Origin of the sequence: Magnetospirillum gryphiswaldense MSR-1 v2 (genome assembly GCF_000513295.1) — a bacterium.
Lineage (GTDB): Bacteria > Pseudomonadota > Alphaproteobacteria > Rhodospirillales > Magnetospirillaceae > Magnetospirillum > Magnetospirillum gryphiswaldense.
This window is the reverse complement of record NC_023065.1, coordinates 1,528,646-1,759,331: the sequence shown is the minus strand read 5'-3', so window position 1 is coordinate 1,759,331 and position 230,686 is coordinate 1,528,646. Positions and strand designations below refer to the sequence as shown.

Sequence of the window (230,686 nt, the reverse complement as noted above, 5' to 3'; positions counted from 1 at the left end):
GCGCATCGCTGAACAAAGGGAAATCCCATGAACAAGACTTTAGGCTTTGCCGCCGCCACCTTGTTGACGCTGACCGTCTTGGCCGTCGGCCAGCCGGCTTTGGCCCAGGGCGCTAAGCAGATGGTCACCTCCATCGACGTTCAGTCCGTCGCCACCGGCTATCGCTCCAGCAAGATCATCGGCGCCGCCGTCACCAACGAGAAGGGCGAAGCGGTCGGCAAGATCGACGATCTCATCATCTCCAAGGATCAGCGCGCTCTGTTCGCCATCGTCTCGGTGGGCGGTTATCTGGGTATCGGCGACAAGCTGATCGCCGTGCGCTACGAAGATTTGCGGCCGACCGCCGATGACAAGGGGCTGGTGCTGACCGGGGCGACCAAGGAAGGGCTGAAGGCCCTGCCGGAATTCGTCTACGCCCGCTAAATCGACTGCCTTCAGGCCAACCGGCGGCTCTGGATCAAAGCTGCCTCTGTCCCCCTCCAGAGTAGTTTCCGACCCTGTCGTCAGGGATCGGGCCGGAGCTACGGTTGGTCTGGACTTATCCATGTCTCGATGAGTCGAGCTCATCGAGACTTCGCATTATGCGGTCCACAGGAGAAATGCCATGGCTTATCAAAACAGGGGCATGGGCAAAATCCTTGCCGTGTTCGCTGTCGTCGTCGCCCTTTCGGGCTGCACGGTGTTTTCCGGGCGCGAGACGGCGGGGGAATACGTGGACGACGCCACCATCACCACTCGGGTCAAGACCGCCATCTTCAACGATCCCGGGCTTAAAACCCTGGAGATCAGCGTCGAGACCATGCAAGACGTGGTGCAACTGAGCGGCTTTGTCGATTCGGCGCAATCCAAGGCCAAGGCCGGCGAAATCGCCCGCAATGTCGATGGTGTGCGCCAACTCAGGAACAATCTGGTCATCCGCTGAAGCCGATCCGCCCGGCAGCCGCCGCGCGGTTATCCTGTCTTTGAGGAGACGCAGATGGCGAAAAGCCAGAAACGCACCGGACGCGAGCCGAAAAAGCCCAAGGCTCCGGCTAAGAAGATCGTGATCGTGCCGCCGGTCCAGGACGAGTCCCGGCAGAGCCCCAAAAAGAAGCCCTCGGCAGCGCCGAGGGCTTGAAACGCCGTGCTACGGGCCGCTTGGGAAATCCCAAACGGCACGTGGATGGCGACTTTTAGCGGGGGCCGCACTGGAACGAGACGGTCCGACTGCCATTGACGTTGGTGGTCACATTGGACATCACCTGCTGCGACCCGTTGTTCATGCAGTAAATCTGGGCGTTGCGCGACGCTTCCACCAGTTCCTGGTCGGTCATGTAGGTGTAGCCGGCGTTGGGGTTGTATTGCGGCGGCAAAACCGGTGGCTGCGCGGCGTGCAGGCATTCAAAAACCACCAGCTTTCCGCCATTGGGTTCGGTCGAGAACGTCTTGGTCCGCGGGATGGATTGGTACTGGTTGCAGAACCCAGCCGCGTTTTGATTGGCCTGAACCAAGTCTTGGTCGCCCAAATACTTGTAGGTCACCGTCGGATTGCTGGGAACGGTCGACTGTACCTGTTGTGGTGACGAGGACTGGGGGGCGCAAGAGGCCACCATCAGTCCGACGGCGATGGTGATCCCGATCGGGACCGCCAATTTGATGATCTTCATTTCTGATCTCCTGCTGAACACGCTAAATGTATTTAGCTATGTATTTATTCTCGTATTTGAAGGTTACTCTTAAGTAATTATCCGGTGTAGGGTCGGAAATTACTCATTTCTAATTTTTTATTAATGACAATGTCGTCATTTGTTTGTGTGAAAGGGGATTTAATATGAATTATCATTCCATGCCCATCGAGGCAATCGTAGCTCTGCTTTGCGGTATTCTCATTCTCATCCAGCCGAGACTGTTGAATTACGTCGTCGCCATTTATCTGATCGTCATCGGGGTGGTCGGTATCGCGCCTTATTTCGTTTCCGGTCTTCGCTGATCCGACCTTGATTGAAAGTAGCTTCATGCAGTCCATTCTCCGGCTGGTTCGCGGGCCTCGTCCGCTGTCGTCGCCCTGGAGCGACATTGCCCCGGTCCGGGAAGAACTGTTCGGGATCGAACGGTTGGAACAGCACGCGGAAAGCCTGGCCGCCGCCCAATCGGTGACGGCCAGGCCGCCGCATGTTTTGTCCCTGCATGCCCGTTTGCGTGACAATGCGGCGGTTCTGCTGGCCGCTTACCGGGCCAGCGCCGCCGAGTTGGAGAGCGGGCGGGGCGAGGTTCCGGCGGCGGAATGGCTGTTGGACAATTACCATCTGGTGGAAGAACACATCCGCGAGATCAAGGACGATCTGCCGACGGGCTATTACCGGCAATTGCCGAAACTGGCCGATGGGCCGTTCGCCGGCTATCCCCGGGTGTTCGGTCTGGCCTGGGGCTTTGTCGCCCATACCGACAGCCATTTCGACCCCGACAGCTTTCGCCGTTTCGTCGCCGCCTATCAGCGGGTACAGCCGCTGACCATTGGCGAATTGTGGGCGGCGGCCATCACCTTGCGCATCGTCTTGGTGGAAAATCTGCGCCGGTTGGCCGACCAGATGAGCGCGGGGCGTCAGGCGCGGGCGGCGGCGGAAGCCCTGGCCGATCGGTTGTTGGCAACCGGCTGCGCCCGCTCGGCTTTGGATGACGACATCGCCCAGCGTTCGGCCGGTCCGCTGTCGGCGCTTTTCGCCGCCCAATTGGCGAAACGGTTGCGCGACCAGGATCCGCGCACCATGCCGGCCCTGGGCTGGCTCGAGGATCGACTGCGGCTGCAAGGCGCCTCGGTCGATGACGTGGTGCGCGAGGCGCAGCAACGCCAGGGCGCCTCCAACGTCACCGTGCGCAACGTCATCACCAGCATGCGGCTGATTTCCGATATCGACTGGAGCGAGTTGTTCGAGAGCGTCAGTCTGGTGGACGAGCGGTTGCGCGCCGCCAGCCCTTTCGGCGGCATGGATTTCCACACCCGCAATCTGTACCGCAGCGCCATCGAAACCCTGTCGCGCGGCGCCGCCTTGTCCGAACTGGCCATCGTCGATCATGCCCTGGCGGCGGCGGTCACGGCCAGGGCCACCACCACCGACGCCTTGGAGATCGAACGGCTGGGCGATCCCGGCTATCATCTGATCGCCGGGGGGCGGCTGGCTTTCGAGCGCGCCATCGGCTTTCGCCTGCCGCCGCGGCTGCGTCTGGCCCGCTTCAACAGCCGGTTGGGCATCGGCGGCTATGTGGGCATGATCGCCTTGGTCACCTTGGCTTTGGTGCTGGGCGCCGTCGGGGTGGTGTCCGGCGCCGGTTTGTCCCCATGGTGGCTGGCGCTGGCCGCATGCCTCGCCGTGCTGCCGGCCAGCGAGGTGGCCACCGCCCTGGTCAACCGCGCCGTCGCCTGGAGCTTCGGCGCCGTCACCTTGCCGGGACTGGACTTGAAAGCCGGGGTGCCATCCTCGCTGCGCACCTTGGTGGCGGTGCCGACGTTGTTGACCGGCGAGGCCGATCTGCGTGAGCAGATCGAACGCCTCGAGGTTCACCACCTTTCCGGCACCGGTGGTGATTTCACCTTCGCCCTGCTCACCGATGGACTTGATGCCGATAGCGAGACCGTCGACAGCGATACGCCCCTGTTGGCCGTCGCCGTCGAGGCCATCGCCCAGTTGAACCGGACTTATGGACCGGGTCCGTGTGGTGATCGCTTCTTGCTGCTGCATCGGCGGCGCCTGTTCAATGCCAGCGAAAACAAGTGGATGGGCTGGGAGCGCAAGCGCGGCAAGCTGCACGAGCTGAACCGGCTGTTGCGTGGCGCCACCGACACCGGCTTCATGGCGGTGGCCGGCATGGCGCCCTGTGTGCCGCCCGATGTGCGCTATGTCATCACCCTGGACGCCGACACCCGCTTGCCCCGGGATGCGGCGGCGCGGCTGATCGGCAAGATGGCCCATCCGCTGAACCGTCCGCATTTCAGCCCTGAACAAGGCCGCGTCACCGACGGCTACGGCATTTTGCAGCCGCGGGTGACCCCGGCTTTACCCATGACCTGCGATGGATCGCTGTATCAGCGGGTGTTCTCGGCCCCCGGCGGCATGGACCCTTACGCGGCGGCGACCTCCGACGTTTATCAGGATCTGTTCGGCGAGGGCTCTTATACCGGCAAGGGCATCTATGACGTGGACGTCTTTGAAGCCGCCCTGGCCGGGCGCGTCGCCGACAATACCCTGCTCAGCCATGATCTGTTCGAAGGTGTGTTCGCCCGCGCCGGCCTGACCTCGGATATCGAGGTGGTCGAGGATTTTCCGTCGCGTTACGAGGTGGCGGCCAAGCGCCAGCACCGCTGGATTCGGGGCGACTGGCAATTACTGCCGTGGATTTTCGGCGCCAAGGCGCTGCCTGCGGTCGGTCGCTGGAAGATGTTGGACAATCTGCGCCGTTCGTTGCTGGCGCCGATCACCTTGGTGGCGTTCGGCTTTGCCTGGATGCTGCCCGGGGGGGCCGCCGTGGATGCCAGTCTGTTGCTGCTGGCCAGTCTGGCCATTCCGGCCATGCTGCCGGTGCTGTTGTCGGTGCTGCCCCATCGCGCCGGCATCGGTTGGCGCAGCCATGCCCGCACCCTTGTCGGCGATGCACGGGCGGCGATCCTGCAAACCCTGTTGTCGCTGCTGTTCCTGCCCGATCAGGGCTGGCGCGCCGGTGACGCCATCATCAGAACGCTGGTGCGGCTGGGGGGAAGCCGGCGCCATCTGCTGGAATGGACCAGTGCCGCCCAGTCGTCGCGCTGCGCCCGCCTGGATGCCATCGGCTTTCAGCGTCAGATGGCCGGCGGCACCGTGCTGGCGGCGGGCATGGCGGTGGCGGCGATCACGCTTAGTCCGGTGTCGTGGCCGGTGGTCCTGCCCTTGGCGCTTGTGTGGCTGATGGCACCGTTCGTCGCCCTGTGGGCCAGCCGGTCGCCGCCGGCCATCAATCGATTGAACATGGGCGTTGCCGATGCGCGCGGCCTGCGTTTGATCGCGCGGCGCACCTGGCGGTTCTTCGAGACCTTCGTCACCGCTGCCGACAACATGTTGCCGCCGGATAATTTCCAGGAAAGCCCGCGACCGGCGCTGGCGCATCGGACATCACCGACCAATATGGGGCTTTATCTGCTGTCCGCCGTCGCCGCCCGCGATTTCGGCTGGGCCGCCACCACCGAGACGGTCGAGCGGCTGGAAGCCACCTTGGCCACCATGCACAAGTTGGCCCGCTTCAAGGGGCACTTCTTCAACTGGTATGCGACGCAAGACCTGCGCCCGCTCGACCCGGCCTATGTGTCCTCGGTCGACAGCGGCAATCTGGCCGGCCATCTGATCGTGCTGGCCAATGCCTGTGATGAATGGTGTGTTCAGCCGCTGGCCCCGACCATCCGCCACGGCATGGCCGACGCCCTGGGTTTGGCCCATGAGGCGCTGGCCGCCCTGCCGACCGCCGGCGGCGAGAATGGGCGGTGTTTCGCCGTCCTTCTGAGCGAGATCGACACCCTGCTGACCGGGGTTCAGGCCCTGGAAACCCTGCTGCCGGCGCTGAAACGGTTGGCTGACAAGGCGGCCAAGGCGGCCCATGCCCTGATCTCGACCATCGAGGACGATGGCTCGTCCGATCTGGTGTTCTGGATCGAAGCCTTGCGCAAGGCGGTGGCCGAGCATGGACGCGACCTCCTTGATCCGGTCGATCGGCAACGGTTACAGGCGATCGCCGATACGGCGCGGCAGATGGCCTTGGCCATGGACTTCGCCTTTCTGCTCGATCCCGAGCGCAAATTGCTGTCCATCGGCTATAGCCTTGCCGACAACCGTCTTGACCTCAATTGCTATGATCTGCTGGCCTCGGAAGCTCGGTTGGCCAGCCTGTTCGCCATCGCCAAGGGCGATGTGAGCACGCGCCACTGGTTCCGGCTGGGCCGCGCCGCCACGCCCTTGGGCAATGGTTCGGCCCTGATCTCGTGGTCGGGGTCCATGTTCGAATATCTGATGCCGTCGCTGGTCATGCGCGCCCCCACCGGCAGTCTGCTGGAACAGACCAATCGCCTGGTGGTCCGGCGTCAGCAGGATTACGGCCATTCGCTGGACATTCCGTGGGGTATCTCGGAATCCGCCTACAACGCCCGCGACATGGAATTCACCTATCAATATTCCAATTTCGGCGTGCCTGGGCTGGGATTGAAACGGGGGTTGTCGGAAAACGTGGTGATCGCCCCTTACGCTACCGGTCTGGCGGCGATGATCGACCCCGGCGGCGCTCGGCGAAATTTCGCCCACCTCGCCAAGATGGGGGGGCGGGGGCGCTATGGCTTTTACGAGGCCCTGGATTTCACCCGTGCGCGTCTGCCCGACGACGCCACCGTCGCCATCGTGCGCGGCTTCATGGCCCATCACCAGGGCATGACCATCGTCGCCATCGCCAATACCCTGGACGATGGCCGTATGCGGGACCGCTTTCACCGCGAGCCGATGATCCAGGCCTGCGAATTGCTGTTGCAGGAACGCATGCCCCGCAACGTGGCCATTGCCCATCCGCGGGCCGAGGAGGTCAAGGCCTCGGCCATCGACGCCATCACCGTGACGCCCAATGTGCGACTGTTGACGGCGCAAACCGGCGGCGGCCCGGTCACCCATCTGCTGTCCAACGGTCGCTACGCGGTGATGCTGACCGCCACCGGCGGCGGCTATAGCCGCTGGCGCGACATCGCCATCACCCGTTGGCGCGAGGATGCCACCCGCGATGACTGGGGCTCATTCATCTTCCTCCGCGATATCCAGGACGGGGCAATCTGGTCGGCGGGCGTGCAGCCGATCGGAGGCGATTGCGATCATCAGCAGATCGTCTTCGGCGAGGATCATGCCGAATTCAGCCGCCGCGACGGCAGCCTGACCACCACCATGGATGTCCTGGTGTCGGGCGAGGATGACGGCGAAGTGCGTCGTCTGTCGCTGGTCAACAGCGGCAGGCGCCCGCGCGAGATCGAGCTGACGTCTTATGCGGAACTGGTGCTGACCACCCCTGCCGCCGACAACGCCCATCCGGCCTTTGCCAAGATGTTCGTGCAAACCAGCTATCTGGCCGAATTCGGCGCCATCATCGCCACCCGCCGCCTGCGTTCACCCGACGAAGGCCAGGTCTGGGCCGCCCATTTCGCCGTGGTCGAAGGCGTGACCACCGCCGATCCGCAATACGAATCCGACCGTTCCCGCTTTCTTGGTCGCGGACGCGGCATCGCCAACGCCGCCGCCATATTCGACGGGCGCAAACTCACCAATACGGTGGGGACCGTGCTTGATCCCATCTTGTCGCTGCGTCATCGCGTCAGCGTGCCGCCCGGCGAAACCGCGCGCATCGCTTTTTGGACGATTGTTGCCTCGACCCAGGCTCAATTGCTGGACCTGATCGACAAGCACCATGACCGCAACGCCTTCGACCGGGCTCGGACGCTGGCCTGGACCCAGGCCCAGGTGCAATTGCGCCATCTGGGCGTCGATGCCGACGAGGCGGCTGATTTCCAGCGATTGGCGGCACCGATTCTCTATGCCGATCCCCGTTTCCGTGCCCCGTCCGAGGTGATCGTCCGCGGCGCCGGGCCGCAATCGGGCCTGTGGCAGTACGCCATTTCCGGCGACTTGCCCATCGTCTTGCTGCTGATCGACGACATCGAGGATATGGCTCAGGTGCGCCAATTGCTGCGCGCCCACGAATATTGGCGGATGAAACGCCTGAGCGTCGATATCGTCATCATCAACGAACGGGCGTCGTCCTATGTGCAGGATCTTCAGGTCGCCATCGAGACGGCTCTGCGCAGCAGCCAGGCACAAGCGGGCTTCGGCGGCGAGGGCAGCCAAGGCTCGGTCCATGCCCTGCGCGCCGATCTGGTCAGCCTTGAGGTCCGAACCTTGCTGCGATCGATTGCCCGGGTATCGCTGATCGCGCGGCGTGGCTCCATCGCCAACCAGCTCACCCGCGTCCCCGATTTGCCATATCTGCCGCCGCCGGTTTATCGCCGTCGTGCCCAAGGCGCCAAAATTGAACCGCCGGACCTGGAAATGTTCAACGGTCTTGGCGGCTTCGCCCAGGATGGACGGGAATACGTGATCCACCTGCATTCCGGCAAAACCACACCGGCGCCTTGGATCAACGTCATCGCCAATCCGGCTTTCGGCTTCCAGGTGGCGGCGGAAGGCTGCGGCTATAGCTGGGCGGAAAACAGCCGCGAAAACCAGTTGACGCCGTGGTCCAACGATCCGGTCAGCGACCCGCCGGGCGAGGTTCTTTATATCCGCGACGAGGAAAGCGGCAGCCTGTGGAATCCGACGGCGCGCCCGATCATGGATGGCGGCGACTACTTGGCCCGCCATGGCTTCGGTTATAGCCGCTTTGAGCATCAGGCGGATGGCATCGCCCTGGGCCTGCTGCAATACGTCCCCATGGCCGATCCCATCAAGATTTCACGGCTGACCGTAACCAACCGAAGCGGGCGGGCACGCCGGCTGACGGTGACCGCTTACGCGGAATGGGTATTGGGCAATTCGCGCGGCGCCTCGGCACCGTTCGTCATCACCGGGATCGACGATGGCACCGGCGCCATGCTGGCCCGCAATCCATGGAATATCGGCTTTTCCAGCCGCATCGCCTTTGCCGATCTGGGCGGGCGGCAAAGTGCATGGACGGCGGACCGCACCGAGTTTCTCGGCCATCATGGCGATCTGTCGGCGCCGGCGGCGCTGATCGGCGGCGCCAGTTTGTCCAAGGCCGTCGGTGCCGGCCTTGATCCCTGCAGCGCCTTGCAAGGCATGGTCGAGCTTGCCGCCGGCCAAACCGTGGAAATCGTCTGGTTTTTGGGGCAATGCCCGTCGGTGGCCGAGGCGCAAGCCCTGGTCAGCCGCTATCGCAGCGCCGATCTTGACGCTGTTCTGGCCGAAGTGAGTGATCATTGGCGCACATTGTTGGGGGCGGTCCAGGTCAAGACGCCCGACCGGACCATGGATATCATGGTTAACGGCTGGCTGCTGTACCAGACCCTGGCGTGCCGAATCTGGGCGCGGGCCGGGTTTTATCAGGCCAGCGGCGCCTATGGTTTCCGCGACCAGTTGCAGGACGGCATGGCCCTGACCTTCGCCCGGCCCGAGGAAACCCGCCGCCACCTGTTGCGCGCCGCCGCCCGCCAATTCGGTGAAGGCGACGTTCAGCATTGGTGGCTGCCGCACAGTGGGGCCGGGGTGCGGACGCGGATTTCCGACGACCGGGTGTGGCTGGCCTATGCCGTCGCCACCTATATCGGCTGTTCCGGCGACGGGGCGATCCTGGACGAGATGCTGCCGTTTCTGCAAGGTCCGCGCCTGCGCCCCGGTGAAAACGATGCGGTGTTCCAGCCCATGGCCGATGGTAAGGCGGCAACATTGTTCGAGCATTGCGCCCGTGGCCTCGACCAGTGCCTGGAGCTGACCGGAGAACACGGTCTGCCGCTGATTGGCACCGGCGACTGGAATGACGGCATGAACCGGGTGGGCGTCGACGGCAAGGGCGAAAGCGTTTGGCTCGGCTGGCTGTTGGCCCGCACCATCGACCTGTTCGCGCCGCTGGCCCCGCCGGCCGAGGCCGAGCGCGTCCGCCGCTGGCGCGACCATGTCGCCCATTTGCGCGACGGCATCGAGCGCCATGCCTGGGATGGTGCCTGGTATCGCCGGGCGACCTTTGACGACGGAACCTGGTTGGGGTCTGAAACCAGCGATGAATGCCGCATCGATTCCATCGCCCAATCCTGGGCAGTGCTGTCGGGCGCCGCCGATCCGGTCCGTGCCGCCACGGCGATGGCATCGCTGGAACGCCATCTGATCCGCGCCGACGATGGTCTGGCCTTGCTGTTCACCCCGCCTTTCGACCGGACCGAACGCGATCCCGGCTATATCAAAGGCTATCCCCCCGGCCTGCGCGAGAATGGCGGTCAATACAGCCATGCCGGCATGTGGGCGATCCAGGCTTTCGCCCGGATGGGTCAGGCCGACAAGGCGGCCCGGCTGTTCGCCTTACTCAATCCCATCAATCACGCCCGCGATGCGGTCGAGGTGGCGCGTTACAAGGTCGAGCCCTATGTGGTCGCCGCCGATGTCTATTCCGTCCCGCCCCATGTGGGGCGCGGCGGCTGGACCTGGTACACCGGCGCCGCCGGCTGGATGTATCGCGGTGCGGTCGAGGATATTCTGGGCATCAGCCGGCAAGGCGCCGTTCTGGTGATCGCCCCGCGTCTGCCCGCCGGCTGGCCGGGATATGAGGCGACCATCGACCTGAAGGCAGGCTTTTGCCGTATCGTCGTGACCGCCCGGGCGGATGGCGAAGCCGGTGCCGTGCTCGACGGCGAGGTGGTTCCCTGTCCCGATGGCCGGGTGCGGGTTGCCTTGGACGGTGGGCGGCACGATCTGCGCATCCACCTGTGACGTCGGTTCCGTCTTATCCGGCGCGGAACTGGCGGACGATCAGCTTACGGGCTTCTTCCGCCAGCAGCAGCAACAGGGCGAAAAGACCGGCGCGCAGCCAGTCGTTGACATCCAGCAAGGTGGTGGCGAACAGGGCGTTGCCCACCGGGGTGTAGACCAGGGCGGCGATCAGCGCCGCCTCGAAGGCCAGGCCGATGGGGATCAGCCGGTTGGTGTGCGGGCTGAAGCGGAAGGCCGAGCGGTCATGGCTGCGGCAGGCGAACAGATTGGCCATTTGCATCACCACCACGGTGGCCAGACAGGCGGTGGTGGCGTGCAGGTAAAGGGGGGCATCCGTCGCCAGTTCCTGCCCCCACGACCAGCCGCCGCCCGCAAGGACGATGAAGAACGCCGCCATGGCCCCTGCCGCTTGCAATGGGCCGAGAAAGCCATAGGCGCGGATCAGCAACCCGGTATCGATCAGGCGTTCGCTGCGTCGCCGTGGCGGGCGGTTCATCACCTCGGGGTGTGGGCGTTCCACCGCCAGGGCCAGGGCCGGCACCATGTCGGTACCCAAATCGATGGCCAGGATCTGCGCCACGGTCAGACCCAAGGGCACGTTGAACACGGCGAACAGCAGATAGGGGACGATCTCGGGGATGTTGGAGGTCAGGATATAGGTCAGGAACTTGCGGATGTTGTCGAAGACGGCGCGGCCTTCCTCGATGGCGGCGACGATACTGGCGAAATTGTCGTCCAGCAGCACCATGTCGGCGGCCTGACGGGCGACGTCGGTGCCCGAGGCGCCCATGGCGATACCGATATCCGCCTGCTTCAAGGCGGGGGCATCGTTGACGCCGTCGCCGGTCACCGCCACCACCTCGCCCTTGGCCTGCAAGGCCTCGACGATCCGCCATTTCTGGTCGGCGCGGGTACGGGCGAAGATGATCTCGGGCGCATCGAGGGCCAGTTGCAACTGGGTCTTGTTCATGCGTTCCAGATGATCGCCGACGATGATGCGCGGATGCGGGCGGGTGACCAGCCCGACCTGACGGGCCACCGCTTCGGCGGTGCGCGGATGATCGCCGGTGACCATCACTACCTTGATGCCGGCCTTGCGGCAGCGGGCCACCGCGTCGGGTACGGCCGGGCGTGGTGGGTCTTGCAATCCGATCAGGCCCAGCAGCACCAGATTGCTTTCCCACTCTTCCTTGGCGGTGCCCGGGACCATCTCGCGCCGGGCCAGGGCCAGCACCCGCATGCCGGCTTCGGCCATGTGGATTTCCGCCTGCGACAGGGCCTCGCGGTCGGCCTCGGTGATGGTCTGCACGCCATCCGTGGCGGCGATGCGGTCGCACAGCGGCAGCAGGGATTCCAAGGCCCCCTTCACATGCAGCACGACCGTGTCGGCCTGGGCATAAAGCAGGGACATGCGGCGGCGGGTCGAGTCGAAGGAAATGCCATCCACCGGCTCGCCGCCGGGCTTACCGCCGGCCAGTTGCACCAGGGCGATTTCGGTGGGATCGCCGACCAATTGGTGATCGACCACGTCCAGGGTCTGGCACAGGCCAGCGGTTTCCAGCGCCAGCTTGCCAGCCAGACCGGCTTCGGCGACGGCACTGGCCTCGACCAGTTGACCGGCGATGAAGGCTTGTTTGGCCTGCATGCGGTTTTCGGTCAAGGTGCCGGTCTTGTCGGTGCAGATGACGGTGGTCGAGCCCAGCGTCTCGACCCCGGTCAGCTTGCGCACCAAGACGTTCTTGGCGGCCAGACGGCGGCTGGCCATGGCCAGGGCCAGGGTGACGGTAGGTAGCAAGCCTTCCGGGACATTGGCGACCATCAGCCCGATGGCGAAGATGGAGGCGTGCCAGATTTCCATGCCGCCGCTCATGCCGATGGCGAAGAAGGCTAGGCCGCTGCCCACCGCCATCACCGAGATGATGCGCGACAGCCGGATGACTTCCTTCTGCAGCGGCGATGTCTGCTGGCCGGCGGTCTGGGTCAGGTGGGCGATGGCGCCCAGCATGGTGCGCATGCCGGTGGCGAAGATCACCGCCTCGGCTTCGCCGGCGGCGATGTCGGCCCCGGCGGGCAGGATATTGCGGGCGGCGCTCGGTTCCGCCTTGGGATCGGCCTCGGCATCGCGGACCACCGGCACCGATTCGCCGGTGATCGAGGCCAAGTTGACCTGTACCCCCATGGAGCGGATCACCCGGCAATCAGCGGGGACGGCATTGCCTTCCTCCAGCACCACGATGTCGCCGGGGACCAGTTCGGTGGCGGCAACCTCGACCAATGCGCCGCCGCGGCGCGCCTTGACATTGAGCGGCAGCAGCAGGACCAGGGATTCCAGCGCCCGCTCGCTGCGGTATTCCTGAAAGAACGAGAAGCTGCCGTTGATGACGATCACCAGGATGATGGCGATTCCCAGGGTTCCCATGCCCTGCCCGGGTTGAAAGGTCTCGGCGACGAAGGCCATGGCCGCCGCCAGCCACAACACCACCGCGAACAGGTGGATGAACTGGCGGGCGAAGCGTCGCAGCAGAGAGACGGGGGCGATGCGTTCGACCTGATTGCGACCATATTCGGCCAGACGCCGGGCCGCCTCGGCGGCGGAAAGTCCTTCGGGCGTGGTGGCGAGGGCGTCATAGACGGCGTCGACCGACAGGTCTTGAATGCGCATGACGGACCCCTTTCATGGGGATTATGGGACGGTGTCATCCTCGAAGGTCAAAAGGATCAAGGGGCGGGCGCTGCTCTTGCAGACGATGCGGCGACCGCTCAGGCGCATCTTGTGCTGGCTCATGACAAAGTCGTCGAAGCTTTGCTGTTTCGGCAGGACGTTTTCCAGCACTTCGCGCAGCGCCGGATCATCCCATGTGCCATTCTCCAGGGAGTAGATCAGCCGTCCCCGCGTCTCGCCCGGCGAGAGCTTGAAGCTGCGATAAAACAAGTTGCTGGCAAAGATGACGGCGAAGGCATCGTCCAGCACCAGCATGGGCTTGTCGACGCCGTCGACGATGCTTTCGGCGATGTCGTGGCCTTCTTGCTCGGCCATTTCGGCGGCGACGCGGGCGCTGACATTGGCGAAGGTGATGACCACGCCGTCGATGACGTTGTCCAAGGTGCGATAAGGCTGGATGCGGGTCAGATACCAGTCGCCGCCAATGGTGCGCAATTCGCGCTCATAGGGGATCAGGGTCTCGATCACCGTATGGGCCTTGGCCAGCAAGTCTTCGTCGTCGAGATCGGATTTGATGTCGCTCAAGGGGCGTCCGACATCGGATGCCAGCAGGCGATAGACCTTGGCCGCCTCGCGGGTGAAACGGCGGATGGCCAGGCGGTCATCCAGGAAGATGGTGCCGACATTGATGTTGTCGAGCAGGTTCTTCATGTCGTTCTGCATGCCGGCCAGTTGCTCGATCTTGGCCTGCAATTCGGCGTTGACGGTGATCAGTTCCTCGTTGACCGATTGCAGTTCCTCCTTCGAGGTTTCCAGTTCCTCGTTGGTGGATTGCAGTTCCTCGTTGGTGGATTGCAGTTCTTCGTTGGTGGATTTCAGTTCTTCGTTCGAGGATTGCTGTTCCTCGATGGTGGCTTGCAGGTTTTCCCGGGTATAGGTCAGGTCGCGTTCGAGTTCCTCGATACGGGTGCGGTCGACCGAGCCGCCGGCGCGCCGGCGCCGCACCGGCTTATCCGAGGCGACGACGGCGGGCATTTCCTGAAAGCTGATGAGGATCAACCCCAGGCCGGGCTCGGCGGTGGGCAATGGCCTGACCCCCAGGCTGACCCGGCGGACTTCCTGGCCGACCATGAACGAAACCTCGCGCTCCAGCGTCGGCGTTGCTTGGGTGACGGCTTGGTTCAGGGCGCTGCGCAATTCCAGTTGCAGGCCTTCATGGGCCATTTCCACCGCGTTCAAGGTGGCCTGCCCCGGCGGCGGCCGCAAATAGAGGCTGGTGTCGCCGTGGACATAGAGGATGTCGCCCTTGTGATCGGTCATCACCGCCACCGGGGCGAAGGACTGAACCAGTGCCCGTCGGGTCAGTTCGGCAATATTGGTTTCCTTGGTTTTACTCATCACATCCACGGGTGGTTTGTTGGCGGTGCCGGTGGTCCAGGACAGGCCGCTGGCCAGCATGGCGCGGGCCGAGGCGATGGACGGGCTGGTTCGGTAGAACTTCCATTTACGATTGAGAGGGGAAAATAGCTCGGTGTGGCCGCCGATACTCTCGGACGGGGACAGGAACAGGATGCCGCCGGGCTTCAGGGCGTAATGGAAGGCCGGGATCAGGCGGTTTTGCACCTCGGTTTCCAGATAAATCATCAGGTTGCGGCAACTGACCAGATCCATCTTGGTGAAGGGGGGATCCTTGATGACATTCTGGGTGGCGAACACCACCATCTCGCGGACTTCCTTTTTCACCCGATAACCGTTGTCCTCCTTGACGAAGAAATGGCCCAGCCGTTCGGGCGAGACGTCTTGGGCGATGGTGAGCGGATAGAAACCGGCGCGGGCGATGGCGATGGCGTCATCATCGAGATCGGTGGCGTAGAATTGGGTCTTCAGCTGTCGACCGCTTTCCTCCATGACCTCGCGCAGGATTATGGCGATGGAATAAGCCTCTTCCCCGGTGGCGCAGCCGGTGACCCACAGGCGGACCACGTAATCCGGGGGCTTGCCATCCAGAATCTGCGGCAGGACTTCTTTTTTCAGCGTCACGAAGGCCTCCGGGTCGCGGAAAAAGCTGGTGACGTTGATCAGCAATTCCCGGAACAGCGCCTGGATTTCGACCGGATGTTCCTTCAGGTAGCGGGCGTAATGGGTGATGTCCTCGATACCATGCAGGGTCTGTCGGCGTTCGATGCGCCGACCGATGGTGCTTTTCTTGTAGCCGGAAAAGTCGTGGCCGGTACCGGTGCGCAACAACAGCAATATCTGGTTCATGCCGCTGATGGTCGCCGGGGCGGGGGGTGGTTCGCTGGCGATGTTCGGGTACCGTATGTGGGCCTGCAAGGCGTCCGGCATCAATTCCGGCGTCACCACATGGGTGGCGGCACCTGCGTTGATGGCGCTGGTCGGCATGCCGTCATACTGGGCGGAGGCCGGATCCTGTACCAGGCCGATGCCGCCGGCGCCGGTAATGGCGCGCAAACCCAAGGTGCCGTCCGAGCCGGTGCCCGACAGAACGATGCCGATGGCGCTTGCGCCACATTCCAGGGCCAGCGACAGAAAAAAAGTGTCGATGGGCAGGCGCTGGCCGTGCGGCTGTTCCGGCAGGCTCAGATGCAATGCGCCTTGACGCAGGGTCATGTCGCGATTGGGGGGGATGACATGGACCCGGTTGGCCGCGACGGTCATCCGGTCAGTGACCTCGACCACCGGCATGGTTGTGGTGCGTTGCAGGATTTCGCTTAGGATACTGGCGTGAGTGGGGTCGAGATGGGACACCAGGACGAAAGCCATGCCGGTATCAACGGGCAGATGACGAAAGAAAGTCGCCAAGGCGTCCAACCCGCCGGCCGAGGCACCCAGGCCGACAATGGTCAGTTTGGCGGTGGGGTTTGTCCCGGATTTGCTCGTCAAGAAATCTCTCCTGGGCCGCTGGCGGGCTGCTGGCAGGACGGGGGCTTGCCGAGCAGCGTCAGGGGTCCGGTACGGTAAATAAAAACGTGCTGCCGATTCCGGGATGGGATTCCACCCAAATGCGACCGCCGTGATGTTCGACGATCTTCTTGCATACGGCAAGGCCGATGCCGGTGCCGCTATACTTGTCGCGGGTATGCAGACGTTGGAAAATGGTGAAGATTCGCTCGGAATAGGTGGATTCGATGCCGATGCCGTTGTCGGTGACGGAAAATACCCATGCTGCTCCGTCGCGGCGGGCGGAGACGACGACTTTGGGGGGGCGGGCGCTGTGGCGATACTTCACCGCATTGCCGATCAGATTTTGCATCAGGCGGATAAACTGGTGGCGGACATAGAGGATGTCCGGCAATTCGGTATGGCTTGCCTCGGCCCCGGCCTCGGTGATGGCCTGGGTCAAGCTGAGCAGGGCCTCGTCCACCGCGTTACCGCTGTTCACCAATTCCCGCTCGCCCCCTATGCGGTCAACGCGTGAGAATTCCAGCAAGTCCAGGATCATGGCCTGCATCCTCATGCCGCCATCGACCATGAAATGGATGAAGGTGTGGGCATCGTCGTCGAGCAGATGCTGATACTTCTTTTCCAGCAACTGACTGTAGCTGACCACCATGCGCAACGGTTCCTGCAGATCGTGCGAGGCGACATAGGCGAATTGCTCGAGGTCGCGGTTCGAGGCCAGCAACCTTTCATTGGTGTGCTGCAATATCTCGCGGGTTCTGACCAATTCGGCTTCCGCCTGTTTGCGGATGCTGATGTCGGCCAGGGCGACGCGCAATACCGGGACGCTGTCGCGTTCCTGTCGCAGGCAATCGAGGTGGGCGCTGAATTGGGTACCGTCAGCGTGTGACAGCGTCAGTTCACATTCCTGCCGTCCAGGGTGGTGGAGGGCATGCACCAGATGGCGATGCCAGCGATCCTGTTCGGCAGCGGCAACGAAGGTGGTGAAGCGCCGCGAGATCAGATTGCCGCGCTCGACCCCCAGCATGGCGGCGCCGGTCAGGTTGATCTCGGCGATGGTGCCGGTGCTCGATAAGGTCAGATAACCGACCGGGGCGAATTCATAAAGATCGACGTAACGATCCCGCGATTCCTCCAACGCCTGCTGGGTGCGCCGCAGCTCTTCATTTTGCATCTCCAACTCGGCCTGATGGACACGCAGTTCATGCAGAAGGTGTTCGGGCGACAACGGCCCTTTGCTTGCCGTCAAAGGCGCGGCCAGTTCCAAACCGCACGCAACCGGGCCTGAGGTGGCAGACCCGGTCAACATGAGGCGGGCATCGTCGTCGGGGTTTTGGATCGTCAAAGCCTCCCCCCTTTCAAAAAAACACGAGACCAACAGTCTATGCCCAAAGACAGTGCCGCATTAAGGTAAAAACGCATGCCAGGGTGATCAATTAAAAGGAATGCGTGTTGTTTTTCTGCATCCTCCTGCCGGAGGCTGTTTTATCTGGTCATCTTCACCACGGTTACGTCGACGACCCGATTGCGTTGTTCCTCGGCGTCGTTGGCGGTGGATACCGCCTGCCGGGCCTCGCCGGTCCAACTGGTGTCGATGCGGTCCGCCGGGACACCGGCGGCGATCAGGGCGTCGCGGACCTGATCGGCACGACGCTGCGACAGGGCGACATTGCCGGCGGTGCTGCCGACGCGATCGGTCTTGCCGATCACCGTCACCCGGGTCAGGCCGTTATTGGTGGCGACGTGGGCGACGCTGTTGACCACCATCCGTCCGCGGGAATCGATGTCGGTCTTGTTGGTGTCGAAATAAATCTGATACCAGGCGCCGGCCAGTTCCGGCGAGTCAGCCATGGGCGGGGCGGCGGCCTGGCTGGATTTCGGCTGATCGGCGCAGCCCGCCACCAGGGAAAGGGCGATGGCGGCGGCGAGGGTCGGCAGGATTTTCGTCGAAGTGAACATGGGAAACTCCGTTCATGTGGTGGTTCGGGGGCGCGTTCAGCGCCAGACCGGCCGACCGAGATTGACGTCCTTTTCCTTGGTCAGGGCGCCAGCGCCGGCGCCGACGGCACCGCCGATCAAGGCACCTTCCAAGGGGGAGCCGAGCATAAGTCCGCCAAGGGCGCCGACGCCGGCACCGATGCCGGCGCCGCTGATGGCGCGGTCGCCGGTGGAGGAACCGCAGGCCGTCAGGCTGGCGGCGCAGACAAAGGCGGTAAGGGCGAGAATGATGGGTTTCATGATGTGTGTTCCTGTGTCGAAGCGGGACGGGGAGAGGGCTATTTCCCCATCAGCTCGATGGTGGCCCGACGATTTTGCGGTTCGCGCACGCCGTCCGGAGTCTGGACGAACAGGTCGCTTTCCCCCCGGCTGTCGACGCTGATGCGATCAGCGGCGATGCCGCCGTGGAGCAAGGCCTGTTCGACCGCGTTGCCGCGTCGGGCGGACAGCTTGTCGTTGTAGGACGGGGTGCCCGAGGTGTCGGTATAGCCGGTGACCTTGATCATCCCCTGGGGTTCGGCAGTGATGGCTTTCAGGGCGCTGGCGATGATGCCCCGGGCCTCGGGCAACAGGTCGGCCTTATCGAAATCGAAAAAGACCAGATAATTGGTCGGCTTGGTGCCGGCCACCGTGCCCTTGGCAGGGGCGGGCTGGACCACGCTCATCTTGGGGCCGGCGCTGATCTGCTGCATGTGGGTCATGAAGGCGCCGCGACAGGCGGCGATCTCGTCCATCTGCCAGCCTTCGTTCTGCTCCTGGATCCAGCAATCGAAATTGGTCAGGGCGTTGGCGCTCCATTGCGGCGCCCAGGTCTGGGCGTCGCTGTCGAGCATGGTCATCAACCGGCCCCGAGCAATGCGCAGATCGTGTTCAGCCGCCTTGTCGGCGATATACCAATCGTCCAGCCTTTCCGGCAACGGAACCCGGCCCTGGGCGGCGACCAGGCCTTTCTTGGCGAACATCTGCGACGAGTTCCAGTCGTATTCGTCCCGTTCGGCTTGGGCGAGGACGCGGTAATTGGCGGTCAACGCCTGGGTGAAGGGGGTGCCGACCGGTCGGGCCTTGTTCAGCTCCTCCAACTGGTAGGTGCTGCCCGGAATCAGGCCGTTGGTCGGGGTGCCGTTACAGGCCGCCAGACCGCAAAGCAAAAGCGGAGCCGCGAGCATCGTGTAACTTTTCATGGGATTCTCCTGGGATACTGTTGGCTGGGACGCTGGTTCAGGACGACTTGATCTTGTCTTCGATGGTGCCGACCAGATTTTGCGCCTTGCCCTCTATCTTTTCGGCCTTGCCGTCCACTTGCAGCTTGGCGTCGCCGACAGCCTTGCCGACCGCTTCCTTGATGCTGCCTTTGATCTGCTTGCCAGATCCGATGATGCGATTCTTGTTCATGGCGATAAGCCTTTGTTCAGGTTTGGAAAGGGCCGGGTCTAAATCCGACCCATGAGCAACATGACGATGACGACGATGAGGACCAAACCCAGCAGGCCGCTGGGGAAGTAGCCCCAGTTGGCGCTGTGCGACCATCGCGGCAGGGCGCCGATCAGGAACAGGATGAGGATGACCAGAAGAACGGTGCCGAGCATGGTGGCTGCTCCTAAAATTCCAATCAGGCTCGCCCGGATCGGGTGCTGCCTGTGGTGCCCCAGGTTGCGATCTCCGGGCAGTCGATGCCCAGTCGCTTGATGTGACGTAAAACGGCAAAGATTGAATCGGTAGGGCAGGCGACCGAAATGGTCTGGCCGTCATCGGTAAGGATGTGCATTTCAACGCAATGCTCATCCAGGTAGGCGGCTAGTTCCATTGATATGGCGCGATACCTGATCGGCAGTCGTGAAGATTTCATGGCCGCCTCATTGGTTCACGTCTTTGCCAATAGTATGAGGTGTCACAATACTAATTATGGCGTATTTAGTGCAGGTTCGGAAAATACGCATCGTGATGTATATGTGTTTTAACAAATAAATTTATATGTGTTATAAGTATTTTCCGATGCTGACGCGCAACCGATCTCGCTGGTTATGCTTGATGGTCCGGACGCTAGCCATCCGGACGCAAGGAGATCGGCGAAAATGTTGTTTGGGCGCAAGGCACCTGCTCCCCTTCAGGTGGGGGATCGTTTCGTCAAGGCCGGTATCCGCTTCGGGACGGTGTGGGAAATCGTGCGGGTGTGGACGACGGGGGATCAATTGCTGCATGCTCGGCTGAACGGTGTGGAAAATCACGGTGAAACCATGGCGGTTTCGGCCAAGACATTAGTTGATCGACAGTTTTTCACTCCGGTGCCCAGGCCTGTGTCGTCGGCTTCCGGCACGATCGAGTAGCTTTCATCCCGATGATCACAATCAGCCAAAGGTGAAACATGCCAAAAGCGCGAGGGCAAAATTGGGCCCGTCTGTCATTTGTCGCTGCCATGCTGGCCCTGGGTGCTGCCGGACTACCCCCATCCGCCGCGTGGGCGTCTCCGTGCGAACCCACCGACAAGATCGATGGATCGACGGTCGAGATGGCCCGGCAGAAGATTGAAAAAGCGGGATACCGTCAGGTCCGCAACCTGAAGAAGGGCTGCGACAATTTCTGGCATGGCACCGCGGTCAAGGACGGCAAGACCGTCAACATCGTCCTGTCGCCGCAAGGAAACGTGATGGTGGAAGGGGATTGAGGGCGATCTCTCCCCCCTGGGCCGGGCTGGTCTCGGGCTGTGCCCTGCTGTGCATGGCGTGCACGGCACAGGCCGACGACGCCTACCGCTTCACGTTGCTGGAGGAGAACGATTCCCTTTATGCCGATTCCGACCGCCACTATACCCAGGGCTTGCGCCTGTCGGTTCTTACCCCGGTTATTGCGGCGCAAGACGGTTGGAATGACGCCTTTGATCTGGTTTACGCCGCAGGCGGGTCCGCATCGGTCCGACGGGTCGGTCTGTTTCTGGGGCAAAGCATCTTCACCCCCGAAGACAAGGTCTTGCCGCAACCTGATCCGCGTGACCGCCCTTATGGCGCTTGGCTTTATGCCGGGGCCAGCCTGCTTCAGGAAACCGACCGCCGCATGTTGGAAAACCTGGAACTCAGCGTCGGCCTGGTGGGGCCGGGGGCGTTGGGGCGGCAGACCCAGAACGATTATCACCAGTTTATCGGCGTAGCTGAGGCACATGGGTGGAAAAACGGCCTTCAGACCGAACCCGGCGTGATGCTGACCTATGAACGGCTGTGGCGGCTTTCCGTCCTTGGTGATGCCGATAACGGCATGGATATCGTGCCGCAACTGGGGGCGACCATCGGCAATATCTTCACCTATGCCGGTGGCGGCGCCTTGCTGCGGGTGGGCAAAAATCTGCGCGGCGATTACGGCCCCGCCCGCATCCGTCCCGGTCTGTCGGGGACCGATTATTTCGACAGTGATCGTCTCGACGGCGCCTTGGGCTTTTATTTCTTCGCCGGCGCCCAGGGCCGGGCGGTCGGCCACAACATCTTCCTCGACGGCAATTCGTTCCGGCAAAGTCCCAGCGTCGACAAGAACATCTTCGTCGGCGACATTCAGGCCGGGTTCTCGCTGTTCTGGTCCAACGATTTCCACATGACGGTCAGTGCCGTGCGGCGCAGCCGCGAATTCGAGGGCCAGAACTCGCCCGACCTGATCGGTACGGCGGCGCTTGGCTTTTCATGGTGAGCGGGTATTTCCTTCACGTCGGGCCGTTCGGCGGGTTGGGCAGGATCTGGCGCAGGTAGGACGCCATGCCCTGGGCGTGGTTCCATTGGCGCGGATGGCCCAACGACACTTCCTCGAACCGGCAGCCGTCGCGCCAGTCGGTACGTCGCACATGCAGATGACCGCTGACCACCACCCGCGCGCGGAAACGCCGATGCCAATCGTCGGTGGCCTTGGTGCCGCACCACGGCGTGAAGCGCGGTGCCCGCGGGATGTGGATCAGATCATCCCGCAGCGGGAAGTGGTTGATCAGCACGGTGGGCAGGCTGGGGTCCAGCGCCAGCAGGCGTTGTTCGGTCCAGTCCAGACGGCTGGCGCACCAATCCTCGCGGCTGGCGAAGGGGGCGGGGTCCAGCAGCATTTCATCAGCGCAGACGCTGCGTTGTTCCGTCGCCCAGGCGACCACGTCCTCGCGGGCGATGGCGGATGGGCGAAAGCTGTAATCGTAAAGCAGGAACAAGGGGGCGATGACGCAAGGTCCGCCCGGACCCGGCCAGAGGGGAAAGGAATCTTCGGGGGTAAGGACGCCGAAAGAACGCGCCAGCGCCACCTGTGCCTGATAGCGCGCCGCGCCGCGCAGGGGCGGCTGACCATCCTGTTCCGGCACACTCCATAATTCATGATTGCCGGGCACCCAGATCACCTGGGCGAAGCGGCGGGTGAAGGTCTCGAACGCCAGGGCCAGATGGTCGAAACGTTCCGCCACGTCGCCGGCCACGATCAGCCAGTCGTCGGCAAAGCCAGGTAGTGCCGCCAGGGCATCGCGATTGGCGGCGCTGGACAGATGCAGGTCGCTGATCGCCATGAGCCTCATGCAACATGCTTAACAGAGCCGGCCCATTGCTGCCAAGCGGTTGCCTTGACGGCATCAACGCTTTGCGCGAAACTCTGGCCGAAAAATTCGCCCTGTCTTCGTGGGCGGCGTCAGGCCGTGGGGAAATGCCGATCATGCAATCCGCAACCTTGCCCGATGGCCGTAGCGTGTTTTGCCTTAACACCTACGAGGTGGATTTCGGCGCTCACGAAATCTTTTCCGATGATCTGGCCGCCCATGGTTTAAGCCTGCCCGCCGACGGCACCTATCTGGATGTGGGCGCCAATATCGGCCTGTTCTCGCTTTACTTACGCGACCATTGCCCCCAGGCCCGCATCGTCGCTTTCGAGCCCATGCCGGCAGTGTTCGCGGTGCTGGAACGCAACGCGGCGGCGCTGGTGCCGCCGGCTCAGGCCATACAACTGGCCTTGGGAGCCGAGCCCGGTTGGGCGGAATTCGACTATTTCCCCGGTGTCGCCGCGCTATCGACGCAGAACCGGGCGGTGGGCCAGACCATGGCCGCCGGTTTACGCCAATTGTTGGGCGGCGGGGCGATTGCGGGCGACGACGTGCAAGAGGTGCTGGAGCGCAGCGGCGCCACCCAGGTGGCCGCCGACACGGCGTTCCTTGACCAACTGCTGCGGCCCGAGACCGTGCGGGCGCAAATCGACACCCTGTCGGCGCAGATGCAAGCCCTGGGCATCGACCGGGTGGATTTGCTGAAGATCGATACCGAGGGGGCCGAACGCGAGGTTCTGGCCGGTCTGGACGAGGCCGATTGGCCGAAAATACAGCAATTGCTGGTCGAGGTTCATCTGGGCGAAGAGGTAACCGAGATCATGGCGGAAGACTTGCGCCGGCGCGGTTTTCGCACCTCTGTCGGCACCCATCCGCTGGCGCAAGGGGGCGCGGCGGTGTTCCATATCTACGCGGCGCGGTGAGCGCGAAAAGGGAGGGAAAGATGGCGGAAACCACGACCGGGCCGGTAACCGGCCATGACTGGTGGGCGATGCTGACCGACCGGGCCTTTCTGGAAAATCCCTATGCCGATCTGCGGCGCCTGCAACAGCAGGGGCCCATCCACCTGGATGAGCAATCGGGCATCTATTTCGTGTTGGGGCATGAAGCCTTTGGCGCCATCGCCAAATCGCCCAAGATCGGGCGCGATACCCATTACTGGAACCCCGGCTGGAACAACGACGAGTACCGTCAGCGTGACCCGGTGGGGCATGAGCTTTACCAGGGCGTGCAGCCGCAGATGATCAACGTGGACGGCGCCGACCACAAGCGCATGCGCGCGGTGTGGGAAGACGCCTTCAAGCTGCCGGCGGTCAAGGACATGGCGCCGATGATCGAGGCCGAGGCGGCCAGATTGGTGGCCGAATTGCCGGACGAGGGCGAGATCGACCTGATCCGCGATTTCGCTGCCCCCATGCCCATGCGGGTGCTGTGCAACCTGCTCAATCTGCCGTCCAGCATGGACGACACCATCCATGGCTGGAGCGAGGCGCTGATCCGCGTCGCCGACGTGATGATCTCGCCCGAGGACAAGCAGCGCGCACTCGACGCCATGAAGGCGAGCAAGGACTTCCTGCGCGGTTTCCTGGCCGAACGCCGGGCTGCCGGTGATGCCAGCCTGACCGGCATCATCATCCGCGCCCAGGACGACGGCGTGGTCAGCGAGGAAGAAACCCTGACCAACATGATGTCCATGTTGATCGCCGGCCACGAAACCACGGTGACGCTGATCGGCAACGGTATGCGGCTGTTGCTGGATAACCCCGAGCAGATGGCGCGGTTGCGCGCCGACCGGTCGCTGGTGCGCAGCGCCGTCGAGGAATTCATGCGCTGCGAGCCGGGCGGCAACATGATCTTGCGGGTGGCGCGCGAAGAGGTGGAAATCTGCGGCACGGTTATTCCCGCCGGCGCCCCCATCCTCGGGATGATCGGCGCCGTCAACCGCGACCCGGCCCGCTTCGACAACCCTGATCTGTTCGACATCGGACGGGTGGGCAATGCGCACTTCACCTTCGGCGGCGGCCCCCATGTCTGCCTGGGCGCGCCCTTGGCCCGACTGGAAGGGCTGGTCGCCATCAACGCCTTGCTCGACCGCTGGCCGTCCATCACCCTGGCCGGCACGCCGGTGTGGCGCACCGACCGGCTGAACGCCCGTGGTCTGGCCACGCTTCCGGTCAAGGTGGGGCGCTGATGGCCTTGGCGGCTGGGATCGAGGCGCTCAACGTCTATGGCGGCGCCGCCTGTCTGGACGTGCGTGAGTTATGCGTGCATCGCGGTCTCGACATGCCACGTTTCGACAATCTGCTGATGCGGGAAAAGACGGTGGCCTTGCCGTTCGAAGATCCCATCACCTTTGCCGTCAACGCCGCCAAACCGCTGGTCGATGCCTTGAGCGTGGAAGAGCGGGCGCGTATCGAGATGGTGGTGACCTGTACCGAATCGGGCATCGATTTCGGCAAGTCCATCAGCACTTATGTCCACCACCATTTGGGGCTGGCCGGCAATTGCCGCCTGTTCGAGATCAAGCAGGCCTGTTATTCCGGCACCGCCGGCTTGCAGATGGCCGTCAACTTCATCCTGTCGGGCACCTCGCCCGGGGCCAAGGCCTTGGTGGTGTGCACCGATCTGTCGCGTTTCGCCCTGGCCGATGCGGCGGCGATCCAGGAATGGGCCTATTCCGAGCCCAGTTCGGGCGCCGGTGCGGTGGCCCTGCTGGTCAGCGACACCCCCCATATTCTGCGTATGGATGCGGGCGCCTATGGCAATCACGGCTTCGAGGTGATGGATACCTGCCGCCCCGGTCCCGATACCGAGGCCGGTGACGCCGATCTGTCGCTGATGGCTTACCTGGATTGTTGCGAACGCTGCTGGAAGGATTATGCCCGCCGCGTCGAAGGCGCCGATTTCCGCCAGTCCTTCAGCTATCTCAGCTTTCACACCCCGTTCGGCGGCATGGTCAAGGGCGCCCATCGCGCCTTGATGCGCAAGCTGTTCAAGGCCAAGCCCGACGAGATCGAGGCCGATTTCACCCGTCGTCTCGGCCCCAGCCTGACCTTTGGTCAGCGCGTCGGCAACACCGCTGGCGGCTCGGTGTTCCTGGGGCTCGCCGGCCTGCTGGAAAATGCCGCGATCACCGAGCCGTGCCGGGTCGGGCTGTTTTCCTATGGCTCGGGCTGCTGTTCCGAGTTTTACAGCGGCGTGGTCAGCCCCGATAGCCAGCGCCGCTTGCGGGCCATGGGCATCGGCGCCGACCTCGATCGCCGTTACCGCCTGAGCATAAGCGAGTACGAGCATTTGTTGCGTGGCGACCACGTCATTCGTTTCGGTCAAAAAGATGTTACCGTCGCTCCCGATACCATTGCCGGGGCGTGGAACGCGTTCCAGGGCTCGGGCCGGCTTGTGCTGGAGGCCATGGTGGGCTACCACCGTCAATATCGTTTCGTTTAAAGGGGACTGGTTTGGAAAGCGACGACATCCTGTCCATCCTGATCGGACAAATCCGCGAGGTGGTGCCCGAGATGATCGACCACGACATCGGCGCCGCCGATTCCATGGCCGCCCTTGGCGTCGATTCGGTGGAACGCAGTGAAATCCTGATGAACACGCTGGAAATCCTGGGTCTCGACCTGCCCATGGTGCAATTGCACGGGCCGCGCAATCTGGGCGAACTGGCCCTGTTGCTGAAGGCCAAGTGTGCCAGCGCCTGACATCGTTTTTGCCGGCATCGGCACCGCCTGCGGTCTGGGCTATGGCAAGGCCAGCCTGATCGACGGCCTGCTGGCCGGGCGCGACGTGTTTTCCGCGCTGGCGCGACCGGGGCGGCAGGCGCCCGATGGCTCGACCTCCTTCATCGGCGTGGAAATGCCCGACCCGCCCGAACTGCCGCCCGAGCTGGTGCCCAAGCGGGTGGCGCGCACCATCGGCTTGGGCGGTCGTGTCGCCTTGGCCGTGCTCAATGAAGCCTGGGGCGAGGCGGGCCTGGACAAGGTGGCGCCGGACCGCATCGGGCTGGTGGTCGGCGGCTCCAACCTGTTCGCGCGGGAACAGGTGTTGATGGCCCAGGATTATGCCGGTCGGCTGGCTTTCGTGCCACCGCGCGCCGGTCATGTCTATCTGGACAGCGAAGTCTGCGGTCTGGCCGCCAGTATTTTTCCCATTCGCGGCTTCGCCCATACTGTCGGCGCCGCCTCGGCCAGTGGTGCGGTGGCGGTGATCCAGGCGGCGGCGGCCATCCGTGCCGGCACGGTCGATGTCTGCATCGCGCTCGGGGCCATGCAGGATGTGTCTTATCTGGACCTGTTGGGGATGCGGGCACTGGGGGCCATGGGCTCGGCCCGTTTCGCCGATCAGCCGGGCCGCGCCTGCCGTCCGTTCGACCGCGATCACGACGGTTTCCTCTATGGTGAATGCTGTGCCGCTCTGGTGTTGTGCCGTGCCGACCAGACCGGGCCGGGCTATGGCACGCTGATCGGTGCCGCTCAGGTGGTCGATGGTCAACGCGGTCCCGAACCCGATGGTGACGGCCAGCGCCGCGCCATCACCCTGGCCTTGCGTCAGGCGGGCTTAGGGGCGGGCGACATCGACGTGATCAGCGCCCACGCCACCAGCACGCCCAAGGGTGACGAGGTCGAAGCTGCCACCCTGCACGGCCTGGGCTTGGACCAAGCCTGGGTGGTGGCGACCAAATCGGTCATCGGTCACGGCCTCAGCGCCGCCGGGGCCATCGAACTGGCGGCGCTGTTGTTGCAGATGCGGGCAGGACGGCTGCACGCCACCCGCAATCTGGAGCATCCGCATGAGCCGGTGTTGCGGCATGTGCAGGGATTGCCCCAGACCCAGGCCGTCCGTCACGGATTGAAACTGTCGTTCGGCTTCGGCGGCACCGATACGGCGCTGGTGATCAGGGGGGCGACATGACCTATACGACGCTGAGGGTGGAACAGGCCGACGGTATCTGTACGGTCAGCCCGACCCGGCCCGAACTGGGCCATGTCATCAACGCCCAATTCCTGGCCGAATTGACCGAGGTGGTGCGCGGCTGCGAGGCGGCGGACGGGCCGTCGGTGCTGGTGCTGACCGGCGGTGCCCAGGTGTTTTGTGGTGGCGGCGACTTTCAGGCGGTGGCGGAAAGCGATGCGGTGCTTGATCCGGCGCCGCTTTATGATCTGTGGCGGCGGCTGGCCATGGGGCCGTTCGTATCGGTGGCGGTCACCCGTGGCCGCGTCAATGCTGGCGGCGTCGGGCTGGCGGCGGCCTGCGACATGGTGCTGGCCGACCATAGCGCCAGTTTCGCCCTGTCGGAATTGCTGTTCGGCCTGTTTCCGGCCTGTGTGCTGCCGTTTTTGATCCGGCGGGTGGGGGAGCAACGCGCCCATTACCTGACCTTGTCGACCCAGCCGGTCAATGCGGCCCAGGCCTTGGCCTGGGGTTTGGTGGATGGTGTGGAGGATCCGGTGGACGGCCTGTTGCGCAAGCATCTGTTGCGCCTGCGCCGGTTGGATAAGTCAGCCGTCGGACGCTACAAGCTTTATCGTCATGATTTGTCGGCGCTGGTCGATGCCGCCCGTCCGCCAGCGTTAGAGGCCAACCGGGCCATGTTCAGCGACCCGGCCACCCGCACTGGCATCCGCCGCTATGTCACTGAACAGAAGTTCCCCTGGGAAAATTAAGACTGGGGGAAAGTTAGGGCTGGCCGCGCAAATCCACTGCCCGCATCACCGGTGGGCGCGGGCGGTCGACGTCATGGCCCGGCACACCCTCGCGGCTGACGAAAAAGCGGTGCAGCAGGGTAATGGACAGCAGAAACAGGAAGGTCTGGTTTTCCTTGGTGCTGATCTCGCCCGCCGGAGATTTCAGCACCTTGGCGCTGAGGCGGCGGGCGAAGGCCGCATCGATGAAGGGCAGCTTGGCCAGTTCCGTTTCCGACTGCACCAACTCCAGATAATCCGGACGGGCGGCGGCGAAGGCATCGGCATCGGGGGCGCGATAGGGGAATTTGCGCTTGTTCACCACCGATGCCGGCAGATCGTCGGCAAAGGCCCGGCGCAGCAGACGCTTTTCATCATAGCCATCGTCGAAGCGTAGATTGATACAGGAAGCCGCGTCGATCACGCTTTGGTCCAGGAACGGACAGCGGTTTTCCACCCCATGGGCCAGGGCCGGGCGGTCGCCCTGGGTCGACAGCAGATAGCCGGGCAGCAGCGTCTTGTATTCCAGCCATTGTGCCCGTTGCACTGGGCTTAGGCCCTTCAATCCGTCATTCTCGCCCACCAGGGCGGTGATGGCGGCGAAGGGATCGGCTTTGTCCTTCAACAGGCGGGCGGAGAACCGACCGTTCTGGAAGCGGAGTTCGTGCGAGAACAGGCCGGGCATCCGCTCGGTGGAGAATTGCTGATAAAGCCCAGTCAGCGCCGCCACCTCTTGTGGGCCGTAATGGCCGAGATGCGGGTAAAGCCGGGCGATGCGCTGGCGGCGGCTATCCTCGTCCATGCCGTCCCAGGCGCCACGCAGCAGGGTTTCCTTGAACAGGTCATAACCCAGAAAGGCCTCGTCGGCGCCTTCGCCGCTCAGGATCACCTTGATGCCGTTGTCGCGGGTCAGCCGCGACAGCAGGAACATGGGGATGAAGGCACTGCGAAACGCCGGCATTTCGGCGTGATAGACCGCCTGCGGGCAGGCTTCGGCGATATGGGCGCCGGTGATGCGCAAGGCGTGGTGGCGGGTGCCCAAGGCCGCCGCCACCGCCTGTTGCTCGGGCGATTCGTCCAGGCTGGCATCGTCGAAGGTGACGGAAAAGGTGGCCGGCGGACGGCCGGAAATATCGGTGGTCAGACGGGCGACGATGGCCGAATCGATGCCGCCGCTGAGATAGACCCCGACCTCGACGTCGCTGCGCAGGCGCAGGCGGACGGATTGTTCCAGCCTTTGCCGGATCAGCGCCATGGCCTCGGCCTCGCTGGCCGGTGCCGGGCCGTCAGCGAAGCGTAACGGCGCATAGGCGTGGCGCTCCATCCGCCCGCCGGCGTCGACGCTCATCCATTCGCCCATGGGCAGGGCGGAAATGCCGGTGAAGCCGCTTTGGTCGGGCAACGGCGTCCACACCCCCAGGATCGAGGCCAGTTGCCCCGAATCTTGGGCAAAGACGAAGCCGGGCACCGCCAAAAACGCCTTCATCTCCGAGGCGAACAGCAAGGCATTACCGTGGCGGGCATAGAACAGGGGCCGCTTGCCGAAGCGGTCGCGGGCCAGCACCAGCCGGCGGTCGCGGCGATCGTAAAGGGCGAAGGCGAAGCCGCCGTTCAAGCGTGGCAGGCACTCGGCGCCCCAGTGCAGCCAGGCGGCCAGCAAGACCTCGGTGTCGCATTGGGTGTGGAAGACGGCGCCGTGCGCCTCCAACTCGCTGCGCAATTCGCGGTAATTGTAGATTTCGCCGTTATAGGCCAGCCAGAACCGCCCGCCGGCATCGGCCATGGGCTGAATGCCGTCCTTGGGGTCGATGATGGCCAGCCGCGCCGTCCCCAGCGCCCAATCGTCGCCGATGACCGTGCCCATGCCGTCGGGGCCGCGATGGCTGATGCGGTCGAGCATGCCGGTGATGATGTCGGGCAAATCCTGCGACGCCACCTCCGTGTGGATCAGGCCGGCGATCCCGCACATGGCCTAGCCGTTCTGCTTGAGCTTGGCCGCCACCGTGTCGCGGATCTGGCTCAGGCTGACCAGAACGTTGCCGGTCATCTCGGCCTCGGTGAAGGTGATGGCGAATTCGCGTTCGAGAAAGCGGCACAATTGCACGTAGCCGAAGGAATCCATCACCCCTTCCTTGAACAGGTTGGTGTCCTCGGGGAAGTCGTCATCGTCGAATTCCACCAGGAACTGTTCCTCGATGAAGGCGCGGATTTTATCCATGATGCGCTTCCTTTTGCTGGGGTTCCATCAGCGCGGCGGCCCCCATGTTGCCATAGACGTTGACCACGGTCAGCACCGGGTCGAGCACCGGGTCCAGCGCCACCAGAAGGACGATGGCCACTTCCACCGGCACGCCGAACGGCGCCAGCAGCATGCCCAGCAACGCCATCGAGGCGATGCCCGGCGCCCCCGACATGGCGCAGGCCACCAGGATGCCGCCGATGGTCACCACCAGCCCGGCTTGCAGGCCGATGGGCAGGCCGTAGAGTTGCAGCACGAACAGACTGCTGATGACCACATGGACGACGTTGCCCAAGGGATACAGGCTGACGCCCAGGGGCAGCACCATCTGGGTGGTCTGGCGGCTGAGGCCCAGGCCGGTTTCCGCCACCCTGAGCGCCGCCGGCAAGGTGGCGATGCTGGAGCCGGTGCCGAAGGCGGTGAACAGCGGCTGGCGCACCAGCGACAGGACGGCCAGCGGTCCAAGCCCGGTGCGCCGGGCGATCAACAGGGTCAGCACCGCGATCACCAGCAGGGCGACGCCATACAAGGTGGCGACCAGCTTGCCCAGCATCAGGAACATGTGGAGGCCGCCCTGGGCGGTGTGGGCGGCCATCAGCGCGAACAGGCCGAAGGGCAGGCCCAGCAAAATCCAGCCCATCACCTTGACCAAGGCGTTGTAAAAGGCATCCAGCACACCGACGGCGAACAGGCTTTGTTCGCCGCCCAGTTTGCCCAGACCCATGCCCAGCAGCAGCGAGAACAGCAACAGCGCCAGCATATGGCCCTCGGCGGCGGCGCGGATGACATTGGCCGGGATCACCATCTGCGCCAGCAGCCACAGGCTGGGCGCCGGCTGACCGGTAGCAGCGGCGTCTTGCTGCAAGATCTCATTGGCGAGAAAGACGCGCTGGTCCTGGCCCAGCCCGATCCCCGGCTGAAACAAAAGTCCGGCGGCCAGGGCGATGGCGGCGGTGGCGGCCAGTCCGGCCAGAAAGACCAGGGCCAGACGCGGCAGCGCCGCGCCGCTGTCGCCCAGGATCAGTCGGGCGATGCTGGCGGTGACGGCGCTGATGATGATGGGCAGCACGCACATCTGCATGAGTTGCAGATAAAGTTGGCCGACCGGTTCCAGCGCCATGCCGGCCTCGGGCAACCATACCCCCAGCACGCCGCCGGCCAGCAGGCCGGCGACCACCGCCCACGGGCTGGACAGGTGCGTGGTCAGCGGGTTCACTTGCGCGGTCCCCCCAGATGACGGTCGAGCAGACGGTCCAGGGAGCCGTCTTCCTGGCGGTCGGCGATATAAGTATCCAGCCAGGCCAGCCAGTTGGGATCGTCGCGGTGCACCGCCATGGCGATGGGGTCGCGGGCGCCGGTCAAAGGCACGATCTTGACGTAAAGCGCCCAATCGTCGCGGACACGATAGCGCGGCACCCCGGCCTGGACCCGGGTGAGCGAATAGGAAAAGCCCTCATCCACCATGACCGCATGTAATTGACCGGCCAGCAGGGCGGCGATGGCGTCTTCGTTGCTGGGAAAGGGTTTGACTTGGGCGCGGGGCAGGCGCTCGGTGGCGAAATCCACGTAGGAGCTGCCGTCCTCGACGCCAACCTGGACACTGGCATCGTTCAGCATTTCCACCCGCTCGCCGCCACGGAACAAGGGTGCGGTCTTGGTGCGGTTGACCATCAGGGTCTGGCGCAGGCGGGCATAGGGCTGGGTGAAACGGACCAGCGCGGCCCGGCGCAGGGTGCGGCTGAGATAGCTGATGGCGACGTCGGCCTTGCGGCTGGCCACCAGATGCGGCAGGTCGTCGAAATTGTCGGCCATGCGGGCATAGTTGAGTTTGACGCCCAGGCGCTGGGCGATGTCGGTGGCCAATTCGACATCGATGCCGCCCGGCTTGCCCGCCGCATCCACATAGAAGAACGGCGGCATGTCGGATTTATAGGCTGCCACCACCAAGGTACCGCGGGCGAGGATACGGGCGATGTCGGGGGCGGTGGCGGGGTCGGCGGCATAGCCAGCGGTGGGCGGCAGCACCAACAGGCCGAGGACGGCAATGGTGTGGCGGATCCCGGTCCAGGTCCAAAGCAAAATCGTTCCCCCACTCCGATATGCCATCAGATTAGCGCAAAGTGCCGGTCTCGGCCAGACGGCGCAATGTCTCCACCGTCTTGGTCAACCGCTGGTCATCGCCGCCGAACGGCGACAACACGCTGAGCAGTTTCGACGGCGAGCCCGGTTGCAGGCATTGGCGCAAAACGGTGGCCAAGGTGCCCGAGGGGCTGAGGTCCACATAGACGGCGCCTTGTTGCTCGAGGATCGCCACGCTGTGCGCCACCCGCATGGGCTGACGGACGATGCGCCAGATCAGATCAGGCATGGCCGTCCCGGTCAGCCCGGCGGTGCAGCACGACCACACCGGCCAGAACGGGGTTTCGCGCCGCACCAGGGCGGTGGCGGCCAGACATTCGGCCTGGGCGGCATCGATGAAGCGGGAATGAAAGGCGAAAGGCACCGGCAGGCGTTGGAACACCACCTCGCGCCGGCGCAGTTCCGCCTCGATTTCGTCCAAATCCTCGGCCAGGGCCGACAGGATGAAATGATTGGGCGAGGTGATGCCGGCCATTTCGCTGCGCGCCGCCAGCACGGGGTTGTCGGCGTGCAAGGTCGCCGGGGCCAGTACCGCCACCATGCCGCCGGGCGGGCAGGTGCGGCGGAACAAATTCGGCTGATCGGCAACCAGGGTCAGCGCCGCCTCGAAGCTGATCATGCCGGCGATGGCCTGGGCGACGATCTCGCCCAAGGACACCCCCAACAGCATATGCGGGCGCAGGCCGTGATCCTGCAACACCTTGGCCAAGGCGTATTGCACCAGGAAGATGGCGGGATGGCTGGCTTCCATCCGGTCGAAGGGCTGCGACACGCGCTTGCCGCCGCCTTGGATTTCAGCCAGGACGGAAAAGCCGTGACGGGCGGCGACGATGGCATCGCCCGCCAGCATCCAGTGGCGGAAGACGGCATTTTCGGCCAGCAACTGGCCGGCCATGCCGAAATATTGCGAGCCCTGGCCAGCAAAACAGAAAATCACGGGAAGCGGCGGCACGGGCCAATCCAAGTCAGCGAAAACGTCGGGAACGCTACCTTGCTCCATACGCTTCTGGCAATGCCCGCGCGAGCAATGGGTCGATGAAATATCCCTGTGGTATAAAACGGTACTTTTCTTCCATGGCCTCAAATAGTAGGGTACCTGCGGGCTGGTGCCCGATTCATTCACACCGACATCTCTTCCCTCGCGCTTCATGCCGGACGCGGGGCGCAACCGGAGGAATATCATGGCCGCGCAAACCGCTGCTTCCGAAGCTCCCGCCCCCGCCGCCGCTCCGGCGGACAGCCCGACCACCGCCGGCCCGACCCCGGATTCCGTCGGGCGCGATCTGGTGGCGGAAAACATGATCAAGGATTATGTCCTGGCCGCCGTGGCCGCCAGCATCGTCCCGGTCCCCCTGTTCGACATCGCCGCCGTGGTGGCCATCGAACTGCGCATGATCCAGAAGCTGTCGGAACTGTACGGCAAGCCGTTCTCGGAAAGCCTGGGCCGCAGCGTCATCGCTTCGCTGGCCGGCGGCGTCGTCGGCTATGGCGCCGGCATGGCCGTGGCGGTCAGCCTGACCAAGCTGATCCCCGGCGTCGGCTGGATGCTGGGCATGGTGTCGCTGCCGGTGATCGCCGGCGCCACCACCTACGCCATCGGTCGCGTCTTCGTGAAGCATTACGAAAATGGCGGCGACATCTTCAATCTCAGCGCCGATGCCATGCGCGCTTACTACAAGCAGCAATTCGAGAAGGGCAAGGCCCTGGCTGCCAAGGTCAAGGCGCGCAAGGAAGCCGCCGCCGTCGACGACGTGGCCGCCGCGCACTGATCGGCTGGTTCAGCAAAAGACCGCCGCTTCCGGTTCCGGGGGCGGCGGTTTTTTGCATTTTCCCGGCGAGCGTCAGCTTGCATTTCCCCCGCAAGCGTCAGCGCCGCCGCAAGGGCGGCGGCAGGCGGTCGTCGGAGGCCAGCAGCACGATGATGCCGACCACCGGGCTGAACAGGAACGAAATCAGGAAATTGCCGAAAAAGCCGAAGCGCTTGTTCTTGCCCAGCAGACCGATCAGCCAACTGAAGGCGATCCACAGGAACACCACGGCCGGATGCACGAAGTAGATCATTTCATCAAGGTCCTTTCATAGGCATTGGGGGCCGCCGTTTCGTCCTGGTGGACCGGGGGCGTCGGCAAGGGCTTTTTGTAGGCGGCGACCGTATGGAAGCGCTGGCCGTCGTGGCGCACCACATAGGCGGCGGCATCGGTGGTCAAACCGTTGGAATCGAACACCACCGGGCCGCTGGCACCGATGAACGGGCCGTCATAGCGGATGATGCGCAAGGTGTCGGCGATGGCGGCGGGGTCAAGCTTGCCGGTGCGCCCGACCGCATAGGCCAAGACCTTGACGGCGTCGAAGCCCATGGCCGCCATCAGGCCGGGCTGTTGCCCGGTGGCCTTGGTGAAGGCCTGGGACAGCCGCTCGCCCTCCTTGGTCTGCTGATCGCCATCATAGATGGATACCGCCACCACGTCGCGCATGGCCGCCTTGCCGACGGTTTCCTCCATCTGCCGGGTATACAGGTGTTCCGGCCCGATGATCGGCATCCTCAGGCCCAACTGGCGGGCGCGGATGATGAATTGCGCGGTTTGCGCCGCGTCGGACGAGGTGACGAAAACCGCGTCGATATCCGCCGGGCGGAACAGCGGATTGTCCATCAGATAAAGTAGCAGGTCATCGATGGAGCGGTTCATGCTGGTCAGCCGTCCGCGATACAGCACGGTGCCGCCGTCCTGGGTCAACTGGCTGCGGAACTGGTCGGTGGTCTCGATGCCATAGCCGGAATTATCGGACAGCACCACCACCCGGCGGATGCCGTTCTGGCCGGCATAGCGGGCCAGGAAGGCAGCGTTGTCGGCATTGTTGGGCTGCAACGCGAAGGTCAGGTCCAGCCGGTGATTGCTGAGTGAACTGGCGGTGGCGTGGGTGGCCAGGAACAGCTTGCCGAAGCGTTCATAGACGGCGCTGGCCGGTACGGCGGTGGCGGACGAACCATGGCCGATCACCGCCAGCACCTGTTTTTGCTTGCCGATCCGAGCGGCCAGCTTGAGCGCGTGCGACACCACCTTTTCCAGCAGCAGCTTGTCGGTATAACTCTCTTCCTGGTATTCGTGCGCCACCAGTTTGCGGCCCAGCAAGCCGCCAGCGGCATTGACCTGCTCGACGGCGATACGGGTGCCAGCCAGGAAATCGTCGGCATCCTCGTCGGGCGAGAACACCACGGCGAGGTGGATGTCGTCGTTATCGGGTTGGCGATGATAAAACCCCAGCGCCACTAGGCTGACGATCAGGGACAGAGCCAGTATTCCGGCCACGACTTGCCGCCGCCAGGAGCGGCGGGGCGGGCTATCGCTCTGGTCCGGGGTGTCGGTGGTCATGGCGGTCAGCGATCGCCGCCCAGGATCAGCGGCAGGCCGTCCTTGCCGGCACCGATCACCACGGTCTTGGCGTTGGGCGAGGTGGCCAGGTCGCGGGTGGCCTGCACCCCTTGCCAGCGCAGCAGGTCGGGGTTCAGGCTTTTGGCGATGATCTGCTGATAGGTCTGGATGCCTTGGGCCTCGATACGCTTGCGCTCGGCCTCCTTCTGCTCGATGGATAGGCGGTACTGGAAGGCCTTTTCCTCTTCGTGCAGGGCCAGTTTGCGCTCGATGGCGTCGCGCACGGTGTTGGGCAGGTCTACCGACTTGACCAGCACGTCGTCGACGATGATGTAGCGGTTTTCCATCTTGGACAGGCTGCCGACCACCACGGTTTCCAGGAAACCGCGATGGCTGGTATAGACCTCTTCCGGGCCGTACTGGCCGACGGCGCGGCGCAACGCCGCCTCGGTCTCGGGGAACACCACCTTTTCCAGATAATCGGGGCCGACCGCCACATGCAGCAAGGGCAGCATGCGGATGTCGGGCTGATAGCGGATGGCCACCTTGAGGTTGACCGCCAGACCGCCATTGGTCAGCAGCGAATAGGTCTGTTCACGCGTCTGGAAGCGCACATCATAGACGTGCATGGTGTTCCACGGCCAGATCAGGTGGACGCCTTCGCCGTAGATGTTGCCCTGGTCGGTACCGGTGAAGAAGCTGTAAAGCACCCCGGCTTCGCCCGACTTGATCGAGATGACCATGCGGTTCCACAGCAAGATGGCGGCCATCAACAGCAGCACGGACAGCAAGGCCGCCGAGGTGTAATGCAGCAAACGCCGATCGGGCGCGTACTGCATGGCATCGTCTTCATAATCGTCGATGTCAGCCATGAGGCTGGATTTCCCCCCGAAATCAGAGCGTTCCCATTGGGCGCGCATATTATGCTGGATCGGTTAGCCCGACACCAGTGCTGTTGTGGGCCGCCGCGCCAAGGCGGCGTCCAGGTATTGGGCGCAAACGTCCAGGTTGGGCGGTTGCAAAAGCGTGGCATGGTCGCCCGGCACCGTCTCGATTGTCAGCCCGGCGGGGGTCAGCCAGCCCCAGCCGCAATCCCCGGCCCCAATGCTGGCCTCGGCCCGCAATAAGGTGACGGGGATGTCGATGGGAGTGGGCTCATAGGCCATCAGCGCGTCGTTGTGGGCGCAATACAGGGCGTAAAGATGACGCAGGCGCGGGGCATCTTCGGGCTGGACCTGCCCGGCCAACCCAGGCTGGGCCAGGATGATGCCGGCGATGTCGTCGTCGGTCGCCACGGGCAAATCCAGACCGAACAGATCGCGCAGGAAGGCCTGGGGCAAGCTGGTGCCCAAATGTTGGTCCAGGCGGGACAGTTGCGCTGGACTATGGCTGTCGATCAGGCACAACAGCGCCACCTCTTCCCCCGCTTGCCGCAATTGCCGCGCCATCTCGAAGGCCAGCACGCCGCCCAGCGACCAGCCGGCCAGGGCATAGGGGCCGCGCTGTTGCACCCGGCGCAATGCAGTCACGTGCAACGCCGCCAGTTCGGGCAGGGTGCGGGTGATGATGGTGGCCGTGGGCTCGTCCGCTTCGGGGGCTTGCAGGCCATGGACCGGCACCGATGGATCAAGGCGGCGGGCCAGTTCCCCATAGGCCGACACCGTCCCCGCCGCGCCGTGGACCAAGAACAGCGGCGCGGCCTTGGCCTGGGCGACGGGGCGCAGCGGCACGACGATTTCCGGGGCCGTTGGTTTGGCGTCCGAGCGCAGGATTGCCGCCTGTTGGGCGATAGTCTGCGCCGTCAGGAAAGTGGCGGCGGCGGGACGGCAGCCGAAGCTGCGACCGATTCCGGCCAACAGCCGGACCCAGGCCAGCGAATGGCCGCCGCAGAGGGCGAAATCGTCGTGAATGCCGATGGAGGCGGCCTCGCGCCCCAGCACCTGCGCCCACAATTCCAGTACCTGCCGTTCCACCACGTCGCGCGGGGTGTCGCCGCTCAAGCCCTGGCCCTGGGGCTGGGGCAGGGCGGCACGGTCCAGCTTGCCGCCGGCGGTGATCGGTAGTGCGGCCAACGCCACATAGGCCATGGGCAGCATGGCGGCGGGCAGCCGCGCGGCCATGTGGGCCCGCAGTTTCTCCTCATCGTATTCCGTCGCCGGCACCACATAGGCCACCAACACCTGAGTGCCGCCGGCATCCTGGCGCGGCACCACTGCCGCCTCGCGCAGGCCGAATTCCGACAACGCCGCCTCGACCTCGGACAGTTCGACGCGGAAACCGCGGATTTTGACCTGATGGTCCAGGCGGCCATGAAAGGCGATCGAGCCCTTGCCGCCGGGGATGAACGAGGCCAGATCGCCGGTGCGGTACATGCGCTTGCCTGAACCGGCGCGGATGAAGCGTTCCGCCGTCAGGTCGGGGCGGTGGTGATAGCCCTGGGCCAGCCGGTTGCCGCCCACCAGCAACTCGCCGATCACCCCTTCGGGCACCGGGTTGCCGTCGCCGTCGACGATGGCGACGCGGGTACCGGGCAGCGGCGTGCCGATGGGGATGGCGGCACCGGGCGGGGTGGTGGCCTCCACCTCGTGCAGCAGACAGGTGATGGTGGCTTCGGTCGGGCCATAGGCGTTGAGCAGGCGGGTACTGGCCAGCGGACCGCTCTGCCATAGCCGCACGGTGTCGGCGGCCAGGGCCTCGCCGCCGACGATCAGCAGGCGCAAGGACAGTGGGGCGGGGCCGTCCCAGGCCAGCAACGCCTCACGCAGATAGGCCGGCGGCAGGTCGGCGACGCTGACCCGCTGTTCGGTCAGCACCCGGCGCAGATCGTCGGGCGACCAGGTCGGGCCGGTACGCACCAGCAGGCGGGCGCCACTGACCAGCGTCGGCAGGATCTGCTCCAGCGCCGTATCCACCACCTGGGGGGCGAAATGCAGCACAACGTCGTCAGTATTCAGGCCGAAAGCGGCGCCGATGGCCTGGACGTGATCGGCCAGGGCTCGCTGCGTCACCACCACTCCCTTGGGGGTGCCGGTGGTGCCCGAGGTATAGATCATATAGGCGGCATCGGCGGGTTTCGGCCCGCCCTTCAGGGGGCGACCGGGCCGGGCCGCGATGGCCGACGCCTGAGTACCCAGGTCGATCACCACCGCCTCCGAATTCGGCGGGACGAAGCCATCGACCACCACCGCGCGCGGGGCGCAATCGGCCATCATGGCTGCCAGTCGCCGGGGTGGCGCCTCGGTGTCCAGCGGCACCCAGATGGCGCCCAAAGTCAGGCAGGCCAGCAAGGCGATGATGCTGTCGCCACCGCGGTCCAGCAGCACCGCCACCTTGTCGCCGCGGCGCACGCCGTGCTGGCGCAGATGACGGGCCAGACGGTTGGCGCGGCGGCTCAGGCGGCGATAGGTCAGCGTCTCGGCGCCGGCGGTCACCGCCACGGCATCGGGCCGGGCCTTGGCCTGGGCATTGATCCAGTCGGCCACCAATCCCGGTCGGCGGGGCAGGGAAGCCGGGTTGGCACGGAATCCGCTCAGGTGCTTGCGTTCATCCGCCGCCAACATCTCCAACTCATGGACCGGGGCGTCGGGGTTTTGGCACAGGGCATCGGTCAGGCGGATGAAGCGGTCGAGCAGGCGGCTGATGGTGGCGGCGTCGAAGCGGGCGCCGTCATAGCCGGCCACCAGCCGCAGGCCGTCGCCGTCTTCGTGCACTTCCAGGCCGAACGGGCCGTCGCCGGGCTGGCGGATATGCGGCAGGAAGCTGGCCTGACCGATGGGCGGTTCCACCGTCCCGATCAACGGGAAGTTCTGATAGGCGAAGCTGATCTGATAGGGCGGCTGCCCCAGCGACGACCCGGCCAACTCGCGGGCGATGGTGGCGAAGGGGATATCGCCATGGTCCAGCGCCTCGGTCAGGCGGCGATGGACGTCGCGCACCAAGGCGGTGCAGGTGAGGTCGCCGCCGACGGCCGCGCGCACGGCCAGCATGTTGACGAAATAACCGACGGAACGTTCAAACCGCCGCTCCGGGCGGCGCAGGCTGGGGATGCCGATGACCATGTCGCGTTGGCCGGTGTGGCGATAGACCAGCATGGTCAGCACCGCCAGCAGCAGGGCCGGAACGCTGACCCCCAGGTGGGCGGCGGTGCGCTTGGCGGCTTGGGCCAGACTGGGCGCCATCGCCTGTTCCAGCGTGCGACCGTCGATGGCCGCCCCCGGCTGGGCCGGGCGGTCGGCGGGCAGAGTGAACACCGGCAAGTCACCGGCCAAGTGCCGCTCCCACCAGCGCCGCTGGTGTTCACCGCGCTCGGACGCCAGCAGCGCCTGTTCCCACTGGCCGAAAGCGATGAAATCGGCGGCTTCGGGGGTGGGCGGGGTGGTGCCGCTAACGAAGCGGCCATAGGCATCCCACAGGGCATGCAGAACCACCGCCGCCGAGGCGCCGTCGAACACCAGATGATGGGCGACCAGCAGCAGGATTTCATGGTCGCCGCCCAAGGCGCCGCCATGCAGCAACTCGATGCGGCATGGGGCCTCGACCGCCAGGGTGAACGGACGCGCCGCCCGACGGCGGGCGAAATCCACCGGGTCCATGCCCTTGGGCACCTTGACCCGCTGCAACGGCTGGGGCACCGGGCCGGCGGCCAACATGGGGTGGTCGCCGTCATCGATGACGCGGGCGCTGAGTATGGGATAGGCGTCGAACAGCCAGCGGCAGGCGCGGGTCAGGGCATCGTGGTCCAGGCCGCTGACGCGAAAGGCCGCCGGCACGTTGTAGATGCCGGAATCCGGGTACAAGGCATGCAGCACCCACAAGCCCTTTTGCCCCTCGGTCAGGGGCATGCGCCAGGGGCCGGCGGGGGTGGTGGCGACGGGCGGTGGTGGGCTTGCCTGTTGTGCCGCCAGATGGGCGGCCAGTCGGGCCGGGCTGGGATGGGCGGCCAAGGTGCTGCGCTCCAGGCGCAGACCGGTGGCTTCCTCGACGGCATAGCCCAGCCGCAACAGGTTCATGGAATCCAGGCCCAGGCTGTCGAACGGGGCTTCGGCCTCCAGGCTGGCCGGGGCGATCCCCAGTTCGGTGGCCAGCACGGCGATGATCAGGGCGCACAAATCGCCGCTATCGTTGTGGGGTGCCGCTTCGTTCAGCCAATGGCGGTCGCGGGCGAAGGGATAGGGCGGCAGCACCAGCATCGGCCCTGCCGTTTCGTCCTCGCTGGGGTCCAGCCCTGGCGGCGGGGCGCCGGGGCGGGCGTTTTCCAGCTTGGCCGCCAGTTCGTCGGCATCGCTGGCGACCACCACCACGCCGTGGTCGAATTCCTCGCGGCCCAGACGCAGGGTATGGGACAGCCGGGCCAGCGACAGGCCCGGATCGGCGCGGATGAAGTCAGCCAGAGCGCGCAGTTTTTCCGTCAATTGTTCCGGCGTGCGGGCGAAAACCGGGAAACGGCGCGGGCGGCGCATATCCGCCGCCATGGGGGCGGGCGGCGCTTCCTCGATCACCATATGGACGTTGGAGCCGCCGGCCCCGAACGAGCTGATGACGGCGCGGCGCGGCCCGCCCGCCACCGGAGCCGGCCAATCCGCCGCCTGCCATTGCGGGCGGAACGGCGTGGCGGCGAAATCCAAGGCCCGGTTGGCGGCATCGGGGCGCAAGGTCGGCGCCAGCCGGCGGTGCTGCAATTGCAGCAGCACCTTGGTCAATTGCGCCATGCCCGACGCCGCTTCGGCGTGGCCCATGTTGGATTTGACCGCGCCGATGGCGATGCTGCCATCGGCCACGCCCAGGGCGCGGAAGGCGCGGGTGAGGGCGCGCAATTCGATGGCATCGCCCAAGGCGGCGCCGTTGGCGGCGGCTTCCACATAGCCGATGCTGCGGGCATCGATGCCGCTTTGGCGGATATTGTCCTCGATCAGCCGGGCCTGGGCCTCGGCGCTGGGGACGCCGAAACCGGCGGAATGGCCGCCATGGTTGGCGCTGCTGGCCTTGATGATGGCGATGACGGCATCGCCGGCGGTGATGGCCTGGGACAGCGGTTTCAACAGCACGGCGCCCACACCTTCCGCCGGCAGATAGCCGTCGCCATCGGCGAAACTGCGGCTGGCGGCACTGCTGCCGACCAGACCGGCGCGGCTGAGGCCCACATATTTGTCGGCGATCAGCGACAGGTTGACGCCGCCGGCGATGGCCAGCCGGCATTCCCCCGCCCGCAGGCTTTGGCAGGCCTGATGCACCGCCTGCAAAGCCGACGAGCACATGCTGTCCACCGCCACCGACGGCCCTTGCAGGTCGAAGAAGAACGACACCCGGTTGGCGATGCCCGCATAGGAATTGAGCCGCAACAGCGCCTTGCTGTCGGCGTCGTCGGCCAGGGCGCTGTAATGCTGGTACATGGCGCCGACGAACACGCCGACGCGGGAATCGTACTGGCGGCGCAGGCGGGTGCGGGTGTGGCCGGCGCGTTCCAGCAGGTGCCAGGCGGTTTGCAGGAACAAGCGTTCCTGTGGGTCGGCCAGGGCCGCGGCGCGGGGCGAATAGCCGAAGAATTCGGCGTCGAAGCGATCGACATCGGCCAGAAAGCCGCCCCATTTGCAATAACTGGCCCCCGGCTTGCCCTTGGTCGGCGCATAGGCCGGCTCGAAGCGGTCGGGTGGCACCTCGGTGACCAGATCGCGGCCCTGTTCCAGCGCCGCCCATAAGGCCTCGGGGCTGTCGGCACCGGGATAGCGCCCGGCGACGGCGATGATGGCGATGTCGCCACCTTTCTCGTCGTCACCCCCGCGCAGGCGGGGGTCCAGGAGTTGCGGAAAAGGCGGTGGTGCACCCTCTGGATTCCCGCCTTCGCGGGAATGACGGGGTGATGAGGACGGAGCATTTCCCCCCAGCGCCACGCTCAACTGGGCGATGGTCGGGTGCTCGAACAAAATGGTGGGCGGCAGCGGCCCGAGGTGACGTTCGAGCGCGGCGACGATTTCCAGCGCCGACACCGAATCCATGCCGAAATGGTCCAAGGGGGCGTCGGCGGTCAGCTTGTCGGCGGGGATTTTCAACACTTCGGCGAAGCTGGCGGTGACCAGGGCGGCCATGGACCGTGACGGCGCCGGCTTGGGTGCTTCCATCCGGGTCGGACGCAGCAGGGCGCGCAGGCGGTCGTGGTCGCCGTCCAGCACCAGAATCTGGTCCTCGGCGGTGCTCAGGGCGGCGCCAAGGACGGCCAGGGCCGGCCCGGTCTCCAGCGGGCGGGCGCCGGCCACCCGTTCCATGCCGGCGATGACGTCCGCGCCCAATTGCATGCCGCCGTCGCGCCAATAGGGCCAGTCCAGCGCCAGGGTGCGGCCATGGCGCTGGCCCACTGCCACCAAGCGGTTGCGGTGGGCGGCGAAGGCATCCAAGAAGCCGTTGCCAGCGGCGTAATCGCTTTGCCCGGCATTGCCCAAGGCGCCCGAGGCCGAAGCGAACAGCAGCATGAAATCCAGGTCACAGCCGCTACTGGCGGCATCCAGAGCGATGGTGCCGGCCACCTTGGGGGCGAGGACGGCACGCAAATCGGCCTCGGTCTTGCGCACCAGCAGCATGTCGCGGGTCAGGCCGGCGGCGTGGATGATGCCGTTCAGGCGACCATGATCGGCGATGATCGCGCCGACCAAAGCGGTCATGGCGGTGGCATCGGTGACGTCAGCCTGACGGTAATGGACGCGGGTCGGCAGATCGCTGGGCGGGGCCGAGCGTCCGACCAGCCACACCTGGGCCTGGGGCGCGGTGTTCAGGATATGGGTGCAGACATGGCGGCCCACACCGCCGGCACCGCCGGTGATCAGATAGATGCCGTCGGCCCGCCATGGCGGCGGGGCGGCGGGGATGGTCAGTTCCTGCCAATGCCGCACCAGCCGGCGGGTGCCCGCGTGGCGGATAAGGGTATCGTCGCTGGCCTGATCGGCGAGCAGGCGAGCAGCGGCGTCGGCCTCTTCCAGGTCCAGCGCCACCAACTGGCAGCGCAGGCCAGGGCGTTCATGCATGGCGCTCAACAGCAGGCCGGCCAGCCCCTCCAACGGGGAGGCGGGGAGGACCACCAACTGGACCAGGGCGCGCTCGGGCCGTTGCCGCAACAGATTCTGCAACAGGGCCAGCAGGCGGGCGGCATGGTCGGCGTAAGCGGCGGCGGGCAGCACCTCCACCGCCATGACAGCGGACAACGCCGCCACTGCCCGGGGCGGCGGCTCGCACAGCACCACCAGCCGATTTTCCGGCAGCGGACCAGCCGTGGCGGCGCGCTCGTGCCAGCGCGGCGCGAACAAAAGCGGCAAGGCGGGGGGCGCGGCGACAGGCGGGGCGCTGCCCGGCACCCAATAGCGGTCGCGGGCGAAGGGATAGGACGGTAACGCCATGCGCGACGGCGTGACCGGGTGCAAGGCCCGCCAATCGACACGGAAGCCGGCGACCCAGGCCGCCGCCACGGCATCGGCGTCGCCTGGGGGGGCATTGCCCTTGCCGCGTCCGGCCCGTCCGCGCTGGCCCTGGCCTTGTTCCAACGCCGTGATCAGTTCGGCCCGGCTGCTGGCGACGATGGCGCGGCGTTCCTCGAAGGCTTCGCGTCCGCTTTGCAAGGTCCAGGCGATGGCGGCCAAATCTGCATCGGCCAGGGTTTCCAGCGCCGCACGCAGGCGGCGTTCGGCCTCGGCCAGCCGCTCGGGGTCGCGCGCTGACAGCGGGAAGACGTGGCGGCGCGGCGGTTGGGCCGGGACGGGGGGCGCCTGGTATTCCTGCAAGATCAGATGGGCGTTGGCGCCGCCGGCACCGAACGACGACAGCCCGGCCAGACGCGGCATTTCCTGGCCGTCGATGACCGGGCGCGGCCACGGCGCTGCCTGCTGCTGGACGACAAAGGGGGTGCGGGCGAAATCGATCCGGGGATTGAGCACGGTTGAATGCAGCGACGGCACCAGCTTTTGCTGGCGGAACTGCAACAGCACCTTGGCCAGCCCGGCCATGCCGGCGGCGCTTTCACAATGGCCGATATTGGATTTGACCGAGCCGATGGCGCAAAAGCCGGTGTCGCTGGTATGGGCGCCATAGGCCTTGGTCAGGGCGGCGATCTCGATGGGGTCGCCCAGGCTGGTGCCGGTGCCGTGCGCTTCCACATAGCTGATGTGGCGCGGGCTGATGCCGGCCCGATCCAAGGCGGTGCCGATCACCGCCGCCTGGGCGGCGGGATTGGGCACGGTATAGCCATTGGTGTGGCCGCCATGGTTCAGGGCCGAGGCGCGGATAACGCCCCAGATGCGGTCGCCATCGGCCTCGGCCTGGGCCAGCGGCTTCAGCAGCACGGCGCCGACACCCTCGCCCGGCACATAGCCGTCGCCGCCCTGGCCGAAGCTCTCGCAGCGCCCCGACGACGCCATGAAGCGGCCCTGGGCCAGCCCCAGATATTTGTTGGGATGCAGCGTCAGATTGACGCCGCCGGCCAAGGCCACCTTGCACGAGCCGGCGCGCAGGGCGTCGCAGGCCAGATGGATGGCCGACAGCGACGACGAGCACATGCTGTCCACCGCCAGACTGGGGCCGTGGAAACCGCAGAACGACGACACCCGGTTGGCGATGGAGGCGGCGGAGGACGACAGCGCCAGCGGCTGCCCGGCCAGGGTGCGCTCGACGCCGTAAAGCTGATATTCCTCGTACATGACACCGACGAACACGCCCACATCGGCGCCGTCCAGGGGCGGGGCGGCGGCGGGCAGGCTGGCGCGGGTATAGCCGGCATCTTCCAGCGTTTCCCAGGCGCATTGCAGGAACAGGCGTTCCTGCGGGTCCAGAAACTCGGCCTCGCGCGGGGCGATGTTGAAGAACAGGGGGTCGAAGCGGTCGAAGCCGTCGATGAAGCCGCCCCATTTGCTGTTGGTCTTGCCGGGGGTGCCGGGCTTGGGGTCATAAAAGCGGGCATGGTCCCAGCGTTCAGGCGGCACTTCGCTGATGCCGTCGCGGCCCTGTTCCAGATTGCGCCAGAACTGATCCAGGGTGTCGGCACCTGGATAACGCCCGGCCATGCCGATGATGGCGATGGCATCATCGGCGGCGACAGCGACGGGGATCGCGGCCGCTTTTGGCTCCGGCGGGACGGCGGCGCCGTGATGGGCAACGAAATACTCGGCCAGCGCCGCCAGAGAGCGATACTCGAAGAACAAGGTCTTGGGCAGCGGGCCGAAATCGCGCTCCAGCGCCTCGGTCAATTGGACGATCATCACCGAATCGATGCCATAGACCTCAAGCGGTGCTTCGGCCTCGATTTCTTCCGGCGCTATCGCCGCCTCGCGCGCCACCAATGCGGTCAGGTGGCGCAAGGTGGCGGCTTTCCGGTCGGGGGCGGGCTGGGTCTTCAGCACCCGCAGGGTGAAGCCGCGCAGACGCAGGCGGATGATGCCGTCATCGTCGGCCACGTCCAGATCCAGCCGGTGGATGCCGTTGACAGAGCTGACCCGGCGCACATGCGCCCACATGCCGGCGGTGGTCGGCGCCAGCACTTCGGCCACATCGAGGCCGAAGGGCAGCGCCGTGCCGCCCTCGCCCTCAGCGGGGAACAAGCCCAAGGCGGCCTGGAACGCCGCATCGACCATGGACGGATGCAGACCGAAATCGTGGCCGGCAGCCCTTGCCGGCAGGATCAGCCGGGCCAGCACCTCGTCGGTGCCGATCTGGATGTGGTCGACCGCCTGGAAGGTCGGGCCGTATTCCAAGCCAAGCCGAGCATAGCGGTCATACAAGTCGCGGGCGCTCAGTTTGTCAGGGCAGCGGCTTTGGATATGCTCCACCTCCAGCCGCACCGGCGCGGTTGCGGCCAAGGGCGCGATCAGCCCTTGCATGTGGATAACGTCACCGGTCAGCAGGCGGAAGGCGAAACCGCCGTCTTCGGCCCGGCTGAGGGGGAGGCGGGCGGTGACGGTGCCGGCGTCCAACCGCAACGGCTGCTGCCACACCACCCGCCGCAGGGCGACGGGGGCGAAAGGCTGGCCGGCGGCAAAGGCAGAGCGCGCCAGTTCCAGCCCCATGGCCCCGGGCAGGATGCGGCTGCCCTTGACCCGATGGTCACGCAGGAAGAAATCCTCGGCATCGAGGGTGCGGCGGTAATCCGTCGATGCCAGGGTCGCGGACCCGCCGAAGCTGGCATTGATGTGATAGAGGTCGCGGGCAAAGGGATAGCTGGGCAGGCGCAGGCGCCGCCGTTTTTCCGGATAAAGCCCGGCCCAGTCCATGCTGCCGCCGGCCACCCATTGGGCGGCGATGGTGTGGAGGGGGGCGCGGGCATCGATGGCGGGACCGGTCTTGGCCCCGGCCTCCAGTTTGCCCAACATGATCCCGCTGGTGTCGCCGGCCAGGAAGGCGGTCAGAGTCTGGCGCAATTGCGGCAACGAATCGACCACCAGCGCCAGCCGGTGCTTCATGGCGTCGCGGCCCACTTGCAGGGTATGGGCGAGATCGGCCAGATCGGCTTCGCCCACCCGGCCCTCGGCGATGGCCGCCAGCAAGTTGCCGGCCTGCTCCTTCAGCCGTTCGCCGTCGCGTGCCGACAGCACCACCAGCACCGGCCCGGCATGCGGGGCGGCGGAGGTGGCCGGGGCGTGGTATTCCTCGAGGATCACATGGGCGTTGACGCCGCCGAAGCCGAAGCTGCTGATGCCGGCGCGCAAGGGCAGGGCGCGGCCCTGGGCATCGTGCACCGGCTTCCATTCCTCTGGCGTGCGCACGATGTGGAAGGGCGAGGCCGACAAGTCGATATAGGGGTTGATCTCGGCGCAATGCAGGCTGGGGGCCAACTGCCGATGGCGCATCTGTTGCAGCACCTTGATGATGCTGGCCATGCCGGCGGCCAGTTCCAGATGGCCGATATTGGTCTTGACCGAGCCGATGCCGATATGGGCGCCCTGCACCCCGGCGAAGGCCGATTTCAGCGCGTTGATCTCCACCGGATCGCCCAGGGCGGTGCCGGTGCCGTGCGCCTCGATATAGCCGATGCTGGCGGGGTCGATGCCGGCACGGGTGTGGGCGTCGCGCAGCAGATCGGCCTGGGCGGCGGTATTGGGCGCGGTCAGTGAATTGGCGCGACCGCCATGGTTGACGGCGCTGGCGCGTACCACCGCCAGGATGGGATCGCCGTCTTTCTCCGCCTCGGACAGGTATTTCAGCACGACGGCGCCCACCCCCTCGCCTCGGACATAGCCGTTGGCCTGGGCGGAAAAGGTCTTGCAGCGACCATCGGGCGACAGCATGCCGGCCTTGGCGAAATTGATATGGGCCTCGGGGGTGACGATGGTGTTGACGCCGCCGACCACCGCCATGTCGCAATCGCCGGCGCGCATGGCCTGCACCGCCCGGTGCAATGCCACCAGCGAACTGGAGCAGGCGGTTTCCACCGGTTCGCTGGGGCCGTGCCAGTCGAGGAAATAGCTGATGCGGTTGGGACCGACCGAGGGCACGGCACCGGTGGCCACATAGCCTTCCGCCCCGGTGTCGTCGCCGATGATCTCGCGGTAGCCGCTGGACGAGGTGCCGACGAACAGCCCGACCCGGCGTCCGGCCAGGGATTTGGGCGCGTCGCCGCCATCCTCGATGGCTTTCCACACATGCATCATCAACAGCCGCTGCTGCGGGTCCATCAGCTTGGCTTCGCGCGGGCTGATGCCGAAGAACAGCGGGTCGAACTCGAAGACGCCGTCGATGAAGCCACCCCAATGGATATTGGTCTTGCCCTGCTCGATCTTGGGGTCGCCGTCATAGGCCTGCCAGTCCCAGCGATCAGCGGGGATGCGGCTGATGCAGTCGCGGCCCGCCAGCAGATTCTGCCAGAATTGGTCGCCGTCCAGCGCCTGGGGGAAGCGGCAGGAAAAACCGATGATGGCGATGGCATCGGTGGCGGCGGGTACGGGGGCCGTCACCGTGTGGACCGGGACACTGACCGCCGCCGGTTGCGCCTTGGGCCGGCTGGGCAAAACCACGCTGCCGGCAATGTGGCGGGCCAGCCGGTTCAAGGTGGCGAATTCGAAGAAATCGGCGGGGGTCAGCGATAGCGCGAGTTCAGCATTCACCTTGGCGGCGAAGCCGGTCATGGTGATGGAATCGAAGCCGAATTCGCCTAATTCGGCGTCGGCGTCCAACACCGACGGATCGACTTCCAGCACCCGCGCGGCGATAGCCGAGAGCGCGGCCAAGGCGCCAACGGCGGGGTCTTCGACAGCGGTTTCGGGTTCCGGCTCGGGCATGGGTGCGGCAACCGGTATCGGCATCGGGATCGGCATTTCGCCACGCTGGACCCAATGGCGGGTGGTGGCCAAAGGATAGCCGGGCAGCGCCACCCGTTGGCGGCCTTGGCCGCCATGGAGCTGCCGCCAATGGACGGCGAAGCCCTTGACCCACACTTCCAGCAGGCCATCGGCGCGACCGCGCGCCGCCAGACCAGCGATGGCGCGGGCCACCTCGGGGTCGCTTTCCAGCACCGAGACGGCGCCCCGGCTGGCCTTGACCCGGCCCTGATGCAAGGCGGGGTCATCGCTGCCGCTGAGGAAGGATTCCAGCCGCAACGCTGCCTCGGCGGGCGAGGCGGCGGCGAAGGCCAGGCGGTGTTCCATGGCCTCGCGCGTGGTCTGCAAGGTGAAGGCGATATCGGCCAGATCGAAGCGGTCCAGGCAATCGCGCAGATCGCGGGCGCAGTGCATCAGGGCGTCGGCGGAATGGGCCGACAGCACCAGCAAGGCCGGGCCGGTGGCAGGGACTGCCGGGACTTGCGGTGCCGCCACCATTTCCTCGACCACCACATGGGCGTTGGCACCGCCGAAGCCGAAACTGCTGATGCCGGCGCGCAAGGGCAGCGGGTTGCCGTCATGGTCGAGCGCGCGGGGCCACGACTGGTTTTCCCGCACCACGTGGAAGGGGCCGTCCTCCAGCTTCAGATAGGGATTGAGGCGCTGGCAATGCAGGCTCGGCACCAAGGTGCGGTGGCGCATCTGCAACAGCACCTTGATCAGGCCGGCGATGCCGGCGGCCAGTTCCAGATGGCCGATATTGGATTTGACCGAGCCCAGGCCGCATTTCATGACCGGGGCGGGACCGAACCGGCCTTCGGCCTCTTGGGTCAGATCGGCGAAGGCGGCGCGCAAGGCCTCGACCTCGATGGGGTCGCCCAGTTTGGTGCCGGTGCCGTGGGCCTCGATATAGCCGAGGCTACGCGGATCGAAGCCGGTTCGGGCATAGACCTTGCGCAGCAGATCGGCCTGGGCCTTGGGATTGGGCGCGGTCAACGAGCCGGCGCGGCCACCATGGTTTTCGCCGCTGGCGCGGATCAGCGCGATGATGTTGTCACCATCGCGTTGGGCGGCGCTCAGGCGTTTCAGCAGCACCAGGCCAACGCCTTCGCCGCGCACATAGCCGTCGGCGGCAGCGGAGAAGGTCTTGCAATGGCCATCCTCGGCCAGCATGCCGGCCTTGGCGAAACCGATGAACGAATCGGGCAGCAGCAAGGTGTTGATGCCGCCGGCGATGGCCGCCTCGCACGCCCCGGCGCGAATGGCTTCGACGGCGCGATGGACGGCGACCAGGGCGCTGGAACAGGCGGTTTCCACCGCCACCGACGGGCCGTGCAGGTTGAAATGATAGCTGATGCGGTTGGGGCCCAATGACGGCGCCAGCCCGGTCATGGCATAGCCTTCGATGCCGGTGCCGGCCTGGGCCAGCAGCCGGCCATAGCCGGTATCGGCGATGCCGATGAACACGCCGGTATCCGATCCCGACAGCCGGCGCGGGGCATAGCCGGCATCCTCGAACAAACGCCACGCCTGGGTCAGCAACAGGCGTTGCTGCGGGTCGATCACCCGTGCTTCCGGCGCCGACAGGCCGAAGAAGCCGGCGTCGAAGGCATCGATGCCGGTGATGAAGCCACCGCGCCCGATGGTGCCGGCGGCGCGCCAGTCCCAGCGCTCGGGCGGGACTTCGCCGATGCAGTCGCGGCCCTCGACCAGATTGGCCCAAAAGGCATCCACATCGGGGGATTGGGGGAAGATGCCGGTCATGCCGATGATGGCCACCGGGTCGTCGGTCAGGGGTTGCGGCTTGATAATCGGGGCGGGGGTGATCACCGGCAGCGGTGCGGCCATGACCTGTTCCTTCACCCCCAATTGTGCCGCCAGGGTGCTGCCATGGGTCTTGGCCAGATGGCTGGCGAGGGCGGCTAGGGTCGGGTGCTCGAAGAAAACGACGGGGGTCAGTTCCAGCGCGAAGCGATCGTTGAGCGCATTGGTGAATTGGGTGAAACCGATGGAATCGAAGCCGTATTCGGTCAAATCCTCGTCGTCGGCCAGATCGCTGGCGGATACCTTCAACTGGGCCGCGGCGGCGGCGATCAGTGCCGGCAGCAATTTATCTTCCAGTCCGACCAGCACTTGGGCGGGTTTGGCGGTCGGTGCTTCCCCCGCCAGCCGGCGGCGCAGTTTGTCGCCATCCCCCGACACCACCAGCAGGCGCGGGGACGCGCCGGCCAGGGCGGTGGCCAGGGCGGTCAAGCCGTCGGCGCTGGCCAGTGGCACCAGACCGGTGGTCCGGGTCATCAGGGTGCGGCTGGCCTCGTCCATGTTCATGCTGCCGTCGGCCCACAGCGGCCAAGCGATGGCGATGGTGCGCCCTTGCACCAGACCGGCGCGGCGGCGCACTTCGCGGGCGGCGGCGAAGCCGTCCATGAAGCCGTTGGCAGCGGCATAATCGGTCTGGCCGGCACTGCCCAGGACCGCTGAGATGGAGGAAAACAGCACGAAGAACTCAAGCGCCCCGTCACCGATGGCGCGATCAAGATTGATGGTGCCGGCCACCTTGGGCGCCAGCACCTGGGCCAAGCGCTCGGGCGTCTTGGCCGCCAGCGGGGCGTCGTCCAGGATGCCGGCGGCGTGGATCACCCCGTCCAGACGGCCATGTCGGCGGCGGATGCCGTCCACCAAGGCTATGACCGCGTCGCCATCGGTGAGGTCGGTGGCGACGAATTCCACCCCCGGCCCCTGTGCCGCCAGCCAGTCGCCGGCCTCGGTATTTTGACCGCGTCCGGCCAGGATGATGAATGCTGTCGGGGCGGCGGCGCGGATGGCCCGGGTCAGGATGCGGCCCAAGCCGCCCAGGCCGCCGGTGATCAGGATGATCTGGCCGTCGCGCCAGGGCAGCGGCGCGGCTTGGGCGGTGGTGGGTTCCCAAACCTCTTGCCACCAGATGCCGTCTTCCAGCCGCAGCTTGGTTCCCACGGGCGGCGGCAGGAATTGTGCGTCGCTGCCCGGCGGCACCATCAGCACCTGACCACCTAGGCTGCCCGGTTCCTGCGCAAGGCTGCGCAGCATTCCGGCCAGACCGGCCAGCGGCTCGGCCTCGGGGCCATCGGTCACGACCAGTTGGAGGAAGGCGGGTTCGGCCTGGGCCTGACGCAGCAGGGCGGTGGCCAGGGCGGTGAAGCGCTGGTCCAGCGGCAAGGCCGGATCGGTAATTTCGTCGGCATGCAGCACCACCGAGCGGGGCGCGGCGGTGCCGGTGGGGGCCTGTCGCCAGCGCGGGGCGAACAGATGCACGGGGCTGGCTTGGGCGGCGGCGGGCAGGCGGGTGGCGAAGCCGCGCAGGCGCACCCGCACGGCTCCGGTTTCATCGGCGAGATCAAGGTCGAGCGTGCGCACGCGCGGTGCCGTCTCGGCTTGTGCCGCCGGGCGGATCAGCACCCACATGACCGGGGCGCACGGCCCCAGGATATCGACCTGATCGATGGCGAAGGGCAGGGCGGCACCGTTGGTGCTTTCATCCTCGGCCAAAGCCATGCCCAGGGCGGCCTGGAAGGCGCCATCCAACAGGCTGGGATGCAGGCCGAAGGCGTCAACGGCACCGCCGGCGGCGGGCAAGGTCAACTTTGCCAGCACCCGAGGACCGGGGCCGGTGGACAAATGGCTGATAGCGCGATGGCCGGGGCCGTAATTGAGACCCAGACGGTCGAAGGCGGCATAGATTTCGCCGGCGCTGAATTTCCGTCCGGGCAGGTCGGTCAAATCCACCGGCGGCGCCGGTTCTGTCGCACCCTCGCCCAGGCGAATCTGCGCATGCAGGACGCGCCCGCCCGTGGGCAGGCTGGCGATTTCCACCCGCATGCCGGCGCGGTCCAAGGTGATCTCCACCTCGGTCGGGACGGCGACCATCAATGGCTGCACCCAGACCACGTTGCGCAGTACCGTGGATGGCAAGCCGGCCTGGGTGGTGGCCAGACGGGCCAGTTCCAGATAGGCGACACCGGGCAGGACCGGAATGCCGTTCAGGCGATGATCGGCCAGGAAGAACTCGGTCCCCTTCAGCGTCAGCCGCCAGCAATCGGTGCCGCTGGAGCGCAGATCGAAACCGCTCTGCGGCTGGGGCAGCCAATAGCGTTTGCGCTCGAACGGGGTGGGCGGCAGGCTCAGGCGGCGGCGGTTTCCGTCGTTGCGCCAGTCCATATGGTCGCCGGCGACCCAGCGGGCGGCGATGCGGGCCGGATCGCTGTCGTCGATTACGCCAGCGCCGCGCTTACGCGGGGCGGTGCCGTGGGCGATGCTGGATGTGTCATCAGCCAGAAAGCGATCCATCTGCCGGGCCAGATCGTCGGCATCGGCGACGACGAAGGCTGCCCGGCAGCGCAGGGCGTCGCGGCCCACCTGCAAGGTATGGGCAAGATCGTCCAGGTCGACACTGGCGACCAGCGGGCGCAAGGCCGCGACGGCGCCGCGCAAACTACCTTCGGTCGCCGCCGAAACCGGCACCACCAGTGGGCGCGGGCCGGGCGGAGCGGCTTGTGCCGGGGCCTTTCGATATTCCTCGATCACCACATGCACATTGGTGCCGCCGGCACCGAACGACGACAGACCGGCGCGGCGCGGCGCCTCGATGCCGTCGATGACCGGGCGCGTCCATGTCTGCGCCTGCTGCAACAGCCGGAACGGCGTGCCGGCCAGGTCGATCTGCGGGTTAACCTCGGCGCAATGCAGGGATTGGTACTGGATGCCGCTTTGCAGGGCCAGGACCAGTTTGATCAGCCCGGCGACGCCGGCTGTGGTCTCGGTGTGGCCGATATTGGATTTGATCGAGCCCAGGCCGCAATGGGGCGTGGTCGGCGGCTTCAGTCCACGTTCGCGGTAAAGCTCGGCGAAGGCGGTCTTCAGCCCTTCCACCTCGATGGGATCGCCCAGGGCGGTGCCGGTGCCGTGGCATTCCACCATGGTTATGCTGCGTGGGTCGATGCCGGCTTGTCGGTGCGCTTCGACGATCAGGCGGGCCTGAGCCTTGGGATTGGGTGCGGTCAGCGAGGTGGCGCCGCCGCCATGATGTTCGACGCTGGAGCGGATGACCGCCAGGATAGGGTCGCCGTCGCGCTCGGCCAGATCCAGCCGCTTCAGCAGCACGGCGCCGACACCATCGGCGCGGGCGTAGCCATCGGCATGGCGGGAAAACGTCTGACAACGCCCGGACGTCGACAGCATGCCCACCTGGGCGAACAGGATGTGCTGGTCGGGCGACAGCATCAGGTTGGAGCCGCCGGCGATGGCCATGGCGCAGCCTTCGTGACGGATGCTCATGACAGCGCGGTGCAGTGCCACCGCCGAACTGGAGCAGGCCGTGTCCACCACCTGACTGGGGCCGTGGATGTCGAGCAGGAAGGACAATCGGTTGGGGCAGAAGGCATGGCCCAGCCCGGTCATCTTCTGCGCGTCGGTCACCCCGGCGCTGTTGGCCAGATTGGTGTAATCCAGCAGATTGATGCCGAGGAACAGGCCCACTTGCTGGCCGCTCAGACTGCTTGGGGCAAGACCGGCGCGTTCGATCAGCGACCATACGCATTCCATGAACAGGCGGTGCTGCGGGTCGATCAGCTCGGCTTCACGCCGGGCGATGTTGAAGAAGCCAGCGTCGAACAGGTCGACACCATCGACGAAGCCGCCATATTTGACGTCGCAAAACCGCCCCTTGCGCGGGTCGCCCCAGATGGAACGCCAATCCCAGCGCTCGGGCGGCACTTCGCTGATGCAATCGTCGCCGTTGCGCAAATGCGCTTCCAGCGTTTGCAGGTCGGGGCTTTGGGGAAAGCGCCCGTCCATGGCGATGATGGCGATGGGGGCGGCGGCATGGTTGGTGGTGGCAGGGGTGACGCGGCGTAAAGCGCGGTGGCGGTCGAGCCAGCCGGACACATCGTCCTTTGCCGGGCTCGGGGCGGGTGCCTCCGGCTTTGGTGCGCTTTTGGCGTAATGGGCATCGATGGCCTTGCCGTAACGCTGGCGCAGGATATGGGCCAAATCGTTGAGGTGGCGGGCCTCGAAAAATGTGGTGGGCGCCACCGAAATGGCGAAAGCGCGCGAGATGTTGACCATGATCTCGGTGATGGCGATGGAATCGACGCCGAAATTGGCCAAATTCTCGGTCGGGTCCAATTGTTCGGGGGCCATGCGCAAGGCAGCGGCGGCGATGGCCAGCACGTCCGCTTCCAACCGGTCGCCAGCCGCCCCCGTCGCCGCCTGGGGAACCGGGGCGGCGGCAATGCCGCTGGCGGCCATCAGTTCCTGCTCCAGCAGGTCGTGCATGGCTTGGGCGAGATCGGGGGCGGTCTTGTCGGTCATCGGGTGGTTTTCCTTCAGCCCCCGGCCAGCATGTCGCGGTAATGGCGCATGTGGGCCAACAATTTCCACAAATCCGCCTCCCACAGGTGGCGGTAGGATTTGACGAAATATTCCTGGCCCAGATCGGGTTGGTCGGCCCGCTTGGCCGCCAGGAACTTTTGCAGCCCCGGCGTCCGCCCGGCCAGGGCGCGGGCATAGTTGAGCACGAACAGGCCTTGCGTCTTCAACCCGTCGCCCAGACCGGCGGCGGAATTGATGAAGCCCATGAACAACAGGTCGTCATGGTTCCTGGGGGTCGAATGCAGGAACAGGTCGGGGATGCCCGATTTCCATTCCAGCAGCTCGCGGTCGAGGAAGGGGAAGTCGCGGCGATAGCCGGTGGCGTACAAGATCAGGTCGATCTCGGCGGTGCTTCCGTCCTTGAAGGTGACGGTTTTACCGTTGAAGCCTTCAAGATCGGGCTTGGGCGTGATGTCGCCATGGCCGATGTGATAAAGCAGCAGCGAGTTCATCACCGGATGCGCCCCGTCCAACGGATAATCGGGTTGGGGCAGGCCATAATCGGTGCCGTCGCAGCCGGCCAGTTTGAACACCTGCTGGATATAGGCCATGGTTTCCTGGCGGGTCTTGAACTTGGCCCCCAGCTCCATCATCCATTGCGGCGTCGGCTTACCGGCGATGAATTTCGGCTGGTAATAATAGCCACGCCGGGTGCTGTGGAACACATGCGCCGCCCCGTGCACGGCATCGGCGGCGAAGTCGCAGCCGGAATTGCCGCCGCCCACCACCAGCACCCGCTTGCCGCCCAACTGATCCAGGCTTTTGTAATCGCGGGCGTGCAGAACCTCGCCGCTAAAGTTGCCTGCGGGCATGGGGTCGGGGAACAGCGGCTTGCGGTGCAGGCCGGTGCACACCACCACCAGATCATAATGCTGGTCATGACCGGCACCGCTTTGCAGCCGCCAGCCCTGGTCCTGCCGGGTCAGCCGGGTGATGGGGGCGTTGAAACGGGCATGCTGGCGCAGGCCGAAATGATCGGCATAGGCGCGGATATAGGCCAGCATCTGCTTGTGGTTGGGATAGACCGGATAATCGTCCGGCATGGGGAAGTCGGGCACCTGGGTGTTGAACTTGGGTGAGATCAGATGCAGCGAATCATAGGTCCGCCCGCACGCCGCCCCGCTGTTCCAGACGCCGCCGAAATCCGATTCGGCGTCGTAGAGGTCGAAATCGATGCCGCCGTCGATCAATTCGCGGCCGACGCCGATGCCGGTCGGACCGCCGCCGATGATCGCCACCTTCAAGTTCGTGCTCATGATGCGGTGTTCTCCCCCAGAAGGATGTCGGCCAGGTGATTGTCAGGCGCCGTTCTCAGGCCGTCGAGGCACAGGCGCGTTGTCCCTTGCTGGTCCAGCAAGGCGATGGAGGGATGGGCGGCGCCGGGGCGCAGCCACACCCGGATCAGGAATTGGGCCGGCAGCGGCCCGTAAAGGCTGATGGCTTCCGCCGCTTGCGGGTGTTGCGGCGGGTCGCCCAGGCGGAAGGCGGCCAAGCGCCAGCCCAAATCCAGCAGTACCGGGTCGAAGCCGGTGGGCGGGGTGGCCAATGTCCCTTGCGCCCATACCTCGTCGCCACGGCGCCACACTGCGTTGACCATGCGGCAATCGGGGGCGAAACGGCGGAAATCAGGGGTGACGTCGTCGCCGGTCGGCGGGCCAATGGGCTCGGGCGGTGGCGGCACGCTATCGGCCACTTCGCCCACCATGCACGGCGCCCATTCCGCCCCATCGGCGACGATGCGGAACAGCCGTCCCAACTCATCGCGGTCGATCACCGTTTTTAGCCGGGTGCCATGGGCGGCGGGACGGCCCCACACCACATGGCGCAAGCCGCGGATGGGGGCGCCGCCATCGCCTTCCGCCGCCGCGCGGGCCAGTTCGGGCAAGCTCAGCGCCGTCAGCGGCTGATAGGGTTGTTCCGATGCCTTGGTCTCGACCCAATGGCGGTCACGGGCGAACACCGTGCCGGGCAGGTGCAGGCGCTGACCGCCAGAGGGCCAATCGACCCGCGCCCCCTCGGCCCAGGCCCTGGCCAAGTGATCGGGGGCCAAGGTGGCGGGCAGGGGGGCGTTGTCCTGCGGTTCCGCCTTGGATTGATGGATGAAATCCAACGACTGCCCCGTCGCCAGGGTGTCGAGCGCACGCAACAAGGTGGCGCGGTCGGCGGCGACGAAAGCGGCGCGCCGGCCCAGGGCTTTGCGCCCCACCCGCAAGGTATGGGCGACATCGCCCAAATCCACCCCCGGATGGGCGGTGATGAAGTGCGCAAGCGCCGCCGCATGGGCGGCCAATTGGTCCGGATTGCGCGCCGACAGGGTAAACACCCATGGCCCCGGCACGCCGCCGGGGGCGGGGGCGGGGGCGGATTCCACCACCACATGGGCGTTGGTGCCGGAAAAGCCGAAGGCGCTGATTCCAGCCCGGCGCGGGCCGTCGCCGGTCGGCCAGGGCCGCAACGCCGTGTTCACCATGAACGGGGTATTGCTCAGATTGATATGCTCGTTCATGTGCTGGAAATGGATGGTGGGCGGCAATTGCCCGCGTTCCACCGCCAGCATGGCCTTGATCGCCCCGGCCACCCCCGCCGCCGCCAGCAGATGGCCGACATTGCTTTTGACCGAGCCCAAGGCGCAGGTGCCGGGGCGGTCGCCCAGACCGGTGAAGGCATCGGTCAGTCCCTCGATCTCGATGGGGTCGCCCAAGGGTGTACCGGTGCCGTGGCATTCCATCAGGCCGATACTGGCAGGGGCGATGGCGAAGCGTTGCTGCACCTCACGCATCAGCCGGGTCTGGGCCTGCGGATTGGGGGCGGTGATGCCGTTGGTGCGGCCATCCTGGTTGATGCCCCAGCCGCGGATCACCGCGTGGATGGGGTCGCGGTCGCGTAAGCAATCCTCCAGCCGCTTCAGCAGCAGCACGCCGGCGCCTTCGCCGGGAACGAAGCCGTTGGCACGGGAATCGAAGGTGAAACAGCGGCCATCCGCCGACAGCATGTTGACCTTGGAGGTGTCGATGAACATCTCGGGCCCGATCAGCACCGAGACGCCGCCGGCCAAGGCCATGTCGCAATCGCCCACCAGCAGCGAATTGCAGGCTTCGGCGATGGCCACCAGCGAGCTAGAACACGCGGTATCCAGCGAGATGCATGGCCCGCGCAAATCCAGCAGATGGGCGATGCGCGCCGCCAAAATCGAGCCGGAACATCCCAGCAGGCTATAGGCGTTGTGTTCGTCGATCAGATCGCCATAGCCGCTGGGGCCGGCACCGACGAAAACACCGCAGCGGCTGCCACCCAGGGCCGAAGGATCAAGCCCGGCATCCTCGAACGCCTGCCAAGCATGTTGCAGGAACAGACGCTGCTGCGGGTCCATCAACTGGGCCTCGCGCGGGGTGATGTTGAAGAAGGCGGCGTCGAAACGGTCGATATCGTCGATGGCTCCCATCCATTTGCACGACGAGGTGCCCGGATGCAGCGGATCGGGATGATAGAAACGGGCGATGTCCCAGCGGTCGGGCGGCACCTCGTCGATGCAGTCGCGGCCGTTTCGGATATTGTCCCAGAAGGCTTCCAGGTCGGGCGCCTTAGGGAAACGGCCCGAGGCGCCGATGATGGCGACGGCGTCGGCCTCGGAACGGGCGGTGCGGTCGCGGCGGACGACGACCGGGGCCGCAACCGGCGTGGCAACGGGTGTTGGCGCCGGCACCGGCAGCTTGCCGGTCAGATGATCGACCAGGGCGCCGATTGTGGGCTGGGCATAGACGATGGTCGCCGGCAAATCCACCCCCAACAGGGCGTTCAACCGTCGGACCCAGGTCACCGCCAGGATGGAATCCAGGCCCAGTTCCAGGAAACCGGCGCCGTCGCGGATATCGGCGGGCGGGATCATCAGGTCTTCGGCCAGGGTCGCCACCACCTTGGCCCGCAGGTCATCGCGCCCCGATGGGGCCGGCGTGGCGACAGCCACCGGTGCCGGGGCCGGCATCTTGCCGGCCAGATGATCGATCAGGGCGCCGACAGTGGGTTGGGCATAGACGATGGTGGCCGGCAGCTCGACCCCCAACAGGGCATTCAAGCGCCGGACCCAGGTCACCGCCAGGATGGAATCCAGGCCCAGTTCCAGGAACCCGGCGGTGTCGCGGATATCGGCGGGTGGGATCATCAGATCCTCGGCCAGGGTGGCGATCACCTGCGCCCGCACGGCGTCGCGGCTGCCGGTGCCGGTCAGAGCCGAGGGAGCCGGGGCGGCAGTGGGGAACATGCGTTCGATCCTTTCCTGCACCCGGGGATTGCCGATGAAGGTCTTTTCGTGCATGGCCAGTTCGCGGGCGAAGGTGGCCGGCAGGCGTTGGCGCAGGGGCTGACTGGCCTGGGCCTTCAGGTCCAGCAGGGTTTCACGCTTCTGCCGCGCCAGCCCATGGGCCAGGGCCAGGGCGGTGGGCAGCACCTGGGCGGCAGGGGTGACGTGCAGGGATGGATTGCGTTCAGCCAGTTCTCGGCCGCGATATTCGCGAGCGGTGAACAAGACCTCGCGCCCCAGCCGGTCGCCCAGGCGATGGGGGAAAACCAGGGTGGCGCCAGCGCCGGGGGTGAAACCGTACCACAGGTAATTGCTGTGATAGAGGGATTCGGCGGCGAAGATTTGCCGGTCGCAGAACATCCCCAACGACCAGCCGGCGCCGATGGCATGGCCCTGCAAGGCGGCGATCACCGGCAGCGGGCAATCCAGCGGCAGCGTATAGATGGTGCGGTCGGTGAAGCGGGTGGTGCCCTGTTGCAGCGCCTCCAGCCCGTCGCGGGTGCCGCCGCAGGCGAAATAGCCGTCGAAGCCGGTCAGCACCACCACCTTGGCCTCGGCCATGTGGCCGATGGCGGCAAAAGCCTCGGCCAGGCCGTCCATGAACAGGGTGGTGAAGCTGTTCTTGTGCCGGCGCTCGCTCATGCGCAGCAGGATGACGCCGTCGGCGAAGGTTTCCAGCCTCATGCATGGGGTCTGAAGCGGCACCATACGGGCCGGGCCGGGGCCAGGGGCCTCGACCTGCGGCCAGAGGGCGACCGCCTCGGGGATATCGGCCCGGCGCATGGCCTGTTTCAATTCCATCAGAGCCAGACGCGGCGCCTCGGCCACCTGTCGGGCCAGGGCGATGGCGGCGTCGGGGGCGGCGGCGAAATCGGCGGCCTCGGCCAGACGGGGATTGCCGGTGCCCGCGACGATGGGCAGCGGGCAATCCATCAGCACCTGGGCGGGGCCGTTCCAGTCTTCCGCCTCGATCAGCACCACCCGCAGCGATGGGTCGGTGCCGGCCTTGGCCAGTTCAGCGGCCAAGTCAGAATGGTCAGCGGTCAGACGCAGGCGGCGCACGCCATCGGCACCGCCCAAGACTTCGATACGGGCGGTGTTGGCCAGCGGCGCCAGGGTGATGCGGGCGGGAGTGGCGGCGACGAACGGTCCGGCCAAGGTGGCGGGATCGGCCAGACCCGGCGGAACGATTGGAATTACCGGCACTGCGGTCGCCGTCTCGACCCAGCAGCGAATGCGAGAGAAACGGGTCACCGGCAACGGCACCCGGCGACCCTGGGCCGGAGCTACCGGGCGGGCGCCGGCAATAAAGTCGGTTTTATCGGCGGCATCGTCGGCGGCCTCGCCGCTCTTCACCCCACTCTGGGCATCGCCCGCCAGCCAGCGGCGCAGTCTTTGCGCCAGATCGGCACTGGTTTCGGCCATCACCGCCAGCCGGTGGCGCAGAGGACGGCGCCCGCAGGCCAAGGTGAAGGCGATGTCGGCGATGGCCAGATCGGGAGTGTGCTCCAGATGGCGGGCCAGATCCTCGGCCTGGGCGCGCAGCAAGTCTGGGCTGCGGGCGCTGAGGACGCACAGATGCGGCCCGGCGATGACGGGGCTGGCGGCGGGCGGCGGCGGCGCCTCGACCACCACATGGGCATTGGTGCCGGAAAAGCCGAACGAGGAAATGCCGGCGCGCCGCCGTTCATTCCACGGCAGGGGGGTGGTGTTGACGACGAAGGGGCCGTCGGCGAAGCGGATGGCCGGGTTGCCTCCGTTGAAATGCAAGGTGGGCGGAATGGTGCGGTGACGCAGGCTCAGCAGCACCTTGATCAGCCCGGCGATGCCGGCGGCGGTGGTGGCATGGCCGATATTGGATTTGACCGAGCCCAAGGCGACGCTGCCCGCTGTGCCGGGGCCGAAGGCGCGGGCCAGGGCAGTGTGTTCGATGGGATCACCCAAAGGCGTGCCGGTGCCGTGCGCCTCGATCAGGCCGATACTGGCCGGGTCGATGCCGAACTGGTCGTAGACGCTGCGGATCAGCCGTTCTTGGGAGGCTGCACTGGGGGCGGTGATGCCGTTGGTGGTGCCGTCCTGGTTCAGGCCGCTGGCGACGATGATGCCGTGCACGGTATCGCCGTCGGCCAGGGCCTCGGCCAACGGGCGCAACAGCACGGCCCCCACCGCTTCGCCGGGGACGATGCCGTCGGCACCGGCGCCGAAGGCGGCACAACGACCGCTGGGCGACAGCATGTTGGCCTGGTTGGCGGAACGGTAGAAACGGGGCGTGCATTGGACGAAGACGCCGCCGGCCAGGGCCATGTCGGACTCACCGTTCCACAGGCTTTGGCAGGCCATGTGCACGGCGACCAGCGAACTGGAGCAGGCGGTGTCCACCGCCACCGCCGGCCCCTTGAGATCAAGGAAATAGGCGATGCGAGCCGGGATCAGCGAGCAGGTATTGCCCCAAAACGCCTGCCCCGGCGCCTTGGCCCCGAACAATTCGTGGTAATCGCCGGAACTGCACCCGGCGAACACGCCGACCCGCTGGCCGTGGATGGCCTCGCCGGCATGACCGGCATGGTCCAGGGTCTTCCACGCTTCTTCCAGGAACAACCGCTGTTGCGGGTCCATATAGGTGGCTTCCAGCCCGGAAATGCCGAAGAACACCGGGTCGAAATTCTCGATGCCGTCAAGGAAGCTGCCGTGGCGACCATAGGTGCCCGGCGCCGCGTCGCGGTACAGTGGTTCCAGGTCGAAGCGGCTGACCGGCTCGACCAGATCGTCACCGGCCAGCAGATGCGCCCACAACGCCTCGGCATCGGCGGATTTGGCGAAGCGACCGCTATAGCCGACGATAGCGATCGGTTGGGTCGTGCCTGCCGGCTTGGGAATGGCCGCCGGGGCCTTTGCCGGCTGCGGCACCTGCTGGGCCAGGAAGGCTTCCAACTGCGCCACGTTGGTGTGGTCGAACAAGGCGGTATGATCCAACTCCACCCCCAGGGCGCGGCGCAGCTTGTGCACCAATTCCGCCCCCAGGATGGAATCGAGGCCGTAATCGGCGAACGAGCGGTCGGCGCGGATGGTGGATGGCGCCACGTTCAAGGTTTCGCCCAGCACCGCCAGCAGGGTTTGCCGCAGGTCGCCGGAGGGCGTTTTCACCGCCTCGATTGCCGGCTGCAGGCCTGCGCGGGCGGCGATGATCTGCTGGCCCAAGGCGCATTCCGCATCCGTCGATCCGGCCAACCAGTCCAGCCCGGCGCCTTCCAGCACGGTACGCCACGAAGCGGGCGCAAGCGACGGCGTACCGGGGATGCGGCGCTCTGGGTCGGTGAAGCGCCACCAGCCGTCGAGCAGGCCGAAGGTGACGTGGGTGAACAAGGTGGTCCGGCTGGTCTCGTTGAGCAACAGCACGCCGCCCGGCGCCAGCAGGGCGCGCACATGGGCCAGGGTCCGGGCCATGTCCCCGGTGGCGTGCAGCACGTTGGCGGCGATGACCATGTCGTAGCCGCCGGGGGCGACGTCCTGGCCCGCCAGCGGTTTTTCCACGTCAAACAGGGCGGTGGTCAGTTGCGGCCAAGCCGGGCCATAGGCGCGCTCGGCATGGATCAGGAAGGCGCGCGACAGATCGGTATAGCGGTACTCGGCGACGCGGCCCTTGAGCGGGGCCAGAGCCTCGAACACCCGTTCGCTGGTGCCGCCGGTGCCGGCGCCGATTTCCAGGATACGCAAGCCGGGCTGCGGCGCCGCACGGACGAAGGCCGCCGCCGCCTGGGCCAGGGTGCGGCTGAACCGGGCGGCCACCGGATTGTCCTTGTAGGTGGCCTCGACCAGTCGCAAGGCGCCGTCGGGGAACATCACCGATGTCGCCGGGAGCTTGCCGCTCAGGATATCGGGCAATGCCCGCAAGGTGGCTTCGGCCAGATCCATCTGCGCCGCCGGGCCGCCATCGCGGCGCAGGCTTTCCCATGCCTGCCACGGATCGCCGCCGGGGATGTCGGTGGCGTTCAGCAAATCCAGTGCCGCTCTCCGCCAGCGGGCCTGGGCCGGGATGGTGTCGGGGATGGCGCGCAGGCTGGCGGCCAGGATGGCCGCGATGGCGCGGTCCAGCCTTTCCGCCTGGGCTTCCAAGGCCGCGTCGCCGTGGGGGGCGGTGATGGCGGCACTGGGGGTTTCAACCACCGGCAGCCAGAACCGGCGGGTGGCGAAGGGATAGGTGGGCAGCGAGACGATGCCGGGGCGTGGGTTACGCGGCAAGGCGGACCAATCCACCCCCATGCCCTTGACCCACAGCGACACGATCTTGTCGAGCGCACCCTGATCCCACCAGCTTCTGACGATGTCGGCCAGGGCGGCTTCATCGCCCAATGCGCCCAGGATATCGCGGTGCTGGCCGCTTTGACCGCTCAGCACCGCGCCTTGGTCACCGGCCAGCCAGCGGCGCAGGGCTTGGACGGCGTCGTCCAGACTGTCGGCGACCACGGCCAGCCGGTGCTCCATCGCCTCGCGCCCCACTTGCAGGGTGAAGGCGATATCGGCCAGGGACAGGGCAGCGGTGGCGTTGCCGCCCACATGGGCGATGATCTGGTCCAGGCAGGTCAGATGGGTGAAGGCCTCGGCATCCACCGCCCGGCCCAGCCGGGTTTCGATCCAGCCGCGCAGGGCCAGACGTTGGGCGGGGTCGAGTCCCAGGCAATCGAACGGTTCGGCCCCGTCCACATCGCTGGGGGTTACGTCCAGCAGGCGGGCCAGATGAACGCGCAAATCCTCGGCCAAACCGGGGGCTGCGGCGGGCGCGGCAATGACCCGCAACAGGTTTTCAGCCTGACGGCGCAGGCCGTCGCCATCGCGTGCCGACAGCACCAGGGCCTGCGGTCCGTTGATGGTTTGGGCGGCGGCGGGGGGCGCTTCGGCCACGATCACATGGGCGTTGGCGCCGCCGGCCCCGAACGAGGAAATGCCGGCCATGCGCGGCCCGCTCGGGTTCCACGGCGTCAACTGGCAGTTCAGGCTGAACGGGCTGGCGGCCAAATCCAGATTGGGGTTGATGGTCTCGGCGTGCAAGGACGGCGGCAGGGCGCGATGCTTGAGGGCCAGCACCATCTTGGTCAGGCCGGCGATGCCGGCGGCGGCTTCCAGATGGCCGATATTGGATTTGACCGAGCCCAACGCGCAGAAGCCGCGCGGCGGGTCATCGGCGGCGAAGGCCTGGGTCAGGCCCTCGACCTCGATGGGGTCGCCCAACTCGGTACCGGTGCCATGGGCCTCGATGCAGGTGATGTCTTGGGCGGTAAGCCCGGCGCGGTCCAGCGCCGCGCGCACCAGATCGCCCTGGGCGGCGGGATTGGGCACCGTATAGCCGTTGGTGTGGCCGCCATGATTGATGGCGCTGGCCCGGATCACCGCATGGATGCGGTCGCCATCGGCGATGGCGTGCGACAGCGGCTTCAGCACCACGCAGCCGACACCCTCGCCGGGGACGAAGCCGTTGCCGCCGGCGCCGAAGCTGCGGCACCGGCCATCGGGGCTCAGCATACGCGCAGCACTTAGGTCGATGAAGGTGCTGGGGTGCAGGTACAAATTGACGCCGCCGGCCAGGGCCATGCTGGCGGCGCCCGAGCGCAGGTGCTCGCAGGCTTCGTGCAGCGCGGTGGCCGAGCTTGAGCACATGGTGTCCAAGGGCAGGCTGGGGCCGGTCAGGTCAAGCGCGTGCGACACCCGGTTGGCGACGCTGGCGAACGAGGTGTTGGGCCGCACCACCGCGCCGTCCTCGGTGGTGAAGGGACCGTGCAGGGCGAAGCCGGTCTTGGTGACGCCGACGAAGACGCCGACCGGATTGGCCGCCCGCAGCCGGGTCGGGCCATAGCCGGCATCTTCGGCAGCGGCCCAAGCGCACATCAGGAACAGGCGTTCCTGCGGGTCCATGGCTGCCGCGTCACGCGGCGAAATCTTGAAGAACAACGGGTCGAAATCGGCGAAACCGTCGAGGAAGGCGCCCCATTTGGCATAAGATTGGCCGTTAGCCACCGCCTCGTCGCGGTCGGGCTGGAAAAAACCGTCCAGAGTCCAGCGATCGGGTGGTATTTCGCCGACGCAATCGCGCCCGGCGGCCAGATTGTGCCAGAAAGCGTCCAGATCATCGGCGCCGGGATAGCGCCCGGCCATGCCGATGATGGCGATGGGCTCGGCGGCCCCGACCGACTGCGGTGGCTTCATGACCACGACCGGCGCCGATATCGGGGCAGCAGGGGTGTGGCCGGTCCAGGCGCGGCAGGGCTCGGCATGATGGCGAGCCAGATGATCGGCGATTTCGGCCAAGGTGCGGTATTGGAAGAACAAGGTCTTGGGCAGCGCCCCCAACCCGTCACCCAAAGCGCTGTTCAAGCGGGTGATCATCAGCGAATCGATGCCGTATTCCTCCAACGCCGTGTCGGCATGGATGGCGGCGGCGGTGAAACCGCTGGCTTCGGCGAATAAGGCGCGCAGACGGCCAATCACCGCCTGGGCCAGCCCGCTATCGTCGCTGGCGGTCACGCTCACCGGTTCGGCGGCGGCGAAAAAGGCGCGGATGCGGACGGCATCGCCGGCCACCAAAGCCGCGCGCGGCAGCCGTGCCACCAGGATGCGGCGCAAGGCGGCAAGGCCGTCAGGGGTGGACAGTGGGCGCTGGCCCATGCGGGCGAACAGGGCCTCTTGGACGGCTTGATCGGCGCGCATGCCGCCTTCGGCCCACAGCGGCCAATTGATGGATACCAGCGGCAGTCCCAGGCTTTCCGCCAGTGCATCCATGAAGCCGTTGGCCGCGGCATAATCGGCTTGGCCCACATTGCCCACCGCCCCGGCCAGGGACGAGAACAACACCAGTGCATCCAGTTGCAGGCCCGAGCAGGCCTCGATCAAGGCTCGGGTGCCGGCCACCTTGGGCGCGAGCACGGCGGCCAGATCATCGGCGCTTTTGCTGCCGATCAGGCCGTCGCGCAGGGCGCCGGCGCAATGCAGCACCATATGCAGGGCGCCGTGCACCTCGACGATACCCTGGACCAAGGCGGTCACCGCCCGGGCGTCGGTCACGTCCACCTGACGATAGGCGGCGATCGCGCCCAATCCCCGCAACTGGGCGATGAAAGCGGCGCGCTCGGCATCTTCCGCTTTGCTGCCGGTCAGCACCAGCACGGCGCCCGGGCAGGTGCGGGCGATGTCATGGGCGAGCAAGCGGCCCAGGCCGCCGGTACCGCCGGTGATCAGGAACACCCCACGCGGTCGCCACGGGGTTTCTTCGCGGGTGGCAAGCTCGTTCCAGCCGCGTACCCAGCGCTGACCATTCTGATGGCGGACGCGCGGTGCTGGGTCGGCGGCATCGGTTTCCAACAGGCGGGCGGCGGCGTCGGCCGCCATGGGGGGTATTTCGATCAGTTGGACGCTCAGGCCGGGGCGTTCCAGCGCCGCGCTGTCCAGCATGCCGGCCAACCCGGCCAGAGCATCGCCCAGCGGCACCGCCAGTTGCACCAACACTTTGCCGCTGGTGGCGCGCAGAAGGGGCAATAGCCCCTGCGCCGCCTGCTCGTAATCGGACGGCAAGGTTTCCGCCCCGGTCACGGCGACGCCGGCGGCGACCACGACCCGACGCGGGGTGGGGCCGACCTTGGCGGCGGCTTCGACCCAAACCGGGCTGACGATGATGGTGGCATCGTTGTCGCCATCAGGCAGCCAGAAGCGGGTGTCGGCGAAGGGACGCGGCGGCAGGGGCTGGCGGCGGGGGGGCTTGGTGGGGCGATACTCTTCCACCACCACATGGGCATTGCTGCCGCCGAAACCGAAACTGCTGATGCCAGCGCGGCGCGGGCTGTTGCCGGCTGCCCAGTCCTGTGTCTGCGTCAACAGGCGGAATGGGCTGCCGTCCAAACGCAGATGGGGATTGGGCGGGTCGCAATGCAGGCTGGCCGGCAGCACGCCCCAGGCCATGGCGCCCAGCACCTTGACCAGTCCGGCCAGTCCGGCGGCGGCCTCCAGATGGCCGATGTTGGATTTGATCGTACCCAGGGAAATGAAGGGTTGATCGACCGTGCCGGCGCCCATCAGCGCCTCATAGGCGCGGCGCAGGCCGTTGAGTTCCACCGGGTCGCCCAAGGCGGTGCCGGTGCCATGGGTCTCGATGTACGAGAGGCTCAGCGGGTCGATGCCGGCCATGGCCGCCTGTATCAGCTCGGCCTGGGCGGTGACGCTGGGGGCGGTCAGCGACCCGGCGCGGCCACCGTGATTTTCGGCGCCGCCGATGAGCACGCCCAAGATGCGGTCGCCGTCGCGTTCGGCCTCGGCCAGACGCTTCAGCAGCACCATCACCACGCCTTCGCCGCGGCCATAGCCGTCGGCGGCGGCGCCGAAGCTCTTGCAGCGGCCATCGGGGCTGAGCATGCCGGCGCTTGCCGGACCGTCGAAGCCCTCGGGCGCCAGGGTCAGATTGACGCCACCGACCAGGGCCACCGTGCAGGTACCGCGCCGCAATGCCTCGGCGGCGCGCAGCAGCGCCACCAGCGACGACGAGCAGGCGGTGTCCACACTTTGGCTGGGGCCGTGCAGGTTGAAGAAATGCGACACCCGATTGGCGATCATCGCCAGCGAATTGCCGGTGGCGCCATAGCCATCGGCGGCGATGCCGGCATGGCGCAGCAGACTGGCGTAATCCAGGGCGCTGGCGCCGACGAAGACAGCGGTATCGGGCGGCAAGTCGTCGGTGGTGTAGCCAGCGTTTTCCAGCGTCCGCCACGCGGTTTCCAGCATCAGCCGCTGTTGCGGGTCCATGCGCTGGGCTTCCACCGGCGAGACGCGGAACAGGGCAGCGTCGAAGCGATCGACGTCGGCCAGGAAACCGCCGCGCCATTTGCCGTCGCGGCTCGGTCCGGTCAGATCGTCGCCGGCCAATAGGCGATCGAGCAGGGTGTCGACGTCATCGGCGCCGGGGAAACGCCCGGCCATGCCGATGATGGCGATGCCGTCGCGGGTTTTGCTTGGCGGGCGCATGACCGGCAGGGTTGCCCGCTGGGGCTGGGCCGGGCGCGGTTTGGCGGCGGCAGTGACGGCGTGGCGGCTGCCCAGATGGGCGGCCAGGGCGTCGATGTGTTCGACCTCGAAGAAGATGGCCGGTGACAGGTCGATGCCATAGGTGGTGGAAATGAGTTCCGCCAACTGGGTCAACGAAATGGAATCGAAGCCGAGATCGTGGAAGGCATCGCGCGGGTTGATGCTGTCGGCCGGGAATTTCAGCAGATCGGCGGCCAGGGCGCGCAGATCGTCGGCCAAATTCTGCGGCGGTGCCGCGATCACCTCGACGCTGTCCATGGCGACGGAGCGAACGCCCTCGACCTGGGCCAGGACCGCGCCGGCCTGGTCCAGGAACCACAGGGCGAAGCGGTCTTGCTGCGGCAGGACCAACACCTGGGTGATGGTGCCGCTGACGGCAAGGCCGACATTGTCGATGGCGGCGATGGTGCCGCCGCCCAGCCACGCCAGCGCCTGGAAGGCGGCGGCCAAGGCCGGGGCGGATATCTGCACCCGGCTTTTGTAATGGTCCTGTTGCGGCGCATCGGCCCGCAAGCGGCACAGCAGGCCGCCATCGGGCAGATGCTCCGCCGTCTCGATCACCTCCTGATAGGGGCGGAAATCCAGGCCGCGCTGGCGTAGGTCACCGTACAGGTCGGCTACCGCCGCGCCACCCTTCACGGTCGGGGGGGCGGACAAGCTGGCGCCGGTGGCCAAGGTGGCACGCAGCCAGGGCATGCCATCGACATCGACGCGCACGTCCAATCGGTCATCGACGCTGGCCTGCAATTGCTTGACCTGGGGCCAGTGGGGTTCGGCCTCCAGGCTGAGGGCGGAAATATTCAGCGGCCCGTCCAGCCCGGCGATGCCGCCCAAAGCCGCCGCCATTTCCATGGCGGCGGTGGGCAGCAAGACGGCGACGCGGTCGCGCTTGAACACATAATCCAGCAGTTCCGACGGATAAAAATCGGTGACGTAGCGCAAGCCGGTGAGGTCCGAGCAATTGCGCCCCACCAACGGATGCAGCTTCAGTTTCGACCCCAGCGGGTTGACCACCGAGGGCGCGTCGGGATGTTGCGGGTACCAGCAGCGCACCCGCTCGAACGGATAGGCCGGCAGCGACAGCCGGCGCGGGGTGTGGCCCTGGTGCAGTTGGTCCCAGTCGATGGCCGCGCCGCTGATCCAGGCCTGGGCCACCGCGCCCGGGTCGCGCGGGTCAGCCACCGCCACCGGGTCGTGATCAAGGATGGAACGGCTGTACCAGCGCTCCGAGCCCGGCCCCGGCGCGGCGATGAAGGCGCGCAAAGCCTCGGCGGCTTGGGCGTGGTCCGCCACCACCAGGGCCAGCCGGCACGATAACTGGTTGCGGCCCACTTGCAGGGTATAGGCCAGATCGGCCAGGGACTGATCCGGACGGGCGGCGAGATGGGCGAGGAAGCGTTCCACCACCTGGACCAGCGTGGCCTCGGTCATGGCCGAGAACACCAGCAATTGCGGTCCGGTTGGCGTGGGGGCGGGCAAGGGCGCCGGGTATTCCTCGATGATGATATGCGAGTTCATGCCGCCGGCCCCGATCGAGGTCACCCCGGCCCGGCGTGGAATTTCGGCCCCGCTTGCATCAGTCAGCCGGCGCCACGGCGCCAAATCACGCTGGACGAAGAACGGCGTCTGCTCGAAGGCGATGTTGGGGTTGAGCGTCTCGGCATGCAGCGACGGCGCCAACTGGCCGTGCTTCATCTGCATCAGCACCTTGGCGATGCCGGCCAGACCCGATGCCGCCAGCAGATGGGCGACGTTGCTTTTGACCGTGCCGATGGGGCAGGTCTGCACCGCGTCGGTATGCCGGCGCCACGCCTGAGTCAGGGCGCGGATCTCGATGGGGTCGCCCAGCGCGGTGCCCGAGCCGTGGCCTTCGACGTAAGAGATGGTGTCGGCGGTGATGCCGGCATCGTCCAGCGCCTGGGTGATGGCGGCGGCCTGCTGGTGCGGATTGGGCACGGTGAAGCCGTTGCGGATGCCGGCATTGCTGATGGCGGTGCCGCGAATGATTCCATAGATGTGGTCGCCGTCGCGCTCGGCCTCGTCCAGCCGCTTCAGCACCAGGGCACCGACGCCTTCGCCCAGGATGGTGCCGTCGGCACCCAGGCCATAGCCGCGAATTACCTCGGCCGTTTTGGTAGTGAAATGTTCCTGACTCGTAGCGATCAGCTTCTGCGGATGCAGTAGCAGGCTGACACCGCCGGCCAGGGCCATGCGGCAGCGCCCGGCGCGCAGCATGTGCACCGCCTCGTGCACACAGGTGGACGAGGCCGAGCACATGGTGTCGAGAAAATAGGACGGCCCGGTGAAGCCGTAGAAATACGACACCATGTTGGGCACGGTGCCGGTATAGCTGCCGCTGGCCAAACTGCCGCGCATCAGCATGTTCTGGAAGCCGTACAGGTCGTATTCGTTGGTCATCGACCCCATGATGACGGCGACGTCGCCGCCGAAGCGGTCCTGCATGGTCTCGCGCGAATAGCCGGCATCCTCGAACGCCTCGACCGAGGCTTGCAGGAACAGGCGCACCTCGGGCGACATCAGCTCTGCTTCATATTGCGAGATGCGGAAGTAACGCGGATCGAAACCAGCGATGTCGTCCAGGAAGGCACCGGTCTTCACCACCGTCTTGCCCAGGACGTCGCGTTCCGGGTGCAGCAGGGCCGCATGGTCCCAGCGGTCGGCGGGATAGGGCTGGAACCCGTCCAGACCCTGCGACAGCAGGTGCCAGAAGGCATCCTGGTCGCTGGCTTTGGCCACATGCAGCGACAGGCCGATGATGGCGATGTCGTGGCCGCTGTCTTCGGTCTGGGGCTTGTCGCGCTTGATGGTTTGGGCGACGCGTTCGGGCTGGGCCGGCGCGGGGGCGGCAACCGTCAGCACCTTGCCCAGGGCCGGGCCGTATTCCGCCGCCAGATGGCCGGCGATGCCGGCAAGGTCGACATATTCGAAGAACAGCGTCTTCGACAGCGGCCCCAGCGCCTCTTCCAGCCGGGTGGTGGCCTCGACGATGGCGATGGAATCGAGGCCGTATTCGTCCAGCTTGCGGTTGGCCCTGATCTGCCCCGGCTCCAGCCGCAGCACGTCGGCCAGGATGTCGCGGACGAAATCCTGAACCTGGGGCAGCAAGGCCACCGTGTCGCCCATAGGCGCCTCGGGCTCGTCGGCCAGGGCTTGGCCGAAATCGGCCAGGGTACGGCGCAGACGGTCGCGGGCGCCGTAAAGGGCGGTGATGCGGCAAGGACCGCCATGGGCGATGACCCGATCCAGTGCCGCCAGACCGGCACGGGTGGGCATAGGTTCGGTGCCGAAACGACGCTTCAAGGTGGCCTTGGTCGCATCGTCCACGCCCATGCCGCCCTCGGCCCATAGCGGCCAAGCGATGGCGATGGTGGCGCCCTGGCGCTGGCCTTCGGCCACCAAGGCATTGCGCTCTTCGGCGAAGCCGTCGAGGAAGGCGTTGCCAGCGCCATAGCCACCCTGGCCGGCATTGCCGAACACCGCCGCCACCGACGAGCACAACACCATGAAATCCAAGGGCGCGGCAGCGGTGGTGGCGTCGAGGGCCAGCGTGCCGGCCACCTTGGGCGCCAGCACCGGGGCTTCGCGCCTCGCGTCACCGGTCAGGATATAGCCGTCATCAAGGATGCCGGCGGCATGGATGATGCCCTTGAGCCGGGGCAGTTCCCCCGCCAGCTTTGCCACTTCTGCCTTGTCGGTGATGTCGCAGGCGACATAGCGCACCCGTGGTCCCAGCGCCAGCAGCCGCGGATCATGGTTGGCGACCGGGCTGCGTCCGCTCAAGATCACCTGACCGGCGCCGCGTTCCACCAGCCAATGGGCGAACAGACGGCCCAATCCGCCCAAACCGCCGGTGATCCAATAGCTGGCATCGGCGTCGAGCGCCGGAATCGCCGCCGGCAACACGGTTTCTTCCAGAGTCCAGGCCAGACGCTGATTGCTTTGATCATAGCGTAGTTCCGGCCAGCCATCGGCGCGGCGGCGTTCGGCGGCGATGATGGCGGCCAAGCGGGTGGAATCGGCAACGCGGATCAGCGCCGCGTCGAGCTTCGGTTGTTCGATACGGGCGGTTTTCAGCAGCGCCGCCAGCGGTAGCAGCAAGGACGGCGGCAGGGCATCGTCGGCGAGGATCAGCACTTGGCGCCGTGTCGTCTCGCGCATGATCCGGCCCAGGCTTTGATGCAGAGCCGCGAACCATGCCGATAAGGTGGCGGCCAGATCCGTGCCCACCGGGGCCAAGCGCAGTACGGCCCCATCCACGTTCGCGTCCAGCCCGGCCAGCACCACCAGAGTGTCAAGGGCGTGCGGGCGCGGATGATCCAGCGGCGCCGGGCGCCATTGGCCCATGGCCAGCACGGGCGGCTCGTCCTGATGGGCCGCCAGTGGCATCACCCGCAGCGACAGGTCGCGGAAGGCCACGCGCACGGCGCCGGTCTTGTCGGCCAGTTCGATATCCAGGCGACGCAAGCCGGGGGTGGAGGCGGCGGCGGCAGGGCGCACCCGCGCCCACATCACCGTTTCGCACGGGCCGAACATCTCGATGCGGCGGCAGGCGAAGGGCACGGCGGCGCCGTCCAGACCCTGCTGATCCAGGCCGATCCAGGCCTGGATGGCGGAATCCAGCAGCACCGGATGCAGGGCCAGATCGGCCAGACCGGGATGCAGCCGGCGCGGCAGCTTTAATTGGGCCAGCACCTCGCCTTGGCCGCCATGGATTTTGGCAAGGGCCTGGAAGGCGGGGCCGTGGGTGACGCCGCTGGCGCGCAGGCGGTCATAGCATTGCTCCACCGCCAGTTCGGCCCCCGGCGGGGTAAGGTCCAGTGTGGGCGGCGCGGCGTCCAGGGGGCGCAATACGCCTTGGCAATGGGTCGGGCCATCGGCCTCGGCGATGGTGAAGGCGATGCTGTCGTCAGGGCGGCGCTCCAGCCGCACATCCACCTGGGTCGGGCCGTCGCCGGCCCGGATCGGGCGGGTCCAGACCACGTCGTCCACGGCCAAGGGCGCAAGACCGTCGCCGCTCAACTGGGCGGCGGCGCGGGCCATTTCCAGGGCGACGACGCCGGGCAGCACCTGCACCCCGCCGACGTGATGGTCGGCCCAGAAGAATTCCGGCCCCTTCAGCGTGGTACGGAAATGCACGCCGCCAAAGCCCGACAGATTGCGGTGCAACAGCGGATGCGGCACCGCCCGGTCATCCTTGGCCGCCACCGATGGGTCCATCCAGTGACGGATACGGGCGAAGCGGGTCAGGGGGGCATGGATGCGGCGTGGCGCCACCGGCCACAGCGCCTGCCAATCCACCGTCTCGCCATTGACCCAGGCGATGGCGGCGGAGGCGCCTTCGGCGCCGGGGCGCAGCCAGCGGCGTTCGGCCAGGGCGGCGGCCAGATCGTCCCAATCCGTCACCTCCAGCACCAGCCGGCATTCCATTTCGGCGCGTCCGGTTTGCAGGGTATAGGCCAGTTGGTCGAGACCGATCCCCACCGGGTGGTCGGCGGCGAAGGCGCGCATATCCGCGACCAGGGCTTGCAGCCGCTCTTCATCGGGAGCCGACAGCGGCAGCACGTAGGGGCCGGGCAAGGATGCGGCGGGGGCGAGGATGGGCGCATCCTCGATCACCACATGGGCGTTACTGCCGCCGAAACCGAAGGAACTAACTGCCGCCCGCCGGGGCTGGCCGGGCTGGGGCAGCCAGGGCGTCGGCTCGGATTGGATATGAAAATCGGTGCCGGTCAGGTCGATCAGATCGTTGAGACGGCCGAAGCCCACATTGGCCGGCAACACGCCGTGACGCAGCGCCGCCAGCACCTTGACCATGCCGGCCACCCCGGCGGCGCCTTCCAGATGGCCGATATTGGTCTTGACCGAGCCGATGCCGCAGGAGCCGGCCTTGGGTGCGGTGCCGGCGTGATCATGCAGATGGGCGAAGGCCAGCTTCAGCCCGGCGATCTCGATGGGGTCGCCCAAGGGGGTGCCGGGGCCGTGCGCCTCGATGTAGGACACCGTGTCGGGGGTGATGCCGGCGGCCTGATGCACTTCGATGATCAGGTCGGCCTGGGCGCGCGGATTGGTGACGGTCAGAGAATTGGTGCGACCGCCGTGATTGATGCCGGCGCCGCGAATCACCCCATGGATGGGGTCACCGTCGGCGATGGCCTTGTCCAGCGGCTTCAGCAGCAACATGGCGCCGCCTTCGCCGCGCACATAGCCGTCGGCATCGGCGTCGAACGCCTTGGCCCGGCCATCCTTGGATAGCATGCCGGCCTTGGCGAAGGCGACGAAATGGTTGGGCGACCAGATCAGATTGACGCCGCCGGCCAGGGCCATGTCGCATTCGCCCGCCTGCATGGCGCGGATGGCGTCATGGATGGCGGTAGCCGAGGCAGCGCAGGCGGTGTCGTTGGTGACGCTGGGGCCGCGCAGGTCGAAGAAATGCGACACCCGGTTGGCGATGATGGAAAAGGCGATGCCGGTGGGGGTATAGGCATCGACCTGGGCCAGATGCTTTTCCAGCAACTCGGCGTAATCCCAGTGGCAGACGCCCATGAACACGCCGGTGCGGCTGCCGGCCAGGGTGTGGGCGGCATAACCGGCATCCTCGATGGCATGCCAGGCCATTTCCAGGGCGAAGCGCTGCTGCGGGTCCATCCACCCGGCTTCACGCGGGGAAATGCCGAAGAACTCGGCGTCGAAGCAATCGGCGTCGTCGACGAAGCCGCCCCAGATGCAATTGGTCTTGTTGTCGCGGGCCGGGTTGCCGCGCCATTCATCCTTGTCCCAACGCTTTGCCGGCACCTCGGTGATCAGCGAGCGGGCTTGGGCCAGATGCCGCCAGAAGCCATCCAAGGTGTCGGCGCCGGGCAGGCGCAGACCCATGCCGATGATGGCGATGGGCTTGCTCATGCGCGCTCTCCGGCCAGTTCAGCGAAGCGGCGGTGGAGCATTTGGGCGGTTTCCGCAAGCAGCTTCAGCCCGATTTCATCCACGTGGCGGGTGCGCCAGGGTTCCAGCGGCGTGCCGGCGACCCATTGGTTGAAGGCACCCATGGCCGGGCCGCAATGGATTTGGAAATCCACCTTGTGATCGGCGTCGCCCGTAAGCGCCCAACGGCTGGAATCCTTGAAATAACGGCGGAACACAAGGGCCATCTTGTGCTTGGGCATGCGTTCGGCCCGCGCGATTTCCTCGGGCGACAGGCGGTTGCGCAGCTCGTCCCAAATGGCGGCGAGCGGGCGATGGAAGGTGCGGTCCTCGATCTGACGGCGGGTGGCCGGGTCGATGGCATCGAGCGAGTCGTATTGCCGGTACAACGCCACCAGCTTGTCCGCCCGCGCCGGGAAGAACAGGCCCTTTTTCAGCACCTGCACCTTCGATCCCAATTCGAACATCTCGCCCGACGGGGCATAGGCGGTGTCGTGCACCGCCGCCCCGGCCAGCATGTCCTTGACCAGATCGCTGGTCCCGGCCTCGACCGTGCATTGATTGATGGAACCGGTGACCAGGTATTCCGCCCCCAGTACCAGCACCGCCGCCGCCGCCTCGGGCGTGCCGATGCCGCCGCCGGCGCCCACATGGATGCGACCGAAGCGGGGGAAGCGGTCGGCCGCCTGATCGCGCACGCGGAGGATGGCCGGGATCAGGGTGAAGGGCATGCCCTGGTCGGTATGACCGCCGGAATCCGATTCCACCGTGATGGCATCGGCCATGGGCACCTGACGCAGCAATTCCGCCTGGGTCAGGGTCAGGCTGCCGGCTTCCAGCAGCTTGGTGATGACCCGCTCGGGCGCTGGTGACAGGAATTGTTCGGCCACGTCGGGGCGCGACACCTTGGCCATCACCCGGTTGGCGGCGCGGATGCGGTTGCCGTCCTCGGACAGGCCAGCGGCGCGATAGCGCACCAGGGCCGGCGTCACCTCCATGAAGGCCGAGGCCTCGACCACCCGCACGCCCTGTTGCAACAGCAGATCGGTCAGTTGGTCTTCCAGATGGGGATGATTGACATGGGCGATGAAATTGACGCCGAAGGGGGCATCCTCGGGTATCTGGGCGCGGATATTGGTGATCGCCGCCGCCACCTCGGCCATGGGCAGCCCGCCGGCACCGAAAAAGCCCAGCATGCCGGCTTGCGCCAGCCGCGCCACCAGGGTGACCGAGGACACGCCTTGGTACATGGCCCCGGCCACATAGGCCTGGGACAGGCCGAAATCGGCGCAAAAGGCCGCCGATCCGATGGGGATGCGCTGGGGCCGGGGGGCGGGCGGCGGCGGTGGTACGGCTTCCTCGGCGGCCAGGATGGCGGCATCCAGCGGCCCGGCCTCGGCCTGGATGCGGCGGATCATCGGCTTGACCACCGGTGGCCCGTCGCCGATCTCGGTGCAATCCTCGAAACGCAGGCCCTTGGCCAGCAGCCAGCGGATGGACTCGCTCCAGCGCACCGGCGCGGTGATCTGCTCGACCATGCGCTGGCGGATGGTGTCGGCGGCGTGTGGGCGGGCGGTGACGTTGGCGATCACCGGGATGCGCGGCGCGGCGAAGGTAATGTCGGCGACGAAGGCGGCGAAGTCGCGCTGGGCCTGGGCCATGAACGGGGTATGGAAGGCGCCGCCCACCTGCAACACCACGTAATGGCTGGCCCCGGCCTGACGGAACAAGGGCTCGGCGGCGACGATGGCATCGCGCCTGCCCGACAGCACGATCTGGCGCGGGGTGTTGTAATTGGCGGCGAAGACGTCGGCCAAGCCATTGGCCTGGATGACCGCCTCGATCTGCTCGGCCTCCAGGCCGATGATGGCGGCCATGCCGCCGCCTTCGGCCTGATCCATCAACTGGCCGCGCTTGTGCACCAAGCGCAGACCGGATTGGAAATCCACCACCCCGGCGGCGAACAAGGCGGCGTATTCGCCGACGCTGTGGCCCAGCACCATGTCGGGCGGGCCGCTTTCCGCCACCTGTTGCAGGGTTTTCAGGGCCGAGACCACATAAAGCGCCGGCTGGGTGAAATTGGTGCGGGTCAACCGCTCGATCGGGCCGTTCAGGCACAATTCGGCGATGGAATAGTCCAAGACGGCATCGGCCTGGGCCACCAGATCGGGAAATTGCTTGAACAATTCGGCGCCCATGCCGAGGCGTTGCGCCCCTTGGCCGGGATAGAGGAAGGCTTTCATGCATGGCCTCCTTCGCTGCCAGGACGATCCCAGACGATGCGGCCCAAATCCAATTTCACCACCCGGTCGGCATGGTGCCAATAGCGTTCGTCATGGCTGACGGCGACCACCAGTTTGCCCTTGGCCCTAAGGTCAGGGATGACGTTTTCATAAAAATAACGGCGGAAGTGGATGTCCTGTTCCGCCGACCATTCATCGAACAGATAGATGGGCCGGTCTTCCAGCAACGCCGCGATCAGCGCCAGCCGCTTGCGCTGGCCGGTGGACAGGTGCAGGCGGCTGAAGCGGCCATCAGCAAAGCGGACCTTGCCGGCCAGCCCCATCTGGTCAATCAGTCGGTTGACCTCGGCCGGGTCGGCCTGTTCCAGCCCATACAGGCGGTCAAACAGGTGGAAATCGACGAAAATGGCGGAAAACAGCTCGCGCAGGCCGGCGATGCCGGAACTGTCGACCACTTGGCCGTCGACCCGGATTACCCCCTTGGCCGCCGGGTAAAGGCCGCACAGCAGGCGCAGGGCGGTGGATTTGCCGCTGCCGTTGCCGCCGACCACGAACACCACCTCGCCCCGTGTCAGGGTCAGGTCCAGCGGCCCGGCGGTGAAGCCGGCCTCGCCGCTCTCATCACGATGGGTGAAGCATAGTCCTTCATAGGTCAGGGTGCGGAAATCGCTGAAGGCCTTGGCCTGTTCCCGCGCCAGGGCGGGCGACACCGAGCCGGCATCGGCCAGCCGCTTTTGTACCTGCAAGATACCGTCCAGGCCGACCTGGGCGCGGATGAACATGGGCGACAGGGCGACGATCTTGGCCAGCGGGCTGACGCAAAACAGCAGCACCGGGATCAGTTGGAAGACGATCAGGCTGTGGCCGTCGATGAAGCCGGGAAAGGCGAAGCCGACCACGCCCAGAAGCAGATAGGTGACCAGGCTGGACAGCAGGATCATCTCGGCCCAATGCTCGCCCGATTTGACCAACAGGGCTTCGCTGGAGCGCGACAATTGGCGATAACTGCGCTCGATACCGTCGCCGCAGGCGCTGTTCAGCCGCACTTCCTTGGCCCCTTGGATGATGGCGTCGATGGTGTCCAGCATGCTGCCTTGCCGCTGGCCGAGGACGGCCAGGGTGACGCGGAAGCGGCGGTTGATGGCCAGATAGCTGGCGATACCCGCACCGACGGCGACGATGAAGGCGGCAAAGGCCATGGGCGACAGCCAGGCCAGATAGATCAGCGAGAAAAACAGCAAGATGGCCTGCTGGAAGGCGTCGACCAGCAACGGAAAGGTGACCGACAGGTGGTTGGTCTCGTGCGAGACCATGGAATAAAGCTTGCCGCGCCCGAGGGAATCGGCCACCAGCAACTCGGTTTGCCGTAGCTTGTCGACCACGTCCAGGCGGACGCGGTTGAGCAGATGCTCGATCAAGGTGTTGGCGCGCAGCAGGGCGGCGGTATTGGACAGGTAATAGGCCAGGAACACACTGCCGAAACCCAGCCACAGCAACCAGCCGGGCCGCTCGCCCAGGGCGATGTCGCCGCCGACTTCATTGATCATCACCACCAAGCCAGCATTGGCCAGCCCGGCGGTGGTGGTGAGGGCGGCCATGACCCACAATTGCCGGCGGCTGGCCCCGCCCAGGAAAGCGGCGATGCTCATGCCGTCCCCCCGGTCTCGGCGGTGAGGACGCCCAGATCCATGGACAGCCGGCGGTCGCAGCAATGCCAGAAGCGGTCGTCATGGGTGACCGCCAGCACGGTCTTGCCGCGCTGTTTCAACTCGGGCAGCAAGACGGTGTAGAACAATTCGCGGAAATGGGCGTCCTGGTCGGCGGCCCATTCATCGAACAGATAGATGTCGCGGTCCTGGAGCAGGGCGACGATCATGGCCAGCCGCTTGCGCTGGCCGGTGGACAGGATAGTGGTGGAAAAGCGACCCTGGACGAAGCTGACCTTGTCGGTCAATTCCATGCGCGTGATCAGCGCCTGGACCCGGTCGGGGTCGATGTCGTCCAGACCGTAAAGGCGGTCGAACAGGTGGAAATCGGCGAAAACGGCAGCGAACAGTTCGCGGTAATCCTGGCGCTCGGAATCGCCGATGACGGTGCCGTCCACCTCGATCGTGCCGGTATCGGGGGTGTAGAGGCCGCATAACAGTTTCATGGCGGTGGATTTGCCGCTGCCGTTGCCGCCGACCACGAACACGGTCTCGCCCCGTGTCAGGGTCAGGTCCAGCGGCCCCGAGGTGAAGGTGGTTTCCCCCGCCTCGTCGCGGTAGCTGAAACCAAGATCGCGGCAGGCGATGGTGGAGAAACCGGCAAAACGCGATTTCGTCACCACGGGCATGGGGCCGCGCTTGAGGTTGAGGCGCTGTTCCAGCCGGGCGACGTGGCCCAGGCCCATGTCGGCCTTGGTGTAAAGCGGGGCGGCGGCGGTGATGGCGGTGACCGGGCCGACGCAGAAGATGGCGGCGGCGGTGATCTTGTAGATGACGTCGGTATAGCCCTGGAAGAACAGCGGCAGGATGAAGATGACGGCACCGACCAGGGCATAAAGGAAGGCGTTGCCGAATTGCAGCAGCACCACCCATTTGCCGCCCACACCGACCACCCGATTTTGCAGATCATCGACCACCTGGGTGAAGCGGCGGAACAAGGCGTCGTTCTTGTCGCCGTTCAGGCGGATTTCCTGAAAACCCTTGGTAAAATGGGCCAGGGTGTCCAGCATCTCGGCTTCCTGGCCATGGACCCGCATCAATTCGTGGTCCAGCTTGCGCCGCCGCAGCCAGAACAGCGCCAGTCCCAAGGCGGTGAAGCCGGTGACGACGAGGAAGGCGATCAGCGACAAGGTGGCGATGTAAAGCAGGCAGAAGGCCAGCAGGAAAAGGCTTTGCGCGGCGCTGACCAACAGCGGCAGACTTTGCGACAGGTGGTTGATCTCTTGCGCCACGGTGGCGAAGATTTCACCCTGACCGAGATTTTCCAAGGTGCGCAGATCGACCCGGCGCAACTTGCCGACCACGCGCAGGCGCAAGGCTTCCAACCGGTGCTGCACCAACTGGTTGGCCTCGCGCAACGAGGCGCGGTCGGCCAGGAAGAAGAAGCCGAACAGGCAGATGTAGATCAGCAGCGCCTCGCCGTCGAACGGGCTGGCCAGCGCCGCCCGCTCCGCCGCCTGATTGATCATGCCGAGCAAGGCAGCATTGGCCAGTCCGGCTAGGCAGGTGACCACCAGCAGATGCCGGAAACCCGAGGTCGTGCCGGTGCTGACGAGACGAAGAACATGCATTCCGTCGAGGTATCCCCTGGCGGCCCCTTAAAACCATCGCATCATAACGGGAATTTACAAGGATCGCACGTGAGGAAAGGGCCGACTTGTTTCTCTCTGGGTTGAGGAATGGACGAGAAACGGCCTTTAGCCCTGGCGGTTCATTTCTTACTTGTCTTGTCCGGCGATGGCGAATTCAGTCAGCAAGATGGCGGCGGTATCGAAATCCAGGCGGTCGACGGCCTGTTTGATCGGGGCGAAATCCTGCGCCTGGGCGCCGTCCAGCATGGAGGCCAACTGCTCGGCCAAGTCCATGGCGCCCATGTCGTTGCCGTCAAGCAAGGCGGCCAGCCGGTTGGTGACCGCCTTGATTTCGGCGGGGTCGGCGGCGGTTTTCGTGGTGGTGGCGGGTTGGGATTGCTCTTCCAGTCGGGCGATGCCGTCGATGACGCGGGCCAATTCGGCGGCAAAGGTGATGCGGGCGGAATCGGCCTCGTCGCGGCGGTCCATTTTCAGCGCCGTTTCCAAGGTCCGGCAGCATTCGTACAAGGCCTGGGCGCCGATATTGCCGGCGACACCCTTGATGGTGTGGGCCAGGGCACTGGCCTGTTCCAGGGCGCCGCCTCTCATGTCGGCTTCCATGCTTGCGGCGCCGTCGGCATAACGGCGGCGGAAATCCAACAGCAATTTGCGGTAAAGCCCTGCATTGCCCATCACCCGCGACAACCCGGCGCCGCAATCGATGCCGGGCAGGCCGTCGAATTGATGGGTGTCGGTCAGGGGGGGCGCGACCACTCCGGGCTCGGGCGGTGCTTGCGGGCGGGCCGGCGGGCGCTGATCCAGGCAGGTGGACAACACCCGCAACAAAATGTGCGGCTCGATGGGTTTGGCCACGTGGTCGTTCATGCCGGCATCAAGGCAGCGGTCACGTTCCTCGGCCAGGGCGTGGGCGGTCATGGCGATGATCGGCAGGCCAATGAAACGGGGATCGGCACGGATGCGTCTGGTCGCCTCGATGCCGTCCATCACCGGCATCTGAATATCCATCAGCACGGCGTCGTAGCCGTCGGCGCCGGCGGCATCCAGGGCCATCAACGCTTCCTCGCCGTTATTGGCCAAGGCGACGCCGACCTGCCAATAGCCCAGGATCTCGGATGCCACCTGCTGGTTGATTTCGTTGTCCTCGACCAGCAGCACATGGCGACCGCGCACGGCTTCCAACTGGCCGGAATCGCCGTCATGGCCATGGCCCAGCGGCTCGACGCTGATGCCGGGCACATGGCCGCCCGAGGCCAGGGTCATCATGGTGTCGAACAGCAAGGACGGATTGACCGGCTTGACCAGCAGGCTGTCGATGGCGGTGACGGCGCCGTTTTGCTCCATCACCTCCTCGCGGTCGCTGGCGGTGACCATGATGATCACCGGGATCACCTGCAAGACGTCGCTTTGTTTGATCCGCTTCGACGCTTCCAGCCCGTCCATCACCGGCATGCGCCAGTCCATCAGCACCACCTTGTAGGGCGGTTCGCCGGCGGCTTCGGCCCGCATGATCTCGGCCAAGGCGGCTTGGCCGTCCTCGGCCTCGGTCACCTGGCACTCCAGGCTGCGCAGCATCTCGCCCAGCACCGCGCGGGTGGTGGCGTTGTCGTCGGCGACCATCACCCGGGCGCCGCGCAAATCCTGCCAGCGCGGCAAGGCGGTGGCGGTGCTGGCCGGAATGGGCAGGCTGGCGGTGAAACTGAAGGTGCTGCCCTTGCCGTGTTCGCTGTCGACCCAGATGCGGCCCTCCATCAACTCGACCATGCGCCGGCAGATGCTGAGGCCCAGGCCGGTGCCGCCGAACTGGCGGGTGGTCGAGGCGTCGGCCTGGCTGAACGGCTCGAACAGGCGGGCGGCCTGCTGTTCGGTCAGGCCGATGCCGGTGTCGCGGACGGAAAACAGCAGGCAGGCCTTACCGTCGCTGATGGATCGCAGTTCGACCCGTACCACCACTTCGCCCACATGGGTGAACTTGATGGCGTTGGTGCACAGATTGGTGATGACCTGGGCCAGCCGCAACGGATCGCCGATCACCTTTTGCGGCAGGTCGCCGGTGGTGGCGAAAACGATTTCCAGGCCTTTTTCCTCGGCCCGGCGGGTAATCAGGTTGGCGACGTCGTCGAGCACGTCGGTGATGGAAAACTCGATCTGCTCGAATTCCAGCCGTCCGGCCTCGATCTTGGAGAAATCCAGGATGTCGTTGATGATCCCCAGCAGGGTCTGCGAGGCGTTTTGAATCTTGATCAGATAATCGCGCTGACGCGGATCGAGTCCGGTGCGCAGGGCCAGCCCCGACAGGCCGATGATGGCGTTCATGGGCGTGCGGATTTCGTGGCTCATGTTGGCGAGAAAGGCGCTTTTGGCCTGATTGGCCTGATCGGCCTCGTCGCGGGCCTGGGACAGGGCGTCCTCGCGCTGGCGGATGGCGTCGACGAAATAGCCCAGGCTGCGGGCCATGTCGGCGATTTCGTCCTTGCCCTCGGTGGGGATGGGCATTGCGATGCCGCGGGCATGACTGCCCATGGTTTCCTGCAGGCGGACCAAGCGTCCGACCACCTGACGGTTGACATAAAGCATGACCAGCAGGCCGACCAGGATAGCGGCGCCGGTGACCCCGTACAACACCGCCTGGTCGCGGGTAATGAAGTGGGAAAAGGCTTCGCGGTCGGCGGCGGTTTCGCGCTCCAACTCGGCGAACAGATTGGTGGCCGACAGCGACAGCCGCGACATCAAATTGTCGTTGTGGCGCAGCAATCCCTTGACCCGGCCATCCACCACCAGCCAGCGGCGGCGCAGGGTGAAGATGCCGTCGCTTTCCTGGGTCATGATCGCCAGTTGGCTGGCGGCGTCGCGCACCGATGCCGGCATCCTGGCCTTGATCGCCGCCGCCAGCACCTGGGCGGCTTCCTGCTCGAGGGCATCCATCTCGTGCTCACGCGTGATGCTGAGGGCGCGGGTCATCAAGGTGATGCCGCGTTCCAGCGCCCACGGCACGCCGCCCTGTTGCTGTTCCGCCTGACGGATGGTTTGCGACAGGACATCGACACGGCGGGTGGCCTGGGCAAGTTTTTCCTCGAGCTCGATGCGTTCGCCCACCGCCGCCACCAGTTGATCCAGGTTGGCGGCCATGGCGTCGCGATGCTGGGCCAGATTGTTGCGGGCGGCTTCGCTGACGCCCTTTTGCCCCAAATCATTGAAGGCGCGGCCCAGCACCGACAATTGGTCGTTGACGACATCGCGCTTGCGCCGCAATTCAAACATTCCGGTGGCGGTGGACAGGCTGAGGCCGCTTTCCGATAAGGCTTCGCTGCGCTGAACCAGACGGGAGACCACGATCAGCCGGCCCATCTGGGTGTCGGCGATGTGGCTGAACCCCTGCTCGAACCGTTGGGTTCCGACCAACGCCACCAGAAATGCGGCCACGGTCATGCCGATGACCGTCAGCATTCCCAGGGTCAAGCGGGTGGCGAAGCCGAAGCGCATGGTGATGGTCCTTCGTCGGAAATCAGCGGAACGGCGGCGACCACAGGATGCCGCCCTGGCTCGACAGGGCGTTCTGGCCACGGTCCAGCCCGAGAACCTTGGTCAGGTTGCGGTTGTAGATTTCGCCGTAATTGCCGACCTGTTCGATCACCCGCATGACCCAGGCCTTGTCCAGGCCCAGGCGGGCGCCCATGTCGCCGTCCAGCCCCAGCAGGCGGCGGATTTCCGGGTCTGTGCTGTTCAGATGCTGTTTGACGTTGGCCGAGGTGATGCCCAATTCCTCGGCGGCGATGGTGGCCAGGATGGTCCAGCGGATGATGTCTTCCCAGCGGCGGTCATTCTTCAGCACCACCGGCGACAAGGGTTCGCGGGTGATGCGTTCGGGCAGCAGCACGTAATCGGCGGGATTGGGGGCCAATTGTTGGCGCAGCGACGCCAGGATGATGCCGTCGGTGCTGACCGCGTCGCATTGGCGATCGAAGAAGGCGGCGAACGAACCCTGGATGGACGAATATTCCTGGATCTTGAAGCCAAGATTGCGGACCTTGTTGACGCGGTTCAGTCCGCCTACCGAGGTGGCATGGCTGATCACGCAGATACGCCGCCCCTTCAACTGGTCCAAGCCGCTGATGCCGCCGTCGCGGCGGACCAGGAAGCCTTGGCCGTCCATCATGGAGGTGGCGGGAAAGGCCAGCCCGCCCAAGTCCCGCTCCGAGGTCCAGGTCGAGGCCTCGGACAGCACGTCAACGGCCTTTTGCCGCAAGGCCTCGAAACGGTCGAGGCTGGACACCGAGACGAAATCCACCGCCCGGGCATTGCCCAAGGTGGCGGCGGCGAAGGCGCGGCAGAAATCGGTGTAGAAACCGGCCCATTGACCGTTTTCGTTCATGGCGGTCAGGGCCGGGCCGTATTCGCTGACACCGCAGCGGATGACGCCGCGGGCGGTGACCTCTTCCAAGGTGCCGGCGCGGGCCTGGGGCGGCGTGGTCAGGCCCGCGATCAATGGCAGTGCGGTCAATGCGGCGATCGCAATCCGTTTCAGCATATTGACTGCTCCTTGTTGGCGCCTTCGATTTCAATGCGGTCACGTCCCGCCTGCTTGGCCCGATACAGCAGGCGGTCGGCGGCTTTCATCAGGGTTTTCAGGTCAAGCGCGCAATCCACCGGCCAGGCCCCGCCGATCGAGGCGGTGACCCGCAGGGTTTGCCGGCCCTCCCAGACGATGGGGAGATCACGGGTCCGTTGCAGCAGCCGGACGGCGATACTGGCCGCTTCGGTTCCGCCGGTTTCGGGCAGGAACACGGCGAATTCCTCGCCGCCGACGCGACCGAGGATGTCGCAGGACCGCAACTCACGCAGCCATGCATCGGCGACCGAGATCAAGACCTGATCGCCGGCGGCATGGCCATGGGTGTCGTTGATGCGTTTGAAATGATCGAGGTCGATGAGCAAAAGCGCCCCGGTCAGGCCGCTGCGTTCCGCCCGTTCCAGTTCGCGGTTGACCAGCATCTCGAAATGGCCGCGATTGAAGGTGCCGGTCAGGTAATCCAGCGCCGCCAATTGTTGCAGCCGTTCATGGGCACGGCGCAAATCCCGCGTCGTCCGGCTGAGGATCAGGTGGTTGCGCACCCGTGCCCGCACGGCAGGGGGGGAGAACGGCTTGGTGATGTAATCCATGGCGCCCAGCAACAGGCCGTGCTCCTCGGATTGCGCATCATGCAAGGCGGTGACGAAAATCACCGACGATTCCCCCGGCTTGAGGTCGGCGGCGATCTTTCGGCAAACGTCGAAGCCGGTCATGTCGGGCAGCATCACATCCAGCAAGATGACATCGAACTGGCTGTCGCGCAGCTTGGCCAAGGCATCACATCCGGTCATGGCAAAGGATATGCTGCCAAGGCCGGAGAGAAGCTCTGCCAGTATCTGGATGTCTGTTGCTGAATCCTCAACTATAAGTATGTCGGCGCCGTGTTTCATCCTGGCCTTTGTTATCTGTCTAAAACAGCTGTTCCACAGGATAGCGGTCAAATATATAAATCCAACCGACTTCTTCACCCGGCAGGGATGTTCCGGCATGAGCGACGCTTTTGATTGGCCTGCCCTGTTGTCGCGCGTCAACGGCAATGTGGCTCTGGCGCGGCGGCTGCTGGAAGGCTTCTTCGCCGAACACGGAGCCGTTGCCGAGGCCGAGGGTACGGATTTGCGCAATTTGGTTCATCGCATCGGCGGCAGCGCCGGCAACCTGGCCCTGATCCAGGTGGCCGAGGCGGCGCGGGAATGTGAAGCCATGCTGCTACGCCAGCCGTCGGCCACGGCGGAACACTGGCGGGCGGCGCTGGCGGCTTTGCAAGAGCGTATCGGCGCCGCCCAAGCCCAGGTGCAGATGGTCCTTGCCGCCTTGCCGACGGTTGAAACGACCACCGGCGGCGATTCCGGCGACGTCTTGGCCACACGTTTGGCCGCGTTGCTGAACCAAAGTGATCTGGCGGCGCTGTCGGTGGCCGAGCAATGGTGGCTGGCAGTCCCCCGCAATGGCCATAACGATGCTATCATCGCCGCCGTTCGGGGACTGGATTTTTCTGGTGCCGCAGCTTTGCTGGTAGGTAAGGGAAATGGTCATGACTGATCCCATCCGCATTTTGATCGTCGATGACGAGCCGGCCAACATCCAGATCCTGCACGCGGCGGTCAGCCCCCTGGGGCCGGTTCAATTCGCCCGCTCGGGGGAACAGGCGCTGAAGCTGGCAAGGGCCAATCCGCCCGACGTGGTCCTGCTCGACGTGGTCATGCCGGACCTCGATGGTTTCGCGGTGACGCGGGCCTTGCGCGCCGATCCCGCCACCGCCGGAATGATGGTGGTGCTGGTGTCGGGTTCCTCCGCCGATGCCGATGTCGAGTGCGGCCTGGAAAGCGGCGCCGACGACTTCATCGCCAAGCCGGTCGCCCCGGCGCTGATCCGGCAAAGGGTGCGGCTGTTGGCCGAACTCGCCCATAGGCGGCGCTGATGCAGGCGCGCGGCATCGTCCTGGTCGTTGACGACGATCCGGCCAACATCATGATTCTGTCGCAGACCCTGCGGCCCGAACATGACGTGCTGTTCGCCACCGATGCCTTGAAGGCGCTGGACATCGCATTCCACCGGTTGCCGCATCTGATCTTGCTGGATGTGATGATGCCGGGCATGGACGGCTATGAACTGTGCCGGCGGCTGAAAGCCGATTCCGTCACCGCCGAGATTCCGGTCATCTTCATCACCAGCCTGGAAGACAAGGAATCCGAGATCAAAGGGTTGCAATGCGGGGCGGTGGATTATATCCCCAAGCCGTTCAATCCGCCGGTGGTCCGCGCCCGGGTTCATAACCACCTGGAAATGGTCCGTGCCCGCATCAATCTGCGTCGATACAACCGGCAGCTTGAAGATGCCAACCGCATGGTTGCCGCCGGCCTTCGCTATGCCAGCCGCATTCAAGGGGCCATGCTGCCGGATTTGGCCGATCTGCAAGGAGCGGTGGCCGAGACGGCGGTGTTGTGGCGGCCCCTCGACGTGGTCGGCGGCGATTATTATTGGGCTGGAATGCATGGCGATGTCAGCGTCTTCGCCTTGATCGACTGCACCGGCCACGGCGTTCCCGGCGCCTTCATGGCGGTGGTCGCCGCCGCCAGTCTGGCCCAGGTGCTGCGCGACAGCCGCAACACCGATCCCGCCCGCATCCTCGCCGATCTGCACCAGGCCTTTCGCAATCTGCTGCGTCAGGACCAAGGCGGGCAAGCCAGCGATGACGGTTTCGACGCCGCCATCTGCGTGGTCGATCCCGTGCGGCGGCAACTGGCCTTTGCCGGTGCCAACATGCATCTGCTGATGGGCGAGGCCGAGGGGGTGGATCTGCTGCGCGGCGACCGCATCGGCTGCGGCGATGGCGGCGCGCCCGATCTGGCCCGGCTGTCGACCCGCCTGGTGGAGCTGCGTCCGGGGGCGAGCTTCTATCTGTTCAGCGACGGCATCACCGACAATATGGGCGGCGGGGAGCGGCGCCAATTGTTCGGCTGGCGCCGTCTGGCCGAGCAACTGGCCCATCATCGGGCCGAGTTGCTGCCCCGGCAGCTTGACGCCCTGGAAAGCCGTCTGGCCCAATGGCGCGGCGCCGAGCCGCAGCGCGACGACATGACGCTTTTGGCTTTTCGTCCGCTATGATGGGGCAACACAAGAAATAACGAGGAGACTTCACCGTGCAGGACTTTCGCTGGGATGACCCCTTTCTGATCGAGGACCAGCTTTCCCAAGAGGAAAGGATGATCCGCGACGCCGCCCGCGACTATTGTCAGGACAAATTGCAGCCGCGCGTCATCGGCGCCTTCCGCCACGAGCGCTTCGACCGCGAGATCATGACCGAGATGGGCGCCCTGGGCCTGCTGGGGCCGACGGTGCCGGAGGAATACGGCGGACCCGGCGTCAACCACGTGGCTTACGGCCTGATCGCGCGCGAGGTCGAGCGGGTGGATTCCGGCTATCGTTCGGCCATGAGCGTGCAATCGTCGCTGGTCATGCACCCCATCCACGCCTATGGCAGCGAGGCGCAGAAACAGAAATGGTTGCCGCGTCTGGCCTCGGGCGAGTTGGTCGGCTGTTTCGGCCTGACCGAGCCGGATTCGGGCTCGGACCCGGCCAGCATGCGCACGCGGGCGAAAAAGGTCGATGGCGGCTATCTGTTGTCTGGGCAGAAGATGTGGATCACCAATTCCCCCATCGCCGACATCGCCGTGGTGTGGGCCAAGTCCGACGGCCATGACGGCAAGATCAAGGGTTTCGTCGTCGAGCGCGGCACCAAGGGCTTCACTACCCCCAAGATCGAGGGCAAGCTGAGCTTGCGCGCCTCGGTCACCGGCGAGATCGTGTTGGACGAGGCCTTCGTTCCCGATGACAATCTGCTGCCCAATGCTTCGGGGCTGGCCGGTCCGTTCGGCTGCCTGAACAAGGCGCGCTACGGCATCGCCTGGGGCGTGGTCGGCGCCGCCGAGTTCTGTTGGCACGCCGCCCGCCAATACACCTTGGACCGCAAGCAGTTCGGCCGTCCTCTGGCCGCCAACCAGCTGATCCAGTTCAAGCTGGCCAACATGCAGACCGACATCGCTTTGGCCCTGCAAGCGGCCATCCGGGTCGGGCGGATGATGGATGACGGCTCTTGGGCGCCGGAAGCGGTGTCGCTGATCAAGCGCAACAATTGCGTCAAGGCGCTGGATATCGCCCGCGTCGCCCGCGACATGCACGGCGGCAACGGCATCGCCGACGAGTTCCAGGTCATGCGCCACATGGTCAATTTGGAAACCGTCAACACCTATGAAGGCACCCAGGACGTGCACGCTTTGATCCTGGGCCGCTCGCAAACCGGCATCCAGGCCTTTTCGTGACCAAGGGGGCGCTTGCGCATCTGCGCGTGCTCGATCTCAGCCGCGTGCTGGCCGGCCCCTGGGCCGGTCAGATGCTGGCCGATCTGGGGGCCGAGGTCATCAAGGTGGAAAAGCCGGGGCAGGGCGACGATACCCGCGCCTGGGGACCGCCTTTCCTCAAGGATGACCAAGGGCGCGATACACGGGAAAGCGCCTATTACCTGTCGGCCAACCGGGGCAAGCAATCCCTGGCCATCGACTTCACCCAGGCAGAGGGGCAGCAACTGGTGCGCCAACTGGCCGCCGATTGCGACGTGGTGCTGGAAAACTTCAAGGCCGGGGGGCTGGCCAAATATGGTTTGGATTACGCCAGTCTGCGTCAGGTCAAGCCCGACATCATCTATTGTTCCATCACCGGCTTTGGCCAGGATGGTCCCTATGCCCAGCGGGCCGGATACGATTTTCTGGTCCAGGGCATGGGCGGACTGATGAGCCTGACCGGCGAACCCGAGGGCGAGCCCATGAAGGTCGGCGTCGCCCTTACCGACATTTTCACCGGCATGTACGCGTCGGTGGCGGTGCTGGCGGCTTTGTCCCACCGTGACCGTACCGGCCAAGGCCAGCACGTGGATTTGGCGCTGTTGGACGTGCAGGTGGCGGTGCTGGCCAATCAGGCCGCCAATTATCTGGTCGGCGGTATGGTGCCCCAGCGTTTGGGCAATGCGCATCCCAATATCGTGCCCTATCAGGCCTTCGCCACCAGCGACGGCCATGTGATCTTGGCGGTGGGCAATGACGGCCAGTTCCAGAAATTCTGCGCCGTCGCCGGCTGCCCGGAGGTGGCGGCGGACGGGCGCTATGCCAGCAATGCCGGGCGGGTGGGCAACCGCGACACTCTGATCCCGCTGTTGCGCGAGGTGCTGCGATCGCGCCCCAGCGCGGTGTGGATCGAGACGTTGGAGGCTGCCGGGGTGCCGTGTGGCCCCATCAACACTTTGGATCAGGTGTTCGACAATCCGCAGATCAAACATCGCGGCATGGTGGCGGCGGTGGATCACCCTTTGGCCGGATCGGTGGATCTGGTCGCCAATCCCATCCGCTTTTCCGAGACGCCGATCAGCTATGAGCGGGCGCCGCCGGTGCTGGGCGCCGATACCGATGCCTTGTTGTCGCGGCTGTTGGGGCTGGACCAAGCGGCCATCATGGACCTGCGGGCCAAGGGCGTGGTGGGCGGCTGAAGGAAGCCATTGAGCAATTCCGCCGCCGGGATTATGATCATTATCGCGCCGACCGCGGACTGCCCCGAACAGGGACATTCTGCATGCGCTTTCCCTTGACCAAAATCCTGCACCGATTGCGGGGCGACAGCCGCGGCTCCACCGCGGTGGAATTCGCCCTTGTCGCCTTGCCGTTCTTCCTGATGATCGCCGGCATGGTGGAAACCGGCTATGTCGCCTTCAAGGCGGCGGTGATGGAGGGCGCCACGCGCGAAGCGGCGCGGCAGGTGCGCACCGGGGTGGTGCAGGGCGCCGGCGATGCCGGCGCGCGCTTCCAACAGGAATTCTGCCCCAATCTGATCGGGCTGTTCCCCTGTGAGGATTTCTATTTCGATGTCCGCAGCTTCGCCGATTTCGCCACCATCGCCTTGCCGGCGCCGGTCTTCGACGCCGCCGGCATTCCCACCAATGTGCAGTTCAGCCCCGGCGGCGCCAACACGGTGGTCACCGTGCGGGTCATCCATGTGCATTCCTTCATCACGCCCTTGATCGGATCGCTGATGGGCGGTGGCGACGGCACCTTGCCGCTGATTTCCACCACGGTGATGCGGACGGAGCCGTTCGAATGAGCCCCGCCGCCCGCATGCTCGCCCGTCTTCGCCGCGACCGCGCCGGCATCGCCGCCACCGAATTCGCCCTGATCCTGCCGGTGATGGTGCTGATGCTGGTGGGCATGGCCGAGGTCTTCGGCCTGGTTCAGGCCTATGGCAAGGCGTTGTCGGCGGCCCAGGTGGTGTCCGATCTGACCTCGCGCGCCGACAGCCAGAGCACCGCCAGCATGAACGGCATCGTCACCGGGGCGCAACGGGTGCTCGACCCGCTGCCCAGCGGCGCCGACCGGTTGGGTATCCGGGTGGCCAGTGTCGGCATTTCCAGTGCCGGCCAGCCAGTGCAGTTGTGGACCTATTCCTGGGGCGGGGCCGCGCCCGCCGTCGCCATCGGTGATGCCGCCGGGCTGGCTCCCAACGGTCAAAGCGTCATCATGGTGACCCTGCGCTATACCCATCCGCCCTTGCTGCAAGCCATCTTGGGCAGCCTGAGCCTGAATCACAGCGTCGTCTCGCGCCCTCGGCTGGTGCGCCTGATCCCCTTCAACGGTTCGACGGGAACATTGCCATGATCTTGCGACGTCTGATGCACGACCGGCGCGGTACTGTGGCGATCATCTTCGCCCTGGCCCTGATTCCCCTGTCGCTGTCGGTGGGGCTGGCGGTGGACACCGCCCGGGCCTATGCGGTCAAAAGCAAGTTATCGCAGGCCTTGGATGCCGCCGCCCTGGCGGTGGGGTCGTCCACCGGCACCGCCGATGAACTGCAACAGATCGGGCAAAAGTTCTTCGACGCCAATTTCAAGGATAGCGGCCTGGATGCCGCCGGCAGTTTCAGCGTTTCCGTCACAGGCGACGTGGTGTCGGCCAATGGCTCGGCCCAGGTGCAGACCACGTTGATGCAACTGGTCGGCATCGACACCATCGCGGTCAGCGAAAGCGCCCAGGTGATCCGCTCGATCAAGGGGCTGGAACTGGCCCTGGTGCTGGACAATACCGGGTCGATGACCACCAGCGACAATATCGGCGCCCTGCGCGACGCGGCGCAGGAACTGGTGGATATCCTGTTCGGCGGTCGCGCCGACCATCCCACCTTGCGGGTGGCGGTGGTGCCGTATTCCGCCTCGGTCAATCCCGGCCCCATCGCCCCTACGCTGATCAGCGGCAACGATGCCTATGCCCTCACCAACCTGCTGGGCTGGAAGGGCTGCGTCATCGAGCGCGTCGGTCGCGCCATGGAAGACAGTCCGGCCTCGACCGCCGCTTGGCAGCGTTATCAATGGCTGCCGGCCATCGACAATTATTACGATGCGACCAAGGCGTCGACGGTGCGTGCCGATCCCAGCCAGGGCAATGGCGGCACCGGCCCCAATCTGGGCTGTCCGACGCCGATCACGCCGCTGACCGGGGTCAAGGCCACGGTGGACAGCGCCATCCAGGCTCTGCGTGCCTGGAGCCGCGGCGGCACCATGGGCGATATCGGCATGGCCTGGGGCCTGAGGGTGCTGTCGCCGGAACCACCCTTCACCGAGGGGCTGGCCTGGAACACGCCCAAATGGGCGAAGGCGGTGATCCTGATGACCGACGGCGACAACCAGTTCTATAAGCTGACCAGCACCACCGGCCCCAACAAGGTCAACAGCGCCGTCAATTCCGATTACAGCGGCTATGGCCGGCTGGATCAGTACGGCGCCTTGGGCACCACCAGCACCACCACCGCCAAGAGCGTCATCAACACTCGCTTGACCCAGGTGTGCCAGGCCATGAAGGACAAGGGCATCACCGTCTATACCATCACCTTCACCTCGGGCATCAATCAGGCGACCAAGGATATCTACAAGGCCTGCGCCAGCAGCACGGCCAAGTGGTTCGATTCGCCGTCCCAGGCGGATCTGCGCGCCTCGTTCCGCGCCATCGCCACCGAATTGTCGCAACTGCGCGTCAGCCAATAATCACGACAACATGCGGGAAAGCGGGTGCCGCGCCAGGAATGGCGCGGGTTTCCGCGTTTTCATAAAATTTTATATAAAAGAAAATAAAGAAAAAGTGAAATGACTTACAAAGTAAAACCAAATGATATTTTAAATACATAAGACTTGCTTGAATAAAAACTATGGGCATATGCATTTTTATCTTGAACGCGATGTAAACACAGTGTTATAAATCTTCTTACGGAAGAACTTACAAAGTAGCGCAAGGCGCTGGGCTAATTAAGTTCTGATAAATTAATCCTGATGGGTATCAGGGGATGAGGAGAAAAGCCATGTTGACCAATATCCGCACCATGCTGACCAAGCTGAACCGTGACGAACGTGGCGCCACCGCCATTGAATACGGTCTGATCGCTGCCCTGGTCGCCATCGTCATCATCGGTGGTCTGCAGGCTTTGTCCGGTGGCCTCAACACCTTGTTCCAAACCGTCGCCACCACGCTTGGCGGCTGATCCGACGGTCGGCGCCGTCAGTCAAACGACAAGTTGCGAAGCGCCGCCCGGTTCATTCGGGCGGCGCTTTGGCGTCAAGGGGCTGGTTCGATGATCACTCTGCACACATTCAGCGCTCTCCTTGCCGGTTGTTTGCTGGTCGCCGCCTTGGTCGATGCTTGCATCAGCGACATGCGTGCCCTGCGCATCGCCGACCGCGACAGCGTGGCGGTGGTGGCGGCCTTCATCCTTTTGGGGGCGAATGGCTGGCCGGTGCAGGAACTGGCTTGGCACGTGGCGGCGGCGGTGGCGGTTTTCGCTGCCGGAGCCGCCTTGTTCGCGCTGGGGGTGTGGGGTGGTGGTGACGTCAAATTGTGCGCCGCTCTGGCTTTGTTGACCGGTTTTGTCGGGCTGCCCCGCTTTTTATTCGTCATGGCCATGGTCGGCGGGATCGTGGCTTTGGCGGTTCTGGCCTTGCGCGGACGCGCCGCCGGTGGTCAAGTGCCCTATGGCTTGGCCATTGCAGCCGCCGGCATGGATTGGCTGTGGCGCACTTTGCCGTTGCAGCTTGATCTGTGAAGAGGATCGAAGGGCGCCCGCCGCCCTTTGATGGGGGATAGGGATAGATCATGCGCCCTTTGGCGATTGTCCTGGTGATCGTGGCGGTGTTGGCCGCCGGGTTGACCGCCTTGCTGGCCAAGCGGTGGACCGACAAGCAAAGTACGGCGCGTCCGACCGTGGCCGCCGACAGCGTCGAGGTGCTGGTCCTGGCCCGCGACGTGGCCACCGGCTCGGCCCTGAGCGATGCCGATCTGCGTTATGAAAACTGGCCGGCGGTCAACGCTGGCCGGTTCATGACCCGCAAGGACGGCGACGACCCCAAGGCCCGCGCCATCGGTTCGGTCGCCCGCCGTCCGCTGAGCGAGGGCGAGCCCTTCACCCCCTCGGCCACCTTCACCCGCGATGGCAGCGGTATCCTGGCTGGCATGCTGGCGCCGGGCATGCGGGCGGTTTCGGTGGCCATCAGCAATGCCAGCGCCGTGTCCGGCTTCGTCGTCCCCGGCGACCGCGTCGATGTGGTGTTGGCCGCCGATTTCCAGCGCGCCGATTCGGAAGCGGCGGGCAAGGGCGGCGGCGCCATCGTCCGCTACGCGGCGGAAACCGTGCTGGCCGACGTCAAGGTGCTGGCGGTGGATCAGCAATTCTCCAAGGGCAAGGACGGCCCGACCATCCAAGGCAAGACGGCGACGCTGGAAGTGTCGCCGGATCAGGCGGAAATCCTGGTGACCGCTGGCCTGATGGGGCAATTATCGCTGATCCTGCGCGGTGTCGGCCCCCAGGATGCGGGCACCCAAGCCAAGCGTCCGTTCACCGCCGACACCCAAGCCTCGGCGGCCATGCGGGCCTTGGCCGGTGGCAGCGCCAAGCCGGCGGCAAAATCCACCGGGTCGTCCATCATCATCAATCGCGGCGGTGCCGTCGGAGGCACGCCATGATTCGCCTGATTGCCATTCTGGCGCTGCTGGCCATGCCCGCCCTGGCGCAGGAACCGCCGTTGCCGCAACCGGCCCCGGTCTTGGGCAAGGTGTCGTCGCAACCGCTGAATCGCCCTGTCACCCGTGGACTGCCGCTATCGGCGGAAACCCAGCGCATGGCCCTGCACAAGACGCGTGAGATCATCTTGACCCAACCCATGCGTGATGTGGTGGTGGGCAACCCGGATGTGGTCGACGTCATGGTTAAGACCCCCACCCAGGCCTTTCTGGTCGGGCGCGGCATCGGCCAAAGCGACGTCACTTTCTTTTCGTCCTCGGGCGCGGTGCTGCATCGCGTCAGCGTCGATGTCCATTTGGACGCCGATGGTTTGCAGACGGTTCTCGAACAATTGATGCCGGAGGAACGCCATGTGCGGGTCGCGGGCATTGGTGATGCGCTTTACCTGTCGGGCAGTGTCGGTTCCGATGCCGCCGCCATGCAAATCCGCACCCTGGCGCGGCGCTATGTCAAGGATGATGCCGGTATCGTCAACCTGCTGAAAGTGTCCTCGGAAAGTCAGGTGCTGTTGCAGGTCAAGGTGGCCGAGATGCAAAAGACGGTGCTGAAGGAACTGGGCGTCGGTCTGTCGGGTAAGGCCTTCGGCATCGACGGCGTCGCCGGCACCTTGGCCACCACCGCCACCACCGGCCTGACCCAATCCACGGCCCTGTTCGGATCGTTGACGGTGTCGGGCCTGGGCTCGCTGGTCTCCACCTTGTCGGGGCTGGAGCGCCAAGGCCTGATCCGCACCCTGGTCGAGCCCAACCTGACCGCGGTGTCGGGGGAAACCGCCAATCTGCTGGCCGGCGGCGAATTCCCCATTCCGGTGTCGGAAAACAATGGTCAGGTGACCATCGAGTTCAAGCAATTCGGGGTGTTGCTCAACTTCACCCCGGTGGTGATGGATCCGGGCCGCATATCGCTGAAGCTGCAAACCGAGGTCAGCGCCATCGACAAGATCACCGCCCCGGTCAAGCTCAACAATTTTGAAATCCCCGGCCTGACCGTGCGTCGTGCCTCGTCCACGGTGGAAATGTCCTCGGGTGGGTCGATCATGATCGCCGGCCTGCTGCAAAACGATATCACCGCCACGCTTTCGGGCATGCCTGGGGCCATGGATATCCCCATTCTGGGGACGTTGTTCCGCTCCAACTCGTTCCAGCGCAAGGAAACCGAGTTGGTGGTCATCGTCTCGGCCTTTGTCGTCCAGCCCCTGGAAAAGCCGCAAATGGCCCTGCCCAGCGACGGCTTTGCGCCGTCCTCGGATATGGACCGCATCTTGTTGGGGCGGTTGCAGGAACGCTATGTCAAGAATGTGCCGCCGCCAGCCGTGCCGCCCAAGCTGCAAGGCCCGCACGGCTTCATGGTGCGCTAGGAACGGGAGAATTCATCATGCGTTTTTTCACTCTTCCCGTCCTGGCCGTCCTGCTGCTTTCCGGCTGCGCCGACCAGGACATGAGCACCTATGATGCGCACCAGCGTTTCCGCAACAAGGTGGAATCGCGCGAACTGGTCGCCAGCTTCAAGCCCGGCCCGTTAAGCCCGTCCGACCATGCCGCCTTGCGCGATCTGGCGCGCGAGCATGGCCGGCGCGGCGCCGCCCCTGTCGCCATCAGCGGTCCGGCGGACAAGGCCGCCGAGATCGCGGATATCCTGAAAAATCACGGCATCGCCGCCGACCGCATGGCCATCAGCGCCAGCGGTGACGGCGCGGTCAGCGTGGCGGTGCCGGTATGGGTGGCGGTGGTGCCGGAATGCGGGCGCTGGGAAGAAAGCATCAATCCCGACGGCGCCAACCAGAACACCTGGAATTTCGGCTGTTCGGTCACCCGCAATATCGGTCTGATGGTCTCTGACCCCGCCGATCTGGTCCGCGCCCGCGAGACTTCCGGCCGCGACGGCAATCGTGCTGTCGATGTCCTCGGCAAATACGGCGAGGGCAAGGCGACCTCGTCGGCGGCGGAAACCGGGGCCACCGGCACGCTCAGCACCGTCGGCAAATAGGGGAGGGGGGAACGATGTCGTTTCGCGTCACCATCGATGCCTTCGCCCTGAGCCCGGGGGTGGAAACCGCCTTGGTCGCCGCTGGCCGCGAACGCGCCTTGCAGCATTCGCGCCTGGGCGTTCATGCCGGCGGCCTGCCCGGGGCCATCGTCCATCTGGCCCATAACCCCACCCCCCAGGTGGTCATCGTCGAGGAAAACGACGACGACCGCACCATGCTGGGACGGCTGGAACAATTGGCCGAGGTCTGCGACCCCGGCACCCGCGTCATCGTCATCGGCAGTCTCAACGATATCGGCCTTTATCGCACCTTGCTGGGCCATGGGGTGTCGGAATATCTGGTGGCGCCGGTGACACCGGGGCAAATCGCGGGGGCGGTGTCGGCCCTGTTCGCCGATCCGGCGGCGGCACCGCGCGGCAAGGTGACGGCGCTGTGGTCGGCCCGGGGCGGGGCGGGGGCGTCGACCATCGCCCGCAATCTGGCATGGCACATGGGCAAAGCCTTGGGTGAACAGGCCATCTACCTGGATTTGGATATGACCTTCGGCGCTTCCGATCTGGCCTTCAACCTCGAGGCCCGGCAAAGCGCCGCCGAGGTGCTGGCGCAGCCGGAACGACTGGATTCGGTGCTGCTGGACCGTTTTTTGGTGGTGCACGACGATTATCTGCGCCTGCTGCCGTCGGGCGGCGCCGCCCCGCGCAGCCTGGACATCCAAACCGAGGCTGCCGAGCAACTGGTCGATCTGGCCGCGCGTATGGCGCCCGCTTTGGTGCTGGACCTGCCGCATGTGTGGGCACCGTGGACCGAAGCCTTGCTGCGCGCCGCCGACGAGGTGGTGGTGGTGGCGCGGCCCGATCTGGCATCGTTGCGCGACTGCAAATTGTTGCTGGAAAGCCTGGCCGCCAACCGCAACGGCAATGCGCCGGCCCGTTTGGTGATCAACGGCCTCGACCTGTGCCGCAAGACCCAGCTGACGGTGAAGGATTTCCACGATACCTTGGCGGTCGCTCCGGCTTTGGTGCTGCCATGGGACAGCGTGTTGTTCGGCGAGGCCGGCAATAACGGCCAATTACTGGCCGAACTGGGCAAGGGACACAAGATCGTCGGCCAGTTGGAAAGCTTGGCCGCCACCCTGGTCGGGCGCGGACAGGCTCGCAAGGACCGCGGCGGCAAGACCCTGTGGTCGTGGTTGAAGGGATAAATCCCATGTTCGGGCGCCGCCAATCCCCCACCCCCACCGTGCAAACCGCCTCCGCCGCCAAGCCGGCGGCGCCGGTGTCGGCCAAGGTGATATCGGTCAAGGCGGCGGAAAACGACCAGCGGCTGTCGGACATCAAGGTGGCCATCTTCAACGACCTGATCGATTCGGTCGATCCGGCGGAATTGTCGCGCCTTGATCCGCAGACCGTGCGCGAGGAAATCTCGGACATCGTCGCCGAGATCATTTCCATGCGCGGTCTGGTGCTGTCGGCGGCGGAACAGCAGGTGGTGGTCACCGACATCTGCAACGACGTGCTGGGCTTAGGGCCGCTGGAACCCTTGATCGCCCGCGACGACATCGCCGACATCATGGTCAACGGCGCCGGCAAGGTCTATATCGAGGTGGCCGGCCACATCCAACTCACCGACATCAAGTTCCGCGACAATGCCCAATTGATGAACATCTGCCAGCGCATCGTCTCGGCGGTGGGGCGGCGGGTGGACGAAAGCAGCCCCATCTGCGACGCCCGTCTAGCCGACGGCTCGCGCGTCAACGTCATCGTCCCGCCTTTGGCCCTGGACGGCCCCACCCTGACCATCCGCAAGTTCAAGCGCGACAAGCTGACGCTGGACAAGCTGATCGGCTTCGGCACCATTTCGGTGGCCGGGGCCAAGGTGCTGGAAATCGCCGCCGCCTGCCGCTGCAACATCCTGGTATCGGGCGGCACCGGCTCGGGCAAGACCACCTTGCTCAACTGTCTGACCCGCTATATCGACGAAGGCGAACGCATCGTCACCTGCGAGGACGCCGCCGAGCTGCAATTGCAGCAGCCGCATGTGGTCCGCCTGGAAACCCGCCCGCCCAACCTGGAAGGCGCCGGGCAGGTGACCATGCGCGATCTGGTCAAGAATTGCCTGCGCATGCGGCCCGAACGCATCATCGTCGGCGAGGTGCGCGGCCCCGAGGCCTTCGACCTGTTGCAGGCCATGAATACCGGCCATGACGGCTCCATGGGCACCATCCACGCCAACACCCCGCGCGACGCCTTGGCCCGTGTCGAGAACATGGTGGCCATGGGCGGCTACAACCTGCCGGCCAAGGCGGTGCGCGAACAGATCGCGGCGGCGGTCAACGTCATCGTCCAGGCGTCGCGCCTGCGCGACGGCAGCCGCCGCATCACCCACATCACCGAAGTCATCGGCATGGAAGGTGACGTCATCACCTTGCAGGATCTGTTCGTCTTCGACATGGACGGCGAGGATGCCCAGGGCCGTATCCTGGGCACCCATCGTCCCACCGGCATCCGTCCGGCGTTTTGGGACAAGGCCCGCTATTTCGGTCGTGACCGCGAATTGGCCGAGGCCTTGCGCGAGGATCGCCATGGCTAATCTTCCCACCGTGATCGCCCTGCTGGTCTTGGCCTTGTTCGTGGCGCTGGGGTTGTTCGCCTGGTTGCTCAATCATCTTCTGCATGGTCAGCGGGCCCGGCTGCGGCGGCGTCTGGCCCAGGTGGTCGGGCGCAAGAGCACAATTGCCGCCGCCGCGCCGCGCCGCCGCAGCCTGCACCGGCTGCAAAGCGGCGAGCAAAGCCGGGGGCGGCGCTGGGCCGGACAAATGCGTGAACAATTGATGCGGGCCGGCATCCGCATGGATGTGCGGCTGTGGCTGGGGCTGAACGTGGCCATCGCCGTGCTGGTGTGGCTGGTCGCCCTGGGGCTGAAGGCGCCGCCGCTGTTGGGGCCGCTGTTGGCGGCATCCCTGGGCTTCGGCCTGCCGCGACTGCTGGTCGGCTGGCTGGGCAAGCGCCGCATCGCCCGTTTCACCACCTTGTTCGCCGACGCCCTGGATATCGTGGTGCGCGGCTTGCGCTCGGGCCTGCCGTTGGGTGAATGCATGGCCATCATCGGCCGCGAGGTGCCCGAGCCGCTGGGGCCGGAATTCCGTCTGGTCATGGAAGGGCAGAAGCTGGGCCTGTCGCTGGAGGAATCCCTGGCCCGCGCGGTGGAACGCACCCCCACCGCCGATTTCAAGTATTTCGCCATTGTCCTGGGCATCCAGCAACAGACCGGCGGCAATCTGGCCGAGACCCTGGCCAAGCTGTCCGAGGTGCTGCGCGCGCGCAAGCGCATGCGCGACAAGATCAAGGCGTTTTCGTCGGAAGCCACCGCCTCGGCCATGATCATCGGCTCGTTGCCGGTGGTGGTGGCGCTGCTGTTGACGGCGGTCGGCCCCGATTATATCGGCATCCTGTTTTCCACCCCCACCGGACATCTGTTGCTGGCCAGCGGCGGCCTGTTGATGGGCATGGGGGCGCTGGTCATGCGCAAGATGATCAATTTCGATCTGTAACGGAGGCTCTCTATGCCGTCCCTGTCCCAATTGGTCATCATCGTCGCCGCCATCGCCGCCTTTGCCTCGGTCATGGCCCTGGGCGTGCAATTGTCGTCGCGCGACCAATTGGCCAACCGGCTGAAGGCGGTGGCGCGGCGGCGCCAGGAATTGTCGGCGCGCCAGCGCGACAGCCTGAAGGGCGTGCGTTTCCAGCCCAACCGCCGGGTCAGTTGGATGAAATCGGTGCTGGGACGGCTTAACCTGCAACAGGCCATCGACGACCCGGCCATCAAGATGCGCCTGGGCCAGGCCGGCTGGCGCCGGCCCTCGGCGGCGGTCACCTATATTTTCGCCCGCGTCGCCGGGCCGGTGGCCGGCTTCGCCCTGGCCCTGCTTTATACCGCCTCGGCCTTCGCCCAGGCGCCGTTTCTGACCAAGGCGATGATCCTGCTGGCCGGCACCGCCGCCGGCCATTACCTGCCGGCCATCCTGGTCGCCAATGCGGTACAAAAACGCCAACAGGCCCTGGCGCGCGGCTTTCCCGACGCCCTCGACCTGATGGTCATCTGCGTCGAGGCCGGACTGTCGGTGGAGGCGGCACTGTTGAAGGTGACCGATGAAATGGCCAACAGCGCCCCCGAACTGGCCGAGGAAATCGGCCTGACCGCGGCTGAGTTGGCTTTTCTCGGCGACCGTCGCCAAGCCTGGGACAATCTGGCCGAACGCACCGGTTTGGCCCAGGTCAAGTCGCTCAGTACCGCCTTGGTGCAGTCGGAAAAGTACGGCACCCCGGTGGCCCAGGCGCTGCGGGTGCTGTCCCAGGAAAACCGCGAAACCCGCATGGCGGCGGCAGAGAAAAAGGCGGCGTCGCTGCCGGCCAAGCTGACCGTGCCGATGATCGTGTTTTTTCTGCCGGTGCTGTTCATCGTCATCGCCGGGCCGGCGGCCATTCAGGTGATGGCGGCGTGGAAATAGGGGGCTGGAGCCAGGAACGTGGAAGCGGACGCACCTTTCGTTTCGGTCGTCATACCCGCGCAGGCGGGTATCCAGGAGTCGCGGAAAAGGCGGAGGTGCACCCTCTGGACTCCCGCCTGCGCGGGAGTGACGGCTTTACGTTTAATGGCTCGGCTCTATCGCCCCGCCAGCTTGCGATAAATGGCGGCGTTGGCGCGCAGCAGGTCGGGCGGCAAATCCTTGGCGGCCAGACGTTCGGCCTGGGCCGCGTCGCCGCTTAGGGCCAGCATCAGGGCCAGGTTGTGGCGGATCTGGGCGCCGGCGCTGGGTTGTTCGCCGGCTTGGCGCAGGCTGGCGATGGCGGCGGCAAGGTCACCGGACAGGGCTTGCGACAGCGCCAGATTGTTGAGGATTTCCGGGTTGTCGGGTGACAGCGCCAAGGCGCGGCCATAGGCGGCCTGGGCCTCACCCTGGCGGTCGTGCATGTCCAGCGCCACACCCTGGGCCGAGAGGATTTCCCAATCGTTGGGGGCCAAGGCGGCGGCGCGGTCCAGCGCCTTGAGCGCCAGTCCCAGCCGTTCCGCCGCCAGATAATCCTTGCCCAATTCCGCCTGGATGCCAGCATCGGTGGGGTGGCGTGCCGCCATCGCCTGCATCAATTCTGCCGATGCCTCGGGCTTGCCGGCGATGCGCATGGCGCGGGCCAGCGACAGGGCGATGGCCCGGTCGTCGGGGTAATGGGACAGCAGCGTGCGCCAATGCTGGGCAGCGCCGTTCCAGTCGTTGGCGGCCTCGGCGGCGACGGCGGCGGCCCGCAGTGACGGTTCCACCGCACGGGTCAGGGTGCGGTCGTCCACGCCGCCGGACGCGCCGCCGCCACAGGCATTCAGCCAGAGAGGCACAAGCAGGAGGGCGACCCTTGCGCAGGTGGACTTTTGCATAAAATTCTTCCCATTTTTTAAGTGAAGCGAAAGTAAAAAACGCTTCCGACCAACAGTAAAATAGCAGTACCATTGCGGATGTGGAAGAAAACTCTTCCGTGGAGGTTGGTATGTTCAAGGCATTCTTCGCCGTGGCGGTCCTCACCGCTTTTGCCGTCTCGTCCGCCCGCGCCGACACGTTGGAGCTGGGGGCGGGACAAAGCCGACGGGTCGATGCCGGGCGCGGCGTCGCCCAGGTGGTGATCGGTGATCCCAAGGTCGCCGATGTCAGCGTTGACAGTGCCGGGCGCATCCAACTGTTCGGTAAGCGGGCGGGCAGCACCTCGCTGACCGTGTTGGGCCGCAACGGTGCGGTTCTGTTGGACCACGCGGTGGTGGTCCGTGCCGGCGGCGAGGGCACGGTGACGGTGACCTATGGTGCCGGCAAGGACGTCAAGCCCGGCGGTTTGACCGTGATCCATGCCTGCGGCCAGGGCTGTTCCCGCGTGGCCGAGGACAGTTCAGGCGGCGCGAGCCAAAAGCCTTAGACGTGGCAGATCGGTGATGGACAGGCCCATGCCGCGGCGTTTGACCACGCCGTCGCGGGCCAGTTCGCCGATGACCTGGGCCACCACCTCGCGCGAGGTACCGATCCAGGCGGCGATATCCTTGTGATTGGGCATGTCGGCCACGTGCCACAGCTCGGGCCGGTCGACCATGGGCTGGGCCAGACGCAACAGCTCGCCGCAGATGCGCTGGGCTTCGCTGGTGGTGGACAATTCCATCACCCGGCGGTCGAGATCGCGGATCACTCCGGTCATGCGGCCCATCACCCGCAACCCCACTTCGGGATAATGCAGCAGCAGCGCCCGGAAACCCGGACCATCGAGCGAGGCCAGCAGGCAATCGGTCAGGGCGATGACCCGGGCCGAGCGGGGCAGGCCGTCGATGGCCGCCAATTCGCCGAAATAACGCCCGGCTTGCAGATCGGCCAGGGCCACTTCGCGTTCCAGCGCCTGACTAAGGATGCGGACCGCGCCACCGACGATGAAATAGACGTCCAGGCTGTCGCTGTCCTTGTCGAAGACCTGGGCGCCCTCGGCCAGATGATACCACCGGCACCGCGTTTCGATCTCGGCAAGCTGTTCCCGCGACAGGTCGGCAAACAGGGCAATGCCCGCCAGGGTTTGTTCCGTACCGGTCATGCCGTCACCTTTGGCCGCTTGCCCGTCCCCACGGAGCCACCGGGTCCATTATTGAACCGATGGCCCATGGGTTCAAGCCCTACGCCGCCTGCACCTGCTGCAAGCGGGCACGGGCGCCGCTTTCGGCGGCCAGCAAGGTGGTCAGCAACGAGGTGTCGGTCAGCCGCAATTGAGCCATGCGCTCCAGGATTCCGGTTTTCAACTCGTCCAGGCGACGGTCCATTTCCGCCAGGGCGGCGGCATCCTGGTCCTGCATCAGGCGGCGCTGGATGGTGGCGACCTCGGCGATGGCCGCCTTGAGTTCAGCGTCGTCGAATTGCTCGGTCACCGGCTTGCCGCGGAACCAGCGCAACGCGATCATCCCGCCTGACAGCAGCGAGAACGCCAGACCCGCCGCCGCCTTCAGGTCTTCCAGCATTTCGGCGGACAGCAAGGGTTCGTTGCGGGTGGTGAAGGCCAAGGTGCCCGCCGACAGCGGGAACCCGGACGGGCGCAGGATATCCGCCTCGTCGAAGGTCTGGCGGGTGCGGCTGGCCACGCTTGGGCTGTAAAGCGCCTCCAGCACCGCCTGGATGGCGCGCGGCGGCACGTCGGCATTGGCCAGCAGGTGCAGGTTGACGCCCACCGTCTTGATATCGGTTTCGGGGACAGGGGGCTCGACACCATAGGTGTAGCCCAGGATGGTGGCGTCGGCGACCCAGCCCATGCGCAGGGCCAGCGAGCCGGGGAAGGGGATTTCCAAGATGGTGTAGCCGTGCTCCTTGACCAGATAATCGGCCAGCAGCGACGGGACGAAAGAGACGTTGACGATGGCGTCGGGCAGTTTGCCGGTGGACATGGCGATCAGCTTGTCGTTGCCGTAATTGGCCTCGGCGTAATCGATGCCCTCGACCAGACCCGAAGTGCGCAGGATGTTTTGCGCGACCACGCGGGTGCCGCCCGATTTGCCGCCCAGATTGATCACCTTGCCGCGCAGATCGGCCAGGGACTTGATCTCGGGCTTGACGATGAAGTGGATGTATTCGGGCGCCAGGGTCGCCACGTGGACGATATTGTCGAAGCTGGGCTCAAGTCCGCCTTGCGACAGCGCCAGGTCCAACTCGCCCGATTCCAGCTTTTCCAGCGCCTCAAGGCTGCCGCGGGTGGGCACGATCTTCAGCGCCACGCCCTGTTCCTTGGCCTCGTCCTGCAGCACCTTGGCGATGAAATGGCGGTTGCCGGTGATTTCGCCGCCGGTGATGGTCAGGTTATGGCGGCGCGGCAGCAGGTCATAGATGAAATAGCCGGCACCGGCGACGAAGGCGGCGATCAGGACCACGCCCACGACCTTGCGCACCAGATCATTGTTCTGGAAACGCGCCAGGACGGTTTGCAGATGCTGGTTGAAATCAATCTCCTCGGACATCGCTTCCCCCTATCGGACCGAGATCAGTCCGGCGCCCTTCAGGATGTTTTGGCCTTGCGGCCCCTGGGCGAAAGACAAGAACGCACGCACGACATCCTTTTCGGCGCCGTGCGTGACACAGAAAAACGACCGGGTGAAGGGATAGGAGCCGCCCAGGATGCTGGCCCGGCTCATGCCCACGCCGTCGATGGCCAGAACCTTGACCGCCGGGGTGACGTCGTGCAGCGACAGAAAGCCGAAGCCCTGGACATCGGCGGCCAAGCGGTCGTGCATGGCGTGGCCGCTTTCCATCACAATGGCCGAACTGGGCATCTCGGCATTGGCCAGCACCATCTTGTCCAGCGCCTTTTGCGTCCCGGCATCGGCCTTGCGGCGGTAAAGCCGGATGGGGCCAGCGCTGCCGCCGGGCAGCTTGCCCCAGTCGCGCACCTCGCCGCGCAGGATAGCCGCCGCCTGTTTGCGGTCCAGGTTGCCGACGGGATTGCCGGGATGCACCACCAAGGCGATGGCGTCGCGGGCGACCAGATAGGCGCGGGTCAGCTTTTCGTCCTCGGTGGCGGTCAGCTCGCGCGAGGTCAGGGCGACGTCGATGGCGCCGCGCTTGAGTGCCAGCAGACCGCCGGCGGTGCCGCCGGCCTCGACCACCACGTCCAGTTTGGGCCGGGTCTGGGCGAAGCCGTCCACCAGCTTGACGGCATAGGGGTGGAATTCCTCGGAGCCGGCGACCAGCAGGGATTCCTGCTCGACCCCGCCCCAATCGATGCTGGAGGTGGCCGCCCCCAGGGCGGTGACCGACAAGGCGCCGGCGCCAAGGACGAAAGCACGCCGCTTGAGTGTCATGGACTTTATCCTTACTGAACCGGAACCAGGCCGCTGGCGGCCATGGCCGCCTGGGCCTCGCTGCTCAGGAACCGGGAAACGAACTGGCGGGCGGCAGCGGAACTGGCTGAACTGGTCACCAGGGACAATTGGCGCCGGATGGGATAGCTGCCCTTGCGGATGGTGTCGGTATTGGCGGCGATGCCATCGACGGAAACCGGCTTGACCGTGCCGTCAACGGCACTCAAGCCCATATAGCCGATGGCATCCGGGGTGGCGGCGACCTTGGCTTTCAGCGCCTTCAGCGCCAGCGGCTCGGCCTTGGCGGTCTGGATGCGATCCCCCAAAACCGCGTGCTTCCAACCCGAGGCGGTGCCCGAGATGGCCGGCAGCACCAGCACCGCCATTTCGTGTTCCTTCCCGCCAACCTCGGCCCAATCGGTGGTGGAACCACCGTAAATGGCCGTCAACTGGTCCATGGACAGTGACGAAATCGGATTGGTCGGGTGGACGACCGGGACGATGGCATCCTGGGCCACTGTCTGCACCTCGAGCTTCAGGCCCATGGCCTTGGCCCGCTTTTCCATCTCGGCGGGGATGTCGCCCGACACCATGGCGATGTCGGTGGTGCCGTCGAGCAGGGATTTCAATCCCGGTTCGCTGTCGGCGGCGCGGATGACGATGGTGGCATCGGCATCCTTGGCCATGTGGGCCTCGGCGATTTTTTGCGCCACCGGGACCAGGGCCGAGGTGCCGCGCAGATGCACGGTGCTTTCAGCGGCCCTGGCGGTGTGGGCCGCTATCAGGCCGATGGCCGCCAGTACCAGCATTGCGCGGAATTTTCCACCGGCGCGGTACCGTGGTTGCAGGCGTGGTACAGGCATATGGCTCTCCGAAGGCACGGTAAAATACCGGCCCGATTTTCTCATCCTCCGGCAAAATGTAAAGCGCGGTTCGGTGAATGGTTATAAGAATGCCGCTAACGGCTTCAATTCAATCCACCCATGGCCGTCCAGGAGTATTCATGACCGACGACACCCGATCCCGTCTGACCGATCTGGAAATCCGCTTGGCCCATCACGAACGGATGGCCGAGGACATGTCCGAGGTGATGGCGCAGCAGCAAGACGAGATCACCCGCCTGAACCTGATGGTCCGCCGTCTGGTCGATCGCCTGCAAAATGTCGAGGCCGGCGGCGAACGCTCGCCCCAGGACGACCGTCCGCCACCGCATTATTGAAAAGACATCCTAGCGGCTACGGATTCGTGCACGCGTCTGCATTCGGTATTTCCAGAGATAGCCGCGCACCGGTATCCGTCGGTTCCGCCCACAGCCGACCACCCATCATGAAGACGGTCAGGCGGGCGGCTGCCAACCCGAGGACCATACGTCCATCACCGTCATGCACCAACAGGCCGAACATTCGCTCGGGATCGCGGTCGCCTAGAGACCGACCGTTGTCGGCGATGGCGATGACCCAACCTTCGGGGCTGGGCTCGGCCGAGATGCTCACCTCCAGCGGTTGGTCCGGCAGACGATACCGCTTGGACCAGCCGAAAATATCGAAGAACAGATCGTACAGGCGATCGGGTTGCGCCGCCACTACCGGCAAGTCTTGCCAGTTCAACCGCACATCCAAGGCGGCCATGGCCGCCGCCGCCTTGGCCACCACCGCCTCAAGTTCGACCGGCTGCGGTGAAAAATCCTTGGTGCGCAGGTCCATGTATGCGGCCAGGGCCGACAATTGACCGCGCATCTGTTCGATGCCGGCGCGGACGAACTCGACATAGCCGTCGGCCCGTTCGATACCCCCGCCGCCTTCGCGATGCCAGCGCAACAATAATTGCGCGTAGGCCAGTACGGTGCGCAGTGGCTCCTGCAGGTGATGCGCGGCCATGCGCGCCACATGCGCAAAATCCTCGCCGGCCTGGCGCAGATGCAGGGCCTGCCGGGCCAGCAGGCGCTGGTCGCGGTCGCGCTGTTCCAATTGTTGGGCCAATCGCAGGGTAGTATCGCCCACCACCGCCATGGCATGGTCGAGCATCCGGCGCCCGACCACGTGCGCCAAGGTGAGCAACACCAGCACCGACACCAGGCCAATCCCGCCGGAGCGAGCGGCTGCGGTGAAAGCCGGGTCGAGCGCGACCGTCATGACCACCTCACCGACCGGTACCACGCCATCGGTCACCGGCTCGCGCAATACCAGCGGCAAGGTCGGAACCGGGCCGGCTTCGATGGCCATGATTGATCGGTTCTGGCCGTTCAGCAGCTCCAGGTGGCTGATGCTGATCTGGCTGCCGCGGGTGACGCTGGTTACCAGCGATGGCAGGCGGACGCCTTCGAACTCCCAGGTTTCCAGATTGTTGGCGATGTGCGACGACACCAGATCGGCCGCCAGCGCCAAGCGAATGCCGGCCTCGGTACGGATGCGCTGATAGGAGCGTTCCAGCTCCAGAGCGGGAACCACCACCAGCCACAAGGCTCCCATCGCCCACAGCACCACCGAGAACAGCCAACGTACCCGTAAGACCGACCGATGAAACTCCGTTTCTCCCGAAAACCTCACGTCCTAGCCTCCGGACGACGGCAGGCAGGCCTGCGCGCGCAGGATCTGGGCGGCCTGGGGAGAGCGGGCGAAAGCGACGAAACGCGAAGCCTCGTCGGACGGATTGGCCCCCAACAGCAGCAAGAGCGGCGTGTCATAGGGATAACGACCGGCGGCCATCTCATCGACCGTGCCGGCCAAACCGTCCAATGGAACCACCGTGATCTTGCGCTGTTCGGCGATGATCGGCGCCAGCGCGCCAAACGCCACCAGGGTGCGTGATCCTTCGACCGCGTCCATGGCGTCCTGGTCGTTTAGCGCCATGATTGCGCCGCGTCTTTCGCGCGCCGCTGGCAGGATCTTGGCCAATTCAGGAAAAAAGCCGACCTGCAACATGGTGCCGGTATCGGTGGGCGGACGCAGTAACGGTCGCACCGCGCCGCCGGCAAAGCCGGAAAGCGAGCTGTTATAAAGTGCAGGCAGGTCGGCGCGGGTCAGCGTGACGTCTTTGCGGTCGGCAGCGGCGAAAAAAACCAACGGAGTCCGGCAGATCTCGATGGCCTGCCCACCGGGCAGTTCATCCGCGGTCGGTGTGCGCAGCACGAAACCGACATCCAGCTTACCGGCCGCCAGACCACGAATCGCGCCGATGGTGCCGACGCTGTCGGGCACCCACAACGACGCCCCGGGATTGGCCGCCTGATAGGTCTGGCCTAATTGGCGCATCAGTGCCACACCAACGCCGGTGCCGGCGACACGCAGCCGCTCGACCGCCTCGGCTGCCGATACGCACAGGCACAGCGCCGTCACACCCAATCCCAGTATTGCCCGCCGCATGAGTTCAAACCTTAGTCAAAATTTCCCGTATGAGCAGTGCATTCACCACTGATTAGCGTCAGAATAGCTAGATTCCGGCTCAACCGAAAGGCGGAATGGTACGTCATCACAGTCTGATCGCCCCGTCAGCGACCAAAGGGTGTAATTTATATTCACGCAACAACTGAATGAGTTTTTTCGCGGTAGCGAAAGGCTCGGCCTCCGGGCGGTCCGGGTTGAAAGCTCAGCCGCGCCCGAACAGTTCGGCGGCGCGATAGGCCAGACCGCTGGCCACCGAGACGAACTCGCCGCCGGCACGGACCCTTTCGGCGCCGAAGCGGCGGTCAAAGATGGCGCGCACCGCCGGCACCAGCGACGAGCCGCCGGTCATGAACACCCGATCGACTTTGCCCGCCGGCGTGCCGGTGCTGGTCAACAGGGTCTCGACGCAGGTTTCGATCTCGGTCAGTTCGGGCGATATCCAGTCCTCGAACTCGGCCCGGGTGATGGGGCGTTCCACCCGCACCGGATCATGATCGAAGACGAAGGTGGTTTCCGTCCCTTGCGACAAGGCGACCTTGGCCTGTTCCACCGACCGATACAGGTGATAGCCCAGATTGTATTCGATCAGGGTCAGCAGGTCCTCGATGCGCTCGGGGTGGCTGGCGTGGCGCTGGATGTCGCGCAGCATGCGCAGGGTCGAGCCGGTGCCGAGAAAGCCGATATGGTGCCAGCGGGCGAACTTGCCGTAGATCCAGTCGGGAACCGGCAAATCCTTCTTGTTGCTGTGATAGGTGGTGTTCTTGCCGAAGAACGGGGCGATGCCGCGTTCGACGATGCGGCGGTCGAAAGTGTCGCCGGCGATGCCGACGCCGCCGGTGCCGATGATGGCGTCGCGCGGATCGGCCATGCCCGCCCGTCCCGGCCCCAGCCGCACCAGACAAAAATCGCTGGTGCCGCCGCCGAAATCGGCGACCAGCACGGTTTCATCGTGGTCGAGCGTGCGTTCATAATAATAAGCGGCGGCGATGGGCTCGAATTCAAAGGCGATTTCGGCGATGCCGGCCTGACGGAAGGCCTCCGTCAGCCGCTCCACCGCGTAATCGTCGACATCCTTGCCGTCCTCGGCGACAAAGCGCACCGGGCGTCCCGCCACCACCTGGGTCAGCGGGGCGCCGCGTTGGCCCTCGGCGCTCAGGCGCAACCGCTCGACGACGATGGCGATCAGCCGTTCCAGGCTGTAAGGGCGGTTGAAGATGGTGGCGCTGGTGAACAGCCGGCTGGTCAGGTGGCTTTTGAACGATTGCAGCAACCGGCACTCGTCGCCGCTGTTGAGATAGGCGGCGATGCCGGCCTGGCCGACCAGGGGCAGCGGCCAGCCGTCGCTATCGCGATGGGCACGGTCGAAGGCGATCATCGAGCGCAGGGTATCATTGGTGGCCCGCTCGGACAGGCCGGCATTGTCGTGGCTGACGATGCGGGCGGCGCCGCTGGCGTCAACGATGCCGACGGCACTGTTGGAGGTGCCGAAATCCATGCCTACGAACATCTGCCGCGCCTCTTGGAAATTGGGAGCGGAGTAGGTACCCGCCTTGGCGACGGTGCGCAACAAAAAAGCCCCCGCCGAGGGCGAGGGCTTTTCGCGGTGGCGACCAGGATCAGGACTTGACCGCCATGGTCAGAAGATAGGCGTCGACCGCCAGCATCAGCAGGAAGGATGCGAACAGAAGCCGCCCCATCAGGGTTGCCGCCTCGGTCCGCTTGGCCTTGGTCAGCGCTTCCGCCGCCAGGGACGATATGACGGCCAAGAGCGTCGCCAGGAAGGCGGTGCCCTGAATGGCGTCGGCGACCGTGAAGGCGGTGGTCGAGGGCAGGCGGGCCTGCAACACGTAGGCCGCACCGACCGAGGCGAACAGAGCGCCGGTGCCCATGGCGACCTTGGTGGCCAGGACGATGGTTTCCGACAGGCGCGGCACCGCGTTGACGTAGAGCACGACGCCGGAAAGGCTGATGCCGAAGACAAAACCCAGGAAGTTGTAGAACAGCAGACGCCAGCCGTTGCGCTTCAATTCCAGCTCGGCGATGACTCGGCTGTAGGCCGAGGGGCCATCGGCGCCCAGATCGGGATCGCCGTACGAGGTGTTGTACTCGTGATCCACGTTCTTGACGCGGAAGTTCGAGATATCCCAGCCATCCAGCGTCAACTCGTCACTGAGCTTGCTGCCCTGGTCGGCGACGAACTGCACGCCAGAGGAATCGGCGTCGGCGCATTCCAGGATATAGGTCAGAACCTGACGGTCGAAGGGATAGTTGCGGATGTCCCAATACTGGTTGAACTGGACATCGTACTTGGCTTGCGCCCAAATCTTGCCGTCGCGCTCTTCCTTGACCGTGTTCAGGATGCGGGAGTTCTTGGCGCTGGGGAATTCGATGCCAGACTGCGCCGTGAAGGACTTGCGGTCATGGTTGAACCAAGCCCAGAATTGGGTGCTGAACTGGTTGTTGGCGAAGTCGATATTATAGATATTGGTGATGAAAAGACCCAGGCGGATCTGGTCGGGCTTGGCCTCTTCCTCCACCTTGGCGGGTTCCGCCTTTGGGGCTTCCTTTTTTGCCGCCGGTTCCGCTGCCAGGGCTGTACCGGCGAAACAGGTGGCCATGACCACCGTCAACATTTTTGCAATAGTCGTCAGGCGCATGGCCTTCTCCCATGAGTAAGGGTTCAGACCTTGCCGGTCTGGTGTGGGGACGTGATGATGTGTGGGGTTTTTTGGCTTTACCGATGGCGGCGGTAAAATGCCCGGAGACCTGGGTCTCCGGGCACTGTAACGGATATGATTACTTGGCTTCGGCGCTGGTGACGCCGGTGCTCTTGTTGTACTTCAAGGTGATCACTTCGACCGTGCACAGGTCGAAGGGCTCTTCCCATTCAACGTCGCTGCCATCTTCGAACTTCACGGCCAGCTGCCACTTGCAGGCGGTGGTGGAGTTGCGGAAAATGATGTTCTTCTTGGCGCCATTGGACAGAACGCCGTCGCCCATGATGTCCTTGCCCCAGCTCTTCGAGCTCGGGGTGGCGACGTAAACTTCGTCGATCTGGTAACCGGTCTTGTTGACCAAGGCGAAATCCTGATCGCCAGCCTGAGCGGCGGCGGAGGTGAACATGGCGGCGGCCAGAACAGCGAAAGCAAATTTCTTCATGGTAATCCCCTTGTTTTCAGTTGCACAGGTAAACAGTTTGATCAAACACAAGCCGGGCCGAAGCGATTATCGCCCTCGGTACCAGCCAGGAAGCCGTTTTCCACCAACGCCCAGATCGGGCCGACCAGCGGGATCAGGGTGATCAGCATCCACCAGCCGGACTTGTCGCGGTCATGCCAGCGCTTGGCGCTCACGGCGATGGACGGCCAGATCATGGCCAACGAAATGATCAGGCTGAACAGCGGAAACGCTTCGATATCGTCGCCGGCGATGAGGCTGTCCAAGGTCAGCGCCACCACGTTCAAGACGATGATCGCCAGAAAGAACATCCAATATGTCTTGCGCGGAATGCGTCCGTTCAGACTGAGTAGCAAGTTTTTCATTCACCCCTCCTTCAAACCCAATCGGGACAAATTTCCTGTCCACGATGAGGCCACCCTCTAAGTTGCAAGGCAAAAGTATCAAAGCAAATCGTTTGCTGTTTTTGTGTGTCGTCTAAAATCGCACAATAATAAGTCATATGCCGAAATGGCTCAACCATAACAATCGCATTAATTTAAAATTTTAACCATTTTGCTCCCTTTATCCTTGTCTCTGCTCAGGTGGCGACTTTCTTGCCGGCCATGCGTTTGATGATGAAGGCGCCGGCCAATCCGCCCAGGATCAGCCCCCCCGCCAGCAAGGGACGATAGGTCAGCCAGGCCAGGGCGATGGTGACCAGGGTCAAAGGGATGGCGACGGCCAGGGCCATGACGAAGGTGGCCGCCGACACCAGGGATTCCAGCAAGGGCAGCAGGCTGGCCAGCCAATGCAGCGGGCTGCTCATCAGCATCAGCCCGAACAGCATCAGCAAAAAGCCGGCGCCGCGCAAAATCCAGGTCAGTGTCGCCTCGTCCCGTTTCGCCTGGGTGAACATGGCGGCGGCGGTGTGGGTGCCGATAGCGGACAGATTGATGCCATAGCCCTGATTGGTGGTGTATTCGGCCAAGGTGCTGCCCGATTGCGCCGCCACCACGCTCAGGCTTGTGGCCGGCACCATGGAAAAGCCGACGCGCAGGTCGCCTACCTGCGGATCCTGGGGTGAGGTGCCGCGATAAAGCTGCTCGCCCACCCACCGGAATCCTTGTGGGGCGGGGGTGTCGCCGGTCACCGGCAGCGGCTCGAAGGCATCCAACTGGGTGATCTGGCTGTGGTCCAGGGTGAAGGCGCCGATCTTGGCCCCCTGGACGTCGATCCGGCGCGAGGTATGGTGCATGGCCGGGTTGTGGTGCCCCTCGGGCCGCTTGAACCGGCTGGACTCCACCGCGCCTTCACGCCATTGGCGGGAATAGCGGTAGGTGGTGGTGGTGGTCTCGCCGCCGCCCACGGATTTCTCGGTCTTTTGTTCCTCGGTCTCGACCCACTGGTACATCTCGACCTGACGGGACAGGCGCAGGGCGTTGGCGGCGCTGACGCGGAATTGCTTGTCTTCCAAGGCGGCGGGCACCGTCACCGGGCCGGACAGGTGGATCAGGCGGCCCTGATTGGCGGGATCGACGCGCTCGGCGCTGACCGACACCACCGTCTTCGCCCCCAGATCAAGGGCGGTGATGGCGTCGACCGCCCGTGATTCGTTCCAGAACAACACGACGAAGCTGACGGCGAACAGCAGCAGGCCGACGATCACCCCGGCGATGGAATCGCCGAAGCGGGAAAACCAGTTGCGGTGTTGGGTGACGGTGAAGCTGTCGTCGTCGGCCATGGCCTTATTTCCTCGTGTCGCCCGATGTGGCGCGGAACAGTGCCGCCGCCGCCCGGTCCAGGATGGATTTTTCCGATTCGGTGTTGCCGTTGACCATGACCACCAGCACGGCCTTGCGACCGGGGTAATAGCGGGTTTCGGCCTCGAAGCCGTCTTCCAGGCCGGAATGGCCGTACCAATCGCCCCAACGGTCGTGGCCCAGTTCGACGCCCAGGCCGTATTCCGCCTCCAGCTTGGACGGCGCGGTCATGCGTGCCAAGGTGGCCGGCTTCAGCAGCTTGCCGTCGCGGAACAGGGCGAACAGAAAGCGTTCTAGATCGTCGGCGGTGGTCACCAGCGGCCCGTCGCCCAGCGGGCTGTTCCAGGCATAACGGCTGACATCCTGGTTTTCGCCGGTTTCTTCCAAATCGGCGTAGCCATGGGCCAGCGTGCGGTCCTTGGGATCGGCCCCCACGGTGGTGTTGTCCATACCGGCCCGCTTGAGCACGCGGCGGCGGATGGATTCCTCGAACGAACCACCATCGGCCTTGGCGATGATGTCGCCCAACAGCACATAATTGCTGTTGCTGTATTCATGGACCTTACCGGTCTGGCCGGGCGGCTTTTCCTTATAGGCATAAGGCAGCACCCTGGCCGCGGTCAGGCGCGTCGGGTTGGCGTGAAAATCCTCGGAAAACTTGTCGGTCAGGTAATCGGCAATGCCCGAGGAATGGTTGAGCAATTGCTCGACATTGGCCTTGCCGACATTGGGCAGTTTGGCGATGTCGGGCACGCTGCCCACCAATCCCAGCACCGGGGCGTCAAGCGACAGGGCGCCTTCTTCCACCAATTGCAGGGCGGTGGTAGCGGTCACCATCTTGCCCACCGAAGCCACGTAAAAGCGGCTGTCGGCGGTGATGCGGGTATTGGTCCGGTCGTCGGCGAAGCCCAAGGCTGCGACCTCGCGGTGGTGGGGTGCCGACACCAGCAGCACCCCGCCATTCAAATCTTCCTGGTCCAGGTAGCGTTGCAAGATGCTGTGAAACACCTGCCCGCGCCCCGGCTCGGCGGCGGAAGTCGCCGCCGCACTGGCCACCATCACTGTCAATACACTTGCCGATGTGGACAGCAGCCCGCGCCAGAAAGCCATTTTGGTTATTCCCCAGCCGGCTTGGCCGACATGTTGGTCAGCAAGGCCCTGATGTGCTTGACGTCGTCTTCGATGATCGCCAGGCGCATTTCGTTGGATTGCTCGGTCACTTCCACGCCCTGTTCGGCCATCTGCTGACGGGCGTCGGCTTCCTTGGCCTGCTCCATGGCGTCGACGATGATGCCGAACAGCAGGTTCAAGGTGGTGAAGGTGGTGAAGACGATGAAGATGACGAAGAAGATCCAGGCCCTGGGATGGTGCTCCAGCACATCGGAGGCGATGTCCGGCCAGCCTTCCAGCGTCATCATCTTGAACAAGGTGAAGAAGGTGGTGCCCAGGTCGCCGAAATGGGCGGGAACCGTCTTGCCGAAGAAGTTGGTGCCCATGATGGCGGCGACGTAATACATGACGAACAGCACGGCGGCGACCGAACCACCGCCGGGGATGGCGGCGAACATGCCGTTGATGACCCGGCGCATGGACGGAATGGCCGAGGCCAAGCGCATCAGTCGCAGCACGCGCAGGGCACGCAGTACCGACAATTCGCCGGTGGCCGGAGCCAGGGCGATGCCGACGACGATGACGTCGAACACGTTCCAGCCGTCCTTGAAGAAGGCGCCACGCATGACGATCAGCTTCATGGCGATTTCAATGCAGAAGATGACCAGGCAAATCTGGTCGAGCACTTCGAGAGCGTGCAAGGTCTCGGGCGTATGCTCCATGGTCAGCAGGCCGAGGATGCCAGCGTTGACCAGGATGACGCCAATGATAAACCATTGGAAAATCTTATTTTCCACAATGCTTTTAATGAAATTCATGTGATCGCCCCTTCCATTCGATGTGACTTGATGCCAAGAGAAAGCCCCCCGTGCGATGCGGGGGGGCTATGGGATCAAGATGACATCGTCCACAAACTTTCGGCACGCTAGAGGATCGTTGTGAACGTGCTGTCGACCTGTTGTGGACGGTCATCCACCGATGTTTACAGGATTTTGCCGATAAATCATCGACTTGATCATCCGGTCGATGCGATATGGACGAGGTGTCGATAAACGTTCACAGGGGCCGTGGCCGCGGTTGTTTCCTGGGGTGCTTGGGGGATAGGCTCCGGGCAGGGCAAAAACCGTGGGAGGCGATGTGCGCAACGTCCTGGCATTGTGGCTGTGCGTCGTTTTATCCGTTGGTCAGGCATTGGCCAGGGATGATCGCGCCAATCAGGATGCCTGGGATGACAATGTGCCCCCGGTGTTCAGCCATCTGACCCCGGCCGAGGGATTGCCCTATCCGGTGGCCTTGGGTCTGGCTCAGGACGGCAAGGGGTTCATCTGGGCGGCGACGCCCGGCGGCGTCGCCCGTTGGGACGGTTATCGCATGACGGTGTTCCGCCATGATGACGACGATCCCAATTCGTTGCCCGACAACATCATCACTAAGGCCTTTGCCGACGAATATGGCCGCCCCTGGTTCAGTACCGTGTCGGGGGTGGTGGTTCGGTTTGACGAAGCCAGCCAGGGTTTCGTCACCTATCGCCATCCGCAGGGTGATTTCGGGCGCTTGAACGGCATTTGCGGGGATGGCAAGGGGGGCGTGTGGACCGCCAGCCGTCAGGGGGCCTTCCGCCTGGACGTGGCGACCCGGACCTGGCAGCGCGAGGAAGGCATTCCCAAGGGCGAGGCCACCAGCATATTGATCGACCGGGGGGGGCGAATCTGGGTGGGGACGGCCGGCGGCGGTATCTGGAAGCGCCAACCCGGCGGTACTTTCGTGCCGGTCACCATGCCGGTCGATCTGGGAATCGACGCGGCCACGGCTTTATACGAGGACGTCAACGGCAAGATCTGGTTCGGCACCCGCCACGGCGCCGTCGGCTACATCTCCGCCGACGGTGGCAAGGCCGTGCTGGAAACAGTGCTGGAGCGGTCGCATTATCGCGTCACCGCCTTTGCCGAGCCCAGGCCGGGGGTGTTGTGGGTGGCCGAATATGGTGGCGGCATCCGTGAGTTCCACCTGGAGTCCAAGCGTGTTCGCGGGCTGAGGCGCGACCCCACCGCCGCCACCAGTCTTGGCGACGACACGGTGACCGATTTGCTGGTGGACCGCTCGGGGCTGGTCTGGGCCGGGACGCTACGCGGCATCGACCGTCATATTCCCACCAATCAGCGCGTCGTCACGGTGGTGACCCACCGTGACGGCGGTCTGACCGGACACGATGTCCGCAGCGTCGCCGCCGCCGATGATGGCGGCGTCTGGCTGGGCTTCCGCGTCTCCGGTCTGGCTCTGGTGGAGCCCGGCGCCAGGTTGTCGGCGGACATGCCCGCCACCGGACCATGGCCCGAAGGGTTGCCCGGCGGCCCGGTTCAGGCGGTGGCCGATACCGCCGATGGCCGGGTTTGGGCCGGTTTGCCTTCGGGATTGTTCGAGATCGATATCAAAACCGGCAGGGTCACGCCTTATGCGCCGTTGAAGGATAGCAACATCCAGACCTTGTACCGCGACCATGATTCGCTGTGGGCCGGGGGCTCCATGGGGTTGGTCAACATTCCCCCTGATGGCGGGATACCGCGGTTCTACCGGTCGGTGCGCGATGACGCGACGACGCTGAGCGACAACAGCGTACAGGCCATCCACCGTGACCGCGCCCAGCGTTTATGGGTCGGAACCCAACGCGGCTTCGATCTGCTGGAAGACGCGCAATCCGGTCGGTTCAGGCGCATTTTCAACGATCCCGGCGATTCCGCCAGCCTGCCCAGCGACATCATCAACCGCATCGCCGAGGATCGGTTCGGCCGCTTGTGGCTGGCCACCGGCAACGGCATCGGCATCTTCGATCCCGAACAGGAAGGCCGGTTGCGGTTTACGCGGGTGGGCCGGGCCCAGGGATTGGGTAGCGGCACCGTCTTGTCGGTCATCGAAGGGGAAGGCGGCCTGATGGTCGCGGGCACCGGCGACGGCCTGTCGGTGCTTGATCCGGAAACCTTGAAAGTGCGCACCCTGGGCCCGCCCGAGGGGCTTGAGATCAAGACCTTCTGGGCCGGATCGGCCACAAGGATGAAGGATGGAACCCTGGTTTTGGGCGGTTTCGGCGGCATGGCCGTGGTCCGCCCCACCGTCTTGCCCAGTTGGGATTTCCGTCCGCCGGTGGTGGTGACGGACATACGGGTTGGCGGCCAGCCGGTGCTGCTGGCTGAAAAAATCGAGATTCCCTCCGGCGAAGACAGTATCCAGGTGGATTATTCCGCCCTCGATTATTCCGCTCCGGAACGCAATCGCTATGCCTATCGCCTGGACAAATCCGATTGGGTTTATACCGATGCCTATCACCGCACCGCCAGCTACACCAATCTGCCGCCGGGCGTGCATAAACTGGAGCTGATGGGATCAAGCAGCATCGGTAAATGGGGCGAACCGCTGGAACTGAGCATCCACGTTCTGCCGGCCTGGTATCAGACGGCGTGGTTCCGCTCCATACTGTGGTTGTCGATCCTGGGCGGGGGTATCGGCCTTATCCTGATGCGCAAGGCCTATCACCAGCGGCGCGAGACGGAACTGAACCAACAGGTGATCGCCAAAACCGCCGAAGCCGAGGCCGCACGGCAATGGGCCTTGGCCGGAGAAGAGCACGCCCGCCGGGCCAAGGAGGTGGCGGAAGCCGCCGATGCCATGAAATCCCGGTTTCTGGCGATCATCGGTCATGAAATCCGGACGCCGCTGAACGGTCTGCTGGGAATGTTGCAGATCCTTGATCTGGGCCGGCTGGACGAGGATCAACGCCAGTCGCTGTCGCGGGCCAAACAGGCTGGCGACAATTTGCGATTGTTGGTGGAAAGCGTGCTTGAATATGGCCGCGAAGGCTCGCAATCCGCTGAAATCACCCTGGATGACATGGATATGCGGGCCCTGGCCCAGGAAATCGCCGCCATGCTGCGCCCCCATGCCGAGGCCAAGGGACTGGCCCTGATTCTTGAGGTTCTGCCGGACGAAGAAATGTGGATTCGGTCCCATCGGGTCAAATTGTCGCGCATTCTGCTCAACCTGATCGGTAACGCGGTCAAATTCACCGATCACGGATCGGTCACCATCACCGTGGCGGTCACTGACGACGATACCCGCCGCCATGTGGTCGTCACCGTCACCGATACCGGTATCGGTGTGCCGCCGGACATGAGCCAAGCCATTTTCAGTGAATTCATCCAGGCCGATGATTCCATCACCCGCCGGTTCGGCGGTGTCGGTTTGGGACTGGCTCTGTCGCGGCGCATGGCCACCCATCTGGGCGGTGAACTGGTCCATGACGGCACGGTGGCGAACGGCAGCCGGTTCCGCCTGGATTTCCGGGCCGAATGGGGGGCGCCGCCGCCGGCACCGACGGTGGAGGCTTTGCCCGATCCCACCGGGTCCGGCGGTTTGCGGGTGCTGGTGGTCGATGACGAGGAAATCAATCTAAGGGTGGCCGAGCGCATGCTGACCCATATGGGCCATCACGTCAGCGTGGCCACCTGCGGTCACGATGCGGTGGCGGCCATGGTTCAATCCGCTTTCGACGTCGTGCTGATGGATGTGCGCATGCCGGATATGGACGGCATGGAAGCCGCCCTGCGGATCAGGAATCAGGAAACGGCGGTGGGCCGGGGCCGGGCCGTCATCATCGCCATGACCGCAGATCTCAATGACGAGGTGCGCCGTCAGTGTCTGGACGCGGGCATGGACGAAACCTTGGCCAAGCCGGTCAGGATTGAGGACCTGCAACGCCTGGCGGCGACCGCCCGACCGGTGCTGCCGAGTTCGAGGGGGCTGGATCTGGGGTTTTTGGCCCAGCAAGTGGACATCTTGGGGCCGCGCGAAATGATCCGGCTCGTCCGTCTGTTCCAAAAGGTATCGCGCGATATGATCGCCAGCATGGAAAAAGCCGCTCAATCAGGTGACGGGGATGGTGTTCAGGCCTTGGCGCACCGGCTGCGCAGCGCCTCGGGCTCGTTGGGAATGATGGAATTGGGGGCGATGACGTCCGAGGTCGAGGCCGCCGCCAAGGTGGCGTCGGCAGAATTGGCCGGCATGCTCGGGCAGTTGCGTGCCGGTCGGTTGGCGGGGCTGAAGGCCTTGGCGGTTTATGCCCGGTCGCTCAGGTAAGTCCGACGACGCGACCGAAACGATAGCCGATGCCCGGCATGGTGATGATGAGTGTCTCGTCGCCTTCAGCCTGCTTCAGCTTGCGGCGCAGCCGCGCCACCAAGGTATCCACCGTGCGCAGGGCGCCTTCGCCGCCGCCGGTGCGGTTGTTCACCACCTCGGCCAGGAAGTCGCGATAAAGCGGGCGTCCGTTGGCTTCGACCAGCGCCGCCAGCAGATCGAACTCGCCGCGCGTCAATGGGATCAGCTTGCCGCCTTTGCTCGACAGTTCCCGTCGCGTCATATCCATGACATAGGCGCCGAAGGTGATGACGGAACGATGGCTGGGCTGCCCCGAACTCTGCTTGCTGCGACGCAGTAAAGACCGCGTCCGCGCCATCAGTTCACGCAGGTTGATGGGTTTGGTGACATAATCGTCGCCTGCCGATTCAAGCCCGACGACACGGTCGATTTCGCTGTCACGCTGGGTGACGAAGATGATGCCGACTTGACTGCTGGCCCGGATTTCCTGGGCAAAGGTGATGCCGTTGGCATCGGGCAGATGGATATCGACAAACAGCAGATCGGGGGGAGAGGCTTTCAACAACGTACGGCATTCCGCCGCCGACGGCGCTTCGCGCACATGAAAGCCTTCATCCGAGAAATACCGGGCGATCATCGACCGGGTAACCGGGTCGTCATCCAGCACGACAAGCTTGGGCCTGATGTCCTGTCGTGACTGGGTCATAGCTAGCGTAAGACTGTCGCCCATTTAGCCCCCCATCCACCATATCCCTTCAATCATAGCGATGGTATGGGGGGTGGTCAAAAGCCAATTGCGCCGCCGCCTTCGACGTCTGCCTCGGTGGGCTCAGCGCACTTCATCCGCCAGCCGGACGAAGCGGCGGTAAAGCCAGCCCGTTCCCACCAGGCCCAGGCCCAAGCCCAGGAACGACAGGGCCCGCCAGATGCCGGTGGTCTGCGACAGATCGATCAGGAAGACCTTGGCCACCACCAGCAAGATGATGGCCAACCCGCCACGGCGGAAAGCGGTTGAACCCGCCCGCACGCCGCCCAGCAGCACCGCCACCCCGCCCAGCAGATACAGCACGGAATAGGCCCACAATTCGGTCTGGACCACAGGACCAACCCACAATCTGGCACCGGCGAAGACGTGGCGGATTTCCAAGGTTGCCCACAAAAAGGCGAAGACCAGCCCGAGCACGGCGCAGGCCGGGCGTTGCCATGACGGTTGGGAGGGGGCCAAGCGGACATGAACGGCATAAAGCAGGGCGGGGGCGGCGAAAACCAAGAGCAGCGGATTGAAGACCAGGGTCTCCCCCACGGTTTCGCGGCTGATCAGCGGATTGCCGAAAACCGCCTGCAACCACACCGCCTGGGCGGTGGCCAGCAGCAGCAAAGCCTGGGCCGCACGCAGCGGCACCAACCGCCCGCTGCGCCGGTGGGCCAGGAACAGCAGGGCCGAGCCGGAGAGCCAGGCGATGGTATGCAAGCCGCGTTCGGTCAGGGAATACGTCCCCGCGGTCAGGCTGTCGGCGGTCAGGTGGCGGATTTCCAGGCTGACCAGCAGCACCGCCAGGGCGATGGCACCGGCTTCCAGCACGGCGACCAGCAGATCGTCGGCGCGCTGGCGGAACAGGCGGGCGGCCCCGGCAAAAGCCAGCATGGGGATTCCATAGCCGTACAGCAGCCAGTTGAAGGCGCTGCCCTCGGCAATGGGATAATCCAGCACATAGGGGTTGAGCCCGAGCCGGATCAGGATGATCGCGGCCAACAGCAGGGCGACATTGCGCAGGCCGTCAAGGCACAGGCGCCGTTCGACCCAGGCGATGGCCGCCGGCAATACCGCCAGGGCGACGGTCAGCCAAGCCTGTTCCAGGGCGAAGGTGGCGGCCAGGGCGACGGCGCCGATGGTCCCCACCGCATAGGCGGCCAGAGCGCCGTCCATTCCGGTTTCGCCGCGCCGTCGGGCCATGCGTTCGCCCGCCAGCAGCAAAACGGCGCCTACGGCCAGGGCCCCGGCCACCCAGGCCCAGACATGGCCCAGCGGCACCAGCCGCCAATAGGACACCGCCAGCAGGGCCAAGGGCGCCGCTGCCGACAGTGCCGCCCAACGCCAGGGCCGCTCCGTCCGCCCGATGGCGATGAAACCGCCCATGCCGAACAGCGCGGCCAGGATCAGCGCCACCCAGGCGAAGCGCCCGGCCTCGCCCGGCAGCGGCGGCGACAGGATGTCGCCGATGGCGTCGATCTCGCGCAGGCCGGCATCCCAGCCGGCCAAAATCAGCACCGCCAGGGTTGCGGCGATCCACGGCACCCGGTCAAAGACCTGATCGCGCCAGCTGAAGGCCAGGAACAGCCCGGACAGAATGACCGGCACGGTCATGGCCTGGGGCGAGAAGTCGTCGCCATGGGCCAAGGCCAGGGTGACGACACAGATGATCGCGGCGGCGATGAACACCACCCGGTGGACCATGGGGTGCTCGGCCGTTCCGGCCAGATGGGGGATGGCCGGCAGGCCCAGGCGGAAGGCGGCGAACAGGCCGGCCAAGGCACACAGGAAAGCCCCCAGCACCACGGCATCGCCGTCGCGCCACGAGAATACCAGCCATATCAGGCTCCAGCCGGCACTTCCGGCCAGAACCGCCCAGGCCAGCCACCACCAGCCGCGCCAGCGCAACAAGGCCAGGGCACCCGCCGACAGCACCAGCAGATAGGTGAACAGGCCGATGGCGCTGGGATGGTCCGATTGCACCAGCATGGGCACGGCGAAACCGCCGATCAGGCCCAGCAGGGCGACAAAGGGGCCGTGACCCAACGACAGCAGCACGGTGGCGGCGGCGGTAGCGGCAAGGCCGGTAAAGGCGGCCATGGGTGACAGCAGGTCGTACAGGCCATAGGCGGCGTAAATGCTGGCGAAGACCATGGCCGCGCCACCGGCGACCAGGGCCGGCGGCACCTGCCAGGGCAGGCCGGGCAGGGGCAGGTCGCGGCGCGACAGCCAATGGCCCAGGCCGATGAAGGCGACGCCGGCGGCGGCGGCCAGCGACACCCGCAGCGCCGGGCCCAGCAATCCCTGGTCGCTGGAATACTTGACCAGGAAGGCGCCGCCCAGGGCCAGGGCGATGCCGCCCAGCCACACCAGCCAGCGTTCGGTCAAGGCCCGCTCCGCCGCCATGGGAATGGGCGAGGGGGTGGGCAGCGGCGGCGGTGTCCGGGCCGGTTCGGCGGGGATTTCGATTGATTCGGGCTCGGGGGGTGGCGGTGTGGGAACCGCCGGTACCGGGACCGGCACCGTATGTGCCTGCGTCTGGCTGATTTCGACAGCAGCCAGACGCTTGCGCAAGGCACGGACTTCCATTTCCAGCCGGTTCGACCGCGACAGGGCGATAAAGGCGGCGGCGGGGACGCCAACGGCGAAGAACAGCCCGACCAAAGCCCCAAGCAGCATGTAACCATCAAACATTTCCGCCTCCCGGCGTTTGAATTAGGCCCGGACCCAGGTGTGGATGTCACCGGTCTGCGGGATCATTCCGACCCATTGGGCCGTCTCGCAATTCCAAAGTGGTCGACGGCCATAGGCCTGTTCCAGCACGCTCATCAGGTCGAATTCCGTTGCGCTGCCATAGGCGGCGGCCAGACTTTCGTCAAGAAGCCGCCACCGTGCCACCGAGGTTTCCAAGATGGCATGGCCGTCCCAGGTCTGATGGTCCCACGGCTTGTCCGCCGCCTGCGGCTTCGTGTGCTCGGCGAACGGGGAGCCGGGAGCGAAGTGGTTGGTCTGGATCAGGTAATCGGCCTCGGCCATGGCGACCACATGGGCTTGTCCCCGCGTGCCGAATTCGAAGATGCAGGCCTCGCCCTTGGCGATTCCGCACAGGCTGATGAAAACGGGGGCACCGGGGCGCCAGTCCTTGATGTGCTGGTAGGCCTGGGCATAGGTGGAAATAGGGGATTCCATCAGCCGGCGGATCAGGAAGGTGGGATCGGCGTTGAGCGAAAACGACGTGCCGCGCCAGGGGGCGAAATTGATGGCGATGGAAAAGCCGGGCTTCACCGCCGTCAGGAAGCCGACCATGCCCAGCAGGCCGGCGGCGGCGAAGACCTCGCGGTTGGCGCGGTGTCCCACATAGATGCGGCTGGCCGCGGCGATGGCCGAGGCCGAGGGCCAGTCCAGGCTGCGGAAATGGACCATATGGCCCTGGCGGCGATCCCAAGCCATCACCGTCGAGCAGCCGGCATGGGACAGCGTATAAAGGCGTTGCATGGCGGCCAGATCGGATCGGGCCAGGATATGGTCGCCGATGCGGTCGGCCAGATGATTGCTTTCGTCCATATAAAGGCCGAAGGGTTGGTAGATGGCGCCATAGGCGGCCCGGGTCGCCACCTTCCAGGCGATTTCCCACGACCGCTTGCGGCGGATGTCCCCCATCACCGCCTGGGCCAGACCGCGCATGGCCGACACATCCTCGGCATGGCCGATATCGGCCCAGCGATCGGCGGCGGTGGCGGCATCAAGGTCGATACGGCGGGCGGTTCTCAAGGTGACGCGATCGGCGGCGGGGCAGGCGAGTGGCGAGGCCAGGGCCCGACCCAGCGGCAGCAAGGGGATGGCGGCGGCGGCCCCCAGCACGGTGCGGCGGTCGATCATGCTCCGCCTCCCGGGCGGACGAAGGATTCGGCCATGGCCTTCGCCGCGCCGTAATCGGTCTTGCCGCTGCCCAGAAGCGGGATGCGCTCCACCGTCAGCAGGGTTTTCGGCACCAGCAATTCCGCCAGTCCCCGGGCGCGGAAATGAGCCAAAACGGCGTCGCGGGTCGGGGCTGGACGATCGGTCAGCAACACCAATTGCTCGCCCTTGCGGTCGTCGCTGATGGCCACCACCACGTGGTGGTTTTCTGCCCACAGCAGCGCCAGTTCACTTTCCACCTTGCCCAGGGACACCATTTCTCCGGCGATCTTGGCGAAGCGTTTGGCCCGGCCGACGATGCGGACGAAGCCCAATTCGTCCACTTCGACGATGTCGCCGGTGTCGTACCAGCCATCTGCCGGCGGTTCCAACTCGCCGGGCTTCTCCACCCGGTAATAGCCCAGCATGATATTGGGGCCGCTGACCCACAGCTTGCCGCCCTCGTCGATGCCGGGCATGGCCTCCAGCCGGAAGGCGATGCCCGGCAGCAGGCGGCCGACGGTGCCGGCCTTGAAATGCATGGGCGTGTTGACGGCCAGGACCGGGGCGGTTTCGGTGGTGCCATAGCCTTCCAGGATGCGCAGGCCGAACTTGTCCATCCATACCCGCCTGGTTTCGTCCTTGACCTTCTCGGCCCCGGCGAAGACATAGCGGACACTATAGAAATCATAGGCATTGGCGACGCGGGCATAGCCGGACAAAAAGGTGTCGGTACCGAACAGGATGGTGGCGTTGGTGTCGTAGACCATCTCGGGGACGATGCGGTAATGCAGCGGCGACGGGTACAAGAAGCATTTGATCCCGGCCAGCACCGGCAGCAGCAGGCCGCCGGTCAGGCCGAAGGAGTGGAATACCGGAAGCGCGTTGAAGACGATATCGGTGGGGCTGAAGGCCACCCGCGCCGCCAGTTGGGCGCAGTTGGACAGGATGTTGGCATGCGACAGCACCACCCCCTTGGGCATGCCTTCCGAGCCCGAGGTGAACAGGATCACCGCCGGCTTGTCGGCCTGCGCCCCCGAGCGGCGGTGGATGCGGCCAGCGAAGGGGCGGGCCAGCAGGCCATAAAGCCTGTCGGTCAGGCCCATAATGTTGCGGATGTCTTCCAGGTAGACGACTTTCACCTGGGCGCTCAGCGCCTCGATGGTCGCCGACAGCCGGGCCTGGTCGATGAACCGGCGCGAGGTGATCACGGTCTGGATGCAGGCCGCCTGACAGGCCGCCACCACATTGCCGGGACCGGTGGAGAAATTGAGCATGGCCGGCACGCGATTGCAGGCCTGAAGGGCGAAAAACGTAACGGCGGTGGCGGCGGCGTTGGGCAACAAAAGGCCCATGGCCTCGCCCGGCTTCGACTGGCGGGCCAGTACCCGACCCAAAGCCAGACCGCCCATGATCAGCCGGTCATAGCTCAGCGGCTTGCGGTTGATGTCGTCCACCGCCAGGGCGGTGCCGCCATGGATGCGGCTGGTGTCCAACAGCGCGCCGAACAAGGTGCGGTGGTGCGGCGCCGTCTCGAACATCATCGCCGACATGACGTCGTAAAGGGCGACGCCGATGCGGCGGCGCCGCGCCCGGCCCTTGATCTCGGACGGGACGTCGAAACGGGTGGGCGGCAGCACGGTGATGGTGATGGTGGGGAACCAGCGCAGCCGCAGCTTGCCTTTCAGGCGCGAGAACGGCGTGAACTCGGCCCCGTCGATGCGCACCGGCACCAGCTTGGCCCCGGCGCGGTCGGCGATCATGCCCGGGCCGTCATAGATCTTCATCAGCGCCCCGGTGACGGTCAGCCGTCCTTCCGGGAAGATCACCAGACTTTTGCCTTCCTGCACCACCCGGATCAGGCTTTTGGTCGACATGGGATTGGTGGGATCGACGGGAAAGGCGTCGACCAGCCGCAGGAACGGCTTTACCCACCATTGTTGGGCGATGAAACTGTTGACGGCGAAGACCGGCTTTTCCGGCATGAAGGCGGCCAGCAGCGCCGGGTCGAGGAACGAGGTGTGGTTGACCACGATCACCGCCGCCTCGCCCGCTTGCGGCAAATGTTCCAGCCCGCGCACTTCCACCCGATACAGGCGGCGGAACAGCCAGGACAGCACACCCTTGACGAAGGTGTCGGGCAGCAGGCCGCAGATGATGACGGCCACCACCAGATTGGCCAGACCCAGCACGCCGAAGATGTCGGTGACGCTCAGGCCCACGGCCAACAGGCCGGCACTGGCCAGGGCGGCGGCGACCATGAAGGCAGCGTTGAACAGGTTGTTGGCAGCGACCACGCGGGCGCGCACCGCCTCGTCGCTGCGCGCCTGCAAGATGGCGTAAAGCGGCACGATGTAGAGGCCGCCGCAGATGGCGAACAGCAGCAGATCGGCCAGCAGCCGCCACGATTGCGGGCGTGCCAGGAACTGCGACAGGCTGGCCAGGGTGCCGTCGCCGGCGACGGGACTGGCGGCGAACCACAGATCGACGGCGAACACGGTCATGGCCAGGGCGGCGAAGGGCACATGGCGGGCCGAGACCTCGCCCTTGAGCAAGCGTCCGCACAGCACCGAGCCCAGACCGATGCCGACCGAGAACATGGTCAGCATCAGCGTCACCACGTGTTCGTCGGCGTGCAGCACGTTCTTGGCGAAAGCGGGGAATTGCGACAGATAGGTGGCGCCGACCAGCCAGAACCAGGAAATACCCAGCACCGACAGGTACAGATCGCGCTGGCGGCGCACCAGGGTGTAAAGCCCGATGGTCTCGCCCAGCAGGTTGAAGCCGACCTTGACGCTGGTGTTGCCGCCATGGGCGCGGGGCAGCGCCAGGCTGGCGCCGAAGCCCAGCACCGCCAGGGCGATCATGGACCAGGCGACGATAACCAATCCGCCGTCGATCAGAACGATGGTGCCGCCGGCGATGGTGCCGATCAGGATGGCCAGGAAGGTGCCGCCCTCGATCAGGGCATTGCCGCCGACCAATTCGCCATCGCGCAGATATTCGGGCAGGACGGCGTATTTGATCGGGCTGGTGAAGGTGGATTGCAGTCCCAGCAAAAACAGCGCCGCCAGCATGCCGGTGATGCTTTGCGCCATCAAGGCCCAGGCGGCCAAGGCGGAAATGGCGATCTCGGCCCCTTTCCAGAACTTCATCAGTCCGGATTTCTCGTAGCGATCGGCCATCTGGCCGGCGGTGGCGGAAAACAGGAAGTAAGGCAGGATGAACAGGCCGGCGGCGGTGGTCGCCAGTACCTGCGGGTCCATGCCGGCTTGTGCCCCCAATTGGTAGACCACCAGGATGACCAACGCGTTCTTGAAGAAATTGTCGTTGGCGGCGCCCAGGAACTGGCTGATGAACAGCGGCAGGAAACGACGGCAGGCCAGCAGGTGGAAGGTTGCGTCAGCCATGATGGACCTCGGTCGGTTGGCCGGTGGAATCGAGTGCGCGCAGGCAGGCGGAATTGATCTGATCGGTAAAGCGGGACAGCGGCGCTTGCAGGCGGCCATAGATGATTGCGGTGGCCGGTTGCAGCATCAGCCCCAGGATCATGGCGGTGGCCAGGGCCGGGTCGGTCAGGCCCAAATCTCCGTCCTTGATGCCCTGTTCGACCAATTCATGCAGCACCGAGACCGGGTTGTCGGCGCCATCGGCGATACGCGGCAATCCCTGGTGCTGCACCAACAGCAGAAAGCGAAACAGCGTCGGGTTGTCGTCGTGGAAGCGGAAGATTTCGCCGATCAGCGCGGCGAGGCGGGGGCGAAAGCCGTGAAGCGGCGCCTGAAGCGCGGTGAGATGGTGGGCGAAGGCGGTGTAATTGCGGGCGAACAGGTCGGCGACCAGATCGTCCTTGGACGCGTAGTGGCGGTACAAGGTGCCCTCGGCGATGCCGGCGGCCTGGGCCAGATCGCGCACGCTGGTTTCGGTCACCCCTTTTTCCACGAACAGCCGCAGGGCTGCGTCATGAATGCGCTGTCGGGTTGGTCGTCCGTCCTTCATAGTCCGTTACCGATAATGTGAACGTTCACTCACAATGCGACCGGCGGAGGGCTTTGTCAAGGTCGCCGGTTTTATCCAGGGGGGCGTCCGTCCCATCGGCATGGGATGGGTAATATATCATTCATCAATATATTGTTGCCTGATAAGCTTGCCGCTGCCACCGTGGTCGCCATGACCAGCGCGACACGCAATCAGGGCAAGGGCGGCGGGGTGGATTACACCGACCGCCAGTATTGGAGCGGGCTCATCAAGATGAGCCTGTCCAAGTTCTTCATCCTGGCCGAGTTGCAGCGCCGTCCCATGCACGGCTATGAAATCGCCCGTCAGGTGGAATTGTCGACCAAGGGCTGCTGCGCCCCCACCGCCGGGGCGCTGTATCCGGTGCTGCGGGAATTCGAGGAGGGCGGCTATGTCACCGCCTTGATCGAACACACCGGCGGGCGCCAGCGCAAGGTCTACACCATCACCGACAAGGGACAGCGGGCCTTCGCCGTGGCGGTCGAGGCGTGGCGCGAGGTCGGGGCTTATCTGGACGGGCAGGGCTGATGATGAGCGGTGGCACCCGGCCTTATTCCTTCGTCTGGCTGCTGGCGGCGGCGCAATTGGTGGCCTGGGGCAGCCTGTATTATGCCTTCGCCGTCGCCGTGGTGCCGATGGAGGCGGAATTGGGCTGGTCCAAGACCAGCTTGAACGGCGCCTTGTCGGTGGGCTTGTTGAGTTGGGGCCTGTGCGCCCCCCTGGTCGGCCAGTGGATCGACCGCCACGGCGCCCGCGCGGTGATGATCGGCGGCGCCGTCGCTGGCGGCCTGCTGATGGTGGCGTGGTCGCAGGTGCGGGAGATTTGGCAGTTTTACCTGATCTGGGCGGCCATGGGGGCGTCCATGGCCTGTCTGTTGTACGAACCGGCCTTCGCCGTGGTCACCGCCCTTTACGGCGCCGATTACCGCCGCGCCATCACCGCCATCACGTTGCTGGGCGGTTTCGCCAGCACGGTGCTGATCCCGGTGACCCAATTGTTGTGCGACGCCGTGGGCTGGCGTCACGCCATCCTGACCATCGGCCTGTTCTGCATCGTCTTCGTCGGCGGCATCCATGCATTGCTGCTGCGCCCCGGCGATGGGAAAGCGCCGCATCAGCCCCAGGCGGTGGAAAAAACGGGCGGACCGCTGGTGCTGAGCCCGGTTTTCCTGGGGCTGGCGGTGTGGTTCACCGCCTATGGCGCCATCTTCACCGGCCTGACCTTCCAGTTGATTCCGCTGATGTCGGCTCATGATCTGGATTCTGGCCGCATCATCGTCGTCATGGCCCTGATCGGTCCCATGCAGGTGTTCGGGCGCATCGTCCTGCTGGCTTTGGGACGGCGGCAGACGGCGCGCGGCACCGGCGCCTTCGTCGTCGTGTCCATGTTGGGATCGGTGACCATCTTGCTGCTGGCGCCGGGTTATTTTCCCGCCCTGGTCGCCTTTGCCCTGCTCTATGGCGCCGGCAACGGCATCATGACCATCGTGCGCGGCACCGCCGTGCCGGAATATCTGGGCAATGCCCGCTATGGCGCCACCAACGGCGCCTTGGCCCTGCCCATCAACATCGCCAAGGCGGCGTCGCCGCTGGCCCTGGCCGGGCTGTGGTCGGCCACCGGTTCACCGCGTGCGGTGATCTTGGCCCTGTTGGCCTGTTGCGGCGTGGCCTTGGCCGGCTATCTCACCGCCACCTTCATGCGCAAAAGCTGAAACCTTGGGGCCGAGCGGATTCCGCCTTATCATTTCCCCATGACTGATTTCGACGCGACACCGCTGCGCCGCTGGGCGATGTTCTTTCTGGGCTGGATGTTCACCGGCTTGGGCGTGATCGGCGTTTTTTTGCCGCTATTGCCGACGACGCCGTTTCTGCTGCTGGCGCTTTGGTGCTTCGCCCGCTCGTCGCGGCGCTTTCATTCCTGGCTGCTGCATCACCGCTGGTTCGGTCCCAGCCTGCGCGACTGGGAACTGCACCGGATCATCCCGATCCGGGCCAAGATCATCGCAATCGGCAGCATGGCAGCGGCCATGGTGTGGATGGTTGGCTGGTCGCAGGCGCCGTGGCCGGCCATGGCCAGTATGGGGGCGGTGTGCGCCTTCGGCGCGTGGTATGTGCTGAAACACCCGTCTACAGCAACAAGTGTTGCACCGGATCGTCCTTCAGGCCCTTGAAGGCGGCCAGGGCGCGGGTGCGCGCCAAGGCGTGGTCGACCATGGGCGGCGGATAGCCCGGGACCCGGCCCATCTTCCACGGCTGATGGACGAAAGCCTTGGGCAGGTGGGCCAGTTCCGGCACCCAGGTGCGTACATAAGTGCCGTCGGGGTCGAATTTCTCGCCCTGGGTCACCGGGTTGAAGATGCGGAAGAACGGGGCGGCATCGGCGCCGCTGCCGGCCACCCATTGCCACGAGGCGGCGTTGTTGGCGCTGTCGGCGTCCACCAGGGTGTCCCAGAACCACGCCTCGCCAGCCTGCCAGGGGATCAGCAGATCCTTGATCAGGAACGAGGCGACGATCATGCGCACGCGGTTGTGCATCCAACCGGTTTGCCACAATTGCCGCAGCCCGGCATCGATGATGGGATAGCCGGTGCGGCCCATCTGCCATTTGCGTAAAGCCTCGGGGTCGTCGCGCCAGGGAAAGGCACGGAATTCGGGCCTGAGCGGGATGGTCGCCAAATCCGGCTGGCGGGCCAGCAGATGGCGGCTGAACTCGCGCCAGCCCAGTTCCTTCAAGAAGGTGTGGATTCCGTCGCCGGGGGGCAGCGCCCGGGCGGCGTGCCAGATTTGCCGGGGCGAGATTTCGCCGAAGGCCAGATGCGGCGACAGCAGCGAGGTGCCCGGCTTGGCCGGCAAATCACGGTCGCGCTGATAGGTTTCCACCGGTCCGTCGAGAAAATCGGCCAGCCGCGCCGCCGCTCCCGCTTCGCCCGGCTGCCAGAGTTCGGCCATGCCGCGCCACCAATCCAGCTTGGGCATCAGCTCCAGCGCCGCCAGGGGCAGGCCGGGGCAGGGGGCCAAGACCAGCGGCGCCGGCCGGGGCAGGGGCTGGGGCGGTGGCGGCAGGGCCAGGGCTGCGCGCCAGAACGGGGTGAACACCTGGAACGGAGTGCCGGCATTGGTGCGTACGGCGCCGATGCTGAACAATTCGTCGCCGGCAAAGGGCTCGGTGGGGATTTTCAGCGCCTGACGCACCCGCGCTTCCGTCGCCGACAAAGCCGGATCGGCCGAGGCGTTCCAGTAGACAGCGCGGGCGCCGCAGGCTTGGGCCAGACGCGGGATTTCGGCTTCGCAGCGCCCCCGCGCCAGGGTGACGGTGTCGCCCAGGGCGGTCAGGGATTGATGCAGCCACCAGCGCGATGCCCCGCCCAGGGCGCGGCCATCCTGGTCGTCGTGGCAAAAGGCCAGCACCACCGGGCCTTGCTGGGCGGCGTGATAGAGCGCCGGGTGGTCGGTCAGGCGCAGGTCGCGGCGCAGCCAGACCAGGATGGGGGCATTGGTCATGACGGGTTTTCCAGTCGGGCGCGCGGGCGGGTGACGATGCGGCCATTGACCAGCATCAGGGCTTGGAACGGACGGCGGAACAGCGACAGGAAGGCTGTGCTCATCACCTCGGTGCCGCCCCCGGTCGGGCCGAAGGCGGGCAGGGCCAGCCGGCGCCCGTCGATGACGAAGGCGGGCCAGACCTGGCCATCGTAGCGGGCCAGCGGGTTGGGGCGGGCGATGATCTCGCCCGCCTTGGTGGCCGCGCCGGCCTGAAGGCGAAAGGTCAAGGGCGACAGTTGGATTTCGTCTTCGCAGGCGATCCATTCATGCTCGGCCTGCAATCGGTCCCACTCCCGTTGTTCGCGGTCGGGCAAGGCGATCGGGGCCTCACCCATCCAGACGATAACGCGTGGCCGGCGTTGTCGGGCCAGCGCCGCCAGCCGGCGCACCGCCTGGGCGGCCATGGCGGCGGGCGGGCTGGCCACCGCCAGCAATTGCCGCGCCGGCCAGATCAGGGCGCCGCTGGCATCGGGCAGCAGGTGGACGCCGTTCAACAACATGGCTCAGCCCGGACCGTCGCCCAGGGCGTCGACCATCTGCGGCATGTGTTCGGCCAGGAATTCCGCATCATAGGGATTGGGCGCCTGAAAGCCGAACACCGGCTTCGGCCAAGCCGGATCGTCCTTGAAGCGGGCGATGATGTGGATATGCAACTGCGGCACCATGTTGCCCAGGGCGGCCACGTTCATCTTGTCGGCACCGCTCAGATTTTGCAGCCGGGTGGAAATTGCGGCGATTTCCTGGATCAGCATTTCGCGGTCGCCGGCATCCAGTTCATGAATTTCGGTGATGCCGTGGCGGCGGGGAACCAGCACCAGCCAAGGCCAAGCGCATTCATTCATCAACAAAATCCGGCACAAAGGCCAGTCGATGACGGGGATGGTGTCCGCCTTCAAACGGGGGTGTAGTTCAAACATTTGAAAGCTCCCAATTGCCTAGTCTTGTGTTTTCGCGGTATGACCGGCGCGGATGACCACGATGAAGAGAATGTGATGCGCCGTCGCCGGTCCCGCAACCGTAGTGAAACCGCTTCCCCCGCCCTGGCTTTCGGCAAGTTGCCCCGCCTGCTGCTGCTGCTTGTCGTCTTGTTGCCCATCGCCGAATGGAGCGCAAGCGCCATCATGGCCCGGCTGGACAGCCGTGCCAAGGCGGTGACGCTGTCCGACGACGATATCGTCAAACTGTATGGCACCGACCAGCCGGCGCAGTACCGCGAGGCGCTGGCGGAAATGCCCCAGGCCCATGACGGCACCTATGCCCCCTTGACCGAATACCGCATGCCCGCCCGCCAGGGCCGGCACCTGACCATCGACGGCCAGGGCATCCGCGGTGGGGTGATGGGGGCCGATGGGCCGCGCGTCGTCGTCTTTGGCGGCTCCACCGCTTTCGGCCACGGCCTGACCGATGGCGAGACCATTGCCGCGATCATGGCGGCCAAGCTGGCCCAGGACGGTCGTCCGGCGCGGGTGGAAAACCGGGCGACCCCCGGTTGGTATTCGACCCAGGATCGCATCGCCTTTGCCGAGATGCTGGCCACCGGCGACAAGCCGGATGTGGCGGTGTTCATCCACGGTGTCGATGATTTCCTCTCTTGCGGCAAACCCGAGCGCACCGCCTGGAGCGACCGTCTGGCCCGGGTCGGCATCCCCGCCGGGTTGGAAACGGTGGTCCGCCAATCGGCCCTGGCCGCCTTGGTCCGCCGACTGACCGGCATGCCCGAACCGTCCGGTCCGGTGCCCCATAATCCGGCCTGCGCCAGCGATTCCCAGGCCGAGGCGTCGCTGGCCCGTCTGGATGCCAACCGCCGTCTGATCGCCGCCATGGCCGAACGTTTCGGCGTCAAGCCGGTCTTCGTTCAGCAGCCGGTGCCGACCTATCATTACGACAACGCCAAGCGGGCGGTGCCGGTGGAACCCCACCTGATGGTACCCTACGTGCCGGTGGCCAAGGGCTATGCCCGGCTGGCCGAAATGCGCGGTACCGGCAAGTTGTGGGAACAGGATTTGCTGTGGCTGGCCGAACTGGAACCGGGCGAGGCCAACGCCTATATCGACCCCGTCCATTACGCCCCGGCCTTTGCCCGTCTGATCGGTGAAACCCTGGCCCGGCGGGTGGGCGACCTGTTGCCGGCCACCGCCTTCGATGGCGCCAGTCCGGCGGCCAATCCGCCGGCGGCGCAGTGAAGAACCGGGCGCTTCTGCTGCTGTTGTTGCCGCCCTTGTTCTGGGCCGGCAACGCCCTGCTGGCGCGGGCCACCGCCGGTGACCTGCCGCCGGTGGCCTTGGCCTTCTGGCGCTGGATTTTGGCCCTGGTGCTGATCCTGCCGTTCACCGGGCGTGATCTATGGGCTCATCGCCGGGTGCTTTGGGCTCATTGGCGGGCGGTGCTGGGGCTGGCCCTGACCAGTGTCGCCGCCTATAACACCTTGCTGTATCTGGCGGTGCAGACCACCACCGCCATCAACGCCACCTTGGTCGGCACCTCGCTGCCGATCATGGTGCTGCTGCTGGCGCGTTTGTGGCTGGGCGATCCGATCCGACCGCGTCAGGCCATGGGCATGGTGGTGTCCATCATCGGCCTGCTGGCGGTGGTCACCCGGGGCGAGCCGGCGCGGCTGGCCACCTTGACGTTGACGCCGGGTGACGGGCTGATGCTGCTGGCCTCGGCCTCGTGGGCGGCCTATTCGGTCATGCTGCGCCGCTTCCCCATTCCGGTGAAGGGTTTCACCTTGCTGACCGCGCTGATCATCGTCGGCTGGGTGATGATCGTGCCGTTTTATCTGTTCGAGCTGTCCTTGGGCTACACGGTGCAGGTGCGCCCGATGACCTTGGGGGTGATAGCCTATACTGCAGTCTGTGCATCGCTTTTGGCTTATTACTTCTGGAATGTGGGGGTGGCCGCCCTGGGGGCGCCCACCGCCGGGTTGTTCGCCAACCTCATCCCCTTGTTCACCGCCGTTTTGGGGGTGGCGTTGCTGGGGGAAACCTTTGCCTGGTTCCATTCCGTGGGCGGTCTGTTGATCTTCGCCGGCATCGGCTTGGCCACCTTGCCCCGGCGCTGACCGGGCGATGCATCGCAGGATTGCATATCAAGGCGTTGCGTCGTGGGCGGAGTGTCGCCAGAATGCACCGCCATCATGCCATGGCCGTCCGGCGGCCATGCACAGAGTCAAAGCGGGAGGATGAATGGTTCCGCCGAATTCCGGCCCAACCATTGCCGAACAGTGTTTCGGTGATGCCACGGTATCGCCCGAGCTTGACTGGACGCATGCGCGTCAAAGTCTGAGCGGCCCTGGCAACGCGGGGATGAACATTGCTTATGCGGCTGTCGACCGTCATGTGGCGGCGGGGCGGGGGGGTCGCCCGGCCATTCTCAGCCTGGGCCGACGCTATGAAAAGCGTCGCCTGAGCTATGCCCAGCTTGCCGACCTGTCCGCCCGTCTGGCCGCCGTTCTGGCCGCGCACGGCGTCGGTGCCGGCGACAAAGTGGCGGTGCTGACCGGGCGGTCGGTGGAATTGTACGTGGCCGCCTTCGGCTGCTGGAAAGTGGGCGCGGTCTATTGCCCGCTGTTTTCCGCCTTTGGCCCCGGCCCGCTGAAATCAAGGCTGGAACTGTCGCGGGCCAAGGTGTTGATCGCCACCGAGGAATTGTATCGCCGCAAGATCGCCGCCCAGCGCCCGGCGCTGCCCGATCTGCAAACGGTGCTGCTGGTCGGTGCCGATGGCGAGATGGTGGAGACGGACGGCGCCTTGGATTTCAATGCGGCCATCAACGCCGCCCAGCCGGCGCCGATCCTGGCGACCACGCCGGAGATGCCGGCCTTCCTGCATTTCACCAGCGGCACCACCGGCACGCCCAAGGGCGTGCTGCATTCCCATTCGGCGGTGGTGGCGGAAGCGCTGACGGCGCGCCAAGTGTTCGGGCTGGTGCCCGATGACGTGTTCTGGTGCACCGCCGATCCGGGCTGGATCACCAATACCGCCTATGCCCTGATCGCGCCCCTGGCCAATGGCTGCCAAGTGGTGGTGGACGAGGACGATTTCGACCCCCGCCGCTGGTACGGCATCTTGAAGGATGAGAAGGTGACGGTGTGGTACACCACGCCCACCAATATCCGCATGATGATGCGCTATGGCGCCGCCCTGGCCCGCGCCTACAAGGAAAATTCGCTGCGCGTCGCCGCCAGCGTCGGCGAGCCCCTGAACCCCGAGGCGGTGGCCTGGGGGGAAAAAGCCCTGGGCGTGCCGTTCCTGGACACGTGGTGGCAGACCGAAACCGGGGCCATCGCCATCGCCAATTGCCCGGGCAAGGCCAAGGCCGGCAGCATGGGCATGCCGTTGCCCGGCGTCGAGGCGGCGGTGATCAGCCGCGACCTGTCCAGCGTCACCCCGGTGGGCCGCGCCGACGAGGTGGGCGAACTGGCCTTGCGCGCCGATCTGCCGTCCATGTTCACCGCCTATATGGGCGAGGGCGCCAATTACGACCTGTCGTTCATCGACGGCTGGTACCTGACCGGCGATCTGGTGCGTCGTGATGCCGATGGCTGCTTCTGGTTCGTCGGTCGTGCCGACGACATGATCAAGTCGGCGTCGCACACCATCGGCCCGTTCGAGGTGGAATGCGGCCTGATGGACCATCCGGCGGTGGCCGAGATCGGCGTCGTCGGCAAGCCCGACCTGCTGCTGCGCGAAGTGCCGGTGGCCTTCATCTCGCTCAATCCCGGCTTCGAGGCGGGCGAGGCGTTACGGGTGGAATTGCTGACCTTCGCCCGTCAATGCCTGGGCGGCACCCTGGCGCCGCGGGAAATCCACTTCGTCGACAGCATGCCCAAGACCACCACCGGCAAGATTTTGCGCCGGGCGTTGAAAGCCAAGGCGGTAGCCGAGCCGGAAGAAGACGGCGAACCGCTGATCGTGCCAGTGATGGCGCCGGGGCGTTTCGACGACGAATAAGGCCCCCTGCGCTAAATTTGATGTACATACGCTCGATCCGTCCCCCCGCGTAGGCGGGGGTGACGGGAGCTACACCCCGGTCCGGACCAATTGGGCGAATTCGTCCGGCGGCACCGCCGGGCTGAACAAAAAGCCCTGCATCAGGGTTACCCCCTTGGTCAGCAGGAAACCGGCCTGGGCCTGGGTTTCCACCCCTTCGGCGATGACCTCGAAGCCCAGATTGGCGGCCAGGGTGGCGATGGACGACACGATGGCGCCGTCCTTGCGGTTGCCCGGCAATTCCTTGATGAAGGCGCGGTCGATTTTCAGCACGTTGACCGGGAACAATTTCAGGTACGCTAGGCTGGAATAGCCGGTGCCGAAATCGTCGATGGACATGCGCACGCCCATCTGCCCCAACTCGCCGACGATGGCGATGGCGCGGTCGACCTCGGTCGCCATCATGGTTTCGGTGATTTCCAGTTCCAGCAGCGACGGGCTTAATCCCCATTGCGACAGCGACCGCTCGACCTTTTGTTTCAAGCTGGCATCGTGGAACTGGGCCGGGCTCAGATTGACCGAGATGCAACCGAATTCAATGCCGTCATCCAGCCACAGCCGCATCTGTCGGCAGGCTTCGGCCAGCGCCCAATCGCCGATGGCACCGATCAGGCCGGCACGTTCGGCCACCGGGATGAACAAGGCCGGGCTGACATTGCCGCGCGTCGGGTGTTTCCAGCGGATCAGCGCCTCGGCTGCCACCACCTTGCGCGAGATACCGTCGATCTTGGGCTGGTAGTTCAGGCGGAACTGGCCCTCGGCCAAGGCGTGGCGCAGGTCGTTTTCCAGATTGACCCGTTCCGCCGCCTGACGGTCCATGTCGCTGTCGTAGAAGCGATAGGCATTGCCGCCGGCCTTGGCGTGGTACATGGCGGCGTCGGCGTGCGACAACAGGGTTTCGGCGCAATCGGCATGGTCGGGATACAGCGCCACGCCGATGCTGGTCGAGGCGTAAAGCTCCTGCTCCGGCAGGCTGAACGGTTCGGAAAAGGCGTAGAGCACCTTTTCCACGCAGGCCAGCGCCCCTTGGGCATCGGTGATGGACGGCAAGGCGACGACGAATTCGTCGCCACCCAGGCGCCCGATGATGTCGCTGGCGCGCACGCAGCCCTTCAGCCGCCGCGCCACCTGTTTCAGCAATTCGTCGCCGGCGGCATGGCCGAAGCTGTCGTTGACGTCCTTGAAGTGGTTGACGTCCAGGAACAACAGCGCCAGCCGGTTGCCTTCGTTCTCGGCCCGGACGATGGCGTCACCCAGGGCTTCCATCACCGTGTGGCGGTTGGCCAGCTTGGTCAGGGCGTCGTGGCGGGCGTGGAAGCGGATGCGCTGTTCGTCCATCTTGCGCCGGGTGACGTCGGACGCCACCATGACGAAGCTGCCCACTTCGCCGTTTTCGCCCTGCACCCCGGTCAGCGCCACCGAAGCCGGGAAGACGTCGCCGTTGGAGCGCCGGCCCCACAATTCGCCATGCCAGGTTTCGCCCCTGCGGGCGAAGTCCCAGGCCTCGGCCACCGTCTTGGGGTCGTTGATCTCGTCGGCGATGAATTTCGATTTCAGCCCCACCACCTGATCGACGGCAAAGCCGGTCATGCGCGAAAAGGCCGGGTTGATGGCGTGGACGACATCGTCGGTGTCGGTGACGATGATCGCCTCGCCGACATTTTCATAGACGGTGGCGGCCAGACGCAGGCGCTCTTCCGTCAGCTTGCGCTCGGTGATGTCCTGGACGGTGCCTTCGTAACAGACGGCGTTGCCGTCGTCGTCACGCACCAAACGGGCGTTTTCGGCGATCCAGATGATCTCGCCGGTCTTGCGATAGACCTGGGCCTCGAAGTTGCGCACCACCGATTCATGGTCCAGCAGCCGCTTGAAACGGTCGCGGTCCTCGGGATGGACATAGAGCCCGTGGGCGATGTCGGTCAGGCCCTCGATCAGGGCCTTGGGGCTGTCATAGCCGTAAATGCGGGCCAAAGCCTGATTGGCGTTGAGATAGCGGCCCGACGGCGTGGTGCGGTAGATGCCCTCGACGGCGTTCTCGAACAAGGAACGGTATTGGTTGGAAATGGCTTTTGCCTTTTCCTTCCGCCCAGTCCCTTCGGTCATGATCTCGCCACCGTCCAAACTCTTGCCCCTACGTTCCTGCACAATTTCTGTGCGTACACATCAGTGCCATTTTTCTAGGCACGTTGGCAAGGCGCAGGTTGCTCGTCCGAAAGCATAGCTGGGGTGTGACGGGGGGGCAAGCGATGGCCTACCCCCCTGACCTAAAGGATAGAGGGGAGATAAGGAAATCAGCGCCAGCCGACGCGATCGAAAATGCGCACGGCCTGCGAGGCGTTTTCGCCCAGCATGGCGACGTTGATCTTTTCCCCCTTGAACGGCCCCCAGGCGGCGACGGTGGGCGACATCTTGGCGCTGGCCAGCACCGGGAATTCGTTGTTGGCTTCGGCGAACAGCTTTTGCGCCGCTTCGCCCGACATGAATTCCAGCAGCTTCAAGGCTTCGGCCTTGTTCTTGGCCGACACGGTCAGGCCGGCGCCGGCCACGTTCATATGGGCGCCGCGATCGGCCTGATTGGGGAAGAACAGGCCGACCTTGGCGGCGGCGTCGCGCTCATCGGCCTTATCCGAGGTCTGCATGCCGCCGAAATAATAGGTGTTGGCGATGGCCACGTCGCATTGGCCGGCGGCGACGGCGGCGATCTGGTCGCGGTCGCCACCCTGGGGCTTGCGCGCCATGTTGTCGGTGATGCCCTTGGCCCAGGCTTCGGCCTTTTCCGGCCCCATCACGGCGATCAGGCCACCCAGCAGCGACTGGTTGTAGGTGGACGACGACGAGCGCACGCAGATGCGGCCCTTCCACTTGGCCGTGGCCAGATCCTCGTAGGTGGACAGATCGGCGGGCTTGACCCGGTCCTTAGCGTAGAAGATCACCCGGGCGCGGGCCGACAGGCCGTACCAATAGCCCTGGGGGTCGTGATACTGGGCCGGGATGTTCTTGGCCAGCACCGCGCTTTGCACCGGGGCCAGGATACCGGCGACACGGGCGGCGTGCAGGTGGGCGACGTCGGTGGTGATGAACAGATCGGCGGGGCTGTCCTTGCCTTCGCTCTTCAGACGTTCCAGCAACTGGGTCTCGTTGGCCGACAGCAGGTTGACCTTGATGCCGCTGGATTGGGTGAAGGCGTCCAGCACCGGCTTGAGCAGATGGTCCTTGCGGGCGGAATAGACGTTGACCTCGGCGGCGGACACCGTGCCGGCGGCCATGCAGGCGGCGACGGTCAGGGCGAGACGGCTGAACAGACGCATGGGAAAGGCTCCGTGATTATGCGAGTGATTTGCATGTGCGAAAACTAGCACGAGGGAGAGCTAAGCGAAAGGCCTATGTCGCCGGAAAGATGAAAACCTGACTGTGATCGATGCTCAGGCGCAGGCGCTCGCCTTCCGCCGGCAGGGCCCGGCTGGCCAGCCGGGCATGCAGATGGGCGGCGGGCAGGTGGGGGTGTTCCACCCGCAGATGGATCAGGCTGACCCGGCCCAGCAGGCGCGCGGCCAGCACCACCGCCTCGGGGCCGGCATCGTCGGTGATGCCGATGCCTTCGGGGCGGACCAGCACCTGGGCCTTGGCGACAGGGCCATCGACGCTAAAGCGGCCCAGCGGCGTATCCGCCATGCCATTGCTCACCAGGGCGTCGAAGATGTTGACCTCGCCGAAGAACGAGGCGACGAACGGGTCGGCGGGGCTGTTGTACAGCGCCTCCGGCTGGTCCATCTGGACGATGCGGCCCTGGCGCATGACGGCGACGCGGTCGGCCATGAACATGGCTTCCTCCGGGTCGTGGGTGACCATCAAGGTCGAGACCCGGTTGCGCTTCAAGACGTGCAGGGTTTCGTCGCGGACCTGATCGCGCAGGCGCTTGTCCAGGCCGGAAAACGGCTCGTCCAGCAGCATCAGGCCGGGATTGGGGGCCAGCGCGCGGGCCAGGGCGACACGCTGTTGCTGGCCGCCCGACAATTGATGCGGCCACGCCTGGGCATAATCCTTCATCCCCACCTGATCCAGCATCTCCAGGGCGCGGGTCTTGCGCTCGGTCCCGGTCAGGCTTTGGATGCCGAATTCGACGTTGCCCAGTACGTCGAGATGGGGGAACAGGGCGTAATCCTGGAACAGAAAGCCCACATGGCGGCGTTCCGGCGGCAGATGCACGCCGTTGCCCGACACCAACTGGCTGTTCAGCACCACGGTGCCGGCGCTGGGCGATTCCAGCCCGGCGGCGATGCGCAAGGTGGTGGTCTTGCCGCAACCCGACGGCCCCAGCAGGCAGAGCAACTCGCCCGGGGCGATGGACAGGCTGACGTCGTCCACCACGCGGGTTTGGCCGAAATGGTGGGTGATGTTGCTCATCACCAATCCGGTGGTGGAATTCATGATGGTTCTCCGGGGCGGGATTTGGCGATGGCGCGGCTGAGCAGCAGCACCGGCACCAGCCCGACCAGGACGATGGCCAGGGCCGGGGCGCCGGCATCGGCCAGACGTTCGTCCGAGGCCAGGGTGAAGGTGCGGGTCGCCAGGGTATCGAAATTGAACGGACGCATGATCAAGGTGGCCGGCAATTCCTTCATCACGTCGACGAAGACCAGCAGCACCGCCGACAGCAGGCTGCCCTTGATGATGGGCAGATGCACCCGGCGCAAGGCCGACACCGTGCCGCAGCCCAGGGTGCGGGCGGCGGCTTCCAGCGATGGCGTCACCTTGGCTAGGCTGGCTTCCACCGTGTTGGCGGAGACCGCCAGGAAGCGCACCAGATAGGCATAGATCAGGGCGAAGATGGTGCCGGTCAGCAGCAGGCCGGGCGAGGCGCCGGTCCAGCCCTCGATGGTGCGGGCGATGGAACGGTCGAGCGCCACCAGCGGCACCATGATGCCGACAGCGATGACCGAGCCGGGCACGGCATAGCCCAACGACGCCACCCGCACGGCCAGACGGATCAATGGGCGCGGATGCAGGCGCTGGGCATAGGCCAGCACCACCGCCACCGCCACCGCCGCCAGCCCGGCGACCAGGGCGAGGATCAGCGAGTTGCCGGCCAGACGGGTGAAGTCGCCGCCGAACGATGCCGCCAGCCCGACCTGAAACGTCCACCACGCCAGCATGGCCGCTGGGATGACGAAGCCCAGCAACACCGGCAACAGCGAAAAGGCCAGGGCCAGCCCACCGCGCCAGCCGGGCAGGGCGATGCGCGGCAGGCGGCGATAGCGGCTGGTGGTGTGGTGGCTTTTGGCGCCGCCGCGCGACCAGCGTTCCAGGGCGATCAGACCGGCGACGAAGATCATCAGCACCGCGCCTAATTGCGCCGCCACCGCCGGTTCGCCCATGCCCAGCCAGGTGCGGTAGATGCCGGTGGTGAAGGTGTCGACGGCGAAATAATGCACGGTGCCGAAATCGTTCAAGGTTTCCATCAGCGCCAGGGCGATGCCGGCCATCACCGCCGGTCGCGCCAGCGGCAGGGCGACCTGGGAAAACGCCCGCCACGGCCCGCGGCCCAAGGTGCGGCTGGCCTCCAGCACGCACACCGATTGCTCGAGGAAGGCGGCGCGGGCCAGGATGTAGACATAGGGGTAGAGCACCATCACCATCACCGTCACCGCCCCGCCGAGCGAGCGGATTTCCGGGAACCAGTAATCGCGCGCGCTGGTCCAGCCCATCAGGGCACGAAGCGCGCCCTGCACCGGACCGGAATAATCCAGCAGGCCGGTATAGGTATAGGCGACCACATAAGCGGGCATGGCCATGGGCAAGAGCAGCGCCCATTCCAGCACGCGGCTGAAGGGAAACCGGCACATAGTCACCAGCCAGGCGGTGCCGACGCCGCCCAAGGCGACGCCGGCGCCGACGCCGATCATCAGGATGATGGAATTGCCGATATACGATCCCAGCACGGTCTCGGCCAGATGGGTCCAGATGCCGCCCGACGGCACCAGCAGATTGCCGGCCACGACCACGACCGGCAGCGCCACCAGCGCCGCCAGCACCACAACCGCCGCCAGCCAGGGCAGCGGCGCCTTAAAGCCATTTTTTTTGTGTGGATATGCGGGCACGCGAAAATCCCGGAAAGGGAGCAGGAAAGATCGATAGGATATTGCAAGTGATTAGCAACGGCAATCCATCTTCCTGCACGATTTCCTGCTTTGAACTGGAAACCGTCACGGTTCCGTATTAAGAAGACGTTCCCCATCCCAACCGATCAGGGATTGCCCGTGAAAGCCGCCGTCATCGTATTTCCCGGCTCCAACTGCGACCGCGACGTCGCCGTGGCGCTGGAAGCAAGCATGGGCGCCAAGCCCCACATGGTTTGGCACCGCGACACCCAACTGCCCGACGTCGATCTGATCGTCGTTCCCGGCGGTTTTTCTTATGGCGATTATCTGCGCTGCGGCGCCATGGCCGCCCATTCGCCGATCATGCGCGAGGTCAAGGCCCGCGCCGATCAGGGCGCGCGGGTCTTGGGCATCTGCAACGGCTTCCAGATCATCACCGAAGCGGGGCTGCTGCCCGGCGTGCTGATGCGCAATGCCGCGCTCAAGTTCATCTGCCGCGACGTGCATCTGCGGGTGGAGAACGACCGCACCGATTTCTGCCGCTATTACCGCAGCGGCGACGTGGTGCGCTTCCCCATCGCCCATGCCGAGGGTAATTACTTCGTCGATCCCAAGACCTATCGGGAAATGGAAGACAACGGTCAGGTGGCCTTCCGCTATTGCGGTGCCGACGGTACTGTCGCGCCCGAGTTCAATCCCAATGGCAGCTTGGGCAACGTCGCCGGTGTTTATAATACCAAGAAGAACGTGCTGGGCCTGATGCCGCACCCGGAACGCTTGGCCGAGGATCTGCTGGGCGGGTCCGACGGCAAGCTGATGTTCGATTCGCTGGTGGAGGCGTTGTCGTGAGCCAGATTACCCCTGAAGTCATCGCCCAACACGGCATCAAGCCCGACGAGTACAAGCTGATCCTCGAGATCATGGGCCGTGCGCCCAATCTGACCGAGCTGGGCATCTTCTCGGTCATGTGGTCCGAGCATTGCTCGTACAAATCGTCGAAGAAGTGGCTGAAGACCCTGCCGACCAAGGCGCCGTGGGTCATCTGCGGCCCGGGCGAGAACGCCGGCATCATCGATATCGGCGACGATCAGGCCATCGTCTTCAAGATGGAAAGCCATAACCACCCGTCGTTCATCGAGCCCTATCAGGGCGCGGCGACTGGTGTGGGCGGTATCCTGCGCGACGTCTTCACCATGGGCGCGCGGCCCATCGCCAACATGAACGCGCTGCGCTTCGGCGACCCGGCCAACCCCAAGACCCGCCATCTGGTGGCGGGCGTGGTCGCCGGCATCGGCGGTTACGGCAATTGCGTCGGCGTCCCCACCGTGGGCGGCGAGACCAATTTCCACAAATCCTACAACGGCAACATCCTGGTCAACGCCATGACCGTGGGTCTGGCCGACAAGAACAACATTTTCTATTCGGCCGCCGCCGGTGTCGGTAATCCCGTCGTCTATTTCGGTTCCAAGACCGGTCGCGACGGCATCCACGGCGCCACCATGGCTTCAGCCGAATTCGACGAAAAGTCGGAAGAAAAGCGCCCGACCGTGCAAGTCGGCGACCCCTTCACCGAAAAGCTGTTGATCGAAGCCTGCCTGGAACTGATGGCCACCGATGTCATCGTCGCCATCCAGGACATGGGCGCCGCCGGCTTGACCAGCTCGTCGTTCGAGATGGCGTCGAAGGGTGGACTGGGCGTCGAGCTTGATCTGGACAGCGTCCCCATGCGCGAAGAGGGCATGAGCGCCTACGAGATCATGCTGTCGGAATCGCAAGAACGCATGCTGATGATCCTGAAGCCGGGCAAGGAAGATGTGGCCCGCGCGATCATGGACAAGTGGGAACTGGATTTCGCCGTCATCGGCACCCTGACCGACACCGGTCGCATGGTGCTGAAGCGTCATGGCGAAATCGTCGCCAATCTGCCCATCGACCCGCTGGCCCAGGCCTCGCCGGAATATGACCGTCCGTGGACGGCCCCGGCCAAGCTGCCGGTGATCGCCGCCGACAAGGTGGAAGCGGTCGACCCGGCCAGCGCCTTGAAGACCCTGCTGGGCTGCCCCGATCTGGCCTCCAAGCGTTGGATCTACGAGCAGTACGACCACATGGTCATGGGCGACACCGTGCAGCGCCCCGGCGGCGATGCCGCGGTGGTGCGCATCCACGGCACGCAAAAGGCGGTGGCCATCACCACCGATTGCACCCCGCGTTATTGTCAGGCCGATCCGCATGAAGGCGGCCGTCAGGCGGTGGCGGAAGCCTATCGCAACATCTCGGCCACCGGCGCGGTGCCGCTGGCGGTGACCGACAATCTGAATTTCGGCAACCCGGAAAAGCACGAGATCATGGGCCAGATCGTGGAAGCGATCAAAGGCATGGGCGAGGCTTGCCGCGAGCTGGACTTCCCCGTCGTCTCCGGCAACGTGTCGCTTTACAACGAAACCCAGGGCACGGCCATCCAGCCGACCCCGGCCATCGGCGCCGTCGGCCTGCTTGACGACGTGTCCAAGCACATGACCGTGGCTTTCAAGGCCGGTGGCAACCACATCGTGCTGTTGGGCGAAACCAAGGGTTGGCTGGGCGCGTCGTTGTACCTGCGCGAAGTCTGTGGCCGCGAGGAAGGGGCGCCGCCGCCGGTGGCGCTGCACCGCGAGCGGCGCAAGGGTGAACTGGTCCGCCAGTTGATCCAGGACGGTCAGATCACCGCCTGTCACGACGTCTCCGATGGCGGCCTGCTGGTGGCGGTGGCGGAAATGGCCATGGCCAGCGGCATCGGCGCCAGCCTGGAGGCGCCGTCGAGCCTGCCGCTGCATGCCTGGTGCTTCGGCGAGGACCAGGGCCGCTATGTGCTGGAAGTGGGCCAGGACGATCTGGTCGCCGTGCTGGAAGCGGCGCAGGAACACGATTGTGTCGCCCGCGTCATCGGCAAGACCGGTGGCGCCGACATCAGCGTCGGCGGTTCCTGTGTCGCCGTGGCCGAACTGAAATCGGTCAACGAGTCCTGGATGCCCACTTTCATGGGCGCGGAAATGTCCGGTCACTGATTATGATCATGACAAAGGCCGGTCTTCACCCTTGGCGGTGAAGGCCGGCCTTTTCTTTTGCCGCCTCAGTGGATTTCGGGGCGGGTGCGGTCGTGGTGACGGCGTTTGACCTCGTACATGCGCTGGTCGGCCAACTCGATCAGATGCTCGATCTCGACGCTTTCATCGGGAAAGTGGGCGGCGCCGATACTGGCGCTCAGTTGGAAGGTGCGATTCTCGAACTGGAACGGCGAGGCGGTTTCGGCTGTGATGCGGTCGATGACGGCCTGGATACCGTTTTCCATTTCCACCGGCGACAAGATCGCGCCGAACTCGTCGCCACCCAAGCGGGCGACCGTGTCCGACTGGCGGGCCACCTGCTTCAGGCGATTGGCCGCTTCCTTGATCATGGCGTCGCCGGCCCGATGGCCGAAGCTGTCGTTGACCTGTTTAAGGCCGTTCAGGTCGATCATCAGGATACCGGCGGCCTTTTGTTCGCGCGCATGTTGTGATGTCAGCGTGCGCAGGCGATCCATGAACAGCGCCCGGTTGGCCAGCCCGGTCAGGCTGTCATGAGTGGCCTGATAAAACAAATCGTCGGCATTGTATTTGGTGGCGAAGAACATGGCGGCGCCGACCACCTCCGACAGCAGGTTCAACAGCTTGACATCCTGGTCTCTGAATGCGGCGGGGTGGGCCGACATTGCCTTCAGCACCCCCACCGTCGCGCCGTTATGATGAAGCGGCATCACGATCATCGAGCGCAGACCGACCTTGCGGCAGGCATTGATGTCGACGCGATGGTCGGTTTCGCAATCCGCCGACAGCAGGGTTTCCCCCTCTCTGACCGCCAGCCCCGACAGGCTGTTGTCGCGTTTGATACGCAGGCCGATTTGCGACTGGGCACTGCCAGCGGTGGCGCGATAGACCATTTCGTCGCCCTCGGCCAGTTCGATGGCGGCCCCATCCGCCCCGATCAGTGATAAGGTGCGATCCGTCACCAGTTGCATGACATTGGGTAAATCCAATCCAAGCTTAGCGATTTCGGTCTGGATCGATATGATTTCCATTAGTTGTTCTGGTGTTGGCATGCCCGACCCCAATAACTATACATATGTATTAATGCTGTGATTAATTTCAGCGCTTCCCAAATATCATATGAGTTGTGATTTGGTTGTTGTCATGAATTTTGTTGTAAAATGTAGAGCTTTTGTAATCGGTATGTTTTATTTTGTTATACTTATATCGGCTTTATCACCCTGGAGTTGATATGGAGCCTGCCCGTGCCGGTGCCTTCGCTGCCCTGACCGCCTTTTTGTGTTGGGGGGTGTTCGGCATCTATTTCCATGCCTTGGGTGCCGTTCCCGCCGCCGAGGTGCTGGCCCATCGCATTATCGGCGGTGCGCTTTTCGCCCTGTTGTTTCAATCGGCCTGGGGGCGTCTGGCGGAAATCCGCGTCGCCCTGACCGATACCAAGGTGCTGCGCGGGTTGTTGGGATCGTCGGTGGCCATCGCCGTGAATTGGGGCGTGTTCATCTGGGCCACCGCCAATGGTCGGGCGTTGGAAGCCAGTTTGGGCTATTTCATCTTTCCGCTGATTTCGGTGGTGCTGGCCCGTGTCGTGCTGGGCGAACGCCTGAGCCGGCGGCAGGGGGCGGCGGTGGCATTGGCCGCCCTGGGCGTCGGCTGGCTGGTGGCGGTCGGAACCGGTCTGCCGTGGGTGGCTCTGGTGCTGGCCGTCAGCTTCGGCGCTTATGGTTTGCTGCGCAAAACCATCGTCGTCGGCGCCATGGCCGGATTGTTCGTGGAAGCCGTGGTGCTGGTGCCGCTGGCCTTGGGCTATCTGCTGTGGAGCGGCGGCGGCGTGGTGGTGCATGACGCTGCGCCCCAGGTGATTGCCCTGATCGCCGTTGCCGGCCCCTTGACCGCCATTCCGCTGGCCCTGTTCGCCTATGGGGCGCGGCGGTTGCGGCTGTCGACCTTGGGTTTGATGATGTACATCAATCCGACGGTGCAGATGCTGGTGGCGGTGTTTTTGTTCGGCGAAGCCTTCACCCAGGCCCACATGGTCGCCTTCGCCGCCATCTGGTGCGGGCTGTGCCTGTATTCCTGGCCCAGCCGCCGGCTTTGATTTTCCCGTCTGTTTGGCGCAAGATGCCCGCGCTTTCGCCTAAAGCCCCAGCAGGAGATTTTGTTCATGCCCATGGAAGCCAGTGTGATCGAACAGATGATCAAAGAGGCCTTTCCCGACGCCAAGGTCATCATCGAGGATCTGCGCGGCGACGGCGATCATTATTCCGCCATGGTGGTGTCGGAAGCCTTCAAGGGCAAGTCCCGCGTCGCCCAGCACCAGATGGTCTATGGCGCGCTGCAAGGCAAGATGGGCGGCGAATTGCACGCCTTGGCCCTGCAGACAGCGACCCCCGAGACGGCACCGGACTGGGCCAAGGGTTGATCGGCGTCAAAGCCGACATGGCGTGCGGCAAGCATGTTGCACCGGCGGCTTTGGCACCCTACATTGAAACAATTCCAATTCCGCCTTACTTCTCGCAGATAGGTCGCATCCATGAGCAATCCGGTTTTCGAACGCATTCAGCAGGACCTCAGTGAAAACGACGTGGTCGTGTACATGAAGGGGACGCCCATGTTCCCGCAATGCGGCTTCTCCGCCGCCGTCGTCCAGGTGTTGACCGCGCTGGGCGTCAAGTTCAAGGGCATCGACATCCTGGTCGATCCGTCCTTGCGCGAAGGCATCAAGCAGTACACCAACTGGCCGACCTTGCCGCAGCTTTACGTCAAGGGCGAGTTCGTCGGCGGTTGCGACATCGTGCGCGAAATGGCCGGCAACGGCGAGCTGGCCGCTTTGCTGAAGGATAAGGGCGTTCCTTCCAACGCCTGATCCCGGATCTGATCGCCGGAAAAGCCCGAAGCTGTGGTTTCGGGCTTTTTTCATGTCCGTCCGGGACTGGCAATCGCTGCCGGGCGGCGCCATCTAGACTTCATGCCTATGCCCGTCTCCATCGCCCGTGTTCTGGCGCGCGGCTTCTGCGGTCTTTGCCCCAGTTGCGGCCACGGCAGGGTATTGCACGCCTATTTGCGGGTGGTGGAAACCTGTGAATGCTGTGGTGAGCCCCTGGGCCATATCCGTGCCGATGACGGCCCGGCCTATTTCACCCTCTTCGCCGTCGCCCATCTGGTGGTGCCGCTGTGCCTGTGGATCGAGCAGGCCTGGGCGCCGCCCATGGGCTGGTTCATGGTGGTGGCGCTGTTGGCCGCCAGTGTCCTGACCGCCTTGCTGCTGCCGGCCTTCAAGGGGGCGACGGTGGCGCTGATGTGGCGTTTGCGCCTGCAAGGCGACGAACGCCATGATGACGGTTTGTGATCAGTGGGCCTTGGCTTGGCGTTCCATTTCGGCGATCAGCCAGCGCTCCAGCGGCACCCCATAGGGGCGGCCACGCTCCTGCCAAGCCAGCTTGGCCCGTTGGCGGATGGGTGGCAGCGCCCGCCCGCTGGTCAGCCGCTTGGACACCTCGCGGTTGATTTCCACCAGGGCTTCCAGCTTGTCATCCGACAGACCGCGCCCGGCGGTGCGCGAGGCGGAAACGACGAAATCAGCCAGATGGCGGTTGGGGTCCAGCCAGGCTTTGGCGCTGGCGATGCGCGACAGGGTCAGCCACAGACGGTGGTTGATGTCGAGCGCGGCGACGAAATGGTCGGTGTCGCAGGCGCTGCACAGGTCGTCGGCGGCCTCGGCCAGGGCAGCGGCGGTGCTTTCGTTCAAGGTCAGGCGTACGGGAATGGGCGCGGATTCCATTTCTGTCCTCCCTAAGTCCTGTTCTTTCCCAGCGGCGACGAGTGTAGGATGGGTTGTGCGCATCCTCAATCCACCGGAGGTTTGGGGTGGGCTTTGTCCAACCCTGCGGCAAGTATGCTATACCGACGATCCTTGATGTTTCCATTTACAGAATTATGAAATCATCCTGATATATCTGTCCCTGTTCTTAAAAGTGTCACGCCATGCTGAAAAAACACTCGATCATCATTGCCGGTCATGCCAGTTCCATAACGATGGAGCCGGCATTCTGGGATGAATTGAAGAAAATATCCGAACGCGATGGGGTGTCCATCAATCAGCTTGTCAGCGTTATCGATACCGACCGTGATGGCAATTTGTCATCAGCCATTCGTTTATTTGTGTTGAATGATTTGAAGAAAAGACTTGCTGCTGATTGATGTGATCTTGTTTTTATTGAAACGAATAAATATCATTTTTCACATTTGGTTACATTTGCGCTGTTGCGGGCAATGCTTGTGAAAAAACGAAGGCTGTGGATAATAAGGCGGTATGATCCGGTCTCGTCTATTTCACCGCCTGTTTTCCACCATGCTGATCGTCGTCGGCCTGTTTTCGGCTGCCGTCTATCTGCTGGTGGTGCCGTTGGTCGAGCAGAAGGCCTATGAGATCGAGCTGAACGCCAGCGGCGCCATCTTGGAAAACGTCTTCAAGATGGCGGCGAAGATCAAGGGCGGCCTGGAAGAGCAGCGGGCCGAGACGGAAAAATCGTACAAGCAGCAATTGCGCAACGTGGTGCAATTGGCCGCCGCCTACATAGACTGGGTGTTCGCCCAGCGCGATCGCGGTGAGATATCCGATGCCGAGGCACGGCGCCAGGTGTTCGAAGGCCTGCGGGCGATGAAGTACGGCAACGACGACTACATCTGGGTCACCGACTACTATTCCAACCTGCTGTCCCATCCCGACCCCTATTTTCAGGGCCGCAACGCCGCCGATTTCCGCGACCAGTCGGGCAACACCATCATTCCGGTGATCATTTCCACCGCGCGCGCCTGGGGCGAGGGCTTCCACACCTATCCGTGGGCGCGGCCCAAGGGCAACAGCCCGGCCCTGACCGATCAGAAGATTTCCTATTTCAAGGATTTGCCCCGTCACCGGCTGGTGGTGGGGACGGGGGCCTATCTGGCCGATATCGATGCCGAGGTGGCCAAGCGCATGAACGAAGCGGTGGAGGATCTGCGCCAGGTGCTGCGCGCCATCCGCATCAACGCCACCGGCTACGTCTATATCTTCGACGCCCGCAACAACATGATCATCCATCCCAATTCCAATATCGAGGGGACGGAGTTTTCCCGTAAAAACAACCCGCTGTCGGGCCATTCCATCGCCGACGAGCTGAAGGCCGCCGCCGATAGCGGCCAGCCGGTCTATTATCTGTGGGACAAGCCGGAAGACCCCGACAATTACGTCTATCAGAAGATTTCGTGGGTGCGGCACTTCCCCGGCTTCGATTGGTACATCGCCTCGTCGGTCTATGTGGAAGACTTGCGCAAATCGGCGGTGGAACTGTCCAACCGCATCATGATGGTGGCTTTGGCCATCCTGGTCATCGGCATCGCCCTGGCCTGGCTGGCGGCGCGGCGTCTGGTGGAACCCTTGCGCCGGTTGGCCGAGACGGCGGCGCAGGTCAGCGCCGGCGATCTCAGCGCCCGCACCGGTATCGTCCGCGATGACGAAATCGGCATCCTGGCCGCCGGTTTCGACGGCATGATCCAGCGGGTGCGCGACAACATCGCCACCTTGGACAGCCGGGTCCGCCACCGCACCATGGAGCTTGAGGACAGCAATCGCCGCCTGTTGCAGGCGGTGGAATTGCAGGACCGGGCGCAAATGGCCCTGGCCGACACCGAGGCGCGTCAGCGCCTGATCCTCGACGCCATTCCGGCGGCCATCGCCTATCTGGACCGCGACCAGCGCATCCGCTTCGCCAATCGCCGTTGGGCCGATCTGGTGCGGCGCGACAAGGATCAGGTGGTCGGGCGCTATCTGGCCGAGGTGGTGGGTCGCCACGCCCATGACAGCATCGCGCCTTATCTGGCCCGTACCTTCGCCGGTGAAGCCGCGTCGTTCGAATACGCCTTTCCCTCGGGTCAGGATGGCCGCAGCCTGATCACCAAGAACAGCCTGATCCCGGAACTGGGGCCGGAAGGGGCGGTGCTGGGCATGTTCGTGCTGTCGCTCGACGTCACCGACGAAAAAGACACCGAACGAAGGCTGATGGAAGCCCAACGCCTGAACGCGGTGGGGCAGTTGTCGGGCGGGCTGGCCCATGATTTCAACAATCTGCTGTCCATCATCATCGGCAATCTGGCCGCCGCGCGCGAACGTTATGGCGGCGTCGAGGGGCTGGACGAGTTTCTGGAACCGGCGCAGCGGGCCGGGCGGCGCGGCGCCGACATCACCAGCCGCCTGCTGGCCTTCTCGCGCCGACAGCCGTTGAAGCCGCAGCCGGTGGACGTGGGGGCGCTGATTCGTGAAATGGCGGTGCTGCTCAGGCGCTCGCTCCCCAGTTCCATCGACATGATCCTGCCGCCCGAAGACGTGCCGTGCTGGGCCATCGCCGACCAGAACCAGTTGGAAAACGCCCTGGTCAATCTGGTGCTCAACGCCCGCGACGCCATGCCCGGCGGCGGTCGCCTGGACATCAACGCTCGCATCCGGACCCTGACCGAACCGGCCATGTTCGACGAAATGGCCCCCGCCGACGATTATCTGGAAATCATCGTCGCCGATCACGGCCAAGGCTTTGGTCCCGAAAGTCTGGCCCGCGCCTTCGAGCCCTTCTACACCACCAAGGAACAGGGCTCGGGTCTGGGCCTGTCCATGGTCTATGGTTTCGTCAAGCAGTCGCACGGCTATATCCGTATCGATTCCGACGCGGGCGAAGGGGCACGGGTCACCATCTTGCTGCCCAGGGCCGAGCCGGTGGCGCAGCCGGAAGCCCTGATTTCGGCCACTTCCGATCAGCGCTGGCCCGGTCGTCTGGCTCTGGTGGCCGAGGACAACGAGGACGTGCGCCAGATCATCCGCCGGCAATTGGTCGAACTGGGCTTTTCCGTGGTCGAGGCGGAAAGCGGCGACGAGGCCGCGGCCCTGGTCGAGCAGATCGAAGACCTGCATCTGGTGATATCCGATATCGTCATGCCTGGACTATCAGGGGTTGATCTGGCGCGGCGGGTGAAGGAAACCAGGCCGGAAATTTCGGTGGTTCTGATCAGCGGCTTCTCCTTTGATGGCAGCGAGGACCGATCCGATCTGGTAGTCTTGGCCAAACCATGGGAAAAACAGGATCTGATCGAGGCCATCGGCCGGTCGGGATCCGCCATAAGAAACTGAGGGACGCGGGTTGGGCGCCAGGAAGCTTCTGTATCTGATCGAGGATGATGCCGATATCCGCAATCTGGTGCGTACCGTGCTGGAAGGCTATGGCTATGAGGTCCAGGCCTTCGGCTCGGGCCGCGACGCCCGTGCCGCCATCCGCCGTCAAGCCCCCGAGTTGTGTCTGGTCGATCTCGGCCTGCCCGACATGGATGGCCTGACCCTGGTGCGCGAGCTTTGGGGCGACGTGCGTTTCGGCGTCATCATCCTGACCGGGCGCGGCGGTGTTTCCGACCGCGTCCTGGGCCTGGAACTGGGCGCCGACGATTATATCGTCAAGCCGTTCGAGCCGCGCGAACTGGTCGCCCGCATCAATTCGGTGATCCGCCGGCGCGAGCAACTGGCCGGAGCGGCCATGGCCGCCGACACCCAGCGGGCGCGCTTCGGCGAATGGGTGTTCGATCCCGGCAATCTGACCCTGGTCGCCGATGACGGCCATCAGGAAAGCCTGACCGCCGCCGAGGCCGGCCTGTTGCTGGCGCTGTTGAAATCGCCCAAGCGGGTGCTGTCGCGCGAGCAATTGCAAGGCGCCGATTGCGAGCGCGACGACTTTCCCTATGACCGTTCCATCGATGTGCGGGTTTCGCGCATCCGCAAGAAGATCGAGCGTGACGCCAAGTCGCCGCGCCTGATCAAGACCGTCTACGGCGCCGGCTATCTGTTCACCGCCGAAGTGCTGTGGCTGTCGGGCGACGCATAGCCGATCCGCCCGCTGCCCGGGGTGGTTCCCAGGCGCTTCCGTCACCGTTTTGCCGGTGTTTGACAAAATCTCTGTGCTAGTCTTGCCGTCCATCGCTGCCAGCGTTGAGATGAGCGGTCTTCCTGCTCAGGTTTTTTGCGCGGATACAATTCGTCATAATCCTGAGAAACTTGGGAAAAGCTGGGCTGTTAGACCCCATCCAACGCTGGAACCAGCAGCCGGCTCGCGATAAAGCCCTAGGGAGAAACAGACCATGGCCGTCACCAACGCGTATGATCGGGATTTGGACAAGAACGCCGCGAATTTCGTCGCGCTGACGCCCCTGACCTTCCTTGAGCGCACCGCCTCCGTCTGGCCGGATCGTGTCGCCGTGATTCATGGCCCGGTGCGTCGCACCTGGGGCGAAACCTTGGTCCGCGTGCGCCGTCTGGCCGCCGGTCTGGCCGCGCGCGGCATCGGCAAGGGCGACACCGTGGCCATGCTGGCCGCCAACACGCCGGAACTGTTCGAGGGCCATTTCGCCATTCCGCTGGCCGGGGCGGTGCTCAACGCCATCAACACCCGTCTGGACGCCGAGGCCATCACCTTCATCCTCGAACACGGCGAAGCCAAGATGCTGATCGTCGATCGCGAGTTCTCCAAGGTGACGAAAAAGGCGCTGGAAGGCCTCAAGGTCAAGATTCCGGTGTTCGACATCGACGATCCCACCTATGTGGGCGGCGAGCTGATCGGCGAAGGCACCTATGAGGATTTGCTGGCCGACGAGTTGCACCCGTGGACCATGCCCGGCGACGAATGGAACGCCATCGCCCTTAACTACACCTCGGGCACCACCGGCAACCCCAAGGGCGTGGTCTATCACCATCGCGGCGCTTATCTGAACGCGGTGTCCAACGCCCTGGGCTGGAACCTGCCCGACGGCCCGGTCTATCTGTGGACCTTGCCCATGTTCCATTGCAACGGCTGGTGCTTCCCCTGGACCATGGCCGCCGCCGCCGGCACCAGCGTCTGCCTGCGCCATGTCCGGGTCGAGCCGATTCTCGACCTGATCCGCAGCGAGAATGTCGGCTATTTCTGCGGCGCCCCCATCGTGCTGAACATGATCAACAACGCCCCCGCCGCCTTGAAGGAGGGCATCAGCCAGCCGGTCAAGGTGATGACCGCCGGCGCCGCCCCGCCGGCCGCCGTCATCGCCGGCATGGAGCGCATGGGCTGGGAAGTCACCCACGTCTATGGCCTGACCGAGGTTTATGGTCCGGTCATCCAATGCGTCTGGCACGACAAGTGGAACGATCTGTCCATCGACGACAAGGCCAAGATCAAGGCCCGCCAGGGCGTGCGCGGCCCCATGCTGGAAGCGGTGATGGTCGCCGACCCCATGACCTTGGAACCCTGCCCCAAGGACGGCATGACCATGGGTGAAATCTTCATGCGCGGTAACAACGTCATGAAGGGCTATCTGAAGAACCCCAAGGCGACGGTGGAAAGCTTCGAGGGCGGCTGGTTCCACACCGGCGATCTGGCCGTGTGGCACGCCGACGGTTATGTGGAGATCAAGGACCGCTCCAAGGACATCATCATCTCGGGCGGCGAGAACATCTCGTCCATCGAGGTGGAAGACGTGCTTTACAAGCATCCCGAGGTGATGGAAGCCGCCGTGGTCGCCCGGCCCGACGAAAAGTGGGGCGAGACGCCGTGCGCCTTCGTCAGCCTGAAGGATGGCGCCACCTGCACCGAGGACGACATCATCGCCTTTTGCAAGGCGCACATGGCCGGGTTCAAGACCCCGCGCACCATTGTTTTCGGCCCGCTGCCCAAGACCAGCACCGGCAAGATTCAAAAGTTCATGCTGCGTCAGCAGGCGAAGGAGCTGTAAGTCATGAAAGTCCTGGTGGCCGCCAAGCGCGTCATTGATTACAACGTGAAAATTCGGGTCAAGGCTGACAATTCGGGCGTCGAGACGGCGAACGTGAAGTTCAGCATGAATCCGTTCGACGAAATCGCGGTTGAAGAGGCGGTTCGCCTGAAGGAAGCCGGCAAGGCGACCGAGATCGTGGTGGTCAGCATCGGCCCGGCGACAGCGCAGGAAACCCTGCGCACCGCCCTGGCCATGGGGGCCGATCGCGGCATCCTGGTGCAGACCGACGACGAGATTCAGCCCCTGGCGGTGGCCAAGCTGTTGAAGGCGGTGGTCGACAAGGAGGCTCCGGGTCTGGTGATCCTGGGCAAGCAGGCCATCGACGACGACAGCAACCAGACCGGCCAGATGCTGGCGGCGCTGCTGGGCTGGTCGCAAGGCACCTTCGCCAGCAAGATCGAGATCGGCGACAAACTGACGGTGACGCGCGAAGTGGATGGCGGCCTGGAAACCGTGTCGCTGGCCCTGCCGGCGGTGGTGACCAGCGATCTGCGCCTGAACGAGCCGCGCTATGCGTCGCTTCCCAACATCATGAAGGCGAAGAAGAAGCCCATCGACGTCACCAATCCGGGCGATCTGGGCGTCGACGTGGCGCCGCGACTGGTGACCTTGAAGGTGGAAGAGCCGCCCAAGCGTGCCGCCGGCATCAAGGTGCCCGACGTCGCCACCTTGGTCGACAAGCTGAAGAACGAAGCCAAAGTCATCTGAGGAAAGAAGTGAGTGACACGGATGGACACGGATGAACACAGATAGGTTTTTCTTTTTCATCCGTGTTTATCCGCGTCCATCCGTGTCACTTGAATTTTATTTCTCATCAGATGAAGACAGGAAGGAAACAGGACGATGACCATTCTGGTTCTCGCCGAACATGAAGGCGGTGCGCTGAAGGCCGCCACCTTGAACACCGTCACCGCCGCCCAAAAGATCGGTGGCGACATCCATGTGCTGGTGGCGGGCGACAATATCGCCGCTGTTGCCGCCGAAGCCGCCAAGATCAGCGGCGTGGCCAAGGTGCTGAGCGCCGATGCGGCCCAGTACGGCCATCATCTGGCCGAGCCGCTGGCGGCGCTGATCGTCGGTATCGCTGGAAGCTACAGCCATATCCTGGCCCCGGCCACCACCTCGGGCAAGAATGTCTGCCCGCGCGTCGCCGCCCTGTTGGATGTGGCCCAGATTTCGGAAATCACTGCGGTGGTTGGTGCCGACACCTTCGTTCGTCCCATCTATGCCGGCAACGCCCTGGCCACCGTGCAAAGCAAGGATGCGGTCAAGGTCATCACCGTGCGCGCCACCGGCTTCGAAGCCGCCGGCACCAGCGGCACGGCGGCCATCGAGGCGGTCAGCCCGGCGACCGATCCCGGCCTATCCAGCTTCGTCAGCCAGGAATTGTCCAAGTCGGAACGCCCGGAGCTGACCAGCGCGCGGGTGATCATCAGTGGTGGTCGCGGCATGCAATCGGGCGAAAATTTCCCGCTGCTGGAAGCGGTCGCCGATAAGCTGGGCGCCGCCGTCGGCGCCAGCCGCGCCGCCGTCGACGCCGGTTTCGTCCCCAACGATTTGCAGGTCGGTCAGACCGGCAAGATCGTGGCGCCGGACCTTTACATCGCCGTCGGCATCTCGGGTGCCATCCAGCATCTGGCCGGCATGAAGGATTCCAAGGTCATCGTCGCCATCAACAAGGACGAAGAGGCCCCCATCTTCCAGGTCGCCGATTATGGATTGGTCGCCGACCTGTTCAAAGCGGTGCCTGAACTCGCGGAGAAACTATAGCTCATGACCACGCTCCCCACCCTTGATGCCCCCATTTCCGCCCATATCCGCCAGATCGGCGTGATCGGCGCCGGCCAAATGGGCAACGGCATCGCCCAGGTGTTCGCCCAACGCGGCTATCAGGTCGCGTTGCTGGATGTTTCCGACGAACGCCTGAACCAGGGGGTGGGGGCTATCACCAAGAACCTGGGCCGGTTGGAAGCCAAGGGCAAGATCAACGCCACCGACAAGGCCGACACCCTGGCCCGCATCAACACCGGCACCGATTACGCCCTGTTGTCGGGGTGCGATCTGGTGATCGAGGCAGCCAGCGAAAACGAGACGATCAAGCGCGCCATCTTCGCCCAGCTGTGCCCGGTGCTGAAGGCCGACGCCATCATCGCGTCCAACACCTCGTCGCTGTCCATCACCCGGCTGGCGGCGTCCACCGACCGTCCGACCCGTTTCGTCGGCATGCACTTCATGAACCCGGTGCCGGTGATGCAACTGGTCGAGCTGATCCGCGGCATCGCCACCGCCGAGGACACCTTCGCCATCATCAAGGAATTGGTGGCGCGGCTGGGCAAGATTTCGGTGTCCGCCGAAGACTTCCCCGCCTTCATCGTCAACCGCATCCTGCTGCCCATGATCAACGAGGCGGTCTACACCCTGTATGAAGGCGTCGGCAGCGTCGAAAGCATCGATACTGCGCTGAAGCTGGGTGCCAACCATCCCATGGGGCCGTTGGAACTGGCCGATTTCATCGGCCTCGACACCTGCCTGGCGGTGATGCATGTGCTGCATGAAGGCCTGGCCGACAGCAAGTACCGCCCGTGCCCGTTGTTGGTGAAATATGTGGAAGCCGGTTGGTTGGGGCGCAAGACCGGTCGCGGTTTCTATGATTACACCGGCGAAACCCCGGTGCCGACCCGCTAGGGCACTTCTGCTTTTACGGAGACGTTACACATGACCTATGCCGCGCCGCTGGCCGATATCAAGTTCGTTCTGGAAAACGTTGCCGGTCTGGGCAAGGTGACGGCACTGCCGGTCTTCGCCGAAGCCAGTCCCGATCTGGTCGAATCCATCCTGGAGGAAGCGGCCAAGATCGCCGCCGATACCCTGGCGCCGTTGAACCGCATCGGCGACACCGATGGCGCCCGTATGGTGGACGGCAAGGTCCAGGTGTCGCCGGGCTGGCAGGAAGCCTGGAACGTGCTGGTGGACGGCGGCTGGAACGGCCTGCCGTTCTCGCCCGAGCATGGCGGCATGGGCCTGCCCAATGTCTTGAACACCGCCGTGCATGAAATGTGGCAGGCGGCCAACATGGCCTTTACCCTGTGCCCGATGCTGACCCAGGGCGCGGTCAACGCCGTCGAATCCTATGGCACCGCCGAACAGAAGGCGCTGTATCTGCCCAAGATGGTGACCGGTGAATGGACCGGCACCATGAACCTGACCGAGCCGGGCGCCGGCTCCGATCTGGCCGCCATCCGCACCAAGGCGGTGCCCGAGGGTGATCATTACCGGATCTCGGGCTCGAAGATTTTCATCACCTATGGCGACCACGAGATGGTGGAAAACATCATCCATCTGGTGCTGGCCCGTCTGCCCGACGCCCCTGCCGGGGTCAAGGGCATCTCGCTGTTCATCGTCCCTAAGTTCCTGGTCAATGCCGATGGGTCGCTGGGCGCGCGCAACGATGCCGTCTGCGCCTCGCTCGAACACAAATTGGGCATCCATGGCAGCCCCACCGCCGTCATGGCCTTCGGTGAAAAAGACGGCGCCATCGGCACCTTGGTGGGCGAGGCCAATCGCGGCCTGGAATACATGTTCACCATGATGAACCATGCCCGTCAGGCCGTCGGCCTGCAAGGTCTGGCCATCGCCGAGCGCGCCTATCAGCAGGCGCTTTACTATGCGCGGGAACGGGTGCAGGGCAAGCCCACCGGCTGGACCGGCAGCGGCCCCACCGGCATCGTCAATCACCCCGACGTCCGCCGCATGCTGATGACCATGAAGTGCCAGATCGAGGCCATGCGCGGCCTGATCTATTCCGCCGCGGCCCATGTCGATATCGCCCATAACCATGACGATGCGGCGGAACGCGCCCGCGCCCAGTTGCTGGCCGATCTGTACACCCCCCTGGTCAAGGGCTGGTCGACCGAATTGGGCAACGTCATCGCCTCGTTGGGGGTGCAGGTCCACGGCGGCATGGGCTATGTGGAGGAAACCGGTGCCGCCCAGCATTTCCGCGATGCCCGCATCACCACCATCTACGAAGGCACCACCGCCATCCAGGCCAACGATCTGGTGCTGCGCAAGACCCTGCGCGACGGCGGTCAGGGCATCCGCGTGCTGCTGGCCGACGTCGCCGCCACCGCCGATGCCGCTGCCGGTCTGGCCATCGGCGCCAAGCTGAAGGCGGCCATCAATACCGCCATCGCCTGCACCGACTGGCTGGTCGGCGCCGCCAAGGAAGACCCGCGTCTGCCCGCCGGCGCCGCCGTGCCGTTCCTGGAACTGATGGGTATCGTGGTCGGTGCTCAGATGATGGCCAAGGCGGCACTGGCCGCTCAAGGCGCCACCGACGGTTTCCTGGCCGCCAAGCTGATCACCGCCGATTTTTATGCCGATCACGTGCTGTCCAAGGTCGATGGCCTGGGCCAGTCGATCCAGGCCGGGTCCAAGGCGATCATGGCCCTGGACGAAGCGCTGCTGTAACCCGTTTTACCGCCGGTCGGCTCCCGGCGGTACTGGTCCCTTGGTCATGCACACGCCCCAGGGGCTGGTTGTCTCCCTCTGCCGAGCCGCAACTTGACGGGCCGGGCAAGCGATTGCCCGGCCCCCTTTTCTGATGGGGATGAACGCGATGGAACGCGAAGCGATGGAATTCGACGTGGTGATCGTTGGCGGCGGGCCTTCGGGTCTGTCGGCGTCGATCCGCCTGAAGCAGCTGAACCCGGAGCTTTCGGTGTGCGTGCTGGAAAAGGGCTCGGAAGTGGGCGCCCATATCCTGTCGGGGGCGGTGTTCGAGACCCGCGCCTTGGACGAGTTGCTGCCCGACTGGCGCGACCGCGACGCGCCGCTCAATTGCCCGGCCCAGGACGATGCCTTCCTGTTTCTGACCGAGAGCAAGGCGATCCGGCTGCCGACACCGCCGCAGATGAACAATCACGGCAATTACATCATCAGCTTGGGCAATGTCTGCCGCTGGCTGGCCGGTCAGGCCGAGGAACTTGGGGTCGAGATCTATCCCGGCTTCGCTGCGTCCGAGGTGCTGTATCACGACGACGGTTCGGTCAAGGGTGTGGCCACCGGCGACATGGGTATCGGCAAGGATGGCGAGCCCACCGCCAATTACACCCCGGGCATGGAACTGCACGCGCGCCAGACCATCTTTGCCGAGGGCTGCCGCGGTTCGCTGACCAAGACGCTGTTCGAGCGTTTCGACCTGCGCAAGGACTGCGACCCGCAGACTTACGGCATCGGCATCAAGGAATTGTGGGAAATCGATCCGGCCAAGCACAGCCTGGGCCGAATCGTCCACACCGTCGGCTGGCCGTTGGACAGCCAGACCTATGGCGGCTCGTTCCTCTATCACCTGGAAGACAATCAGGTGGTGGTCGGCTTCGTCATCGGCCTGGATTACAAGAACCCGCACCTGTCGCCGTTCGACGAGTTCCAGCGCTTCAAGACCCATCCGGCCATCCGCTCCACCTTTGAAGGCGGGCGCCGCATCGCCTATGGGGCGCGGGCCATTTCCGAGGGCGGCTTGCAGTCGATCCCCGAACTGACCTTCCCCGGCGGTCTGCTGATCGGCGATACGGCTGGCTTCCTCAACGTGCCCAAGATCAAGGGCAGCCACACGGCGATGAAATCGGCCATGGTCGCCGCCGAAGCGGTCGCCGCCCTGTTGAGCGAGAATTCCGGCAATCAGGCCCATGCCTATCCGCGCGAGCTGAAGAAGACCTGGCTGTGGAGCGAGCTTCATCAGGTGCGCAACATCCGCCCCAGCTTCCACAAGGGGCTGTGGCTGGGCATCGCCTATTCGGCCCTGGAGACCTATCTGTTCCGCGGCAAGATGCCGTGGACCTTCAAGATTCATGCGGATCACGAAGGCTTGGGCAAGGCCAAGGATTTCGCCAAGATCGCTTATCCCAAGCCTGATGGGGTGATCAGCTTCGACAAGCTGTCCTCGGTGTTCATTTCCAACACCAATCACGAGGAAAACCAGCCGGCGCATCTGAAGCTTAAGGACGAACGCGTCGCCATCGACGTCAATCTGGCCCTGTACGACGCCCCCGAGCAGCGTTATTGCCCCGCCGGCGTCTATGAAATCGTCGATGGTCCAGCCTTGCGCATCAATGCCCAGAACTGCGTCCACTGCAAGACCTGCGACATCAAGGACCCGACCCAGAACATCACTTGGACCGTGCCGGAAGGCGGCGGCGGCCCCAATTATCCGAATATGTGAGGGTGTTGCGGGCGGAGAAATCCAGCCGTGATACGGACGAACACGGATTTTTTGTTTTTATCCGTGTTCATCCGTGTCCATCCGTGTTGCGGCTGGTTCTATCCACCAAAGACACCGCTACCGATGACGGCACGTTTTATCCCCGCCGCCCACGCTTGCCGGCGGCCATGGCCGACATGGCTTCGGCGATGCGGGTCATGGCCCGGGTCCAGGTGCCGTCGGTGGATTGGCGGAACACCCGCATGGTCGGGTACCACACGCTGTCGTCACGGTCATCAACCCAGCGCCAGTCGTTGCCCAGGGGCAGCAGAACCCAGACCGGCTTGCCCAGGGCGCCGGCCAAATGGGCTTCCACCGTGTCGGTGGTGACGATGAGGTCGAGCCCGGCGACCAGTGCGGCCAAGTCCACCACATCGCGGCAATGGCTGCCCATTTCCTCGACGAACAGGCGGTTGCCGGTGCTGATCAAATCCGTGGCCTGATCGCCCCGTTGCAGGCTGACCAGATCGATTTGCGGCAAGGCCGCCAGCCGCATCAGCACCGGCAACGGGATACCGCGATCACGTTCGCGCTGGCCTACCCATGACAATCCCACATGCAGGCGCTGATCGTCGGGGAAACGGAACGGCAGCACCCCGTCGGGCAGATGCAGATAGGGCACGTTGCGCGGCGGCGTGGTCCGCGACGTGGTGCCCAACAGGCGCGGCACGTCCAGCAGGCGCACGGTGCAATCCACCTTGGGCAGGCTTTGGCCGCGCGGAATGACCTGTTCGACCCCGGCCAGTCCGGTCAGCAAGGGGGCCAGTTCGGGGACGCATTCAACGCTGACCAGACCGCCTTGCAGGGCGACCAAGGGGATGTAGCGCGACAGCATGATGGTGTCGACGCTATCGTTTTCGTCGCGCACCAGGATGGTACGGGCATCCAGGCGGCTGCCGTCCCATTCCGGGGCTTTGACCTCGGGCAGGGATATTGCCGGGCGGTTGATCATCTCGGCCATGCCGCGAGCCAGATTGCCCGATTTCAGCAAGGTCGCCGCCATTTCGTGGCCGGGTACCGTGCCGGGGCGCAAATGCTCGGCCCGTTCGAACAAGCCCAGGGCTTCCCGGGGGCGACCGCGCTCGCGTTCCAGCAGGCCGAAGGCATAAAGCACTTCGGCATTGTCGGGTAGATCGGTCAAGGCCTGAAGGAAGGCGGCTTCGGACGAGGCCAGATGGCCGCTTTCGCGCAGGACGTTGGCCAGATTGGCCCGGACCAAGGGCGGCGCCCCGGCGGCCAGGGCACGGCGCCAACAGGCGGCGGCGGCGGTGGCGCGACCGATGCGGCGCAGCAAGCCGCCCAGATTGGCGTTGGCGTCCACATTGCTGGGGTCCATGGCCAGGGCGCGGGCAAAGGAGGCGCCGGCCTGATTGAGCAAACCCTTGGCCAGTTCGGCATTGCCGCGATTGGCCAGATGGGTGGCCATCACCGCCACCTTGCCCATGCTGGCCGGCGAGGTGGGGTCGCCGGCATCGCCGTAAAGCGGGGCCGGCGCCTGTCCCGGCGCCAGGGCCAGGACGACGGTCCCATCATGGCCGGTGAAGGGGATAACGTTGCCAGCGGCGACGTCACCGGGGAATTGGAACAGGCGATAACCGCGCTGGTTCAGCCGTTCCGCCGCTTCGCTGCCCTGAGCATGGCTGAAGACGATGGCCGCCGGGGTATAATCGCCCAGGCCGTCGATGATGGCGGCCTCGTCACCCTTGGCGCCCAGACGCAGGACCAGACGGCACGTCTTGTCATCGGCCCCGTCGTCCAGGAACTCGTCCAGGATTTCGGCCAGGGGCAGAGAGTGCTCTGCCGCCTCCACCCAGGCGGGGAGGGCATAGACGGCGCGTCCATCGCGCTTTTTCGCCGCCACCGCTACCGGCAGACGGGCGGCGCCGACCACCGCCTGTCGGACGGTGACGATGTCGGACAGGCCGGAAATGCCGATGGTGTCGTCCAAGATGGCCGCTTCGCCGGAGCGCGCGTCGATGGCCAGGACACGCAGCGAGTCCATGTCCTGGCTGGCGATATCCAGCACATGGGGGGCGGCGGAACCGCAGCCCACGTCCACATACAGGTCGCCATCCATCAGATGGGTGGACAGCATGGCCCGCTGGGCGGCGCGCGGGCCGGTCTGGGTTTGGGTGTTGTCCTGACGCTGGGCGCGTTCCTGCGCCAGTCTTTCGTCAAGGGCGTTCATCACCTGGGTGATGGTGCCGATCCAGTCGCCGGGGCGGGCCTGGCGGAACAATCGGGCCGAGCCGTACCATGGACTGTCGTCGCGGCCTCGCATCCAGCGCCAGTCGGGGGCGGTCGGCAGCATGACCCAGACCGGCTTGCCCAGGGCGCCGGCCAGATGGGCGACAGCGCCGTCGACGGTGATGACCAGATCCATCTCGGCGATGCGTCCGGCCAGATCGGCATAATCGGAAATGCTGGGCGACAGATCAGTGATCAGGGCGGGATGGGCCATACGGGCGGCATCCTGGGCCCGATTGCCCAATTGCAGGCCGAAGAAGGCGGCGCCCGATAAGCCCAGCAGGTCCATCACCTGGGTGAAGGGGATGCTCCAGGCGGCGCGGGGGCCGGCCCAGGCCAAACCCACCTTCAGCAACGCCGCCGGCGGGGCGGAAACCGGCACCCGGTGGCCGGGCGGCGGCGCCAGATAGGGGGCACGGGGAATGCCCGACAGCGAGGTGCCGAACAGGCGGGGCAAATCATTGAGCGAGGCGTTGTAATCGATGCGCAGGCCGCTGGGCAGTTTCTCGCCCGAGGCGATGACGGCGAACACACCCTCGAGCCCCTTGACCAGTCCGGTCAAGGGCTGCGGCAGGCCCAGCACGACCTTGCCGGCGCGGTGCGCGATTTCCGGCACATAGCGCAGCAGATGGATGATCTCGGCGATGCCCTGTTCCGCCCACAGCAAGATGGTTTGGCCGACCAGTTCGTCGTCGCCGTTCCAGCTTTGGCCGGGCGGTTGCGGGCGGGTGCGGCCCACGGCCTGCCAGCGCCATTCCAGGTCGTCCCACGCCCCTTGCAGATGGCCGTCCAGCAGGTTCAGCCGCGCCCGGCCCAGATGGGCATGGGGGTTGGACGGCATGATCGCCAGGGATCGTTCCAACTGATCCTGGGCTTCGTCCATGCGGCCCAGGCCGATCAGGGTCTGTCCCAGCCCCGATAGGGCCAGGGCGTTGTCGGCATCCATGGCCAGGATGCTGTGATACAGATCGATCGCGGCGGCCAGATCCATGCGCCGGGCCAAAAGATCGGCCAATTGCTGGCGGGCGTCGATCAGGTCGGGCGCCTGGGCGATGGCCCGGCGCAGGGCCGATTCCGCCGCCGCTTCGTGCCCTTCGCTCAACAGCAGCAGGGCCAGACCATGCCAGGCCTGGGCCGGCGGCGCCGGTTCACGCACCAAGGCGGTGAAGATCACCCGCGCTTCGTCCGGGCGGCCCAGCCCTTGCAGGGTGAGGGCCAGTTCAAGACGGGCTTCCAGATGATGGCTGTCGTGGTCCAGCACCTTCATCAGCACCGGCAGCGCCTCACGCGTGCGGCCAAGGGCGCGCAGCATGGCACCTTTACCGGCCAGGGCGCCGGCATGAGCCGGGTCGATGGTCAGCGCCGCGTCATAGGCGGCCAGCGCATTGGCGTAATCGACGGCATCGCGGGCAGCACGGGCGGCATACAATTCGGCTTCCATGGCGGCACTGTCCATAGCCGGCTCGCCCATGTGGTCCATGACGCTCTTCCCCCGATCGTGCGTTACTCACACCCCCAGGCAGTCAAGCGCGGCTGTGCCTAAGGGTCAAGTGTAAACAAAACCAGGATAGGCCCATAGCCGACAAACGTCATCCACCGGCATTGGTTTTTTCGTATTCTTCCAGGGCGGTGGTGATGGCGGCGCGGGCTTTTTGCACCGATGCCGCCTTGATCGGACCGAAGCCCCGGATGTGCAGTGCCAACAGGGCAATGCCCACCGCGGCATCGTGGTTGGACGCATCGAGCCGGGCCAGCAGCCGATCGATGACGCAATCGTATTCCTTGATCAAATCCCGTTCCATCCGCCGTTCGGCGCTGTGGCCGAAGGGATCGGCCCAGGTGAAGCGCAATCCTTTCAGCCGTGCCAGCCCTTTCATCAGAATCAGCATCCACGGGCCGAAACGGTGCTTGGCGGCGCCGAACCAGGGCGGCGCCAGATGTGGCTCGACCTTGTCCCAACGCTCGAACTCCCCGGCCAGGGATTGGACGAAGGCCGGATCGCTGTAAAGCCGGGCCACCTCGTATTCGTCCTTGTAGGTCATCAGTTTGGCCAGGGCGCGGGCCACCGCCTCGGTCAGGGCGGTAGAGCCGGAAATGGCCGCCTCGGCCCGTCGCACCTGATCGATCCGGGCCTGATAGCGTTCGGCCCATTTTCTCCCGCCCCAGCGGCGCAACTCGGCGACGCGGATGGCGATGATGTCGTCGATGGTCCTGGCGGGCAGGGGCGGCGGCGTCACCAGGGCCTGCACCGCTGCCCGGTCATGGGCGGCGCGGCGGCCCCACAAAAAGGCGCGCTTGTTGAAATCGGGGGCGGCGCCGTTCAGGTCGATGGCGGTCAGGATGGCTTCCAGCGACAACGGCAGCAGGCCGCGCTGCCAGGCGAAGCCGACCACGAACAGATTGGCGGCGATGGCATCCCCCATCAGCGCCTTGGCCAGCCGGGTGGCGTCGATGAAATCGGCCTGGGCGCCGGCGGTGATGGCGTGGCGCATGGCGGTATCGGGAAAGTCCAGATCGGGGGCGTGGGTGAAGGTGGCGGGCATGGATTGGTGGCTGTTGACCACCGCTTGTGTTACCCCCGCCTTCAGCTTGCTCAGGGTGTCGAAGCCGGCGGCGGTGACCATGTCGCAGGCCAGCAGCAGATGGGCGCCGCCATCGGCGATGCGGGTGGCGAACAGCTTGGCCGGATCGTCGCACAGGCGCAGATGGCTGACCACGGCGCCGTTCTTTTGCGCCAATCCGGTCTGGTCCAGGCTGGTGACGCCCTTGCCGTCCAGATGGGCGGCCATGCCGAGAACCTGGGCAACGGTAACCACACCGGTGCCGCCGATGCCGGTGACGATAATGGCATAGGGCTGTTCCGCCGATGGCAGGACCGGTTCCGGCAAGGGGGGGAAGACGTCGGCTTCCACTTCCGCCGGTTTCTTGGTCTGTACCCCGGTAACGGTGACGAAGGCCGGGCAGAAGCCCTTGGCGCAACTGAAATCCTTGTTGCAGGCCGATTGGTCGATGGCGCGCTTGCGGCCCCATTCGGTTTCCACCGGTACCACGGCGACGCAATTGGATTTGTCGCCGCAATCGCCGCAGCCTTCGCAGACCCTTTGGTTGATGAACAGGCGTTCCGGCGGGTCTTCCATCAGGCCGCGCTTGCGCCGGCGGCGCTTTTCGGCGGCGCAGGTCTGGTCGTGGATCAGCACCGACACGCCGGGCCAGTCGCGCAATTCCCGTTGCACCGCGTCGAGGTGGTCGCGGTGGTGGAGGGTGGTGCCCGGCGGCAGCCGGTCGGCATAGGTGACGGTGCGGTCCGAGGTGATGGCGATGCGCTCCACCCCCTCCGCCCGCACCTGGGCAGCGATGGCCGGCACGTCCAGCGGGCCGTCCATGGGTTGACCGCCGGTCATGGCGACGGCGTCGTTGAACAATATCTTGTAGGTGATGTTGACGTGGGCGGCGACGCAGGCGCGGATGGCCAGCAGGCCGGAATGGTAATAGGTGCCGTCGCCCAAATTCTGGAACACGTGGCGCCGACGGGTGAAGGGGGCTTGGCCGATCCAGTTGGTGCCTTCGCCGCCCATCTGAGTATAGGTCTCTGTGTGGCGTTCCGGCATCCAGGTGGCCATGATGTGGCAGCCGATACCGCCCATGGCGTGGCTGCCTTCCGGCACCAGGGTCGAGGAATTGTGCGGGCAGCCGGCGCAAAAATAGGGCACGCGGGCAAAGCCCTGGGGCACATCGGCCAGGGCCGCCTGCTTGGCATCCAGCCAGTCCAGCCGCTCGCGCACCCGCAGGCTGGTATAGAACCGACCGATGCGACCAGCGATGACGCGGGCGACCAGGGCCGGGTTCAGTTCGCCATGGCTGGGCAGCAGCGGCGCCCCGGCCTCGTCGGTCTTGCCCACCACCCGTGGCCGCAGCGCGCCATCCCAATTGAACAATTGGGCGCGTAACTGGTCCTCGATCACCGGGCGCTTTTCCTCGATCACCAGGATTTCGTCCAAGCCCTGGCAAAAGGCGCGGATGCCTTCCGGCTCCAGCGGCCAGGTCATGGCTACCTTGTAGATGGCCAGCCCCATGGCGCCGGCATAGTCGGCATCGATGCCCAGATCGTCCAGGGCTTGCAGCACGTCCAGTGTCGCCTTGCCGGTGGTGACGATGCCGAAGCGGCGGTGGCGGGCGCCGATAATGGTGCGGTCCAGATGGTTGGCGCGGGCGAAGGCGAGGGCGGCGGGCAGCTTGTGGCGCAGCAGGCGTTCTTCCTGGGCCAGGAAGCGGTCGGGCCAGCGAATGGACAGCCCGCCTTCGGGCATGGGAAAATCCAACGGCGTCACATTGTGTACGCGCCACGGATTGACGTCGATGGTGGCCGAGCTTTCCACCGTTTCGGTCACCGCCTTGACCCCGACCCACAGGCCGGAAAACCGCGACAGCGCCCAACCGGTCAGGCCGAAATCCAGCAAGTCCTGAACATTGGCTGGGTTGAGCACCGGCATGTTCATGGCCATGAACAATTGTTCCGACTGGTGCGCCATGGTCGACGACCGCGCGCCGTGGTCGTCGCCGGCCAGCACCAGGACGCCGCCATGGCGGGCGGTGCCGGCGGAATTGGCGTGCTTGAAGGCATCGGCGGCGCGGTCCAGCCCCGGCCCCTTGCCGTACCAATAGGAAAAGACGCCATCGGTCTTGGCCTCACCCGACAGCCCCACCTGCTGACTGCCCCAGATGGCGGTGGCCGCCAGATCCTCGTTGAGGCCGGGCTGGAAGTGGATGTCGTGCAGGGCCAGATGCTTTTGCGCCCGCCACAATTCCTTGTCCAAGCCTGACAGCGGCGAGCCGCGATAGCCGGAGATGAAGCCGGCGGTATCCAGCCCCTGAGCACGGTCGCGGTCGCGTTGGATCATGGGCAGGCGGACCAGGGCCTGAACCCCGGACAGGAACACGCGGCCGCTTCTGGCGGTGTATTTGTCTTCCAAGGTGATCTTGCTGGAAATGGACATGGCGCACCTCCTTTCCGGCAGGTGGGAAGGGGTGGGAGCATCGCAAAGGGGGGAGGTGAAAAACGCAACAAAACCCAGGGTCGGGCAGGACGGGCGCAATAAAATTGCCATGGGCTCGACCAAATGGGGGGGTGATTTCCGCCCGCAGGCAGGCTATATGGGGGCAGCCTGAAAAGTTGGGATTGGTCTGATGAGTGTGCTTGTCACCGGAGCCGCCGGCTTCATTGGATATAACACCTCGCTGCGCCTGTTGGCGCGAGGCGAGCAGGTAGTTGGCGTCGATAGTCTGAACGCCTATTACGACCCGGCGCTCAAGGCCAAACGGCTGGATCATCTGCGCCAGCATCCCGGTTTCAGCTTCGTCCAGGCCGACATCGCCGACCGTGCTGGCATGGCGGCGGTGGCCCAGGCCCATCCCGACATCACCGCCTATATCAATCTGGCCGCCCAGGCCGGGGTGCGCCATTCGCTGACGGCGCCGCACGAATACAGCCATTCCAACGTCGAAGGCCATCTGGTCATGTTGGAACTGGCCCGCGCCAACAAGAATTGCCGGCATTTCGTCTATGCCAGCTCGTCATCGGTCTATGGCGCCAACACCAAGCTGCCGTTCTCGGTGGACGACCGGGTGGACCAGCCCATCTCGCTTTATGCCGCCACCAAGCGCGCCGGCGAATTGATGAGCCATTCCTATTCCCATCTTTACCGTATCCCCACCACCGGCCTCAGGTTCTTCACCGTCTACGGCCCGTGGGGGCGCCCGGACATGGCCGCCTATCTGTTCGCCACCGCCATCCTGGCCGGCAAGCCGATCACCGTGTTCAACAACGGCGACATGCGCCGCGACTTCACCTATATCGACGATATCGTCTCGGGCGTTGTCGGCGTGCTCGATAATCCGCCCGCCGACGACGGCGTGGCACCGCCGTGCCGGCTTTACAACATCGGCAACAACAACTCGGAAAAGCTGATGGACTTCATCGGTTTGATCGAGCAGTGCCTGGGTCGCAAGGCGGAATACGATTTCCGTCCCATGCAGCCGGGCGACGTCAAGGAAACCTATGCGGATATTTCCGCCATCCAAAAAGATGTGGGTTTCGCACCGACCACGCCGATCACCGTGGGCGTGCCCAAGTTCATCGACTGGTTCAAGACCTATCACGGGGTGTGAGCGGCACCGGGCAGGGTGAAATGGAAGCGGGTGCCGGCTTCGGCCGGTGACTCGATCCAGATGGTGCCGCCGTGGCGCTCGACGATGCGTTTGCAGATGGCCAGGCCGATGCCGGTGCCCGGGTATTTATGCGCCGGATGCTGGCGGCGGAAGATTTCGAACGGGTCGGGGCCGGACAGATCCATGCCGATGCCGTTATCGGTGATGGTGAAACGCCACATCGCGCCCTCTTGGCATGCACCGACCGTGATCACCGGTTGCTGGCCGGGCGGCTGGAACTTGATGGCATTGGCCAACAGGTTCTGAAACAACTGCATCATCTGGATCGGGTCGCCCACGATGACGGGCAGGGCGGCGACCTGGATATGGGCGTCACTGGATTTGATCGCCTCGTCCAGGTTTTCCATGGCCTGGGCGCAGGACTCGGCGCTGGAAAATGTGGTGAACTCGGCCATCTGACCGTCGACGCGGGTATAGGTCAGCAAATCATTGATCAGGGCGTGCATGCGTTGGCCGCCGCTGACGATGAAGCCGATATATTCATCGGCGCGCTGGTCCAGTTGGCCGGCATATTGGCGCGACAGCAATTGCGCGAACGAGACGATGCTGCGCAGCGGTTCCTGCAAATCGTGCGAGGCGACGAAGGCGAAGCGTTCCAGCTCGCGGTTGGCGGCGGCCAGATTATCCAGCGTCTGTTGCAGCACCCGTTCACGCGCTTGCCGTTCGGCGATGTCGCGTTCCAGTTCGGCGTTGACGCCCGATAATTCCCGGTAGGCCGCTTCCAGATTGGTGGCCATGGTGGCGAAAGAGGCGGTCAGCTGGTCCAGTTCATCCGGAGTGGCCGGCTGGCGGCGGTGCAGTTTCAGCGGTGGGGCCGAGCCGTGGGCATCGTAGCGGCTGAAATACTGGGCGATGGTCACCAGATGGCGGGTGATCAGGCGGTGGACGATGTAAAGGGTGAACAGCGAGACGATGAAGGTCTTGATCCCCTGGCTGGCCAGGATGATCATGACTTTCTCGCGCAGACGGTCGTGGACGCCGTCCAGACTGGCCTCGACCCGCAGCACGCCGATCTGGCGGGTTTGCCCACGATTCTCGCGCAGCAACGGGTAGTCGCGCCCCCGGCTGGGGCCGTCGCCCAGGATTCCGGCCTGGACCCGAAGCGGTTTGGCGACGCCGCTGGTGGTTTCCCGCACTTCGGCGAATTGTATGTCGGGCAGGCGCAGCAAGCCGTCCAAGTGCAGGCGTAGGCCGGCGGCATCCACGTTCCACAGTGCCACCGCCAGACTGTCCGGGGTGCTGTTGCCGATGTCACGCAGCCGGTTGTCGATCGTGCCCATGTCGTGGCGGTAATCCAAGTACAGTTGCAACCCGGTTGACACAAGGGTGACCATGGAACTGAACAGCACGATCAGCACCAGAACCCGCAGGCCGATACCGCGCAAGGACGGACGATGCTTGTTCATGAGAAAAAATTGCTACGGAAGATGGCGTCCAGCGTGCCGTCGTCGCGCATGTCGCGGATGGCCCGGTTGAACTGCTCCATGGCGTTCAGGTGCGGGGATTTCAGCGAGCATTGCAGCACCAGATCCATCTGGCTCAGCAGCAATTGCTGCCCGAGGTGATGGTCCAGGCCCATCTGTGCCGCCAGATAGCGGATGGTGGGCATGGCCCCGGCCACCGCTTCGACCCGGCCATGGGCAAGCTTGCGCAGGCCGGTCTGGTAGTCGGTGTCGAATTCCTTGCGCAGCCGCGCATTCTCGTCGAAACCGCCGCCCATGGCCAAGCCGCGCAGCACGGAAATACCGTTCAGCCGGTGCAGGTCGTCGAAGCCGTCGAGCCTGACCCCCTTGGCGGCGATGATGCCCACCGGGTGATGGGCCAACAACTCGCCTTTTTTGACGATGCCGGCGCGGGTGTCGTTCCAGACGATGATGGTGCAGTCCTGCGCCCCGGTTTCCAGTTCGCGATCGATGCGGGCGAAGGGATGCAAGGTGATGGCGATGCTGTGGCCGGTGCGGCGCTGGAACTCGGCCACCACCGCCGGAAACACCCCCACCGGCTTTTGCGTCGTCGGATCAAGCGAAGCCCAGGGCGCCACGTCGATGGTGATAAAGCGCAGCTCTCCCGCTCTCGCCGGGACGAAAGACAGAAGCAGCATCAGCATTATCAGCGCCGTCCGGGCCATACCTTGCCCCGCCCCCCACATAACGGACCGAGCAAAGCATAGCGCGCATGGCAAGGTTTTGCCATCACAAGTATTGAGGGTGTTCAAAAGGTAGCAAGTCGGTCCCTGTCAACCCTGTTTACGTTTATTTGTGTGTTTTGAATCAAGTCAATGGGCTGCTTTGTTAAAGCAGGCGGTCAGTCTGTCCGGTCGCCATACAGTCTTTCGATCTGCTCGGCGAAATGCTGACGGATGACGTGCCGCCGAATCTTCATGGTCGGTGTCAACATCAGGTTGTCAGTGGTGAAGGATTGGTCGATCACCACATGGCGACGGATTTTCTCGATGGTTGACAACCCATTATTGACGCGCTCGACCGCCTTGGCCACCTGGGCGGCATCGCATTCCTCGGCGGCGACGAGCAGCGCCACCAGATGCGGGCGCTTGTCGCCATGGACCATGGCCTGGGCGATTTCCGGTTGCAGGGTCAGCAAGCCCTCGATGCGTTGGGGCGAGATATTGTCACCGCCCGAGTTGACGATGATGTCCTTTTTGCGATCGGTGATGCGGATATAGCCGTCTTCGTCCATTTCGCCGATATCGCCGGTGTGCAGCCAGCCATCGGCGCCGATGGCCCGCGCGGTCGCCTCGGCGTCGCGCCAATAGCCCTGCATCAGCACCTCGCCCTTGACCAGGATTTCGCCGTCCTCGGCGATGCGCACGCTGATGCCTTCGAGCGGTGGTCCCACCGTGTCCAGCTTGACCAGGGACGGCGGCGAGCAGGAAATGGCCGGCCCCGCCTCGGTCTGGCCATAGCCTTGCAGGATGCGCACGCCCAGCGCGGCGAAGAACGCGCCGACCTCGAAGGCCAGGGGGGCGCCGCCCGAGACCAGCGCCTTCAGCCGTCCACCGAAGCGTTGACGCACCTTGGCGCGGACCAGATGGTCCAGGGCCAGATCGGCCAGTCTTTCGCCCCATGTCAGTCTTTGCCCGGTCAGCCGCTTGGTGCCCAGGCGCAGGGTGGCGAGAAACAGCTTTTCCTTGGCCCCGCCCTGACGGCGCAGGGCGCCGAGGATACGGGCGCGCATGCTTTCATACAGGCGCGGCACCGCGGTCATGATGGTGGGACGCACCTCGGCCATGTTGGCGGCCAGTTGGTCCAGGCTTTCGGCATAGGCGATGGTGGCGCCGATGCTGAGCGGAAAGATCAGCCCCACCGTGTGCTCGTAGGAATGGGATAAGGGCAGGAAGGACAGGAACACCTGATCGCCCAGCCCCAGGTCGCGCAACAGCGCATGGGCGCCCAGGCAATCGGCCAGCAGGGCGCCATGGGACAGCATCACCCCGCGCGGTGCACCGCCGGTACCCGAGGTGTGGATGATGCAGGCGGTGTCATCGCGGCGCAGTCGGGCGGCCCGGTCGCGCATGGCTTGGTGGGTGTCCGCGCCCATCGCCAGCACCTGTTGCCAATCCAGCACGGCGAAGCCGGGGGCTTGGGCCAGACGCGGCGGCTCCAGGCAGATCAGGGTGGGCGGCTGGCTGGCCCTGGCCGCCGCCGGCATCACCCGCTCGGCCAGGGCCAGGGTCGAGACGATGACCAGCCGGGCCTGGACGTTTTCCAGGATGTGACGGTGATCGTCGGTGGTGTTGGTGACATAGGCCGGCACGGTGATGCCGCCGGCGATCATGACGGCCAGATCGGCGATGGCCCATTCGGGCCGGTTTTCCGACACCAGCATGACGCGGTCGCCGGGTTCCAGCCCCAGGCGGACCAGACCGCCGGCCAGGGACAGGGCGGCGTCGATGGTCTGCCGCCACGACAGATAATGCCAGGCGCCGTCACGCTTGGCCCCCAGCAAGGGGCGGTCTCCCAAGTCTTCGGCCTGATCCAGGACCATGGCCGGGATGCTGGGGCAGGATGCGAAATCCACAGGCATGATTCCTCCCATTGGCACTTGATCCGCGCCGTTTCGCGCCATCTTATAGGGGCACGTTGCCTTTACTGATAATCCCAACCGGGACAGGAGTCACTGGATGAGCACCAAGAATACCGCCGCCGATCTGGGCAATTTGCCCGAATGGGATCTGTCCGACCTGTATCCGGCCCCGGATTCCGCCGAGTTGGCCGCCGATCTGGACAAGGCGGAGGCGATGGCCAAGGCGTTCAGCCAGCGTTACGACGGCAAGCTGGCGGCGATTTCCGGCGACGATTTCGGCGACGCCATCGCCGAATACGAGCGCCTGGGCGAAATCATGTATCGGGCCATGTCTTATGCCCAGCTCTACTATGCCGGCGACCAGACCGACCCCGAGCGCGGGCGTTTTCATCAGGGCATCCACGAGCGCATCACCGACATTTCGGCGCACACCTTGTTCTTCACCCTGGAAATCAACCGCCTTGACGACGCGGTGCTGGAAGACAAGCTGAAAGCGGCCAAGACCGCCCATTACGGCCCGTGGCTGCGCGACGTCCGCGTGTTCCGCCCGCATCAATTGTCGGACGAGGTCGAGCGCCTCTTGCACGACAAGTCGGTGGCCGGTCGGTCGGCCTGGAACCGTCTGTTCGACGAAACCATGGCGCGGCTGCGTTTTCCGCTCGACGGTCAGATGCTGACTTCGGCCGAGGCGCTGCACCTGATGAGCGACCGCGACCCGGCCAAGCGCAAGGCCGCCGCCGAGACCCTGGGCAAGGTGCTGACCGAGAATACCGGCCTGTTCGCCCTGATCACCAACACCTTGGTCAAGGACAAGGAGATCGAGGACAAGTGGCGCAAATACGCCCGCCCGCAATCGTACCGCAACCTGTCCAATCAGGTGGAGGACGAAGTGGTCGATGCCCTGGCCGCCGCCGTCAAGGGCTGTTACGGCCAGTTGTCGCACCGCTATTATGCCCTGAAGGCCAAGTGGTTCGGCGTCGATCAGCTGGATTACTGGGACCGCAACGCGCCGTTGCCCGATGTCGCCGACCGTACCTATAGCTGGGAACAGGCGCGCGACAGCGTGCTCGACGCCTATGGCGCCTTCAGCCCCGACATGGCGGCTCTGGGTAAGCGCTTCTTCGACGGCAACTGGATCGATGCCCCGGTCCGTGCGGGCAAGTCGCCCGGCGCCTTCGCCCATCCCACCGTCACCACCGCCCACCCCTATCTGCTGGTCAATTACCAGGGCAAGGTGCGTGACATCATGACCCTGGCGCACGAGTTGGGCCACGGCGTCCATCAGGTGCTGGCGGCGGGCCAGGGCGGATTGATGGCCGACACGCCGCTGACCTTGGCGGAAACCGCCTCGGTGTTCGGCGAGATGCTGACCTTCCAATCCATGCTGGCCAAGGAAACCGAGCCGGCGCGGCGCAAGGCCATGCTGGCCGGCAAGGTCGAGGACATGTTGAATACGGTGGTGCGTCAGGTGGCGTTCTACCAGTTCGAGTGTCTGGTTCACGATGAGCGCCGGCGCGGCGAATTGTCGCCCGACCGTATCGGCGAATTGTGGATGCAGGTGCAGGTGGAAAGCCTGGGCCCGGCCCTGCGCTTCGACGACGGCTACAAGTCGTTCTGGACCTATATTCCGCACTTCGTCCATACGCCGTTCTACGTCTACGCCTATGCCTTCGGCGATTGCCTGGTCAATTCGCTGTATTCGGTCTATCGCAACGGCGCGCCGCAATTCGCCGAGAAGTACCTGGACATGCTGCGCGCCGGCGGCACCAAGCGGCACCAGGACCTGTTGGCCCCGTTCGGTCTCGATGCCGGCGATCCGGCGTTCTGGCGTCAGGGTCTCGACGTGGTGGTCGGCTTCATCGACGAGTTGGAAGCGATGTAAGAAGGGGGGCGCGGCGCCGGGTTTTGCTCGGCGCCCGTTCCTCGCGGCGGAAACAACCAGCCGCAACGCGGATGGGCACGGATAGACACGGATAAAAACAAAATCCGTGTCTATCCGTGTTGCCCGCGCTAGCGGGTATCCGCGTTCATCCGTGTTGCTGCTGGTTCTGTCCGTCTGGATTGGCGCCAGGGGCGGACAGACCCTAAGCCTTTGAGCCCAGCATGGTCTTGAGGCGGGCGATCTCGCCCGATTGATAGCGGATGCGTGCCGCCATCACTTCCAACAGCTTGACGGCGATGATGTCGCTTTTTTCCAGCCGGGCCATGAATTCCGCCCCTTTGATCACCACCACTTCCGACGGCTCGAGGATCTGGGCCGAGGCCATGCGCGGGCGGTCGTCCAGCACCGCCATCTCGCCGATGATGTCGCCGGGCTTGGACAGGTCCAGATACAGCTCGCGCCCGTCCGGGGTGGTCTTGGAAATCTGCACCAGCCCGTCATCCAGCACATAGCATTCGCCGTTGCTGGCATCGCCCTGGTGGAACAGGTATTCGCCCGGACGCAAGGTGCGGCGGTTATGGGTGGCCGGGCCGGAGGTGGTGACCTGGGGCTTGCCGGCGATCACCGCCTGGGCGCCGCGCATCTGTTCCACCGCGTCGGCGATGGCGTTGCCCATGCTCGACGAGTTGCGCAAGGTGCCGGCGATGCGCAGTGCCATGGGCCGCAGGGATTCGTCGGCGGGCAGTTCGGCCAGGGCTTCGATCATCACCGCCGCCCGCTCGGCGTCGTCGGCGCGGCACAAGGCCGGCTCGCGGAAGGCGCCGAACGATCCCAGCAGCTTGCCGGCGCCGTTGCTGGACTGGATCGAGCGGGCCACGTGCAGCAGGCGGGCGGTGGCGAAGTTTTCCACCTTGAGGACGCCCTTGGGCGACAGATAGGCCTCTGACGGCGACAGACACAGGCCGGTCTGGCCGATGCGCTGGCTCAGTTCGAACAGCGACAACAGCCGGACCATGGCCGAGGCGGCAAAGGCCGAGCTGATGTTCTCCACCCGCTTGGGCAGGCGGCTGAGGGGCAGGCCGTCGGGCGGTTCCGACACCACGTAGAGGCGGTGGTCGTCCTGCAACAGGTCTTCCGCCTGCAACACGCTGGGATGGGTGGTGGTGCGGGCCTGGCTGACATCCGCTTTCAGCAGATCGGGGCCATAGCCGGTGCCGGCATGGTTCAGGATATCCTTGGGGATGCCATAGATCACCACCTGCCGGTCCGACTTGGTGTCCTGGCAGCGGGCGTGGATGATGCCGCATTCCACTTCGCTGGATTGCACCCGATAGCGGTCGAACAAGGTTCCCGGCAGCATGACGCTGGATTCGCTCATGGATCGTTCCCCAGATTAAGGCGGCCATGATACTGTCGATGACCAATGATGGCGAGATGGTTGAACCAACCGGAAAGGAATAGGCCCATGGTTTGGAAGATGGGATGTGCTTTTGCCGCGCTGCTGCTGGCGGCTCCGGCCTGGGCCGGTTCGGTGGGGACGATCAAGACGGTGACGGGCGAGGCCCATGTGCAGCGCGGCGGCCAGAACATGGCGGCGGCGCCGGGGCTGGCGCTGGAGCAAAGCGATGCCATCGTCACCGGCAATGACGGCAGCGTCGGCCTGACGTTGCGCGACAACACCACGCTGTCGGTGGGGCCGCGCACCAGCATGGGTCTGGACGAATTCGACTTCGAGCCGGCGGCGGGCAACATGAAGCTGGTCACCTCGGTGGCGCGCGGCACCATGATGATGACGTCGGGGACCATCGCCAAGCTGGCGCCCGAGAAAGTGTCGGTGGTGACCAAGTCGGGCACTATCGGCGTGCGCGGCACCCGTTTCGTCGCCAGTGTGGAAGAATGAGCATGCCCCGCATCCTCGCCGCCCTGGCGGTGCTCACCCTGCTGGCCGGCTGCGCCCGTCCGGCGGCTTATGTGGTTCTGTTGGACCAGCCCGATCATCCCGGCAGCGCCGTCACCTGGACCAATCAGGCCGGCACCCAGGTGGTGGCCACCCCCGGCAGCGGTACCGGCGCCGATCGTGCCGATGCCAAGCCGGCGGACGTCTTCGCCGTGCCGGAAAAGGATATTCAGGACCGCTTCGGCCAAGCCATCAAGGCGCAGCCGCGCACGCCCAAATCCTTTTTGCTGTATTTCCAGTTCCAGTCCACCGACCTGACCCCCGAATCGAAGGCGTTGCTGCCGTCGGTGCTGGACGAGGTCAAGGCGCGCCCGGCCCCCGATCTGTCGATCATCGGCCATACCGACGGCATGGGCGACGCCAAGTACAATTATGAACTGGGCCTGCGCCGGGCCAAGGAAGTGCAATCCATGGTCACCGCCTTGGGCATCGAACCCAGGATGATCGAGGTGACCAGCCATGGCCAAAGCAACCCGCTGGTGCCGGAAGCCAAGGGCAAGGGCGAGGCCAAGAACCGCCGGGTGGAAGTGACGGTACGGTAGGTCTCCCCGTTGTGGCGCCGTGAGTGGAAAGAACCAGCAGCAACACGGATGGACGCGGATGCCGCTTCGCGGCTACACGGATAGACACGGATTTTGTTTTTATCCGTGTTCATCCGTCCATCCGTGTTGCGGCTGGATCTATCCGCCTGCACTGACGGCTGCCGGGCCTATTTCTCCGCCAACACCACCCGCACACCGCTTTCCCCCGCGTGCAACCGGTTCAGGTGGAACGCCGCCAACGGGTCGCTGTCGGCCAAGGGGGCAAAGGCGTCCGCTGCCGCCGCCGTATCCCCCGCCGCCATCAGCGCATAGGCGGCCAGATAGGCTTGGGCATCGCTGCCGGCGGGCAGCGGCTCATAGGCCAGGGTGGCTTCGCTTTTGCCTTTCAGCACCAGTTCGCCCACCGGACGGCCATGGAAATCCGGGCATCGCTCGACCGTACTGCCGGCGACGCAGATATGGGTGCCCAGGTGGCGGTTGACGGTTTCCAGCCGCGCCGCCGCGTTGACCGCGTCGCCCAGGGCGCGGTAATCGGAAATGCTGCCGCCGCCCACATTGCCGATGGTCACCATGCCGGTATTGACGCCGATGCGGGTGATACCCAAGGCGTGGCCCTGTTCGCGCATGCGGATGACATAGGCGCGGCTGAAGGCATCCATCTCCAGGGCGCAGGCCACGGCGCGGGCGGCGTGGTCGGGCTGCATCACCGGGGCCGAGAACATCACCGCCACCGCGTCGCCGACGATGCGGTCCAGCGTGCCCTGATGAGTGAAGGCGATCCTGACCATGCCGTCGATATAACCGTTCAGCACGTGCAGCAAGGTGGCCGGGTCGGATTTTTCCACCAAGGTGGTGAAGCCGGCCAGATCGGTCATGACGAAGGAACATTCGCGGCGTTCGCCGCCCACCGCCAGCGATTGCGGGTTGTCCAGCAGATGGCGCACCAGATTGGGTGAGATATAGCGGGCGAAGGCCCCCCTGATGAAGGCGCGTTCCGCCTGATCCTGGCGATGGCGGACCAGGGCGGTGATGCCATGGGCGATGATGGCGGCGGCCAGGGCCGGCAGCGGGTCGGCCAGCAGCCGCATGTCCAGGAACAACAGGGCGGTCAGCCCCAGCAACAGCGTGGCGACGGCCAGGGTGGTCAAGGCCCCTGCCAGGGGCGCCATCCAGGCGGCGGCGGCGATCAGGATCAGGCCGGCGATCACCGCCAGCAGGGTTTCCGCCCCCTCCATCCAATCAGGCCGCTGGGGCAGGGCGCCCAGTTGCGCCGCTTCCGCCGCCTCGGCGTGCATGACCACGCCAGGGACGATGTCGCCATGCGGGGTCAGGCGCAAATCCAGCAGGCCCTTGGCCGAGGCGCCGACGAAGACCACGTGGCCGTCAAGGGCACGGGGATCGGCGCTGCCGTCCAATACCTTCCAGGCGGGGACGAAGCGTTCGGCTTGTGGTTTGGTGTAGTGCAGGTGCACCGATCCTTGCGCATCCACCGGGATTTGCAAGGGGCCCAGGGCCAATTGGGTCAGTGCCCCGGTTTCCGCCGCCGCTTTGACCAGGATGTTGCGCTTGCCGGTGGCGACGCGCAGGGCTTCCAGGGCCAGGGACGGGTGCAATTGGTCGCCCAGGCGGACGATCAGCGGCACCCGGCGGATGATGCCGTCGCCATCGGCGGTGAAGGCGATTGCGCCGGTGCCGGCGGCGGCCTGTTCCAAGGCGGGCAACGAGCGCACGCCCTGGCCCAGATCGGGCAGGGCGGCCAGCGGATTGGGGCCGGAAAAGATGAAACGGGCCTTGGCTGTGCTTTGCGCCCCCGCCGGCTGATGGCTGGCGGCGAAGCCGGTGACCACACTGCCGCCCGCGATGGCGGCGGCCAGTACCGCGTCGGGATCGGGCAGGGTCTGGATGGTCTGGCGCATGGCCGGCGACAGCGGCCAATCGGCCGAGACGCGGGCCGGCGCCGTGCGGTCGGGCTCGGCCAGGATGATGTCGAGCGCGATGGCAGCCGCTCCGGCGGCGCGCAAGCTTTCCACCAAAGCCGCCAGAGAGTGGCGCGGCCACGGCCATTGTCCCAGCTTGGCCAGGGATTCCTCGTCGATATCGACGATGCGCACCGGTACCTGCACATAGGGGCGCGGCCACAGGTTTTGCAGGGTGTCGAAGGCCAGATGGTCCAGCCGGGTACGCGCCTGCGGCACCAGCAGCAGGGCGAAGACGGCCAGCACCAGGGCGACGGCGCCAAGGGCAGCCGCCCGCATCTTGGCCTTTGCCTTGCCGGTCATGGCTGCTGCCTGATGATTGTCATGCCGCTTTATCCCCCATTGGAGTACCATTTTCATCCTGTGGCCACTGTATCGCAGGGGAATGGCCTTCACACCCCACCCGCATGGGCGGGGTTGATCCGCCCGTGTCAACTACTCAGAGGTCATAAGTGGCCAACAGGGGCTCGCCTAAGCCCGCAATGTCGTGTAGGCAATCACCATGGTGCGCCGCACAAAAGCGCAACAGGGGAATCTTTAGTTCAGATGAACCTGATGCAGCGCAATAAAAAGACAGGGCCAAGGACGTCATGATATATAAAATTTCCTGAACACCCTTGGCAGCGTGGCGTAAGCCGTGCATTCTGCCTTTCTAATATAGAGCGGCCCGTCTCTTTAAGCAGGGGAAAGAACATGAAGATCGCCATACCGAAGGAGCGTCGCGCGGGGGAAACCCGGGTGGCCGCCTCGCCCGATACGGTGAAGAAGTACGTCCAGATGGGCTTCGAGGTGCAGGTCGAAGCCGGTGCCGGTAGCGGCGCCTCCATCGCCGACGCGGTTTATGCCGAGGCCGGCGCCACCATCGCCGCCGATGCCCAGGCCGCTTTCGACGCCGATGTGGTGCTGAAGATCGCGCGCCCCACCGATGATGAAATCGGCATGATGCGCGAAGGCGCGGTGCTGATCGCCGGTCTGTCGGCCCTGACCAACAAGGACATGGTGGAGAAGCTGGCGGCCCGCAAGGTCACCGCCTTCGCCATGGAGCTGGTGCCGCGCATCACCCGCGCCCAAAGCATGGACATCTTGTCGTCGCAGGCCAATCTGGCCGGTTACAAGGCGGTGCTGGATGGCGTGCATGTGTTCAAGCGCGCCGTCCCCATGATGATGACCGCCGCCGGTACCGTGGCTCCGGCCCGTTTCCTGATCCTGGGCGCCGGTGTCGCCGGCCTGCAAGCCATCGCCACCGCCAAGCGTCTGGGCGGCGTGGTCTATGCCTTCGACGTCCGCCCGGCGGTGAAGGAACAGGTGCAATCCCTGGGCGGCAAGTTCGTCGAGGTCGACCCCGAGGCGACCAAGGACGCCGAGACCGCCGGCGGCTATGCCAAGGAAATGAGCGAGGATTACAAGGCCAAGCAGGCGGCCAAGATCGCCGAGGTGCTGGCCAAGACCGACATCGCCATCTGTACCGCCCTGATCCCCGGCAAGCCGGCCCCGGTGCTGATCACCGAGGATATGGTCAAGGGCATGCGCCCGGGCTCGGTCATCGTCGATCTGGCGGTGGAGATGGGCGGCAATTGCCCGCTGTCCGAGTTCGATCAGGTGGTGGAAAAGCACGGTGTCACCCTGGTCGGCCACGGCAACGTGCCGGCGCGGCTGGCGGTGGATGCCTCGGCCCTGTTCGCCAAGAACCTGCTGAACTTCATCACGCCCTTGGTGGACAAGGAAAACAAGACTTTGGCCTTCAACTGGGACGACGAGATCCTGAAGGGGTCTTGCGTCACCCGTGACGGTCAGGTCGTGCACCCGGCCTTGGCCGGTTAAGGAGGGACGGGAAATGGATCCCAAGGATATTGTCGACGGCGCGGCAAAACTTGCCACCGACGCCCAGGAGATGGCCGCGAAAGCGGCTCTGCTGGCCCAGCAGGCCACCCAATTGTCGGTTTCGCCCGTGGATGGCGGCGTCGGCTTCGTCAGCCTGCTGACCATTTTCGTGCTGGCCTGCTTTGTCGGCTATTACGTGGTCTGGCGGGTGACGCCGGCCCTGCATTCGCCCTTGATGGCGGTGACCAACGCGGTGTCGTCGGTCATCATCGTCGGTGCCCTGATCGCCACCTCCACCGACGGCATGGCCGCCAAGGTGCTGGGGTTCTTCGCGGTGATCCTGGCCTCGGTGAATATCTTCGGTGGCTTCATCGTCACCCAGCGCATGCTGTCCATGTTCAAAAAGAAGCAGAAGTAAGGGGGCGACCGTGTCTGCAAGCCTGACGCAATTCGCGTATCTCGTCGCTGCCATCTGCATGATCATGGCGCTCCGTGGCCTGTCCAGCCCGGAAACGTCGCGCGGCGGCAACATGTGGGGCATGGTCGGCATGGCCATCGCCATCGTCACCACCATCCTGACGCCGGACACGTCTTACATCCTGATCCCGCTGGGGCTGCTGATCGGTGGCGCCATCGGCACCATCGTCGCCAAGAAGATCGAGATGACGGCGCTGCCGCAATTGGTGGCGGCGTTCCACTCGCTGGTCGGTCTGGCCGCCGTGTTCGTGGCCGGGGCCGCCTTGTCGGCGCCGGAAGCCTTCGGCATCGTCGGTTCGGGCGGCGGCATCAAGACCGCCTCGCTCATTGAAATGAGCCTGGGCGTGGCCATCGGCGCCATCACCTTCACCGGTTCGCTGGTGGCTTTCGGCAAGCTGCAAGGCCTGGTCAGCGGCAAGCCGCTGGTCTTCCCGCTGCAACACAAGCTGAACGCCGCGCTCGGCATCGCCATGGTGGTGCTGATCGGCCTGTTCTCGGTGTCGGGTGGCTCGGTGCCGTTGTTCGTGCTGATCACCCTGATCGCCCTGGCCTTGGGCTTCCTGCTGATCCTGCCCATCGGCGGCGCCGACATGCCCGTCGTCGTCTCCATGCTCAATTCCTATTCGGGCTGGGCGGCGGCTGGTATCGGCTTCACCCTGGGTAACCCGCTGTTGATCATCGTCGGCGCCTTGGTCGGTTCGTCGGGTGCCATCCTGTCCTACATCATGTGCAAGGGCATGAACCGGTCCATCTTCAACGTCATCCTGGGCGGCTTCGGCGGCGAGGTGGCGGGTCCGGCGGGTGCCGGTGGCGCCGGCGGCGACAAGGCGGTCAAGGCCGGCTCGGCCGACGACGCCGCCTTCATCATGAAGAACTCGTCCAAGGTCATCATCGTGCCCGGTTACGGCATGGCGGTGGCCCAGGCCCAGCACGCGCTGCGGGAAATGGGCGACATGCTGAAGGCCGAGGGTGTGGACGTGCGGTACGCCATCCATCCGGTGGCCGGTCGCATGCCCGGTCACATGAACGTGCTGCTGGCCGAAGCCAACGTGCCCTATGACGAAGTCTTCGAGTTGGAAGAGATCAACCACGAATTCGGCACCGCCGACGTGGCCTTCGTCATCGGCGCCAACGACGTCACCAACCCGGCGGCCAAGACCGACACGGCATCGCCCATCTACGGCATGCCCATCCTGGACGTGGAAAAGGCCAAGACGGTTCTGTTCATCAAGCGCTCCATGGCCTCGGGCTATGCCGGCGTCGACAACGAACTGTTCTTCCGCCCCAACACCATGATGCTTTTCGGCGATGCCAAAAAGGTGACGGAAGAAATCTGCAGCGCCCTGGGCTGATGGGGGCTGCACAAAAAGACGGCGCCGGAGAGGGAACTCTCCGGCGCCTTTTTTGTTGGTGGTTTGCTGTCGCCTATTCTTCCTGGATGATGATTCCGTACCAGCCCAGGCCGGCATAGGTTTCATAGCCCGGGGTCAGGGCATAGGCGACCACGGTGCCGTCCATGTCCTGATAGCAGCCGCGGTCGCCCAGCTTGGTGCGCAGCGGAAACTTTTCCACCAGCAGACCGCGTCGGGCCGAATCGGCGATGATGCGATGGTCGCGGTCGATCAGCAGGCAGCGGCTTTTCTGCCGTTCCTGCGGCGACAGGCGCACGCCATCGACGATGGTCTGGGCCTGGGCTTCCCAGTCGAAAAAGATGCCCAGGGCGCCGATGGGGGCGCCGTCGGCCTCGCCGCCTTCGCGGATGGCGGTGGCATAAGTGGCGACCAGGGCGCCGCCCAAGGCTCCCTCGCGGCTGATGTCGGCGACGGCGAAATCATTGCCGCTTTGGGTGGCCATGGCGTCGCGGAACCAGGGCTGACGCGACACGTCGGTGCCGATGGCATTGGGATAACGGCTGCGCCGGCCATTGGCGATCACCCGGCCCGAGGCATCGGCGACCCACAAATCCAGATAGACGGTGTAGGAATCGAGGATGACGCCCAGGCGCTTGCTGGCGTGGCCGGCCTTGGCCGGGTCCATCAGGCAATCGACCATGGCCGAATCGGTGGCCCACCAGCGCACATCGCACGAGCGTTCGTACAGATTGCGGTCGGCGATTTCCACGGCGTTATGGGCCAAGTCGGCCAGGCGCTCGCCCCTGACCTGACGCACTTCCTCGGCCAGGGCGCGGCCAAAGCCCGACAGGCTGTCCAGCTTGCCGCGCAATTCACCCCGCAGGGAATCGGTCAGTTCGGCGATTTCCGAGGAAATGGCCTTCACCTCGTCGGCGACCACGGCGAAACCGCGACCCATCTGGCCGACGCGCTGGGCCTCGATCGAGGCATTCAATGCCAACATCCGTGATCTGCGGGTGATGCCGTGGATGCGGTCGATCTTTTGATCGGTGACGGCGGCGACGGTCCCGGTTATTTCCAGCAGATGTTCGACAGATGCCATTTTATCCTCGTGCGCATTGTGTGCGTTGCAGCATCCATAGCACGGGATTATTTTGATGTGCATAAAAAAAATGCATAACCCCCCTCTATATACGAATGCCTAAATAATAGGCTTATTTTTATTGGGGGATAAAGTGCTCTTGGCGTGGTGTCCGTCGGCATGCCGGGAGACGGGGGACAGGGGGAGATTTCCGGGCACGCCTGCGGTCAAACGCCAAGAGCGCCGCGACATTGCCATCGCGGCGCCCTGGTGCAATTGACTTTGGTCAGCTCTTGTGTCCCGCGCCGCCATTTTCATGGCAGCGCAGGGGTAGAGGAGGCTCGCCAAGGGCCGCCGTCAATCGCGGCGGCAAACCATTAGAAGCCTTCGCGTTCCAGGCGCTTGCGCTCCAGCTTACGGGCGCGGCGCACGGCCTCGGCCTTCTCGCGAGCGCGCTTTTCCGAGGGCTTCTCGTAGTTGCGGCGCAGCTTCATTTCACGGAAGACGCCTTCGCGCTGCATCTTCTTCTTGAGGGCCTTCAGGGCCTGGTCGACGTTGTTGTCACGGACGAGAACTTGCACGTTTCTTCACAGCTCCTCTACGCTGAATAGAAACCCGACGTACGGCACCCCATGCCGTCCGGGAGGGCGATCTGATAGCACAGTGTATTGCCTTTGGAAAGAGATTTACACATCATCTTGATGTTCTCGACCGAGGCGCCTAACTGAGCTAGGTATTGGGGACTGCATATAGGGGCTAAAGCCATGGACTTTCAAGACATTCGTGACCGGCTGGTCATCGCCGCCCTGCCGCATGCGGTTTTCGACGGCTGGACCGCCAAGACCCTGGCCTTGGCCGCGCTGGATCTCGACCTGGAGGTTTCCCTGGGCGAACGCGCCTTCATGGGCGGTCCGGTCGAGGCGGTGGCCCATTTCGCCGATCTGGGCGACCGGCTGATGTTGGCCGATTGCCTGGATCAGGGTTTGCCGGTGATGAAGATTCCCGACCGCATCAAGACGTTGATCCGCGCCCGCCTGACCCGCTGGGCCCCGCACCGCGAGGCGCTGCGCCGGGCGCTGTCGCTGCTGGCCATGCCCGCCCATGCCTTGGTCGCCGCCAAGGTGACGGCGCGGACCATCGACACCATGTGGCGGGCGGCGGGGGATACGTCCAGTGATTTTTCCTGGTACACCCGCCGGGCCACCCTGACCGCAATCTACACCGCCACCTTATTGTATTGGCTGGACGATGCGTCCGAGGATTGCGCCGACACCTGGGCCTTTCTCGACCGTCGCCTGGCCGATGTGGGGCGGGTGACCAAGGCGCGTCAGAAGCTGACCAAATGGCTGAGCAGCCTGCCCAAGCCGAAAGCACCGGCGGGCAAGCGCGCGAAGCGGGAGTCGCATCCCGCCTGACGCCCGTCTGCGGTTATCCCTTGGGGCGTTTGTCGATGACCCGCTTGGCCTTGCCCATGGAGCGCTCGATACTGCCCGGCGTGACCACGTTGACCCGGGTGGAAATACCGATCAGCGCCTTGATGTGATGGTTGAGATCGTGGCCGGCGGCGGCGCAGGCGGTATCGTCGAACGGCTGGTCGGGGCGCATTTCCACATTGACGGTCAGGCTGTCCAGGTGGCCGTCGCGGGTGATTTCCAACTGGTAATGGGGGGCCAGGCGGAAATCCTTCAAGATCAATTCCTCGATCTGGGTGGGGAAGACGTTGACGCCCCTGATGATCATCATGTCGTCGGAGCGCCCGGTGATCTTGCCCATGCGTCGGAACGACCGTGCCGTACCCGGCAGTAACCGGGTCAGGTCGCGGGTGCGGTAACGGATGATGGGCAGCGCCTCCTTGGTCAGGCTGGTGAACACCAACTCGCCCATTTCGCCGTCGGGCAGCACGCGGCCGGTCTCGGGGTCGATGATCTCGGGATAAAAATGGTCTTCCCACAGATGCAGGCCGTCCTTGGTCTCGATGCATTCATTGGCGACGCCGGGGCCGATCACTTCCGACAGGCCATAGATATCCACCGCGTCGATGCCCACCCGGTTCTCGATCTCGGCCCGCATGGAATCGGTCCACGGCTCGGCCCCGAAAATGCCGATTTCCAGCGAGCAATCGGTCGGGCCCATGCCCTGGCGTTCCATCTCGTCGGCGACGGCCAGCATGTAGCTGGGGGTGACCATGATGATCTGGGGGCGGAAATCGTGGATCAACTGCACCTGCTTTTCCGTCTGGCCGCCGGACATGGGGATGACGGTGCAGCCCAGGCGCTCGGCGCCGTAATGGGCGCCCAAGCCGCCGGTGAACAGGCCATAGCCGTAAGAGATGTGGCAGCGGTCGCCGGGCAGGCCGCCGGCGGCCCGGATGGACCGGGCCATGACGTCGGCCCACATGGAGATGTCGTTCCCGGTATAGCCGACCACGGTAGGTTTGCCGGTGGTGCCTGAGCTGGCGTGGATACGCACCACCCGGTCCATGGGCACGGCGAACATGCCGAACGGGTAGGTCTGGCGCAGATCGTCCTTGGTGGTGAAGGGAAACTTGGCAAGGTCGGCCAAGCTCTGCAAATGGTCGGGATGGATGCCGGCATGATCGCATTTGGCGCGGAAATGCCCGACATTGTCATAGGCATGGCGCAGCGACCAGCGCAGCCGCTGCAGTTGCAGGGCGGCAATTTCGTCGCGGCTGGCGGTTTCGATGGGGTCGAGCAAATGGCGGGGTGCACCGCAACGGCGGGAATGTTTGGGGCTCACGACTTCCTCCGGTCATTCGGTCTTGTACCCGGCAGTCGCGGGTCGGCCGATCATTGTCGGTATATTTTTACACTATTTACAGATATCGCGCGAGACAGGCTGTGCATTCAAATTGTGCATAACATGAGCGTTTTTGTTATGTTTAAACCTCTTGCACCCGCCTTAAACAGGCAGTACGGTCAGCTTTCGTACGTGGTGGGGTAAAGGAAACCGTAAGGTGACCTTAGTTAAGCAGACAATCGCCAAAATCCTGTCGGTGGTTTTCACCGGCATGTCCTTGGCCGAGATCGTAGATATTCTCATTCCAAATCGGCAGTCGGCTTTCGTCCTGCGACGGCGCGCTCTGCTGATCCTGTCGCGTGTCCGCTTGGTGGCCTTTACCTTCGCCATCCTGACGCCGCTTTGGATTCCGGTGGATCTGTTCATCTTCGAGACGGCGCTGGGCATGTATCTGGCGGCGCTTCGGGTGTTGGCTTCCATCGCCTTCGTCTTGCTGGGCCTGTCCTATCGCGGCGCCGATTCCATTGTCGTCGCCCGTTGGGGGCTGGTGTGGCTGCTGTCCATCCCCACCGTGTTCTTCCTGATCAGTCATCCGCTGCTGGCCCAGTTCGCCATCACCGATCCGGCCCAGCAGGTGATCGCCGCCGGCTATGCCTTCCTGCCCTTCGTCATGGTCGCCGGCCTGTCGGTGTTTCCCATCACCGCCCTGGAAGGGGCGCTGCTGTCGGCGCCCTTGCTGCTGGCCTATCTGCTGACCGGCATCCTGGGCTATCAATTGCTGCCGTTCGCCTCGCATCTGGGGGCGCAATGGCTGCTGCTGTTGCTGGCGGTGGTGTCGTCGCTGGCCGGCATGAGCCAACTGCATTTCATGAGCCAGTTGGTCGACCAATCGTCGCACGATGGTCTGACCCGGGCCTATAACCGCCGGGTAGGCGAGGAAATCGTCGCCCAGCAATTCCTGACCTCGCTGCGCACCGAGGGGCCGCTGGCCCTGGCCTTCGTCGATTTGGACAATTTCAAATCCATCAACGACCATTACGGCCACGAAGAGGGCGACAATACCCTGCGCAATGCCTCGACCGCGCTGCGCAAGGTGTTGCGTCGCGGTGACGTGCTGGTGCGCTGGGGCGGCGAGGAATTCCTGGCGCTGATGCCCAATACCGACGAGGAAGGGGCGCGCATCGCCCTGGCCCGTCTGCGCGAAGCCGGTTTGGGCCTGCGCCCCGACGGCAATCCGGTGACCGCCTCCATCGGTGTGGCCGAGCGTCTGGCCGATCAGGCCGGGCAATGGTCGGAACTGGTGGAAAAGGCCGACCAGCGTATGTACATGGCCAAGCAGACCGGCAAGAACAAGGTCATCGGCATCGACAACAAGGTGCTGGCGGAAAGCGCCGCCGCCGGCTGACCGGCTAGAGTGTCAAGCCTTAAACCAGACGCATCCATTCTATCAATCGTCATTCCCGCGTAGGCGGGAATCCAGCGAACCGTGTCGGCATAAGCGCGTGACTCCTGGACCCCCGCCTGCGCGGGGGTGACGATTGTTGCCATGAATGTGCTTCCGATTAAAGGCACGCAGCTCTATTGCGCCGCCACCGGTAAATCCAGCGCACCGACCACTCGGGCGATATCGGCGGCCAAGTGGTGACGGCTGGCCCCGCCGGGGCGGACCACCAGCGAGAACCACACCGGCGATAAGTCCGGCAATCCCATTTCCGCCGCCTCCAACACCCGCAGATCGGGGTGCAAGCCGGTCTGCCCCAGGGGGGCCAGGGCCATGCCGCTGGCCACCGCCGCTTGGATTCCGGCCAGGCTGGGGCTGGCATAGGCCAGACGCCAGGGCCGGCGGCTTTGATCCAGACGATCCACCACCTGACGGCGGAACAGACAGCCCTGGGGGAACAAGGCCAGGGGCAGGGGATGCAGCGGCGGCAGGGATTCATGGGCGGAAGCGGTCCAAAATACCGGCTCCGGCCACACGCCGACGGCGCCTGCCATGGGCTGCTCGCCCTTGAACAGAGCAACGTCCAATTCGCCCAAATCGAAATCGGCGCGCAGCTTCACCGACAGGTCGGCACGGATGTCCAGTCGCACCTGGGGATTGGCGCGGGAAAAGGCCGTCAGCACCCTGGGCAGGTGGCGGCTGGCGAAATCCTCTGAGACTCCCAAGCGGATGATTTCGCCCACTTCGCGCCGCACCAAGGTGGCGCGCGCCTCGTCGTCCAGGGCCAGCAGGCGGCGGGCATAGCCCAGCAGGGTTTCTCCCGCTTCGGTCACCTGCACCTGACGGCCCTGACGTAAGAGCAGGGGCTGGCCGATATGATCTTCCAGCCGCTTGATCTGTTGGCTGATGGTCGATTGGGTGCGGTGCAGGCGCTGGCCGGCGCGGGTGAAGCCGCCGCTGTCGACGATGCCGACAAAGGTGCGCAGCAAGTCCAGATCAAGGCTATGGGGGAGCATGGCGGTATCATTCATAAAATGGATGGTAAATATTCTATCATCTAATTTCCAAATGTCACCGCTGCCGGTTAGGCTGATCCGGTCGTTGAGGGAAAGGAACCGGCCATGGTCGCCCGATTATCACCCACCAATCTGCTGCCGTGGTTGATCGCCCTGTTTTGTCTGATCTGGTCGTCGGTGTTCGCGGTGGCCCGGCTGGGGCTGGCCCATTCTCCGCCCTTGACCTTGCTGTCCATCCGCTTTGCCCTGGCCGCCCTGGTAGCCTTGGCTTTGGCTTTGGCGTTACGCGAAAGATTGCCGCGCGGGCGCGCCGTGCTGATGCTGGCGCTGATCGGTATCGCCAACCATGCCCTTTATCTGGGCCTGTCCTATTTGGGCATGCGTCACGTGCCCGCCGGGCTGACCGCCATCATCGTCAGCGCCAATCCGGTGCTGACGGCGCTGCTTGCCGCGCTGGTGCTGGACGAGCGGTTGAACGGACGCAAATTGGCCGGTCTGGCCCTGGGGGTGGTGGGCGTCGCCTTCATCCTGCGCCACCGCATCGTCGCAGGTACCGATGCGTGGTTGGATATGCTGTGGCCGCTGGCGGCCTTGGTGGCGTTGTCGGGCGGCGCCATCTTGTTCAAGCGCATTGGTCTGGCTGGCGGTGGCTTTGGCGGATTGGCGGTGCAACTGGCCGCCGCCGCCCTGTTCCTGGCCTTTCCCGCCTGGGGGCTGGAAGGCGGCTTGGCGGCGATCGAGCCGGTGGCGGAATTCTGGTTCTCGCTCGCCTATCAGGTGGTGCTGGCCTCGGTCATCGCCTATGCCATCTGGTTCCACCTGCTGCGGGTCAGCACCGCCACCGCCGCCAGCGCCTGGCACTTCCTGATCCCGCCCTTGGGCGTGTTGTTCGGCTGGCTGATCATGGACGAACAGGTGATGTGGGCGGATTTCGCCGGTATCGTCCCGGTGGCGGCGGGGATTTGGCTGGTTACCCGATCTCGAACACCGCTTCGATCTCCACCGCCACGTTAAGCGGCAGGCTGGGGGCGCCGACGGCGACGCGGGCATGGCGGCCGGCATCGCCCAACACTTCGACCATCAGGTCGGAGGCGCCATTGACCACCTTGGGCTGATCGGTGAAATCGGGGGTGCTGGCGACAAAGGCGGTCAGCCGCACCACCCGGCGAATGCGGTCGAGATCGCCGCCGCACGCCGCCTTGGCCTGGGCCAACAAATTCAGGCCGCACAGGCGGGCGGCGCGCACGCCGTCTTCCACCGACACTTCCGCCCCCAAATGGCCAAACACCACCGGCTTGCCGCCTTCCATGGGCAATTGTCCCGAGACGAACACCAGATTGCCGGTGATGACGAAGGGGACATAATTGGCCACCGCCACCGCCGGCACCGGCAAGGTGATGCCCAGTTCGGCCAGACGCGCGTCGATGTTGGAAGCCATGATCGTCCCCGTTGCTGCAATGGATCGGCCCAAGGTAAGGGATGGCGGGGGTGGTTGTCTTCGGCAAAGTATGGGTGTATAGCTGACCTATATAACGGTTTGCAGTGCGGGAGAGGCCGACCCCATGTTCACCCTGACACCGCTTGAAATCGAGGCGCTGTATCTGTCCCTGCTGGTGTCGGGCTGGGCGGTGGCGGGGTCGTTGCCCTTGGGCGTGGCCTGCGCCTGGCTGCTGGCGCGGCGGGATTTTCCCGGCAAGTCGGTGGTGGACGGGCTGATCCATCTGCCGTTGGTGTTGCCGCCGGTGGTGGTCGGTTATTTCCTGCTGGTGGTGCTGGGGCGGCGCGGCGTGGTCGGCGGCGCGCTGTACGACTGGTTCGGCATCACCATCGCCTTCACCTGGAAGGGGGCGGCCATCGCCTCGGCGGTGATCGCCTTTCCGTTGATGGTCCGCGCCATCCGGCTGTCGCTGGAAGGCGTCGACCGTGGGCTGGAGCAGGCGGCGCGCACCTTGGGCTGCGGCCCGGTGGCGACGTTCTTCACCGTCACCTTGCCGCTGGTCATGCCCGGCATCCTGACCGGGGTGATCCTGGCCTTTGCCCGTTCGCTGTCGGAATTCGGCGCCACCATCACCTTCGTCTCCAACATCCCCGGTGAAACCCGCACCCTGCCCATCGCCCTTTATGCCCTGACCCAGGTGCCTGGCGGCGACGAAGCGGCCATGCGGCTGTGCGTCATCTCGGTGGTGGTGGCCTTTACCGCGCTGCTGGCGGCGGAAATCCTGTCGCGCCGGGTGCAAGCCCGGCTGAAAGGCTGAAGGCCATGCTGGACCTGAGCATTCATCGGCGGCAGGGCGCCTTCCAGGTTGAGGTGACGTTGAAGGCGGGGGCGGGGATCACCGCCTTGTTCGGGCCGTCGGGGTCGGGCAAGACCTCGGTCATCAACATGGTGGCCGGATTGGCCCGGCCCGATACGGGCCGCATCGTCGTCGACGGCAAGGTGTTGTTCGACGCGGCCTTGGGCCTCGACGTCGCCCCCGAACATCGTCGGTTGGGCTATGTGTTCCAGGATGGGCGGTTGTTTCCGCATCTGTCGGTGCGGGCCAACCTGACCTTCGGCATGAACCGGCTGCCGGCGGCGGAGCGTCGCATCGATTTCGACGCCGTCATCGAGGTGCTGGGCATCGGCCATCTGCTTGATCGTCGCCCGGCTTTGTTGTCGGGGGGGGAAAAGCAGCGGGTGGCCATTGGCCGCGCCTTGCTGGCCAATCCCCGCATCCTGCTGATGGACGAGCCGCTGGCCGCCTTGGATTCCAACCGCAAGGCCGAGTTGCTGCCGTTCATTGCCGCCCTGTCGCGGCGCTTCGCCATTCCCATCCTTTATGTCAGTCATTCCATGGACGAGGTCTTGGCCCTGGCCGACACCCTGGTGTTGATGGATCAGGGCAAGGTGGCGGCGGCGGGGCCGACCGAGGACATCCTGTCGCGCACCGATTTGCGCCCGCTGACCGGGCGCTGGGAAGCCGGATCGGTGATCCGCGCCACCGTCGAGGATCATGATGAAGCCACCGGCATCACCCGGCTGGCCTTTGCCGGCGGCCATCTGCTGATGGCCCGCAATCATCTGCCGACCGGCACCCAGGTGCGGCTGCGCATTCATGCCAGCGATATCGCCATCGCGCTGGATCGGCCCGGTCGGGTGTCCGTGCGCAACATCCTGCCGGCGACAATCGCCAGCGTTTCCGCCTGCGAAGGCAATATGGTCGACGTGGTGCTCGATTGCGGCGGCACCCGGTTGTGGGCGCAGATTTCCAGTCATGCCCTGGCCGATCTGGCCCTGGCGCCGGGTGATGCGGTGCATGCCATGATCAAGGCGGTGACCGTCGCCCGCGGTGATCTGGCCGAACAACGGGGGAGCGCATGAAGGTCGCCATCGCCACCCAGGATCTGACCCACGTGGATGCCCATCTCGGCTGGGCCCGGCATCTGCTGCTGTTCGATGTCACCGCCGAGGGCTATCGCTATATGGGCACCCGGGCCTTCCGCCAGGGGCTGGCCCAGGACGGCGATCACGACAAGTTGGCGCCGCGTCTGCGGGCCTTGCGGGGCTGCCGCATGGTCTTCGTCGTCGATGTCGGGCCGGAAGGCGAGGCCGGTTTGGCCCGGGCCAAGGTGGTGCCCATGCGCGCCTATGCCGGCCAGCCCATCGTCAACGCCCTGGATGCCCTGCGCGACGGTTTGCGGCGCAATCCACGTGGTTGGCTGCGGCGTGAACAGCAACGCGAGCGTTTGCGGCGTCCCTGATCCGCGACATCCGGGGATGTGCTTAAGTGTCGGCAATGGTACTATCCCCAAGTATGTATGACGGGGACGACCAGTGGCGCCATTGTTTCTGCGTTTGACCGCTTTGGCGGTGTTAGTGCTGTTGGTTGCGGGCAATGTGGCCAAGGCACAGGACGGATTGGCCCTGGCGGTTTTCGCCTTCCGGCCCAAGCCGGTGATGGTGCAGCTTTATCAGCCGTTGGTGGACTATCTGAACCAGGCGGTGCCCGAGGCGCGTCTGCGTCTGGTCGTGCTGAACCAGGAGGAAATGGAACAGGAACTGGGCGCCCAACGTCTGGATTTGCTGTTCACCAATCCCAGTCATTTCATTGTTCTGCGTCAGCGCAACCGCCTGACCGGCGCCCTGGCCACCCTGGTGGCGGTGGAGCAGGGGGTGGCGGTCAGCAGCCTGGGCGGGGTGATCATCACGGGTACCGGGCGGGACGATATCGCCAGGCTGGCTGATTTGCGCGGCAAGACCATCGCCATACCCGGCACCAAGTTTCTCGGTGGATATCAGACCCAGGCCTTTGAATTGTTGCAAGCGGGCATCCGCCTGCCGGACGATGCCTCGCTGCTGAATGTGGATGGCCATGACGGCGTGGTCCAGACGGTGGCCGCGGGCAAGGCGGATGCCGGATTCATCCGCACCGGCATATTGGAAGCCATGATCCGCGAAGGCCGGGTGTCGCCCGATAGTTTGAAGGTGGTCAACCCCCAGAATCCGCCGGGATTTCCGTTTCAGCTCTCGACCCGGCAATACCCGGAATGGGCCTTTTCCGCCTTGCCCCATGTGAATGAACGGGTGGTGCGCCGCATCACCAGCGCGTTGCTGGCACTCGAGCCCGACCATCCGGCGGCCAAGGCCGCCTCTATTCACGGCTTCACCATTCCCGCCGATTACCTGCCGGTGGAAAATCTGGCCCGCGCCCTGCGCCTGTCGCCGTTCGAGCATGCGCCTGATTTCACCTTTTCCGACATTATCAGCCGTTATCGCGACGTTCTGGTCGTGCTGGCCCTGGCCGGCGGTGTCATCGCTTTGCTGGCGCTGAAATTGGTGGTCAATAATCGGCGCCTGCGGCAAGCCCATCAGCGAGCCGAGGAAAGCGACGAGGTTTTTCGCCGGCTTTACGAGGATGCCCCCACTCCGGTTCTGATCATCCGCGATGGCCGGTTCGAGCGCTGTAACCGTGCCGCCCTGGATTTGGCCGGGGCGCGGGCCGATCAACTGATCGGGCGCAGCCCCGAAGAGATTTCGCCGCCGCTTCAGCCCGATGGTCGGTCCAGCCGCGATTTGGCGCGCGAGTTTCTGGACGATGTGTCGCATTATTCCTCGGCCCGTTTCGATTGGGTCCATGTGCGGCCCGACGGTCAGGAATTCGTGGTCGAGGTGTCGCTGACCCCTATCACCATCGGCGGCCATCGCCTTGCGTATGTGGGGTGGACCGACATCACCGACCGCAAGCGGGCCGAGGCGGAATTGCAGGCGGTCAACCAGCGTCTGGCCGAACAGGCCGGTCAGTTGATGCGGGTCAACGCCGATCTCGAGCAATTCGCCTCGGTGGCGTCACATGATTTGCGTCAGCCTTTGCGCATGGTCGCCAGTTATCTGGGGCTGATCCGGCGCGACATCCAGACCCAGGCCAGCCCCGAATTGCGCGAATATCTTGGTTTTGCCCTGGATGGGGCCAAGCGCATGGACCGGCTGATTCAGGATCTGCTGGATTATTCCCGTTCGGGTCGACACAGCGATGCCGAGGCGCCGGTGGATTTCCATCAGGCGGTGCAGGAGGCGTTGCAACATTTGCAACCGGTCATCGACGAGCAAGGCGGGGAAGTCATTGTCGCCGAGACCTTGCCGATCTTGTCCGGGCATCGGGACGACGTGGTGCGTCTGTTCCAGAATCTGATCGGCAACGCCTTGAAATACCGTACTCCCGATCGTCCCCCCCGGGTTCAGGTGGGGTGCCAGCGTGACGGCCAGTGCTGGCGGATTTGGGTGGCCGACAATGGTCGCGGCATCGCCGAGGCTGATCGTGAAAGGGTGTTCAAGATTTTCCAACGTCTGGTGCCGTCAAGTGAATGCGAAGGCACCGGCATCGGCTTGGCCGTGTGCAAGAAGATCGTCGAGAACATGGGCGGACGCATCTGGATCGATTCGGTGCCGGGCCAGGGCAGCACTTTCCAGGTCAGTTTGCCGGTGGATTGAGCAGCGGGTTTGCCGTTGCCCGCGAAAAGTCCTTTGCTTTCGGGGAAAAGTACACCGAGGCAAAGCCGAGGGACTTTTCCCCGGTCGTTTAATGGCTGAGCAGAACCGGAATGGCCGCGTGCGCCAGCACGTGGCGGGTGACGCCGCCCAGGATCAACTGGCGCAGGCGCGAATGGGTATAGGCGCCCATCACCAGCAGGTCGGCACCGGCGGTGGTGCAGGCCTCCAGGACCGCCATGCCGGCATTGCCGCCGGCAGGGATGTCCTGATGGATGGCGTTGATGCCGTGCCAACCGAAAAAGGCGATCAAATCGTCGGCACCGGCCATGTCGTCGTGTTCGTTGACGGTCAGTACGGTGACGGTTTCCGCCCGTTCCAGGATGGGCAGGGCGGCGGCGGCGGCGCGACCGGCTTCGGCGCTGCCGTTCCAGGCCACCACCACCCGGCGGCCCAGGGCGGCGGGCATGGTCGCCGGGGCCAGCAGCAACGGACGACCGCTGTCCAAAAGCGCGGCGTTGAGCGCCAAGCCCGAGCCGTCGCCTTGGACAGCATGACCCATGACCACCAGATCATGGACGCGGCCCTTGCGGGCGATGATTTCCTCTTCCCGTCCCACGGCTTCGACCCAATCGGCGGTGACGCCGTCAGCCGGCGGTGACGATTGGCAGGTGATGCCGTGGCGGTCCTTGATCTCGTCGAAGGCCAGGCGCACGGCGGCGGCGGCTTCGCGCGATTGCTTGTCGGCGGCGTTCAGCATTTCCTCGACCATGGCGCCTGACATGCCTTCACCGATCAGCGGCACGGCGGTGGTGGGGTCGGGGCGCACATGCAAGGCGGCGACATGGGCGCCGAACAGGCGGGCCAGACGGAAAGCCGCTTCAAGCGGCGCGGCGGCGGCGGCGGCGTCGCCAATGGGCGCCAGGATGGTCTTGATGGTGGACATGGCGGATCTCCCCTGAAACGGACCTTCCGATTATGCGCCTAAGTGATCACAAGCACAACGCGGCCCGGCCCGCGTCCAACGCATCCTGCTTTGATCCACCGGTATGGATGCGGGTCCAGGTCATCGGCCCCAGGTCGATGGAAAGCTGGGCCTGCAACACTGCCGTGGTGGCATCAGAGACATTGGCTTGGCGGCTTTCAATGCGCCTTGCGGCCAAATCCGGCTCGGTCCACAGCCACAGGCCGTCGAAGGGCACACCCAATCGCCGTGCCACCGCCTCGATGCCGGCGCGCTGCTCGGGCTTGGCGAAGACCGCGTCGGCGACCACCGCATGACCGGCGCGCAGCAGGGTTTCGCAGGTGTCCAACAAGGCAGCATAGGTGCGCTGGCCGGTTTCGGAATCATAGGCCTGGGGTGGCAGGCGGTCCAGCAGGGCAGCGCCCATGATCTGCTTGCGCAAGGAATCCGAACGCACCACCGCCGCCCCCGGCACCGCCAGCAACGGCGCCAGTTCACGGCCCATGTGCGACTTGCCGCTGCCCGACAGCCCGCCCACCGCCAGCAGGCGCGGCGGTGGCGGCGCCAGATAGGCCAAGGCGGCGTCAAGGTAGAGGTTGGCCTCGTCGCCCCGGCCCATGGCGGCGGCCACATGGGCGCGGATGGCGGCGCGCAGCGACAGCAACAGCGGCAGTAAAACCACGCCCTGATAATCGCCTGACAGGTCGAGATAATGGTTCATGGCATGGCTGGCCAGTGGGCGGGCGCCCCTTTGGTCCAGATCCATCAGCAGAAAGGCCAGATCGTAGAAAACATCGATGCAGGCGATGTCCTCGGAAAATTCGATGGCGTCGAACGGCACCGTCTTACCCTGGTACAGGCAGATATTGCCGCAATGCAGGTCGCCATGGCAGCGCCGCACCTTGCCCTGTGCCCGGCGTTCCTCCAGCAGGGGGGTCAGCTTGTGCAGCCACGCGCGCGAGGCTTCCGCCAGATGCGCGGCCTTGGCCGGCGGCAGGATGGCGGCTTGTGCCGTCATGGCGGTGGCGTTGGTGGTGATGGTCCAGTCCAGCCCCGCCGCGCCGCCCTTGTCGGGACGCAAAGGGGCGGCCCGATGGGCGGCGAAGGCGGCTTCCGCCACCTGTTGGATCATCCGACGATCGACCCGGTCACGGCGCAGCAATTCCGACAACAGGTCGTCCTGGGCGAAGCGGCGCATTTCCACCAGCCAGTCCACCACCTTCCCTGCGCCGCCCAGATGCAGGCCGCCGGTGTCGTCGGTGGTCACCGGCATCAGCCCCAGGTACAGGTCGGGGGCGGCGGTCCGGTTGACCTCCAGTTCCGACAGGCAGGCGGTGTGGCGGGCTTGCAGGGTGCTGAAATCCAGGAATGACAGCCGCACCGCCTTTTTCAGCTTCCAGGCCCGGTCGCCAGCCAGGAACACCACCGAAATATGGGTGCTGATGATTTCGGGCGTTTGGCCGCCATGGGTGGCCGGGTCGGACAGAAAGCGGATGATGTCGTCCTGGTTCATGGCTGCTTTCCCAATAAACGGTCGGCCAGACGGGGCAGGGCGTCGTGCACATGCGCCAGAGTGCCGATTTCGGCCCGGTCGAACCAGCCGAAGGCGGCGGCATCGCTGGCGGCGGCGCCGTCGCCGGCCAGCCAGTGGCATTCCACCACCAGGATGAGGAAGTGGTTGCGCACCCGCCCGTCGCCGTCGCGGTCGATCTTGTCGAAGACGTCGATGACCGACCCGGCGCTGGCGTGGATGCCGGTCTCCTCGGCCAGTTCGCGCAAGGCGGCCTGGGCCGGACTTTCGCCCAGTTCCATCAAACCGCCGGGCAGGCCCCAGCGGCGCGGCGGCACTTCCTTGTCGCGCTGGACCAGGGCCAGGCGGTTCTGGTGGACCAGCGCGGCCAAAACGGCGGGCAGTGGGTGGGTGGGGTAATCGCGGCTCATATCAACACTATAGCAAGCTTGCTGGCGGGCGTGGCTAGTCCTATGGTCGGGATGGAACGCAAACAATTAAACCGGCCATGGTGTTCGACAGATTCAGTCAGCGACTTTCCACCCGGGTGGCGGCGGCGACATCGGCCCTGGCCCTGTTCTTCGTCGTCTGCATGGGCGTGGGCGCCTGGTTGGTGGCGCTCGGCATGATGCGGGCCCAGGCCGAGCGCCAGATGGCCGAGCTGGCCCACGCCCATGCCACCCATGTTTCCGGCATCTTGGACACCATCGCCAGCCACGTGGCCGAACATGCACAGGATGCCAGCGTGCCGCCCAGTCTGGCCATTGCCGGGGTGCAGGTGGACATCCGGGTGGTCGGTATGGCCGAACTGGGGGACTGGAACAAGGCGGCGATGATCCTGGGGGTGAGCGCCGGGCGGATTTCCACCGATGGCGGCGGGATGATCGAGATGATGATTCCCGTGCTCGCCGGGACCAAGGCTGCGGACAAAAGCATAGTGTGGCGATTGCGTCTTGACCGTCTCAGTCAGCGTCTGGTCACGCCGGGCGATGTCTCGGGCGGCGAGGTGGTGTTGCGGGTCGGTGGGCGCAGTGCCCAGGCGGCGTGGGGCGCCCCCATACCGGGCAACGCCATCAGCGCCGAGGCGGAAGTCCTGCTGCCCAACGGCTTTGGCCGCGGTCAGGCGGTCATTCGGGTCGGTGGCAAAAGCAGGGAATTGGACCTGTCGTTGGGGCAATATGCCTTGTGGCTGTCACTGATCGGCGTTGCCGCCACCGCCTTGGCGGCAGCCCTGGCGACGGTGACCAGCCGGCGCCTGACCCGGCGGCTGTCGGCCTTGGCCGATGCGGCGGGGTCATTTGATTTCGCCGCCGGCAGCGGCGCGCATTTCCATGTGGATGGCGACGACGAGATCGCCCGCCTGGGCAAGTCCTTCGCCGGCATGGTCGAACGTCTGGATCAGGCCTATCGCGATCTTGACCGCCGCTCCCAGGCCTTGCTGTCCAATGCCGAACGCGTCGCCCAGGTGGGCAGTGCCATCTGGGAACCGGGGCACAGCCAGCAGGTATGGTCCGATCAGTTCCACACTATTTTGGGGCTCAATCCCGGCGACGTGATGCCCAGCCGCGAGGTGTTCTTCGACCGCGTCCATCCCGATGACCGCCCGCGTCTGGCGGCGGCGGTCAGTGCCGCCGTGCAAGGCGGCGGCAATCGGGTGGTCGAGGATTTCCGCATCATTCGCGGCGACGGTGTCGAGCGGGTGGCGCAGTTCAGGGCCGAGGTCGCCCGCGACGACGACGGCCATGCCATCCGCGTCGATGCCACCATCCAGGACATCACCGAGCGCAAGCGCATGGAGGATCAGTTGGACGGGGTGGTGCGCGACCTCAAGCGGTCCAACGAGGAATTGGAACAATTCGCCTATGTGGCGTCGCACGATTTGCGCCAGCCCCTGCGCACGGTGCGGTCCTATCTGACCCTGATCGAGGATTCCATCGAGGACAAGCTGGATGACGAAACCCGCGAGTTCATGGATTTCATCCGCGACGGCGTCAAGCGCATGGATGCGCTGATCACCGATCTGCTGGCCTATTCGCGCGTCGGGCGGCGGGTGGCCGACGGTCCGGTCGATGTCGGTCGCATGATCGATCTGTCGTTGTTGGATTTGCAGGCGCAAATCGACGAGACCCAGGCGGTGATCACCGTTCCCCACTCGTTGCCGGTGATCGAGGGCGATTCCGGTGAATTGACCCGCCTGTTCCAGAACCTGATCGGCAACGCGCTGAAATACCGCAAGGCCGAGCAGGTGCCGCGCATCGTCGTCGCCTGCCGTGATTGCGGCCCCCATTGGCAGTTCAGCATCAGCGACAACGGCATCGGCATTCCGCCCGAACACCGCGAGCGGGCTTTCGGTATTTTCCAGCGCCTGCATGGCCGGCACGAATACGAAGGCACCGGTATCGGTCTGGCCATCTGCCGCAAGATCGTCGAGCGCCAAGGCGGCCAGATCTGGGTGGAAGGCAAGGATTGCGACGGCGCCATTTTCCAGTTCACGTGGCCGAAAATGCGCCGCGCGGCGGTGTCCCTGCCGGTGTGACGGCAAAGATAAGACTTGCGGGGCGGTGGGAATTGCCAGACCCTGCAACACGGATGGGTGATGGATGATGCGGCAGGTCGAGGGCGGTTATCATATTTTGCTGGTGGAAGACGATCTGGCCGATGCCGGCTTGGTCCGTATCGCCCTGCGCCGGGGCCGGCATACGGTCAACCTGCACCACGCCAAGGATTCCACCGAGGCTTTCGCCTTTCTGCGCCGCATCGGTCCCAACCATGCCCAGGCGCCGCGCCCGCATCTGATCTTGCTGGATTTGAACCTGCCCGGACGGTCGGGCCATGAAATCCTGCAGGAACTGAAGGGCGACAACACGTTGCGCGGTATTCCGGTGATCGTGCTGTCCACCTCGGAAGCCGAGCGCGACATCGTCCGCAGCTATAACCTGGGCGCCAATTCCTTCATCAGCAAACCCATGGATGCGGACGAGTTCGCCCAGCATATCCACATCATGGAAACCTATTGGTTCGATATCGTCAGACTGCCGGCGGCGTGACCATGGATCCCATTCGCGTATTGTTGCTGGAAGACGACCCCGCCGATGCCCGGCTGGTGGACCTGATGCTGCGCAAGGCGCCGCGCACCCTGTTCAGCGTCGAAATCTGCTCGAAGCTGGCCCAGGCGGTGGAGCGCCTGGCCCAAGGCGGCTTCAACGTGGTCCTCGCCGACCTGTCCCTGCCCGATTCGTCCGGTCTGGCGACCTTGAAGGCGCTGACCGACACCGCCCCCGACATGGCGGTGGTGGTGCTGACCGGCAATGACGATGATGCCCAGGCCATCGAGGCGTTGAAGCACGGTGCCCAGGATTATCTGGTCAAGGGCCGCGACGACGGTTTCATCCTGTCGCGGGTGGTGCGTTATGCGGTCGAGCGCAAGAATGCCGAACAGGCGCTGCGCGAGGCCCGCGACAAGGCGGAAGAGGCGGCCCAGGTCAAATCCCTGTTCCTGGCCACGGTCGGGCACGAAATCCGCACGCCCTTGAACGGCATCCTGGGTATGGCCCGGCTGCTGCTGGACACGCCCTTGGACCAGCGCCAGAAGGTGTTCGCCGAGACGGTGGTGTCGTCGGGGGAATTGCTGCTGGGGCTGGTTAACGACATCTTGGACTTTTCCCGCCTGGAAGCCGATGGACTGACCCTGGAGACCACTTCGTTCGACCTGTTGAACATGGTCGAGGACATCCGTCTGCTGATGGCGCCGCGTGCCGCCGACAAGGGACTGACCCTGGGCTGCCGTTTCCCGCCCGAGGTCCAGCGTCAGGTCAGCGGCGATCCGCTGCGGCTCAGGCAGGTGCTGCTCAATCTGGTCGGCAACGCTATCAAGTTCACCGCCAACGGCTCGGTGATGATCGCGGTGGCGAAGGAAGAGACGAGCGGGATGGTGCGCTTCACCGTCTCCGACACCGGCATCGGCATCCCGGAAGAAGCCCGCGACATCCTGTTCAACGAATTCAGCCAAGCCGATTCGTCGGTGGCACGGCGTTATGGCGGTGCCGGCTTGGGCCTGGCCATCTGCAAGCGGCTGGTGACGCTGATGGGCGGCGCCATCGGTTTTGACAGCACGCCCGGCAGCGGCACCCAATTCTGGTTCCGTATCCCCTTCAGCGATGCGGTCTTGGCGACGACGACGGCCAATGCCAAGGAAATCCCCACCCTGATGCCCCAGGTGGTGTTGTTGGTGGATGACAACGAGGTCAATCTGCAAGTCGCCTCGGGCCTGCTGCAACGTCATGGTCATACGGTGATGACCGCTGCCGATGGTCCCGCCGCCTTGGATCTGGCGCGGCGCCACCGTTTCGATCTGGTGCTGCTGGACAAGCATATGCCCGATATGGACGGATTGGAGGTGGCGCGGTGCCTGCGGGGGCTGCCCGATGCCGACCCGGCCCAGCATATCTGGCTGTTGACCGCCAATCCGGTGGAACAGGATGTGCGCGCCTGGCGTGACGCGGGTATCGACGGCTGCTTGGCCAAGCCATTCCGGGTCGAGGAGGTGGCCGGTATCCTGGCCGGCGGCACCGCTGGCGCCGGGCGACAATCGTCGGGCGGGCCGTCCTTGGTCAATCTTCCCGACTTACTGGCGGACATGCGCGACCTGGGGCACGAACGTATGCGCGGGTTGGTGGATTTGTTCGGGCGCTCAGCGGTTCAGGATTTGGAAGCGGCCCTGGTCCGCGCCGCCGCCGGCGATCTGGAGGGGCTGGCCTCGCCGGTGCACCGTCTGGCCTCGGCCTCGTCCAGCCTGCATCTGACCGCCCTGGCGGCGCGCTGCCGCGCCATCGAAAACGCCGCCCGCGCCCGCGACGGCAAGGCCCAGAACCTGGCCAAGGATTTGGGCGAGTTGTGGGACCGGTCGCTGAAGGCGCTCAACGAAGTGGTGGTTTGAGCGCGGTGCCTTATGTCTAAGGCATGGCGCTCCTGCGCCCATTGCGGGCGCGGCCAAGCCCGCGGAGGCGGGCGCCCGGCGAGGGAAAATGATGAAGTTTAGACCGTGATGCACATTTTGGGCATCACGGTCTAAGCGCGAGCTGTCGTCAGCTTCCGGCCAGCCGATAGCCGATGCCGTGCACGGTGACGATGATCGCCGGATGCTTGGGATCGGCCTCGATCTTGCGGCGCAGACGACCGACCAGCACGTCGATGGTGCGGTCGATCACCGCTTCGCCGTCATGCTGGGTCAGGTCCAGCAACTGGTCGCGGGTCAGGGCGCGTCCGGCATTGCGGGCCAGGGCCGCCAGCACGTCGAACTCGCCCCGGGTCAGCCGCACCGCCTCGCTCTCGGGCGAAATCAGTTGGCGGGCGTCGCAATCCAATTTCCAGCCGGAAAAGGTATAGACGCCGCTGGCCTGACGCTCGGCCGCCATGCTGGGGGCGACGCGACGGATCAGGTTGCGCACCCGCACCGCCAGTTCGCGGGCGTTGAACGGTTTGGTGATGTAATCGTCGGCCCCCAGTTCCAGGCCGACGATACGGTCGGTCTCGTCCTGGCGGGCAGTGACCAGGATGATGCCCACCGACGACTTGGCCCTGAGGTCACGGGCCAGGATCAGGCCGCTTTCGTCGGGCAGATTGATATCCAGCAAGACCACATCAGGGATGGTGCGCGAGACGATGGTGCGCATGTCGCGGGCGTCGGCGGCCTCGCTGACCTGAAAACCTTCCGAGATCAGATGCGCCGCCAGTTTGGCACGGGTCACCGGTTCGTCTTCAACGATCAGGACATGCGCTTTGACTGGGGCGTTCACCATGTCTCTCCTAAGTTATCTGCGGATGTTTACATGTTGTTGACATCGTGTTTCACACGAATTCAAGCACACCCGATATTCCATTGAAAGGGGGCAGTTATAAGTAAACCCACGAATTGAGGAGGTCCAGCGTGACGATGTCCACGCGTATCGACCACAGTGCAGTTTCCCGCCTTTACGGGATGGCCGCCGCCGCACAGGGATGGGCGTTGGTTCTTGGCTTCAAAGCCGGGGCCAGGGCGGCGGCCTCGCGTCCTCGGGGGGGGTGGCTATGATTGCCGCCACCCCCGTGGGCGCGGTGAAATTGCGGGCAGCGCGGGCCGTCGCTTGGTTTGGCGCGGCGCTGCTGGTCATGGTGTGGGTGGCCATCTATGCCAGCCTGAGTTCGGAACGCACCCGTGTGCTGGCCGATACCCGTGCCGACACCGCCAATCTGGCCCGTGCCTTTGACGAACACATTCAGCGTACCATAGCCGGCCTGGACCAGACCCTGCTTTATTTGCGGGCCGAGTTTCAGCAGGCGCCCGATCGTTTCGACCTCAATCGGTCGGTGGCCAACAATGTCATCCTGAAGCGGGTTTCGGTGCAGATCGCCCGCATCGATGCCGACGGTATGCTGGCCGACAGCAACGTGCCGGGATTTACGCACATGGATTTGTCGGACCGCGAGCATTTCCGCGTCCACAAAGCCGCTGTCAAGGACGAGTTGTTCATCAGCAAGCCGGTGCTGGGCCGGGCTTCGGGCAAGTGGTCGATCCAGTTGACCCGCCGGCTTGAAGACGGCCATGGCAATTTCGCCGGTGTGTTGGTGGTTTCCCTTGATCCCAATTATCTGGGCGACATTTACGGCTCCATTGATGTGGGTGAAAACGGTGCCATTGCCGTCATCGGTACTGACGGTGTGGTTCGCGTCGCCTCTCATGGCGGTGGCGGCTTTCTGGGGAAAAGCCTGCAAGGCGGCGCCATCTTGGAAGCGGTGCGCCGGCAGGAAGCGACGACGCTGGAAAGCAATGGTCCGCTGGACGGTATCGACCGCATCAGCAGCCTGCGTCCGCTGCCCAATGTGCCGCTTTCGGTCTTGGTCGGTCGTTCGAAGGTCGAGGCCATGGCCGTCTATGACCGTTCGGTCACGTGGCATCTCTTGATCGGCGCGGCTGTGACCTTGGCCTTGGGCGCCGCCCTGATCGCGCTTTACCGCATGGTCCGGGCGCAGGAAGGCATTGCTGCCGATCTGGCGGTGAAAAAAGCGGAATTGCTGGCCAGCCGTGTCCGTTTGCGCCGTTATGTCGCCGATCTGGAACGTATCGCCGAGGTCGCCGCCCACGATCTTCAGGAACCGTTGCGCCGGGTGGTCGCCTATGCCCAGTTGCTGTCCAGTCACGTGGCCTCGGCCCTAGACGATGAGGGGCGCGGCTATGTCGCCCACGTGGTTGACGGCGCCCAGCGCATGCGCAAGCTGGTGAAGGATCTGGAAGCCTTTGTCGCCGTCGACCAAATTCCCGATTGTGATGGCGAGGTGGCGGTGTCCACCGCCGTGTCCACCGCCATGGATCGGCTCGCCGACCAGATTCGCAGCACCGGCGCCACGATCGTGGTCGATCCGCTGCCTTCGGCCCTGGTCGATGAACGGGCGCTGGCCGAGATTTTCACCCAGCTTTTGGACAATTCCATCCGCTATCGCTGCGAAAGTCGCAAGCCGCTGATCCATGTCAGTGCCCGCAGCGAAGGCGATTGCCTGGTGTTTTCGGTGCGCGACAACGGTGCCGGCATCGATCCGCGCGACCGTATCCGGCTGTTTGAAATTTTCCACCGTCTCGAAGGTATCGACGGCGGCGGCACCGGCATCGGTCTGGCCATCGTGCGCCGCATGGTCGAGCACATGGGCGGCAAGGTCTGGGTGGACAGTACTTTGGGCGAAGGCAGCACCTTCAGCTTTTCCTTGCCCCGACGCAAGCCGTTGCGCCTGACCGTGGTGGACGGGGAGGTGAAGGCCGCCGAATAGAATTTCCATCGTTTGTTTCCGTCTGTCCCCGAACCCCAAAGCCGGAAACAAGCGTTCGAGAGAGGTTCCGTCCCCCAACGGGGCCTCTCTCATCCCCGATGCCCATGGGGTTTTCCGCCTGTCACGTCCCCGAACCCCAGTGCAGCGGAAAACTTCAGGAGGAAGAACGGCCCCCAAACGTTCTTCCTCCATTCTTGTCGCCGCCGGTTTCGTCCCCGAACCCCAAGAAACCGGCGGCAGGCAGCAAAGGGGGGGAGCACCCCAAGGCTCCCCCCCTTTATTTTTGCGTCATCGTGGAATTGCGGGGACAGGGGCCTCAGTCACAAAATCTTCGCCGAGGCGCGCCGATAACGGCATATGCATATGGGCGTCGTTTTTATTGTATCCCTCCGGCGTGGACCGCCTTCCCGGCCGGGTGAGCTTCGGCGAAGCTGATCGCCTGATTGGCGTTGAAGTTGGCGGAAGTGTCCACGGATTCATTTATGGACAGAAACTCGACCGGGCGGCGGCGGAACCGTTCTTGGCCTGAGGATCTGAAGCGGGAGATCGTCGCGGCGACCTACGAGCCCGGGGCCTCTGTGGCCGGGGTGGCGCGGCGGTACGGGGTCAACGACAATCAGGTTTTCACTTGGCGCAAGCGTTTCGGGGGACAACAGGGCGAGACGGTGCCGGCCCATATGGTGCCGGTGGTGGTGGCCGAGGACATGGCGGCCTCCGGGCGGAAGGAAGCCTCTTCTTCTGCCGGCGTGGTGGAGATCGATCTGGCTGGTGGCTACCGTGTCCGTGTCGGCGATGGTGTCGGTGCCCAGCTGCTGTGCCGGGTCTTGGACGTGCTGGAGCGGCGATGATCCCGGTTCCGACGGGCGTCCGGGTCTGGCTGGCGGTCGGGCGGACGGACATGCGGCGCGGCATGAACGGCTTGGCGCTGCAGGTGCAGGAGGCGCTCGGCCGCGATCCCCACGCCGGTGACCTGTTCGTTTTCCGGGGTGCTCGGGGGGATCTGATCAAGGTCCTTTGGCACGACGGCCTGGGCATGTCGCTGTACGCCAAGCGCCTGGAGAAGGGGCGGTTCATCTGGCCCTCTCCGGCTGACGGCGTGGTGGCGATCTCGTCGGCCCAACTGGCCTACATGCTCGACGGGATCGACTGGCGCAACCCGCGCCACACCTTCCGCCCGCGAAGTGCCGGATAGGGCGGAAACCCACATTTTTAGCGAGTCAGCGGCCGGGTTTTATGATTCCATTGGGGCATGGAAATCGGCCGCGAGACCCCGACAGACGACATCGACGCCCTGAGGGCGGAGCTGGCGGTCGCGCGCGCCAGGGCCGCCGAGGACCAGGCGCTGATCGCGCACCAGAAGCTGCAGATCGAGAAACTGAAGCGCGAACTCTACGGCCCCCAGGCGGAACGCTCGGCCCGCCTGATCGACCAGATGGAGCTGGCGTTCGAGGAACTGGCGGCGGCGGCCACCGAGGACGAGATCACCGCCGAGAAGGCCGCGGCGCGCACCACCAACGTGGCGGCCTTCACCCGCAACCGGCCTGCCCGCAAGCCGTTTCCCGAGCATTTGCCGCGCGAGCGGGTGGTCGAGCCGGCTCCGTCGGCCTGCTCCTGCTGCGGCGGTGACCGTCTGCGCAAGATCGGCGAGGACGTCACCGAGACCCTGGAGGTGATCCCGCGCCAGTGGAAGGTCATCCAGCGGGTCCGCGAGAAGTTCAGCTGCCGGGACTGCGAGAAGATCAGCCAGGCGCCGGCGCCCTTCCATGTGACCCCGCGCGGCTGGGCCGGCCCCAGCCTGCTGGCCATGATCCTGTTCGAGAAGTTCGGGCAGCACCAGCCGCTGAACCGCCAGGCCGAGCGCTATGCCAAGGAGGGTGTGCCGCTCAGCCTGTCCACGCTGGCCGACCAGGTGGGCGCCGGCTGCGCCGCCCTGGAGCCGTTGATCCGGCGCATCGAGGCCCATGTGTTTGCCGCCGCGCGTCTGCATGGCGACGACACCACGGTGCCCGTCCTGGCGAAGGGCAAGACCGACACCGGCCGATGTTGGGTCTATGTCCGCGACGACCGCCCCTTCGGCGGACCGGCACCACCGGCGGCCATGTTCTACTATTCGCGCGACCGGAGAGGTGAACACCCCCAGGCCCATCTCGCTGGGTATGCCGGGCTGCTCCAGGCGGACGCCTATGGGGGCTATGGCGCACTCTACCTGCCCGACCGAAAACCCGGGCCAATCCTGGAGGCCGCCTGCTGGGCGCATGCGAGGCGTCCGTTCTTCGCCCTAGCCGACCTGGCGGCCAATGCCCGCCGCAAGGCCGAGGGCCGGGCTGCCTCGGTGATCTCGCCCCTGGCGCTGGAGGCGGTCCGGCGCATCGACGCCCTGTTCGAGATCGAGCGCGCCATCAGCGGCCAGGACGCCGACCGGCGGCGGGCGATCCGCCAGGAGCTCAGCGCCCCCCTGGTCGCCGACCTGGAACGATGGCTGACGGAGAAGCGCGCCGGTCTGTCGCGAGGCAACGATCTTGCCAAGGCCATGGACTACATGCTGAAACGCTGGCCCGCCTTCACCCGCTTCCTCGACGACGGCCGCGTCTGCATGACCAACAATTCCGCCGAACGCGCCCTTCGTGGCATCGCGCTCGGCCGGAAGTCCTGGCTCTTCGCCGGGTCCGACCGCGGTGGACAGCGTGCCGCCTCCATGTACAGCCTCATCGTCACAGCCAAGATGAACGACATCGATCCGCAAGCCTGGCTGGCCGATGTCCTTGCACGGATCGCGGGTCACCCCGCCAGCCGCATCGACGAACTCCTGCCCTGGAACTGGCGGAACGCCAACCCGGCCTCCGCCGTCGCCGCCTGACGCCGCCCCCCCCCTGCGTCCTTCACCGGATGGATACCAGATGTGGAGAAGAGCACAACCTTAGCAAATCCAGGCCGGTAAAAACACAGGCAAAGGCCGACTGAAACGGACAAAGCCCCAGGGTTTCCCCTGGGGCTTTGGTGGTGGGCGGTACAAGGATCGAACTTGTGACCCCTACGATGTCAACGTAGTGCTCTACCGCTGAGCTAACCGCCCGTCAGTCACGGTGCTCGTGGCTGAGGGCCGTTCTTCTAACGGCTTTTGATGGGGTTGGCAACCCCCCTGTTTCGGTTTTTTTTCACTTCACTCCCCCTGTGACAGATGGGGTGCAACCTGCTAAACCGTTTGCATGGATCAAAACATCACCTTGCCGGCCCTGGATCAGGTTTTGACCGTCCTTGCTCCGTCCGAGCAGACGGTGCCGGTGGTGTTTTCCTCGCCCCATTCGGGCCGCGACTATACTCCCGATTTCATCGCCGCCGCGCGCCTGGATGCACGGGCCTTGCGCCGGTCCGAGGATTCCTTCGTCGACGAATTGTTCGCCGCCGCGCCGCGCCATGGGGCGCCGTTGCTGGCTGCCCGGTTTCCGCGCGCCTTTTGCGATCCCAACCGTGAACCCTACGAACTTGACCCATCCATGTTCGCCGGTCGGGTGCCCGAGGGAGCCAATACCCGGTCCCCCCGGGTTGCCGCCGGGTTGGGCACCATTCCCAAGGTGGTGGCGTCGGGGGCCGATATTTATGCCGGGCGTTTGCCGGCATCGGAAATCGAACGCCGCATCGGCGGCTATTATCGTCCCTATCACCACATGCTGCGCCGCCTGCTGGAGGCGACGCAGCGCCGTTTCGGCTGGGCATTGTTGGTGGATTGCCATTCCATGCCCAGTTCGGGGGCGCCGGTCGATGTGGGCGACGGGTCCGTCGTCGGCGCCGACGTGGTCTTGGGCGATTGCTTCGGCGCCGCCTGTGCCGGCCCCATCGTCACCGTGATCGAGGATGCATTCCGCCGGCGTGGCTATCGGGTGGTGCGCAATTCGCCTTATGCCGGCGGCTACACCACCCGCCATTACGGGCAGCCCCGCCAGGGGTGCCACGCCGTGCAGATCGAACTGAACCGTGCGCTTTACATGAACGAGGCCGATCACACCCGTACCATCGGCTTTGCCCCGCTGGCCGAAGATCTGGACGGCGTGGTGGCGGCCATCGCCGATTTGACCCGCCGGCAGGCCTTTCCATGAGCAAGGCGGTGCAATCCCCTTTGCCGGTGCTGGTGCGCCCGGCCACACCGGCCGATATGGATCAGGTTCAGGCCATCTATGCCTATTATGTCACCCGCAGCGCCGCTTCGTTCGAGGAAGAGGTGCCGTCGGTCGCCGAGATGCGGCGGCGCCGTGATGACGTGGTCGATCGCAACTTGCCCTATCTGGTGGCCGAAGATGACGGCGAGGTGTTGGGCTATACCTATGCCGGGCCCTGGCGTCCACGCTCGGCTTATCGCTATACGGTCGAGGATTCCATCTATGTCGCCCCCTTCGTCCAAGGCCGTGGCATCGGCAAGGCGCTGCTGGGGGCCTTGATCGACCGCTGCACCGAATTGGGCTATCGCCGCATGATCGCGGTCATCGGCGATTCCGCCAATCAGGGGTCCATCGGTCTGCACCGGTCCTTGGGCTTTCGCCAGGAAGGCGTGCTGCGCGGCGTCGGGCTGAAATTCGGGCGCTGGGTCGATGTGGTCATCATGCACCGCGTGCTGGGTGACGACGACCGCCCGCTGCCCGATGGCGGTTCCGCCCCGCCACTGCCCCGGCATGACGACTTTTAATGTCGGCGCTGTTTTAAACTACTTCTAAAGGCGTAGTTTATATCCTACTGGGCGTAGGGTCTCTGGTCGTAATGGCGGTGGCCCTCTATCCACATGCGCATCTGTGCGGCGTGGTTGATTCCCGGCATATTGGTTCTCAACCGGTCAAGAGTATCGGGCAGTGGAAATGGTCTGGGAAGGAACGAACCATGTCGATCGGTCAGCGCAATGACATCTGCGTCGATGTTGAAGTGGCTGTGGCCCTTGAAGTTGGGCTGACTCGTCTGGAACGGGCCGAGCAATTGGGCGGCATGGCCGATGCCCTGACCTATAACCGCGAATTGTGGCGGGTGATCGGTTTTCTCGCCGATGGTCCGGAACTGGTGCGCCATCGCGAAGAGCTGCGCCATCAATCCCTGGCGGTGGCTCAGGGGCAATCCAGCGACTTCATCGCTCTCAATCGCCGCTTCGCCGGTATCTTCGCCGCCCAGTCGGCGGCCTATGGCGTCATGAGCGTCATGCTGAACGCCTGGCGCCAGCATCGCCGTACCCATGCCAAGGCGGAATTCAGCCAGTGGCTGCTGGAGCGCCTGGATGCCCATATCTGCCGTGCCCAGGCGGCCTGAAAGCACCCGTCCGAATAATCGGACCGCTTCACCCCCGCCATCGGCGGGGGTTTTTGATTCCGACGGGACAGGCAAAAACAAACCCCGCCGGTGAGGGCGGGGTTTGCGGACGATCAAAGGGATCGGCGGCTTTACTCGGCGCGACCGCCGTGTAGCTTCGACCATTGCACCGGATCGTGCAGGAAGCTGCGTACCGCTTCCAGGGTCTTGCGGTCGAACAGGCCATCCTGTTCGGCCACTTCCAGGACGTCCCACCAATTGCACAGATACGACAGCTCGACGCCGGTCTCGTTCAGCGCCTTCAGGGCGCCGGGGAAGACACCATAGAAGAAGACGACGAAGGCATGGCTGACTTCGGCCCCGGCTTCACGCAGGGCGTTGCAGAAATTGACCTTGGAGGCGCCGTCGGACGCCAGGTCTTCCACCAGCACCACGCGGGCGCCATTGGCGAACTCGCCCTCGATCTGGGCGTTGCGGCCAAAGCCCTTGGGCTTCTTGCGCACGTACAGCATGGGCACCATCAGCCGATCGGAAATCCAGGCGGCATAGGGGATGCCGGCGGTTTCGCCGCCGGCGACGGCGTCGAAGCTTTCATAGCCCACTTCGCGCAGGATGGCGTTGCTGGCCAACTCGCAGATCTTTTGGCGGGCGCGGGGGAAGCTGATGACCTTGCGGCAATCCACATAGACCGGGCTGGCCCAGCCCGAGGTCAGGGTATAAGGCTCTTCCGGGCGGAAGTTGACGGCCTTGATCTCCAACAAAATACGGGCGGTGGTCAGGGCCGCCTTCTTGTGTTCGGGCGTGCGGGAAGCGGTTTGCATGTGTCCGGCCTTTCGACTGGGTTGTCGGCTTGGGGCTCTATAGGCCACAATCGCCCCTTCCTGCAAGACGGCAAACAACAAGGGAAGCGAAATGTCCGACGAGATCCTGGTCAGCCGCGACGGCGCCATCGCCACCGTGACCATCAACCGCCCCGATCGTATGAATGCGTTGAACCTGCCGGTATGGCGGAAACTGACCGAAGCCTTCCTGGATTTGTCCACCGAATGCGATGTCCGCGCCATCGTCTTGCGCGGTGCCGGCACCAAGGCTTTCGCCCCCGGTGCCGATATCGAGGAATTCGACACCCTGCGCGCCAATGCCGATCAGGCCAAGGCCTATGACGTCATCATGCGCGGCGCTTTGAGCGCGGTGAAGAACTGTCCGCAGCCGGTGATCGCCATGATTTACGGTCCGTGCGTCGGCGGCGGGCTGGAGCTGGCCTGTTGCTGCGACATGCGGCTGGCGGCGCGTTCGGGCAAGTTCGGCGTGCCCATCAACAAGATTTCGGTGGTGATGGCCTATCCGGAGATCGCCGTCATCCGCGCCGTCGCCGGCCCAGCGGTGGCCGCCGAGATTTTGCTGGAAGCCCGTATCTTCGACGCCGAGGAAGCCTTGCAAAAGGGTCTGGTCAACCGCGTCTACGATGACGAGGCGCTGGAAGGCGAGGTGCTGGCGGCGGCCAAGCGCATGGCCGGCGGCGCGCCCTTGGTCAATCGCTGGCACAAGCGCCTGTTGCAGCGTCTGGCCGATCCGGCCCCGATCACCGCCGCCGAACTGGATGAGTGCTACGATTTCCTCGACACCAATGATTACCGCGAGGGTCAGGCGGCGTTTAAGGAAAAGCGCAAGCCGGTCTTTACCGGCAAATGACCCATCAAGGCGACATCTGGGTGCTGGCCGACGACCGTGCCGGCAATGTGGGCCAGTGCCTGGGTGTGGCCGAGGCCTTGGGCCGTCCGTTCACCATCAAGTCCATCGCCTATGACGGCTGGGCAAGGCTGCCCAACATCCTGCGTGGCGCCAGCCTGCTGGGGGTGGCCGCCGCCAGCCGGGCCGGTCTGACGGCGCCCTGGCCGCGTCTGGTCATCGCCGCCGGTCGCCGTACCGCGCCGGTCGCCCGCTGGATCAAGCGGCAATCGGCGGCCAAGCTGGTGCAGATCATGGACCCCGGTCCGGGCGGGCGCGGGGATTTCGATCTGATCGCCGTGCCGCGCCACGACGATAGCGGCTTGGCCGGGGCGCGGGTGTTGCCCATCACCGGTGCGCCCCACCGGGTCACCGCCGCCAAGCTGGCCGAGGCGGCCGAGCTTTGGCGCGACCGCTTCGCCTCTTTGCCGCGTCCGTGGGTGGCGGTGATCGTCGGTGGCGACACCCGCAAGCGCCCGTTCACCCCCGCCATGGCCACCGATCTGGGCCGTCGGGCCGGTGCCCTGGCGGTGGGCGGGTCGCTGCTGGTCACCACCAGTCGCCGCACCAGCCCACAGGCCGAAGCGGCGCTGTTGGGCACGGTTGTCGAGCCGCGTTTCATCCATTCCTGGGCGGCGGGTGGCGACAATCCCTATTTCGGCTTTCTCGCCCTGGCCGACATCCTGGTGGTAACCGGGGATTCGGTGTCCATGGCCTGCGAGGCCTGCGCCAGCCCCGCCCCGGTCTATCTCTATGCGCCGGCGGGCTGGGTGGTGGACAAGCACGCCCGTCTGCACCGGCAGCTTTACGACCAGGGCTATGCCCGTCCGCTGCCGGAAGCGGGGCAGGAGGTGGCACCATGGCGCCATCCGCCCCTGAATGCCGCCGCCGACATCGCCGCCATGGTGGAAAGGATGTTGCCGTGAAGGCATGGGTCGTCGTTATCGCGTTGGTGCTGCCGACAATCGCCATGGCCGCCAATCTGAACGGTATCAAAGGCGCTGATGACCGCGTCGAGGTGGTTGCCGGTCAATATCCATGGAGCGCGGTTGGGCGCCTGAACAACGGCCAGGGCGGGCATTGCAGCGGCATGCTGATCGGCCCCCGGCTGGTGGTGACCGCCGCCCATTGCCTGTGGAACAAGAAGACGCGCCAGCCCATGCCGGCGTCGTCATTACGCTTCGTTGCCGGCTATGATCGCGGCCAGTATCTGGCCTTCGCCCCGGTCGAGAAAACCCTGATCGCCCCGGGCTGGCGTTTCGATCTGCCCTATTCGGCGGAACTGGCGTCGAAGGATTGGGCCTTGCTGGTTCTGGCCGAGCCGTTGGGGGAAAAGGTCGGTTGGGTCGGGCTGGGCACCTCGCCCAATGCCGCCGATCGATTGGTGACGGTGGGGTATGGTCAGGACAAGGCGCATATCCCCGCCGCCCATGTGGGCTGCCGCGTCACCGGCAAATTGGCGGAAGGGGCGCTTACCCATGATTGCGACGCGGTGAAGGGCGATTCCGGCGCCCCGGTGTTGGTGTGGCGGGCCGGGGTGCCAACCCTGGCGGCCATCCATGTGGCCACCTTCGGCATGGGCGGCGGGCGGTTTCTGGGCGGTGCGGTGGCGGTGGCCGATTTCACCGCCGAGGCGGTGCGTCTGGGGGCGCAAAGCCCCGGTCAATCCGGGCCTTTGGCTCGCCCCATGGATGGGCCGGTTATCGACCTGCTCCGGTGAACCGCTATACTATATCCCGCTGATCGAGGCCGATCAGCGGCGCCCTCAAGCGGCGGGTGCATCCCTCCGGGATGCTTGCCTCACGCGGCATAAGCCGCGCGGCGCTTTGCGCCTAACCAAGTCTTGATGAGTTAAACTCGTCAAGACTTGGTGTTATTTCGGCAGATCGTTGTAAAAGCCGATCAACAGCGGCGCCCGCATCATCCGTTCCTTGTCGGTGCGGCCCAGGATTTGGATCATCTGCTTGATGAACAGGCGGTCGACCTTGGGGCAGTCGAAAAACGCCTTGATGGTCAGGATATCGCCGCCATGGAATTCCAGCTTGTCGATGAATTTCAGCAGGCCGTCACGGAACGATCCGGCGCGGCCCTGTTCGGCCCGAGTTTTCGGCTGGAATTCCTGTTCGTACATCTGCGCCAGTTGCCCCCAGGCATCGGCCAAAACCTCGCCATCCAGGCGGACGATGCGTTGCAACATGGGGATGTCAGACGGATAGGGCGGGATGTAGCCGTGCTTGGCCGCGTCATCTTGGAACAATTGCCAGGGATCGTCTTCGGCCTTGCGCGGCCTGGGCTTGCCGTCCTTGCCCTTGATCACGTGCTCGGGGTGGAACACCTGCCAGCGGCTGTCCCAATGGTGCAAAATGGCATTGTCGCTGCCGCCGGCCTGGATCATGCCGATGATCCGCCCCCCGGCCCCGGCCTCGGTCCAGTTGCGCGACACCGCCAGTTCCTTCATGCGCCGTGACGAACGCATGGCCGGCAACAAGGTGTCGCGCAAAACGTGCAGGTAACACGAGGCGAACGGCGGCGCCAGATAGAAGGGCAGGGGGATATGCGGACGGTTGCCGCCGGCGGCGATCACCGCCAAGGTACGTTTGACGTAGCGCGAGATGCTGTCGTCAAACATGGTGGCGAAATCGCCATAGCTTTGCGGACTGTATTCGTCGTCGTCACCATGATCGTCGCCATCGGCTTCGATCTGGTCCATTACCGCTTCGGTGGTCTCGGTGGTGCTGGCGCTGGCACCGGATAAGATGGGCTTGGCCAAGTCAAACAGCAGCCAACGTTCCTTGTCCACCTGATCCTCGGGGCCGGGCGGCAGCATGGGGTCGAAATGCTGGGTGCTGGCGGCCAGAATCTCGGCCATGTCGGTGCGTTCCAGCGCCTTGGCCAGGATGACGTTGAAGACCAGATCCAGTTGGCGGGCGCTGGCCCATTTCAGGCTTTGCGGGTCGGCCATGGTCAGCCGGCGCACCTGCAAGATGCGCTGCACGTCCAGCTTTTGGGTCACCGCCACCAGATTGGCTACCTTGGCTTCAAAGCCATCGCCTGCCGTGCTCATGCCCCCGGTCATCCCCCTGTCACAATCCGTCGGGTGGAAAGGTATCCGTTGCCCCCGTAGCAGGCAAACGGGTCATTCCCCCATGTTCAGGATAAAATCATTGAGTATCGGTGCCGCCCGCCGCCGCTCATTGTCGGTGCGACCGAAATTGGTCAGCAGGCGACGGACGAAGGTGCCGTCGATCCGCGGGAACAGATAATAGGCCTTGATCGCCAACAATTCGCCGATGCCCTCGGGCAGCTTGCTGATCCACTTCATCAGTCCGTCGCGGAAGGCCCCTTCGCGCGCCTGTTCCTGGCGAGCATTGGGGGTGAATTCCTGTTCGTACAACTGTGCCAGCTCGCGCCAGGCCTTGGCGATGGAATCGGTCTCGAAGCGAACGATATCCTGCATCAGGCGGATGCTGTCCTCGTCCGGCGGCAAATAGCCGCTTTTGGTGGCATCCTCGCGGAACAGCGGCCAGGGGTCGTCCTCGGGCTTGGGCTTCTTGCCCTTGACGGTGCGGAAAGCGCCCCAGCGATTGTCCCAATTATGCAGCACCGGGTTGTTGACTTCGCCGCCTTGGATGATTTCGATCAGCTTGCCGCCACCGACATCGGCCCAATTATAGTTGATACCCAATTGCTGGATATGGCGCGACGAGCGCATGGGCGGCAGCACGAAACGGCGCAGCACTTCCTCGTAGCAGGCGGCGAATTCGGGGGCCATGGCGAAGGGGCGGCGGCCTGGCTTGATGTCGCCCTTGACCTGCAACAGGCTCAGCACCTTGCGGGTATAGGAACAGATGGCGTCGTCGAACAAGGTGGGGAAGTCGGTATAGGTTTTTTCGTCCGAATCCAGCGTCATGCGGTTGTCGCTGCCGGGCATCAGCCGTTCGGAATCCGGCCCCAACTGGGCGGCGAACAACGGCGGCGGTTCTTTGATGGTGGATGACTGGCGGGTGGTGGGCTTCTTGGCCGTCGCCGGCCCCATGGACAACAGCCTGGACAGCAGCAATTCCTGCTCGCTCACCTGCGGCGGTGCCGGCCCCAGCAGCGGTGTGGCCACCGCGGTCAAAACCCGCAAATCCTCATCGCGGTGATTGACGTCCTGCGGCAGCAATGTCTCGAAATTCTTGTCGCGGGCCTGACGCAGGGCGTCGACGCCAAGGCGTTCCACCGCCTTGCCCAGAATCACGGAAAAAACCACGTCCAATTCGCGGATGTTCGCCCATTTCAGGCTTTCCGGGTCGGCCATGGTCAAGCGGCGCAAAAGCAGGATCTGCGGCACTTCCAGGTGCCGGGTGGCGTTGATCAGGTTTGAAACCTTGGTTTCAAACGTTTTGTTGTCACGCGGTTGTTGGCTCATCCCGCCCTCTATCGCCCTTCTGGACGTTACCGCCGGCCGCGACTCTGTCCCCACGTTGCCGCCGCCGTCGGCGATTTTCCCCCACCCATTCGGCTTACCCCACCTGATCGGATGGTGCAAGTGCCGTCGTATGTTTGGCCATGATCTCCCGCAGTGACGCACAGGTCAATCAGGCGTACGACCTATTTATCGACCGAGGCGAATGATTTGTCCGTGGTGTTGGCAGGCCACTTCCGCCAGATCGACGAAAGCACCGGCCACGTCGTCGGGTTGCGCCAAGGTTGCGGCATCCTCGCCGGGGAAAGCGATGGTGCGCATGCGGGTGGCCACCGCACCGGGATCGATCAGATTGGCCTTGATGTTGGAGATATTGGCGATTTCCGCCGCCCAGGTCAGGACGATGGATTCAAGCGCCGCCTTGCCGGCGGCATAGACGCCCCAATAGGGCATGTTGGCCTGCGCCACGTCCGAGGTGACGAAAACGGCGCGGCCATGGTCCGACGCTTTCAAGAGCGGCGCGAAAGCGCGGATCAGGCGGTAATTGGCGGTGACGTTGACGTCGAAGGCTTCCTGGAAGTGCTTTTGGTCAACATGGCCGATGGGGGCCAGTCCGCCGCCGATGTCGCCGGCATTGCCGACCAGGATATCCAGGCGTCCGAAACGCTGATAAAGGGCGGCGGCGACCTGATCGATCTTGTCGAATTCGCGCAGGTTCAGCGGGCACAGCACCGCCTTGCCCCCGGCATTGGCGATTTCGTCATCCAGTTCCTCAAGCGCGCCCTGGGTGCGGGCGACGCAGATGACTTCGGCCCCTTCGGCGGCGAAACGCTTGGCCACGGCACGACCGATGCCGCGCGACGCCCCGGTCACCAGGGCGACGCGGCCTTGCAGACGATTACTCATTTCCCCGCCTCGCCCAGCAGGGAAAGTTGCTTGGGATCGGACAACTGATCGGCATAATCGGTGGGCATGATCGGATAATCGCCGGTGAAGCAGGCATCGCAATATTGCGGCGCCGCCGGGTTGCGGGCTTCCTCGCCCACCGCCTTGTACAGGCCGTCGAGCGAGATGAAGGCCAGCGAATCGACCCCGATCAGCTTGGCCATGCCGTCCACGTCATAGCGCGCCGCCAGCAGCTTTTCCCGTTCCGGCGTGTCGATGCCGAAATAGCAGCAATGGTTGGTCGGCGGCGACGAAATGCGCATGTGCACTTCGCTGGCCCCGGCCTGACGCACCATTTCCACGATCTTGCGGCTGGTGGTGCCGCGCACGATGGAATCGTCGACCAGCACCACCCGCTTGCCTTCGATGGCATGGCGGTTGGGATTGTGCTTCATCTTGACGCCCACATGGCGGGTGCGGTCGGTGGGCTGGATGAAGGTGCGGCCGACATAATGGTTGCGGATGATGCCCAACTCGAACGGAATGCCGGCCTGGGCGGCATAACCGATGGCGGCGGGCACGCCGGAATCGGGCACCGGGATGATGACATCGGCATCCACCGCGCTTTCGCGCGCCAATTGGGCGCCGATGCGCTTGCGGACATCATAGACGCTGGTCCCTTCCATGATGGAATCGGGACGGGCGAAATAGATGTACTCGAAGATGCAGAAGCGGCGCTGCTTGATGGCGAACGGCTTGAGCGAGCGCAGGCCGGTGGCGCTGATGACCACGATTTCGCCCGGTTCGACGTCACGGACGAATTCGGCGCCGATGATGTCGAAGGCGCAGGTTTCCGAGGCCAGACACCACGCCCCGTCCAGCTTGCCCAGCACCAGCGGGCGGATGCCCAGCGGGTCACGCACGCCCATCACCCCGTCCTTGGTCAGGCAGGTCAGCGAATAGGCGCCCTCGATCTGGCGCAGCGCGTCGATCAGGCGGTCCTCGACGCTGGTGTACAGACTGATGGCGATCAGATGGATGATCACCTCGGTGTCGGTGGTGCTTTGGAACAGGCAGCCGCGCTTGACCAGCGAGCGGCGCAGCACGTTGGTGTTGGTCAGGTTGCCGTTATGGGCCAGGGCCAGACCACCGAACTCCATCTCGGCGAACAGCGGCTGAACATTGCGCAGCAAGGTTTCGCCGGTGGTGGAATAACGCACATGGCCGACGGCCGCCGCGCCCTTGAGCTTGCGGATGATGGATTCGGAGCCGAAGCAATCCTCGACATGGCCCAGGTCGCGGTGGTTATGGAAGACGTCGCCGTCATGGGCCACGATGCCCGCCGCTTCCTGACCGCGATGCTGCAGGGCGTGCAGACCCAGGGCGGTCAGAGCCGCCGCCTCGGGGTGGCCATAGATGCCGAACACCCCGCATTCTTCGCGCAGGTGATCGTCGTCGAAAGGATTGGTGGTCAACATGCCGGTTCTCGCCGCTGTAATCATTGATTGGCCTGGATCAGGCGATCCAGTTGGCTTCTGCTTTCCTTGTCGTACCCTTGTGCGGGCTTGGCGCCCGTCTCGACCTCTTTCGCCGCCGGGGCCGCCGGCTGCGGGGCAATGTATTTGCGCAACGTCTGTTCCGCCTGCATCAAATCCTGGGCCTCCTTCGACATCTGCCGGGCTTGGCCCTGGGTGGTGCCGAAATTGTCGGGGGCCAAGGCCCGCAGCATGGTCGCGCCGCGTTCCAGCCAGGGATAGCTTCGGGCCTCGGCCAGCCAGGACGGCGGGGTTTCAGTGATCATGGTGATCAATAGATGGGCAAGGCTGACCAAAAGTGCACCCCTGACCAGACCGAATGCGAAACCCAAGGACGAATCGACGCTGTTCAGCGCGCTGCGGCGCACCCGGTCGGCGGCGGCCTTGGTGATCATGGACAGCACCAGAAGGGTGACCAGGAACAAGGCGGCGCCGGCGGCGATGTCGGCGACCAGGGCGCTGCCGATATATTGCCGGGCCAGCGGCTGGACGTATTGGAAGCCGTAAAGGGCGGCCAGGGCGGCGCCGACCCAGGCGGCGATGGCCAACACCTCGTGGACGAAACCACGCATGAAGGCGAAGCCGGCGGACCCCAGCAAAACGACGGCCACCACGATATCGACGGCAGTGATGGAAAGATTGCCCATTGGGGATTCGGCTCTGTTGTCGTCACGAGGCGGGGCGGAACAGCCCCAACAAATCCTGCAGGTGCCCTAACGGGCGAATGCCCAGTGCCCCCGTGGCCACCGGACCTTTGCCCTTTCTCGGCATCGCGGGCACCAGCCCCTGCGCGAAGCCAAGTTTCGCCGCTTCCTTCAGGCGCAGCTCGGTCTGCGCCACGGCGCGAACCTCGCCCGAAAGTCCGATCTCCCCGAACACCACCATGTCGGCGGGAACCGGGATATCGCTGGCCGACGAGACCAGGGCGGCGGCCACCGCCAGATCGGCGGCGGGTTCGGCGATACGCAAGCCGCCTGCGACGTTCAAATAAACGTCATTGCCCGACAAAGCAAGTCCGCAACGGGCATCGAGCACCGCCAGCACCATGGCGAGGCGGCTGGTATCCCAGCCGACCACGGCGCGCCGGGGCGAAGACAGGGTGCTGGGGGCGACCAGGGCCTGGATTTCCACCAGCATGGGCCGCGTCCCCTCGATGCCGGCGAAGACGCAGGAACCCGAGACATTACCGCGCCGTTCGGCCAAAAACAGCGCCGACGGGTTCAGCACTTCCGCCAGTCCGGCATCGGTCATCTCGAACACGCCGATTTCGTCGGTGGCGCCGAAGCGGTTCTTGACGGCGCGCAGGATGCGGAACTGGTGGCCGCGCTCGCCCTCGAAATAAAGCACGGTGTCGACCATGTGTTCCAGCACGCGGGGGCCGGCGATGGTGCCTTCCTTGGTGACGTGGCCGACCAGGAACAGGACGAAGCCGCGCCGTTTGGCCAGACGGATCAGCTCGTGGGCGCAGGTGCGCACCTGGGTGACGGTACCCGGTGCCGATTCCACCGTGTCGGCGAACATGGTCTGGATGGAATCGATGACCACCACGGCGGGGGCGTCGGCCACATCCAGGGTCGAGACGATATCGCGCAAGGACGTGGCGGCGGCCAGTTGCACCGGGGCATGGGCCAACCCCATGCGCCGGGCGCGCAGGCGCACCTGATCGACCGCCTCTTCGCCCGAGATATAGACCACCGCATGCTTGGCCGAAAGCTGGGCCGCCGCCTGGGTCAGCAGCGTCGATTTGCCGATGCCGGGATCGCCGCCGACCAGCAGGGCCGAGCCGGGCACCAGCCCGCCGCCGGCCACCCGGTCCAACTCGCCGATGCCGGTCATCAGTCGCGGCACCGGGGCGGCCTGACCTTCCAGGCCGACGAATTCGATCTTGCGTCCGGCCTTGCCGCCCAAGCCCTTGGGCGCATTCTCGCGCGGGGCTTCCTCGGCGATGGAATTCCAGGCGCCGCAGGTTTCGCATTTGCCTGCCCATTTGACGGTGACGGCGCCGCATTCCTGGCAGACGAAGCGGGCGGATGATTTGGACATGGGGCGGTCCTATAGCGCGGATTGGGCGCGATCCTAGAGCGCGGGCCCCGGAGTGGCAAGTGGAGTGGCGAGCGGCGCGGTGGGGAAGGTTAGGACCAGACGGGCGCCGGGGTAATAACCGGAATCAAAGGCGATGTGGCCGTCATGACGTTCCATGATCTTGCGGCACAAGGCCAGACCGATGCCGACGCCGGAATACTGACCGGGGCCGTGCAGACGACGGAACAGGTCGAACAGCGATTGGGAAAACGCCGGATCGATGCCGATGCCGTTGTCGCTGACCGTTACCCGCCAGCCCTCGCGCACTTGCAGGGCGGCGATGGAGATGTGCAGTTTGTCCCCGCCGCGAAATTTGACGCTGTTTTCGATAAGCTGAAAAAACAGATCGGCCAATTGGCGGCGATTGCCGATGATCTCGGGCAATTCGCCGATATCCAGTACGATATCGTCTGGCAGCGATACTTTTTGCAAAGCATCGTTTACCGCCAATGACAGGGGCATGAGCTGCATGACCACCTGTTCCTGACAGATCGAGGCATAGCGGTTCATGCCTTCGATCTGCAGCTTCATGCGCAAGGCGGCGGCCTGAAGATAGGACAGGTCGTCGCTCAGTTCGGTCGACGGTGTGCCGCTGGCCCGGACATGGCGTTCGATCAACTGGCTGAAGCTGATCACCGCGCGCATGGGTTCCAGCAAATCGTGGGCGGTGACGAAGGTCACCCTTTCCAGTTCGGCGTTGCTGGCGCGCAGGCGGGCCAGGGCGTCTTCCAATTGATTGGCCCAGGCCTTGCGCTCGGTGATGTCTTCTTGCGACACGATCACCCGGTTCAGGGTCTGCTCGTCCCCGGTGGCCACCTTCCAGCGCAACAGAATTTGGCGAAGCTGGCCGTCCAGGGTGCGGACCACGGTATCGGTGGTCAGGGTCGTCTCCCCCATCCACAAGGCCCGCAATTGGGCCTGGAACGCCGGCAGCGATTCCGGGGTGAAGATCAGCGGCAGGCGGCGCAGCAATTCTTCCCGGCTGCGGGCGTGGTGCATGCTGATGGTGGCGTCGTTGACGTCGATCACCCGCACCATGTCGGCCAAGGCCAGGACTTCCGTCGGATTGGCCTGCATCCACGCGTCGATGTCGTCGATGTTGGGCCGATGCTTTTCCAAGGCGGCGGCGACGGCGGAAAAATCTTCTTCCCACAACGACACCGGCGAGGCGGAAAACAGGATGCGCAAGCGTTGTTCGTTGGCGGCAAGCTCCTGATGACCGCGTGCCAATTCCTGCCGCATCAGGTTCAGCGTACGCACCAGTTCCCACATTTCATCACCGCTGTGGAACTGACCCAAATCCTGTTCAGGGGTTGCCATCGGCCCCTGGCGGCCAAGTTCTTCGGCGTAAAGAGCGATCAGCCGCAGGGGCCGGATCACCGATTGATGGGTCAGCGCATAGATGGCCGCGACCAAGACCACGATCAGCGCCAGATTGGCGGCCAGGATGCCCCACAGGCGTTCCAGTGTACGCCGGTGAAGCGGTGCGGTGGTGGCGCTGACCCGCAATTGCCCCAGATCCATGAGCCGGTCATTGTACGGGCGTGTCAGCGCGAACACCTGGACGATGGCATGGTCGGGCGCCTGCCCCATGCGCAGGACCGTGCCGCCCTGGGCGTCCAACAGTTCCACCTGAGCCATGCCGGGCAATTGCAGCAGGCCCTTGAACACCAGTTCCAACCGCTCGCGGTCTTCCAGCCAGACGTTTTCAGCGATGCTGGGCAGGGTGCTGCTTTCGATCTGGGTCAGCCGGTCCATCAACACGCCGAGGTCGCGGCGGTATTCCAGGTACAAAAGCGCCGATGTCAGGATCAGGGCGGCGATACCGCCGGCCAAGATCACCCGCCGCAGCAAACGCCCGATCACCCCATGGGGGCGGCGCATGATGAAGGCGGATGACATGGTCAGCGATCTGGAAGGATGTGGGAAAAGGCCTTGTCCTGCAGGCTTTTGTGGCTGCCATCGGCCTTCATCGCCACCAATTCGGCGCTGAGGATCGGGACCAGGGCAGCGTGGCGCTTATGCAGGTACAGGTACATGGGAACCTGGGCCAGGGGTGGTTCCTGCACCGTGAGGGAATGGTTCAATTGACGCGCCTGCCACAATGCCTGCCAGCGTTCATGCAAGATGATGTCGGCGCGGGCGTTTTGCAGCAATTGCACCAATTGGCGTGAATCGCGCGAGGTGGTCAGTTCGCGCACACTCGGCAAATTACGTTCGAAGATTTGCCAGCCGATGATATGGGCAACGGAAAACGGCGCCAGGTCGGCCCAAGTCCTGATCAGCGGCGTGGCGGCATTGGTACAGGCAACGAAGTCGTTGACGAAGATGGGTTCCGGCACCTGCACCAGATTGGGATAGTCCTTTTCCAAGCCGCCGATCCGCGCCGCCAATCCGTCGTCGATGCCGTCATTGGTCAAGCTGATGGCGCGGGCGGCGGCGGGATTGACGCTTAAGGTCATGGCTACGCCGGTGCGCTTGGCCAGGGCTTCGATCAGCAGGTCGGTAAAGCCGTCCCGATGCTCGGTCGTCCACGGTTCCCGCATGCCGGTGGTCAGGCTGAGCGGCGTGTCGGCGGCCGACGCAACGGGGGACAGCAGAACCAATGCCAGGATGATGGCGGATAGGCGGATGGTAATAGTCATCATGCCAGTAAGGATATCACGCGCGATTCGGTTTCGGCGATGATGCTTAGGTCGCAAATGCTGCGATCTTTTAGGGCACTTGCGTCCAGGCCGGGACTAGGCGCGCAGTTCCATCTTGATCGGGCCGTCCGCGCGACCGTGGATGAACTGATCGACGAATTCGTTGCCGGAATGGTCGATGTCCTTGGCCGGTCCCACCCAGATCAGGCGGCCCTTATACAGCATGGCGATACGGTCGGCGATCTTGCGGGCCGAGGCCATGTCGTGGGTGATGGACAGCGTCGTCGCCCCCAGTTCCTTGGTGCACTTGACGATCAGGTCGTTGATGACGTCGGCCATGATCGGGTCCAGCCCGGTGGTGGGTTCGTCGAAGAAGATGATTTCCGGGCTGGTGGCGATGGCGCGGGCCAGGGCCACGCGCTTTTGCATGCCGCCCGACAACTCGGCCGGAAACAATTCCCCGGCCGATTCGGCCAGTCCTACCTGGGCCAGTTTTTCGATGGCGATGGCATGGGCCTGTTCGCGCTCCATGCCACGGCCCTGGATCAGGCCGAAGGCGACGTTCTGCCACACCTTCAACGAATCGAACAAGGCGGCGCCCTGGAACAGCATGCCGAATTTCAGCATCATGCGGTCACGGGCCTTGGCGCCCATGCCGATGACTTCCTGGCCATCCACCTTGATCGAGCCCTTTTCCGGCCGCAAGATACCCAGGATGGATTTCAGCAGCACCGACTTGCCGGTGCCCGAGCCGCCGATGATCACCACCGATTCGCCCTGGGCGATGGACAGGTCGGCACCGTCCAGCACCACCTTCTTGCCAAAGGATTTGTGCACGTCGGAAAGGACGATTTTGGCCGGCGCGGTCATGCTCATTTCCCGAAATAAAGGGCGGTGATGACGTAGTTGAAGATCAGAATCATGATGGCCGCCGACACCACCGAATTGGTGGTCGCCGCGCCCACGCCCTGGGCGCCGCCACGGGAATAATAGCCGTGATAGCAGCCCATCAGCGAAATGATGAAGCCGAACACCGCCGCCTTGGTCAGGCCGGAAATGACGTCCAGCGGCTCCAGGAATTCCCAGGTCCGCGCCAGATAGGTGGACGGGTTGAAGCCCAGCTTGTAGACGCCGACGATATAGCCGCCGAAGACGCCGATGATGTCGGCCACCAGCACCAGGCAGGGCACCATCAGCAGGCCGGCCAGCAGCCGCGGCGCCACCAGATACTTGAACGGGTTGGTGGACAAGGTGGTCAGCGCGTCGATCTGCTCGGTCACCCGCATGGTGCCGATCTCCGCCGCCATCGAGGCGCCGATGCGCCCGGCCACCATCAGCCCGGCCAGCACCGGGGCCAGTTCGCGCGTTACCGACAGCACCACCACGGTGGCCACCGCGCTTTCGGCGGCGAAGCGGGAAAAGCCGGAATAGGATTGCAGCGCCAGCACCATGCCGGTGAACACGGCGGTCAGGCCGACCACCGGCAACGAGTAATAGCCGATCTCGACCATGGCCCGCAGGGTCAGGCGCGGATAAAACGGCGGGCGGACCACATGCGACAAGGCGGTGCCGGCAAAGGCCGACAGCCGGCCCACATGGGACAGAAAGGCCAGGAAAATCCGGCCGATGGCCGCCACGAAGTCCATCAGGTATTTCCTCCGCTGTAGTCGCGCAGGTAACGCCTGCCCAGACTTGTCAGGATTTCATAGCCGATGGTGCCGGCCTCGGCGGCCAGGGCGTCGACGTCGTGGTCGGGGCCGATCAGTTCCACCAGGGCGCCGGCATGCACGTGCGCAGGCGCCACGGCGCTGACGTCGAGGGTGATCAAATCCATGGAAATGCGGCCTACGACCGGCACTTTTACCCCCCCGATGACACCAAAGCCGCGATTGCCCAAGGACCGGAACAAGCCATCGGCGTAACCGCAGGCGATGGTGGCGACCCGGCCCTTGGATTTGAACCGATGGCTGGCACCATAGCCAACGGTCTGGGGGGTGTCAACGTCGCGGACTTGCAGGATTTTTCCGTGCAAACGGACGGTCTGACGCAACGGATTGGGGCTGTCCGGCATGGGGTTGATGCCGTAAAGCCCTGCTCCTGGACGGATCAGGTCGAAATGATAATCCGCACCCAGGAAAATGGTGGAACTGGCCGCCAGCGATCGCGGCGCGCTTACCCCCAACCGGTCGGCCAACACGGTGAAGCGGTCCAGTTGCTGACGGTTCATGGCGTGGTCGCGTTCGTCGGCGCAGGCCATGTGGCTCATGACCAGAACGGGCTGGATGCCGTCCAGGCGGCGGTTATCGGCGGCCAGCAGCTCCACCGCCGTTTCGTCCAGGCCCAGGCGGTTCATGCCGCTGTCCATGTGGATGGCGGCGGGCAGGGGGCGACCGCCGGCGGCGGCGAAGCCCGACCACAGGCCGATCTGTTCCGGGCTGTTGAGTACCGGGATCAGTTGATGGCCGATGAAATCGGCGCCGGTGCCCGGTAACACCCCGCCCAGCACCAGGATGCGGGCGTCGTTCACATGCGGGCGCAGGCTGATGCCTTCGTCGATGGTGGCGACGAAGAAGGTGGTGCACCCGGCCTTGCGCAAGGCCCGCGCCACCGGTGCCGCGCCCAGACCATAACCATCGGCCTTGACCACCCCGGCGGCCTCGGCATTGGGGGCGTGCGCCGCCAGGGTGCGCCAGTTGTCGGCGATGGCGTCGAGATCGATGGACAGAATGCCGGTGGCACGGTCGTGGGCGGTCATCAATACCCCGGTTCTTCGTAATGATCGTTGGTCATCAGATTGCCGAACTTGGTGAATTCGCCCTGGAAGGCCAGACGCACGGTGCCGACCGGGCCATGACGCTGCTTGGCGATGATGACTTCGGCGGTGTTCCACACCTCTTCGCAGCGCTCCTGCCATTTGGCGTGGCGCTCGTTGAACTTTTCCGGGGTTTCGTCCGGGCGTTGGCCCGGCTCGGCCCGTTCTAGGTAATATTGTTCGCGGAACACGAACATCACCACGTC

168 protein-coding genes and 1 tRNA gene (1 of these 169 only partly in view) are annotated in these 230,686 nt (G+C 64.9%); 83 read left to right on the top strand and 86 right to left on the bottom strand.

Annotated features, from left to right (window positions below; genetic code table 11):
• The first annotated feature begins 27 nt into the window (after window positions 1-27).
• From MGMSRV2_RS08340 to MGMSRV2_RS21410, 3 genes are all read left to right on the top strand, one after another.
• Entirely contained in the window at window positions 28-423 is a 396-nt protein-coding gene (locus MGMSRV2_RS08340; RefSeq protein ID WP_024079901.1) for a PRC-barrel domain-containing protein, read from the top strand.
• Between the two features lie 181 nt (window positions 424-604).
• Complete coding sequence (locus MGMSRV2_RS08335) at window positions 605-922, top strand: BON domain-containing protein (protein WP_024079900.1); 318 nt, start codon at window positions 605-607, stop codon at window positions 920-922.
• Between the two features lie 54 nt (window positions 923-976).
• Window positions 977-1,117: a hypothetical protein gene (locus MGMSRV2_RS21410; RefSeq protein WP_024079899.1), complete on the top strand. Its 141-nt coding sequence runs from the start codon at window positions 977-979 to the stop codon at window positions 1,115-1,117.
• 55 nt (window positions 1,118-1,172) lie between these two features.
• Here MGMSRV2_RS21410 and MGMSRV2_RS08325 read toward each other — a convergent pair whose 3' ends face one another.
• Entirely contained in the window at window positions 1,173-1,646 is a 474-nt protein-coding gene (locus MGMSRV2_RS08325; protein WP_024079897.1) for a hypothetical protein, read from the bottom strand.
• Window positions 1,647-1,810: 164 nt separating this feature from the next.
• Between MGMSRV2_RS08325 and MGMSRV2_RS08320 the strand changes: the two genes are divergently transcribed.
• Window positions 1,811-1,969, top strand: coding sequence for a DUF3096 domain-containing protein (locus tag MGMSRV2_RS08320; protein WP_024079895.1), 159 nt, complete (start codon window positions 1,811-1,813; stop codon window positions 1,967-1,969).
• A 25-nt stretch (window positions 1,970-1,994) separates the two neighbouring features.
• Window positions 1,995-10,460 (top strand): glycoside hydrolase family 94 protein, encoded by an 8,466-nt coding sequence (locus tag MGMSRV2_RS08315; RefSeq protein ID WP_024079894.1) that lies wholly within the window; start codon window positions 1,995-1,997, stop codon window positions 10,458-10,460.
• Window positions 10,461-10,473: 13 nt separating this feature from the next.
• Here MGMSRV2_RS08315 and MGMSRV2_RS08310 read toward each other — a convergent pair whose 3' ends face one another.
• The 9 genes from MGMSRV2_RS08310 to MGMSRV2_RS08270 all read right to left on the bottom strand — a co-directional run bounded on the left by MGMSRV2_RS08310 (window position 10,474) and on the right by MGMSRV2_RS08270 (window position 19,888).
• A complete protein-coding gene (locus tag MGMSRV2_RS08310; protein ID WP_024079893.1) occupies window positions 10,474-13,122 on the bottom strand; it encodes a cation-translocating P-type ATPase in 2,649 nt (882 codons plus the stop codon).
• Window positions 13,123-13,143: 21 nt separating this feature from the next.
• Window positions 13,144-16,026, bottom strand: a complete 2,883-nt coding sequence (locus tag MGMSRV2_RS08305; RefSeq protein ID WP_024079892.1) for a chemotaxis protein CheB — start codon at window positions 16,024-16,026, stop codon at window positions 13,144-13,146.
• Between the two features lie 58 nt (window positions 16,027-16,084).
• On the bottom strand, window positions 16,085-17,389 hold the full coding sequence (locus MGMSRV2_RS08300) for a sensor histidine kinase (RefSeq protein ID WP_024079891.1): 1,305 nt from the start codon (window positions 17,387-17,389) through the stop codon (window positions 16,085-16,087).
• A 140-nt stretch (window positions 17,390-17,529) separates the two neighbouring features.
• Window positions 17,530-18,003, bottom strand: coding sequence for an OmpA family protein (locus MGMSRV2_RS08295; RefSeq protein WP_024079890.1), 474 nt, complete (start codon window positions 18,001-18,003; stop codon window positions 17,530-17,532).
• A 36-nt stretch (window positions 18,004-18,039) separates the two neighbouring features.
• Window positions 18,040-18,282, bottom strand: a complete 243-nt coding sequence (locus tag MGMSRV2_RS08290; protein WP_024079889.1) for a YMGG-like glycine zipper-containing protein — start codon at window positions 18,280-18,282, stop codon at window positions 18,040-18,042.
• A gap of 38 nt (window positions 18,283-18,320) precedes the next feature.
• Entirely contained in the window at window positions 18,321-19,223 is a 903-nt protein-coding gene (locus MGMSRV2_RS08285; RefSeq protein WP_024079888.1) for an OmpA family protein, read from the bottom strand.
• 37 nt (window positions 19,224-19,260) lie between these two features.
• Complete coding sequence (locus tag MGMSRV2_RS08280; protein WP_024079887.1) at window positions 19,261-19,434, bottom strand: CsbD family protein; 174 nt, start codon at window positions 19,432-19,434, stop codon at window positions 19,261-19,263.
• Between the two features lie 38 nt (window positions 19,435-19,472).
• Window positions 19,473-19,628, bottom strand: coding sequence for a DUF3309 domain-containing protein (locus tag MGMSRV2_RS08275; RefSeq protein WP_024079886.1), 156 nt, complete (start codon window positions 19,626-19,628; stop codon window positions 19,473-19,475).
• Between the two features lie 23 nt (window positions 19,629-19,651).
• Window positions 19,652-19,888 carry a hypothetical protein gene (locus tag MGMSRV2_RS08270; protein WP_024079885.1) on the bottom strand — a complete coding sequence of 79 codons (237 nt, stop codon included), beginning with the start codon at window positions 19,886-19,888 and terminating at the stop codon, window positions 19,652-19,654.
• A 226-nt stretch (window positions 19,889-20,114) separates the two neighbouring features.
• On the opposite strand from MGMSRV2_RS08270, the gene MGMSRV2_RS08265 reads away from it, so the two are divergent.
• The 3 genes from MGMSRV2_RS08265 (at window position 20,115) to MGMSRV2_RS08255 (ending at window position 21,711) form a co-directional block, all read left to right on the top strand.
• Complete coding sequence (locus MGMSRV2_RS08265; RefSeq protein WP_024079884.1) at window positions 20,115-20,366, top strand: hypothetical protein; 252 nt, start codon at window positions 20,115-20,117, stop codon at window positions 20,364-20,366.
• 89 nt (window positions 20,367-20,455) lie between these two features.
• Complete coding sequence (locus tag MGMSRV2_RS08260; RefSeq protein ID WP_041633528.1) at window positions 20,456-20,704, top strand: PepSY domain-containing protein; 249 nt, start codon at window positions 20,456-20,458, stop codon at window positions 20,702-20,704.
• Window positions 20,701-21,711 (top strand): lipid A deacylase LpxR family protein, encoded by a 1,011-nt coding sequence (locus MGMSRV2_RS08255; protein ID WP_024079882.1) that lies wholly within the window; start codon window positions 20,701-20,703, stop codon window positions 21,709-21,711. The genes MGMSRV2_RS08260 and MGMSRV2_RS08255 overlap by 4 nt, the downstream gene beginning before the upstream one ends.
• A gap of 13 nt (window positions 21,712-21,724) precedes the next feature.
• Here MGMSRV2_RS08255 and MGMSRV2_RS08250 read toward each other — a convergent pair whose 3' ends face one another.
• On the bottom strand, window positions 21,725-22,555 hold the full coding sequence (locus MGMSRV2_RS08250; protein ID WP_024079881.1) for a metallophosphoesterase family protein: 831 nt from the start codon (window positions 22,553-22,555) through the stop codon (window positions 21,725-21,727).
• Between the two features lie 143 nt (window positions 22,556-22,698).
• Between MGMSRV2_RS08250 and MGMSRV2_RS08245 the strand changes: the two genes are divergently transcribed.
• Genes MGMSRV2_RS08245 through MGMSRV2_RS08220 form a run of 6 tightly spaced genes read left to right on the top strand, consistent with a single transcriptional unit; the run spans window position 22,699 to window position 28,251 of the window.
• Entirely contained in the window at window positions 22,699-23,505 is an 807-nt protein-coding gene (locus tag MGMSRV2_RS08245) for an FkbM family methyltransferase (protein WP_158497749.1), read from the top strand.
• 20 nt (window positions 23,506-23,525) lie between these two features.
• Entirely contained in the window at window positions 23,526-24,773 is a 1,248-nt protein-coding gene (locus MGMSRV2_RS08240) for a cytochrome P450 (protein WP_024079879.1), read from the top strand.
• A complete protein-coding gene (locus MGMSRV2_RS08235; RefSeq protein ID WP_024079878.1) occupies window positions 24,773-26,029 on the top strand; it encodes a hydroxymethylglutaryl-CoA synthase family protein in 1,257 nt (418 codons plus the stop codon). Before MGMSRV2_RS08240 ends, MGMSRV2_RS08235 begins: the two co-directional genes overlap by 1 nt.
• Window positions 26,030-26,040: 11 nt before the next feature.
• Entirely contained in the window at window positions 26,041-26,289 is a 249-nt protein-coding gene (locus MGMSRV2_RS08230; RefSeq protein ID WP_024079877.1) for a phosphopantetheine-binding protein, read from the top strand.
• A complete protein-coding gene (locus MGMSRV2_RS08225) occupies window positions 26,276-27,499 on the top strand; it encodes a beta-ketoacyl synthase N-terminal-like domain-containing protein (protein ID WP_024079876.1) in 1,224 nt (407 codons plus the stop codon). Before MGMSRV2_RS08230 ends, MGMSRV2_RS08225 begins: the two co-directional genes overlap by 14 nt.
• Window positions 27,496-28,251, top strand: a complete 756-nt coding sequence (locus tag MGMSRV2_RS08220; RefSeq protein WP_024079875.1) for an enoyl-CoA hydratase/isomerase — start codon at window positions 27,496-27,498, stop codon at window positions 28,249-28,251. Before MGMSRV2_RS08225 ends, MGMSRV2_RS08220 begins: the two co-directional genes overlap by 4 nt.
• Window positions 28,252-28,264: 13 nt before the next feature.
• Here the strand turns inward: MGMSRV2_RS08220 and asnB are convergent, their stop codons facing one another.
• From asnB to MGMSRV2_RS08195, 5 genes are read right to left on the bottom strand one after another with little or no spacing between them, the layout of a single operon-like run.
• Window positions 28,265-30,238, bottom strand: a complete 1,974-nt coding sequence (gene asnB, locus MGMSRV2_RS08215) for an asparagine synthase (glutamine-hydrolyzing) (protein ID WP_024079874.1) — start codon at window positions 30,236-30,238, stop codon at window positions 28,265-28,267.
• 3 nt (window positions 30,239-30,241) lie between these two features.
• The gene (locus MGMSRV2_RS08210; RefSeq protein WP_024079873.1) at window positions 30,242-30,487 is read right to left on the bottom strand and encodes a phosphopantetheine-binding protein; all 246 of its coding nucleotides are present in this window, start codon (window positions 30,485-30,487) and stop codon (window positions 30,242-30,244) included.
• Window positions 30,480-31,724, bottom strand: a complete 1,245-nt coding sequence (locus tag MGMSRV2_RS08205; RefSeq protein WP_024079872.1) for a dicarboxylate/amino acid:cation symporter — start codon at window positions 31,722-31,724, stop codon at window positions 30,480-30,482. Before MGMSRV2_RS08205 ends, MGMSRV2_RS08210 begins: the two co-directional genes overlap by 8 nt.
• On the bottom strand, window positions 31,721-32,587 hold the full coding sequence (locus MGMSRV2_RS08200; protein ID WP_041633525.1) for an ABC transporter substrate-binding protein: 867 nt from the start codon (window positions 32,585-32,587) through the stop codon (window positions 31,721-31,723). Before MGMSRV2_RS08200 ends, MGMSRV2_RS08205 begins: the two co-directional genes overlap by 4 nt.
• Before the next feature lie 31 nt (window positions 32,588-32,618).
• Window positions 32,619-33,599, bottom strand: coding sequence for an acyltransferase domain-containing protein (locus MGMSRV2_RS08195; RefSeq protein ID WP_158497748.1), 981 nt, complete (start codon window positions 33,597-33,599; stop codon window positions 32,619-32,621).
• 229 nt (window positions 33,600-33,828) lie between these two features.
• Here MGMSRV2_RS08195 and MGMSRV2_RS08190 point away from each other — a divergent pair, with 229 nt between their 5' ends.
• Window positions 33,829-34,416: a YcjF family protein gene (locus MGMSRV2_RS08190; protein WP_024079869.1), complete on the top strand. Its 588-nt coding sequence runs from the start codon at window positions 33,829-33,831 to the stop codon at window positions 34,414-34,416.
• 97 nt (window positions 34,417-34,513) lie between these two features.
• On the opposite strand, the gene MGMSRV2_RS08185 is transcribed toward MGMSRV2_RS08190, so the two are convergent.
• The 12 genes from MGMSRV2_RS08185 to MGMSRV2_RS07980 form a co-directional block, all read right to left on the bottom strand.
• Window positions 34,514-34,708, bottom strand: coding sequence for a hypothetical protein (locus MGMSRV2_RS08185; RefSeq protein WP_024079868.1), 195 nt, complete (start codon window positions 34,706-34,708; stop codon window positions 34,514-34,516).
• Window positions 34,705-36,018, bottom strand: a complete 1,314-nt coding sequence (locus MGMSRV2_RS08180; protein WP_024079867.1) for an ABC transporter substrate-binding protein — start codon at window positions 36,016-36,018, stop codon at window positions 34,705-34,707. Before MGMSRV2_RS08180 ends, MGMSRV2_RS08185 begins: the two co-directional genes overlap by 4 nt.
• A gap of 5 nt (window positions 36,019-36,023) precedes the next feature.
• A complete protein-coding gene (locus tag MGMSRV2_RS08175; RefSeq protein WP_052588896.1) occupies window positions 36,024-36,890 on the bottom strand; it encodes a prohibitin family protein in 867 nt (288 codons plus the stop codon).
• A gap of 63 nt (window positions 36,891-36,953) precedes the next feature.
• Window positions 36,954-55,649 (bottom strand): non-ribosomal peptide synthetase, encoded by an 18,696-nt coding sequence (locus MGMSRV2_RS21005; protein WP_024079865.1) that lies wholly within the window; start codon window positions 55,647-55,649, stop codon window positions 36,954-36,956.
• Window positions 55,650-55,663: 14 nt separating this feature from the next.
• Window positions 55,664-56,965: a flavin-containing monooxygenase gene (locus MGMSRV2_RS08095; protein WP_024079864.1), complete on the bottom strand. Its 1,302-nt coding sequence runs from the start codon at window positions 56,963-56,965 to the stop codon at window positions 55,664-55,666.
• Window positions 56,962-75,987: an SDR family NAD(P)-dependent oxidoreductase gene (locus MGMSRV2_RS21000; RefSeq protein ID WP_024079863.1), complete on the bottom strand. Its 19,026-nt coding sequence runs from the start codon at window positions 75,985-75,987 to the stop codon at window positions 56,962-56,964. Before MGMSRV2_RS21000 ends, MGMSRV2_RS08095 begins: the two co-directional genes overlap by 4 nt.
• Complete coding sequence (gene fabD / locus MGMSRV2_RS08005) at window positions 75,984-78,248, bottom strand: ACP S-malonyltransferase (protein WP_024079862.1); 2,265 nt, start codon at window positions 78,246-78,248, stop codon at window positions 75,984-75,986. The genes MGMSRV2_RS21000 and fabD overlap by 4 nt, the downstream gene beginning before the upstream one ends.
• A complete protein-coding gene (locus tag MGMSRV2_RS08000) occupies window positions 78,245-79,897 on the bottom strand; it encodes a cyclic peptide export ABC transporter (RefSeq protein WP_024079861.1) in 1,653 nt (550 codons plus the stop codon). The genes fabD and MGMSRV2_RS08000 overlap by 4 nt, the downstream gene beginning before the upstream one ends.
• Window positions 79,894-81,525 carry a cyclic peptide export ABC transporter gene (locus MGMSRV2_RS07995; RefSeq protein ID WP_024079860.1) on the bottom strand — a complete coding sequence of 544 codons (1,632 nt, stop codon included), beginning with the start codon at window positions 81,523-81,525 and terminating at the stop codon, window positions 79,894-79,896. Before MGMSRV2_RS07995 ends, MGMSRV2_RS08000 begins: the two co-directional genes overlap by 4 nt.
• A gap of 147 nt (window positions 81,526-81,672) precedes the next feature.
• Window positions 81,673-85,026, bottom strand: coding sequence for a hybrid sensor histidine kinase/response regulator (locus MGMSRV2_RS07990; RefSeq protein WP_024079859.1), 3,354 nt, complete (start codon window positions 85,024-85,026; stop codon window positions 81,673-81,675).
• Window positions 85,027-85,048: 22 nt separating this feature from the next.
• Entirely contained in the window at window positions 85,049-86,071 is a 1,023-nt protein-coding gene (locus tag MGMSRV2_RS07985) for an amino acid ABC transporter substrate-binding protein (protein WP_024079858.1), read from the bottom strand.
• Window positions 86,065-87,003, bottom strand: a complete 939-nt coding sequence (locus tag MGMSRV2_RS07980) for a GGDEF domain-containing response regulator (protein WP_024079857.1) — start codon at window positions 87,001-87,003, stop codon at window positions 86,065-86,067. Before MGMSRV2_RS07980 ends, MGMSRV2_RS07985 begins: the two co-directional genes overlap by 7 nt.
• 97 nt (window positions 87,004-87,100) lie before the next feature.
• On the opposite strand from MGMSRV2_RS07980, the gene MGMSRV2_RS07975 reads away from it, so the two are divergent.
• From MGMSRV2_RS07975 to MGMSRV2_RS07895, 17 genes are all read left to right on the top strand, one after another.
• Window positions 87,101-87,652, top strand: coding sequence for an Hpt domain-containing protein (locus MGMSRV2_RS07975; RefSeq protein WP_024079856.1), 552 nt, complete (start codon window positions 87,101-87,103; stop codon window positions 87,650-87,652).
• Window positions 87,645-88,031, top strand: a complete 387-nt coding sequence (locus MGMSRV2_RS07970) for a response regulator (protein ID WP_158497747.1) — start codon at window positions 87,645-87,647, stop codon at window positions 88,029-88,031. The genes MGMSRV2_RS07975 and MGMSRV2_RS07970 overlap by 8 nt, the downstream gene beginning before the upstream one ends.
• Window positions 88,031-89,218 carry a response regulator gene (locus tag MGMSRV2_RS07965; RefSeq protein WP_024079854.1) on the top strand — a complete coding sequence of 396 codons (1,188 nt, stop codon included), beginning with the start codon at window positions 88,031-88,033 and terminating at the stop codon, window positions 89,216-89,218. Before MGMSRV2_RS07970 ends, MGMSRV2_RS07965 begins: the two co-directional genes overlap by 1 nt.
• Before the next feature lie 35 nt (window positions 89,219-89,253).
• Window positions 89,254-90,432 carry an acyl-CoA dehydrogenase gene (locus tag MGMSRV2_RS07960; RefSeq protein ID WP_024079853.1) on the top strand — a complete coding sequence of 393 codons (1,179 nt, stop codon included), beginning with the start codon at window positions 89,254-89,256 and terminating at the stop codon, window positions 90,430-90,432.
• Window positions 90,429-91,649: a CaiB/BaiF CoA transferase family protein gene (locus tag MGMSRV2_RS07955; protein WP_024079852.1), complete on the top strand. Its 1,221-nt coding sequence runs from the start codon at window positions 90,429-90,431 to the stop codon at window positions 91,647-91,649. Before MGMSRV2_RS07960 ends, MGMSRV2_RS07955 begins: the two co-directional genes overlap by 4 nt.
• An 83-nt stretch (window positions 91,650-91,732) precedes the next feature.
• Window positions 91,733-92,257, top strand: a complete 525-nt coding sequence (locus tag MGMSRV2_RS07950) for a TadE/TadG family type IV pilus assembly protein (RefSeq protein ID WP_024079851.1) — start codon at window positions 91,733-91,735, stop codon at window positions 92,255-92,257.
• Window positions 92,254-92,808, top strand: a complete 555-nt coding sequence (locus tag MGMSRV2_RS07945) for a TadE/TadG family type IV pilus assembly protein (RefSeq protein WP_024079850.1) — start codon at window positions 92,254-92,256, stop codon at window positions 92,806-92,808. Before MGMSRV2_RS07950 ends, MGMSRV2_RS07945 begins: the two co-directional genes overlap by 4 nt.
• Window positions 92,805-94,187 (top strand): TadE/TadG family type IV pilus assembly protein, encoded by a 1,383-nt coding sequence (locus MGMSRV2_RS07940; protein WP_024079849.1) that lies wholly within the window; start codon window positions 92,805-92,807, stop codon window positions 94,185-94,187. Before MGMSRV2_RS07945 ends, MGMSRV2_RS07940 begins: the two co-directional genes overlap by 4 nt.
• Window positions 94,188-94,498: 311 nt before the next feature.
• Window positions 94,499-94,678: a Flp family type IVb pilin gene (locus MGMSRV2_RS07935; protein WP_024079848.1), complete on the top strand. Its 180-nt coding sequence runs from the start codon at window positions 94,499-94,501 to the stop codon at window positions 94,676-94,678.
• A 90-nt stretch (window positions 94,679-94,768) separates the two neighbouring features.
• Complete coding sequence (locus MGMSRV2_RS07930; protein WP_024079847.1) at window positions 94,769-95,236, top strand: A24 family peptidase; 468 nt, start codon at window positions 94,769-94,771, stop codon at window positions 95,234-95,236.
• Window positions 95,237-95,286: 50 nt separating this feature from the next.
• Window positions 95,287-96,153 (top strand): Flp pilus assembly protein CpaB, encoded by an 867-nt coding sequence (gene cpaB, locus MGMSRV2_RS07925; protein ID WP_024079846.1) that lies wholly within the window; start codon window positions 95,287-95,289, stop codon window positions 96,151-96,153.
• Window positions 96,150-97,568: a type II and III secretion system protein family protein gene (locus MGMSRV2_RS07920; RefSeq protein ID WP_024079845.1), complete on the top strand. Its 1,419-nt coding sequence runs from the start codon at window positions 96,150-96,152 to the stop codon at window positions 97,566-97,568. The genes cpaB and MGMSRV2_RS07920 overlap by 4 nt, the downstream gene beginning before the upstream one ends.
• A 17-nt stretch (window positions 97,569-97,585) precedes the next feature.
• Window positions 97,586-98,197 (top strand): CpaD family pilus assembly lipoprotein, encoded by a 612-nt coding sequence (locus MGMSRV2_RS07915; RefSeq protein ID WP_024079844.1) that lies wholly within the window; start codon window positions 97,586-97,588, stop codon window positions 98,195-98,197.
• Window positions 98,198-98,211: 14 nt separating this feature from the next.
• A complete protein-coding gene (locus tag MGMSRV2_RS07910; protein WP_024079843.1) occupies window positions 98,212-99,399 on the top strand; it encodes a CpaE/TadZ family protein in 1,188 nt (395 codons plus the stop codon).
• A gap of 5 nt (window positions 99,400-99,404) precedes the next feature.
• Complete coding sequence (locus MGMSRV2_RS07905) at window positions 99,405-100,787, top strand: TadA family conjugal transfer-associated ATPase (RefSeq protein WP_024079842.1); 1,383 nt, start codon at window positions 99,405-99,407, stop codon at window positions 100,785-100,787.
• A complete protein-coding gene (locus MGMSRV2_RS07900; RefSeq protein ID WP_024079841.1) occupies window positions 100,780-101,748 on the top strand; it encodes a type II secretion system F family protein in 969 nt (322 codons plus the stop codon). The genes MGMSRV2_RS07905 and MGMSRV2_RS07900 overlap by 8 nt, the downstream gene beginning before the upstream one ends.
• A 12-nt stretch (window positions 101,749-101,760) precedes the next feature.
• Window positions 101,761-102,705 carry a type II secretion system F family protein gene (locus MGMSRV2_RS07895; protein WP_024079840.1) on the top strand — a complete coding sequence of 315 codons (945 nt, stop codon included), beginning with the start codon at window positions 101,761-101,763 and terminating at the stop codon, window positions 102,703-102,705.
• A 155-nt stretch (window positions 102,706-102,860) separates the two neighbouring features.
• On the opposite strand, the gene MGMSRV2_RS07890 is transcribed toward MGMSRV2_RS07895, so the two are convergent.
• Window positions 102,861-103,586: a tetratricopeptide repeat protein gene (locus tag MGMSRV2_RS07890; RefSeq protein WP_242410726.1), complete on the bottom strand. Its 726-nt coding sequence runs from the start codon at window positions 103,584-103,586 to the stop codon at window positions 102,861-102,863.
• Window positions 103,587-103,735: 149 nt separating this feature from the next.
• Between MGMSRV2_RS07890 and MGMSRV2_RS07885 the strand changes: the two genes are divergently transcribed.
• A complete protein-coding gene (locus MGMSRV2_RS07885; RefSeq protein WP_024079838.1) occupies window positions 103,736-104,152 on the top strand; it encodes a pilus assembly protein N-terminal domain-containing protein in 417 nt (138 codons plus the stop codon).
• Here the strand turns inward: MGMSRV2_RS07885 and MGMSRV2_RS07880 are convergent.
• The 4 genes from MGMSRV2_RS07880 to MGMSRV2_RS07865 form a co-directional block, all read right to left on the bottom strand.
• Window positions 104,126-104,809 carry a Crp/Fnr family transcriptional regulator gene (locus tag MGMSRV2_RS07880; RefSeq protein ID WP_024079837.1) on the bottom strand — a complete coding sequence of 228 codons (684 nt, stop codon included), beginning with the start codon at window positions 104,807-104,809 and terminating at the stop codon, window positions 104,126-104,128. The genes MGMSRV2_RS07885 and MGMSRV2_RS07880 overlap by 27 nt on opposite strands.
• A gap of 79 nt (window positions 104,810-104,888) precedes the next feature.
• Complete coding sequence (locus MGMSRV2_RS07875; protein WP_024079836.1) at window positions 104,889-106,214, bottom strand: TAXI family TRAP transporter solute-binding subunit; 1,326 nt, start codon at window positions 106,212-106,214, stop codon at window positions 104,889-104,891.
• 9 nt (window positions 106,215-106,223) lie between these two features.
• Window positions 106,224-107,054 carry a phosphate ABC transporter substrate-binding protein gene (locus MGMSRV2_RS07870; RefSeq protein ID WP_024079835.1) on the bottom strand — a complete coding sequence of 277 codons (831 nt, stop codon included), beginning with the start codon at window positions 107,052-107,054 and terminating at the stop codon, window positions 106,224-106,226.
• Window positions 107,055-107,065: 11 nt separating this feature from the next.
• The gene (locus MGMSRV2_RS07865) at window positions 107,066-107,863 is read right to left on the bottom strand and encodes a phosphate ABC transporter substrate-binding protein (RefSeq protein ID WP_024079834.1); all 798 of its coding nucleotides are present in this window, start codon (window positions 107,861-107,863) and stop codon (window positions 107,066-107,068) included.
• A 194-nt stretch (window positions 107,864-108,057) separates the two neighbouring features.
• Here MGMSRV2_RS07865 and MGMSRV2_RS07860 point away from each other — a divergent pair, with 194 nt between their 5' ends.
• On the top strand, window positions 108,058-108,273 hold the full coding sequence (locus MGMSRV2_RS07860; RefSeq protein ID WP_024079833.1) for a SlyX family protein: 216 nt from the start codon (window positions 108,058-108,060) through the stop codon (window positions 108,271-108,273).
• A gap of 16 nt (window positions 108,274-108,289) precedes the next feature.
• Here the strand turns inward: MGMSRV2_RS07860 and MGMSRV2_RS07855 are convergent, their stop codons facing one another.
• The 9 genes from MGMSRV2_RS07855 to MGMSRV2_RS07815 all read right to left on the bottom strand — a co-directional run bounded on the left by MGMSRV2_RS07855 (window position 108,290) and on the right by MGMSRV2_RS07815 (window position 117,284).
• Window positions 108,290-109,600: a sensor histidine kinase gene (locus MGMSRV2_RS07855; RefSeq protein ID WP_024079832.1), complete on the bottom strand. Its 1,311-nt coding sequence runs from the start codon at window positions 109,598-109,600 to the stop codon at window positions 108,290-108,292.
• A 3-nt stretch (window positions 109,601-109,603) separates the two neighbouring features.
• Window positions 109,604-110,416, bottom strand: coding sequence for a substrate-binding domain-containing protein (locus tag MGMSRV2_RS07850; RefSeq protein WP_024079831.1), 813 nt, complete (start codon window positions 110,414-110,416; stop codon window positions 109,604-109,606).
• A gap of 223 nt (window positions 110,417-110,639) precedes the next feature.
• Entirely contained in the window at window positions 110,640-112,007 is a 1,368-nt protein-coding gene (locus tag MGMSRV2_RS07845; RefSeq protein WP_024079830.1) for an Hsp70 family protein, read from the bottom strand.
• Between the two features lie 46 nt (window positions 112,008-112,053).
• Window positions 112,054-113,094: a ligand-gated ion channel gene (locus MGMSRV2_RS07840; RefSeq protein ID WP_024079829.1), complete on the bottom strand. Its 1,041-nt coding sequence runs from the start codon at window positions 113,092-113,094 to the stop codon at window positions 112,054-112,056.
• 139 nt (window positions 113,095-113,233) lie between these two features.
• Window positions 113,234-113,596, bottom strand: a complete 363-nt coding sequence (locus tag MGMSRV2_RS07835) for a hypothetical protein (protein ID WP_024079828.1) — start codon at window positions 113,594-113,596, stop codon at window positions 113,234-113,236.
• A 41-nt stretch (window positions 113,597-113,637) separates the two neighbouring features.
• Window positions 113,638-113,979, bottom strand: a complete 342-nt coding sequence (locus tag MGMSRV2_RS07830) for a DUF805 domain-containing protein (protein ID WP_024079827.1) — start codon at window positions 113,977-113,979, stop codon at window positions 113,638-113,640.
• A gap of 215 nt (window positions 113,980-114,194) precedes the next feature.
• A complete protein-coding gene (locus MGMSRV2_RS07825) occupies window positions 114,195-115,337 on the bottom strand; it encodes a TMEM43 family protein (protein WP_024079826.1) in 1,143 nt (380 codons plus the stop codon).
• 4 nt (window positions 115,338-115,341) lie between these two features.
• Window positions 115,342-116,466 carry a serine hydrolase domain-containing protein gene (locus MGMSRV2_RS07820; protein WP_024079825.1) on the bottom strand — a complete coding sequence of 375 codons (1,125 nt, stop codon included), beginning with the start codon at window positions 116,464-116,466 and terminating at the stop codon, window positions 115,342-115,344.
• A gap of 5 nt (window positions 116,467-116,471) precedes the next feature.
• Window positions 116,472-117,284, bottom strand: a complete 813-nt coding sequence (locus MGMSRV2_RS07815; protein WP_024079824.1) for an ion transporter — start codon at window positions 117,282-117,284, stop codon at window positions 116,472-116,474.
• A gap of 319 nt (window positions 117,285-117,603) precedes the next feature.
• Between MGMSRV2_RS07815 and MGMSRV2_RS07810 the strand changes: the two genes are divergently transcribed.
• Entirely contained in the window at window positions 117,604-121,593 is a 3,990-nt protein-coding gene (locus tag MGMSRV2_RS07810; RefSeq protein ID WP_024079823.1) for a hybrid sensor histidine kinase/response regulator, read from the top strand.
• On the opposite strand, the gene MGMSRV2_RS07805 is transcribed toward MGMSRV2_RS07810, so the two are convergent.
• The 5 genes from MGMSRV2_RS07805 to MGMSRV2_RS07785 form a co-directional block, all read right to left on the bottom strand.
• The gene (locus tag MGMSRV2_RS07805; protein ID WP_024079822.1) at window positions 121,586-122,344 is read right to left on the bottom strand and encodes a response regulator transcription factor; all 759 of its coding nucleotides are present in this window, start codon (window positions 122,342-122,344) and stop codon (window positions 121,586-121,588) included. The genes MGMSRV2_RS07810 and MGMSRV2_RS07805 overlap by 8 nt on opposite strands.
• 99 nt (window positions 122,345-122,443) lie before the next feature.
• The gene (locus MGMSRV2_RS07800) at window positions 122,444-125,059 is read right to left on the bottom strand and encodes a DUF2339 domain-containing protein (protein WP_024079821.1); all 2,616 of its coding nucleotides are present in this window, start codon (window positions 125,057-125,059) and stop codon (window positions 122,444-122,446) included.
• 21 nt (window positions 125,060-125,080) lie between these two features.
• Window positions 125,081-126,244, bottom strand: a complete 1,164-nt coding sequence (locus MGMSRV2_RS07795) for an Ntn hydrolase family protein (protein ID WP_024079820.1) — start codon at window positions 126,242-126,244, stop codon at window positions 125,081-125,083.
• Window positions 126,241-129,672 (bottom strand): acyl-[ACP]--phospholipid O-acyltransferase, encoded by a 3,432-nt coding sequence (locus MGMSRV2_RS07790; protein ID WP_024079819.1) that lies wholly within the window; start codon window positions 129,670-129,672, stop codon window positions 126,241-126,243. The genes MGMSRV2_RS07795 and MGMSRV2_RS07790 overlap by 4 nt, the downstream gene beginning before the upstream one ends.
• Entirely contained in the window at window positions 129,665-130,261 is a 597-nt protein-coding gene (locus MGMSRV2_RS07785) for a TetR/AcrR family transcriptional regulator (protein WP_024079818.1), read from the bottom strand. The genes MGMSRV2_RS07790 and MGMSRV2_RS07785 overlap by 8 nt, the downstream gene beginning before the upstream one ends.
• 135 nt (window positions 130,262-130,396) lie before the next feature.
• Here MGMSRV2_RS07785 and MGMSRV2_RS07780 point away from each other — a divergent pair, with 135 nt between their 5' ends.
• The 3 genes from MGMSRV2_RS07780 to MGMSRV2_RS07770 are packed head-to-tail and all read left to right on the top strand — an operon-like array spanning window position 130,397 to window position 132,450.
• Window positions 130,397-130,807 carry a PadR family transcriptional regulator gene (locus tag MGMSRV2_RS07780; RefSeq protein ID WP_242410725.1) on the top strand — a complete coding sequence of 137 codons (411 nt, stop codon included), beginning with the start codon at window positions 130,397-130,399 and terminating at the stop codon, window positions 130,805-130,807.
• Window positions 130,807-131,991 carry an MFS transporter gene (locus MGMSRV2_RS07775; RefSeq protein ID WP_084027984.1) on the top strand — a complete coding sequence of 395 codons (1,185 nt, stop codon included), beginning with the start codon at window positions 130,807-130,809 and terminating at the stop codon, window positions 131,989-131,991. Before MGMSRV2_RS07780 ends, MGMSRV2_RS07775 begins: the two co-directional genes overlap by 1 nt.
• A 39-nt stretch (window positions 131,992-132,030) precedes the next feature.
• A complete protein-coding gene (locus tag MGMSRV2_RS07770; protein ID WP_024079815.1) occupies window positions 132,031-132,450 on the top strand; it encodes a YbaN family protein in 420 nt (139 codons plus the stop codon).
• Here the strand turns inward: MGMSRV2_RS07770 and MGMSRV2_RS07765 are convergent.
• From MGMSRV2_RS07765 to MGMSRV2_RS07755, 3 genes are read right to left on the bottom strand one after another with little or no spacing between them, the layout of a single operon-like run.
• Window positions 132,407-133,780 carry a cryptochrome/photolyase family protein gene (locus MGMSRV2_RS07765; protein WP_024079814.1) on the bottom strand — a complete coding sequence of 458 codons (1,374 nt, stop codon included), beginning with the start codon at window positions 133,778-133,780 and terminating at the stop codon, window positions 132,407-132,409. The genes MGMSRV2_RS07770 and MGMSRV2_RS07765 overlap by 44 nt on opposite strands.
• A complete protein-coding gene (locus MGMSRV2_RS07760; protein ID WP_024079813.1) occupies window positions 133,777-134,322 on the bottom strand; it encodes a hypothetical protein in 546 nt (181 codons plus the stop codon). The genes MGMSRV2_RS07765 and MGMSRV2_RS07760 overlap by 4 nt, the downstream gene beginning before the upstream one ends.
• A gap of 3 nt (window positions 134,323-134,325) precedes the next feature.
• The gene (locus tag MGMSRV2_RS07755) at window positions 134,326-134,739 is read right to left on the bottom strand and encodes an HIT domain-containing protein (RefSeq protein ID WP_024079812.1); all 414 of its coding nucleotides are present in this window, start codon (window positions 134,737-134,739) and stop codon (window positions 134,326-134,328) included.
• A gap of 75 nt (window positions 134,740-134,814) precedes the next feature.
• On the opposite strand from MGMSRV2_RS07755, the gene MGMSRV2_RS07750 reads away from it, so the two are divergent.
• The 3 genes from MGMSRV2_RS07750 to MGMSRV2_RS07740 all read left to right on the top strand — a co-directional run bounded on the left by MGMSRV2_RS07750 (window position 134,815) and on the right by MGMSRV2_RS07740 (window position 138,774).
• A complete protein-coding gene (locus MGMSRV2_RS07750; protein WP_158497745.1) occupies window positions 134,815-136,005 on the top strand; it encodes an SGNH/GDSL hydrolase family protein in 1,191 nt (396 codons plus the stop codon).
• On the top strand, window positions 136,002-136,883 hold the full coding sequence (locus MGMSRV2_RS07745; protein ID WP_024079810.1) for a DMT family transporter: 882 nt from the start codon (window positions 136,002-136,004) through the stop codon (window positions 136,881-136,883). Before MGMSRV2_RS07750 ends, MGMSRV2_RS07745 begins: the two co-directional genes overlap by 4 nt.
• Before the next feature lie 244 nt (window positions 136,884-137,127).
• Window positions 137,128-138,774, top strand: a complete 1,647-nt coding sequence (locus MGMSRV2_RS07740; RefSeq protein ID WP_144084281.1) for an AMP-binding protein — start codon at window positions 137,128-137,130, stop codon at window positions 138,772-138,774.
• Window positions 138,775-138,843: 69 nt separating this feature from the next.
• On the opposite strand, the gene MGMSRV2_RS07735 is transcribed toward MGMSRV2_RS07740, so the two are convergent.
• The 4 genes from MGMSRV2_RS07735 to MGMSRV2_RS07720 all read right to left on the bottom strand — a co-directional run bounded on the left by MGMSRV2_RS07735 (window position 138,844) and on the right by MGMSRV2_RS07720 (window position 144,911).
• The gene (locus MGMSRV2_RS07735; protein WP_052589100.1) at window positions 138,844-140,916 is read right to left on the bottom strand and encodes a putative bifunctional diguanylate cyclase/phosphodiesterase; all 2,073 of its coding nucleotides are present in this window, start codon (window positions 140,914-140,916) and stop codon (window positions 138,844-138,846) included.
• Between the two features lie 188 nt (window positions 140,917-141,104).
• Window positions 141,105-142,121 carry a Fe(3+) ABC transporter substrate-binding protein gene (locus MGMSRV2_RS07730; RefSeq protein ID WP_024079807.1) on the bottom strand — a complete coding sequence of 339 codons (1,017 nt, stop codon included), beginning with the start codon at window positions 142,119-142,121 and terminating at the stop codon, window positions 141,105-141,107.
• A 73-nt stretch (window positions 142,122-142,194) separates the two neighbouring features.
• A complete protein-coding gene (locus MGMSRV2_RS07725; protein ID WP_024079806.1) occupies window positions 142,195-143,241 on the bottom strand; it encodes an ABC transporter ATP-binding protein in 1,047 nt (348 codons plus the stop codon).
• Window positions 143,238-144,911 (bottom strand): ABC transporter permease, encoded by a 1,674-nt coding sequence (locus MGMSRV2_RS07720; RefSeq protein ID WP_024079805.1) that lies wholly within the window; start codon window positions 144,909-144,911, stop codon window positions 143,238-143,240. Before MGMSRV2_RS07720 ends, MGMSRV2_RS07725 begins: the two co-directional genes overlap by 4 nt.
• 159 nt (window positions 144,912-145,070) lie before the next feature.
• Between MGMSRV2_RS07720 and purQ the strand changes: the two genes are divergently transcribed.
• Together purQ and purL are read left to right on the top strand one after the other, a co-directional pair.
• Window positions 145,071-145,760, top strand: coding sequence for a phosphoribosylformylglycinamidine synthase subunit PurQ (purQ, locus tag MGMSRV2_RS07715; RefSeq protein WP_024079804.1), 690 nt, complete (start codon window positions 145,071-145,073; stop codon window positions 145,758-145,760).
• Window positions 145,757-147,955 (top strand): phosphoribosylformylglycinamidine synthase subunit PurL, encoded by a 2,199-nt coding sequence (gene purL, locus MGMSRV2_RS07710; protein WP_024079803.1) that lies wholly within the window; start codon window positions 145,757-145,759, stop codon window positions 147,953-147,955. The genes purQ and purL overlap by 4 nt, the downstream gene beginning before the upstream one ends.
• Before the next feature lie 65 nt (window positions 147,956-148,020).
• On the opposite strand, the gene MGMSRV2_RS07705 is transcribed toward purL, so the two are convergent.
• Entirely contained in the window at window positions 148,021-149,004 is a 984-nt protein-coding gene (locus MGMSRV2_RS07705; protein ID WP_024079802.1) for a sensor domain-containing diguanylate cyclase, read from the bottom strand.
• 200 nt (window positions 149,005-149,204) lie between these two features.
• On the opposite strand from MGMSRV2_RS07705, the gene rarD reads away from it, so the two are divergent.
• The 4 genes from rarD to MGMSRV2_RS07685 all read left to right on the top strand — a co-directional run bounded on the left by rarD (window position 149,205) and on the right by MGMSRV2_RS07685 (window position 151,316).
• Window positions 149,205-150,065 (top strand): EamA family transporter RarD, encoded by an 861-nt coding sequence (gene rarD, locus MGMSRV2_RS07700; RefSeq protein ID WP_024079801.1) that lies wholly within the window; start codon window positions 149,205-149,207, stop codon window positions 150,063-150,065.
• 66 nt (window positions 150,066-150,131) lie between these two features.
• Complete coding sequence (locus MGMSRV2_RS07695) at window positions 150,132-150,389, top strand: BolA family protein (protein WP_024079800.1); 258 nt, start codon at window positions 150,132-150,134, stop codon at window positions 150,387-150,389.
• A gap of 111 nt (window positions 150,390-150,500) precedes the next feature.
• Complete coding sequence (gene grxD, locus MGMSRV2_RS07690; RefSeq protein ID WP_024079799.1) at window positions 150,501-150,833, top strand: Grx4 family monothiol glutaredoxin; 333 nt, start codon at window positions 150,501-150,503, stop codon at window positions 150,831-150,833.
• Between the two features lie 102 nt (window positions 150,834-150,935).
• A complete protein-coding gene (locus MGMSRV2_RS07685) occupies window positions 150,936-151,316 on the top strand; it encodes a DUF983 domain-containing protein (protein WP_144084280.1) in 381 nt (126 codons plus the stop codon).
• On the opposite strand, the gene MGMSRV2_RS07680 is transcribed toward MGMSRV2_RS07685, so the two are convergent.
• Complete coding sequence (locus MGMSRV2_RS07680; protein ID WP_024079797.1) at window positions 151,317-151,748, bottom strand: DUF2934 domain-containing protein; 432 nt, start codon at window positions 151,746-151,748, stop codon at window positions 151,317-151,319.
• Window positions 151,749-151,951: 203 nt separating this feature from the next.
• Between MGMSRV2_RS07680 and MGMSRV2_RS07675 the strand changes: the two genes are divergently transcribed.
• The 9 genes from MGMSRV2_RS07675 to MGMSRV2_RS07635 all read left to right on the top strand — a co-directional run bounded on the left by MGMSRV2_RS07675 (window position 151,952) and on the right by MGMSRV2_RS07635 (window position 164,009).
• On the top strand, window positions 151,952-152,167 hold the full coding sequence (locus MGMSRV2_RS07675) for a ribbon-helix-helix domain-containing protein (protein WP_024079796.1): 216 nt from the start codon (window positions 151,952-151,954) through the stop codon (window positions 152,165-152,167).
• A 112-nt stretch (window positions 152,168-152,279) separates the two neighbouring features.
• Window positions 152,280-155,126, top strand: a complete 2,847-nt coding sequence (locus MGMSRV2_RS07670) for a cache domain-containing protein (protein WP_041633519.1) — start codon at window positions 152,280-152,282, stop codon at window positions 155,124-155,126.
• A 10-nt stretch (window positions 155,127-155,136) separates the two neighbouring features.
• The gene (locus tag MGMSRV2_RS07665; protein ID WP_024079794.1) at window positions 155,137-155,868 is read left to right on the top strand and encodes a response regulator transcription factor; all 732 of its coding nucleotides are present in this window, start codon (window positions 155,137-155,139) and stop codon (window positions 155,866-155,868) included.
• 253 nt (window positions 155,869-156,121) lie between these two features.
• Window positions 156,122-157,744: an acyl-CoA synthetase gene (locus MGMSRV2_RS07660; protein WP_024079793.1), complete on the top strand. Its 1,623-nt coding sequence runs from the start codon at window positions 156,122-156,124 to the stop codon at window positions 157,742-157,744.
• A gap of 3 nt (window positions 157,745-157,747) precedes the next feature.
• The gene (locus MGMSRV2_RS07655) at window positions 157,748-158,494 is read left to right on the top strand and encodes an electron transfer flavoprotein subunit beta/FixA family protein (protein WP_024079792.1); all 747 of its coding nucleotides are present in this window, start codon (window positions 157,748-157,750) and stop codon (window positions 158,492-158,494) included.
• Window positions 158,495-158,629: 135 nt separating this feature from the next.
• Complete coding sequence (locus MGMSRV2_RS07650; RefSeq protein WP_024079791.1) at window positions 158,630-159,556, top strand: electron transfer flavoprotein subunit alpha/FixB family protein; 927 nt, start codon at window positions 158,630-158,632, stop codon at window positions 159,554-159,556.
• Window positions 159,557-159,559: 3 nt separating this feature from the next.
• Window positions 159,560-160,471, top strand: coding sequence for a 3-hydroxybutyryl-CoA dehydrogenase (locus MGMSRV2_RS07645; protein ID WP_024079790.1), 912 nt, complete (start codon window positions 159,560-159,562; stop codon window positions 160,469-160,471).
• 30 nt (window positions 160,472-160,501) lie between these two features.
• Window positions 160,502-162,256 carry an acyl-CoA dehydrogenase gene (locus MGMSRV2_RS07640; protein ID WP_024079789.1) on the top strand — a complete coding sequence of 585 codons (1,755 nt, stop codon included), beginning with the start codon at window positions 160,502-160,504 and terminating at the stop codon, window positions 162,254-162,256.
• 148 nt (window positions 162,257-162,404) lie between these two features.
• Window positions 162,405-164,009, top strand: coding sequence for an electron transfer flavoprotein-ubiquinone oxidoreductase (locus MGMSRV2_RS07635; protein ID WP_024079788.1), 1,605 nt, complete (start codon window positions 162,405-162,407; stop codon window positions 164,007-164,009).
• A gap of 136 nt (window positions 164,010-164,145) precedes the next feature.
• Here MGMSRV2_RS07635 and MGMSRV2_RS07630 read toward each other — a convergent pair whose 3' ends face one another.
• Both MGMSRV2_RS07630 and MGMSRV2_RS07625 read right to left on the bottom strand, forming a co-directional pair.
• Window positions 164,146-167,775, bottom strand: a complete 3,630-nt coding sequence (locus MGMSRV2_RS07630; protein ID WP_024079787.1) for a tetratricopeptide repeat protein — start codon at window positions 167,773-167,775, stop codon at window positions 164,146-164,148.
• A 109-nt stretch (window positions 167,776-167,884) separates the two neighbouring features.
• The gene (locus MGMSRV2_RS07625; protein ID WP_024079786.1) at window positions 167,885-171,289 is read right to left on the bottom strand and encodes an indolepyruvate ferredoxin oxidoreductase family protein; all 3,405 of its coding nucleotides are present in this window, start codon (window positions 171,287-171,289) and stop codon (window positions 167,885-167,887) included.
• Between the two features lie 190 nt (window positions 171,290-171,479).
• Between MGMSRV2_RS07625 and MGMSRV2_RS07620 the strand changes: the two genes are divergently transcribed.
• The gene (locus MGMSRV2_RS07620; RefSeq protein ID WP_024079785.1) at window positions 171,480-172,460 is read left to right on the top strand and encodes an NAD-dependent epimerase/dehydratase family protein; all 981 of its coding nucleotides are present in this window, start codon (window positions 171,480-171,482) and stop codon (window positions 172,458-172,460) included.
• On the opposite strand, the gene MGMSRV2_RS07615 is transcribed toward MGMSRV2_RS07620, so the two are convergent.
• The 3 genes from MGMSRV2_RS07615 to MGMSRV2_RS07605 form a co-directional block, all read right to left on the bottom strand.
• Entirely contained in the window at window positions 172,448-173,926 is a 1,479-nt protein-coding gene (locus tag MGMSRV2_RS07615; RefSeq protein ID WP_024079784.1) for a sensor histidine kinase, read from the bottom strand. The genes MGMSRV2_RS07620 and MGMSRV2_RS07615 overlap by 13 nt on opposite strands.
• The gene (locus MGMSRV2_RS07610) at window positions 173,923-174,621 is read right to left on the bottom strand and encodes a substrate-binding periplasmic protein (protein ID WP_158497744.1); all 699 of its coding nucleotides are present in this window, start codon (window positions 174,619-174,621) and stop codon (window positions 173,923-173,925) included. The genes MGMSRV2_RS07615 and MGMSRV2_RS07610 overlap by 4 nt, the downstream gene beginning before the upstream one ends.
• 203 nt (window positions 174,622-174,824) lie before the next feature.
• Window positions 174,825-176,564: an AMP-dependent synthetase/ligase gene (locus tag MGMSRV2_RS07605; RefSeq protein WP_024079782.1), complete on the bottom strand. Its 1,740-nt coding sequence runs from the start codon at window positions 176,562-176,564 to the stop codon at window positions 174,825-174,827.
• A gap of 97 nt (window positions 176,565-176,661) precedes the next feature.
• Between MGMSRV2_RS07605 and MGMSRV2_RS07600 the strand changes: the two genes are divergently transcribed.
• Window positions 176,662-178,446, top strand: a complete 1,785-nt coding sequence (locus MGMSRV2_RS07600; protein WP_024079781.1) for a M3 family oligoendopeptidase — start codon at window positions 176,662-176,664, stop codon at window positions 178,444-178,446.
• 202 nt (window positions 178,447-178,648) lie between these two features.
• Here the strand turns inward: MGMSRV2_RS07600 and MGMSRV2_RS07595 are convergent, their stop codons facing one another.
• Window positions 178,649-179,824 (bottom strand): cyclic nucleotide-binding domain-containing protein, encoded by a 1,176-nt coding sequence (locus MGMSRV2_RS07595; protein ID WP_024079780.1) that lies wholly within the window; start codon window positions 179,822-179,824, stop codon window positions 178,649-178,651.
• 87 nt (window positions 179,825-179,911) lie between these two features.
• On the opposite strand from MGMSRV2_RS07595, the gene MGMSRV2_RS07590 reads away from it, so the two are divergent.
• Both MGMSRV2_RS07590 and MGMSRV2_RS07585 read left to right on the top strand, forming a co-directional pair.
• Window positions 179,912-180,346, top strand: a complete 435-nt coding sequence (locus MGMSRV2_RS07590; protein ID WP_024079779.1) for a FecR family protein — start codon at window positions 179,912-179,914, stop codon at window positions 180,344-180,346.
• A 2-nt stretch (window positions 180,347-180,348) separates the two neighbouring features.
• Window positions 180,349-180,945 (top strand): OmpA family protein, encoded by a 597-nt coding sequence (locus MGMSRV2_RS07585; protein ID WP_158497743.1) that lies wholly within the window; start codon window positions 180,349-180,351, stop codon window positions 180,943-180,945.
• A gap of 167 nt (window positions 180,946-181,112) precedes the next feature.
• Here the strand turns inward: MGMSRV2_RS07585 and MGMSRV2_RS07580 are convergent, their stop codons facing one another.
• On the bottom strand, window positions 181,113-183,224 hold the full coding sequence (locus MGMSRV2_RS07580; RefSeq protein ID WP_024079777.1) for a CHASE2 domain-containing protein: 2,112 nt from the start codon (window positions 183,222-183,224) through the stop codon (window positions 181,113-181,115).
• A 390-nt stretch (window positions 183,225-183,614) separates the two neighbouring features.
• Here MGMSRV2_RS07580 and MGMSRV2_RS07575 point away from each other — a divergent pair, with 390 nt between their 5' ends.
• The 3 genes from MGMSRV2_RS07575 to MGMSRV2_RS07565 are packed head-to-tail and all read left to right on the top strand — an operon-like array spanning window position 183,615 to window position 186,571.
• Window positions 183,615-184,742 carry a Re/Si-specific NAD(P)(+) transhydrogenase subunit alpha gene (locus tag MGMSRV2_RS07575; protein ID WP_024079775.1) on the top strand — a complete coding sequence of 376 codons (1,128 nt, stop codon included), beginning with the start codon at window positions 183,615-183,617 and terminating at the stop codon, window positions 184,740-184,742.
• A gap of 13 nt (window positions 184,743-184,755) precedes the next feature.
• Window positions 184,756-185,160, top strand: a complete 405-nt coding sequence (locus MGMSRV2_RS07570) for an NAD(P) transhydrogenase subunit alpha part 2 (protein ID WP_024079774.1) — start codon at window positions 184,756-184,758, stop codon at window positions 185,158-185,160.
• 10 nt (window positions 185,161-185,170) lie between these two features.
• Window positions 185,171-186,571 (top strand): NAD(P)(+) transhydrogenase (Re/Si-specific) subunit beta, encoded by a 1,401-nt coding sequence (locus tag MGMSRV2_RS07565; protein ID WP_024079773.1) that lies wholly within the window; start codon window positions 185,171-185,173, stop codon window positions 186,569-186,571.
• Between the two features lie 73 nt (window positions 186,572-186,644).
• Here MGMSRV2_RS07565 and MGMSRV2_RS07560 read toward each other — a convergent pair whose 3' ends face one another.
• Together MGMSRV2_RS07560 and rpsU are read right to left on the bottom strand one after the other, a co-directional pair.
• Window positions 186,645-187,673: a methyl-accepting chemotaxis protein gene (locus tag MGMSRV2_RS07560; protein WP_024079772.1), complete on the bottom strand. Its 1,029-nt coding sequence runs from the start codon at window positions 187,671-187,673 to the stop codon at window positions 186,645-186,647.
• A 356-nt stretch (window positions 187,674-188,029) separates the two neighbouring features.
• Window positions 188,030-188,233 carry a 30S ribosomal protein S21 gene (gene rpsU / locus MGMSRV2_RS07555; protein WP_024079771.1) on the bottom strand — a complete coding sequence of 68 codons (204 nt, stop codon included), beginning with the start codon at window positions 188,231-188,233 and terminating at the stop codon, window positions 188,030-188,032.
• Window positions 188,234-188,416: 183 nt separating this feature from the next.
• Between rpsU and MGMSRV2_RS07550 the strand changes: the two genes are divergently transcribed.
• Window positions 188,417-189,067 carry a COQ9 family protein gene (locus MGMSRV2_RS07550; protein ID WP_024079769.1) on the top strand — a complete coding sequence of 217 codons (651 nt, stop codon included), beginning with the start codon at window positions 188,417-188,419 and terminating at the stop codon, window positions 189,065-189,067.
• A gap of 13 nt (window positions 189,068-189,080) precedes the next feature.
• Here MGMSRV2_RS07550 and paaK read toward each other — a convergent pair whose 3' ends face one another.
• Window positions 189,081-190,409 (bottom strand): phenylacetate--CoA ligase PaaK, encoded by a 1,329-nt coding sequence (paaK, locus tag MGMSRV2_RS07545; RefSeq protein WP_024079768.1) that lies wholly within the window; start codon window positions 190,407-190,409, stop codon window positions 189,081-189,083.
• A gap of 217 nt (window positions 190,410-190,626) precedes the next feature.
• Between paaK and MGMSRV2_RS07540 the strand changes: the two genes are divergently transcribed.
• Window positions 190,627-191,814: a GGDEF domain-containing protein gene (locus MGMSRV2_RS07540; protein WP_024079767.1), complete on the top strand. Its 1,188-nt coding sequence runs from the start codon at window positions 190,627-190,629 to the stop codon at window positions 191,812-191,814.
• 173 nt (window positions 191,815-191,987) lie between these two features.
• On the opposite strand, the gene MGMSRV2_RS07535 is transcribed toward MGMSRV2_RS07540, so the two are convergent.
• Window positions 191,988-192,866, bottom strand: coding sequence for a LysR family transcriptional regulator (locus MGMSRV2_RS07535; protein ID WP_041634206.1), 879 nt, complete (start codon window positions 192,864-192,866; stop codon window positions 191,988-191,990).
• 105 nt (window positions 192,867-192,971) lie between these two features.
• Between MGMSRV2_RS07535 and MGMSRV2_RS07530 the strand changes: the two genes are divergently transcribed.
• The gene (locus MGMSRV2_RS07530) at window positions 192,972-193,880 is read left to right on the top strand and encodes a DMT family transporter (protein ID WP_024079765.1); all 909 of its coding nucleotides are present in this window, start codon (window positions 192,972-192,974) and stop codon (window positions 193,878-193,880) included.
• On the opposite strand, the gene MGMSRV2_RS07525 is transcribed toward MGMSRV2_RS07530, so the two are convergent.
• Entirely contained in the window at window positions 193,837-194,304 is a 468-nt protein-coding gene (locus MGMSRV2_RS07525) for a RidA family protein (protein ID WP_024079764.1), read from the bottom strand. The two genes, MGMSRV2_RS07530 and MGMSRV2_RS07525, sit on opposite strands and share 44 nt — an antisense overlap.
• A 124-nt stretch (window positions 194,305-194,428) precedes the next feature.
• Between MGMSRV2_RS07525 and modB the strand changes: the two genes are divergently transcribed.
• The 4 genes from modB (at window position 194,429) to MGMSRV2_RS07505 (ending at window position 198,834) form a co-directional block, all read left to right on the top strand.
• Window positions 194,429-195,121, top strand: a complete 693-nt coding sequence (modB, locus tag MGMSRV2_RS07520) for a molybdate ABC transporter permease subunit (RefSeq protein ID WP_024079763.1) — start codon at window positions 194,429-194,431, stop codon at window positions 195,119-195,121.
• A gap of 5 nt (window positions 195,122-195,126) precedes the next feature.
• Window positions 195,127-196,227: a molybdenum ABC transporter ATP-binding protein gene (gene modC, locus MGMSRV2_RS07515; protein ID WP_024079762.1), complete on the top strand. Its 1,101-nt coding sequence runs from the start codon at window positions 195,127-195,129 to the stop codon at window positions 196,225-196,227.
• Window positions 196,224-196,607 carry a NifB/NifX family molybdenum-iron cluster-binding protein gene (locus MGMSRV2_RS07510; RefSeq protein WP_024079761.1) on the top strand — a complete coding sequence of 128 codons (384 nt, stop codon included), beginning with the start codon at window positions 196,224-196,226 and terminating at the stop codon, window positions 196,605-196,607. Before modC ends, MGMSRV2_RS07510 begins: the two co-directional genes overlap by 4 nt.
• A gap of 115 nt (window positions 196,608-196,722) precedes the next feature.
• Window positions 196,723-198,834: a PhnD/SsuA/transferrin family substrate-binding protein gene (locus tag MGMSRV2_RS07505; RefSeq protein ID WP_144084279.1), complete on the top strand. Its 2,112-nt coding sequence runs from the start codon at window positions 196,723-196,725 to the stop codon at window positions 198,832-198,834.
• 88 nt (window positions 198,835-198,922) lie between these two features.
• Here MGMSRV2_RS07505 and MGMSRV2_RS07500 read toward each other — a convergent pair whose 3' ends face one another.
• The 3 genes from MGMSRV2_RS07500 to MGMSRV2_RS07490 are packed head-to-tail and all read right to left on the bottom strand — an operon-like array spanning window position 198,923 to window position 201,736.
• Entirely contained in the window at window positions 198,923-199,777 is an 855-nt protein-coding gene (locus tag MGMSRV2_RS07500) for a universal stress protein (RefSeq protein ID WP_024079759.1), read from the bottom strand.
• Window positions 199,778-199,823: 46 nt separating this feature from the next.
• Complete coding sequence (locus tag MGMSRV2_RS07495) at window positions 199,824-201,308, bottom strand: bifunctional aminoglycoside phosphotransferase/ATP-binding protein (RefSeq protein WP_024079758.1); 1,485 nt, start codon at window positions 201,306-201,308, stop codon at window positions 199,824-199,826.
• Entirely contained in the window at window positions 201,305-201,736 is a 432-nt protein-coding gene (locus tag MGMSRV2_RS07490) for an NUDIX hydrolase (RefSeq protein WP_024079757.1), read from the bottom strand. The genes MGMSRV2_RS07495 and MGMSRV2_RS07490 overlap by 4 nt, the downstream gene beginning before the upstream one ends.
• A gap of 77 nt (window positions 201,737-201,813) precedes the next feature.
• Here MGMSRV2_RS07490 and MGMSRV2_RS21405 point away from each other — a divergent pair, with 77 nt between their 5' ends.
• The 3 genes from MGMSRV2_RS21405 (at window position 201,814) to MGMSRV2_RS07475 (ending at window position 206,241) form a co-directional block, all read left to right on the top strand.
• Window positions 201,814-203,841, top strand: coding sequence for a sensor histidine kinase (locus MGMSRV2_RS21405; RefSeq protein ID WP_024079756.1), 2,028 nt, complete (start codon window positions 201,814-201,816; stop codon window positions 203,839-203,841).
• 64 nt (window positions 203,842-203,905) lie between these two features.
• Window positions 203,906-204,352 carry a response regulator gene (locus MGMSRV2_RS07480; RefSeq protein WP_024079755.1) on the top strand — a complete coding sequence of 149 codons (447 nt, stop codon included), beginning with the start codon at window positions 203,906-203,908 and terminating at the stop codon, window positions 204,350-204,352.
• A gap of 2 nt (window positions 204,353-204,354) precedes the next feature.
• On the top strand, window positions 204,355-206,241 hold the full coding sequence (locus MGMSRV2_RS07475; protein WP_242410724.1) for a response regulator: 1,887 nt from the start codon (window positions 204,355-204,357) through the stop codon (window positions 206,239-206,241).
• A 148-nt stretch (window positions 206,242-206,389) separates the two neighbouring features.
• On the opposite strand, the gene MGMSRV2_RS07470 is transcribed toward MGMSRV2_RS07475, so the two are convergent.
• Window positions 206,390-207,103, bottom strand: coding sequence for a response regulator (locus MGMSRV2_RS07470; protein WP_024079753.1), 714 nt, complete (start codon window positions 207,101-207,103; stop codon window positions 206,390-206,392).
• Window positions 207,104-207,371: 268 nt separating this feature from the next.
• Here MGMSRV2_RS07470 and MGMSRV2_RS07465 point away from each other — a divergent pair, with 268 nt between their 5' ends.
• From MGMSRV2_RS07465 to tnpC, 4 genes are all read left to right on the top strand, one after another.
• On the top strand, window positions 207,372-209,102 hold the full coding sequence (locus tag MGMSRV2_RS07465; protein WP_024079752.1) for a sensor histidine kinase: 1,731 nt from the start codon (window positions 207,372-207,374) through the stop codon (window positions 209,100-209,102).
• 482 nt (window positions 209,103-209,584) lie between these two features.
• On the top strand, window positions 209,585-209,950 hold the full coding sequence (gene tnpA, locus MGMSRV2_RS22385) for an IS66-like element accessory protein TnpA (RefSeq protein ID WP_024079338.1): 366 nt from the start codon (window positions 209,585-209,587) through the stop codon (window positions 209,948-209,950).
• Window positions 209,947-210,294, top strand: a complete 348-nt coding sequence (gene tnpB, locus MGMSRV2_RS07455) for an IS66 family insertion sequence element accessory protein TnpB (protein ID WP_024078582.1) — start codon at window positions 209,947-209,949, stop codon at window positions 210,292-210,294. The genes tnpA and tnpB overlap by 4 nt, the downstream gene beginning before the upstream one ends.
• Window positions 210,295-210,351: 57 nt before the next feature.
• Entirely contained in the window at window positions 210,352-211,959 is a 1,608-nt protein-coding gene (tnpC, locus tag MGMSRV2_RS07450; RefSeq protein WP_024079059.1) for an IS66 family transposase, read from the top strand.
• 141 nt (window positions 211,960-212,100) lie between these two features.
• Here the strand turns inward: tnpC and MGMSRV2_RS07445 are convergent.
• A tRNA-Val gene (locus tag MGMSRV2_RS07445) sits at window positions 212,101-212,175 on the bottom strand.
• 133 nt (window positions 212,176-212,308) lie between these two features.
• On the opposite strand from MGMSRV2_RS07445, the gene MGMSRV2_RS07440 reads away from it, so the two are divergent.
• The 3 genes from MGMSRV2_RS07440 (at window position 212,309) to MGMSRV2_RS07430 (ending at window position 214,385) form a co-directional block, all read left to right on the top strand.
• Window positions 212,309-213,196, top strand: a complete 888-nt coding sequence (locus tag MGMSRV2_RS07440; RefSeq protein WP_024079751.1) for an N-formylglutamate amidohydrolase — start codon at window positions 212,309-212,311, stop codon at window positions 213,194-213,196.
• Window positions 213,193-213,780, top strand: coding sequence for a GNAT family N-acetyltransferase (locus MGMSRV2_RS07435; RefSeq protein WP_024079750.1), 588 nt, complete (start codon window positions 213,193-213,195; stop codon window positions 213,778-213,780). Before MGMSRV2_RS07440 ends, MGMSRV2_RS07435 begins: the two co-directional genes overlap by 4 nt.
• Before the next feature lie 188 nt (window positions 213,781-213,968).
• Window positions 213,969-214,385 carry a hypothetical protein gene (locus tag MGMSRV2_RS07430; protein WP_024079749.1) on the top strand — a complete coding sequence of 139 codons (417 nt, stop codon included), beginning with the start codon at window positions 213,969-213,971 and terminating at the stop codon, window positions 214,383-214,385.
• 131 nt (window positions 214,386-214,516) lie between these two features.
• Here the strand turns inward: MGMSRV2_RS07430 and MGMSRV2_RS07425 are convergent, their stop codons facing one another.
• The gene (locus MGMSRV2_RS07425) at window positions 214,517-215,206 is read right to left on the bottom strand and encodes an orotate phosphoribosyltransferase (RefSeq protein WP_024079748.1); all 690 of its coding nucleotides are present in this window, start codon (window positions 215,204-215,206) and stop codon (window positions 214,517-214,519) included.
• 91 nt (window positions 215,207-215,297) lie between these two features.
• Here MGMSRV2_RS07425 and MGMSRV2_RS07420 point away from each other — a divergent pair, with 91 nt between their 5' ends.
• Genes MGMSRV2_RS07420 through MGMSRV2_RS07410 form a run of 3 tightly spaced genes read left to right on the top strand, consistent with a single transcriptional unit; the run spans window position 215,298 to window position 217,833 of the window.
• The gene (locus MGMSRV2_RS07420) at window positions 215,298-216,077 is read left to right on the top strand and encodes an enoyl-CoA hydratase-related protein (protein ID WP_024079747.1); all 780 of its coding nucleotides are present in this window, start codon (window positions 215,298-215,300) and stop codon (window positions 216,075-216,077) included.
• The gene (locus MGMSRV2_RS07415; protein WP_024079746.1) at window positions 216,074-217,039 is read left to right on the top strand and encodes a mitochondrial fission ELM1 family protein; all 966 of its coding nucleotides are present in this window, start codon (window positions 216,074-216,076) and stop codon (window positions 217,037-217,039) included. Before MGMSRV2_RS07420 ends, MGMSRV2_RS07415 begins: the two co-directional genes overlap by 4 nt.
• The gene (locus MGMSRV2_RS07410) at window positions 217,036-217,833 is read left to right on the top strand and encodes a trypsin-like serine peptidase (RefSeq protein WP_024079745.1); all 798 of its coding nucleotides are present in this window, start codon (window positions 217,036-217,038) and stop codon (window positions 217,831-217,833) included. Before MGMSRV2_RS07415 ends, MGMSRV2_RS07410 begins: the two co-directional genes overlap by 4 nt.
• Window positions 217,834-217,986: 153 nt before the next feature.
• On the opposite strand, the gene MGMSRV2_RS07405 is transcribed toward MGMSRV2_RS07410, so the two are convergent.
• From MGMSRV2_RS07405 to MGMSRV2_RS07350, 12 genes are all read right to left on the bottom strand, one after another.
• A complete protein-coding gene (locus tag MGMSRV2_RS07405; protein ID WP_041634200.1) occupies window positions 217,987-219,177 on the bottom strand; it encodes a hypothetical protein in 1,191 nt (396 codons plus the stop codon).
• Window positions 219,178-219,249: 72 nt separating this feature from the next.
• On the bottom strand, window positions 219,250-220,524 hold the full coding sequence (locus MGMSRV2_RS07400) for a hypothetical protein (RefSeq protein WP_024079743.1): 1,275 nt from the start codon (window positions 220,522-220,524) through the stop codon (window positions 219,250-219,252).
• A gap of 186 nt (window positions 220,525-220,710) precedes the next feature.
• Entirely contained in the window at window positions 220,711-221,427 is a 717-nt protein-coding gene (locus MGMSRV2_RS07395) for an SDR family NAD(P)-dependent oxidoreductase (protein ID WP_024079741.1), read from the bottom strand.
• Entirely contained in the window at window positions 221,424-222,884 is a 1,461-nt protein-coding gene (gene purF, locus MGMSRV2_RS07390) for an amidophosphoribosyltransferase (RefSeq protein ID WP_024079740.1), read from the bottom strand. Before purF ends, MGMSRV2_RS07395 begins: the two co-directional genes overlap by 4 nt.
• Before the next feature lie 20 nt (window positions 222,885-222,904).
• Window positions 222,905-223,588 carry a CvpA family protein gene (locus MGMSRV2_RS07385; RefSeq protein ID WP_024079739.1) on the bottom strand — a complete coding sequence of 228 codons (684 nt, stop codon included), beginning with the start codon at window positions 223,586-223,588 and terminating at the stop codon, window positions 222,905-222,907.
• Window positions 223,589-223,610: 22 nt separating this feature from the next.
• The gene (radA, locus tag MGMSRV2_RS07380) at window positions 223,611-224,984 is read right to left on the bottom strand and encodes a DNA repair protein RadA (RefSeq protein ID WP_024079738.1); all 1,374 of its coding nucleotides are present in this window, start codon (window positions 224,982-224,984) and stop codon (window positions 223,611-223,613) included.
• Window positions 224,985-225,017: 33 nt separating this feature from the next.
• On the bottom strand, window positions 225,018-226,925 hold the full coding sequence (locus MGMSRV2_RS07375) for an ATP-binding protein (protein WP_024079737.1): 1,908 nt from the start codon (window positions 226,923-226,925) through the stop codon (window positions 225,018-225,020).
• A gap of 2 nt (window positions 226,926-226,927) precedes the next feature.
• Window positions 226,928-227,671: a substrate-binding periplasmic protein gene (locus MGMSRV2_RS07370; RefSeq protein WP_024079736.1), complete on the bottom strand. Its 744-nt coding sequence runs from the start codon at window positions 227,669-227,671 to the stop codon at window positions 226,928-226,930.
• 93 nt (window positions 227,672-227,764) lie between these two features.
• Window positions 227,765-228,538: an ABC transporter ATP-binding protein gene (locus tag MGMSRV2_RS07365; RefSeq protein WP_041633517.1), complete on the bottom strand. Its 774-nt coding sequence runs from the start codon at window positions 228,536-228,538 to the stop codon at window positions 227,765-227,767.
• A gap of 2 nt (window positions 228,539-228,540) precedes the next feature.
• A complete protein-coding gene (locus MGMSRV2_RS07360) occupies window positions 228,541-229,314 on the bottom strand; it encodes an MlaE family ABC transporter permease (protein WP_024079734.1) in 774 nt (257 codons plus the stop codon).
• Window positions 229,314-230,423 (bottom strand): alanine racemase, encoded by a 1,110-nt coding sequence (alr, locus tag MGMSRV2_RS07355; RefSeq protein WP_041633516.1) that lies wholly within the window; start codon window positions 230,421-230,423, stop codon window positions 229,314-229,316. The genes MGMSRV2_RS07360 and alr overlap by 1 nt, the downstream gene beginning before the upstream one ends.
• Window positions 230,423-230,686, bottom strand: partial view of a replicative DNA helicase gene (locus MGMSRV2_RS07350; protein ID WP_024079732.1) — the final stretch only. The gene runs 1,230 nt beyond the window's last position; 264 of the gene's 1,494 nt are visible here — the last part of the coding sequence; its start codon lies beyond the right edge, outside the window; the stop codon is at window positions 230,423-230,425. The genes alr and MGMSRV2_RS07350 overlap by 1 nt, the downstream gene beginning before the upstream one ends.

Excerpts from the sequence above, each read along its gene's own strand:
- tnpB (WP_024078582.1), top strand. The coding sequence starts at position 209,947 with ATGATCCCGGTTCCGACGGGCGTCCGGGTCTGGCTGGCGGTCGGGCGG.
- MGMSRV2_RS07695 (WP_024079800.1), top strand. The coding sequence starts at position 150,132 with ATGCCCATGGAAGCCAGTGTGATCGAACAGATGATCAAAGAGGCCTTT.
- MGMSRV2_RS07425 (WP_024079748.1), bottom strand. The coding sequence starts at position 215,206 with ATGCAAACCGCTTCCCGCACGCCCGAACACAAGAAGGCGGCCCTGACC.
- MGMSRV2_RS21005 (WP_024079865.1), bottom strand. The coding sequence starts at position 55,649 with ATGACCGACAAGACCGCCCCCGATCTCGCCCAAGCCATGCACGACCTG.
- MGMSRV2_RS08175 (WP_052588896.1), bottom strand. The coding sequence starts at position 36,890 with ATGGCTGACATCGACGATTATGAAGACGATGCCATGCAGTACGCGCCC.
- MGMSRV2_RS07405 (WP_041634200.1), bottom strand. The coding sequence starts at position 219,177 with ATGAGCACGGCAGGCGATGGCTTTGAAGCCAAGGTAGCCAATCTGGTG.
- MGMSRV2_RS07980 (WP_024079857.1), bottom strand. The coding sequence starts at position 87,003 with ATGAAACACGGCGCCGACATACTTATAGTTGAGGATTCAGCAACAGAC.
- MGMSRV2_RS07685 (WP_144084280.1), top strand. The coding sequence starts at position 150,936 with ATGCCTATGCCCGTCTCCATCGCCCGTGTTCTGGCGCGCGGCTTCTGC.
- MGMSRV2_RS07500 (WP_024079759.1), bottom strand. The coding sequence starts at position 199,777 with ATGTCCACCATCAAGACCATCCTGGCGCCCATTGGCGACGCCGCCGCC.
- MGMSRV2_RS08265 (WP_024079884.1), top strand. The coding sequence starts at position 20,115 with ATGTTGTTTGGGCGCAAGGCACCTGCTCCCCTTCAGGTGGGGGATCGT.
- MGMSRV2_RS07785 (WP_024079818.1), bottom strand. The coding sequence starts at position 130,261 with ATGAAGGACGGACGACCAACCCGACAGCGCATTCATGACGCAGCCCTG.
- MGMSRV2_RS08270 (WP_024079885.1), bottom strand. The coding sequence starts at position 19,888 with ATGAAATCTTCACGACTGCCGATCAGGTATCGCGCCATATCAATGGAA.
- MGMSRV2_RS07435 (WP_024079750.1), top strand. The coding sequence starts at position 213,193 with ATGAGCAAGGCGGTGCAATCCCCTTTGCCGGTGCTGGTGCGCCCGGCC.
- MGMSRV2_RS07970 (WP_158497747.1), top strand. The coding sequence starts at position 87,645 with ATGACTGATCCCATCCGCATTTTGATCGTCGATGACGAGCCGGCCAAC.
- MGMSRV2_RS07965 (WP_024079854.1), top strand. The coding sequence starts at position 88,031 with ATGCAGGCGCGCGGCATCGTCCTGGTCGTTGACGACGATCCGGCCAAC.
- MGMSRV2_RS07885 (WP_024079838.1), top strand. The coding sequence starts at position 103,736 with ATGTTCAAGGCATTCTTCGCCGTGGCGGTCCTCACCGCTTTTGCCGTC.
- MGMSRV2_RS08000 (WP_024079861.1), bottom strand. The coding sequence starts at position 79,897 with ATGAGCATCGCCGCTTTCCTGGGCGGGGCCAGCCGCCGGCAATTGTGG.
- MGMSRV2_RS07755 (WP_024079812.1), bottom strand. The coding sequence starts at position 134,739 with ATGTTTGAACTACACCCCCGTTTGAAGGCGGACACCATCCCCGTCATC.
- MGMSRV2_RS07585 (WP_158497743.1), top strand. The coding sequence starts at position 180,349 with ATGCCCCGCATCCTCGCCGCCCTGGCGGTGCTCACCCTGCTGGCCGGC.
- MGMSRV2_RS07865 (WP_024079834.1), bottom strand. The coding sequence starts at position 107,863 with ATGCTGGTACTGGCGGCCATCGGCCTGATAGCGGCCCACACCGCCAGG.
- MGMSRV2_RS07850 (WP_024079831.1), bottom strand. The coding sequence starts at position 110,416 with ATGCGGCGGGCAATACTGGGATTGGGTGTGACGGCGCTGTGCCTGTGC.
- MGMSRV2_RS07820 (WP_024079825.1), bottom strand. The coding sequence starts at position 116,466 with ATGGCTTTCTGGCGCGGGCTGCTGTCCACATCGGCAAGTGTATTGACA.
- MGMSRV2_RS07920 (WP_024079845.1), top strand. The coding sequence starts at position 96,150 with ATGATTCGCCTGATTGCCATTCTGGCGCTGCTGGCCATGCCCGCCCTG.
- MGMSRV2_RS07365 (WP_041633517.1), bottom strand. The coding sequence starts at position 228,538 with ATGACCGCGCCGGCCAAAATCGTCCTTTCCGACGTGCACAAATCCTTT.
- MGMSRV2_RS07900 (WP_024079841.1), top strand. The coding sequence starts at position 100,780 with ATGGCTAATCTTCCCACCGTGATCGCCCTGCTGGTCTTGGCCTTGTTC.
- MGMSRV2_RS07950 (WP_024079851.1), top strand. The coding sequence starts at position 91,733 with ATGCGCTTTCCCTTGACCAAAATCCTGCACCGATTGCGGGGCGACAGC.
- MGMSRV2_RS07530 (WP_024079765.1), top strand. The coding sequence starts at position 192,972 with ATGGTCGCCCGATTATCACCCACCAATCTGCTGCCGTGGTTGATCGCC.
- MGMSRV2_RS07975 (WP_024079856.1), top strand. The coding sequence starts at position 87,101 with ATGAGCGACGCTTTTGATTGGCCTGCCCTGTTGTCGCGCGTCAACGGC.
- MGMSRV2_RS07630 (WP_024079787.1), bottom strand. The coding sequence starts at position 167,775 with ATGGACCACATGGGCGAGCCGGCTATGGACAGTGCCGCCATGGAAGCC.
- MGMSRV2_RS08310 (WP_024079893.1), bottom strand. The coding sequence starts at position 13,122 with ATGCGCATTCAAGACCTGTCGGTCGACGCCGTCTATGACGCCCTCGCC.
- MGMSRV2_RS08295 (WP_024079890.1), bottom strand. The coding sequence starts at position 18,003 with ATGTTCACTTCGACGAAAATCCTGCCGACCCTCGCCGCCGCCATCGCC.
- MGMSRV2_RS07415 (WP_024079746.1), top strand. The coding sequence starts at position 216,074 with ATGACCCATCAAGGCGACATCTGGGTGCTGGCCGACGACCGTGCCGGC.
- MGMSRV2_RS08325 (WP_024079897.1), bottom strand. The coding sequence starts at position 1,646 with ATGAAGATCATCAAATTGGCGGTCCCGATCGGGATCACCATCGCCGTC.
- MGMSRV2_RS08220 (WP_024079875.1), top strand. The coding sequence starts at position 27,496 with ATGACCTATACGACGCTGAGGGTGGAACAGGCCGACGGTATCTGTACG.
- MGMSRV2_RS08335 (WP_024079900.1), top strand. The coding sequence starts at position 605 with ATGGCTTATCAAAACAGGGGCATGGGCAAAATCCTTGCCGTGTTCGCT.
- MGMSRV2_RS07875 (WP_024079836.1), bottom strand. The coding sequence starts at position 106,214 with ATGTCCGAGGAGATTGATTTCAACCAGCATCTGCAAACCGTCCTGGCG.
- MGMSRV2_RS08095 (WP_024079864.1), bottom strand. The coding sequence starts at position 56,965 with ATGAGCACGAACTTGAAGGTGGCGATCATCGGCGGCGGTCCGACCGGC.
- MGMSRV2_RS08210 (WP_024079873.1), bottom strand. The coding sequence starts at position 30,487 with ATGGATAAAATCCGCGCCTTCATCGAGGAACAGTTCCTGGTGGAATTC.
- MGMSRV2_RS07640 (WP_024079789.1), top strand. The coding sequence starts at position 160,502 with ATGACCTATGCCGCGCCGCTGGCCGATATCAAGTTCGTTCTGGAAAAC.
- MGMSRV2_RS07420 (WP_024079747.1), top strand. The coding sequence starts at position 215,298 with ATGTCCGACGAGATCCTGGTCAGCCGCGACGGCGCCATCGCCACCGTG.
- MGMSRV2_RS07840 (WP_024079829.1), bottom strand. The coding sequence starts at position 113,094 with ATGCGCCTGACGACTATTGCAAAAATGTTGACGGTGGTCATGGCCACC.
- MGMSRV2_RS07440 (WP_024079751.1), top strand. The coding sequence starts at position 212,309 with ATGGATCAAAACATCACCTTGCCGGCCCTGGATCAGGTTTTGACCGTC.
- MGMSRV2_RS07830 (WP_024079827.1), bottom strand. The coding sequence starts at position 113,979 with ATGAAAAACTTGCTACTCAGTCTGAACGGACGCATTCCGCGCAAGACA.
- MGMSRV2_RS07615 (WP_024079784.1), bottom strand. The coding sequence starts at position 173,926 with ATGAACAAGCATCGTCCGTCCTTGCGCGGTATCGGCCTGCGGGTTCTG.
- MGMSRV2_RS07575 (WP_024079775.1), top strand. The coding sequence starts at position 183,615 with ATGAAGATCGCCATACCGAAGGAGCGTCGCGCGGGGGAAACCCGGGTG.
- MGMSRV2_RS07860 (WP_024079833.1), top strand. The coding sequence starts at position 108,058 with ATGACCGACGACACCCGATCCCGTCTGACCGATCTGGAAATCCGCTTG.
- MGMSRV2_RS07675 (WP_024079796.1), top strand. The coding sequence starts at position 151,952 with ATGCTGAAAAAACACTCGATCATCATTGCCGGTCATGCCAGTTCCATA.
- MGMSRV2_RS08190 (WP_024079869.1), top strand. The coding sequence starts at position 33,829 with ATGGCCGCGCAAACCGCTGCTTCCGAAGCTCCCGCCCCCGCCGCCGCT.
- MGMSRV2_RS07760 (WP_024079813.1), bottom strand. The coding sequence starts at position 134,322 with ATGTTGTTGAACGGCGTCCACCTGCTGCCCGATGCCAGCGGCGCCCTG.
- MGMSRV2_RS07385 (WP_024079739.1), bottom strand. The coding sequence starts at position 223,588 with ATGGGCAATCTTTCCATCACTGCCGTCGATATCGTGGTGGCCGTCGTT.
- MGMSRV2_RS07465 (WP_024079752.1), top strand. The coding sequence starts at position 207,372 with ATGATTGCCGCCACCCCCGTGGGCGCGGTGAAATTGCGGGCAGCGCGG.
- MGMSRV2_RS07795 (WP_024079820.1), bottom strand. The coding sequence starts at position 126,244 with ATGATCGACCGCCGCACCGTGCTGGGGGCCGCCGCCGCCATCCCCTTG.
- MGMSRV2_RS07375 (WP_024079737.1), bottom strand. The coding sequence starts at position 226,925 with ATGTCATCCGCCTTCATCATGCGCCGCCCCCATGGGGTGATCGGGCGT.
- MGMSRV2_RS07610 (WP_158497744.1), bottom strand. The coding sequence starts at position 174,621 with ATGCTGCTTCTGTCTTTCGTCCCGGCGAGAGCGGGAGAGCTGCGCTTT.
- MGMSRV2_RS07770 (WP_024079815.1), top strand. The coding sequence starts at position 132,031 with ATGACTGATTTCGACGCGACACCGCTGCGCCGCTGGGCGATGTTCTTT.
- MGMSRV2_RS08340 (WP_024079901.1), top strand. The coding sequence starts at position 28 with ATGAACAAGACTTTAGGCTTTGCCGCCGCCACCTTGTTGACGCTGACC.
- modB (WP_024079763.1), top strand. The coding sequence starts at position 194,429 with ATGTTCACCCTGACACCGCTTGAAATCGAGGCGCTGTATCTGTCCCTG.
- MGMSRV2_RS07805 (WP_024079822.1), bottom strand. The coding sequence starts at position 122,344 with ATGGGCGACAGTCTTACGCTAGCTATGACCCAGTCACGACAGGACATC.
- MGMSRV2_RS21000 (WP_024079863.1), bottom strand. The coding sequence starts at position 75,987 with ATGAGCAAGCCCATCGCCATCATCGGCATGGGTCTGCGCCTGCCCGGC.
- MGMSRV2_RS07655 (WP_024079792.1), top strand. The coding sequence starts at position 157,748 with ATGAAAGTCCTGGTGGCCGCCAAGCGCGTCATTGATTACAACGTGAAA.
- modC (WP_024079762.1), top strand. The coding sequence starts at position 195,127 with ATGCTGGACCTGAGCATTCATCGGCGGCAGGGCGCCTTCCAGGTTGAG.
- MGMSRV2_RS08280 (WP_024079887.1), bottom strand. The coding sequence starts at position 19,434 with ATGAACAAGAATCGCATCATCGGATCTGGCAAGCAGATCAAAGGCAGC.
- MGMSRV2_RS07870 (WP_024079835.1), bottom strand. The coding sequence starts at position 107,054 with ATGACACTCAAGCGGCGTGCTTTCGTCCTTGGCGCCGGCGCCTTGTCG.
- MGMSRV2_RS07790 (WP_024079819.1), bottom strand. The coding sequence starts at position 129,672 with ATGGCTGACGCAACCTTCCACCTGCTGGCCTGCCGTCGTTTCCTGCCG.
- MGMSRV2_RS07765 (WP_024079814.1), bottom strand. The coding sequence starts at position 133,780 with ATGACCAATGCCCCCATCCTGGTCTGGCTGCGCCGCGACCTGCGCCTG.
- MGMSRV2_RS21410 (WP_024079899.1), top strand. The coding sequence starts at position 977 with ATGGCGAAAAGCCAGAAACGCACCGGACGCGAGCCGAAAAAGCCCAAG.
- MGMSRV2_RS08185 (WP_024079868.1), bottom strand. The coding sequence starts at position 34,708 with ATGATCTACTTCGTGCATCCGGCCGTGGTGTTCCTGTGGATCGCCTTC.
- MGMSRV2_RS07360 (WP_024079734.1), bottom strand. The coding sequence starts at position 229,314 with ATGGACTTCGTGGCGGCCATCGGCCGGATTTTCCTGGCCTTTCTGTCC.
- MGMSRV2_RS07940 (WP_024079849.1), top strand. The coding sequence starts at position 92,805 with ATGATCTTGCGACGTCTGATGCACGACCGGCGCGGTACTGTGGCGATC.
- MGMSRV2_RS07775 (WP_084027984.1), top strand. The coding sequence starts at position 130,807 with ATGATGAGCGGTGGCACCCGGCCTTATTCCTTCGTCTGGCTGCTGGCG.
- radA (WP_024079738.1), bottom strand. The coding sequence starts at position 224,984 with ATGTCCAAATCATCCGCCCGCTTCGTCTGCCAGGAATGCGGCGCCGTC.
- MGMSRV2_RS07395 (WP_024079741.1), bottom strand. The coding sequence starts at position 221,427 with ATGAGTAATCGTCTGCAAGGCCGCGTCGCCCTGGTGACCGGGGCGTCG.
- MGMSRV2_RS07985 (WP_024079858.1), bottom strand. The coding sequence starts at position 86,071 with ATGCTGAAACGGATTGCGATCGCCGCATTGACCGCACTGCCATTGATC.
- MGMSRV2_RS07495 (WP_024079758.1), bottom strand. The coding sequence starts at position 201,308 with ATGAACCAGGACGACATCATCCGCTTTCTGTCCGACCCGGCCACCCAT.
- MGMSRV2_RS07905 (WP_024079842.1), top strand. The coding sequence starts at position 99,405 with ATGTTCGGGCGCCGCCAATCCCCCACCCCCACCGTGCAAACCGCCTCC.
- rarD (WP_024079801.1), top strand. The coding sequence starts at position 149,205 with ATGGAGCCTGCCCGTGCCGGTGCCTTCGCTGCCCTGACCGCCTTTTTG.
- MGMSRV2_RS07815 (WP_024079824.1), bottom strand. The coding sequence starts at position 117,284 with ATGAATTTCATTAAAAGCATTGTGGAAAATAAGATTTTCCAATGGTTT.
- MGMSRV2_RS07750 (WP_158497745.1), top strand. The coding sequence starts at position 134,815 with ATGCGCCGTCGCCGGTCCCGCAACCGTAGTGAAACCGCTTCCCCCGCC.
- MGMSRV2_RS07570 (WP_024079774.1), top strand. The coding sequence starts at position 184,756 with ATGGATCCCAAGGATATTGTCGACGGCGCGGCAAAACTTGCCACCGAC.
- MGMSRV2_RS08250 (WP_024079881.1), bottom strand. The coding sequence starts at position 22,555 with ATGGCGATCAGCGACCTGCATCTGTCCAGCGCCGCCAATCGCGATGCC.
- MGMSRV2_RS08260 (WP_041633528.1), top strand. The coding sequence starts at position 20,456 with ATGCTGGCCCTGGGTGCTGCCGGACTACCCCCATCCGCCGCGTGGGCG.
- MGMSRV2_RS07680 (WP_024079797.1), bottom strand. The coding sequence starts at position 151,748 with ATGGAATCCGCGCCCATTCCCGTACGCCTGACCTTGAACGAAAGCACC.
- MGMSRV2_RS07735 (WP_052589100.1), bottom strand. The coding sequence starts at position 140,916 with ATGACCGAAGGGACTGGGCGGAAGGAAAAGGCAAAAGCCATTTCCAAC.
- MGMSRV2_RS07910 (WP_024079843.1), top strand. The coding sequence starts at position 98,212 with ATGTCGTTTCGCGTCACCATCGATGCCTTCGCCCTGAGCCCGGGGGTG.
- MGMSRV2_RS07800 (WP_024079821.1), bottom strand. The coding sequence starts at position 125,059 with ATGTTTGATGGTTACATGCTGCTTGGGGCTTTGGTCGGGCTGTTCTTC.
- MGMSRV2_RS08235 (WP_024079878.1), top strand. The coding sequence starts at position 24,773 with ATGGCCTTGGCGGCTGGGATCGAGGCGCTCAACGTCTATGGCGGCGCC.
- MGMSRV2_RS07430 (WP_024079749.1), top strand. The coding sequence starts at position 213,969 with ATGTCGATCGGTCAGCGCAATGACATCTGCGTCGATGTTGAAGTGGCT.
- MGMSRV2_RS08290 (WP_024079889.1), bottom strand. The coding sequence starts at position 18,282 with ATGAAACCCATCATTCTCGCCCTTACCGCCTTTGTCTGCGCCGCCAGC.
- MGMSRV2_RS08240 (WP_024079879.1), top strand. The coding sequence starts at position 23,526 with ATGGCGGAAACCACGACCGGGCCGGTAACCGGCCATGACTGGTGGGCG.
- MGMSRV2_RS07600 (WP_024079781.1), top strand. The coding sequence starts at position 176,662 with ATGAGCACCAAGAATACCGCCGCCGATCTGGGCAATTTGCCCGAATGG.
- MGMSRV2_RS08275 (WP_024079886.1), bottom strand. The coding sequence starts at position 19,628 with ATGCTCGGCACCGTTCTTCTGGTCATCCTCATCCTGTTCCTGATCGGC.
- MGMSRV2_RS07935 (WP_024079848.1), top strand. The coding sequence starts at position 94,499 with ATGTTGACCAATATCCGCACCATGCTGACCAAGCTGAACCGTGACGAA.
- MGMSRV2_RS07660 (WP_024079793.1), top strand. The coding sequence starts at position 156,122 with ATGGCCGTCACCAACGCGTATGATCGGGATTTGGACAAGAACGCCGCG.
- MGMSRV2_RS07990 (WP_024079859.1), bottom strand. The coding sequence starts at position 85,026 with ATGCGCTTCGGCTTCGCCACCCGCTTGACCCTGGGAATGCTGACGGTC.
- MGMSRV2_RS07620 (WP_024079785.1), top strand. The coding sequence starts at position 171,480 with ATGAGTGTGCTTGTCACCGGAGCCGCCGGCTTCATTGGATATAACACC.
- MGMSRV2_RS07535 (WP_041634206.1), bottom strand. The coding sequence starts at position 192,866 with ATGCTCCCCCATAGCCTTGATCTGGACTTGCTGCGCACCTTTGTCGGC.
- MGMSRV2_RS07550 (WP_024079769.1), top strand. The coding sequence starts at position 188,417 with ATGGACTTTCAAGACATTCGTGACCGGCTGGTCATCGCCGCCCTGCCG.
- grxD (WP_024079799.1), top strand. The coding sequence starts at position 150,501 with ATGAGCAATCCGGTTTTCGAACGCATTCAGCAGGACCTCAGTGAAAAC.
- cpaB (WP_024079846.1), top strand. The coding sequence starts at position 95,287 with ATGCGCCCTTTGGCGATTGTCCTGGTGATCGTGGCGGTGTTGGCCGCC.
- MGMSRV2_RS07730 (WP_024079807.1), bottom strand. The coding sequence starts at position 142,121 with ATGCGTCTGTTCAGCCGTCTCGCCCTGACCGTCGCCGCCTGCATGGCC.
- fabD (WP_024079862.1), bottom strand. The coding sequence starts at position 78,248 with ATGAAAGCCTTCCTCTATCCCGGCCAAGGGGCGCAACGCCTCGGCATG.
- MGMSRV2_RS07670 (WP_041633519.1), top strand. The coding sequence starts at position 152,280 with ATGATCCGGTCTCGTCTATTTCACCGCCTGTTTTCCACCATGCTGATC.
- MGMSRV2_RS07475 (WP_242410724.1), top strand. The coding sequence starts at position 204,355 with ATGGATCCCATTCGCGTATTGTTGCTGGAAGACGACCCCGCCGATGCC.
- MGMSRV2_RS07370 (WP_024079736.1), bottom strand. The coding sequence starts at position 227,671 with ATGATGACTATTACCATCCGCCTATCCGCCATCATCCTGGCATTGGTT.
- MGMSRV2_RS07625 (WP_024079786.1), bottom strand. The coding sequence starts at position 171,289 with ATGTCCATTTCCAGCAAGATCACCTTGGAAGACAAATACACCGCCAGA.
- MGMSRV2_RS07560 (WP_024079772.1), bottom strand. The coding sequence starts at position 187,673 with ATGGCATCTGTCGAACATCTGCTGGAAATAACCGGGACCGTCGCCGCC.
- MGMSRV2_RS08320 (WP_024079895.1), top strand. The coding sequence starts at position 1,811 with ATGAATTATCATTCCATGCCCATCGAGGCAATCGTAGCTCTGCTTTGC.
- MGMSRV2_RS07705 (WP_024079802.1), bottom strand. The coding sequence starts at position 149,004 with ATGGAAATCATATCGATCCAGACCGAAATCGCTAAGCTTGGATTGGAT.
- MGMSRV2_RS08180 (WP_024079867.1), bottom strand. The coding sequence starts at position 36,018 with ATGACCACCGACACCCCGGACCAGAGCGATAGCCCGCCCCGCCGCTCC.
- MGMSRV2_RS08245 (WP_158497749.1), top strand. The coding sequence starts at position 22,699 with ATGCAATCCGCAACCTTGCCCGATGGCCGTAGCGTGTTTTGCCTTAAC.
- MGMSRV2_RS07595 (WP_024079780.1), bottom strand. The coding sequence starts at position 179,824 with ATGAGCGAATCCAGCGTCATGCTGCCGGGAACCTTGTTCGACCGCTAT.
- MGMSRV2_RS07635 (WP_024079788.1), top strand. The coding sequence starts at position 162,405 with ATGGAACGCGAAGCGATGGAATTCGACGTGGTGATCGTTGGCGGCGGG.
- MGMSRV2_RS07525 (WP_024079764.1), bottom strand. The coding sequence starts at position 194,304 with ATGGCTTCCAACATCGACGCGCGTCTGGCCGAACTGGGCATCACCTTG.
- asnB (WP_024079874.1), bottom strand. The coding sequence starts at position 30,238 with ATGTGCGGGATCGCCGGCCTGATCCACACGGAGGTGGCGTCGCAGGAT.
- MGMSRV2_RS07490 (WP_024079757.1), bottom strand. The coding sequence starts at position 201,736 with ATGAGCCGCGATTACCCCACCCACCCACTGCCCGCCGTTTTGGCCGCG.
- MGMSRV2_RS07605 (WP_024079782.1), bottom strand. The coding sequence starts at position 176,564 with ATGCCTGTGGATTTCGCATCCTGCCCCAGCATCCCGGCCATGGTCCTG.
- MGMSRV2_RS07580 (WP_024079777.1), bottom strand. The coding sequence starts at position 183,224 with ATGACCGGCAAGGCAAAGGCCAAGATGCGGGCGGCTGCCCTTGGCGCC.
- MGMSRV2_RS07590 (WP_024079779.1), top strand. The coding sequence starts at position 179,912 with ATGGTTTGGAAGATGGGATGTGCTTTTGCCGCGCTGCTGCTGGCGGCT.
- MGMSRV2_RS07740 (WP_144084281.1), top strand. The coding sequence starts at position 137,128 with ATGAACATTGCTTATGCGGCTGTCGACCGTCATGTGGCGGCGGGGCGG.
- tnpC (WP_024079059.1), top strand. The coding sequence starts at position 210,352 with ATGGAAATCGGCCGCGAGACCCCGACAGACGACATCGACGCCCTGAGG.
- tnpA (WP_024079338.1), top strand. The coding sequence starts at position 209,585 with ATGGACAGAAACTCGACCGGGCGGCGGCGGAACCGTTCTTGGCCTGAG.
- MGMSRV2_RS07825 (WP_024079826.1), bottom strand. The coding sequence starts at position 115,337 with ATGGCCGACGACGACAGCTTCACCGTCACCCAACACCGCAACTGGTTT.
- MGMSRV2_RS07725 (WP_024079806.1), bottom strand. The coding sequence starts at position 143,241 with ATGAATTCCACCACCGGATTGGTGATGAGCAACATCACCCACCATTTC.
- MGMSRV2_RS07645 (WP_024079790.1), top strand. The coding sequence starts at position 159,560 with ATGACCACGCTCCCCACCCTTGATGCCCCCATTTCCGCCCATATCCGC.
- MGMSRV2_RS07895 (WP_024079840.1), top strand. The coding sequence starts at position 101,761 with ATGCCGTCCCTGTCCCAATTGGTCATCATCGTCGCCGCCATCGCCGCC.
- purF (WP_024079740.1), bottom strand. The coding sequence starts at position 222,884 with ATGTTGACCACCAATCCTTTCGACGACGATCACCTGCGCGAAGAATGC.
- MGMSRV2_RS07915 (WP_024079844.1), top strand. The coding sequence starts at position 97,586 with ATGCGTTTTTTCACTCTTCCCGTCCTGGCCGTCCTGCTGCTTTCCGGC.
- MGMSRV2_RS08315 (WP_024079894.1), top strand. The coding sequence starts at position 1,995 with ATGCAGTCCATTCTCCGGCTGGTTCGCGGGCCTCGTCCGCTGTCGTCG.
- MGMSRV2_RS08285 (WP_024079888.1), bottom strand. The coding sequence starts at position 19,223 with ATGAAAAGTTACACGATGCTCGCGGCTCCGCTTTTGCTTTGCGGTCTG.
- MGMSRV2_RS07400 (WP_024079743.1), bottom strand. The coding sequence starts at position 220,524 with ATGAGCCAACAACCGCGTGACAACAAAACGTTTGAAACCAAGGTTTCA.
- MGMSRV2_RS07480 (WP_024079755.1), top strand. The coding sequence starts at position 203,906 with ATGATGCGGCAGGTCGAGGGCGGTTATCATATTTTGCTGGTGGAAGAC.
- MGMSRV2_RS07880 (WP_024079837.1), bottom strand. The coding sequence starts at position 104,809 with ATGACCGGTACGGAACAAACCCTGGCGGGCATTGCCCTGTTTGCCGAC.
- MGMSRV2_RS07930 (WP_024079847.1), top strand. The coding sequence starts at position 94,769 with ATGATCACTCTGCACACATTCAGCGCTCTCCTTGCCGGTTGTTTGCTG.
- alr (WP_041633516.1), bottom strand. The coding sequence starts at position 230,423 with ATGACCGCCCACGACCGTGCCACCGGCATTCTGTCCATCGATCTCGAC.
- MGMSRV2_RS21405 (WP_024079756.1), top strand. The coding sequence starts at position 201,814 with ATGGTGTTCGACAGATTCAGTCAGCGACTTTCCACCCGGGTGGCGGCG.
- MGMSRV2_RS07835 (WP_024079828.1), bottom strand. The coding sequence starts at position 113,596 with ATGAAGAAATTTGCTTTCGCTGTTCTGGCCGCCGCCATGTTCACCTCC.
- MGMSRV2_RS07650 (WP_024079791.1), top strand. The coding sequence starts at position 158,630 with ATGACCATTCTGGTTCTCGCCGAACATGAAGGCGGTGCGCTGAAGGCC.
- MGMSRV2_RS07510 (WP_024079761.1), top strand. The coding sequence starts at position 196,224 with ATGAAGGTCGCCATCGCCACCCAGGATCTGACCCACGTGGATGCCCAT.
- MGMSRV2_RS07470 (WP_024079753.1), bottom strand. The coding sequence starts at position 207,103 with ATGGTGAACGCCCCAGTCAAAGCGCATGTCCTGATCGTTGAAGACGAA.
- MGMSRV2_RS07995 (WP_024079860.1), bottom strand. The coding sequence starts at position 81,525 with ATGCATGTTCTTCGTCTCGTCAGCACCGGCACGACCTCGGGTTTCCGG.
- MGMSRV2_RS07945 (WP_024079850.1), top strand. The coding sequence starts at position 92,254 with ATGAGCCCCGCCGCCCGCATGCTCGCCCGTCTTCGCCGCGACCGCGCC.